This is a genomic window from Niallia sp. FSL W8-0951 (genome assembly GCF_038006525.1).
GTDB classification, from domain to species: domain Bacteria; phylum Bacillota; class Bacilli; order Bacillales; family Cytobacillaceae; genus Niallia; species Niallia circulans.
Genome location: NZ_JBBOVK010000001.1, coordinates 1,326,317 through 1,557,002, shown reverse-complemented (window position 1 = coordinate 1,557,002; position 230,686 = coordinate 1,326,317). Strand labels below are relative to the sequence as shown.

206 protein-coding genes, 16 pseudogenes, 4 riboswitches and 3 other annotated features (2 of these 229 cut by a window edge) are annotated in these 230,686 nt (G+C 34.7%); of the genes and pseudogenes, 146 read left to right on the top strand and 76 right to left on the bottom strand.

The window, feature by feature from the left end:
- The 32 genes and pseudogenes from NSS71_RS07335 to NSS71_RS07185 form a co-directional block, all read left to right on the top strand.
- A protein-coding gene (locus NSS71_RS07335; protein ID WP_321198392.1) for an HNH endonuclease crosses the window boundary here: on the top strand, nucleotides 1–479 show its 3' portion. The gene continues 154 nt to the left of window position 1, outside the view; only the last 479 of its 633 coding nucleotides appear in the window; its start codon lies off the left edge, out of view; its stop codon occupies nucleotides 477–479.
- A gap of 21 nt (nucleotides 480–500) precedes the next feature.
- Nucleotides 501–968, top strand: coding sequence for a DUF6985 domain-containing protein (locus NSS71_RS07330; protein ID WP_095322245.1), 468 nt, complete (start codon nucleotides 501–503; stop codon nucleotides 966–968).
- Between the two features lie 841 nt (nucleotides 969–1,809).
- Nucleotides 1,810–2,285, top strand: a pseudogene (locus NSS71_RS07325) (recombinase family protein); the annotation flags it as partial.
- Nucleotides 2,286–2,583: 298 nt separating this feature from the next.
- Nucleotides 2,584–3,339: a DNA/RNA non-specific endonuclease gene (locus tag NSS71_RS25690; RefSeq protein ID WP_445668928.1), complete on the top strand. Its 756-nt coding sequence runs from the start codon at nucleotides 2,584–2,586 to the stop codon at nucleotides 3,337–3,339.
- Nucleotides 3,329–3,502, top strand: coding sequence for a DNA/RNA non-specific endonuclease (locus tag NSS71_RS25685; RefSeq protein WP_445668927.1), 174 nt, complete (start codon nucleotides 3,329–3,331; stop codon nucleotides 3,500–3,502). Before NSS71_RS25690 ends, NSS71_RS25685 begins: the two co-directional genes overlap by 11 nt.
- Nucleotides 3,503–3,507: 5 nt before the next feature.
- Nucleotides 3,508–3,987, top strand: coding sequence for an immunity protein YezG family protein (locus NSS71_RS07315; protein ID WP_093726036.1), 480 nt, complete (start codon nucleotides 3,508–3,510; stop codon nucleotides 3,985–3,987).
- Nucleotides 3,988–4,630: 643 nt separating this feature from the next.
- Nucleotides 4,631–4,830 (top strand): annotated as a pseudogene (locus NSS71_RS07310) (recombinase family protein); the annotation flags it as partial.
- A gap of 462 nt (nucleotides 4,831–5,292) precedes the next feature.
- A pseudogene (locus tag NSS71_RS07305) lies at nucleotides 5,293–5,872 on the top strand (polymorphic toxin type 15 domain-containing protein).
- Between the two features lie 14 nt (nucleotides 5,873–5,886).
- Nucleotides 5,887–6,440, top strand: a pseudogene (locus NSS71_RS07300) (T6SS immunity protein Tdi1 domain-containing protein).
- Nucleotides 6,441–6,869: 429 nt separating this feature from the next.
- A pseudogene (locus tag NSS71_RS07295) lies at nucleotides 6,870–7,031 on the top strand (recombinase family protein); the annotation flags it as partial.
- 454 nt (nucleotides 7,032–7,485) lie between these two features.
- A pseudogene (locus NSS71_RS07290) lies at nucleotides 7,486–8,065 on the top strand (polymorphic toxin type 15 domain-containing protein).
- Between the two features lie 14 nt (nucleotides 8,066–8,079).
- The gene (locus tag NSS71_RS07285) at nucleotides 8,080–8,634 is read left to right on the top strand and encodes a T6SS immunity protein Tdi1 domain-containing protein (protein WP_095257191.1); all 555 of its coding nucleotides are present in this window, start codon (nucleotides 8,080–8,082) and stop codon (nucleotides 8,632–8,634) included.
- Nucleotides 8,635–9,063: 429 nt separating this feature from the next.
- Nucleotides 9,064–9,842: pseudogene (locus NSS71_RS07280) on the top strand (recombinase family protein).
- Between the two features lie 153 nt (nucleotides 9,843–9,995).
- Nucleotides 9,996–10,271 carry a hypothetical protein gene (locus NSS71_RS07275; protein ID WP_235850450.1) on the top strand — a complete coding sequence of 92 codons (276 nt, stop codon included), beginning with the start codon at nucleotides 9,996–9,998 and terminating at the stop codon, nucleotides 10,269–10,271.
- A 294-nt stretch (nucleotides 10,272–10,565) separates the two neighbouring features.
- Nucleotides 10,566–11,030 (top strand): hypothetical protein, encoded by a 465-nt coding sequence (locus tag NSS71_RS07270; RefSeq protein WP_061796299.1) that lies wholly within the window; start codon nucleotides 10,566–10,568, stop codon nucleotides 11,028–11,030.
- A gap of 516 nt (nucleotides 11,031–11,546) precedes the next feature.
- Entirely contained in the window at nucleotides 11,547–12,059 is a 513-nt protein-coding gene (locus tag NSS71_RS07265; RefSeq protein ID WP_061796297.1) for an Imm6 family immunity protein, read from the top strand.
- 264 nt (nucleotides 12,060–12,323) lie between these two features.
- Nucleotides 12,324–12,824, top strand: a pseudogene (locus tag NSS71_RS07260) (T6SS immunity protein Tdi1 domain-containing protein); the annotation flags it as partial.
- A 576-nt stretch (nucleotides 12,825–13,400) separates the two neighbouring features.
- Nucleotides 13,401–13,874, top strand: coding sequence for a toxin-antitoxin system YwqK family antitoxin (locus tag NSS71_RS07255; protein WP_047940548.1), 474 nt, complete (start codon nucleotides 13,401–13,403; stop codon nucleotides 13,872–13,874).
- A gap of 70 nt (nucleotides 13,875–13,944) precedes the next feature.
- Nucleotides 13,945–14,484: a hypothetical protein gene (locus NSS71_RS07250; protein WP_095320924.1), complete on the top strand. Its 540-nt coding sequence runs from the start codon at nucleotides 13,945–13,947 to the stop codon at nucleotides 14,482–14,484.
- Nucleotides 14,485–14,788: 304 nt separating this feature from the next.
- Nucleotides 14,789–15,229, top strand: a complete 441-nt coding sequence (locus NSS71_RS07245) for an SMI1/KNR4 family protein (RefSeq protein ID WP_095320923.1) — start codon at nucleotides 14,789–14,791, stop codon at nucleotides 15,227–15,229.
- Nucleotides 15,230–15,684: 455 nt separating this feature from the next.
- A pseudogene (locus NSS71_RS07240) lies at nucleotides 15,685–15,871 on the top strand (IS1595-like element ISSpps1 family transposase); the annotation flags it as partial.
- Between the two features lie 88 nt (nucleotides 15,872–15,959).
- The gene (locus NSS71_RS07235) at nucleotides 15,960–16,505 is read left to right on the top strand and encodes an SUKH-4 family immunity protein (RefSeq protein WP_095257361.1); all 546 of its coding nucleotides are present in this window, start codon (nucleotides 15,960–15,962) and stop codon (nucleotides 16,503–16,505) included.
- Nucleotides 16,506–16,940: 435 nt separating this feature from the next.
- Nucleotides 16,941–17,152, top strand: a pseudogene (locus tag NSS71_RS07230) (bacteriocin immunity protein).
- Between the two features lie 554 nt (nucleotides 17,153–17,706).
- A complete protein-coding gene (locus NSS71_RS07225) occupies nucleotides 17,707–18,195 on the top strand; it encodes a cytoplasmic protein (protein WP_176473351.1) in 489 nt (162 codons plus the stop codon).
- Nucleotides 18,196–18,447: 252 nt separating this feature from the next.
- Complete coding sequence (locus NSS71_RS07220) at nucleotides 18,448–18,933, top strand: hypothetical protein (protein WP_095257363.1); 486 nt, start codon at nucleotides 18,448–18,450, stop codon at nucleotides 18,931–18,933.
- A gap of 271 nt (nucleotides 18,934–19,204) precedes the next feature.
- On the top strand, nucleotides 19,205–19,579 hold the full coding sequence (locus NSS71_RS07215; RefSeq protein WP_047940554.1) for an immunity 22 family protein: 375 nt from the start codon (nucleotides 19,205–19,207) through the stop codon (nucleotides 19,577–19,579).
- 517 nt (nucleotides 19,580–20,096) lie between these two features.
- Entirely contained in the window at nucleotides 20,097–21,278 is a 1,182-nt protein-coding gene (locus NSS71_RS07210) for a GTP-binding protein (RefSeq protein WP_235844419.1), read from the top strand.
- A gap of 35 nt (nucleotides 21,279–21,313) precedes the next feature.
- Nucleotides 21,314–21,463: a 50S ribosomal protein L33 gene (gene rpmG / locus NSS71_RS07205; RefSeq protein ID WP_016203575.1), complete on the top strand. Its 150-nt coding sequence runs from the start codon at nucleotides 21,314–21,316 to the stop codon at nucleotides 21,461–21,463.
- A gap of 57 nt (nucleotides 21,464–21,520) precedes the next feature.
- Nucleotides 21,521–21,790, top strand: a complete 270-nt coding sequence (gene rpsN / locus NSS71_RS07200; protein WP_095257200.1) for a 30S ribosomal protein S14 — start codon at nucleotides 21,521–21,523, stop codon at nucleotides 21,788–21,790.
- A 72-nt stretch (nucleotides 21,791–21,862) separates the two neighbouring features.
- Nucleotides 21,863–22,219 carry a hypothetical protein gene (locus tag NSS71_RS07195; RefSeq protein ID WP_047940557.1) on the top strand — a complete coding sequence of 119 codons (357 nt, stop codon included), beginning with the start codon at nucleotides 21,863–21,865 and terminating at the stop codon, nucleotides 22,217–22,219.
- Nucleotides 22,220–22,544: 325 nt separating this feature from the next.
- Nucleotides 22,545–23,504: a LacI family DNA-binding transcriptional regulator gene (locus tag NSS71_RS07190; protein WP_047940558.1), complete on the top strand. Its 960-nt coding sequence runs from the start codon at nucleotides 22,545–22,547 to the stop codon at nucleotides 23,502–23,504.
- A 254-nt stretch (nucleotides 23,505–23,758) separates the two neighbouring features.
- A pseudogene (locus NSS71_RS07185) lies at nucleotides 23,759–23,957 on the top strand (transposase); the annotation flags it as partial.
- Between the two features lie 174 nt (nucleotides 23,958–24,131).
- On the opposite strand, the gene NSS71_RS07180 reads toward NSS71_RS07185, so the two are convergent.
- From NSS71_RS07180 to murQ, 4 genes are all read right to left on the bottom strand, one after another.
- Nucleotides 24,132–25,145 (bottom strand): MupG family TIM beta-alpha barrel fold protein, encoded by a 1,014-nt coding sequence (locus tag NSS71_RS07180; protein WP_172866202.1) that lies wholly within the window; start codon nucleotides 25,143–25,145, stop codon nucleotides 24,132–24,134.
- Nucleotides 25,142–26,506 (bottom strand): PTS transporter subunit EIIC, encoded by a 1,365-nt coding sequence (locus NSS71_RS07175; protein WP_341151385.1) that lies wholly within the window; start codon nucleotides 26,504–26,506, stop codon nucleotides 25,142–25,144. The genes NSS71_RS07180 and NSS71_RS07175 overlap by 4 nt, the downstream gene beginning before the upstream one ends.
- 102 nt (nucleotides 26,507–26,608) lie before the next feature.
- A complete protein-coding gene (locus NSS71_RS07170) occupies nucleotides 26,609–27,463 on the bottom strand; it encodes a MurR/RpiR family transcriptional regulator (RefSeq protein ID WP_095257204.1) in 855 nt (284 codons plus the stop codon).
- Between the two features lie 21 nt (nucleotides 27,464–27,484).
- Complete coding sequence (murQ, locus tag NSS71_RS07165) at nucleotides 27,485–28,384, bottom strand: N-acetylmuramic acid 6-phosphate etherase (RefSeq protein ID WP_095322230.1); 900 nt, start codon at nucleotides 28,382–28,384, stop codon at nucleotides 27,485–27,487.
- A gap of 202 nt (nucleotides 28,385–28,586) precedes the next feature.
- Here murQ and NSS71_RS07160 point away from each other — a divergent pair, with 202 nt between their 5' ends.
- From NSS71_RS07160 to NSS71_RS07125, 8 genes are all read left to right on the top strand, one after another.
- Nucleotides 28,587–29,027 carry a PH domain-containing protein gene (locus NSS71_RS07160; protein WP_341151384.1) on the top strand — a complete coding sequence of 147 codons (441 nt, stop codon included), beginning with the start codon at nucleotides 28,587–28,589 and terminating at the stop codon, nucleotides 29,025–29,027.
- Nucleotides 29,028–29,064: 37 nt separating this feature from the next.
- Nucleotides 29,065–29,763: a DUF5694 domain-containing protein gene (locus tag NSS71_RS07155; protein ID WP_341151383.1), complete on the top strand. Its 699-nt coding sequence runs from the start codon at nucleotides 29,065–29,067 to the stop codon at nucleotides 29,761–29,763.
- A 128-nt stretch (nucleotides 29,764–29,891) separates the two neighbouring features.
- Nucleotides 29,892–30,794: an alpha/beta fold hydrolase gene (locus NSS71_RS07150; RefSeq protein WP_341151382.1), complete on the top strand. Its 903-nt coding sequence runs from the start codon at nucleotides 29,892–29,894 to the stop codon at nucleotides 30,792–30,794.
- A 130-nt stretch (nucleotides 30,795–30,924) separates the two neighbouring features.
- Nucleotides 30,925–31,770 (top strand): alpha/beta fold hydrolase, encoded by an 846-nt coding sequence (locus tag NSS71_RS07145; protein WP_341151381.1) that lies wholly within the window; start codon nucleotides 30,925–30,927, stop codon nucleotides 31,768–31,770.
- A gap of 59 nt (nucleotides 31,771–31,829) precedes the next feature.
- Nucleotides 31,830–33,923, top strand: a complete 2,094-nt coding sequence (locus NSS71_RS07140; protein ID WP_341151380.1) for a class I SAM-dependent methyltransferase — start codon at nucleotides 31,830–31,832, stop codon at nucleotides 33,921–33,923.
- Nucleotides 33,924–34,062: 139 nt separating this feature from the next.
- Entirely contained in the window at nucleotides 34,063–34,245 is a 183-nt protein-coding gene (locus NSS71_RS07135; protein WP_371000768.1) for an H-type small acid-soluble spore protein, read from the top strand.
- Between the two features lie 412 nt (nucleotides 34,246–34,657).
- The gene (locus NSS71_RS07130) at nucleotides 34,658–35,959 is read left to right on the top strand and encodes a 3' terminal RNA ribose 2'-O-methyltransferase Hen1 (RefSeq protein ID WP_341151379.1); all 1,302 of its coding nucleotides are present in this window, start codon (nucleotides 34,658–34,660) and stop codon (nucleotides 35,957–35,959) included.
- Nucleotides 35,960–38,560, top strand: a complete 2,601-nt coding sequence (locus tag NSS71_RS07125; protein ID WP_095320915.1) for a polynucleotide kinase-phosphatase — start codon at nucleotides 35,960–35,962, stop codon at nucleotides 38,558–38,560.
- 91 nt (nucleotides 38,561–38,651) lie between these two features.
- Here the strand turns inward: NSS71_RS07125 and NSS71_RS07120 are convergent.
- A pseudogene (locus NSS71_RS07120) lies at nucleotides 38,652–39,205 on the bottom strand (class I SAM-dependent methyltransferase).
- A 215-nt stretch (nucleotides 39,206–39,420) separates the two neighbouring features.
- On the opposite strand from NSS71_RS07120, the gene NSS71_RS07115 reads away from it, so the two are divergent.
- The 12 genes from NSS71_RS07115 to NSS71_RS07060 all read left to right on the top strand — a co-directional run bounded on the left by NSS71_RS07115 (nucleotide 39,421) and on the right by NSS71_RS07060 (nucleotide 51,536).
- Nucleotides 39,421–41,403, top strand: coding sequence for a methyl-accepting chemotaxis protein (locus tag NSS71_RS07115; protein ID WP_341151378.1), 1,983 nt, complete (start codon nucleotides 39,421–39,423; stop codon nucleotides 41,401–41,403).
- Between the two features lie 64 nt (nucleotides 41,404–41,467).
- Nucleotides 41,468–42,385: a GTP-binding protein gene (locus NSS71_RS07110; RefSeq protein ID WP_341151377.1), complete on the top strand. Its 918-nt coding sequence runs from the start codon at nucleotides 41,468–41,470 to the stop codon at nucleotides 42,383–42,385.
- A gap of 207 nt (nucleotides 42,386–42,592) precedes the next feature.
- Nucleotides 42,593–43,516, top strand: a complete 924-nt coding sequence (locus tag NSS71_RS07105) for a permease (protein ID WP_341151376.1) — start codon at nucleotides 42,593–42,595, stop codon at nucleotides 43,514–43,516.
- 18 nt (nucleotides 43,517–43,534) lie between these two features.
- A complete protein-coding gene (locus NSS71_RS07100) occupies nucleotides 43,535–44,314 on the top strand; it encodes a TIGR03943 family putative permease subunit (protein ID WP_061796268.1) in 780 nt (259 codons plus the stop codon).
- 54 nt (nucleotides 44,315–44,368) lie between these two features.
- Nucleotides 44,369–44,478, top strand: a riboswitch (TPP riboswitch).
- Nucleotides 44,479–44,780: 302 nt separating this feature from the next.
- Nucleotides 44,781–45,599 carry a hydroxyethylthiazole kinase gene (gene thiM / locus NSS71_RS07095; protein WP_341151375.1) on the top strand — a complete coding sequence of 273 codons (819 nt, stop codon included), beginning with the start codon at nucleotides 44,781–44,783 and terminating at the stop codon, nucleotides 45,597–45,599.
- 4 nt (nucleotides 45,600–45,603) lie between these two features.
- The gene (gene thiD / locus NSS71_RS07090; RefSeq protein ID WP_061796266.1) at nucleotides 45,604–46,404 is read left to right on the top strand and encodes a bifunctional hydroxymethylpyrimidine kinase/phosphomethylpyrimidine kinase; all 801 of its coding nucleotides are present in this window, start codon (nucleotides 45,604–45,606) and stop codon (nucleotides 46,402–46,404) included.
- A 12-nt stretch (nucleotides 46,405–46,416) separates the two neighbouring features.
- Nucleotides 46,417–47,076, top strand: coding sequence for a thiamine phosphate synthase (gene thiE, locus NSS71_RS07085; protein ID WP_095257213.1), 660 nt, complete (start codon nucleotides 46,417–46,419; stop codon nucleotides 47,074–47,076).
- A gap of 199 nt (nucleotides 47,077–47,275) precedes the next feature.
- On the top strand, nucleotides 47,276–47,410 hold the full coding sequence (locus tag NSS71_RS07080; RefSeq protein WP_082138229.1) for a YjcZ family sporulation protein: 135 nt from the start codon (nucleotides 47,276–47,278) through the stop codon (nucleotides 47,408–47,410).
- Nucleotides 47,411–47,726: 316 nt separating this feature from the next.
- Complete coding sequence (locus NSS71_RS07075; protein WP_047940575.1) at nucleotides 47,727–49,010, top strand: ammonium transporter; 1,284 nt, start codon at nucleotides 47,727–47,729, stop codon at nucleotides 49,008–49,010.
- A gap of 175 nt (nucleotides 49,011–49,185) precedes the next feature.
- Nucleotides 49,186–50,169 carry a DUF294 nucleotidyltransferase-like domain-containing protein gene (locus tag NSS71_RS07070; RefSeq protein ID WP_341151374.1) on the top strand — a complete coding sequence of 328 codons (984 nt, stop codon included), beginning with the start codon at nucleotides 49,186–49,188 and terminating at the stop codon, nucleotides 50,167–50,169.
- A gap of 1 nt (nucleotide 50,170) precedes the next feature.
- Nucleotides 50,171–50,899: an exonuclease domain-containing protein gene (locus NSS71_RS07065; RefSeq protein WP_047940577.1), complete on the top strand. Its 729-nt coding sequence runs from the start codon at nucleotides 50,171–50,173 to the stop codon at nucleotides 50,897–50,899.
- Between the two features lie 43 nt (nucleotides 50,900–50,942).
- Complete coding sequence (locus tag NSS71_RS07060) at nucleotides 50,943–51,536, top strand: GNAT family N-acetyltransferase (protein ID WP_047940578.1); 594 nt, start codon at nucleotides 50,943–50,945, stop codon at nucleotides 51,534–51,536.
- 310 nt (nucleotides 51,537–51,846) lie between these two features.
- Here NSS71_RS07060 and NSS71_RS07055 read toward each other — a convergent pair whose 3' ends face one another.
- Nucleotides 51,847–52,200 (bottom strand): hypothetical protein, encoded by a 354-nt coding sequence (locus NSS71_RS07055; protein ID WP_047940580.1) that lies wholly within the window; start codon nucleotides 52,198–52,200, stop codon nucleotides 51,847–51,849.
- Between the two features lie 421 nt (nucleotides 52,201–52,621).
- Between NSS71_RS07055 and NSS71_RS07050 the strand changes: the two genes are divergently transcribed.
- The 3 genes from NSS71_RS07050 to NSS71_RS07040 all read left to right on the top strand — a co-directional run bounded on the left by NSS71_RS07050 (nucleotide 52,622) and on the right by NSS71_RS07040 (nucleotide 56,229).
- The gene (locus NSS71_RS07050; protein ID WP_047940581.1) at nucleotides 52,622–53,374 is read left to right on the top strand and encodes a DeoR/GlpR family DNA-binding transcription regulator; all 753 of its coding nucleotides are present in this window, start codon (nucleotides 52,622–52,624) and stop codon (nucleotides 53,372–53,374) included.
- The gene (gene pfkB, locus NSS71_RS07045) at nucleotides 53,371–54,279 is read left to right on the top strand and encodes a 1-phosphofructokinase (RefSeq protein ID WP_047940582.1); all 909 of its coding nucleotides are present in this window, start codon (nucleotides 53,371–53,373) and stop codon (nucleotides 54,277–54,279) included. Before NSS71_RS07050 ends, pfkB begins: the two co-directional genes overlap by 4 nt.
- Nucleotides 54,280–54,351: 72 nt before the next feature.
- Nucleotides 54,352–56,229, top strand: a complete 1,878-nt coding sequence (locus tag NSS71_RS07040; protein WP_095257217.1) for a PTS fructose transporter subunit IIABC — start codon at nucleotides 54,352–54,354, stop codon at nucleotides 56,227–56,229.
- Between the two features lie 83 nt (nucleotides 56,230–56,312).
- Here NSS71_RS07040 and NSS71_RS07035 read toward each other — a convergent pair whose 3' ends face one another.
- On the bottom strand, nucleotides 56,313–57,602 hold the full coding sequence (locus NSS71_RS07035) for an MFS transporter (protein ID WP_095257218.1): 1,290 nt from the start codon (nucleotides 57,600–57,602) through the stop codon (nucleotides 56,313–56,315).
- A 168-nt stretch (nucleotides 57,603–57,770) separates the two neighbouring features.
- Here NSS71_RS07035 and NSS71_RS07030 point away from each other — a divergent pair, with 168 nt between their 5' ends.
- The 8 genes from NSS71_RS07030 (at nucleotide 57,771) to trpA (ending at nucleotide 65,485) form a co-directional block, all read left to right on the top strand.
- On the top strand, nucleotides 57,771–58,412 hold the full coding sequence (locus NSS71_RS07030) for an MOSC domain-containing protein (protein ID WP_047940585.1): 642 nt from the start codon (nucleotides 57,771–57,773) through the stop codon (nucleotides 58,410–58,412).
- A 59-nt stretch (nucleotides 58,413–58,471) separates the two neighbouring features.
- Nucleotides 58,472–58,720 (top strand) — a binding site (T-box leader).
- A gap of 38 nt (nucleotides 58,721–58,758) precedes the next feature.
- Nucleotides 58,759–58,994: a binding site (T-box leader), on the top strand.
- 89 nt (nucleotides 58,995–59,083) lie between these two features.
- On the top strand, nucleotides 59,084–60,481 hold the full coding sequence (gene trpE, locus NSS71_RS07025; protein WP_144579955.1) for an anthranilate synthase component I: 1,398 nt from the start codon (nucleotides 59,084–59,086) through the stop codon (nucleotides 60,479–60,481).
- Nucleotides 60,462–61,049 carry an anthranilate synthase component II gene (locus tag NSS71_RS07020; protein WP_095257220.1) on the top strand — a complete coding sequence of 196 codons (588 nt, stop codon included), beginning with the start codon at nucleotides 60,462–60,464 and terminating at the stop codon, nucleotides 61,047–61,049. The genes trpE and NSS71_RS07020 overlap by 20 nt, the downstream gene beginning before the upstream one ends.
- Nucleotides 61,046–62,071, top strand: coding sequence for an anthranilate phosphoribosyltransferase (gene trpD / locus NSS71_RS07015; RefSeq protein ID WP_341151373.1), 1,026 nt, complete (start codon nucleotides 61,046–61,048; stop codon nucleotides 62,069–62,071). Before NSS71_RS07020 ends, trpD begins: the two co-directional genes overlap by 4 nt.
- A complete protein-coding gene (gene trpC / locus NSS71_RS07010) occupies nucleotides 62,072–62,866 on the top strand; it encodes an indole-3-glycerol phosphate synthase TrpC (RefSeq protein ID WP_095320907.1) in 795 nt (264 codons plus the stop codon).
- Nucleotides 62,863–63,474 carry a phosphoribosylanthranilate isomerase gene (locus NSS71_RS07005; protein ID WP_047940590.1) on the top strand — a complete coding sequence of 204 codons (612 nt, stop codon included), beginning with the start codon at nucleotides 62,863–62,865 and terminating at the stop codon, nucleotides 63,472–63,474. Before trpC ends, NSS71_RS07005 begins: the two co-directional genes overlap by 4 nt.
- 18 nt (nucleotides 63,475–63,492) lie before the next feature.
- Entirely contained in the window at nucleotides 63,493–64,689 is a 1,197-nt protein-coding gene (gene trpB / locus NSS71_RS07000) for a tryptophan synthase subunit beta (protein WP_172867289.1), read from the top strand.
- Between the two features lie 4 nt (nucleotides 64,690–64,693).
- Nucleotides 64,694–65,485 carry a tryptophan synthase subunit alpha gene (gene trpA, locus NSS71_RS06995; protein WP_341151372.1) on the top strand — a complete coding sequence of 264 codons (792 nt, stop codon included), beginning with the start codon at nucleotides 64,694–64,696 and terminating at the stop codon, nucleotides 65,483–65,485.
- A gap of 476 nt (nucleotides 65,486–65,961) precedes the next feature.
- On the opposite strand, the gene NSS71_RS06990 is transcribed toward trpA, so the two are convergent.
- On the bottom strand, nucleotides 65,962–66,885 hold the full coding sequence (locus NSS71_RS06990; protein WP_047940593.1) for a LysR family transcriptional regulator: 924 nt from the start codon (nucleotides 66,883–66,885) through the stop codon (nucleotides 65,962–65,964).
- A 460-nt stretch (nucleotides 66,886–67,345) separates the two neighbouring features.
- Between NSS71_RS06990 and NSS71_RS06985 the strand changes: the two genes are divergently transcribed.
- From NSS71_RS06985 to NSS71_RS06920, 14 genes are all read left to right on the top strand, one after another.
- On the top strand, nucleotides 67,346–69,058 hold the full coding sequence (locus tag NSS71_RS06985; RefSeq protein WP_047940594.1) for an ABC transporter ATP-binding protein: 1,713 nt from the start codon (nucleotides 67,346–67,348) through the stop codon (nucleotides 69,056–69,058).
- Nucleotides 69,059–69,249: 191 nt separating this feature from the next.
- Nucleotides 69,250–70,224, top strand: coding sequence for a DMT family transporter (locus tag NSS71_RS06980; protein ID WP_144579962.1), 975 nt, complete (start codon nucleotides 69,250–69,252; stop codon nucleotides 70,222–70,224).
- A gap of 377 nt (nucleotides 70,225–70,601) precedes the next feature.
- A complete protein-coding gene (locus NSS71_RS06975) occupies nucleotides 70,602–71,378 on the top strand; it encodes a Cof-type HAD-IIB family hydrolase (RefSeq protein WP_095257229.1) in 777 nt (258 codons plus the stop codon).
- A 379-nt stretch (nucleotides 71,379–71,757) separates the two neighbouring features.
- Nucleotides 71,758–72,855, top strand: coding sequence for a glutamate 5-kinase (proB, locus tag NSS71_RS06970; RefSeq protein WP_047940597.1), 1,098 nt, complete (start codon nucleotides 71,758–71,760; stop codon nucleotides 72,853–72,855).
- Nucleotides 72,856–72,871: 16 nt separating this feature from the next.
- Nucleotides 72,872–74,119, top strand: a complete 1,248-nt coding sequence (locus NSS71_RS06965; RefSeq protein WP_047940598.1) for a glutamate-5-semialdehyde dehydrogenase — start codon at nucleotides 72,872–72,874, stop codon at nucleotides 74,117–74,119.
- Nucleotides 74,120–74,173: 54 nt separating this feature from the next.
- Nucleotides 74,174–75,073 (top strand): AEC family transporter, encoded by a 900-nt coding sequence (locus NSS71_RS06960; protein ID WP_047940716.1) that lies wholly within the window; start codon nucleotides 74,174–74,176, stop codon nucleotides 75,071–75,073.
- A 358-nt stretch (nucleotides 75,074–75,431) separates the two neighbouring features.
- Nucleotides 75,432–75,764 carry a PadR family transcriptional regulator gene (locus NSS71_RS06955; RefSeq protein ID WP_047940599.1) on the top strand — a complete coding sequence of 111 codons (333 nt, stop codon included), beginning with the start codon at nucleotides 75,432–75,434 and terminating at the stop codon, nucleotides 75,762–75,764.
- A complete protein-coding gene (locus NSS71_RS06950; RefSeq protein ID WP_047940600.1) occupies nucleotides 75,761–76,405 on the top strand; it encodes a hypothetical protein in 645 nt (214 codons plus the stop codon). The genes NSS71_RS06955 and NSS71_RS06950 overlap by 4 nt, the downstream gene beginning before the upstream one ends.
- Nucleotides 76,406–76,503: 98 nt before the next feature.
- Nucleotides 76,504–77,985 carry a DUF4153 domain-containing protein gene (locus tag NSS71_RS06945; protein ID WP_186440653.1) on the top strand — a complete coding sequence of 494 codons (1,482 nt, stop codon included), beginning with the start codon at nucleotides 76,504–76,506 and terminating at the stop codon, nucleotides 77,983–77,985.
- Between the two features lie 72 nt (nucleotides 77,986–78,057).
- The gene (locus NSS71_RS06940; protein ID WP_341151371.1) at nucleotides 78,058–78,672 is read left to right on the top strand and encodes a sigma-70 family RNA polymerase sigma factor; all 615 of its coding nucleotides are present in this window, start codon (nucleotides 78,058–78,060) and stop codon (nucleotides 78,670–78,672) included.
- A 27-nt stretch (nucleotides 78,673–78,699) separates the two neighbouring features.
- Nucleotides 78,700–79,281 (top strand): ATP-dependent Clp endopeptidase proteolytic subunit ClpP, encoded by a 582-nt coding sequence (gene clpP, locus NSS71_RS06935; RefSeq protein ID WP_047940603.1) that lies wholly within the window; start codon nucleotides 78,700–78,702, stop codon nucleotides 79,279–79,281.
- Between the two features lie 388 nt (nucleotides 79,282–79,669).
- Nucleotides 79,670–80,086 (top strand): NAD(+)--rifampin ADP-ribosyltransferase, encoded by a 417-nt coding sequence (gene arr / locus NSS71_RS06930; RefSeq protein ID WP_047940604.1) that lies wholly within the window; start codon nucleotides 79,670–79,672, stop codon nucleotides 80,084–80,086.
- Nucleotides 80,087–80,182: 96 nt separating this feature from the next.
- A complete protein-coding gene (locus NSS71_RS06925; protein WP_061796245.1) occupies nucleotides 80,183–81,373 on the top strand; it encodes a class I SAM-dependent rRNA methyltransferase in 1,191 nt (396 codons plus the stop codon).
- Nucleotides 81,374–81,546: 173 nt separating this feature from the next.
- On the top strand, nucleotides 81,547–82,326 hold the full coding sequence (locus NSS71_RS06920) for an HAD family hydrolase (protein WP_061796243.1): 780 nt from the start codon (nucleotides 81,547–81,549) through the stop codon (nucleotides 82,324–82,326).
- Nucleotides 82,327–82,401: 75 nt separating this feature from the next.
- Here NSS71_RS06920 and NSS71_RS06915 read toward each other — a convergent pair whose 3' ends face one another.
- A complete protein-coding gene (locus tag NSS71_RS06915) occupies nucleotides 82,402–82,848 on the bottom strand; it encodes an Lrp/AsnC family transcriptional regulator (RefSeq protein WP_047940607.1) in 447 nt (148 codons plus the stop codon).
- A 226-nt stretch (nucleotides 82,849–83,074) separates the two neighbouring features.
- Between NSS71_RS06915 and NSS71_RS06910 the strand changes: the two genes are divergently transcribed.
- From NSS71_RS06910 to ppc, 4 genes are all read left to right on the top strand, one after another.
- A complete protein-coding gene (locus tag NSS71_RS06910) occupies nucleotides 83,075–83,701 on the top strand; it encodes a YitT family protein (protein WP_061796241.1) in 627 nt (208 codons plus the stop codon).
- A gap of 221 nt (nucleotides 83,702–83,922) precedes the next feature.
- Nucleotides 83,923–84,303, top strand: coding sequence for a hypothetical protein (locus tag NSS71_RS06905; RefSeq protein ID WP_047940609.1), 381 nt, complete (start codon nucleotides 83,923–83,925; stop codon nucleotides 84,301–84,303).
- A 241-nt stretch (nucleotides 84,304–84,544) separates the two neighbouring features.
- Nucleotides 84,545–84,844, top strand: coding sequence for a heme biosynthesis protein HemY (locus tag NSS71_RS06900; protein WP_061796239.1), 300 nt, complete (start codon nucleotides 84,545–84,547; stop codon nucleotides 84,842–84,844).
- A gap of 454 nt (nucleotides 84,845–85,298) precedes the next feature.
- Entirely contained in the window at nucleotides 85,299–88,061 is a 2,763-nt protein-coding gene (gene ppc / locus NSS71_RS06895) for a phosphoenolpyruvate carboxylase (protein WP_047940611.1), read from the top strand.
- A 797-nt stretch (nucleotides 88,062–88,858) separates the two neighbouring features.
- Here ppc and NSS71_RS06890 read toward each other — a convergent pair.
- Nucleotides 88,859–89,176, bottom strand: a complete 318-nt coding sequence (locus tag NSS71_RS06890; RefSeq protein WP_047940612.1) for a thioredoxin family protein — start codon at nucleotides 89,174–89,176, stop codon at nucleotides 88,859–88,861.
- Between the two features lie 308 nt (nucleotides 89,177–89,484).
- Here NSS71_RS06890 and NSS71_RS06885 point away from each other — a divergent pair, with 308 nt between their 5' ends.
- Nucleotides 89,485–89,919: a hypothetical protein gene (locus NSS71_RS06885; RefSeq protein ID WP_047940613.1), complete on the top strand. Its 435-nt coding sequence runs from the start codon at nucleotides 89,485–89,487 to the stop codon at nucleotides 89,917–89,919.
- 59 nt (nucleotides 89,920–89,978) lie between these two features.
- On the opposite strand, the gene NSS71_RS06880 is transcribed toward NSS71_RS06885, so the two are convergent.
- Together NSS71_RS06880 and NSS71_RS06875 are read right to left on the bottom strand one after the other, a co-directional pair.
- Entirely contained in the window at nucleotides 89,979–90,773 is a 795-nt protein-coding gene (locus NSS71_RS06880) for an HAD family hydrolase (RefSeq protein WP_341151370.1), read from the bottom strand.
- Between the two features lie 149 nt (nucleotides 90,774–90,922).
- Nucleotides 90,923–91,858, bottom strand: a complete 936-nt coding sequence (locus tag NSS71_RS06875) for a MerR family transcriptional regulator (RefSeq protein ID WP_061796236.1) — start codon at nucleotides 91,856–91,858, stop codon at nucleotides 90,923–90,925.
- Nucleotides 91,859–92,111: 253 nt separating this feature from the next.
- On the opposite strand from NSS71_RS06875, the gene NSS71_RS06870 reads away from it, so the two are divergent.
- From NSS71_RS06870 to NSS71_RS06860, 3 genes are all read left to right on the top strand, one after another.
- The gene (locus NSS71_RS06870; RefSeq protein WP_053215576.1) at nucleotides 92,112–93,269 is read left to right on the top strand and encodes a metallophosphoesterase; all 1,158 of its coding nucleotides are present in this window, start codon (nucleotides 92,112–92,114) and stop codon (nucleotides 93,267–93,269) included.
- A gap of 88 nt (nucleotides 93,270–93,357) precedes the next feature.
- Nucleotides 93,358–94,362 (top strand): LLM class flavin-dependent oxidoreductase, encoded by a 1,005-nt coding sequence (locus NSS71_RS06865; RefSeq protein WP_047940615.1) that lies wholly within the window; start codon nucleotides 93,358–93,360, stop codon nucleotides 94,360–94,362.
- 107 nt (nucleotides 94,363–94,469) lie between these two features.
- Nucleotides 94,470–94,877, top strand: coding sequence for a hypothetical protein (locus NSS71_RS06860; RefSeq protein WP_047940616.1), 408 nt, complete (start codon nucleotides 94,470–94,472; stop codon nucleotides 94,875–94,877).
- Between the two features lie 117 nt (nucleotides 94,878–94,994).
- Here NSS71_RS06860 and NSS71_RS06855 read toward each other — a convergent pair whose 3' ends face one another.
- Nucleotides 94,995–95,999 (bottom strand): cation diffusion facilitator family transporter, encoded by a 1,005-nt coding sequence (locus NSS71_RS06855; RefSeq protein ID WP_047940617.1) that lies wholly within the window; start codon nucleotides 95,997–95,999, stop codon nucleotides 94,995–94,997.
- 225 nt (nucleotides 96,000–96,224) lie between these two features.
- On the bottom strand, nucleotides 96,225–96,398 hold the full coding sequence (locus NSS71_RS06850) for a hypothetical protein (protein ID WP_162837569.1): 174 nt from the start codon (nucleotides 96,396–96,398) through the stop codon (nucleotides 96,225–96,227).
- Between the two features lie 225 nt (nucleotides 96,399–96,623).
- Here NSS71_RS06850 and NSS71_RS06845 point away from each other — a divergent pair, with 225 nt between their 5' ends.
- Nucleotides 96,624–98,291 (top strand): copper resistance CopC/CopD family protein, encoded by a 1,668-nt coding sequence (locus NSS71_RS06845; protein ID WP_047940618.1) that lies wholly within the window; start codon nucleotides 96,624–96,626, stop codon nucleotides 98,289–98,291.
- 239 nt (nucleotides 98,292–98,530) lie between these two features.
- Here NSS71_RS06845 and NSS71_RS06840 read toward each other — a convergent pair whose 3' ends face one another.
- Nucleotides 98,531–99,124 carry a biotin transporter BioY gene (locus tag NSS71_RS06840; protein WP_235844418.1) on the bottom strand — a complete coding sequence of 198 codons (594 nt, stop codon included), beginning with the start codon at nucleotides 99,122–99,124 and terminating at the stop codon, nucleotides 98,531–98,533.
- 151 nt (nucleotides 99,125–99,275) lie between these two features.
- On the opposite strand from NSS71_RS06840, the gene NSS71_RS06835 reads away from it, so the two are divergent.
- The 5 genes from NSS71_RS06835 (at nucleotide 99,276) to NSS71_RS06815 (ending at nucleotide 103,352) form a co-directional block, all read left to right on the top strand.
- Nucleotides 99,276–99,608 carry a DUF3889 domain-containing protein gene (locus NSS71_RS06835; protein WP_061796231.1) on the top strand — a complete coding sequence of 111 codons (333 nt, stop codon included), beginning with the start codon at nucleotides 99,276–99,278 and terminating at the stop codon, nucleotides 99,606–99,608.
- An 82-nt stretch (nucleotides 99,609–99,690) separates the two neighbouring features.
- Nucleotides 99,691–100,404 (top strand): MOSC domain-containing protein, encoded by a 714-nt coding sequence (locus NSS71_RS06830; protein WP_047940620.1) that lies wholly within the window; start codon nucleotides 99,691–99,693, stop codon nucleotides 100,402–100,404.
- A 328-nt stretch (nucleotides 100,405–100,732) separates the two neighbouring features.
- Entirely contained in the window at nucleotides 100,733–101,029 is a 297-nt protein-coding gene (locus NSS71_RS06825) for a YfzA family protein (protein ID WP_095257239.1), read from the top strand.
- A gap of 662 nt (nucleotides 101,030–101,691) precedes the next feature.
- Nucleotides 101,692–102,126, top strand: coding sequence for a MarR family winged helix-turn-helix transcriptional regulator (locus tag NSS71_RS06820; RefSeq protein ID WP_047940622.1), 435 nt, complete (start codon nucleotides 101,692–101,694; stop codon nucleotides 102,124–102,126).
- The gene (locus NSS71_RS06815; RefSeq protein WP_047940623.1) at nucleotides 102,123–103,352 is read left to right on the top strand and encodes an MFS transporter; all 1,230 of its coding nucleotides are present in this window, start codon (nucleotides 102,123–102,125) and stop codon (nucleotides 103,350–103,352) included. Before NSS71_RS06820 ends, NSS71_RS06815 begins: the two co-directional genes overlap by 4 nt.
- A 52-nt stretch (nucleotides 103,353–103,404) precedes the next feature.
- Here NSS71_RS06815 and NSS71_RS06810 read toward each other — a convergent pair whose 3' ends face one another.
- The gene (locus NSS71_RS06810) at nucleotides 103,405–106,572 is read right to left on the bottom strand and encodes a S8 family peptidase (protein WP_061796228.1); all 3,168 of its coding nucleotides are present in this window, start codon (nucleotides 106,570–106,572) and stop codon (nucleotides 103,405–103,407) included.
- 225 nt (nucleotides 106,573–106,797) lie between these two features.
- Between NSS71_RS06810 and manA the strand changes: the two genes are divergently transcribed.
- A complete protein-coding gene (manA, locus tag NSS71_RS06805; RefSeq protein ID WP_047940625.1) occupies nucleotides 106,798–107,742 on the top strand; it encodes a mannose-6-phosphate isomerase, class I in 945 nt (314 codons plus the stop codon).
- A 255-nt stretch (nucleotides 107,743–107,997) separates the two neighbouring features.
- Here the strand turns inward: manA and NSS71_RS06800 are convergent, their stop codons facing one another.
- A complete protein-coding gene (locus NSS71_RS06800; protein ID WP_047940626.1) occupies nucleotides 107,998–108,789 on the bottom strand; it encodes a histidinol-phosphatase HisJ family protein in 792 nt (263 codons plus the stop codon).
- A 185-nt stretch (nucleotides 108,790–108,974) separates the two neighbouring features.
- Between NSS71_RS06800 and NSS71_RS06795 the strand changes: the two genes are divergently transcribed.
- From NSS71_RS06795 to spoIIP, 6 genes are all read left to right on the top strand, one after another.
- Nucleotides 108,975–109,745, top strand: a complete 771-nt coding sequence (locus NSS71_RS06795; RefSeq protein WP_235844417.1) for an alpha/beta hydrolase family protein — start codon at nucleotides 108,975–108,977, stop codon at nucleotides 109,743–109,745.
- 137 nt (nucleotides 109,746–109,882) lie between these two features.
- Complete coding sequence (locus tag NSS71_RS06790) at nucleotides 109,883–110,656, top strand: DeoR/GlpR family DNA-binding transcription regulator (RefSeq protein ID WP_047940628.1); 774 nt, start codon at nucleotides 109,883–109,885, stop codon at nucleotides 110,654–110,656.
- The gene (locus NSS71_RS06785) at nucleotides 110,653–111,525 is read left to right on the top strand and encodes a Cof-type HAD-IIB family hydrolase (protein WP_047940629.1); all 873 of its coding nucleotides are present in this window, start codon (nucleotides 110,653–110,655) and stop codon (nucleotides 111,523–111,525) included. The genes NSS71_RS06790 and NSS71_RS06785 overlap by 4 nt, the downstream gene beginning before the upstream one ends.
- Before the next feature lie 574 nt (nucleotides 111,526–112,099).
- Nucleotides 112,100–112,705, top strand: coding sequence for a lysophospholipid acyltransferase family protein (locus NSS71_RS06780; RefSeq protein ID WP_047940630.1), 606 nt, complete (start codon nucleotides 112,100–112,102; stop codon nucleotides 112,703–112,705).
- Nucleotides 112,702–113,121, top strand: a complete 420-nt coding sequence (gene fabZ / locus NSS71_RS06775) for a 3-hydroxyacyl-ACP dehydratase FabZ (protein WP_047940631.1) — start codon at nucleotides 112,702–112,704, stop codon at nucleotides 113,119–113,121. The genes NSS71_RS06780 and fabZ overlap by 4 nt, the downstream gene beginning before the upstream one ends.
- Nucleotides 113,122–113,379: 258 nt before the next feature.
- Nucleotides 113,380–114,519: a stage II sporulation protein P gene (gene spoIIP, locus NSS71_RS06770; protein ID WP_047940632.1), complete on the top strand. Its 1,140-nt coding sequence runs from the start codon at nucleotides 113,380–113,382 to the stop codon at nucleotides 114,517–114,519.
- A gap of 51 nt (nucleotides 114,520–114,570) precedes the next feature.
- Here spoIIP and NSS71_RS06765 read toward each other — a convergent pair whose 3' ends face one another.
- A complete protein-coding gene (locus tag NSS71_RS06765; protein ID WP_047940633.1) occupies nucleotides 114,571–115,518 on the bottom strand; it encodes a tyrosine-type recombinase/integrase in 948 nt (315 codons plus the stop codon).
- 108 nt (nucleotides 115,519–115,626) lie between these two features.
- On the opposite strand from NSS71_RS06765, the gene NSS71_RS06760 reads away from it, so the two are divergent.
- From NSS71_RS06760 to thiT, 4 genes are all read left to right on the top strand, one after another.
- Complete coding sequence (locus tag NSS71_RS06760; RefSeq protein WP_047940634.1) at nucleotides 115,627–117,111, top strand: aminotransferase class V-fold PLP-dependent enzyme; 1,485 nt, start codon at nucleotides 115,627–115,629, stop codon at nucleotides 117,109–117,111.
- A 163-nt stretch (nucleotides 117,112–117,274) separates the two neighbouring features.
- The gene (locus NSS71_RS06755; protein WP_144546393.1) at nucleotides 117,275–117,880 is read left to right on the top strand and encodes a TetR/AcrR family transcriptional regulator; all 606 of its coding nucleotides are present in this window, start codon (nucleotides 117,275–117,277) and stop codon (nucleotides 117,878–117,880) included.
- Nucleotides 117,881–117,907: 27 nt separating this feature from the next.
- Nucleotides 117,908–119,125, top strand: coding sequence for an MFS transporter (locus tag NSS71_RS06750; RefSeq protein ID WP_061796216.1), 1,218 nt, complete (start codon nucleotides 117,908–117,910; stop codon nucleotides 119,123–119,125).
- A 105-nt stretch (nucleotides 119,126–119,230) separates the two neighbouring features.
- A riboswitch (TPP riboswitch) is annotated at nucleotides 119,231–119,329 on the top strand.
- Nucleotides 119,330–119,398: 69 nt separating this feature from the next.
- Nucleotides 119,399–119,980: an energy-coupled thiamine transporter ThiT gene (gene thiT, locus NSS71_RS06745; RefSeq protein WP_047940637.1), complete on the top strand. Its 582-nt coding sequence runs from the start codon at nucleotides 119,399–119,401 to the stop codon at nucleotides 119,978–119,980.
- A 485-nt stretch (nucleotides 119,981–120,465) separates the two neighbouring features.
- Here the strand turns inward: thiT and NSS71_RS06740 are convergent, their stop codons facing one another.
- Complete coding sequence (locus NSS71_RS06740; RefSeq protein ID WP_047945042.1) at nucleotides 120,466–121,740, bottom strand: IS110 family transposase; 1,275 nt, start codon at nucleotides 121,738–121,740, stop codon at nucleotides 120,466–120,468.
- A 419-nt stretch (nucleotides 121,741–122,159) separates the two neighbouring features.
- On the opposite strand from NSS71_RS06740, the gene NSS71_RS06735 reads away from it, so the two are divergent.
- The 3 genes from NSS71_RS06735 (at nucleotide 122,160) to NSS71_RS06725 (ending at nucleotide 124,780) form a co-directional block, all read left to right on the top strand.
- Complete coding sequence (locus tag NSS71_RS06735; protein ID WP_047940638.1) at nucleotides 122,160–122,582, top strand: GNAT family N-acetyltransferase; 423 nt, start codon at nucleotides 122,160–122,162, stop codon at nucleotides 122,580–122,582.
- A 143-nt stretch (nucleotides 122,583–122,725) separates the two neighbouring features.
- On the top strand, nucleotides 122,726–122,851 hold the full coding sequence (locus tag NSS71_RS06730; protein ID WP_268874776.1) for a hypothetical protein: 126 nt from the start codon (nucleotides 122,726–122,728) through the stop codon (nucleotides 122,849–122,851).
- Nucleotides 122,852–123,067: 216 nt separating this feature from the next.
- Nucleotides 123,068–124,780 (top strand): glycosyl hydrolase family 18 protein, encoded by a 1,713-nt coding sequence (locus NSS71_RS06725; RefSeq protein WP_047940639.1) that lies wholly within the window; start codon nucleotides 123,068–123,070, stop codon nucleotides 124,778–124,780.
- A 54-nt stretch (nucleotides 124,781–124,834) separates the two neighbouring features.
- On the opposite strand, the gene NSS71_RS06720 is transcribed toward NSS71_RS06725, so the two are convergent.
- Nucleotides 124,835–126,523, bottom strand: a complete 1,689-nt coding sequence (locus NSS71_RS06720; RefSeq protein WP_268874787.1) for a methyl-accepting chemotaxis protein — start codon at nucleotides 126,521–126,523, stop codon at nucleotides 124,835–124,837.
- 582 nt (nucleotides 126,524–127,105) lie between these two features.
- Between NSS71_RS06720 and NSS71_RS06715 the strand changes: the two genes are divergently transcribed.
- From NSS71_RS06715 to NSS71_RS06640, 16 genes are all read left to right on the top strand, one after another.
- Entirely contained in the window at nucleotides 127,106–127,519 is a 414-nt protein-coding gene (locus NSS71_RS06715) for a CoA-binding protein (RefSeq protein ID WP_061796204.1), read from the top strand.
- Nucleotides 127,520–128,160: 641 nt separating this feature from the next.
- A complete protein-coding gene (gene parE / locus NSS71_RS06710) occupies nucleotides 128,161–130,140 on the top strand; it encodes a DNA topoisomerase IV subunit B (protein WP_047940642.1) in 1,980 nt (659 codons plus the stop codon).
- The gene (gene parC / locus NSS71_RS06705; protein WP_095321566.1) at nucleotides 130,137–132,572 is read left to right on the top strand and encodes a DNA topoisomerase IV subunit A; all 2,436 of its coding nucleotides are present in this window, start codon (nucleotides 130,137–130,139) and stop codon (nucleotides 132,570–132,572) included. The genes parE and parC overlap by 4 nt, the downstream gene beginning before the upstream one ends.
- 420 nt (nucleotides 132,573–132,992) lie before the next feature.
- Nucleotides 132,993–133,769, top strand: coding sequence for a hypothetical protein (locus tag NSS71_RS06700; RefSeq protein ID WP_047940644.1), 777 nt, complete (start codon nucleotides 132,993–132,995; stop codon nucleotides 133,767–133,769).
- 76 nt (nucleotides 133,770–133,845) lie between these two features.
- The gene (locus NSS71_RS06695) at nucleotides 133,846–134,910 is read left to right on the top strand and encodes an AbrB family transcriptional regulator (RefSeq protein WP_082138233.1); all 1,065 of its coding nucleotides are present in this window, start codon (nucleotides 133,846–133,848) and stop codon (nucleotides 134,908–134,910) included.
- Between the two features lie 155 nt (nucleotides 134,911–135,065).
- Nucleotides 135,066–135,626 carry an SGNH/GDSL hydrolase family protein gene (locus NSS71_RS06690; protein ID WP_047940646.1) on the top strand — a complete coding sequence of 187 codons (561 nt, stop codon included), beginning with the start codon at nucleotides 135,066–135,068 and terminating at the stop codon, nucleotides 135,624–135,626.
- Between the two features lie 11 nt (nucleotides 135,627–135,637).
- Entirely contained in the window at nucleotides 135,638–136,369 is a 732-nt protein-coding gene (locus tag NSS71_RS06685; RefSeq protein ID WP_047940647.1) for a class I SAM-dependent DNA methyltransferase, read from the top strand.
- A 21-nt stretch (nucleotides 136,370–136,390) separates the two neighbouring features.
- Entirely contained in the window at nucleotides 136,391–137,035 is a 645-nt protein-coding gene (locus NSS71_RS06680) for a histidine phosphatase family protein (RefSeq protein WP_053215577.1), read from the top strand.
- A 47-nt stretch (nucleotides 137,036–137,082) separates the two neighbouring features.
- Nucleotides 137,083–137,601 carry a DNA topology modulation protein FlaR gene (locus NSS71_RS06675; RefSeq protein WP_047940720.1) on the top strand — a complete coding sequence of 173 codons (519 nt, stop codon included), beginning with the start codon at nucleotides 137,083–137,085 and terminating at the stop codon, nucleotides 137,599–137,601.
- 60 nt (nucleotides 137,602–137,661) lie between these two features.
- Nucleotides 137,662–137,874 (top strand) — a binding site (T-box leader).
- A 45-nt stretch (nucleotides 137,875–137,919) separates the two neighbouring features.
- A complete protein-coding gene (locus NSS71_RS06670; RefSeq protein WP_047940648.1) occupies nucleotides 137,920–138,381 on the top strand; it encodes an HIT family protein in 462 nt (153 codons plus the stop codon).
- Entirely contained in the window at nucleotides 138,381–139,187 is an 807-nt protein-coding gene (locus NSS71_RS06665; protein ID WP_047940649.1) for a protein phosphatase 2C domain-containing protein, read from the top strand. The genes NSS71_RS06670 and NSS71_RS06665 overlap by 1 nt, the downstream gene beginning before the upstream one ends.
- Before the next feature lie 126 nt (nucleotides 139,188–139,313).
- Entirely contained in the window at nucleotides 139,314–140,345 is a 1,032-nt protein-coding gene (locus NSS71_RS06660; protein WP_144546128.1) for a glyceraldehyde-3-phosphate dehydrogenase, read from the top strand.
- Nucleotides 140,346–140,538: 193 nt separating this feature from the next.
- Nucleotides 140,539–141,252, top strand: a complete 714-nt coding sequence (locus NSS71_RS06655) for an ABC transporter ATP-binding protein (RefSeq protein ID WP_047940651.1) — start codon at nucleotides 140,539–140,541, stop codon at nucleotides 141,250–141,252.
- Nucleotides 141,245–142,405 (top strand): ABC transporter permease, encoded by a 1,161-nt coding sequence (locus tag NSS71_RS06650; RefSeq protein ID WP_047940652.1) that lies wholly within the window; start codon nucleotides 141,245–141,247, stop codon nucleotides 142,403–142,405. The genes NSS71_RS06655 and NSS71_RS06650 overlap by 8 nt, the downstream gene beginning before the upstream one ends.
- A gap of 52 nt (nucleotides 142,406–142,457) precedes the next feature.
- Nucleotides 142,458–143,075, top strand: coding sequence for an NUDIX hydrolase (locus tag NSS71_RS06645; protein ID WP_047940653.1), 618 nt, complete (start codon nucleotides 142,458–142,460; stop codon nucleotides 143,073–143,075).
- A 93-nt stretch (nucleotides 143,076–143,168) separates the two neighbouring features.
- The gene (locus NSS71_RS06640) at nucleotides 143,169–143,735 is read left to right on the top strand and encodes a nitroreductase family protein (protein ID WP_047940654.1); all 567 of its coding nucleotides are present in this window, start codon (nucleotides 143,169–143,171) and stop codon (nucleotides 143,733–143,735) included.
- Between the two features lie 41 nt (nucleotides 143,736–143,776).
- On the opposite strand, the gene NSS71_RS06635 is transcribed toward NSS71_RS06640, so the two are convergent.
- Nucleotides 143,777–144,841, bottom strand: coding sequence for a DmpA family aminopeptidase (locus NSS71_RS06635; protein WP_047940655.1), 1,065 nt, complete (start codon nucleotides 144,839–144,841; stop codon nucleotides 143,777–143,779).
- 151 nt (nucleotides 144,842–144,992) lie between these two features.
- On the opposite strand from NSS71_RS06635, the gene NSS71_RS06630 reads away from it, so the two are divergent.
- The 4 genes from NSS71_RS06630 (at nucleotide 144,993) to NSS71_RS06615 (ending at nucleotide 148,880) form a co-directional block, all read left to right on the top strand.
- Nucleotides 144,993–145,592, top strand: coding sequence for a DJ-1/PfpI family protein (locus tag NSS71_RS06630; RefSeq protein WP_047940656.1), 600 nt, complete (start codon nucleotides 144,993–144,995; stop codon nucleotides 145,590–145,592).
- Nucleotides 145,593–145,744: 152 nt separating this feature from the next.
- Entirely contained in the window at nucleotides 145,745–146,575 is an 831-nt protein-coding gene (locus NSS71_RS06625; RefSeq protein ID WP_235850026.1) for a DeoR/GlpR family DNA-binding transcription regulator, read from the top strand.
- Between the two features lie 27 nt (nucleotides 146,576–146,602).
- On the top strand, nucleotides 146,603–147,913 hold the full coding sequence (murA, locus tag NSS71_RS06620; protein WP_047940657.1) for a UDP-N-acetylglucosamine 1-carboxyvinyltransferase: 1,311 nt from the start codon (nucleotides 146,603–146,605) through the stop codon (nucleotides 147,911–147,913).
- A gap of 304 nt (nucleotides 147,914–148,217) precedes the next feature.
- Nucleotides 148,218–148,880: a DUF975 family protein gene (locus NSS71_RS06615; RefSeq protein WP_095257263.1), complete on the top strand. Its 663-nt coding sequence runs from the start codon at nucleotides 148,218–148,220 to the stop codon at nucleotides 148,878–148,880.
- Nucleotides 148,881–149,302: 422 nt separating this feature from the next.
- Here NSS71_RS06615 and NSS71_RS06610 read toward each other — a convergent pair whose 3' ends face one another.
- Complete coding sequence (locus tag NSS71_RS06610) at nucleotides 149,303–150,193, bottom strand: sulfite exporter TauE/SafE family protein (RefSeq protein ID WP_082138235.1); 891 nt, start codon at nucleotides 150,191–150,193, stop codon at nucleotides 149,303–149,305.
- 113 nt (nucleotides 150,194–150,306) lie between these two features.
- Here NSS71_RS06610 and NSS71_RS06605 point away from each other — a divergent pair, with 113 nt between their 5' ends.
- The gene (locus tag NSS71_RS06605) at nucleotides 150,307–151,203 is read left to right on the top strand and encodes a LysR family transcriptional regulator (RefSeq protein ID WP_047940659.1); all 897 of its coding nucleotides are present in this window, start codon (nucleotides 150,307–150,309) and stop codon (nucleotides 151,201–151,203) included.
- Nucleotides 151,204–151,428: 225 nt separating this feature from the next.
- Here NSS71_RS06605 and NSS71_RS06600 read toward each other — a convergent pair whose 3' ends face one another.
- Together NSS71_RS06600 and NSS71_RS06595 are read right to left on the bottom strand one after the other, a co-directional pair.
- Nucleotides 151,429–153,627 carry an alpha-galactosidase gene (locus NSS71_RS06600; protein WP_336044676.1) on the bottom strand — a complete coding sequence of 733 codons (2,199 nt, stop codon included), beginning with the start codon at nucleotides 153,625–153,627 and terminating at the stop codon, nucleotides 151,429–151,431.
- Between the two features lie 73 nt (nucleotides 153,628–153,700).
- Nucleotides 153,701–155,647 (bottom strand): sucrose-specific PTS transporter subunit IIBC, encoded by a 1,947-nt coding sequence (locus NSS71_RS06595; protein ID WP_328282899.1) that lies wholly within the window; start codon nucleotides 155,645–155,647, stop codon nucleotides 153,701–153,703.
- Nucleotides 155,648–155,868: 221 nt separating this feature from the next.
- Between NSS71_RS06595 and NSS71_RS06590 the strand changes: the two genes are divergently transcribed.
- Nucleotides 155,869–157,350 (top strand): sucrose-6-phosphate hydrolase, encoded by a 1,482-nt coding sequence (locus tag NSS71_RS06590; protein ID WP_061796158.1) that lies wholly within the window; start codon nucleotides 155,869–155,871, stop codon nucleotides 157,348–157,350.
- 6 nt (nucleotides 157,351–157,356) lie between these two features.
- Nucleotides 157,357–158,334, top strand: coding sequence for a LacI family DNA-binding transcriptional regulator (locus NSS71_RS06585; RefSeq protein ID WP_047940663.1), 978 nt, complete (start codon nucleotides 157,357–157,359; stop codon nucleotides 158,332–158,334).
- A 72-nt stretch (nucleotides 158,335–158,406) separates the two neighbouring features.
- Here NSS71_RS06585 and NSS71_RS06580 read toward each other — a convergent pair whose 3' ends face one another.
- The 3 genes from NSS71_RS06580 to NSS71_RS06570 form a co-directional block, all read right to left on the bottom strand.
- Nucleotides 158,407–159,303, bottom strand: coding sequence for an NAD(P)/FAD-dependent oxidoreductase (locus tag NSS71_RS06580; RefSeq protein WP_047940664.1), 897 nt, complete (start codon nucleotides 159,301–159,303; stop codon nucleotides 158,407–158,409).
- Nucleotides 159,304–159,396: 93 nt separating this feature from the next.
- Entirely contained in the window at nucleotides 159,397–159,813 is a 417-nt protein-coding gene (locus NSS71_RS06575) for an RrF2 family transcriptional regulator (protein WP_047940665.1), read from the bottom strand.
- 123 nt (nucleotides 159,814–159,936) lie between these two features.
- Entirely contained in the window at nucleotides 159,937–161,193 is a 1,257-nt protein-coding gene (locus NSS71_RS06570; RefSeq protein ID WP_341151369.1) for a polysaccharide deacetylase family protein, read from the bottom strand.
- A gap of 194 nt (nucleotides 161,194–161,387) precedes the next feature.
- Between NSS71_RS06570 and NSS71_RS06565 the strand changes: the two genes are divergently transcribed.
- Nucleotides 161,388–162,254, top strand: a complete 867-nt coding sequence (locus tag NSS71_RS06565) for a permease (RefSeq protein WP_047940666.1) — start codon at nucleotides 161,388–161,390, stop codon at nucleotides 162,252–162,254.
- A 15-nt stretch (nucleotides 162,255–162,269) separates the two neighbouring features.
- A complete protein-coding gene (locus NSS71_RS06560) occupies nucleotides 162,270–163,112 on the top strand; it encodes a TIGR03943 family putative permease subunit (RefSeq protein ID WP_047940667.1) in 843 nt (280 codons plus the stop codon).
- A gap of 47 nt (nucleotides 163,113–163,159) precedes the next feature.
- On the opposite strand, the gene NSS71_RS06555 is transcribed toward NSS71_RS06560, so the two are convergent.
- Nucleotides 163,160–163,681 carry a GNAT family N-acetyltransferase gene (locus tag NSS71_RS06555; RefSeq protein ID WP_047940668.1) on the bottom strand — a complete coding sequence of 174 codons (522 nt, stop codon included), beginning with the start codon at nucleotides 163,679–163,681 and terminating at the stop codon, nucleotides 163,160–163,162.
- A gap of 191 nt (nucleotides 163,682–163,872) precedes the next feature.
- Here NSS71_RS06555 and NSS71_RS06550 point away from each other — a divergent pair, with 191 nt between their 5' ends.
- From NSS71_RS06550 to NSS71_RS06540, 3 genes are all read left to right on the top strand, one after another.
- Nucleotides 163,873–164,091, top strand: coding sequence for a hypothetical protein (locus tag NSS71_RS06550; RefSeq protein ID WP_047940669.1), 219 nt, complete (start codon nucleotides 163,873–163,875; stop codon nucleotides 164,089–164,091).
- A 131-nt stretch (nucleotides 164,092–164,222) separates the two neighbouring features.
- Nucleotides 164,223–165,173 carry an L-lactate dehydrogenase gene (locus NSS71_RS06545; protein ID WP_047940670.1) on the top strand — a complete coding sequence of 317 codons (951 nt, stop codon included), beginning with the start codon at nucleotides 164,223–164,225 and terminating at the stop codon, nucleotides 165,171–165,173.
- 118 nt (nucleotides 165,174–165,291) lie between these two features.
- Entirely contained in the window at nucleotides 165,292–166,560 is a 1,269-nt protein-coding gene (locus tag NSS71_RS06540) for a glycoside hydrolase domain-containing protein (RefSeq protein WP_053215579.1), read from the top strand.
- 107 nt (nucleotides 166,561–166,667) lie between these two features.
- On the opposite strand, the gene NSS71_RS06535 is transcribed toward NSS71_RS06540, so the two are convergent.
- The 6 genes from NSS71_RS06535 to NSS71_RS06510 all read right to left on the bottom strand — a co-directional run bounded on the left by NSS71_RS06535 (nucleotide 166,668) and on the right by NSS71_RS06510 (nucleotide 169,556).
- Nucleotides 166,668–166,964 (bottom strand): Parvovirus coat protein VP1-like protein, encoded by a 297-nt coding sequence (locus NSS71_RS06535; protein WP_047940671.1) that lies wholly within the window; start codon nucleotides 166,962–166,964, stop codon nucleotides 166,668–166,670.
- A 148-nt stretch (nucleotides 166,965–167,112) separates the two neighbouring features.
- Nucleotides 167,113–167,658 carry a hypothetical protein gene (locus NSS71_RS06530; protein ID WP_047940672.1) on the bottom strand — a complete coding sequence of 182 codons (546 nt, stop codon included), beginning with the start codon at nucleotides 167,656–167,658 and terminating at the stop codon, nucleotides 167,113–167,115.
- Complete coding sequence (locus NSS71_RS06525) at nucleotides 167,655–168,029, bottom strand: hypothetical protein (protein WP_047940673.1); 375 nt, start codon at nucleotides 168,027–168,029, stop codon at nucleotides 167,655–167,657. Before NSS71_RS06525 ends, NSS71_RS06530 begins: the two co-directional genes overlap by 4 nt.
- 273 nt (nucleotides 168,030–168,302) lie before the next feature.
- Nucleotides 168,303–168,770 (bottom strand): diguanylate cyclase domain-containing protein, encoded by a 468-nt coding sequence (locus NSS71_RS06520; protein WP_236691767.1) that lies wholly within the window; start codon nucleotides 168,768–168,770, stop codon nucleotides 168,303–168,305.
- A gap of 5 nt (nucleotides 168,771–168,775) precedes the next feature.
- Nucleotides 168,776–169,210, bottom strand: coding sequence for a PAS domain S-box protein (locus NSS71_RS06515; protein WP_161798383.1), 435 nt, complete (start codon nucleotides 169,208–169,210; stop codon nucleotides 168,776–168,778).
- Nucleotides 169,140–169,556 carry a PAS domain-containing protein gene (locus NSS71_RS06510; protein WP_047940675.1) on the bottom strand — a complete coding sequence of 139 codons (417 nt, stop codon included), beginning with the start codon at nucleotides 169,554–169,556 and terminating at the stop codon, nucleotides 169,140–169,142. Before NSS71_RS06510 ends, NSS71_RS06515 begins: the two co-directional genes overlap by 71 nt.
- Before the next feature lie 252 nt (nucleotides 169,557–169,808).
- On the opposite strand from NSS71_RS06510, the gene NSS71_RS06505 reads away from it, so the two are divergent.
- Nucleotides 169,809–170,432, top strand: coding sequence for a LysE family translocator (locus tag NSS71_RS06505; RefSeq protein WP_047940676.1), 624 nt, complete (start codon nucleotides 169,809–169,811; stop codon nucleotides 170,430–170,432).
- Between the two features lie 158 nt (nucleotides 170,433–170,590).
- On the opposite strand, the gene NSS71_RS06500 is transcribed toward NSS71_RS06505, so the two are convergent.
- The 6 genes from NSS71_RS06500 to NSS71_RS06475 all read right to left on the bottom strand — a co-directional run bounded on the left by NSS71_RS06500 (nucleotide 170,591) and on the right by NSS71_RS06475 (nucleotide 177,632).
- On the bottom strand, nucleotides 170,591–171,316 hold the full coding sequence (locus NSS71_RS06500) for an MBL fold metallo-hydrolase (RefSeq protein ID WP_047940677.1): 726 nt from the start codon (nucleotides 171,314–171,316) through the stop codon (nucleotides 170,591–170,593).
- Nucleotides 171,317–171,630: 314 nt separating this feature from the next.
- The gene (gene htpG, locus NSS71_RS06495; RefSeq protein WP_082138447.1) at nucleotides 171,631–173,508 is read right to left on the bottom strand and encodes a molecular chaperone HtpG; all 1,878 of its coding nucleotides are present in this window, start codon (nucleotides 173,506–173,508) and stop codon (nucleotides 171,631–171,633) included.
- Nucleotides 173,509–173,814: 306 nt separating this feature from the next.
- Nucleotides 173,815–175,443 (bottom strand): catalase, encoded by a 1,629-nt coding sequence (locus NSS71_RS06490; protein WP_235850031.1) that lies wholly within the window; start codon nucleotides 175,441–175,443, stop codon nucleotides 173,815–173,817.
- Nucleotides 175,444–176,006: 563 nt separating this feature from the next.
- Nucleotides 176,007–176,423 carry a GNAT family N-acetyltransferase gene (locus NSS71_RS06485; protein WP_047944617.1) on the bottom strand — a complete coding sequence of 139 codons (417 nt, stop codon included), beginning with the start codon at nucleotides 176,421–176,423 and terminating at the stop codon, nucleotides 176,007–176,009.
- 120 nt (nucleotides 176,424–176,543) lie between these two features.
- Nucleotides 176,544–177,299: a DUF1129 family protein gene (locus NSS71_RS06480; protein WP_053215805.1), complete on the bottom strand. Its 756-nt coding sequence runs from the start codon at nucleotides 177,297–177,299 to the stop codon at nucleotides 176,544–176,546.
- Nucleotides 177,300–177,632, bottom strand: a complete 333-nt coding sequence (locus NSS71_RS06475) for a PadR family transcriptional regulator (protein ID WP_047944618.1) — start codon at nucleotides 177,630–177,632, stop codon at nucleotides 177,300–177,302. It abuts the gene before it with no gap.
- A 202-nt stretch (nucleotides 177,633–177,834) separates the two neighbouring features.
- Between NSS71_RS06475 and NSS71_RS06470 the strand changes: the two genes are divergently transcribed.
- Nucleotides 177,835–178,338 carry a hypothetical protein gene (locus NSS71_RS06470; protein WP_047944619.1) on the top strand — a complete coding sequence of 168 codons (504 nt, stop codon included), beginning with the start codon at nucleotides 177,835–177,837 and terminating at the stop codon, nucleotides 178,336–178,338.
- Nucleotides 178,339–178,397: 59 nt separating this feature from the next.
- On the opposite strand, the gene NSS71_RS06465 is transcribed toward NSS71_RS06470, so the two are convergent.
- From NSS71_RS06465 to map, 3 genes are all read right to left on the bottom strand, one after another.
- A complete protein-coding gene (locus tag NSS71_RS06465) occupies nucleotides 178,398–179,798 on the bottom strand; it encodes an amino acid permease (protein ID WP_047944620.1) in 1,401 nt (466 codons plus the stop codon).
- Between the two features lie 154 nt (nucleotides 179,799–179,952).
- A riboswitch (Lysine riboswitch) is annotated at nucleotides 179,953–180,131 on the bottom strand.
- Nucleotides 180,132–180,400: 269 nt separating this feature from the next.
- Nucleotides 180,401–180,820 (bottom strand): hypothetical protein, encoded by a 420-nt coding sequence (locus NSS71_RS06460; protein WP_047944621.1) that lies wholly within the window; start codon nucleotides 180,818–180,820, stop codon nucleotides 180,401–180,403.
- 355 nt (nucleotides 180,821–181,175) lie between these two features.
- Nucleotides 181,176–181,919, bottom strand: a complete 744-nt coding sequence (gene map, locus NSS71_RS06455) for a type I methionyl aminopeptidase (protein WP_095320109.1) — start codon at nucleotides 181,917–181,919, stop codon at nucleotides 181,176–181,178.
- A 300-nt stretch (nucleotides 181,920–182,219) separates the two neighbouring features.
- Between map and NSS71_RS06450 the strand changes: the two genes are divergently transcribed.
- On the top strand, nucleotides 182,220–182,861 hold the full coding sequence (locus tag NSS71_RS06450) for a LysE family transporter (protein WP_095257273.1): 642 nt from the start codon (nucleotides 182,220–182,222) through the stop codon (nucleotides 182,859–182,861).
- A 40-nt stretch (nucleotides 182,862–182,901) separates the two neighbouring features.
- Here the strand turns inward: NSS71_RS06450 and NSS71_RS06445 are convergent, their stop codons facing one another.
- Nucleotides 182,902–184,350 (bottom strand): alpha-amylase, encoded by a 1,449-nt coding sequence (locus tag NSS71_RS06445; protein ID WP_047944624.1) that lies wholly within the window; start codon nucleotides 184,348–184,350, stop codon nucleotides 182,902–182,904.
- Nucleotides 184,351–184,883: 533 nt separating this feature from the next.
- On the opposite strand from NSS71_RS06445, the gene NSS71_RS06440 reads away from it, so the two are divergent.
- A complete protein-coding gene (locus tag NSS71_RS06440) occupies nucleotides 184,884–185,201 on the top strand; it encodes a hypothetical protein (protein ID WP_053215806.1) in 318 nt (105 codons plus the stop codon).
- A 51-nt stretch (nucleotides 185,202–185,252) separates the two neighbouring features.
- The gene (locus NSS71_RS06435; RefSeq protein ID WP_235844415.1) at nucleotides 185,253–185,597 is read left to right on the top strand and encodes a hypothetical protein; all 345 of its coding nucleotides are present in this window, start codon (nucleotides 185,253–185,255) and stop codon (nucleotides 185,595–185,597) included.
- 545 nt (nucleotides 185,598–186,142) lie between these two features.
- Here the strand turns inward: NSS71_RS06435 and NSS71_RS06430 are convergent.
- The 7 genes and pseudogenes from NSS71_RS06430 to NSS71_RS06400 form a co-directional block, all read right to left on the bottom strand.
- Nucleotides 186,143–187,312, bottom strand: a complete 1,170-nt coding sequence (locus tag NSS71_RS06430; RefSeq protein WP_186325685.1) for a M20 family metallopeptidase — start codon at nucleotides 187,310–187,312, stop codon at nucleotides 186,143–186,145.
- Nucleotides 187,313–187,514: 202 nt separating this feature from the next.
- Nucleotides 187,515–188,321 carry an adenosylmethionine decarboxylase gene (gene speD / locus NSS71_RS06425; protein WP_095257275.1) on the bottom strand — a complete coding sequence of 269 codons (807 nt, stop codon included), beginning with the start codon at nucleotides 188,319–188,321 and terminating at the stop codon, nucleotides 187,515–187,517.
- A gap of 116 nt (nucleotides 188,322–188,437) precedes the next feature.
- Nucleotides 188,438–189,367 carry a glutaminase A gene (glsA, locus tag NSS71_RS06420; protein WP_328282891.1) on the bottom strand — a complete coding sequence of 310 codons (930 nt, stop codon included), beginning with the start codon at nucleotides 189,365–189,367 and terminating at the stop codon, nucleotides 188,438–188,440.
- Between the two features lie 116 nt (nucleotides 189,368–189,483).
- Nucleotides 189,484–191,471, bottom strand: a pseudogene (locus NSS71_RS06415) (PAS domain S-box protein); the annotation flags it as partial.
- A 634-nt stretch (nucleotides 191,472–192,105) separates the two neighbouring features.
- Nucleotides 192,106–193,902 (bottom strand): carbon starvation protein CstA, encoded by a 1,797-nt coding sequence (cstA, locus tag NSS71_RS06410; RefSeq protein ID WP_061795909.1) that lies wholly within the window; start codon nucleotides 193,900–193,902, stop codon nucleotides 192,106–192,108.
- A 150-nt stretch (nucleotides 193,903–194,052) separates the two neighbouring features.
- Nucleotides 194,053–194,793: a LytR/AlgR family response regulator transcription factor gene (locus tag NSS71_RS06405; RefSeq protein WP_047944629.1), complete on the bottom strand. Its 741-nt coding sequence runs from the start codon at nucleotides 194,791–194,793 to the stop codon at nucleotides 194,053–194,055.
- A complete protein-coding gene (locus tag NSS71_RS06400) occupies nucleotides 194,786–196,546 on the bottom strand; it encodes a sensor histidine kinase (RefSeq protein WP_095257278.1) in 1,761 nt (586 codons plus the stop codon). Before NSS71_RS06400 ends, NSS71_RS06405 begins: the two co-directional genes overlap by 8 nt.
- 158 nt (nucleotides 196,547–196,704) lie before the next feature.
- Between NSS71_RS06400 and NSS71_RS06395 the strand changes: the two genes are divergently transcribed.
- A complete protein-coding gene (locus tag NSS71_RS06395) occupies nucleotides 196,705–197,331 on the top strand; it encodes a ribonuclease H1 domain-containing protein (RefSeq protein WP_047944630.1) in 627 nt (208 codons plus the stop codon).
- Nucleotides 197,332–197,572: 241 nt separating this feature from the next.
- On the top strand, nucleotides 197,573–198,520 hold the full coding sequence (locus NSS71_RS06390; protein WP_047944631.1) for a nucleoside hydrolase: 948 nt from the start codon (nucleotides 197,573–197,575) through the stop codon (nucleotides 198,518–198,520).
- Between the two features lie 55 nt (nucleotides 198,521–198,575).
- Here NSS71_RS06390 and dacB read toward each other — a convergent pair whose 3' ends face one another.
- The 12 genes and pseudogenes from dacB to NSS71_RS06330 form a co-directional block, all read right to left on the bottom strand.
- The gene (gene dacB, locus NSS71_RS06385) at nucleotides 198,576–200,066 is read right to left on the bottom strand and encodes a D-alanyl-D-alanine carboxypeptidase/D-alanyl-D-alanine endopeptidase (protein ID WP_328282889.1); all 1,491 of its coding nucleotides are present in this window, start codon (nucleotides 200,064–200,066) and stop codon (nucleotides 198,576–198,578) included.
- Nucleotides 200,067–200,159: 93 nt separating this feature from the next.
- Nucleotides 200,160–200,969: an Fpg/Nei family DNA glycosylase gene (locus tag NSS71_RS06380; RefSeq protein WP_047944633.1), complete on the bottom strand. Its 810-nt coding sequence runs from the start codon at nucleotides 200,967–200,969 to the stop codon at nucleotides 200,160–200,162.
- A 557-nt stretch (nucleotides 200,970–201,526) separates the two neighbouring features.
- Nucleotides 201,527–202,057 carry a GrpB family protein gene (locus NSS71_RS06375; RefSeq protein WP_341151368.1) on the bottom strand — a complete coding sequence of 177 codons (531 nt, stop codon included), beginning with the start codon at nucleotides 202,055–202,057 and terminating at the stop codon, nucleotides 201,527–201,529.
- 723 nt (nucleotides 202,058–202,780) lie between these two features.
- Entirely contained in the window at nucleotides 202,781–203,776 is a 996-nt protein-coding gene (locus NSS71_RS06370; protein WP_369988345.1) for a zinc-dependent alcohol dehydrogenase family protein, read from the bottom strand.
- Nucleotides 203,777–204,146: 370 nt separating this feature from the next.
- Nucleotides 204,147–204,533, bottom strand: a complete 387-nt coding sequence (locus tag NSS71_RS06365) for a DoxX family protein (RefSeq protein WP_341151963.1) — start codon at nucleotides 204,531–204,533, stop codon at nucleotides 204,147–204,149.
- Between the two features lie 537 nt (nucleotides 204,534–205,070).
- Complete coding sequence (locus tag NSS71_RS06360; RefSeq protein ID WP_061795907.1) at nucleotides 205,071–205,661, bottom strand: TetR/AcrR family transcriptional regulator; 591 nt, start codon at nucleotides 205,659–205,661, stop codon at nucleotides 205,071–205,073.
- Between the two features lie 271 nt (nucleotides 205,662–205,932).
- Nucleotides 205,933–206,163 carry an NAD-dependent epimerase/dehydratase family protein gene (locus NSS71_RS06355; protein ID WP_053215808.1) on the bottom strand — a complete coding sequence of 77 codons (231 nt, stop codon included), beginning with the start codon at nucleotides 206,161–206,163 and terminating at the stop codon, nucleotides 205,933–205,935.
- 229 nt (nucleotides 206,164–206,392) lie between these two features.
- Nucleotides 206,393–208,465: an ABC transporter permease gene (locus tag NSS71_RS06350; protein WP_047943468.1), complete on the bottom strand. Its 2,073-nt coding sequence runs from the start codon at nucleotides 208,463–208,465 to the stop codon at nucleotides 206,393–206,395.
- Nucleotides 208,462–209,220: an ABC transporter ATP-binding protein gene (locus NSS71_RS06345; RefSeq protein WP_047943467.1), complete on the bottom strand. Its 759-nt coding sequence runs from the start codon at nucleotides 209,218–209,220 to the stop codon at nucleotides 208,462–208,464. Before NSS71_RS06345 ends, NSS71_RS06350 begins: the two co-directional genes overlap by 4 nt.
- Nucleotides 209,221–209,307: 87 nt before the next feature.
- Nucleotides 209,308–210,315 carry a sensor histidine kinase gene (locus NSS71_RS06340; protein ID WP_047943466.1) on the bottom strand — a complete coding sequence of 336 codons (1,008 nt, stop codon included), beginning with the start codon at nucleotides 210,313–210,315 and terminating at the stop codon, nucleotides 209,308–209,310.
- Nucleotides 210,290–210,970: a response regulator transcription factor gene (locus NSS71_RS06335; RefSeq protein WP_047943465.1), complete on the bottom strand. Its 681-nt coding sequence runs from the start codon at nucleotides 210,968–210,970 to the stop codon at nucleotides 210,290–210,292. The genes NSS71_RS06340 and NSS71_RS06335 overlap by 26 nt, the downstream gene beginning before the upstream one ends.
- 140 nt (nucleotides 210,971–211,110) lie before the next feature.
- A pseudogene (locus tag NSS71_RS06330) lies at nucleotides 211,111–211,667 on the bottom strand (recombinase family protein); the annotation flags it as partial.
- A gap of 157 nt (nucleotides 211,668–211,824) precedes the next feature.
- Between NSS71_RS06330 and NSS71_RS06325 the strand changes: the two are divergent.
- Both NSS71_RS06325 and NSS71_RS06320 read left to right on the top strand, forming a co-directional pair.
- A pseudogene (locus tag NSS71_RS06325) lies at nucleotides 211,825–212,060 on the top strand (hypothetical protein); the annotation flags it as partial.
- Nucleotides 212,061–212,173: 113 nt separating this feature from the next.
- Nucleotides 212,174–213,307 (top strand): serine hydrolase, encoded by a 1,134-nt coding sequence (locus tag NSS71_RS06320; RefSeq protein ID WP_309325199.1) that lies wholly within the window; start codon nucleotides 212,174–212,176, stop codon nucleotides 213,305–213,307.
- Between the two features lie 372 nt (nucleotides 213,308–213,679).
- Here NSS71_RS06320 and NSS71_RS06315 read toward each other — a convergent pair whose 3' ends face one another.
- From NSS71_RS06315 to NSS71_RS06280, 8 genes are all read right to left on the bottom strand, one after another.
- On the bottom strand, nucleotides 213,680–214,702 hold the full coding sequence (locus NSS71_RS06315; RefSeq protein ID WP_053215738.1) for an STAS domain-containing protein: 1,023 nt from the start codon (nucleotides 214,700–214,702) through the stop codon (nucleotides 213,680–213,682).
- A gap of 67 nt (nucleotides 214,703–214,769) precedes the next feature.
- The gene (locus NSS71_RS06310) at nucleotides 214,770–215,360 is read right to left on the bottom strand and encodes a hypothetical protein (protein ID WP_061798799.1); all 591 of its coding nucleotides are present in this window, start codon (nucleotides 215,358–215,360) and stop codon (nucleotides 214,770–214,772) included.
- 150 nt (nucleotides 215,361–215,510) lie between these two features.
- Entirely contained in the window at nucleotides 215,511–216,848 is a 1,338-nt protein-coding gene (locus tag NSS71_RS06305) for a DEAD/DEAH box helicase (RefSeq protein WP_061798801.1), read from the bottom strand.
- 156 nt (nucleotides 216,849–217,004) lie between these two features.
- Entirely contained in the window at nucleotides 217,005–218,063 is a 1,059-nt protein-coding gene (locus tag NSS71_RS06300) for an undecaprenyldiphospho-muramoylpentapeptide beta-N-acetylglucosaminyltransferase (RefSeq protein ID WP_061798803.1), read from the bottom strand.
- 97 nt (nucleotides 218,064–218,160) lie between these two features.
- Nucleotides 218,161–218,961 (bottom strand): Cof-type HAD-IIB family hydrolase, encoded by an 801-nt coding sequence (locus NSS71_RS06295; protein WP_047943460.1) that lies wholly within the window; start codon nucleotides 218,959–218,961, stop codon nucleotides 218,161–218,163.
- Between the two features lie 102 nt (nucleotides 218,962–219,063).
- Complete coding sequence (locus tag NSS71_RS06290; RefSeq protein WP_061798805.1) at nucleotides 219,064–220,044, bottom strand: ring-cleaving dioxygenase; 981 nt, start codon at nucleotides 220,042–220,044, stop codon at nucleotides 219,064–219,066.
- Between the two features lie 146 nt (nucleotides 220,045–220,190).
- Nucleotides 220,191–220,946 (bottom strand): exodeoxyribonuclease III, encoded by a 756-nt coding sequence (locus tag NSS71_RS06285; protein ID WP_061798807.1) that lies wholly within the window; start codon nucleotides 220,944–220,946, stop codon nucleotides 220,191–220,193.
- A 220-nt stretch (nucleotides 220,947–221,166) separates the two neighbouring features.
- Nucleotides 221,167–221,931, bottom strand: a complete 765-nt coding sequence (locus NSS71_RS06280; RefSeq protein ID WP_061798812.1) for an MBL fold metallo-hydrolase — start codon at nucleotides 221,929–221,931, stop codon at nucleotides 221,167–221,169.
- A gap of 178 nt (nucleotides 221,932–222,109) precedes the next feature.
- A riboswitch (FMN riboswitch) is annotated at nucleotides 222,110–222,266 on the top strand.
- Between the two features lie 412 nt (nucleotides 222,267–222,678).
- Here NSS71_RS06280 and ribE point away from each other — a divergent pair.
- The 4 genes and pseudogenes from ribE (at nucleotide 222,679) to NSS71_RS06260 (ending at nucleotide 226,195) form a co-directional block, all read left to right on the top strand.
- Nucleotides 222,679–223,332, top strand: coding sequence for a riboflavin synthase (ribE, locus tag NSS71_RS06275; protein WP_144546164.1), 654 nt, complete (start codon nucleotides 222,679–222,681; stop codon nucleotides 223,330–223,332).
- 31 nt (nucleotides 223,333–223,363) lie between these two features.
- A pseudogene (gene ribB, locus NSS71_RS06270) lies at nucleotides 223,364–223,954 on the top strand (3,4-dihydroxy-2-butanone-4-phosphate synthase); the annotation flags it as partial.
- A gap of 30 nt (nucleotides 223,955–223,984) precedes the next feature.
- Nucleotides 223,985–224,458 carry a 6,7-dimethyl-8-ribityllumazine synthase gene (gene ribH / locus NSS71_RS06265; protein ID WP_336045176.1) on the top strand — a complete coding sequence of 158 codons (474 nt, stop codon included), beginning with the start codon at nucleotides 223,985–223,987 and terminating at the stop codon, nucleotides 224,456–224,458.
- Nucleotides 224,459–224,626: 168 nt separating this feature from the next.
- Entirely contained in the window at nucleotides 224,627–226,195 is a 1,569-nt protein-coding gene (locus tag NSS71_RS06260; RefSeq protein WP_328283674.1) for an IS1182 family transposase, read from the top strand.
- A gap of 111 nt (nucleotides 226,196–226,306) precedes the next feature.
- Here the strand turns inward: NSS71_RS06260 and chrA are convergent, their stop codons facing one another.
- The 5 genes from chrA to NSS71_RS06235 all read right to left on the bottom strand — a co-directional run.
- Entirely contained in the window at nucleotides 226,307–227,509 is a 1,203-nt protein-coding gene (gene chrA / locus NSS71_RS06255) for a chromate efflux transporter (RefSeq protein WP_341151367.1), read from the bottom strand.
- Between the two features lie 156 nt (nucleotides 227,510–227,665).
- Nucleotides 227,666–228,109, bottom strand: coding sequence for a CoxG family protein (locus NSS71_RS06250; protein WP_061798821.1), 444 nt, complete (start codon nucleotides 228,107–228,109; stop codon nucleotides 227,666–227,668).
- Between the two features lie 181 nt (nucleotides 228,110–228,290).
- Entirely contained in the window at nucleotides 228,291–229,244 is a 954-nt protein-coding gene (locus NSS71_RS06245) for a tyrosine-type recombinase/integrase (RefSeq protein WP_047943452.1), read from the bottom strand.
- Between the two features lie 208 nt (nucleotides 229,245–229,452).
- Entirely contained in the window at nucleotides 229,453–230,106 is a 654-nt protein-coding gene (locus NSS71_RS06240; RefSeq protein ID WP_047943451.1) for an ABC-2 transporter permease, read from the bottom strand.
- Nucleotides 230,090–230,686 carry the 3' portion of an ABC transporter ATP-binding protein gene (locus NSS71_RS06235; RefSeq protein WP_047943450.1) on the bottom strand. 279 nt of this gene lie beyond the right edge of the window, so only the last 597 of its 876 coding nucleotides appear in the window; its start codon lies off the right edge, out of view; its stop codon occupies nucleotides 230,090–230,092. Before NSS71_RS06235 ends, NSS71_RS06240 begins: the two co-directional genes overlap by 17 nt.

The following is a 230,686-nucleotide window of genomic DNA, read 5'->3' as shown; positions in this document are numbered from 1 at the left end:
AGGTTGGATTTGAAGGAACAAGAGGGGAATCTAAATGTACACTTAAACCACCACCGGATCCACAGTTGAAAAAAATATTAAATGAAGCTGGTGTTGATGGAATACAATATAAAAATGCTGTTCCTGATTTTTCGCCAGTTGCAAAAGCCGAATTTGATATTGATTACATGTTAGGTGGAAATGGAAACAGAGGAACAAATGCTAGAAGAGCTAATTTCGCTCAAGCAGATCAAAAATTAGCAGATCAGCTTAATAGTTCCCCAAATCTTGCTCGAAATTTCGGGATGAAAGCTGGTGGAATAAAAGCTAGAGATATAGAAAGATACCGAGAAAGAAATAAATTAACATGGCATGAATTAAACGATGTCAAAACTATACAACTTGTGCCATCAAAGATAAACAAGACATTCGGACATCTTGGTGGTGTAGGTGAGATAAATGCAGGCGCGTTTGAACCTGGGGGATTTGCTAAAAAATAATAGTAGAAAGGTGATTCTAATATGAAAATAAATGATACAGTTTTTGGTGAACTTGAATATGAATATGGTTGGTCTAGGTACACTACTATAGAATTTTGTGGAAAAGAAGCAGAGGTAGCACTTATGATAAAAGGTGAAGAGGATGGTAAGTTTGATGAAGAACAATATATTGCTTATAACTCACTGATGCAAAAATGGGAACAAATACAATACAGTATATTGCAACCAATTTTAAACTATTATAAACAAACGCGACATGAATTGGGTTATGATATTGACCACAATGAGAATTACCCGGAAATTGAAACAACTGATCAAATACTTGAAATGATTAACCTAGTTGGTATTGTTGTTCCGTATGGGGATATTTATGATGAACGTGATATTGGAATAACATTTGATTGTACATGGGATATAGAAAATGGGTTGGGACTCCGTTTATTGAATGAACAGGTGAATGAAGTAGGGTACCAAGATGTAGCAATCTAAATATACTATTTGTTATACCATAACAATCTTTAACCATATTTTAATGGGAAATTAGTACAATAATTAGTCGAGATGAAAATTAAAATGTATTGAAGTAAAATTACAGGGGAAATGGCGAAAACTAATAATTTTAAACATGCTCGATAGCTTAAAATTAGGATTAGTAATAGATTACTCTATATAGCTAACTATAAGCACTTGATTGCCTTATTAGGCAACAGGTGTTTTTGTTTTTTTGTTAGAATTTTAACTTTAGACGACATTGGATTATTCTTTACTGAAATTCATAGCTCATGAAGGTAGTACCATCATGGAGTATTGATTTAATATTTGGATTTTGTAAGATGTACGATAAACAGGCGAGATGACATTTTAAGTGGTAGGAATACTTATGATACTGCAAAGCACTTAAACTAAAGAGAATGACAATGCTCGTAATGCTAAAGATGGTATCGATACGGATACATAAAGATAGTGAATAATAAAAAGTGAAGATTTTTGAGTGAGACAATAAGAATATGATTTGTTTGAGAATCGAAAGCTCATGATGGTTGTACCGTGATGGAGTATCGTTTTAATACTTGGATAGTAAGAAAAGTACGATAAATAGGCGAGATGACATTTTATATGGTAGGGGTAGTTATGACATGGATTGGCTAACAAACTAACGACAATGACAAAGCTCGTGGCGATAACCAATGGGTAACGTAAAGAGGTGCTGTTTTATTGTATAAGAAAATTAACTTATGGTTGTATTTTTACTAGAGACGGTCGGATAATACTCGCTATTCGTTAAAAAACGTTACAAAAATTAAAATTTATGTAACGGGAGGGGGAAAAGTTGAACGTTGTTGGGTATATACGAGACTCCACTCAAAGGCAGGCAAGAGATAGGGATAGCTTGAAATATCCAGAAGATGAAATTAAAACATATTGTGAAGAACAAGGTTTTAACTTGGTACATATTTTTAGAGAGGAAGGAATAAGTGGCGCAAAACTGAATGAAGAAGCATTTGAAATAGACAGGGTGGGCTTACAGGAGATGTTGGCTCACCTTTCGTCTGTCCAAATTAATTATGTGGTGGTGCTGAACACAAGCTGATTATGGCGGTCAGACATTGTAAAGGTGTTGATACAACGAGAGCTAAAGAAATATGGATGTGATATTAAAAGCATTGAACATCATTTTACAGTATCCATAAAAAAGATCCAAACGACTTTTTGGTAAACAGCTTAATGGAATTGTTAGATCAATACCAACGATTTGAAATTGCCCTTAAATTAACGAAAGGAAGAAACATGAAGGCAAAGGAAGGTATTCCCCCTATTTCCAGAAACAGCATGATGAGAGTCGATCGGAACGATATTTGGGGGAATCTCACCCAAATTATATGGGGAGTAAGCTATAGACTTAGCCGCGTCATTCGGGAAACGTATCGGTCCCCCAGCCTTCTATTTAGTCTGTTTGACGATACAGATATGGAAGAAAAAGAGCGAAGCAGATATAATAAACAACAGCTGGAAAGCATTCGAAATGTAGTTATAAAACGATCCCGTAATCGTCCTTGAATCGATGGCGCAATCTATAACAGACACCGCCGAAAAAGAAGGGATTATGTATGTATCGGGGAGTGCAGCCACTTCCTTCCTCCCATATGTCGGCCAAGCAAAATACCTAAAGCTGTTAAAAGGAGAAAAAAGTAAAAATAAAGCCAACGAAATCCGTTCAGCCATTTCACAAAAAACAACAAAATCGCTCCAACGAATCGATGGAAGCAAGAAAGAGAACAGCCTATGGCCTAATGGCATAAAAAATAGTGGAAAACAATATGTCCAAGAAGTTACCCACTTCTTTAGACAAAACTTTATGCCCAATCCGTCCTTCCAACTAAGTACAGCGAATCAGGCTCCTATCAACGTGTGGAGCAGAGCCACGATAGAAAATCGGATGGATTCAATCGTTCCGGCCTCTTTGAGGAAAGTGGAAGGGAAGGGGACTACTAAGGGTACGGGTAATGGTAATATAGTCAACGAAGTTAAAGAAATTGATTTTGGAAAGCACATAATAAAAGGTGAAAATGGTAAGAAACAACTACTCCCAAATACTAAGTACGTAACCAATGATAACTACAAATATACTACCGATGAACTTGGACGTATTGTAAATGTAGATGCTCCCGAACTTGTATTGAAAAAGGCTAATAGAAATAAATACGCTCAGGCAAATGTAGGGGGAAGAGACAGATTACCAGATGATGATGGCGGACATTTAATAGGAGCACAATTTAATGGTCCTCCTGATATTGATAATCTTGTACCACAAAATAGTCAAATTAATAGGAGGGGGAGTTTGGTACGAAATGGAGACTGAATGGGCCAATGCATTGAAAGAGCTACCACCCAAGAAAGTCTCTGTTAGTATTGAACCGATCTATTCTAATAATTCAATGCGACCAGATTCCTTTATGGTCGAATATGAAATTGAAGGCCAATTTCCAGTGATCCACGAGATTGCAAATAAATCAGGAGGCTGATATTGATGAGTTTTGAAACAGAATTAAACGAGTTATATAAAGAAATTGCACAACAGGTTAATGATATGATTCCAACTGAATGGGATAATTTCTATTTTAATGGTGAAGTTAAGGAAGGAGAAGGAGGAGTTTTCTTCTTTTTTACGCCAAAAGGTGAGGAACAACACATTTTTTCACATTATATTCCAAAATTATATAGTGTAGATAAGAGGGCTTATAATAAAGAACTACATAAATTATTTCAACTTACTGTTGAACTCCAAAAAGTTTTTACTGATAATGACCAAGAACCTTGGTTTTCAGTGACATTAATATTAAATGATACAGGTAAATTAAACGTACATTTTGATTATACAAATTGGCATGAAAGTGAATTTGGTCCAACAGATAGAATTAAGTATTTTGAATATAAATATATAAGTCAAAACAAAGAACAGCTAGATTTTGATTTATTAGAGAGAATGAAGGAATTTGAAGAAAAGTAAACTATAAAGCACTTGGTTGCCTTTTAGGCGACAGGTGCTTTTGTTTTTGGTGAAGTAAGAACAACATGAATGAGACCAGTTTGAAATTCAAAGCTCATGAAGGTAGTACCATAATGGAGTATTGATTTAATATTTGGATTTTGCGAGAAGCACGATAACCAGACGAGATGACATTTTACATTCCAAGAGGACTTATGATACTGCAAAACACACAAACTAATGGTATGACAAAACTCGTAATGATAAAGGGGTAACGATACAGATACATAAATCTAGTGAATAAAAAGAAAGTGAGAATTTTTGAGTGAGACAAAAAGAAAATGATTTACATGAAAATCGAAAGCTCATGATGGTTGTACCATCAAGGAGTATCGTTTTAATACTTGGATAGTAAGAAAAGTACGATAATTAGGCGAGATGACATTTTATATGGCAGGGGTAGTTATTACAGGGAATGGCTAAAAAACTAACGAGAATGACAAAGCTCTTGGCGATAAAAGGTAGGTTACGTAAGAAGGTTACTAGTTTAGCATCAGGCAGACAAAAATTGGGTTGTATTTTTACTAGAGAGGGTCGTATAATACTCGCTATTCGTTAAAAAGCGTTACACAAATTATAATTTATGTAACGGGAGGGTGAAAAGTTGAACATTGTTGGGTATATACGAGTCTCAACTCAAGGTAAGGCAAGAGATGGATATAGCTTGAGATATCAAGAAGATGAAAATTAAGCGTTTTGTAAAGAACAAGGCCTGAACTTGATTATATTTTTAGAGAGGAAGGAATTAGCGGCGCCAAATTGAATGACGAAGCATTTGAAATAGACAGGGTGGGCTTACAGGAAGAAAGAGAGCGAAGCAGATATAATAACAGCAGCTGGAAAGCATTCGAAATGTAGTTATAAAACGATCCCGTAATCGTCCTTGAATCGATGGCGCAGTCTATAACAGACACCGCCGAAAAAGAAGGGATTATGTATGTATCGGAGAGTGCAGCCACTTCCTTCCTCCCATATGTCGGCCAAGCAAAATACCTTAAGCTGTTAAAAGGAGAAAAAAGTAAAAATAAAGCCAACGGAATCCGTTCAGCCATTTCACAAAAATCAACAGAATCGCTCCAACGGATCGATGGAAGGAAGATAGAGAACAGTCTATGGCCTAATGGCATAAAAAATAGTGGAAAACAATATGTCCAAGAAGTCACCCACTTCTTTAGACAAAACTTTATGCCCAATCCGTCCTTCCAACTAAGTACAGCGAATCAAGCTCCTATCAATGTGTGGAGCAGAGTCACGATAGAAAATCGGATGAATTCAATCGTTCCGGCCTCTTTGAGGAAAGTGGAAGGGAAGGGGACTACTAAGGGTACGGGTAATGTAAAACACTTAGATGATGTACCAAGAATAAAAGAAGTTGAAGTTAATTTTAAAAGAAATGATAAACATGACTTCGAAGAGTTTGCAAGACAATTGAAAGACCAGAAAAAGGTATGAATGAACTAACAGTTGATGAGTATTTAAAAAATCGTGAGAAGTATATTGAACAAGGGCGTGCAATTGAAGGTAACGCTGCACAACAAGCGACTCGAGAAAAAGCTTTAAATAAAAAAATAGAAGAATTATTTGAAAGTGGTATGTCTTGGGAAGAAGCTGAGATAAAGCAAATAGTTGGTTGAAAACGCAAGCAGCACTTCACAATCCAGACCAAATAGCTGGAGGTAATCTGCTAAATATTGGTGGTATGGGAGATAAAAGAATAAACTCATCAATTGGATCACAGTGGAAATATAGAATCGATATTGTGGATGAACAAATAGGGGAACTAGCTAAATTAATGACACCTGAGCAGCGAAAGAGTACCTATTTAAATGTTAAGCTTACACATTAGAGGAGGTTTGTAATTTGAGCTTATTCAAAGATTTTAAGAAAGTAAGTGAAGTAAAGGAGTGTACAATTAATAAATATAAAAATATACTTCCAGAAGCTTTGATTGAAGCATGGAAAACATATGGGTATGGTACATTTATGAATGGGTATTTAAAAATAATTAACCCGGATGAATTTAGCTCTTTAGTAAATGACTCTTATTTAAGAAGCAAAGGAACAATACCTATTTTCAGTACATCCATGGGTGATGTTATACTTTTTGAAAAGGATGAAAACCAAGAGTCCTATCTTGTAATGATTAACTATCGAAAAGGTAAAACAAAAGTGGTAGCTTCAAAATATTCCTTGTTTCTTAGATTTTTAGAGGAAGAGACGTTTAGACAGAAGGCATTAGATTGGCTTCCTTATCCAGAAGCAATAGAAAAATATAAAGAACCAGAGTATGATGAATGCTTTGGCTATACACCTTTACTAGGTTTAGGTGGAGCAGAAAAAGTAGAGAATCTAAAAAAGTCAAACTGAAGGAACATATTCTTATTATTACTGAATTTATGGGACCAGTTCAGTAATATTCGGGAGTATGTTATAGAATTTACCATAAGCACTTGATTGCCTTATTAGGAATCAGGTGTTTTTGTTTTTTTATAAATTTTAACTATGGACGATATTGGATATTGCTTTACTGAAATTCATAGATCATGAAGATAGTATCATCATGGAGTATTGATTTTATATTTGGATTTTGTGAGAAGTATGATAAACAGGCGAGATGACATTTTAAGTGGCAGGAAGACTTAATGATACTGCAAAACCCACAAACTAACGACAATGACAAAGCTCGTGGCGATAAACAATTGGAAACGTGAAGGGGAGTCCATAAGCTGCGTTGGTTTAATAAATTGTGGGTTGAGTTTTTATTAGAGAAGAACCTATAAATACTCGCTAGTCGCTAAAAAGCGTTACCTAAATTTAAATTTTCGTAACGAGAGGGTGAGAAGTTGAACGTTGTTGGGTATATACGAGTCTCGACACAAGGGCAAGCAAAAGATGGATACAGCTTGAAATATCAAGAAGATGAAATTAAAGGGTATTGTAAAGAACAAGGCTGGAACTTGATCTATATTTTTAGAGAGGAAGGAATTAGCGGCGCCAAATTGAATGCGAAGCAGATATAATAACAGCAGCTGGAAAGCATTCGAAATGTAGTTATAAAACGATCCCGTAATCGTCCTTGAATCGATGGCGCAGTCTATAACAGACACCGCCGAAAAAGAAGGGATTATGTATGTATCGGAGAGTGCAGCCACTTCCTTCCTCCCATATGTCGGCCAAGCAAAATACCTTAAGCTGTTAAAAGGAGAAAAAAGTAAAAATAAAGCCAACGGAATCCGTTCAGCCATTTCACAAAAATCAACAGAATCGCTCCAACGGATCGATGGAAGGAAGATAGAGAACAGTCTATGGCCTAATGGCATAAAAAATAGTGGAAAACAATATGTCCAAGAAGTCACCCACTTCTTTAGACAAAACTTTATGCCCAATCCGTCCTTCCAACTAAGTACAGCGAATCAAGCTCCTATCAATGTGTGGAGCAGAGTCACGATAGAAAATCGGATGAATTCAATCGTTCCGGCCTCTTTGAGGAAAGTGGAAGGGAAGGGGACTACTAAGGGTACGGGTAATGTAAAACACTTAGATGATGTACCAAGAATAAAAGAAGTTGAAGTTAATTTTAAAAGAAATGATAAACATGACTTCGAAGAGTTTGCAAGACAATTGAAAGACCAGAAAAAGGTATGAATGAACTAACAGTTGATGAGTATTTAAAAAATCGTGAGAAGTATATTGAACAAGGGCGTGCAATTGAAGGTAACGCTGCACAACAAGCGACTCGAGAAAAAGCTTTAAATAAAAAAATAGAAGAATTATTTGAAAGTGGTATGTCTTGGGAAGAAGCTGAGATAAAGCAAATAGTTGGTTGAAAACGCAAGCAGCACTTCACAATCCAGACCAAATAGCTGGAGGTAATCTGCTAAATATTGGTGGTATGGGAGATAAAAGAATAAACTCATCAATTGGATCACAGTGGAAATATAGAATCGATATTGTGGATGAACAAATAGGGGAACTAGCTAAATTAATGACACCTGAGCAGCGAAAGAGTACCTATTTAAATGTTAAGCTTACACATTAGAGGAGGTTTGTAATTTGAGCTTATTCAAAGATTTTAAGAAAGTAAGTGAAGTAAAGGAGTGTACAATTAATAAATATAAAAATATACTTCCAGAAGCTTTGATTGAAGCATGGAAAACATATGGGTATGGTACATTTATGAATGGGTATTTAAAAATAATTAACCCGGATGAATTTAGCTCTTTAGTAAATGACTCTTATTTAAGAAGCAAAGGAACAATACCTATTTTCAGTACATCCATGGGTGATGTTATACTTTTTGAAAAGGATGAAAACCAAGAGTCCTATCTTGTAATGATTAACTATCGAAAAGGTAAAACAAAAGTGGTAGCTTCAAAATATTCCTTGTTTCTTAGATTTTTAGAGGAAGAGACGTTTAGACAGAAGGCATTAGATTGGCTTCCTTATCCAGAAGCAATAGAAAAATATAAAGAACCAGAGTATGATGAATGCTTTGGCTATACACCTTTACTAGGTTTAGGTGGAGCAGAAAAAGTAGAGAATCTAAAAAAAGTCAAACTGAAGGAACATATTCTTATTATTACTGAATTTATGGGACCAGTTCAGTAATATTCGGGAGTATGTTATAGAATTTACCATAAGCACTTGATTGCCTTATTAGGAATCAGGTGTTTTTGTTTTTTTATAAATTTTAACTATGGACGATATTGGATATTGCTTTACTGAAATTCATAGATCATGAAGATAGTATCATCATGGAGTATTGATTTTATATTTGGATTTTGTGAGAAGTATGATAAACAGGCGAGATGACATTTTAAGTGGCAGGAAGACTTAATGATACTGCAAAACCCACAAACTAACGACAATGACAAAGCTCGTGGCGATAAACAATTGGAAACGTGAAGGGGAGTCCATAAGCTGCGTTGGTTTAATAAATTGTGGGTTGAGTTTTTATTAGAGAAGAACCTATAAATACTCGCTAGTCGCTAAAAAGCGTTACCTAAATTTAAATTTTCGTAACGAGAGGGTGAGAAGTTGAACGTTGTTGGGTATATACGAGTCTCGACACAAGGGCAAGCAAAAGATGGATACAGCTTGAAATATCAAGAAGATGAAATTAAAGGGTATTGTAAAGAACAAGGCTGGAACTTGATCTATATTTTTAGAGAGGAAGGAATTAGCGGCGCCAAATTGAATGACGAAGCATTTGAAATAGACAGGGTGGGCTTACAGGAGATGTTGGCTCACCTTTCGTTTGTCCAAGTTGATTATGTGGTAGTACTGAACACAAGCCGATTATGGAGGTCGGATATAGTGAAGGTACTCATACAACGAGAGCTGAAGAAATATGACTGTGACATTAAAAGCATTGAACAACCTATGTACAGTATCCATAAGAAAGACCCCAATGACTTTTTGGTAAATGGCTTAATGGAGTTATTAGACCAATATCAACGGCTTGAGATAGCGCTAAAGCTAACAAAAGGAAGAAACAAGAAAGCGAAGGAAGGTGGATATGCAGGAGGAAGGGCGACATTTGGCTATACCAAACAAAAGGGGGAAAAGGAACTAAAAAAAATACGCAATGGGCATGCAGAAGTAGTGAAACGGTTATTTGAATTGAAAAACTTACACAGAAAATGGTCACTGTCTAGGTTGACAGAAGCTTTGAATGAAGAAGGGTATCAAACAACCCAGGGGAAAGCATTTACGAAAGAACAAGTGAAGCGAATATTAGACTGAGAAAGTTTTTTATAAAGGGATATATATACGGACAAATACAAGCAAATGGTAAACATGAAGCAATAATTTAAATGGTTACTTAAGAGACTCATTTTCTTATATATTCTTATGTAAAGGTGAAAATGGATAGGCTTTCGTACCAAAGCGCACCGATAGGTGAACGCTCGAACTAAGGTTGCCGGCATTTTTATTCAATCATTGACAACTGAATAGGAGGATGAACCATGCATGAAAAACAGAAACACATTTATGTGGGTGTAGACTTACATAAACAGCACCATGTGGCAGTGATTATTAATTGCTCTCATTCTTTATTAAGTACTAATTTAGATATTCCTAAGGGTACGGGTGATGTTACTCCTAAAAAGAAATCTGTACCAGATTTGCTTAAAGAGCGTTGGGAAGCAGGTAATAATTTTAATAAGGAAAATCGTCCTCGTTTCCCTTATAATGATGAGGTAGAGTTGGAAGCAAAAGAAGTAGGGGTAAAAAGTAAGTAGTTGACTCGAATGCACCCAACAAGGAAATAGTATCGAGAAAATTTACTCAACTTAGTGAAGTGCAAGAAAAAAACAGCTAAGAGTTACTTAAATGAAATCACAAAAAACATTCTTCGGGTTCTAAAATAACAAATGGGACTTTTAATTCTAACGCTTTCAAAGAAGGGCGACTTAAAGTGAATTAATATTAGAAATACCTGTACAAAATAAACCAATTCAGCAAATAATTCTTGATGAGGCAGCAAAAAGCAGGATTATTATTAGGGATATTAAGGGGAAGGTGTATAATTGACTATGAAAATTTATTATTGTGACGAATGGTCGGACATCAAAAAGAAGCCTTGGAACATACTTGATGTCCGTACTGCATACACATACCATCAAAAACAAGAACCATATACGGCGGTATTATTAGAGGATGAGAAACCTAAGTATATTGTAAATGTTACAAATGAATGGGTTTCGTTAGGGTTTTATGATGACCTGATTCGTAAATATTTAAATTATGATTTTGAAGTTATGAGTGATGGTAAGATTTTTTTAAGAACAGCCATGTATTGGGAATATGATGATGAAACTGACATAGAAGTAAGCACCTTGATTTTGGGCTTCCGAGAAGATGGCTTTATAGCAATGGAAAAGAGAGATTTAAAGACCGGTTCAGTCGAGGAGCGCGAAACTAGCGATATCCTTGAAAGAAACTGGGATGTATTTCCTGAATTTGGTCATTACAATTATTTGTGTAAAGAGGAAAGATAACGTGTTTAGAGTACTCTAATGCTTAAATTAGTTATACGAAAGGGGTTTACGTGTACATAAAGCAAGTGAATTAAAATACAATTAAGATATTTGAGTTGGACAAAAAGAGCAATGATATGTTTGAAAAATAGAGACTTCATGAAGGTACTGCACATCATGGAGTTTTATTTTATATAGGATTGATAAAAAAGTACGAAAATTGGATGATTTGACATTTTACATGGTGTGGGGGACTTATGATACTGCAAAACCCGCAAACTAAAGACAATGACAAAGCTCGTGGCGATAAACAATAGGGTAACGTGAAATATAAGTTGTATTATTACTAGAGATGGTCGTATAGTACTCGCTATTCGTTTAAATAGCATTACGAAAATTAACATTTATGTAATGAGAGGTTAAAATACGTTAAGATAAAATCGAAGTAACATCAGAAATGGGTGAAAGCATAAAAATAACTAGTAGGCTTAATTTAATGATTAAAAATGGAGATTAATGATTAGTGGGAGGTTAATTATGGAAAATGCTAACTTTAGTAGTTTAACAGAAGATGGTAAAGTAATATTTTTCCTTGGACTCTCAGAAAAAGTTTTGTCGGTATTTTCTCGCAAGGAAGATCAAATGTTAGCCCAAGAAGTTATATATAAATGTTGGGAATGGCTAAAAGGGAAAGAAAATATAGGGGTTATTCTTTATGAATTATTAGATAATGAGGAAAATGGTATAACAATAATTCAAGAAATGTCAGATAATGAAACAGACGTCATAGCTTGGAATTGTGTTATTGATGCAGTTGCTTATATTAGTAGAAAAGCATTTGAAAGAGAAGGTGTCAAATATTATCCAGAACCAATAGCTTTAGTTGATGATACATTAGTAGACCATTTTATGGATTGTTTTGGAAAATGTGTAGAGAATGCAGATAGTTATATTCAAAGAATAAATTTTTTATTGGATAATTATAAGAATGGGAATATTGCGAATGATTGGCGGACAGAAATTTTAAAGGAATTACAACTATACAATTAACTATGACTCTATTATTATATGAACTTTCTTGAAAAGTGCTACAGAAACGGTCGATGCGATTATACACGATCCAGTAATCGTTCTTGAATCGATGGAATCAAGTAAGAGAACATCCTATGGCGTAACGACATAAAAAATAGTGGAAAATAATATGTCAAGAAGTCACCAAAGAATACTTATTTGAATGTAAAGTTGACAAATTAAATTAAGGGAGCATTTTAATTGGATACCTTTGAGAATTTTTTATAACATAATACTGTTGATCAAAGGATTATCTTAAAATATAAAGATAAACTTCCGGGAGAACTGATAGAAGTATGGTATAAATATGGTTTTGGAACATTATTAAACGGTTTTTTAAAATTAATTAATCCAGATGAGTATTTGGATATTTTAGAAAGATGTTATAGAAGGTACGAACAAGCAATTCCAATTTTTACGACCTCGATGGGTGATATTATAGTGTGGGAAAAAAATAAATATGTTAACTTGTTGAACTTTAGGAAAGGACTCGTGCACATTGTTTCATCTGGCTTTAATTTCTTTTTTGATGATTTAAAGGATAATGACTTCATAAATGATGAATTACGGTGGGAACCATACCCTAAAGCTTATAGTAAGTATGGTAGACCTGATTATGACGAATGTTTTGGATACACTCCTTTACTAGGTCTAGGTGGATCTGAAAAAGTAGAAAATCTAAAAAAGGTAAAAATAAGAGAACACATTCTTATTATTACAGAATTTATGGGACCGATTAAATAGAACCAATCTCAAGATAAGCACTTGATCACATTTAAGGTATCAAGTGCTTGTTTGTATGTAATATGCTTAGTTAAGCGAATGAATAATACTGCTTGAAATAGAGACCCCATGATGGCAATACCATTATGGAGTACGGTTGTAATACTAACTAAAGATACGGGCTCCTTTTTGTAAAGCACTTAAACTAAAATGAATAATAATGCACGTGCGCTAAACAATGGATAACCAAAAAAGGTTACATAATGTACAATTTCTGCAACGGTAGGGTGAAGAGGTTGAACGTTGTTGGGTATAGACGTGTTCAACGTAAGTACAAGCAAGAGATGGATAAAGTTTTAAATATCAAGTAAAGGAAATTAAAGCCTACTGTGATGAAAACGACTTGATGGATGTTTTTAGAGATGAAGGAATTAGTGGCGAGGTCTGATGCGAAGCTGGAAGAATTTATGGTATATTTAATCCGTGCAAGGAAGCTCAATAATTTCATGCCAAAAGGGTACAAAAAGAAAAAGATAAGATATCCACACTATGCATACATCATAGCCTGATCTTAATATATACTAGAGGTGCTTAATTATGGAAAATGATAGTAAATATACAAAGGATTTTGTCTTGAAAAACGGTGTAAACTTTGATGATTTATGGTTTACTTCATATAGTGACGAGATTCTTGATAACCCTGAAGATGAAGGTGGAAAGCCATTTACCGGATTAGCATTCGAACTGTACGAAAATGGGAATCTAATTTATTTTTGTTTCTATAAAGATGGATTAGCTCATGGTTTAAATCGCGAATTTTATGAAAGTGGAAAAATAAAATGTGAAGAGTACTTTAAATATGGACTAGTTAATGGAAAAAGTATTTGTTGGCATGAAAATGGAAATGTTAAATCGACAAGTGAAGTCGAGTTATCAATTGAATTGAACTATAAAGAATGGGACGCTAATGGAAAACTTATTATGGAAAAGGAATTAGAACAAGATAAAGAAAATACCCAATATGCTATTTTATTAACAAGAAGAGAAATAAATCGTAACTTAGGTAGGTAAGAAATCATTGAATAATAGATTTGTTTGAATTTAGAATATAAACATTATGCAAAAATAGAATGAGAAAGTGGTGTTTTCGTTGTTATTAAAACCGGAGTATGCCCAAAATATAATAGTCGGGGTAAAAACTTCTTCTCAATTCTCATGGTATCTAACAGAAAGAGATGTTTGGATACTAGATATAGTAAAATATAAAAAATTATATGAAAAAAATGGATTTAGTTTTGATATGGACTTTGCTCTTTCTCTAAGAAATAACATTTCAGTTGTAAATGAAAAAAATTATCGTCTCTATTTACAAGAATATACTGATTATATCGTACCGTCTTCAGAATTAAAAAAGTTAGTTGATCATCAAGATTATGGAAGTACTATTCTAGAATTGAGGCCATCATTATTTATAGACTTTAATCAAAAAAAGCTTCTCTCCCTTTATCCTGAGCTATTACCTTTTGAAAATTATGTTCCTAATAATTGGACAGGGATTCGTGATGATTTTACTAGTTATATTCCTGAAGAGGATAGATACTGGATTTTTGATAATATTAATTACATAGACAAACTTTTTAATGAGAAAGAGAGTAAAGGAAAAATAAACCTCAGAAGATGATAGGTAATAGATAAAATTTATCACTTCTGGACATTGACAGTGATAGGGAGGCCAAATAAATACTTACTAACAATTTTCAAGATACTTTTAAAAAACACAGAAGATTCTATTCTAAAGTATTAATTAGATATAGTTATAAAGAAGGGTTGTAAACAAAAGCTAGGCATTGAATTTGCAGATGAAATACAAAAGAAGAGTTAGCTAAATGATTGTACTAACACAATTAATATTCCTAAATGCGCATCAAGCTGGTATACATGAAAAGCCCAAAAGCAAATACCCTATGTATAGGAGGTAAAAAATAATGAGCTATGAATTTATTAAGACAAACCAAGAAAATAGTTTTTATCCAGTGGCTGAAAACAAAATAAAAGAGGCTGAGAAGGCACTTAATTTAAAATTCCCTAATGAGTTAGTTCATTTTTATAGAGAGGTGGGCTACGGTTTTATTAAAGGTTCAGAATTTAATATTAATCGAATTATGGGTCCCTATTCTGTAAGAGATTTTCGATTAAGAGTTAATGATTTTGAGTTTTATCCCGACATAGAAATCTATGAAGAATTTGAGAATAATAAACTAATATTTTTTGAAGGCAGTGAATCGGCATTAATGTCCATCGAATTGAATGATAATAATAGAAATCCAGTTTATTATTATGACGTTCAAATTGCCACTTCTCTTGAAGAATTTTTAAGAAAGATGGAAGAAAATGATAATTATTACTTGGAGTTACTACCTGATTAAAGAACGGTAATAAAACATATCTTGAATGTTTTTACGCCTTCTTTAATTTATAATAAATTAACTGGTATTTTAGGCATTACAGTGGAAAAATTCAGCAAACAAAATTTGGTCACGGAAAAAGTCATTTATTGGTGGAGAGTATTTAACTATCCACAAGCGAAAATTGATAAAGTAAAAAGCAATTGCAGTTGGAATGGAATTTGGTTTTGTAGTTTTCAAGGGTGCTGGACTTGTGGTAGAAACTAAAGATGTACCAGAAATTCTCTGGTTAAAGTAATGTCAAGGCACAATTTGAATGGCTAAGATACCGTAATTGGAAGAAGACTAGAATGTGTGATTTGGCACCAGATAAAATGAACCTAGTACCTATTGGAATACAGTGAACAACTATTCATAATGGTGACAGATTCAATGGAATGTAGGCAGATGCCCGAGATAACCAAGATAGTTGGTATACTCACGTTACTGCTTTTTATTTGAGACATAAAGTGTTTTTTGTACTCGCTAAAGAATATAGATTTATTTAAAGGAATAGTAGAAAAGGATGAAACCTATTACTGGGAAAGTCAAAAAGGTCAAAAGGATATTAAAAATCACAAATCTAGAAAACGTGGTGGTTCTTCTACTGTTGGTATCCATAATATGGAAAATGGATTAGGGGCTGGAATAGATGATGAAACTGCAAGAAGGCTGGATACCTTTATAAAAGATTCAAGAAGGTGAGAGAATGGTGATGACACCAGAAGAATTTATTAATAAATGGGATTGTATTAAGAATGGCCCACTGAACAAATTTAAAGAAGTAGATTTAATGAATACATATTTTTCGGATGAAGTTAAGAGGTTTTTGTCTATAGGAGGTCTACCGGAGACTCCACCGCCGTATTTGGAATTTACTTCGTCCCAATTTAAACCTATTACCGATGTATTTGATATGCCAGAACAGTTTCAAAAATATTGGGTTTTAGGGTCAACTGGTTCGGGGAATCCAATCTGTATAACGGAGAAGGATGAAAACATAGTGTCACTTACTAATGGGGATAATTATAAAGTGATATTTGTTAATTCATCTCTGAATCAGTTTGCAGAATGTATATTAGCTTATGTATCCATGATTGATAAAGCAATAGAGATTAACGGAGAGGATGCCTATATTGATAACGATATACCTAAAGTAGTAATGGAGTGGCTAAAAGGGGAACTAGAGAAAATTGATAGTAAGTGTATGGAAGCAGGATTCTTTTGGTCTACTGAGTTTGAAAATCTATTTGAATAACCTCTCGCGTATAGGAAAATCCTTAAAATGTAATAGCTTTAAATTAGACAGAAGTCTTCAAACCCACACCAAACTTATATAAAAAGAGTCAATTAGTGTAATGCCAAGGAGATAAAACTGTTAGGTAAGCAATTTAATTCTTTGATAATTTTAGAAAAAGAGATTTAGAAGACTGTGGAAAATCATAGACTTACAAAGGAGTCTAACAACCGTAATATTTCAAGGATGTTAGAGGGAAATACCTCTATTGCTCCTATAGTAGAACATGATGGTAAACATAAATCATATATACTTACATAAAAGCTTATAGATAAGGGTAAAGAAGTGTTCAAACTTGATAATTTAATGATTACTTCATCAAAAATACACTAAAATATTTAAAAAACTGCTTATCAATTTGGAAAGAAAGGGCAGTAATTTAGGAATGGTAGAAAAATGAGTAAAAAGTTATCTAAAGATGAGTTAGTTGAACTAGTAAAAAAATATGTAATCCTAAGCAGTCTGATGAAAAGGTAAGTGAATATATAGAAATTTTGGAAGAAAATGTTCCTCATCCTGCTCCGAGTGACTTAATTTTTTGGAATGATGAGGATTTATCTCCAGAGGAAGTAGTAGAGATTGCCTTAGCATATAAAGAAGAGAAGTAATCGGTAAAGGGGTTGATTGCATCGCAAAGCCCCATACAATGATTTGATTAATATAGAGGCTAGCGTTACGGTAATCCTAAAGCATAACATGTTATGAAGTTATCAGAAATATTCGAGTATCTACACAAGGTCAAGCAAGGGGTGGATATAGCATTGCATATGAAACGATAAGAAGACGAAACAAGGCAATCAAAAGCGATAGGATGTCGGCCATTATTTTTAAATATTCCTAAAGTTATAGATAAGGCAAATAGACTTATTCCATGTCCTTCTGGAAACCCTATCTCACACGATCCTAGGAAAAAATTTACTAGAGTTAATGGGGTTACCCGGCTCTATAAGTTGGATAGGTTATCAAGCAAGATATAAAATTCCTACTCCATAAAATAAAATTCCAGTTATTAAAAATGAAAATGAATGACTTTACAAATGGTGTATTTTTACCTATACCTTTTGACGATGTTAGTAGTCTATCTAGACATAGTTGCTTTCAAAGCAATTTATAACAATATTGTAAGAAAAATAGAAGAATTAAGGGAAAGGTGGTTATCTAAATGAAATTGGGTGAAAACACTCAATTAGTAGAAGAAGTAATGGATTTTATTCGTCATAATAAGATGTTTAATATGATTAACTTTCATGTAAATAATTTAGAGGTAATAAATAATTTCAAGGAAGCACAAAACCTTGCCTGGTCTCAGGACTCAAGTGAAGTTGATACTGTATGGGAAAATGTTAAATCACAGGAAGCAGGAAGTATTGTTCAAAAGGTATATGATTTGGATTTAGTAACTGAACAAGATGATTTATATGATTTTTTTAATGATTATAACAATTACTCGAACGACTTTCTTCCTTTTGATTATATTGATATTAATGAGGAAGTTGAGGGTGACCTCATGATGTGTGCATTAAATCGATTAGTTAATGGGAAAACAGACAATTTTTATGAAAAAATCTTTGAGATTTATAAGCAAGGAGGGTGGCCATGTGGGTGGAAGGGGACATACCCGATTGGTGAAATTATTGTGTATGTGCCTTAAAATAAAAAAATTACAAATCTTGATTGGCAAAGTGCCTTTTCAAGGTTTTTTTTAATTTATAATAAATTAAACTGATATTTAGTGAAACGAAAAGAAAATTTTGTTTGAGAACGGAGAGCTTAGAATCCTATTAGCATCAAGGCATTATATTTTAAGTGGTTTGTGAAAATAAGACGATAATTAGGTGAGATAACATGGTACATGCAGGTGGATGGGGTAACCGTTGACTTTGAGAAAGGTGGTATAAAAGTAATGAACTATGGTGTATTTAATAATTTAGTTGAAGAGGTAATTCGGTTCTCGAAAAATTTCCAGAGCGAACTTACTAATAATATTACCAATAAAATTGTTATTATTAATGATATAAAAAAAGCAGAATATTTAGCTTATGATGAGATTTTTGGTGAGGAAGAGTATAATTGGAAAGATATCAGAGAATTGGAAATGAGTGAAGTTTGGGAGACTTATTACGCAATGTCAGAAAAGGAAAAGCCTAAAGGATTGGAAGAATTATTAGAAGTTATTGCTGGTAATGTGAGCAAAAACTCATTTAAATATAGTATATTTTATAACGATGTTGTAGCTGATCTTACTAATTGTGCCATTAATCGAGCGATAAACGGAAAGAATAAATCTTTTTTTGAAGATTTGTTTGAGATATATCAACTTGGTGCCTTTCCTTGCGGTTGGAATGGTGCTTATCCAGAAGGAAAAATTATTGCTTATAAATTGGATTAAAAATAAAAAATAGAAAGAAAAATGCACATTAACTTAGAAAATCAGGAGATTTACATGAGTAGAACTTAGTTTAAAGGGTTCCTCAATTTAAGTGTGGATATATTTAGTACTAAAGAGATTAAAGATTTAAGAACAACTATATCAGATGTCAATCCCGATTATGTAGGGGGAAGCCCCGTTAAAGCACATGATAATTGTTAGCAGTAATAGATTAGAGGGTGGAGTTATGTCTCTGCCTCATACTTTAAGACTAAAATAGGAGGCTAATATAATGGAAAAACAGGGGTGGGTTTCAGTTTGGTTAGGGAATATAAACGATGAGGACTCAATAGGAGAGTATGTAGATTTAACTTATGATGAGGATGGCGAGTCTGTCCCATCCCAATTCTTTATCGATTTTAAGATTGATGTGGATGAAACAGATGAGGATACGATAGAAAAAGAAGTGTATAAGAATAGTAGTAGTGATATTGCAACATTATTAGATGGGTGTTCGTATGAAGAAATTGTCATCCCAAAAATCCAGAAAAGTATAAATCTAAAGAAATCATATAATGCTGTGATTTTAATATATAATTTTCAATATCAAAATGAAATTAGCTCAACAGGTGCTTTTGATTTTATTACAGCTACAAATTATGAGTAAGATAAATTTTAAAGATATGGAAAATTGATTTAGTTAATGGTCAACTCAGAAATTACTTATCTCTTTTTAGTAGCCCTATGTTTTACCTTACTACATTAGAAGTTAAAAGAAGGAAGTGCAAAATGGTATGTTGAAAGATATACCGACTTATATCATGCCAATGGTTCCTATAGAAATTGCGGTTTTTCTATCCCAATTGCTTACTGTTTTGATCAAGAGGGAAATGATTTATTGCTTTCTAAAGATGATATTCGCACTAGAATTTTTGATACAGAGATTAATAGTATAAAGATAGCAGAGTAATTAAGATAAAGATAGAAGAAGAAGGGGAATTTAACATAAATTTTAACTTCCCTTCCGTAACTAAATGTCACTCCTAATAAAAAAGTATATAATAAACACTTGCAAATCGTAATCATTTCGTTTTATTATAGAATAGTTATTACTTCATCAGAAATAACTAAAGTGTAAAGTTTAAATCGGAATGATAACGATTTGTTTTTTAGGAGTGAGAGTATTGAATAATAAGAAAATCCCTGTTACTGTTTTAAGCGGTTATCTCGGGTCAGGCAAAACTACTTTGCTAAATCATATTCTATCCAATAGGGAAAGCCTAAAGGTGGCTGTGATTGTCAATGATATGAGTGAGGTAAATATTGACGCTTCATTGGTGAAACAGGGCGGTTTTTCAAGAACGGATGAAAAATTGGTGGAAATGCAAAATGGTTGCATCTGCTGTACACTTAGGGAGGATTTAATAATTGAAGTGGAAAAGCTTGTGCAATTAGGTGATATTGATTATATCGTAATTGAATCAAGCGGAATTAGCGAACCGATTCCGGTTGCGCAAACATTTACATATGTAGATGAGAGTGTAGGGATTGATTTATCGCGATTTTGTCAGTTAGATACGATGGTTACAGTCTTAGATGCTCATCGTTTTTGGCATGATTATGCATCTGGTGAAAGTCTTTTAGACCGAAAGCAAGCAGTGGGTGAAATGGCTGAAAGAGAAATAGCAGATTTGTTAATTGATCAAATTGAATTTGCGAATGTCATTTTGTTAAATAAAACGGATTTAGTTTCGGAAAGCAAACTACAGGAACTGAAAGCAGTTATCCAAAAATTTAACCCGGAAGCCAAAATTATAGAAAGTGAATATTCCAGAATTCCTTTAAATCAAGTTTTAAATACTCAGTTATTTGATTTTGACGCTGCTAGTCAAGGTGCAGGCTGGATAAAAGAATTAAATGAAGAGCATATTCCAGAGACAGAGGAATATGGAATTTCTTCCTTTGTGTATCGTAGCAATAAACCTTTTCACCCTGTGAGATTAATGCAGTGGTTGCAAGACTGGCCAGTTGAAGTAGTTCGGGCGAAAGGATTTATTTGGCTGGCCACGAGAAATGATATTGCCGGATTACTTTCCCAAGCTGGACCGTCCTTAACCATACAAGAAGCGGGCATGTGGGTAGCAGCTTATTCGGAAAGCGAGCAGAAAGAAGTTTTAGAGGAAGATGCAGATTTACAAAAACGTTGGGATCCTCTTTACGGAGATCGCATGACAGAGTTAGTGTTTATTGGGATTGGCATGAATCAACAGCAAATGGAAGAAGAGCTAGATGCTTGTTTATTGACTGATATGGAAATGAAAAAGGATTGGACTAAATTTATTGATCCACTGCCTGCGTTTTTTTGAGTAAAAAAATTCAATTTTATTAGGAGGAAGAAAAAATGAGAGTGAAAATTACCTTAGCATGTACAGAAACAGGAGATAGAAATTATATTACAACAAAAAACAAACGAAATAATCCAGACCGTATCGAGTTGATGAAGTATTGTCCGCGTTTAAAAAAGCGCACTTTGCACAGAGAAACAAAATAATTTTTTTATAGTTATTAAATCGTAATCATTTCGTTTTATGTATTGGAGGAAGCAGAAATGGCAAAAAAGTCGAAAGTAGTAAAAGAAAAGAAACGCCAAGCCATGGTTGAAAAATATGAAGCGCTTCGAATGGAATTAAAAGAAAAGGGAGACTTGGAAGCACTTAGAAAGCTACCAAGAGATTCCTCACCGACTCGTTTGAAAAATAGATGTGAAGTGACTGGTAGACCAAGAGGGTACTTAAGAAAATTTAAAATGTCCCGCATTGCTTTTAGAGAATATGCCCATAAAGGACAAATTCCAGGAGTGAAAAAATCAAGCTGGTAATGAATAGAAAGAAAAGTCGTCAGCTTATTGGTTTGACGACTTTTATCTACACAAAAAATGGAGGAATAAGAAATGAATTCCGTTAATCCTGTATTAGTGCAAATTTTTTATCGAAGCGCGATTGCAAATATGCCAGAAAAAAAACGGGAAATTTATCAATACATAACGACTAAAGAAGAAGAGTTAGAGAAGATAGCTGTGAGCGAGAAACAGTTTATGGAGCTAATGGTTAACCATTCCCCATTTAAAGAGGCGTCTAGTTATTTTTCCCTCAGTTTGTCAGCAATTAAAGAGATTATGGATGAGGCCCAAGCAGAAATCGATTTAATGATTATGACCAGAATTAATCAAATGAGATGGATTAATTACTCCAAGACTGATAGAAAAGCACGAAAAAATAAAAAATGGACATTTGTATTTGTATCCTAATTTTTTCATAATGGCACTCTTATTTAAATAGGATACGTTGGAATAACATACATAGATCTACCATGCTTATCTGTTTTTTCATATTAACCTGGTATGTGTTTCATCCTTTACACTTTAAGCAAATAAGATAAGCGGGGCAGAAATTTATTTTGCTTCTATTTTATAGCTTAGCTTATGTTTGCTTAAAGTCGTCTGGACAATCAATGGATGCAACATAAATTTCATCTTTTGCAGGCTATTTCATTGGGGTATACAGAAAAGACCAGAAACTGTATTCTTAATATATAAGGTAAAAAAGATATTGGGTTTTGAAAAGGTGAAAAGTATGACAAACATTAAAGATCTAGCAAAGATGGCTGGTGTTTCTGTAACAACTGTTTCCCGTGTCCTTAATAATCATCCATATGTAAGCAAGGAAAAGAGAAATGCTGTACTAGCGGCAATTAAAGAAAGTAATTATGAACAAAATATTAATGCAGTTCATTTAAGTAAAGGAAAAACACAAATGATTGGTGTTGTCCTTCCTTTTTCTGACCATCCTTATTTTGCGTTGCTGTTAAAAGGGATAGCAAAACAAGCGCTGGAGAATAATTATAAACTCGTATTGTTTCAGACGGATTATATGGAAAGCAGGGAATTAGAGGCATTACAAATGTTGAAGCAAAAGCAAATTGACTCCCTCATCATTTGTTCGCGAACTTGCGAATGGTCTGTAATTCAAGAATATCTTTCCTATGGAACAATTGTTTTGTGTGAAGACACAAAGGGGAAGGAAGTTTCTTCTACATTTGTTAACCAGTATAAAATTTTCAAAGAAGCATTAGCATTTTTATATAAAAAGGGGCATCAAAGAATCGGCTACTGTATTGGAAGAAAAACTGGTCCAAGCAGCCAATTACGTGCAAATGCCTATAAAGAGTTTCTTTCGGAACATCAACTTCCTTATTGTGAAGAATATATTATCGATCACTGTAATTACTTTGAAGATGCCAAAATAGTGATGGATCATTTACTGCAAATGGATAATCGTCCAACTGCATTAATTGTGACAAGTGATCAAGTTGCAGCAGGAATTGTTATCTATTGTCAAAAACAAGGAATCAAAATTCCAGAAGAGCTTGCGATAATAGGTTATCATAACGAATCTATTGCAAAACTGATGGAAATATCTACAATGGAAATTCCGCTTTTAGAGATGGGAAAGAACTTATTTCAACAAGCTATTAGCAAAGAAATAACGAAAGAGGAAATGTTTTTTCGTTTTATTGAAAGAACTACTGTATAAACAAGTTGTTCTTTAGCTGCAAATAAAAACATCTTAAACAAGCATTTTGGGATGTCAGACTGTAGACAAACTCCTTGAAATTTTGAGGTTTTGCCTATGGTCTTTTTTGTGTCCTCTTCTAATAGGGTATTGATTTCTTCTACAGGGGTTCGCTTTTCATGGGGCGAGTTCTGGTTTTAAAATATAGGTAGATAATTTTTAGAGATGAAGTCATGCTTTCCAAACATTCTTCTATTCAAAGAAATCTTGCTTTAGAACACCTTCGACATAAACAAGTTATCAGAAAAATTTATGCAAAAAGAAACGATTGAATGTGTTTTCGCAGATGGAAAAGAAAAGTATGGTATGCGATGGACAACTTTAAGGGGGCTTAAAAAATTGTCTATGCAGGCGATGCTTATTTTTGCATCCATGAACGCCAACTGGACTTGGGTGAGTCTGGTAACAGCTTAAGAAGAGCATAAAGAATAAATCAAAATACAATAAAATAACGAAAAAGACCCTAAATTACAAAAGGGTTCAGAATGAAAACATTCTGATTCCCTTTTGTCGACAAACTGTCACCCCAAGCAAGCATTTGGGATGTTTTTATATTTTGTATCTTGCCTCTTTACAATTTTGCTCTAATTAGGAGTAAACAGGAACAAGTTTTATTTTTTGACTAGGTTTTAGTAAGGATAGAAGCGGTATATCTGTATCAACCACCTTTCCGATAACGTTGACTCGCTCATCTGCTGGAAGATCACACAGGGTGATTTGTATTTCTCCGCGATAGCGTCCATAAAGGTCATTATCTCTTGTGATTGTGCCGGCTGGACGTGCTTCTGTGTTCTCCGGGTAGATATTTTCTAGACTTCTCGTATCTAGGAAGCGGAGAACATCTCGGGAAAGATCAGGACGAAGCTGGAACTCGCCTTCTTGGTAACCCTGGATGCGGATGGAGACATAATGATGCTGGTCAAAATCGATTAATTTATGAAGCAGTGCTTCACTGACTCCATAATCACCAATGTAAACATCCTCAACCCCTGCTAGAAATAACTCTAATGCAGCATGATATGGCTCTAAGTGCCGATGATTTTCCAATGTCGGCAGACCGTCAAATAGGGGGCCGCGTTTTTCTTTATCACCTGGAATATATGCACTAATAGGTATTCCAAAACGCTGGAAGATTTCATTTTGTGATTGAAAAAAGGAAATGGATAATCCTGTTTCTTGTCTTGGGTAGAAATTATGCCATGCTATCAATTGATTGGCGTTCAGACCAGCTTTTATAAGTGCAGACAAGTCCTCCTCTTGGAAAGTACTAGCATTAAGAGCCAGTTTAAAAGCTTTGGAAAGGGTTAAAATCATTTCATTATCAAAACCATCATCTAATCGAAGGCCAATAACCCCTAGCTTTTTTAACTCCATTAAACTGTTTAATCCTAAATGACTAGGCGTTTTTAAGGAAACATCGGCAAAAACCTCTATTCCTGCTTCAGCAGCCAGAGTCATAAGCGCTTTGGCTCTAGTCGCTAATTCCCCAGACTCTTCCGGAATATGGAGAGAGGTGAATGCCCGCTTTACTCCTAATTTTCCAGCGCGGATAATTCGTTCTTCCGCTATAGGATCCATTAAATAAAAGGAAATGCCAATCATTCAAACTCACCAGCCATTTCATCTTTGAAGCCAAATAAATACGTAAAAACAAATCCAGCGGCATAAGCAATTAATACCCCTGCTAAATATAGAAACACTTGACCAGTAACAACTAGGAATGCAAGTGGTATACCAGATACGCCGATAGCTACAGTAGCAACTCCGAATGCAGCCTGAAATGCTCCACCGACTCCAGCTCCCAAACATGCTGTTAAGAAGGGACGCCCTAGCGGAAGGGTAACACCGAATATCAATGGCTCTCCAATCCCAAGAATCCCTGCAGGAAGACCACCAGCAATAGCTCTCTTTAATCGTTTTTTCTTTGTTTTAAAGTAAATCGCAAACGCTGCACCTACTTGGGCAGCACCGCCCATTGCAAGGATTGGCAGAAGAGGATCATTATCAATTGTATTAATTAACTCTAGATGTATTGGTGTTAACCCTTGGTGTAACCCAGTGACAACAAGGGGAAGGAAGGTTGCTCCAAGAACAAAACCTGCAACTACGCCCCCCATTTCCAGTAAGGAGGTTAATCCTTTTGTAATAATATCGGAAATAAGACCACCAAGCGGCATAAATATGATATAAGTCAAGATACCAGTAAGCAATAAAGCGACAGTCGGTGTAATAAAAAGATCTAGTGAGGTTGGCACATATTTACGAACTTGTTTTTCAACTAATGCGATAAAGATTGCTGCGAATAGCACGCCAATTAATCCGCCTCGACCAGGCAGTAAATCTGTGCCAAATAAATGAATGCCAGCAACAGCGGGGTTTATAATCAAAATACCGGCAATAGCTCCAAGCGCTGGCGAACCGCCAAACTCTTTTGCTGCATTTGAGCCGACTAATATGCCGAGGTATCCGAATAATCCACTGCCAATCACAGATAATATGATGGCAAGTTGTGATTCATCTGCCAGCCAACCGGCTTGGACAATGGCTTTTGTAATTCCTGTTATCAATCCCGAAGCTACGAGAGCAGGAATTAATGGGATGAAGATACTAGCAATTTTGCGCAAAAATAATTTAAATGGTGTTGCATTCTTTTTGTTAATTTCAGCTTTTTTGCTTGCTGCCTTTTCTTTTAAATTAATCCCGCCAGCATCATCGATTAATCTACTAAAGGCTTCTGTAACTTTATTTACTTTTCCAGGGCCAAGAATAATTTGCAGTGTTTCTTCTACTACAACTCCTAATACTCCATCCACTTTTTTTAATTCTTCTTTATTGATTAAGGAAGAATCCTTCGGTGTGACACGAAGTCTTGTCATACAATGTGTGTAGCTAACAATATTTTCAGGACCACCTAATTGTTTGAGAATCTTTTCTGCTAAAATTTTGTTGTTTTCACCAGCCATCTTAAATTCCCTTCTCTCCACTATTATTTATTTTTGCAATCCCATCAAATGTGTCCAGGCACCATGTTGTTTCTAGATAGGGAAGACACATTTAAGCGAATGCTACTTTCCTTCTTTAATAAATTGAATAGCTTCTCTTGTTTTATCAATAGAGGTAATAGTGTCCTCATATTGAGCTGTTGCCATTGAAAGAAACAAAATATCCATGATATATAGCTGAGCTAGACGTGACGATGTGGCTGCACTTCGAAAGGGAGCTTCCGCTGAATAGGAAGTAAACAGCTTAATATCTGATAATGAAGCAACAGAGGATTGACCGTATTTTGTTAGACTGATTGTTTTTACACCCTGTTTTTTGGCAAGTGACATGACTTTAATTACTTCAGGAGTTTCGCCTGAATGGGAGATTCCAAAAACAATATCATCCTTGCCAGCATTTCCGATTAATGTAGCGACAAGATGTATATCAGTAAAGGCAGTAGCGTTTTTATGAATTCGCAGAAGCTTTTGCTGAGCATCTTTAGCGATAATATTGGAAGCGCCAATCCCAAAAAAATGAACATTTTTTGCAGCAGATATAGTGTGGACAGCGCGCTCCAATTCTTCATAATTAATTATTTCTTCAGAATCACGGATACTCTGAATGCTGTTACTAGTTGTTTTTTGAACAATAGAGTAGAAGGATTCATCAGGTTCAATATCGCGATATCCTTGTTCAAGGGGCTTCACTAAATCGCCAGCAATTCTAACTTTTAAATCTTGAAAGCCATTTAAGCCTAAGGATTTACAGAGTCGAATAACCGCGGCTCCGCTTGTACCTGCATGTGCGCCGATTTCATGAACGGTACTGTTTAAGAGCATATTTGGATTTTCTAGTATAAACGCAGCAATCTTTCGCTCGGAAGCGGGGAGCTGCTCCAACATGCTTTGAATAATTTTTAAACCACCTGCTACCACATTCTAAACCACCTTTTCAGATTACTTTTGAATTGCTTTTTTTACATAACCATTAGCATTTGCTAAAAGCTGCTCTGCTTCTTGCTTGCTTGAATTTGTTTTTAACATGACGATTGCTGTTTTTACTTGTAAGTTTGCCTCTTCCAATGTTTCTAATGCTTGTTCATAGGAGACATCTGCAATTTTGCAAATAATAGCGATTGCTCGTTCCTTAAGCTTTTCATTGCTTACATGAACATCTACCATTAAGTTTTCGTATGCTTTTCCTAGCAATATCATGGAGGAAGTGGAGATCATATTTAAAATCATTTTGTGTGCAGTGCCTGATTTTAACCGGGTTGAACCGGTAAGCACCTCAGGACCGACAATCACTTCGATTGCTTGCTCTGCTTCTTTACTGATGGCTGCATTTTTATTACAGGATAAGGCAATTGTTTTTGCTCCAACTGCTCTTGCATACTGCAATGCTCCGATAACATAAGGAGTCCTTCCACTGGCGGCAATACCAATCACCGTATCATTTTTTGAAAGACTTATAGCTTTTAAATCTTTGATACCAAGATCTGGCTGATCTTCTGCTCCTTCGACCGCTTTAAAAAAGGCTGTTTCTCCACCAGCGATCAGTCCTTGCACCATTTCGGGATCTGTACCAAATGTTGGTGGACATTCTACAGCATCGAGAACGCCTAATCTTCCACTCGTTCCTGCGCCCACATAAATAAGGCGACCGCCTTTTTGGAAGGATTCAAAAACGTATTGGACGGCTACCTCTATATCAGATAAGACTTCCTTGACTGCAAGAGCCACTAGTTGATCTTGTTCATTCATTAACCGCAATATTTCCATTGGTTCAGCCGTATCGATTTGCATTGTTTGCTCATTTCGAGATTCTGTTGTTAATAGCTCAAGCTTTTCTTCCATTGTAAATACTCCTTCTCCAAGTTTGTTTAGATTTGAAAGCGATTTCCTTGAGAAGATTATAATAAAACTAAAATGAAATTTCAATAATTAATAACAAATAATAAAATGAAATTTTATTTCAACGTGCTTACATAAAAGAAAAGACAATTGACTGAAACTTACTATTATCCTTATACGTATGGTAAGAGGAGGGGGGAAAAACATGATTTTCCGTTCGAAAGTAGATCGCTTCTTTATTATCATGTTGTTAGTCGTTATTTTTAGTATGGGGCTTGTTACGTTAGGTCCATTGTTTTTAGAGAAAGAGCGAACTATATTGCCTAGTATTATTATGAGCGCCATTTTTGTCTTATGTACTTCTTTTTTAGCATGGATTACATTTGGTATTAAGTATGTGTTTACCGATGAGTATTTACTAGTAAAAGGGGGGCCTTTTCACAGTAAAATCCGCTATGAAAATATTACTAAAGTTGCTAAGACGACTGATATATTTACTGGTTTTCGACTGTTAACTTCCAAATTAGCAATCGAAATATTTTACATGACAGCAAGCCTTGGCAGTGTAAAAATATCGCCGCAGAACGCTGAATTATTTTTAATAGAATTAGAAAATAGAATTTCAAAAAAGAGGCAAAAGCAATAATTAACGATAAATTATTTTTAGCGATGGTGGTGAGTATGTGAGGAAGAAGATAATATTAGTAGGCACTTTTCATTTCGCGGAAAATGCTGATATGATAAAAAGGAAAGACGAAGAGATCGAAGAATTAGTTCAATTATTAGCAGAATGGAGACCTTCCAAAATCGCCTTAGAATGGGATAAAAAAGATGAGCAGCTTCTTATTGAAAAATTTCATCAAGAAAGTAATCAATATTCTACAGATGAGATTGAACAAATTGGTTTTAGATTAGCGAATAAATTACACCATGATAAGGTATATGGGGTAAATTGGGAAGGGGAATTAGGGCAAGAAGAAGTTCAAAACCTTTTTAATGAAATAAAGGAAAATTATCTAGAACTATCTGAAAAAATGGAAAGTTTAAATAAAGCTAGTCCCGTGTTGTCTGCAACAAGTTCATTAATAGAGGCATTTCGCCGATTGAATGAGAACGCATATATACATAGACTTGAGGATCTTTATTTATCTTTTGTCTTAGTTGAAAATAAACAGGGTGTAAAAATTGGTATTCCATTTCTAGATAAATGGATGAAAAGAGAATTGTATATATTTAATAATGTGCTAGAGATTACAAAGGATAATGATCAAGATTGTATTTTGCTTCTTATTGGCAGTGACCATTTGTGGCTATTAAGAAAGTTTTTTGAAGGAATTGGCTGGGAAGTAATAAATCCTTTTTCCTGTAAAAACAAAATATAAGGGGCAGGAGGAATGTTTTATGTATTCAATAGAAGGCTTCCATTAACGTTCAAGGTTACTGCCATTTCCACGAGCTCCTCCCTTTTCAATAGGCATAAGAAGAATGGAAAAAGGGAGGATGAAAATCGATGGCAATTCACTACTTGAACATTAATAATAAAGAATTATATGTGGAAACGCATGGGAAAATCACAGGAAAAGCTATTCTATATTTACATGGCGGCCCAGGTGAAGAATGTTTTGACTTTTCCATGAATCAAACACATCGTCTAAACAATTTTTTTCGTTTAGTTGTTATAGATCAGAGAGGAGTATGTCGCTCTGAAGAAATTTTTAAGGAGGAGTCTTTTGGAATAAACCATTTAATAGAAGATTGTGAAGAACTACGTGTCCAACTAGGTATTTCTAAATGGTCGATTATAGGGCATTCTTTCGGTGGATATTTAGCCGTCCTATATGCAAATCGCTATCCATATGCTATCGAAAAGATAATTTTTGAGTGTCCTACATTTGATTTCGAATTAACAGCAAAATCCTTATTAAAAAGAACGGCTAGCTTCTTTGCAAGATATAACATGATTCCATTACAGAAGAAAGTCAATCGTTTAATTGCTAAAGCTGTTTCACCAAAAGAATTGGTAGAAGGCTATTTGCAGCTAAGCTCTTATTTGAAAGAAAAACGAATGGAAATATATAGTTTGCATTCTATTAATCTAGAAACAAGTATTTATACAGACGAACAATGGGATCGTTTTTATGATAAGTCTGAAATCCATTTTGCAAGATTAAGGAATGAAGGCAAGATCTTCGAATCGGTTTTACCACTATTAAAGAAGATACAAGTACCAAGTCTTTTAATAGTAGGTGAATATGATCCAGTAACCTGTGAAAAGCAAATAGATTTTTTTGATAAGAATGTTCGACAAGGAGAAATTCAAATAATAGAGCAGTGTGGGCATACGCCTCATAATGAAAGTCCAGAATGGTTTAGTAAAATGGTAACGGAATTTTTATTATGGGAAAATCATTGAAGCAAAAATCATGAAACTAAATGGTGTGAAGTAAAAGGTGCTATGTTTTCATTATTAATACCTTTTACCCTTAGAAAAGCTTTTTTGAAAGACTTCATAAGGTAATTTGCTGTAAAAGGAGAAGACAATCATGTATGTAAAAACAAGTGATGGCTTACAAGTATATTATGAAATGAGTGGAAACGGAGATCCATGCCTTTATCTGCATGGAGGTCCAGGATATTGGAGCAAACCTTTCCAGCTATTTGCCCATGGTCTTTTAGAAAAAGATTTGCAAATGATATATTTAGATCAGCGAGGATGCGGCCGATCTGAACATTGCCTATCTCAGGATTATTCATTAAATAGATTAATCATGGATTTAGAAGAATTAAGAATTTCGCTAGGAATTAATAAATGGTATATTATGGGGCATTCCTTTGGCGGCATTCTTGCAGTTAACTATGCTGCTCGATTTCCGGAACATACCATTGGGCTAATATTAGTCAATATAACACTGAATATATATGAATCGTTTGAGTATCAAATAAATAGAGGACTTGAAATTTTACAAGAACAACGAAATATCTTCCCGTCTGACCCACAGGAGGATTATATAGAATTATTCTATTCGATTCTTTTTAAATTAATCGAGAACGGAAGTTACGATCATTTTCAATATACCGATATAGACAAGAAAAAAGAAGTAGATAGGATAGATAAGGAATTAAGAACTGACCCCTATTTCCAAAAGAAGGTTTTCTCCTTAAAAGAATATTTTCACGATTTTACAGAACTTATGAAAGAAATAAAAAAACCGACTTTAATTATAGCTGGTACATCTGATCACGCTGTTGGACCAAACCATCATTTAACTTTTCCATGTAAAGATGCGGTCGTTCACTATATTAATGGCGGGCATCATCCATACATAGAGAATCAAGATGCGTTTAAAGAGGCAGTATTAAGCTTTGTAAATGATAATAAGACTGTTTAGAATTAACTTAAGTCCGGTGATAACATTGTATACATCATTTTCGTCAGGAGGGAAATGAAATGCTAGCCTCTCTACAGGCAATTCAAGAAGTTAAACAGGGTGATAAAGAGGTATTGCGACAACAGAAATGGCTGCAATATCTTTATATAACAAAAGAAAAGAATGTGAACTTAGAACAAGTTCCTTCGTTAGAAGGGTTAGAAAGCAATCCGGTTTTATCCTATGTGGAAAAGACTCTATTAATCTTAGATAATTGTACAAGTTTAAATGATGCTGAAAAACAAATAATTGAACAGGTTTTAATATGGAGCGATGTAGCAAAATGCGGCTCTCCTTCTCAGCGCAAATATTGGAGAGAACGGGGATTTCAATTAGGCATTCATAATATTGGTTCTGCGCAAATATATGCAGAAGAAATAAGAAAGACAACAAATGGCGAACGTAACTTGGTTTTAGAAGAGCTTATTTTTACACTTATTTATACACATGGATTAATTGGTCAATTTATAAGAGGAGAAGTTCGCTATTGTCAATTAGAACCATTAATTTTATCTATGAATAAAAACTTCGTAGTAGATAAAAAGGATAGGTACCGTTTATTATATGTCTTGAATCAATGTATCATCGAAGCTGTTTCACCGCAAATATGGAAGGAAGTTCAAGAGGAAGTTAAAGAAGTTATTAGCTCTATTTTGGAAGGGAAAAGGGAGCAAGAGTTACCATTAGAGGAAAGAATTAAGAGGCTGAGAAAAGCCGCTATCCAAAACGGAGAAAATTTTGATGAAGAGTATAGTCGTTTTTTAAAAGAATCGAAAAGAATTGAATTGCTTCAATTATTTTTTCATAAAACGGATATGTGGTATGTGGAGTCTGCTCTGCATGATTTCTCCTTGGAAGAATTTTTGAAAATCTTCCTATTAATCTATCAAAAAGTCGATCCATTAACGATAAAGCAAATCAGCTTTGAACCGTTTATGAAAGACATCTATTATGACTATAAAGGTAAAAAGACAATTAACTTATACAAAAAGAGAATCATTGAGGCATTTTTGAAAGAACAAACGATTGATGATTTAATTGCCGGCACAGAGTGCGCAAATGAACATGTCGAATTAGTGATTATTCCGCTTGACTTTTTAAATGAAAATATTAGCGTAACATTTGTTTATTCAAAGGCTGGGGAGAAATTAATTGAATTTTGTCAGGAAGCAGAAAAATCACCCCTTTATGAACGGGCAATCATTCTTTTATATGATTTTTTTGGTTTTCGAAAGGATGGCTTTGATCGAATGCAGAATGAACAAAACTATCTTGCTGATATGAATAATGCTGAAGACCATAAAAAGATGATTGCTGACTATGCAATAGGAAATAAGCTGCTGGATATAGGGGCAGGCGGTGGAATTATGTTAGATATTCTATCGGATTGCCACCCCGATGCAACTGTTATCGGCATTGATATTTCTACCAATGTTATCGAGGCATTAGAAAAAAGGAAGATAAGAGAAAAGAAAACATGGCTTGTTAAACAGGCAGATGCTCTGCAATTAAAAGAAACTTTTGCGGTGAATAGCATGGATACCATTATATTTTCTTCGATTCTTCATGAGATGTATTCTTATATTCCGTATAAAGGGATGAAATTTAATCCAGAGGTTATTTTGGATAGCTTGACAAGTGCATTTGAAGTCCTTAAACCAGGTGGCAGAATCATTATTAGAGATGGTATCATGACCGAGCCGAAAGAAGAATGGAGACAAATTGAATTTAAGCTGCCAAATGGCTTGGATTTTTTTAAACGCTATGTAAATGATTTTAAAGGCAGACAGATCGAGTTTGAGCAAATTAACGAAAGCACTGTTCAATTGCCGATAAATGATGCGATGGAATTTCTATATACTTATACATGGGGAGAAGAGGCCTATCCGCATGAAGTACAAGAGCAGTTCGGGTACTTTACCCCTGCTGAATATAAAGATGTTATTAAAAGGGTGATTGGCAATAAGGGGAAAGTGCTATTGTTTGACCATTATTTACAAGGTGGCTATGCAGAGCATCTATTACCGAAAGTAAAATTGATGGATTCGTCTCAAAACGTGGTTAAATTTCCTGACAGCACTTGCTTTATTGTGATTGAAAAACATCTTAGATAGAGCTTTAAATAGTTTTCAAGCAAGGCAAAAAAATGGAGAGAATAGATTTCCGCCTACTTTCACATAATGAAAAAGGATCTATTTTAAAAAAGGAACCCTATGGGGAACTTAACATTTCTTTATATAGAAAGTAGGTGGAATGATGGATATTAACAGAGCAAAACAAATACTTTCCTCATCAGCAGAAATAGAAGTAAAGTATAACGGTGCTTCAGTTTGGCTGGAAGATATTAAAGAAAAAGATGCAACCGCAATCGTTCATCTGGTAGGCGGAAGTCAAGAACAAACAGAAGTTGACATTGCAAGCCTAGAAGAAGCTTAAAATCTCTCGCAAGACAACCACGAGGATAGAGGTTCCAGTTTGTCGACAAAAGGGGATTAGAATGTTTTCATTCTGAACCCCTTTTTAACATTTGTAGCGGAAAACAACATCTCTATTAGAAGGGATTACAAAAAAGAGTATAGGCAAAACTCCTAATTCAAGGAGTTTGTCCTCATTCTGCAACCACTCGTAATAGTGGTTCTTTTTTATGAAAAACAGCCAATTATCCCTATTAAAAATCTGTATTGTTTTCAAAAAAAGTCATTATTTAATTATAGATAAAATATGCACAATTCTGTAAAGAAAAATATGGTAAAATAGTATTCAAATGGTTTTAAGAGAAAAAGAGGTGAGTATATGCAAATAAGTCTAAAGGTATATGGCGAGCATGCTAGGATGGTCTCCCATCTTATTGCTAAAAATCCCCATAACCTATATGAAAGAAAAGGGCGGGTTAGTGCGCATTGTTTTTACCAAAAATGAGGAGCGTGAAGTCCATATATTATTTTTCGTTACAGTAGATAATATGGAACTAACGAAAAATCAAACTAATTTTTCGTCTATTACGCATTATATTAATGATAGAGAAAGTGCTGTCAGCAGTATTTTCTGCTCGGTTTTACGAAAAGCAGTTGGAACTGCATTGAATGGAAAGCCAAAAGATGAATTCAAAGAGTGGGTGAACTATTCTTTTCCATTAGAAATTACATTTGGACCGTTATCCACCAAGTTAACCAATCATGAATTAGCAGGACTCTTTGAACCATTAGGATACGAGCTTACGATCGAAAATGGAAAGGTACTTTTACCAGCGTCATTCGCGAAAAAGAGTTCAGCAAAATTTATTACGCTGAAGGCAAATCAGACGATTCAAGACTGTTTCCGCCATTTGTTTGTGCTGATCCCGGTAATGGACCAATATAAACATTATTATATTGATGAAAAAGAAGTGGATAAGCTGAAGCGATATGGAGAAGGATGGCTTTCCTTCCATCCGAAAAGAAATGAGATTATAAAGGAATCGCTTATTTTTTCAGATTTAATAGAAAAATCAAGGTTAATAGAATCAAAGCCTTCAAAGGAAAAACAAGCACCTTTGACAAAAAAGAAAAGCTTAAATCAGTGGCGTTATGAGAAAATTATAGAAACTGTAAAAGGGCTTCCGCATAATAGCCGAATTGTGGATATGGGGGCTGGAGAAGGAAAGTTAACGGCCCAATTAGGCTTTATAAGGGGAATAGAAGAACTTGTCGCAGTAGAACCTTCTGAACGAGAACAGTTAAAAGCTAAAAAAAGAATCGAGGCATTAGTGGGTAAGTCTGACTTTCTTCTTCCAACTTTTAAATGGGGCTCTTTATTTTATTATGATAGTGAATTGGAAAAGAAAGATATCTTTATTCTCTGTGAAGTCATCGAGCACATTGACGAAAATCGATTAGGGAAGATATTTGACACCATTTTTACAAAATACAAGCCTTATCATGTAATTGTGACAACACCAAATCAAGATTACAATGCTGTATATGATATGAATGAGGCAAAAAGGCACAGCGACCATCGCTTTGAATGGACGCAGCAACAGTTTAAAGAATGGACCAAGTATTGGGAAAGTCATGCTAATTATAAGGCGCAAATCGATGGGATTGGCGAATATGTAGAAGGTTACGGCTATCCTACACAGATGGTAATATTTTCGCAGAAAAGAGGTGGATAAATGAAAACGATTCTAATACCCCATAACAGTATTGTTTTACTAATAGGACCATCAAATAGTGGGAAATCTACAACATTGGAAAATTGGATAAACAAAGGCTTTCTGCAACCGGAAGAAGTAATTAGTTCCGATCATTTTCGGAAATTAGTCAGTAATATTGACTTTTTAGACTGGACAAATCAGCCTAAAGAAGTAGCTGCCAATTTGATGGAAGAATATAGCCAAATCTCAAGAGCTGCCTTTGAAATGATGGAAAAAATGATTAGTGCAAGAGCGACATTGAATAAGCGAAGCTATATCGATGCAACCCATTTAAAAGAGGCAGAACGGGAAAAATATCGAATTCTTGGAAAAAAATATCATGTTCCTGTAGTAGCGATTGTTTTTGATCTCTCTTTACCTATTCTCCTTGAAAGAGACGAAAAGCGCACCTATCCGAGAGGAAAAGGGAAGGTGAGAAGGCAATTTGAAGTAATGCGTCAGGAAATCCGCAAAATCCAAAGGGAAAGCTATCATGCAATATATTATATTAGAGATCGGGACGAGTCAGTGAATATCGAAACAGAAGAAGCTTCGTACTATTTAAATGCTGATAATGGCTTAGATATTATCGGAGATATTCATGGATGTATGGATGAATGTTACGAATTGCTAGAACGTTTAGGATATATAAAACATGATGATGGATTATATCGCCATCCAGAAGGTCGGAAATTTGTTTCGGTAGGGGATATTATGAGCCGCGGCCCAAAATCAGCAGAAGCACTTTTCTTTTTCTCTGCCCACATTAACCATAATCTTGCGTATATGATTGATAGTAACCATGGTTGGAAAATAGCAAGATGGCTTGATGGGAAAAAAGTGACACTAAGTCATGGGGATGAATGGATTAAAGAAGCGTTTACTTCCTTTTCCATTACATATACAGAGGAGCAGATAGAAAAAATAAGAGAAGATTGGAAAACTATGCTTCTTCATTCACCTTCCCATTATGTCCTGACAAGAAATGGTGTGAAAACAGCAGTTGTTGCCCATGCAGGGATAAAAGATCATTATATTGGCAAACAATCAAATACGATTTCTGATTTTACGAGATATGGAGAAACATTAGGTATGGACACAGACGGGAAGCCGATCCGTGGAGACTGGTACCGAAATCATCTATCGAAAGAATTAATTATTTGGGGACATGATCCGAAACCAGAGCCGCTCTTTGTGAATAATACAATTAATATTGATCAAGGGGTTGTTTTTGGCGGAAAGTTAACGGCCTTTCGTTATCCAGAAAGGGAATTTATATCGGTTAAGGCTCAAAAGGATTATGCTCAAATAGAAGATAATCCATTGAAAAAATGGCAGGAAACAAGGCTTGCCCTGCCGAATATTCAGCGATTTATTAATGGTTATAGTGTTTGGACAGATACGTTTGGAGAAATTAGCTGTCCGCAAAATAATGTGAAAGCAGCGATGGACAAAGTGTCTCATTTTACAATTCCCATGGAAGAGTTAATCTATATACCGCCAACGATGAGTCCTCCGCCGCAAACTTCCACAATCGAAGGATATCTGGAACATCCGATCGATGCCTATCATTACTACAAAGATAACGGGATAGATCAAATGGTTGTCGAGAAAAAGCATATGGGCAGCAGAGGGATACTTTTGTTATTTAAAAATCCAGAAGCAGCAGAAAAGTATGTTGGGAAAAGAAGCATAGGCACAATTTATACAAGAACAGGGAGAGCTTTTTTTTCTAAAGAGCTTGAAGAGGAAATTCTGACAAAGCTTCATTATGATCTAGCAGCTGTAAATTATTTTGAAGAGAATCAGACTGACTGGGTATTGCTTGATGCTGAAATTCTTCCATGGAATTTAAAGGCAAAGGATTTAATTATTCAGCAATACGCACATGTGGCTGAAATGAGCGTGATGGATAGAGACAAGATTTACGAGCAGCTTCTTTGTGCGCAGCAAAATGGCATGGCTGTTCATGGCTGGGTAGAAGAATTTGCACAAAAGCGACAAAATGCGCAAAGTTTTAGTGAAGTGTACAATCAATATTGTTGGGAAATTCAACAATTAGAGGATATAAAAATCGCTCCATTTCATATCCTTGCACATAGCAACGAAAGTTATTTTCATCAAACACATCAGTGGCATATGGAGCAGAACGAATATTTCAGCACAATTAGCAGTCTTTTTATGAAAACAGATTATCTGATTGTAAATGATGATGAATCATTAAAGAAAGCTGTCAGCTGGTGGGAAGAGATTACGACAGATGGTCATGAAGGGGTTATCTTTAAACCTTATCATTTTCTTGCGAGAAATCCAAAGGGAAAATTACTTCAACCAGCCATTAAAGTAAGAGGACAGAAATATCTTCAAATTATATATGGCATGGATTATTTAGAAAAGGATCAATTAAGACGATTAAAAGACCGCAAAACAGGTAAGAAGCAGCGTAATGCATTAAAGGAATTGGCTTTAGGAATAGAAGGTATCAATCGTTTTATTCAGTTCGAGTCATTGGAAAGAATTCATGAATGTGTCCTTGCAACATTGGCTTTGGAAGAAGATCCGATTGATGCAAGATTATAAGATGAAAAGCAAATTCAGAGGATATTTCTCGATGAATTTGCTTTTTATCCCAGCTTGATATTTATAAGGGAATGCACTGGTTAATTTTTCATTATCTTTTCCATGCATCGAGTATAAGAGAAGGAAATAAAAGCTTTTCCCCGTTATTTCTTGGATCATATTTTTTGGACCTGAAAATCACGCCATCTTTTCCGTGCCATTCATTTTCATGAAAAATACCTTCTTCATCACAATACTCCAATAAATGTACTTCGAATCCTGCTAATTCAAACATTTTTGACAATGTTTGATAATTATGAACAATCTTATGAGTGAAGGCAGGATGGTGTTTAGGCCCTGGCCCTCCGATTTGCACTATTCGTTGATACGATTCATCCGGAAAGAAGCCATCTGGTACAGCACAGCGAATATAACCTCCTGGGTTCAAATATTGATAGCAAAGTGAGGCTGCTTGAACGCCTTCCTTAAAGGTGAGATGCTCCCATACATGTTCCGCTAAAATAGCGTCTATGGAACATTTTACAAACTGTAGCCAAGTTGAATCGTCCATAATAAGTTAAGCTCATCTTCCTGAGTATGAATCCAGCCAGGATTATTCCTGTATTCCCCAGCACCAATACCAATCTTTATCGTTTCATCCTTCATATGAATTCCTCCAATATTTTAAGAGTTTCCATTAACGTACAATTAAACATAAAGATTACATTTATGACAGGATAAAATGTTAACGAGTAACAAATAAAAAACAGGTCAAATGACATAGGAATCATCGCCTATCTATTGTAAAATAAGAGGGCAGAAAGAATTACCTTTTTTTTCTTTTAAGAATGTATGCGTATACAAAGAGAGGGGCGATTACGTTGGAAAAAATTCTTATTCATAAAAGAAAAGGAGTTCCGTTAAAAAAGAAGCTTATTATTTCCTTTTTAGCAATGCTATTAATTCCGAGTATCTTAATTGGTGCATTTTCTTTTTTATATGCAAACAAGCAGATGGAAAAAGATTTTATAAGCAATGCGAGTACTAATTTAAACATGCTGGATAAGAGTATAACCAATTTAATGTCTGAAAAAATTTATGATGTGTCAGCATTAACAGAAACAATGACGAAAGAACTATTGGAAAAAGATCCGGAAAGTCTGCAGAAAACCATTGAGCAGTATAGCCAAGTCCATCCTGAAGTTTCTAGTATCTATATTGGAACAAATGATGGAAAGCTTTTTCAGAAGTCTATGGAGGAAAATAATGATCATATGGATCCAAGGTTGAGAGATTGGTATAAAGCGGCTGTTAATAAACCAGGAGAAGCAGTTATCATGGATCCTTATCTTTCCCCAGTTTCTAAAAAGATGGTTATTACCATTGGAAAAACGATTGCAGATAATGCAGGCGTTATGGCAGTAACCATGAATTTAGATTACTTAGCAGAACTCGCAGGTGAAATAACATTTGGAAAAGAAGGCTATGTCATCTTACTTGATCAAAAGAAACGGTTTATTGTTCATCCCGATGAAAAACAAGGGGGTGTGGTGAAAGCCTCCTATTATGAAACACTTTATGACCGACAAGCTGGCACATTGGATTATTCAGCAGACAAGATTAGTCGGAAAATGGTTTTTCAGACAAATAAGTTAACTGGATGGAAGTTAGCAGGAACGATGGAAAAATCAGAAATTGTCAATCATACAAAAGGTCTTTTGTATGCGATAACAGGGATATTAGCCGTCTCTATTATTATTGGAGGGATCATGATGATGGTGATTGTTTCCTCTATTATCAAACCAATTAAAAAATTGAAAGAACAAGCCATTACAGTGAGTAAAGGTAATTTAACAACGGCCATTAACATGGCCGCTAAAGATGAAATTGGCGATGTGGCAGCAGCATTTCATACGATGCAGAATAATTTACGAGAGCTTATTAGCAATATCGAGCAAAGTTCCGAGAATGTAGCGGCAAGTGCTGGTCAGTTAACAGCAAGTGCGAATGAGGTGACTATTGCATCAGAGCATGTAACCAATACTATTCAGCAAGTCGCTGGTGGTGCCGAAATTCAGACTAAAGGTTTGGATAATAATGTCGATAGTCTTAAGTCTGTTTTAAAAGGAACAAATCAAATCGTTGTTTTTAGCAAAGAGGTTTCAGATCTTTCGACAGGCACGATAGAAAAAGCATATGCAGGAGGGAACTCCATAAAAGCAACACTGGAACAAATGCATGTAATCAATGGGACAGTTGCTGAATCAAATAAAATGATTAAAGAACTCGTAGAACAATCTAAGCATATCGAAAAAATAACAGAAAGCATTACTACTATCTCCGAACAAACGAATCTTCTGGCACTAAACGCAGCAATAGAAGCAGCAAGGGCGGGGGAGAAAGGCAAAGGGTTTGCTGTTGTAGCGAATGAAGTACGTAAACTTGCGGAGCAGTCTGGACAATTTGCGAGTAATATTTCGCAATTAATTACAGATGTACAAAAAACAACTGAGAATACAGTTCAAAGAATGGCAGAGGTGTCACGAGCTGTTCAAGCAGGATTAGAAGTAACGGATGAATCTCATACAAGATTTCAAGAAATTGTACATAGTATGAAGGAAATGACACCACATATTCAAAAAGTTACGGAAACTTCAAATGATATGGCAAGCACACTAAAAGAGGTAAGCATCACAGCAGGAGAATTAGCAAAGATTGCCTCTGATAATTCGACTTCTTCTGAAGAGGTTGTATCCTTAACGGAAGAACAGCTGGCTGCTATCGAAGAAATTTCAGGTTCTGCAAAGAATTTATTGAATATGGCGGAACAACTCAAACGAAATCTTCATCTATTTACCTATTAATCGTCATATGAAAAGTACCTCTTGCATAAAGTAGCGTTAGGCTTTATATGCGGGAGGTATTTTCATGAAAAAAATCAAAGTTTATTTAATAAATGGGTTCCTTGGGAGCGGAAAAACGACAACTCTATTAAACTGTATGGAGTATTTTAAAGGGAAAAATAAAAAGTATGCCATTATATTGAATGAACTTGGGGAAACAAATATCGAAAAACATCTTTTTAAAGAGGAGTCACTCTATGAATTGTTAAATGGATGTGTCTGTTGTTCAATCAAAGAAGATTTGAGATCAACACTTGATGAATTAACTGTAACATTGCATAAAGAGAACATTGAAATTGTGTTGCTAGAAGGGACTGGAGTAGCAAATCCTTCCGAAATAATGGAGACATTCAAGGAACTGCAATATAAAGATACTTTTGAGATCGTTGAAAGTATTTGTTTAATTGACAGCTTGCATTTTACGGAATACACAAGTATTTTTTCAAGCAGCAAAGAAGTGAGGCAGCTGCAGAAAGAGCAAATTGAGAATGGAACAGTATTAGTCCTAAATAAAATCGATCAGCTTTCAAGCAAGCTTGCTGTTGAAAAGGTGGAAAAGCGAATTAGAAAGATAAATCCTGATGCTCCATTATTACATAGTAACTATGGCCATGGAGTAACAGCATATTTGGAAAAACAGGAAGGTACTAAAATCAAAGACCAATCTATTTCGCGTCATCATCACCATCATCATATTAAAGCAATGAAAATAGTTCAAACAACCCCTATGACGAAAAGCGAATTACGAGATTTCTTAAAAAATAATCAAGATAAGTTAATGCGAGCTAAAGGAACAATCAAAAATAGTGATGATCATTCTTGGTATCATTTTCAATATGCTTCTGGTTTGCTAGAATGGCAAAAAGTAAAGGAATATCTTCCTAATCGAAAAGGAGAGATCATTTTAATAGGTGAAAAATTACCTGAAAAAGTAATTCTATAATACTTTCTTTGTGTATCTTATCGAATCTATCATAAGATACACTATTTTTGCATAGATAGGATAGGACAAGCATAGATATAAACTATATAAGGATAAATGATGGAAGAAAAGGAGTATGCTATGTCTATCCCAACTCGTATGAAGGATATTTTTATCTTTTGCTTATTTATCGCTTTAATGTATCTATTTTTTTTCGGGGATCTTTATGTGGCAAAGCAATGGAGCTTCGCATTGCCAGATCAAATAAAAACTATTTTTGTGTTATTTCTTGGGATTTTGCTTGAGGCACTTCCGTTTTTATTATTAGGTGCCATCGCCTCCTCTATAATTAATATTTATATTTCAGAAGAGTATATTGCTAGAATTATGCCGAAAAACCCAATAGCGGCCATTGGTGCTGCTTTAATTGCTGCAGTGATTACACCAGTCTGTGAATGTGCCATTATTCCAGTTGTTCGCAGATTAATTCAAAAAGGAATTCCTGTCCATATTGGTGTTGTCTTGTTAATGGGAGCGCCAATTCTTAATTTTATCGTTTTTGGCAGTACATACTATGCCTTCCAAGATAATTTATCGATTGCATACGGACGTTTTATCATTTGCATATTGGCAGCCATTATAGTGAGTCTCATTATTTATTTCTTTTTTTCGAAACAAAAGGTATTAAAAACACAAAGGGAAGATTTAATGGTAGCCGTTCCTATTAATGAAAACAAAGGAGATTCTAAATGGAAAGGAATTTTGCATCATACTTGTCATGAATTCTTTACGATCGGGAAATATTTCATTATTGGAGCAGTATTTGCAAGTGTTGCTCAGGTATATTTAAAGGATAGTTATATCATGCAGGCGGGGGAATCACCAATTGAAGGTACAGCAGTAATGATGGGGCTAGCGTATGTGCTGTCACTTTGCTCAGAGGCAGATGCTTTCGTAGCAGCTTCCTTTGCCAAGATGTTTACCCCTGAAGCGATTATTGGTTTTTTAGTTTTTGGACCAATCCTTGATTTTAAAAATACATTTGTCATGATGGCTTCTTTTCGCATGAAATTTGTATTCGTATTTATTATGATAGTTACAATAGTTGTCTTCTTACTTTCGCTAGCTTCACGATTCATTTTGTTTTCATGACACATATAAGGAGGAAAAATGGTGAAAATCAAATGGAGTCCAACCTGGCAGTTAGCAAACGAACTGCAAGGAATTGTACTGATTGGCTTCAGTCTCCTTATTTTTAAGTTATTGGTGACAGGAGATGTAGGACAGCTTGTTGCCCCCAAAATGGTGCCATTACTAGGTATAACGATGATATTGATGTTTTTTCTTGGATTTTTCCGGTTGTTAAATAGTAATTTAAAGGGGGCCGATTGTGATTGTGATGTATGTGATGAGAATGCCTCTTTCCTGAAGCTTACTTTTTCCTATCTTCTATTTATTAGCCCCTTGATGTTGTTTTTTACCTTACAAGACATGTCGATTGATAAAAGTATACTTCCAAATATTCAATTTGAGCAAGGACAAACTTTTTCTGCTAGTCAAGGTCAGCTCAAGACCTTAGGGGAAGAAGATATGATTACAATCGAAGATGACAATTATTTGCAGACAATGGACATGATTCATACAAATTTAAACGATATGGCAGGAAAAAAAGTGATGATTACTGGTTTTATTCATCGAGAAAAAGCCTTCACCGATAATCAAGCAGTTATTGCAAGATATGTTATGACCCATTGTATTGCAGATTTAGGATTGTTTGGTTATATGATGGAGGGAGATGTTGGTGAATTACAAAGTAATCAATGGTATGTGATAACAGGAACCTTGGAAAAGAAAGAATATGAAGGTCAAATAATGCCTATTATTAAGCTGGAAAAGGCCGAAGAAACGATAGCACCAGCGGAAGATTACTTATATGCATTAGACTATTAGGCTGCCATTCTTGCATTATTCCTATTTTTTCGTTAAAATTTAAGAGAATTCAATTAAATATAAAGCGGGGGCTTGTGGAAACAGGCTGAGAGTATGGCTAGTCTGCCATTGACCGAATGAACCTGTTGGATAATGCCAGCGTAGGGAGGTGTAATGGAATAAAAACACTTTGCTTAGGCGTAGTGTTTTTATTTTTGCCATAATTGCTGAAAAATCGCACGGCGCTTCCTTCGTATCCGTGTTAGGAATTCAGTTAGTTATGGCTTTTTGTATGTATGTAATGTATTTCGCTTTTATAACTAGAGCACTTAATTGTAAGGATAACTGAATTTGAGAAGACTGGACATCAGAAAATACTATCCAAAGTGGTGATGAATTTCCATGTGAGGGAGGATTCACTTTACCTATCAAAGGATAAAAGTCTTAAGAGTAATAAGGAACTTTAGAAAGGAATTGATTTTAAGAGATGAATGAAAATGTTGACATGGTAATTCCGGCGATATTAACAAAACTTCGAAAACATGTGCCATTGGTTCACAATATTACTAATGTTGTTGTTACTAACTTTACGGCAAATGGGTTACTAGCATTAGGAGCGTCACCAGTAATGGCATATGCAAAGGAAGAAGTTGCGGAAATGGCAGCAGCAGCGGATGCTCTTGTCTTAAATATTGGAACACTAACAGCTGAAAAAGTAGAGAGTATGATTATAGCTGGGAAGGCTGCAAATCAGGCTAATACACCCGTAATTCTAGATCCTGTTGGTGCAGGAGCAACTAGTTATCGTACGGAATCTGTACACCGCATTATGAAGGAAGTAAAAATAAGCTTGCTTCGCGGAAATGCAGCAGAAGTAGCGAATGTAGCTGGAATTAAAGCAAAAATGAGAGGTGTAGACTCTGTCAGTGAACATAATAGCCAAGGAATCGCAATGGAAGCTGCAAAGCTATTACAAGTACCAGTTGTTATAACAGGTGAACAAGATATAGTTGCTGTTGACGGGAAACTTTCTATTATCCATAATGGTCATTCCTTGTTAACTAAGGTTACAGGTACAGGTTGTTTACTTTCCTCCATTTTAGGTGCATTTATTGCAGTAGAAGAGGATGTCTTTCTAGCTTCTATAGCGGGTTTAGTAACATATGGAGTTGCATCAGAACTTGCTTTTGAAAAGACGAGCGAAGAAAGTCCAGGAAGTTTTCAAATCGAATTATTAAATCAGTTAGTGAAAATAAAGGAAGAAAATATAAAGGAATCGATGAGAGTGGAGATTAAGAGGGGGTAATTATATGGCTACAGCGAAAGCATTAACAATAGCGGGATCAGATAGTGGCGGAGGAGCTGGAATTCAAGCAGATCTAAAAACCTTCCAAGAACTTAAAGTATATGGAATGAGTACCATCACCGCTATTACCGCACAAAATACCCGCGGAGTAGATGGGGTATACCCAATGACCCTTGAGGCGATTGAAAAACAACTAGAATCTATCGCAGTGGATTTACGACCAGATGCATTAAAAACAGGTATGCTTTTTAATAGTGAAATAATTGAATTGGTAGCGGATAAGATAAAAGAGTATCGTTGGAAAAATTTAGTGATTGATCCTGTGATGATTGCTAAGGGTGGTGCTAATTTACTGCAGCAGGAAGCAACAGAAGCTATGAAAAAAAAGCTCCTCCCGCTTGCAACTGTTTTAACACCGAATATACCAGAGGCAGAGGTATTAACTGGGAGAGATATTCGAAATATAGAGGAAAGAAAAGAAGCTGCCAAAAGATTAAATGCGATGGGTGTTACTTATGTCGTTATAAAAGGTGGCCATGGGGATGAGAAGGAAGCGATTGATTTATTATTTGATGGCAGTGATTTTTCAAGCTTGGTGGCAGAAAGGATTCCAACAAAAAATACGCATGGAACAGGCTGTACTTTTTCGGCAGCGATTACAGCAGCCCTTGCCAATGGCTTTTCTATTAATGATGCTTTTCAATTAGGTAAGGAATTTATTCATCAAGCTATAAAAAATGATCTTCATATAGGCAGCGGGCATGGTCCAACCAACCATTGGGCTTACCAAGAAAGCAAAAGATAATACGGGGGATATATGACAACTTATACAAAAGAGCAAATAAAACAATTGCTAAAAATTTATTTTATCATGGGAAGCAACAACAGTACATCTGATCCAGAATTTATTTTGGAAGAAGCATTAAAAGGCGGGATTTCCGTTTTTCAATTTCGCGAAAAAGGCGACGGAGCATTAATGGGAGAAGACAAAATTCAACTGGCAATGAGAATGCAAGAACTTTGCAAGCAGTATCATGTTCCATTCATTGTGAATGATGATATTGAATTAGCCTTGTCTGTTAATGCGGATGGAGTACATATTGGACAAGACGATGAAAATGCCATAAAAGTAAGAAAAATGCTAGGTAATAAACTATTGGGGGTATCTGCTCATTCCATCGAGGAGATTCAAGCAGCACTAGATGCAGGAGCAGATTATATTGGCATAGGTCCTATTTATCCTACAAGTACGAAAAAGGATGCTAAAGCAGTACAAGGCACCTCTCTTGTTGAAATAGTAAGACAAAAGAACTTTTCTATACCAATTGTTGGGATAGGGGGGATCACAGTTGAAAATGCACGTCCTGTTATACAAGCAGGAGCAGATGGAGTCGCTGTTATTTCAGAAATAAGTATGGCGGAGAATCCTTATAAACAAACGATAGAATTAAGAAAAGCAGTTTTTGACCAAGCATAAGCTATATACTTTTAAAAAATAAAATGGAAAGAGTTTAGGTTTTTTTTGCGGAAAATAGACATTTACCCAACCCATACATATCTGCCTGCATACAATGATTTTGTAGAGGAGCTAGAATAAGAAAACATAAAGGCTCCTTATTCGTTAACCGAAAAAGAAATGGTTAATTATACTACAAAAGAGAAAGGGAGATGTATATATGTACGGTTATGGTGGATATGGATGCGGATATGGTCCTGGAGCTGTTGGCGGCGTTGGCTTCGGTGGCGGATTTGCATTAATAGTAGTATTGTTTATCTTATTAATTATCGTCGGTGCGACATTTATTTGCTAATAGAAGATAAAAAGCTGACCTTGTGTCAGCTTTTTTTACATATATAAGGATTTTTGTTTCGTTCAGTAATAGGTACTTTTTAGATTATAAATGGTAACGATTTCAAAAAAACACCGAAAATAAATACAATTATCGTAATAAAACAAATAAAACAACAGGTATAAGAAAATAAATATAATATTTTAAGTTTTAAGAAAATTAAATTTAAAATTCTTATTGACAGAAAATTTAATATGGGTAAAATAAAGTTATTAGAGTGTTAGATTATATGACACTCGATGGTAAATTAACGTACATAAAGGGGGAAGGTAACTTAATGGAAAATTTAGAGTTTTTAATGAACAGCTTGTGGACAATGATTGCTGCAATTTTAGTTATTTTTATGCTTGGTGGATTTATCTTATTAGAAGCAGGTTCCACAAGAATGAAAAATGCAGGCCATATTGCTGGTAAAACAATTTTTACATTTGGGATAGCTTCATTAGTTTTCTGGGCTGTTGGTTATGGATTTATTTTTGGAGACAATGCTAATTTCTTTGTCGGAATGAGTGAGTTTTTCTACAATGGCGGTAGCGTTGGCCAAATAGATGGAGATGGATTACAAACTACTGTTTTCTTCGTCTTCCAACTAGCGTTTGCAGGCATCTCCTTAACAATTGCACTTGGTGGGTTTGCGGAGCGTGCGAAATTATCTGTGTACCTCATTTTCTCTGTATTATTTGGTATTTTGGTTTATCCTGTCATTGCCCATTGGATTTGGGGAAGCGGCTGGTTAGCAGAACATGGAAAGCAAGACTTTGCGGGCTCAACTGTTGTTCACTTAACTGGTGCAGCAGCGGCGCTAGCAGCTACAATGCTTTTAAAGCCGCGTATTGGAAAATACAATGCTGATGGTTCGGCTAACCCGATATTTGGTCATAACCAAGTTTATACAGCGTTAAGCGTACTAATTCTTTGGGTCGGTTGGTTCGGATTTAATGCAGGTAGTACAGTTTCTGTAGCGGACGGTTTCTTTGGATATGTTGCATTAAATACAAACTTAGCAGCAGCAGCTGGCGCTGTAGCAGCACTACTAATTTCCTGGATTGTTTTAGGGAAGTCAGATATTACAACCATGCTAAATGGTGCCTTAGCAGGTCTTGTTGCCATCACAGCATCTTGTGCATTCGTTGAGCCTTGGGCAGCAGTAGTAATTGGTTTAATTGCTGGAGTACTGGTATTTTATAGTGTACGCTTCTTCGAGAATAGAAAAATCGATGATCCAATTTTTGCACTATCTGTTCATGGTACTGCGGGAATTTGGGGAACACTATCTAATGGATTATTTGCAACAGCAGAGTTAGCGGAATATACGGGAGTAGGGAAAGCTGGTCTATTTTATGGCGGCGGCTTCGGGCAATTAGGCGTGCAGGCGCTTGGTGTTATAACTTGTGGGTTATTCGCTTTTGCAATAAGCTATGTCATTCTATTTGTTATCAAGAAGGTTAGCGGACTACGAGTAACAGAAGAAGAAGAAATCATGGGCTTAGATATTAGTGAACATGGTTCATATGGTTACCCAGAAGCATTCTTGTCAAAAGACGAAACAAAAAGCTTATAAAATCAGACGTTTATCGTCGCGATTAAGAAAATAGACTATAAACTTAATGAGGATAGAAGTCTCGCTGAAAAGTGAGACTTTTATCTGTTTTCATTAATCAATTGCAAATAAGAACATGTTATGATAGACATACAGATTCATATAAATATCGCTTATCGAAGAAGGAAGTGCATGGATGTGCTCTAAAAGTCATAGGTTAAATGAATGGAAAAGAGAAAAGGAACTTTTTTTACAAACACCCACCTATCAAAACACTCAGTTAAATAATTTTTACGATGAACTATTTATGGAGTTATTTCAATTTGTCCTTTGTGAATATAAAAAAAATTACGGTGAACCTCCATGTTCATTTGTCTGGTTTGTTACAGGAAGTGCTGGCAGAAAAGAACAAGGCATCTTTAGCGATCAAGATCATGGCATTATCTATGAAAGCAATGACGAAAACAGCAATCAATATTTTATCCAATTTGGAGAATGCCTAAGTGATGCGTTAAATGAAATAGGTTATCCATATTGTGAAGGGAAAGTCATGAGTAGTAATCCTATCTGGTGCAAATCCGTAGAAGAATGGAAACACCAATTACAGCAATGGATGGAAAAAGAAAACTGGGAATCAATTAGATTTTTGCAAATCTTTTATGATAGTAGACAACTGTTTGGAGAGGAAAATTATGTTCAAGAGTTGAGAAGTTATATTCATCAGTACTGCGTTCTTCATCCAATGCTACTAAAAAGATTTATGAATAATGTAATGCGTATAAAAAAAGGGGTCGGAATATTCGGCCAATTTTTTGTGGAAAGAACGGGAAGGCATAAAGGTTCCATTCATTTGAAGCATACGATGTATTTACCGTATGTTAATTCGATTAGGCTTCTAGCTATTAAGGAAAAAATCCAGGAAACATCGACGTTAGAACGTATTAAGACATTAAGAACGATGGAGACATATGACAACTGGTTAAGACTATATGAAAGCTCTTTTAGGAGAATATTAGATTATCGCATCGAATTATTTAAAGAGGCAAAAACATATGAAGATGTTCATTATTTGAATATAAAACAGTTAACAAAAGAACAAAGACAAGAAATAAAAGGATTAATGCGCCATGGTATCAAATTATATCATCAAGTACAAAGGATAATTGAAAAAGGGTGTTAAAATGGGAGTCGAATCGTTTCTACAATATATGAGAGATTTATATGGAAAAGTCAATTCGAGTGTATTGCACGCTACCTCGAGTGGGAGTAATTCTCAGCAAATTGCTTTTATGAGACAGCTTCAAAAAGATTTAAAGGTTGAAGCTGCCTCCAGGTTGCCATTAAATAATTTAAAAGCAGTTGTTTTTGATATTGAAACAACGGGATTTTTACCTGATAAGGGCGATCAAATTATTTCAATTGGTGCTATAAAGGTAGAAGGTTGTGATATCTTAGATGAGCAATTTTATACATTAGTTAACGCTGGAATAGATATACCAGAAGAAATAAGCTGTTTAACGGGAATTAAAACCGAAGATTTACATGATGCCCCGCCCCTATCCGATGTACTGGTGCAATTTTTTGGATTTGTTAAGGATAATACACTGATTGCTCATCACTCTTCCCATGAGAAAAGCTTTATGCAGTCCGCATGCTGGAGAAGTTTTAAAACACCATTTAAACATCGAATCGTTGATACTTCTTTTTTGTTTAAAATTGTTGAACCACAACAAAGAATATTGACATTAGAGGAATGGTGTGAATTTAGTGATATTCCTGTCATAAATCGTCATCATGCCTTAGGGGATGCTAAATTAACCGCTGTTCTATGGTGTCAGTATTTACAAAGGGCTGAACAATTGGGCTGTCGCACTTTACAGGATATATATGAAAGATTGGCATGGCGGTAAAATAGAGGACAAAGTTTTAATAATTAACTGGTGGTGAATGTAAATGGATGTATTTGAGACAAAAAGACTGTTGCTAAGAGGGTGGAAGGAAGCGGATTATAAAGATTTATATGAATATGCGCAAAAGGAAGAGGTAGGTCCGTTTGCTGGCTGGCCACCCCATAAAAGTGAACAAGAAAGTAAAGAAGTAATCCGCTATTTTTTACAGAATGAAAATTCATATGCGATTGTGTGGAAAGAAGAGAATAAGGTGATTGGAAGTATTGGTTTTCATGAACGAACGCCTGATACTAAACTCTCTCATTTAGCACAGCGTGAAGTAGGATTTGCTCTTAATCCCCGGTATTGGGGAAGAGGGATCGTGCCAGAAGCAGTCAATTATCTGTTAGAATATGGATTTGAACACTTGTGTTTGGATTTAATATGGTGTGGACATTTTGATTTTAATACGAAGTCAAGACGAGTAAATGAAAAATGTGGATTTCATTATAAATTCCAGAAAACCAACCGCTATAAACTTTTTGATAACCAATTAATTACAAGCGTTTATTATTGTATGACAAAAGAGGAGTATTTTAAAAAGTTACAAGAACCTTCAGCAAGTGTATCCCATACAAATCAAGTAAGTAGCACTTAAGTGACCGCTTCCCGATAGGAGTAAGTGAATAATGAATAGGCTGACTCAAACTTTGGGCAGCTTTTTTTGTGTGTGAATTTTGGTAATTATAAAGCATTTCTATCAAAACGTTTAATTAATAGGGGGATATTAAAGCCGGAGAGCGGAAAATGATCCAAAAAAAAGTCGCTTCATAGAAGCGAAAAGAGACATTGGATTAAAGATTGAATTGATAACTATATATAGTGTAATTTTATAAAAAATTAACTATATATTGATTTGATAGTATCATACAATTCATTTTTACGCAATTATTTTCTATTAAATTAATCTAGGAAACAATAAGTAATACAATATAAAACAAGAGGATAAATCCTATGCCGAATAGTATGAAGTATTTAGTCCACATCGGAGAAAGCTTTTTTCGCTCTCGATCTTTAGTAAATCCAATAAAAGATAGACTGTTTTTGTATATCACAAAATAAATTAGGGCAAATCCTATATATTGTAAGATAAACAATCCTGTTAAAGCCTGTGTTTCCTTTAAAAAGTCCACATTAGGAAAGGAGTAACCAGTAATAAGTTTTATAATCGTATCGTTAACTGTTCCGAAAATGGCAAATAAAAGTACCGCAGAAAATAGTATTTTAACAAAGTCTAAATAATAATAAGAAATTTTCTTCATATATTCCTTCCTTTTCTTTTGTAAATATTTTCTCACCAGAACACAGAATACCATAAACAACTAGAAAATGATAAAGGAAATTCTGTCGGTGTTGAACATTTAGTGCCGCAATTTTCGTAAAATCGGTAAATTAAAAGAGATAATTTAGGGAAAAATAATGATAGTTTTAAAAGGAAGAACAATAAAAATATTCATATAATACTAAAAACGTTCACAAAACGTCAAAAATATGATAATATTTGATTGTTTTTGAAAGAAAATGCTTGAAATGTGAAATCGTTTACAGTATGATGTTCTTAAATTAAGTTGTTTTTTTATGAGGGTAAAAATCTTATTTATCGTAATCTGTTTAGTTAATGATAATCACCTCAAAGAAAATGACATAATCCCAAGATATACCCTAAAAGGGAGCGTGATAATCTTGTTAACACCTGAAAGGCATGAACTTATTTTACAATTACTAAAACAACATAGTGTTGTGAAAATTCAAGATTTGATAGATGTATTGAATACTTCAGAATCCACCATCAGACGCGATTTAACTCAATTAGAGCAAGAAGGGTTCTTGAAACGAGTGCATGGTGGTGCAGCTAGGCTTCAAGGGAAAATAACGGAGCAGAGTATGAGTGAAAAAGCGTTCAAAAACCTCCAAGAGAAAAAAATGATTGCGGCATACGCAGCAAAGCTAGTAGAAGATGGAGATAGTATATATTTGGATGCTGGTTCAACCATTAAAGAAATGATTCCATTCTTAAAGAATCGAGACATTGTGGTGGTAACGAACGGTCTTACGCATATGACAAGCTTACTAGAAGCTCGTATTCAAACCTATATTACAGGTGGTTATGTAAAAGAAAAAACAAACGCGTTAGTCGGTCGTGGTGCATTATTAAGTCTTGATAACTATCGATTTGATAAGTGCTTTATGGGTGTCAATGGTATTCATCCTGAATATGGGTATACTACTGCTGACCAAGAAGAAGCAATGGTGAAAAGCAAAGCAATATCATTGTCAAGAGAAGCTTTTTTTGTCGCAGATGATAGTAAATTCTCCGAAGTTTACTTTGCAAAGATAGCTGATTTGCACAATGCTTCTATTATTACTAACTATCTGGATGAAGAAGTAAACGATTTATATTCAAGGAAAACTAGCATAAAGGTTGTGAAAGAATGATTTATACCCTAACGTTAAATCCTTCTGTCGATTATATTATCGAAGTGAAAGAAGTGCATTTAGGAGAACTAAATCGGTTAGAAAAAACAAGTAAATTTGCGGGTGGAAAAGGAATAAATGTTTCTAGAGTGTTAAAAAAAATGGGCGTTCCAAGTAAAGCGTTAGGATTTGTCGGCGGATTTACTGGAAGTTTTATTGAAACACAACTATTGTCAGAAATGATTGAAACAGATTTTGTGAAAGTAGAAGAAGATACACGTATCAATGTGAAGTTAAAGACTGATACAGAAACAGAATTAAACGCAAATGGACCCACTATTTCTGAAGAAAAGTTTCAGGAGTTAAAAGAGAAGATTGCTTCTTTAACGTCAGAAGACCTACTAGTATTAGCTGGAAGTGTTCCATCTACTCTTCCTAAAACGACTTATGAAGAGCTAGTCAAGATCTGTCATGCGAACAATGTTTCTTTCGTCGTAGATGCAGAAGGTGAATTATTAAAAGCAGTCTTGCCTTATCAACCGTTTTTAATCAAGCCTAATCATCATGAACTTGGTGAATTGTTTGGAGTAACTATTTCGACTCCAGAAGAAGCGATTCCGTATGGAAAAAAACTATTGGAAATGGGAGCGCAAAATGTGATCGTCTCATTAGCAGGTGATGGTGCAGTCTTGATTACTCAACACGAAGAAATCATTAGTACGGTTCCAAAAGGGCAAGTGAAAAGCTCAGTTGGCGCTGGAGATAGCATGGTAGCAGGCTTCTTATCTAAATATAAAGAAACACAGGATATAAAAGAATCCTTCCGCTACAGTATTGCCTCAGGAAGTGCGACAGCTTTTTCAATTGGATTATGTACAAAGGAAAAAGTAGAAGAACTTCTTCCGCAAGTACAAGTCCAATCATAATGGTCACACACCATTTTATTAGAAAGATATTGGAAAGTGGATAAAAATAAAATTAAAGGGGAGCGTTATAAAATGAAAATTACAGAATTATTAACGCAAGAGACTATCCTTTTGAATATAGAAGGAAATGGAAAGCTTGATGCCATTAATCAGTTAGTGGATATTCTTCATTCAGCAGGAAAATTAACAGATAGAGAAACGTACAAGCAAGCGATTTTAAAAAGAGAAGAGCAAAGTACAACGGGAATTGGTGAAGGAATAGCAATTCCCCATGCAAAAACGAGTGCTGTAAAAACTGCTGCCATTGCGTTTGGGCGATCAAGCAGTGGTGTTGACTATGAATCATTAGATGGACAGCCGGCAAATTTATTTTTTATGATCGCTGCACCAGATGGGGCTAACAATACTCATCTTGAAGCACTATCAAGATTATCTACATTATTGCTTAAAGAAGAAGTGCGCTCGAAATTATTAAATGCGGCTTCTAAACAAGATGTAATATCAATAATTGACAGTTATGATGTAGAGGAAGAAACAGCTGACGAAAATATTGCTGATAAAAAGAATTTTATTGTGGCAGTAACTGCTTGTCCAACGGGGATTGCTCATACCTATATGGCAGCAGATTCATTAAAGGCGAAAGCAGCTGAAATGGGTGTTGATATTAAGGTTGAAACAAATGGTTCCGGTGGAGCAAAAAATGTTCTGACAGCAGAGGAAATTGAAAAAGCAACGGCTGTAATTGTTGCTGCTGATACGAAAGTGCAAATGGAACGCTTCAATGGAAAACATGTGCTTGAAACCCCTGTTGCAGATGGTATTCGTAAGCCTGAAGAATTAATCAATCGTGCTATTAAACAGCAGGCACCAGTATATAATGGTGGATCAGGTTCTAATTCCAGCGAAGAAAACGCAGGGAAAAAAGGAATCGGTGGTCAAATTTACAGACACTTAATGAACGGTGTTTCGAACATGCTGCCATTTGTTGTTGGTGGCGGAATATTAATTGCTATTTCCTTTATGTTTGGTTATAACTCAGCTGATCCGAATGATCCGAGTTATAATGCTTTTGCTGCGGTTATTAAATATATTGGCGGCGATAATGCCTTTGCATTATTAGTGCCTGTTCTTGCTGGATTTATCGCAATGAGTATTGCTGATCGTCCTGGTTTTGCTCCTGGTATGGTTGCAGGATTTATGGCTGCTCAAGGTGGTGCTGGTTTTCTTGGTGGATTAATCGGCGGTTTCTTAGCTGGTTATTTAGTTGTCGGTCTAAAGAAAGTGTTAGAAGTACTTCCTAGATCATTAGAAGGTATTAAAACGATTCTGCTTTATCCATTATTAGGAATTTTCTTTACTGGCATTATTATGAATTATGTGATTATGGAACCTGTTACAGCTATTAACACTGGAATGACCAATTGGCTGTCAAATATTGGTACTGGTAATGCGGTCTTCTTAGGAATTATCTTAGGGGCAATGATGGCATTTGATATGGGTGGACCAATCAATAAATCAGCATATGTTTTTGGAACAGGGCTAATTGCCAATGGTGTATTTGAGCCAATGGCTGCTATTATGGCCGGTGGAATGGTTCCGCCATTAGCAATTGCTTTAGCAACTGTTTTATTTAAAAAGAAATTTACAAAGCAAGAAAAGGATGCAGGTTTAACAAACTTTATTATGGGTCTTTCCTTTATTACAGAAGGTGCTATTCCTTTTGCAGCAGGTGATCCATTACGTGTTATTCCATCTGTTGCAATTGGTGCCGCAGTTACGGGTGGACTATCAATGTTCTTCCATATCGGTTTAAGAGCACCACACGGCGGTGTGTTCGTAGTTGGATTGGTTGATGGAAATCCATGGCTATACCTATTGTCTATCGTAATAGGTGCGATCATATCAGCCTTATTATTAGGACTATTAAAGAAGCCTGTTCAACAAAAATAAATATTGAAAAAGCTGTAAATTGACTTATAATCGTTAATTTACAGCTTTTTTTAGTATGGTCAAAGAACCGATGGAGAAATTTTCTATTGGTTTATTTTATTTTCTTCTTGGCCATCGACATATTTTAAACGAAAGAAGGCAGCAATCGCAGCGATTAATGTAACTGCACTTAGTAAATAAAATTGTAAATGGTCGATATGCTTCATTAAAATCGCCATAATAGGCGGTCCTGCTGCGACTCCAATAAACCGCATACTACTATATATACTTGTAATGGTTCCTCTTTCTTTTTTTTCAATTCCCTCTGTAATAAGGGCATCTAGAGGTGGTAAACTAGCACCAATGCCTATGCCAGCCAATGTTAGAAAGAGAATGATAAACCACATATTGTCAGAGAAGTTAAGTGCAATCGTACCAATAATGATTGCAAGCAATCCAATAAAAGTAATCCAGCGCATTAAGTTTTTGTCCTTTTTAATTTTTTTCCCGGTAATGTAGGAAGTAAGACATAAAGCTCCTAGCGGTATAGCAAGATAGAGCCCTTTTTTAACATTTTTTATATGATATTTCTTTTCTAATATATCTGATAGGTAAAACATTTCGGCAAATAATACAAACATAACGATTACACCAATAAAGAAAATGGCATAGAGCCATTTTTTATCTTTATGCATAGTTTCTTTTGTATGCTGTATAAATTCCTTAAATGGTACAGGTTTTTCATTACTTTTTGGAGATTTCACAAAGATTAAAATTAGAATGATGGAAACCAAACAGAAGACAGGAATAGACATAAATGGGATGAACCAAATAAATCCTGCCAAAAAAGCTCCAAGGATGGGACTAAGTACTTTCCCAAAAGTGTTTGCTGTTTCAATAACGCCTAAAGTACTACTAACTTGTTCTTCATCTTTAAACAAATCACCTACTAGAGGCAATACAATTGGGAAGGCACCAGCTGCTCCAACGCCTTGGAGGGCGCGTCCAATAAGGATAATCCAGTAACTGTTATCCATCAGCCATGCGGCAAAACCAGAAATTACTCCGCCAATACCAGCAATAATTAGGCTGGGAATAATCACCCTTTTACGGCCGATACGATCGGAAAGATAGCCTGCCACGGGAATTAGTATGATCGCTAAAACAGAATAGACTGTAATAATCATACTTACCTGAAAAGAAGATATATCTAGCTTTTTTTCAATAGCTGGCAATACTGGAATCAGCATACTGTTTCCAAGGGTCATTACTAATGGGATGGAAGAAAGTGAGAATATCGCCATTTTCGAAACCTTGACATTTTGCTTCTTCGCTGTCTTTTGTGCTTTGTTTGTAAGGTTTACTATGTTTTTATCATCATTTACATGATCCATTTTCATTCTCCCTGCTTTCAAATAGTTAACTATAGTTAATATGTACAGCCACGGCAAAAAATAAAGCATTTTCTATCATCCAAAAACTGGATTTAATCATTTTGTTTATTAGCACTTTTCGTATAGTTATATGGTATGATGTAATAAAAATAGTGGTGGTGTTTATACGTGGGAAAAATTATCACACTTAGTATTGGGAAGGAAAAAACATTTATATGGAAAAATAAAAGCGTTTCTTCCGCGATTGGCAAAGAAAAAGTGAGTGAAGTCATTCTAACGTTTGATGGTTTTGTAGGCGATGGTGTTGCTAATCCAGCATTTCATGGTGGCAAGGAAAGGGCTGTCTGTTATTATCCTTTTGAACATTATAAAAAATGGGAAGAAGAATTTAAAACAAAAATAAATCCTCCTGCGTTTGGGGAAAATATATGCGGAACGGAATTTACAGAAAAAAGTACATATATCGGGGACATCTTTTCGTTAGGATCTGCAGTTGTTCAGGTAACACAAGGAAGAGTACCATGTTCAACCATTTCAAAATATAATCAGATTGATCCATTTTTAAGTAGAATTGTGGAAACTTGTTATACTGGCTATTTTTTAAAGGTGCTAGAAGAAGGAGTAGTCAGCGAAGATTCTACGATGGAGCTTATAGAACGTCCGCAGAACAAGATATCAGTTTGGGACGCAACAAAAGTAATGCTTCTTGATCGTAAAAATAAAGAAGCAATCCAATCAATCCTGCAAATTGACGAGTTAGCAGAAGATTGGAAGAATCGCTATAAAAAGGCACTTCAAAAAACTACATGAATTTTTGAAGAAAATGGTTGACTTTTATGTGAGAGTTCACTATTATGTAATTAACATATCGAACGGCAATGATGAAGAGTAGTATCTTTATTGAAAACGTCAGAGAGCTGGTGGTTGGTGTGAACCAGTGTGGACGATAAAGAGAATGGACTTCTGAGCTTCTAAACCGAACCAACTTTTGTAGTAGGCTTTAGCGAATGTCTCATCGTTACAAGAGACAGAAATTTGTCTTATAAGACTGATTTCTTAAAGTGAGCTTGATTTAATTAAGCTAATGAAGGTGGCACCACGGGTTTCTCGTCCTTTTTATAGGAGAGAGACCCTTTTTTATTTTCAAAAAAATATGGAAAAAACAATGATGAAGAGTAGTAAGTATAAGAAAGATGTTAAAGAGAGTCGGTGGCTGGTGTGAACCGATACATTGATTATACCGAATGGACTTCTGAGTGTAGGCTTGAACAAGAAGTATGGCCTGACGGTATCCTCCGTTACCGGGATAGAGTATAATATTGTACTCGATAAGAGAGAGTGAAGCTTCACTCTAACCTGAGGTGGTACCGCGGTTTATGAATCGTCCTCTATTTGCAAATGATCATGCAGATAGGGGACTTTTTTTTATAGAATTTTAAAGCTGAGCATTTTTCAAAAGCATCTGACTAGGAGGATTTATGATGGAAAAAAGCATTTTGTTAATCGATGAAATCCAAGGAGATACACTGACACCCATTAGTATTTTTCAAAGGTTATCTGGAAAAAAGAAATTCTTGCTCGAAAGCTCATTAAAACACGAAGATTCGGGAAGGTTTTCTATCATTGGCTGCGATCCAACCTTTGAAGTTATTGGGAAAGGATTGGAAACAACTATTCTGGAAGGGGAAAAGCGAGAAATAAGAAAAGGAAGAGCACTTGACTTAATCAGCGAATTTTTGCCTGAAAAAAAAGCGCCACTTCCCTTTCAACTGCCAGTTAATGCAGGTGCTTTTGGATATGTTGGGTATGACAATATCAGACTTTATGAAAACATTGGCCCAGAAGCAAAGGATGAAATCGGAATCCCAGATGTGCATCTTATGTTTTTTGAAGATTTAGTAATTTTTGATCATTTAGAACTTAAAGTTTATTTAATTGCTAGCCCATTAAAAGACACTACAACGGAAAAAGAGTTAAAGTTCCGCCTGCAGATAAGAAAGTTAGAGATTACAGCACCATTTAAAGAAGAATCACCTGAGGTAAAGTTAACTCCCTTTCAAGCGAGTATATCGAAAGAACAATTTATGGAGAAAGTGAAGAAAGCAAAGCATTATATTTTAGAAGGAGACATCTTTCAAGTAGTTCCTTCGCAGAGAATGACAGCTAAGATAGAAGGATCGCCCTTTTCTTATTATCGTAAACTGCGTATCAAAAATCAGTCCCCATATATGTATTTCTTTGATTTTGCAGATTATGCAGTGCTTGGAAGTTCGCCTGAGAGCTTGATTAAAACCATAAATGGCAACGTCATTACCAATCCTATTGCAGGTACAAGACCTAGAGGTAAGACGAAGGAAGAGGATGCTCAGTTAGAACAAGATTTACTGCTAGATGAAAAAGAATTAGCGGAACATAAAATGCTTGTTGATTTAGCAAGGAATGATGTTGGCAAAGTGAGTAATTTTGGCAGTGTTTCTGTTGATAAGTATATAAAAGTAGAAAAGTTTAAGCATGTTATGCACCTTGTATCAGAAGTTAGTGGAGATTTAAAGAAGGATTACTCATGTGTAGATGCCCTAATTGCTTGCTTGCCTGCAGGGACAGTGTCAGGTGCACCTAAAATTAGAGCAATGCAAATTATAAATGAATTAGAAGGAACAAAGCGAGGTATTTATTCCGGTGCTGTTGGCTATTTTTCCCAAAATGGGAATATGGACTTTGCTTTAGCTATCCGTACGATGGTTATTAAAGACAAAAAGGCATACATTCAAGCTGGTGCTGGAATTGTTCACGACTCCATCCCAGAAAAGGAATATGAAGAAACAATCCATAAATTAAAATTATTTTTGGAGGGACAACATGATTTTATTAGTCGATAATTATGATTCTTTTACGTATAACTTATTTCAATATTTAGGGGAGTTGGGAGAAGAGATAAAGGTTGTTCGAAATGATGAAATAACTATAGAGGAAATTCGGACATTAAATCCTCATGGCATTGTTTTGTCTCCTGGACCAGGCAGGCCAGAAAATGCAGGCATATTAATTGAACTTATCCAATCCCTTTATCGGGAATTTCCCATATTAGGGATTTGCTTAGGGCATCAGGCAATTGGTTATGCCTTCGGTTCAGAGATAGTGAAGGCAGTAAATGTCATGCATGGAAAAACATCGACATTACAAGTTACTGGTCACCCCTTTTTCCATGCTTTGGAGGAACCGATTGAGGTGATGCGTTATCACTCTCTTGTTATAAAAAAGGATACATTAACGAATGACTTTGAGGTTTTGGCTAGTTCAACTGATGACCATGAAATTATGGCGATCAAACATAAAGATTATCCCCTGTATGGCTATCAATTTCATCCAGAATCGGTCGGGACTGAGAGCGGGAAGCAATTATTGCAAAATTTTATCAATGAAACTCGAAAGGAAGTGCAGAGATGAAACACTATGTGGAGAAAATCATGGCGAATAAGTCATTAACTGAAACAGAAATGGAAGGAGCTGCGGATCTTCTTTTTTCTGATGACATTACCGATACAGAAATTGCTGCTTTTATGACCAGTTTAAAAATGAAGGGAGAAACAGTGGAAGAAATCGTGGGTATTGTAAAAGCCGTTCGTAAACAAACCTTGTCTTTTGCTGAACCAGTCAGTGGGTGTATCGATAATTGTGGTACAGGTGGAGACAAATCACAAAGCTTTAATATTAGCAGCACTTCGGCATTTGTGTTAGCTGGAGCTGGAATTCCTGTCGCTAAACACGGAAATCGCAGTATATCTAGTAAGACAGGAAGTGCGGATGTATTAGAAGAGCTTGGCATTAAGTTAAATGTTACTCCAGAACAAAATATGCAGCAATTAGAAGAAGTAGGAATCACTTTCTTATTCGCACAACATGTGCAGCCGAAAATGGGCAGAATAATGAAGGTTCGACGAGAATTAAAACTTCCAACTATATTTAATCTGATTGGTCCATTAACTAATCCAATTTCTTTAGAAAGCCAGGTGTTAGGAATATACAGAAGCGATTTATTACTTACTTTTGCGGAAAGCTTACGGAAACTTGGTAGAAAACGAGCGGTAGTATTAAATGGAGCAGGTGGAATGGATGAAGCTTCCCTACAAGGTAGTAATCAACTTGTCATTTTACAAGATGGAAGAATAGAGAAAACCATTCTTACTCCAGATGATGTTAATCTTCCCTATTATACAAATGATCAAATACGTGGAGGCGATGCAAAGGAAAATGCAGCACTTTTATTAAAAGTGTTAAAAGGAGAAAAAAGTGCTTATCGAGATACGATCCTGTTAAACGCAGGCATTGGCATTTATACAGCAGGAAGAGCGGAAAGTATTGGAGAGGGAGTGCATTTAGCAAAGGAAAGCATTGATTCTGGAGCAGCACTTTATAAATTAAACCAATTAGTAGAGGTTAGTAAAGAATTGGAAGGGGCAGGGATTTAAGTGACAACCATATTAGATAAAATTATTACCAAAAAAAGAGAAACAATTGCTGATCTTTATGAGAGAAAGGAAGTACTGCATACGAAGAAGCATTCTTTTAAAAAAAGATCCTTTATAGAGAAATTGAAGGATGCGGAAAACTTAGCAATTATAGCTGAGTTTAAACGGGCGTCCCCATCAAAAGGGGATATAAATATCGATAAAGATCCTAAGGAACAGACGAAAATGTATGAAATATATGGTGCAGATGCCATTTCTGTTTTAACGGATACACCATTTTTCAAAGGAACATATGAGGATTTGGCGGAAGTAAGAGAAACAGTAAATCTGCCGATTCTCTGCAAGGATTTTATCGTCGATAAAATTCAAATTGATTTTGCGAAATATTATGGAGCGGACATTATCCTATTAATTGCTGCAGCTTTAAAAGATAAAGAACTTCATGAGTTATATACGTATGCAACAGATATTGGACTTGAAGTGTTATTAGAGGTTCATAATGAAGAAGAGTTAGAAAGAGCTTTAAAGACGAAGGCCGAATTAATTGGGGTCAACAATCGGAATTTAAAAACATTTGAAGTAACATTAGATACTACCGAGAAGCTGGCAGAAAAAATCAAAGAAAGTGGCAGGTATATGATTAGTGAAAGCGGCATCTCCACATATGCAGATATCCAAAAAGTTAGTGCAAGCGGAGCAAATGCTATTTTAGTTGGGGAAAGTTTTATGAAAGCAGCGGATCTTGAAACGAAAATGAAAGAAATGAAAGTGTCTATAAGGGCGGAGATAGAATGAATGTAAAAATTTGCGGAATTACGACAATAGAAGCAGCAGCATGTGCTGTTAGCTATGGTGCAAGTGCAATTGGTTTTGTATTTGCAAATAGTAAAAGAAAAATAAGTGAAAAACAGGCTAAGGATATTATCGCTACTCTTCCTAAAGACTTAATGAAGGTAGGCGTTTTTGTCAATGAGTCCAAAGAGAATATAATGAAAATTGTGAATGTTACAGGAATCAATGTAATTCAACTTCATGGTGATGAAACGGCAGAATTCGCAGCAAGTTTTTCCTTGCCAATCATTAAAGCATTTAGTATTTCCACGCCAGAGGATTTAAAACAAGTGGCAGCTTATCCTTGTGACTATGCACTACTTGATAGCCCGAGAGGAAAGTATCATGGCGGAAATGGAATAGCGTTTGATTGGAATTTGTTAAAGGGTTATGACTTTGGCAATAAGAAAGTTATTCTTGCCGGCGGGCTAAACGAAAATAATCTTACGGAAGCAATAGAAACCACCCATCCATTCATGGTCGATGTAAGCAGCGGCGTGGAGACAGATGGCGAGAAAGATTTAGAAAAAATAAGAGTATTTTTAGAATTAGCAAAAACTGTTCAAATTTAAGAAAAGAGGGAGCTTATTATGACAGAAACTTATGTTTATCCAGATCAAAGCGGCCATTTTGGAATGTATGGAGGAAGATATGTTCCGGAAACACTGATGCTGGCAGTAACAGAACTTGAAGCGGAATATAAAAAGGCACAAGAAGATCCCGCTTTTCATGAAGAATTAAATAATCTCTTAAAGGACTATGTAGGCAGAGAAACACCGCTATATTATGCAGAAAATCTTACAAAATATGCTGGCGGTGCAAAAATCTATTTGAAAAGAGAGGACCTAAATCATACTGGTGCTCATAAAATCAACAACTCTCTTGGACAGGCGCTCCTTGCAAAAAGAATGGGCAAAAAGAAGGTTGTCGCAGAAACAGGAGCTGGCCAGCATGGAGTAGCAACAGCGACAGCATGTGCTCTATTAAACTTAGAATGTACGATTTTCATGGGAGAAGAGGACATTCGAAGACAGAAATTAAATGTCTTTCGAATGGAGTTGTTAGGCGCAAAGGTTGTTGGTGTTACATCTGGAAGTGCTACCTTAAAGGACGCATGTAATGAAGCTTTACGTTATTGGGTAACAAATGTGATAGATACTCATTATATTCTTGGATCTGTTATGGGACCACATCCATTTCCGATGATGGTACGTGACTTTCAAAGTGTTATTGGTAAAGAAGCGAAAAAACAATACATCAAAAAAATCGGCAGGCTACCTGAGGCGATTGTGGCATGTATCGGCGGCGGTAGTAATGCAATGGGAATCTTTTACCCATTTATTGAGGAGGAAAATGTTGCTTTATATGGAGTAGAGGCTTCAGGACATGGTCTTGATACAGATAAACATGCTGCGTCATTGTCGAAAGGAAAACCAGGTGTTTTGCATGGTTCTTATATGTACTTATTGCAAAACGAAGACGGTCAAATCCAAGAAGCACACTCTATTTCAGCTGGCTTAGATTATCCTGGGATTGGTCCTGAACATAGCTTCCTACATGATATCGGTCGTGCTATCTATGAATCTGTTACAGATGACGAAGCCTTCGAAGCACTTCAATTACTTTGTAAGGTTGAAGGGATTATCCCTGCTTTAGAAAGTGCACATGCCATCAGCTATGCAGTAAAACTGGCAGCGAAGATGAATAAAGAGGAAGGAATTATTGTTTGTTTATCTGGTAGAGGAGATAAGGATGTAAATACAGTTATGGAAAGAATGGGGGAGTAAGAGGATGATAACAATTGAAGCAGTCTTTAAAGCGGTACTTGATAAAGGGGATAAAGCGTTTGTTCCATATATCATGGCTGGAGATGGAGGACTGGAAACATTAAAGGAGAAAGTACTTTTCCTAGAAGAAGCAGGTGCAACAGCTATTGAACTTGGTATTCCATTTTCTGATCCAGTTGCGGATGGACCTATTATTCAAGCAGCAGGGATTCGTTCTCTTCAAGCGGGCACTACGCTTAAAGGTGTTTTAGAAACTATACAGTCATTTAGAGGGTTAACGAATATTCCGCTTGTTATCATGACTTATTTAAACCCTATTTTAGCCTATGGAGTAGAGAAATTTTTTCAGGATTGTGAAGAAGCAGCGATTAATGGATTAATCGTTCCTGATCTGCCTGTTGAAGAAGAAGTATTATTAGAAGAAGCAGCAGCAAAATATCGTGTGGAAATAATTCGATTAGTAACCTTAACAAGTCCCTTAGATCGTATCGAAAAAATTGCCAAAAAAGGAAATGGCTTTTTATATGCTGTAACTGTTACCGGAATAACGGGATCTCGCTCAAGCTTCCATGATCATTTAGGAGCCCATTTATTAAAGGTTAAGGAAGTTAGTCCTATCCCGGTTCTGGCTGGATTTGGAATTTCTTCTCCTGAACATGTTATGAGCATGATAGAATATTGTGATGGTGTCATTGTAGGAAGTAAAATTGTACAACTATTTTCAGAAAATAAATTAGAAGAAATAAAAGCGTTAATAGCTGCTAGTAAAAAAGGGAATACATTACCTGCTTTTTAAGGTTGGGACATATGTGTTTTATTTAGTGATAATAGTGAACAATATGAAAAAAAATTGCAAAATTCTTTATTTGTTTAGGATATAAAAGAAGGTTTTAGTGAGGGCTGCTGTTTATTTACCAGCAGCTTGAATACACTTCGTTTTCCGTTGGGCTAGCTGTTACCCTATCCCACAGGGAGTCTTGGTGTATTCAGGCTGCTCTATTTTTTTCCATTAAATAAATATTTTTGGGGATTTTTAATACTCTTTTGAGAAAAATTAGAAGAAAGTATTCTATATAAAACTCATAATTAGCTTTTAGCTTAACAAAGGGATTATATATTTTAATAGAATGGCTATTTCGCCTTGTTACAATTCTTTTTGAATAGTTGCTAAAAATATATAAGGTTCATTTCCGTATTTTTAAAAGTGCTCTTTACTTTTTGCATCTATCAATTTCGACAATCTTGTTTGCGAATATAAAATCTGGAATTCAACTACATATTATTCCCCAAATTTATATTTTGATATAATCGTTTATTTTCTTTGGTCAGTGCCTTGATCAGCGGGGAAACTGCATGTTGTTTAAAAGAAAATTCCGGAATAATATAGGAAAAATATCTGGTGATTGGTCTATTTTTTATCCGTAATATTTTTAGACTCCCCATGAAAATTTCTTTTTGAATAGCATATTTAGAGAGAATTGAAATGCCTAAATCAGCTTCGATTGATTCTTTAATAATCTGTATGCTCCCAAATGACCGAATCACCGGCGGGGAGAATGCCTGATCATGAAAAAACTGATTAATAATCTGTCTCGTTCCGGAATCCTCTTCTCTTAAAATCCAAGTTTCCTCATATAAATCGCTTAATTCCACAAATGTTTCATTTGCAAATCGATGATTTTTACTGACGATGATTACTAATTCATCTTCTTTAAAAGGTGTAATGGAGAGGTGAGGGTGTGTTTTTAAAGGACTATCAATGATGCCTAAATCAATTTCTCCACGTAATAGTTGATCAACAATACGGTTGGAATTTCTAATACTTATCATTGGTTTCTCTTGATTTTTGTTGATTCTTACATTTTTAGCCATTATTTTTGGCAGTAAATACTCTCCAAATGTAAAGCTTGAACCGATGGTGAGAGGACGGCTCTTTTTTTCGGAAAGGTGTTCTATTAAATCATTTACTTCTTTGTACTCCGATAAAATTTTCTTAGCATGAAAATAAAAGAGTTCGCCTGCTTTAGTAAGTTTTACATACTTATTCGTTCTGTCTAGGAAGGTAACATTATATTTTTTTTCCAAGGCTTTAATAGAAAGTGTTACTGCTGATTGCGTAATATGTAAGCTTTCTGCGGCTCTCGTAAAATTCAGTTTTTCAGCAACGGTTACAAAGGTTAAGAGATGATAATCCAAAAAAACACGCTCCTTTATAGAACATAGAATTCATGATACATTAAAATACCATTTTTCAAGATTAGCTTATATTTAAAGGCAGTTCTTCTTTCTATCTATTATACTAAAAACTACTAAAGAAAAAAGAGTAATTAATGGAATAATCTAAAAATAAAGAATATTAACTAAATTATTTTTTTCCTTTTTTAAAATAAAAATATGCAATCAGTCGTTACTCCTATTTTCCTATTCCTCTTTAATTATTTCGAAATGTTAAATATTTTTCTTGTAGAAAAAGTAAATTGCTAATATAATCAATAATGATTCTCATTACGCTCGAATCTGGTAAAAGATTACATTTTTTACTATGGGAAAATCGAAGTAAAGGAAGAATAGTATCTTGCAACAATAAAAAAAAGGGAGAAAAACTAGTTATTTGGTAAAACGGTAATTAAAACGATAGGAGTGAAGGAGAAAGATTATGATAAAACGCTTTTTTACATATTATAAGCCACATAAAAAATTATTTACGCTCGACTTCTCCAGTGCAATAGTGGTTGCTTTATTAGAGCTGGCATTTCCACTTGCCGTTTCTTGGTATATTGATGAACTTCTTCCAGAAGGAAATTGGAGTAGTATTTTATCTGTAGGTGTGGGTTTGCTGCTATTATATGGTATAAGTACTTTTCTTCAATACATTGTTAACTTTTGGGGACATAAATTAGGGATTAATATTGAAACAGATATGAGAGGTCAATTATTTACTCATGTGCAAAGACAATCCTTTTCTTTTTTTGATAATACGAAAACGGGACATATTATGAGTCGGATTACCAATGATTTATTTGATATTGGAGAACTGGCCCATCATGGACCAGAGGATTTATTTATTGCCATTATGACATTTGTCGGAGCATTTTGGATCATGCTTACGATTAATATTAAACTAGCACTTATCGTTATTTTTATTGTTCCAATTCTTGTTTGGTTAATTACATACTGTAACCGAAGCATGAACAAAGCTTGGGGACAAATGTATGGAGATATTGCAGATGTCAATGCAAGAGTGGAAGATAGTGTATCTGGTGTGCGTGTTGTACAATCATTTACAAATGAAGAATTTGAGATTTCACGATTTACAGTGAATAACCGAAGATTCCGTAAAGCCAAAATCGGTGCATATAAAGTAATGTCGATTACTTCTTCTTCGGTTTATATGTTAATGCGATTTTTCACATTAGTCGTGCTAGTATTTGGTGCATGGTTAACTTTTAATAATCAGATGAAAATTGGCGAATTAGTATCTTTTATCCTTTTTGTAAATATACTGCAAAAACCGATTGATAAGATTAGTGCGATTTTGGAACTCTATCCGAAAGGAATGGCAGGATTTAAACGGTTCTTGGAGTTGTTAGATACTGAACCAAAAATCCAAGATCGGGAAGATGCAATTGAAGTAGAATCATTAAAAGGAAATATCCATTTAAATGATGTATCCTTTAGTTATGATAAAAATCCTGTCTTGAAAAATATCAATCTTTCCATTGCTGCTGGTGAAACAATTGCTTTTGTAGGTCCATCCGGAGCCGGAAAGACAACTATTTGTTCATTAATACCACGTTTTTATGATGTAAATAGTGGTAGTATTAAAATTGATGGTATCGATATTCGTGATATGACAATGAGTTCATTAAGATCACAAATTGGAATCGTACAGCAAGATGTCTTTTTATTTACAGGTACGCTGAAAGAAAATATAGCGTATGGAAATTTACATGCTACAGATGAAGAAATTTACGAGGCAGTAAGAAGAGCGCATTTGGAAGAGTTAGTGCTTAAATTACCAGATGGCTATGAAACCCAAATTGGGGAAAGAGGATTAAAGCTTTCTGGTGGTCAAAAACAAAGGATTGCCATCGCTCGGATGTTCTTAAAGAACCCGCCAATTTTAATATTGGATGAAGCAACTTCTGCCCTTGATACAGAAACAGAATTAATTATTCAAAATTCTTTAAATGAACTAGCTAAAAATCGAACTACATTAATTATTGCTCATCGGCTTGCAACTATTCGTAATGCTGATCGCATTGTAGTAGTTACTGAAAATGGGATAGAAGAAGAAGGAAAGCATGATGAATTATTAGAGCGTAATGGTATTTTTGCTAACCTTCATCGCGTTCAATATCAACGATAATCGTATGGTCTGTACATTTAAAGGTACAGACCTTTTTTTATGATTTGGTCACAACAAGAAGCATCCACAATTAAATAACACAAAAAACATAGTTTAGAAGGAAATGAAAAAATTATTGTTATTAATATCCAATATGCGATATATTGGATATAAGTTTTTTGATTAACAAAAATAAGGGGGGGGGGTAACAATTGAGGCCAATCATTTTAGGGATATTTGCAGCTTTATTTTTTGCGTTCACTTTTGTAATAAATCAGTCTATGGAAATAGGAGGAGGAAGCTGGATTTGGAGTGCTTCTCTGCGTTATTTTTTTATGGTCCCGTTATTGCTCCTAATAGTTGGATGGAGAAGGAATTTAACAGCAGTATGGAAAGAATTAAGAAGGAATCCAGTTACTTGGATCCTGTGGAGTACAGTAGGATTTGGCTTGTTTTATGGAGGTATTTGTTTGGCAGGGGCGTATGGACCTGGTTGGCTGGTAGCAGGAACATGGCAGCTGACTATTATATCTGGAACATTGCTTGCTCCCTTTTTTTATGAGCAAAAAATGGATAAAAACGGCAGTATTCAAAATATCAGAAGGAAAATTCCTTTTAAGAGCTTAACCTTTTCAATGTTAATTGTCTTAGGTATTATCATTATGCAGCTTGAATTTGCCGTATCCATTTCCTTGAAGAATGCATTATTTTGCCTTATTCCAATTCTTATTGCATCCTTTGCCTACCCACTAGGTAACCGGAAGATGATGGAGGTGTGTGATGGGAGATTAGATGTATTTCAAAGGGTATTAGGTATGACTGCAGCTAGTATTCCTTTTTGGGTTCTATTATCAGGTGTTGGCGCGTACACAGTAGGATTACCGAGTAAGCAGCAAGTGTTTCAGTCGGCCATAGTCGCCATATTTTCCGGGATAATTGCTACCATCTTATTTTTTGCCGCAACAGATTTAGTAAAAGACAATTTGATTAAATTAGGAGCGGTAGAGGCAACACAATCATTAGAAGTTTTATTTGCCTTAATAGGAGAAGTTCTATTTCTTTCTGCCCCCTTACCTAGTCATTTAAGTTTTTTTGGTATCTGTTTAGTTATGTTCGGAATGGTTTTACATAGTGTATATTCAAGTAAAAAAATACACATAAATAGAAGCATGGAAGCATCTTCATAAATGTTATGATCGTATGTTAAGGAAAGGTAAAAATTTTGTTAAAATCCTAATGATTTTATGAAGTTTTGTTAGACTTATCGGAATTTTTTACTTTTTTATCCCCATTCGTTATACTATGTTAATGAGTAGGAAAGGTAAATTTAGAAGTTGATTATGTTAGTCAGAAGAAATGATTTGAATTTTGTTATTACGTTGATTCGCAAAAAATTTTAAGGATTATTGCAAACAGTTTATTTCGCATAGAATGAACAAGTTCTGTTTCAAAAATCTAAGTTATGGTAAAAAAAGATAAATATACAGCTTAAGAATGCGGAAATTCTGACAGTCGTGTTTTTTGGCTATCACTTCTAAAAATAATCATTAGGAGGAACAGCAAAATGACAAAGAGGTTAGAAGACAAAGAGATTAAATTAATCGCACTAGATATGGACGGTACTTTATTAGACGAAAAAGGAGAAATTCCAGAAGAAAATAAAAAAGCGATTAAAGAGGCTCATGAACAAGGACTGCATGTTGTGTTAAGTACTGGTCGAACTATTGCAACATGTAGAGATCATGCAAAAAGTTTGTTATTAAACTCTTATCTAATAACAGTAAATGGTAGTGAAATATGGGATATGAATGGTAATTTAATCGAAAGAAATCTTGTTGATGCAAGCAATATCCAATGGATGTGGGAACTAGCACAACTGCATAAAGCGAAAATGTGGGCTGCTAGTTGTGAGAAAGTCTGGGTAGATGAAATGCCGGAAGACATCAATAAATCAGAATGGCTCAAATTTGGCTATCATATAGAAGATGATAAAGTTCGTGAACAAGTATTAACTAGCTTAAACGAGAAAAAATGCTTTGAAATCAGCAATTCTTCTCCAGTAAATATTGAGGTCAATGCGCTTGGTATAAATAAAGCAAAAGGACTTAAAAAAGTGTGTGAGCTTCTAGATATTACAATGGATCAAGTATTAGCGGCTGGAGACAGTTTAAATGATATTAGCATGATTAAAGAAGCAGGAATAGGCGTTGCCATGGGAAATGCACAAGATATAGTGAAACAGACAGCAGATGTTGTTACCTTGACGAATAATGATAATGGTGTCGCTTATGCTATCAGAAAATGGGCCTTAAAAAAAGAAATGGCTGGGATAAAAAAATAATCTCTTACTGATAAATAGAACAAAAAATTTTTGGCTATTCTTATAAATTTCAAAAAACGATTGAAACAATAGTGAAAACTGCTTATAATTAGAAAAAAGAAAATCGAACGAAGCGAAAGGATTAGTATGTGAGAACCTTTCATAAAAGAGAGTGAAGTTTATAAGCTGAAAGACTTCATAATGAAAGAACACAGAACCTGCCTTTCAAGTCCTGCTGCAGTAGGCGCATTTCTTGCGTTATCAGACAAAGTGGAATCAATTTGTATATTGGTTCAATTAAGGTGGTACCACGGAAAGCTCATTTTCGTCCTTTTATGAGGATGAAAATGAGCTTTTTTAATTGGGTGAATTCGGATTAACTTAGTACGGAGGAAATCAAATGGAGAAGAAAAGAATTGTTGTAAAAATCGGGAGCAGCTCTCTTACAGATACAAAAGGTGCAATCGATCAATCAAAGCTAAGTGACCATATCGCAAGCATTGCAAAATTAAGAGAATATGGTCATGAAGTACTTTTAGTATCTTCAGGAGCAGTGGCTGCGGGCTTTGGAAAACTCGGCTATCCTTCAAGACCGGTTACATTGAAAGGGAAACAGGCAGCAGCAGCAGTTGGTCAAAGCTTGCTAATTCAAAGTTATAATGAACAATTAAGTAAGTTTGGGATTGTTCCCGCTCAAGTATTACTAACAAGAAATGATTTTTCCAAACGTGATCGCTACCGAAATGCTTATTCTACATTAACGGAATTATTAGAAAGAAATATCTTACCAATTATAAATGAGAATGACACCGTATCTGTAGAAGAATTAACGTTTGGAGACAATGATATGTTGTCTGCCCTTGTTAGTGGACTTGTCCATGCCGATCAGTTAATGATTCTCACAGATATTAATGGCTTATATGACAAAAATCCAAAAGAAGATCCTTCAGCAAAACGGATTGATTATTTGCCTGAAATAACGGTGGAATGGAAGAATGCTGCTAAAGGATCTGGTTCAAAGATTGGAACTGGTGGCATGAAATCAAAGTTGATTGCTGCAGAAACAGCTAATTCCTTAGGAGTAAAGGTTTTTATTGGAAAAGGCGAGGGAGAGAAGAAGCTCATCGATATTATAGAGGGGAAGGGAGACGGAACCTATATTGGTTCAGATGCTTTATCATCTATTAACAATAATCGACAATGGATATCCCTCCATTCTACCGTTGAAGGCAGTCTCTATGTGGATGAAGGGGCAGAAATGGCCTTGCTAAATAAAGGTGGGAGCTTGCTGCCAGCTGGTATTTATAAAGTCGAAGGGCTCTTTGAAAAAGGAAATGTTGTCGAAGTCTATGGTGAAAAAGGAGTTATCGGAAAAGGGGAAGTACTCTATTCTTCAGAAGAGCTAAAAGCTATTATTACACAAAGAGCAGAAGAAAAAACAATGATAAAACATCCAAAAATCGAAGTTATTCATCGTGATAAATGGGTGAAATTATAAAAAGGAGAGATGGAAAATGGGCGAAGTATATCAAAAAGGTAAATTAGCAAAGAATGCAAGTTATCAATTATTAAATAAGACAACGGAACAGAAAAATGCAGCTTTATCCCTTATTAGCAAGCAATTAATAGAGGACCAAGATTTAATTATAAAAGCTAATAAAATAGATCTTGAAAACGGGAAAGAAAATGATCTATCTCTTTCTGTTTTAGATCGAATTATGCTGGATGAAAAACGGATTAATAATATGGCCTTAGCACTAAAAGAGTTAATTAAACTAAATGATCCAGTCGGTGTTGTGGTAGAAAAAATTGAAAAAGAAAATGGCTTAAAAATTATTAAGAAAACTGTGCCAATTGGCGTAATGGGAATGATTTATGAGGCGAGACCAAATGTAACGATTGATGCAGCAAGTCTTGCTCTGAAAACAGGGAATAGTATTGTCTTAAGAGGAAGTTCATCTGCTAAGCAATCAAATCTGGCTCTTGTTGATACAATCCATCGTGCACTGGAGAAATCCGCAATTCCAAAAGAAGCCGTCCAGCTAATTGAAGATACAAGCAGAGAAACAGCGAAAGAACTATTTCATTTAAAAGAATTTTTAGATGTACTAATCCCTCGTGGCGGCAAAGGGTTAATTGATACGGTAGTAAAAGAAGCAACCGTTCCAGTTATTGAAACAGGTGCAGGCAATTGCCATTTATTTATTGATGAAACCGCAGAGTTGAAAATGGCACTTACGATTAGTTTGAACGGTAAAACACAGCGTCCATCTGTATGCAATGCCTTAGAGACTATTTTAATCGAAACCAAATGGTTTGCTCAATATGGATTAGCTCTTTTAGAAGCACTACATCAAAATGGTGTGGAGATTTATGGAGATGACACTGTCTGCACTACTTTTTCTTTTGCAAAAAAAGCGACAGAAGAAGATTGGTATACGGAATACTCTGCTTTGAAAGTAAGTATAAAAATAGTAGATGGAGTTACAGAAGCAATTAACCATATTAATACTTATGGTACTAAGCATTCAGAAGCGATTATTACTGAAAATATTGAAAATGCAGAAACTTTTTTATCTGGAGTAGATGCTGCAGCAGTCTATCATAATGCGAGTACAAGATTTACAGATGGATTTGAATTTGGGTATGGGGCGGAGATTGGAATCAGTACGCAAAAACTGCATGCTAGAGGTCCAATGGGATTAAATGCCTTAACATCCTTTAAATATTTTATTTATGGAGAAGGTCAAGTTAGAAATTAATTGCTGGCAGTTACACCAGGGTATGTCATAGTTCACGAAGATTGGATGATGTTATTGGAATATTTAAGTATTTTATTACCTATTTTTTTTATTTTTTCCGTTGGTTTCATTGGACAAAAGATGCTTCATATTGATATAAAATCTGTTTCGGCTGTATCTGTCTATTTGATGACGCCATTGTTGTCTTTTAGTGTTTTTTATGAAACAACTTTTACAATGGACTATTTGTATATGACACTGTACGCATTAACGTTAGTATTAAGTATTGTCGCGATTGTTTACATTATTGGATTTATTAGAGGTTATTCGGTAAGAAAGACATGCGGAATGATACTATCCTCGGCATTTATGAACAACGGTAATTATGGCACTCCGCTCGTTTTATTTGTTTTCGGAGAGCCAGGCTTGCACTATGCAGTTATCTTAATGGTTATTCAGCAATTAATTATGGTTACGATTGGTGTTTATTATGCAGCAAAAGGCTCTGTTGATGATGGAAATGGGAAGGATACTTTAAAAAAAGTATTAAAAGTACCAGTTATGTATGGGGCAATTCTAGGAGCAGTCTTGCATTCTCTTCATCTACCGATTGGAGCAACGATGCTTGAGGCAATTAAGCTAGTTGGTAATGCGGCCATTCCAACCGTCATGCTTGTTTTAGGAATACAACTTGCTAATGTCCGAATAAAAAATATTTCATATCGCCCTCTATCTATTTCATTGTTACTTAAACTTATAGTTTCGCCAGTTATTGCATGGCTGCTGACGCTTATTTTGCCAGTAGATGAAATATTAAAGCAAATAATGATTCTGCTTGCCGGAATGCCAGCAGCAGCAAACACAACCCTTTATGCTGTCCAATATGGAACAGAACCTGATTTTGTATCAAGTGCAACCTTTTTTAGCACATTAGCTAGTTTAATAACATTGCCTGTTATTTTATCTCTAATATAATCATTCTTGTAAAATTGGCAGGGGATATTTTCCTGTTAAAGATCAGAGGTGGGTTATAAGTACTCCATTCTAAATTAGACCCGAAAATTATGCGAGTATCCTAAATAATGGATACTCGCATAATTATTCGGGTTTTTTTATTCAGTATTTAGGGAATAGCGTTTTGAAAAAAGAAATCGAAGGAAGCGAACCAATTCTTTCGCTAAACAATAATCAGTGGCTAAATTAAGATTCCTAGTCTTTAAAGGCATAGACGGAGGAAAAAATTAGATAGGAGAGTCCTATTTTATATTGCATTATAGCGATAGGAACGATACAATACTAACAAAGTACATTTTAATTCTAGGTAGGTGAAAATATGTTCAATAGAGAGCTAGTAAAAGGAAGTACATCTTTAATACTTCTACAGCTGTTAGCAGAAAAAGAAATGTATGGATATGAACTTGTCAAAGAAATGGAAAAAAGAAGTGATTATTCTTTGCAAGTAAAAGAAGGGACTTTATATCCTGCTCTGCATAAATTAGAAAAACAGGAATATGTAGAATCTTTCTGGAAAGAATCAGAAAAAGGACCAGCAAGGAAATATTACCGAATTACCGATTCTGGTCAGCAAATATTGGAGCAAAAAACAACAGAATGGAAAAACTTTGTGCAAACGATTGATAAAGTGATTGGGAGAAAAGGAATATGATTTCTTCAAAAGAATCCTACATGAAACAGCTGCGGGATTTACTCCAAGATCATGAGCAATCAGAAGAAATATGCATGGAGTATGAGCTACATCTAGTAGACATGTTGGAAGATATTGCTTTCGAAAAACAATGTTCAGAAGAAGAAGCGTTAATTTTGGCAATCCAAAGATTAGGAACACCACTAGAGATTGCCGCCATGTATCAAGAAGAGTTAAACATGACTGCGAAAAAAACGCAATGGAATTTCTTTTTTGCTAATTTGTTTTTCTTTGTCGGCGGAATTAGTTTGACGGTCATTTATCATCGCTTATCCAATCCAACAATCAGTAAATTATGGTCACTCTTAACCAGTATTCCTTTTTTTCTTATTGTTCTTTACTTATTCTTTTGGCTTTTACTTGGATATGAAGTGGGCAAGGAATTTGGTCTTGGCGGAAAAAAACTTTTACTGAAGACATTTTGTATTTCTTTAGTTCCTAATCTATTACTTATGAGTTCCATTGTCTTTAAGATTATTCCGTTAACACTCTTTGATCCATTATTAACACCGGAATTTGTACTTATCTGTATTTCTTTTACGATAATGTTATATCCAATATGTTATCTCGCCTTTCGCTATGGAACAACAAGATCGGTATAAGTTGTTCTATTGTACACTACCTAGTATTACTGTGTAACGAAGTTCTATTTATTTTTTTGTTTAACTATATAGATTATCTATGTAAAGGAGGAAATAGCATGAACAAGAAAAATATTATTTATTTTATAGGCTGTTTTTTACTAGCAATTATTGCAGAAATAACGTTATTTACAGAGACAATTGGAATTTCGCTTAGTATTTTTGTTGTCGTTTTTTATGTTTATTATTTTTATTTAACGAGGAAACAAACGCATACACATCGTTTAATTGGTATATATTTATTTGTGTGCATATGGCTATTAACATTGTCTTTTGTTTTCATTGCTAATCCGTATTTTTATGCCTTAAATTTTATTGTTGTTTTTAGTTTAATCGGCTTTCATACAACGTTACTAACGAGTCCTTCTTTTCTTAGTTGGAGCAATAAAGATGTTTTCTTTTATTTAAAAAAGAAAGTATCTTCCTTTTTTAAATTAGGAAAATATTTAACCTTTCTTGTGCGGAAATCGGTAAAGAGACGTGCTGATGAAAGGAATTATGTCGCTATAAAAAGAATAGTATTAGGAATGGTTATTGTAACACCGATTTTAATGTTATTAATTTTCCTGCTTAGTTCCTCAGATCAGCATTTTAATAATATGATGGTAACCATAATCACCCGGCTTTTTTCATTTCATATAGATGGAATAAGTACATTGCTACGAATAGGTTTAATATTTATTTTTCTATTACTATTCATGAAGACAATTAGTAAAAGGTCGATTATTATTCCAAGCGAAAGAAAAGGAAAACAAGGAAGATGGGAGCAAGCAACTTTATTAACTATTTTACTTTTCATTAATGGGCTATATATATTTTATACCATCGTACAATTTCAATATTTTTTCAATGATGTATTAATGAAAGGTTTTACATATGCTACCTATGCGAGAAGAGGATTCTTTGAACTTATTATCGTGACAGTGATTAACATATCAATTATTTTGTTAGTAAATAGCTTTGCTAAACAACGCACTCTTTTCTTAAAAATAATTTTATCCTTTTTAATTGCTTTTAGCTTTATCATTCTTTTGTCTGCTCATTTACGATTGTCTTTATATGAACAGGCGTATGGTTATACGTATTTACGATTATTTTCTCATTCTTTTATTTTACTATTGGCGGTGTTTTTCTCATTCACATTGATAAAAATTTGGATGGAGAAAATTCAACTTATGCGTTTTTTCTTATTGCTCTCCTTGTTATATTACTGTGGCCTGAATGTTATGGACATCGATCGTATAATCGTTAGCAAAAATTTGCAGCGGTTTGAGGAAACAAATTTAATTGATTTTACCTATATAGATTCTCTATCTTATTCAGCTATTCCGGTTCTAGTAGATTATTACGAAAAAAATCCTGATATGAAGAGGGTAAAAGAATTATTGCTTGCAAAAAAGGAACGCCTTCAGCATACAGATCAAAAATGGCAGAGCTATAATATCGTGGAAGACCGTGCAAGAAAGTTGCTTAATACAATGGAGTTGGCTAAGAAAGTGCCTGAAAATCAAAAGGAGAAAAAATATCGATTAGAAGAATAATTTTTTTGACCCCGTATCTTTTTCGCTATCTGAAACGTTCTATATATAAACAGTCAAAGGAGGGATTTATCAATGAGGATGGAAATGCAAAATATAAAAATTCTGTATCAAAAACTCGATTCCTATTGTCGGTATCTTTCTTTAGATAAATGGGAACGAGAAGATTTAATTCAAGAAGCCCTTTTAAAAGCGATGGAAAATTATAAAGATAAAGATATGACGCCTGCTTTACTCAAAAAAATTGCTGATAATCAATTGATTGATAAATTAAGAAAAAAACAAGATATTATTGGTATCCCAGTAAAGGAACCAAAAGCAGAAGAAAAAAATTTAACCTCTCTGATGCTGGCTGAATTCCTAGCTGAAAAATTGACCTTTAAACAAGGGATAATTTATCTGCTCGTAGAGGGGTTTCAATTTCGCTTAAAAGAAGTTGGAGAATTATTAAATATAACAGAAACTGCTGTGAAATCAGTATTGTTCCGAGCCAGGAATCAAGTGAAAAAAGAAACGATAATCGTTAAAAATCAGCATGATGAAGATAAGGAAAACATGCAAAGGCTGTACTATGAGGTACTAAAGAGAGAAGATCCCGCTATTTTAATTAATTCAATCTATAAAAACATCCTTTTAGCTAAAGAAGAAAAAAAATATTTGTCTCAACAGCCAATGCTTATGGCCGCATAATAATCGAATACAGGAGGTTTATAACAAATGAGTACTATTCCTTATGTTATTGAACAATCAGCAAATGGAGAAAGGTCCTATGACATATATTCAAGACTTTTGAAGGATAGAATTATTATGCTTGGAGATGAAATCAATGACCAAGTTGCTAACAATATCGTGGCTCAGCTGCTATTTCTTGCAGCAGAAGATCCAGAGAAAGATATTTCTATATATATCAATAGTCCTGGCGGTTCCACCTCTGCTGGTTTTGCTATTTATGATACGATGCACTATATTAAGCCAGATGTTCGGACTATTTGTACAGGAATGGCTGGATCCTTTGGTGCGTTATTACTTCTTGCCGGTACGAAAGGCAAAAGATATGCCTTACCGAATAGCGAAATTATGATTCATCAACCATTAGGTGGAACGAGAGGGCAGGCAACTGAAATTGAAATATCTGCGAAACGAATATTAAAACTTAAAGAACATATTAATCGTATTATGGCCGAGAAAACGGGTCAATCTTTTGAGAAAATAGCAAATGATACAGAAAGGGATTATTTTATGAGTGCTGAAGAAGCAAAAGAATATGGCATTGTCGATGAGATAATTTGCGTGAAATAAAAAGAGGCTGAGCAAAAGTATTCTAACCAAATATAAAACCGAACGAATATACGACTATCCTATTAGCATCGCCGTATATTCGTTCGGTTTTTGACTTATTAAAGAAGTCTTGCAGGAGACGCGTGCAGACTTTTGTTTCGCTTTTTACGGAATAATTATGACGAAGCCTGCTATTTTATTGTGCTCTCCGGGCAGGATCTAGGATATTCTCGCAGTTCACTTAAGATAGTACCTAGTCCAGTCTAATCCCATTTAGTTAAATAATTATTTCTTTTTCTACTAATATTATACCATTACTAACACTACTATTTATAGACTAGTTTTTTAATAAATTCCCACTATACTAATATTGTTGTACAAAAATCAAAATAATTAAGGAGTGCATTGGATGGATACTAAAATAAATGCTTTAGACAATGGACCGTTTTTTCATGGTACGAAAGCAGAACTGAAAATTGGCGATTTATTAGAACCTAATCACTTATCAAATTACCAAGATAAAAAATCGAACCATATATATTTTACTGCAACATTAAATGCTGCTAAATGGGGTGCTGAGTTAGCGAGGTCTACTTCAAAAGAACGAATATACATTGTAGAACCATTAGGTGATTTTGAAAATGACCCGAACGTAACGGACAAGAGATTTCCAGGAAACCCAACCCGCTCGTATCGTTCTAAATCCCCAGTGAAAATTATAGCTGAGTTAGGCGCATGGGAAAGACATTCTGATGAAGAAATAAATCATATGCTTGAATCTTTAAAAAAGTTAAGTGAAGAAGGAAAAAATGTAATATACGATTAATCCAAATTCCGATAGGAAAATTAGCGTCTAGCTTCATTTCATGTATAATAGAAAGGGCATATGAAAATATTAGGTCGGAAAGTTAAAGGTGGCAAAATGGAAATCGTAACAGTACAAATTGAAACACCATTTGAGAAAAATTTACTAAATGGAAATCCCTTAATTTATAAAGAAGCTATAAATGCTAATACTTCTCTTGAGGAAGGGCAAATAATTGACGTTATAACAAAGAAAAACAAATTTATTGGCAGAGGATATTATGCTATTCAAAATAAAGGAATTGGCTGGATTTTAACAAGAGAAAGGAACATTCCTATTGACTGTGCTTTTTTTGAAAAGCGGCTAAAAAAAGCGATTGATAAAAGAGCAGCCTATTTTAAGGATCATGAAACGACTGCTTTTCGAATTTTTAATGGGGAAGGCGATGGTATTGGAGGATTTTCTGTTGATCTCTACCAAAATTATCTGTTAATCCAATGGTACAGTATTGGCATTTATAAATATAAAAGCTGGATTATTGAATCGTTGCAGCGATTATTAGAAATAGACGGAATCTATGAGAAAAAAAGATTCGACGATAATGGAACATATATGGAAGACGATGATTTTGTGGTTGGGAAAAAAGCTGATTTCCCCCTTACTATTTTAGAAAATGGGATTAAATACGCAGTAAACTTGAATGAAGGGGCTATGACAGGAATCTTTTTAGATCAAAAAGATGTTCGCAAAACAATTCGAGATCAATATGCAAAAGGAAGAAATGTTCTAAATACTTTTTCTTATACAGGGGCTTTTTCGGTCGCGGCAGCTGTTGGTGGTAGTTTATCGACTACTAGTGTTGATTTGGCAAATCGAAGCAAGCAGAAAACAACAGATAATTTTCTGTTAAATGATATTGACTTATCGAGTCAAAAAATTATCGTAGAAGATGTTTTTCACTATTTTAAATACGCAGTAAAGAAACAACTTAGCTTTGATATGGTCATTCTAGATCCTCCTAGCTTCGCACGTTCAAAAAAGCATACTTTTCGCGCAGCAAAAGACTATACTAATTTACTTAAAGAAGCAATTGCCATAACCAAAAATGGCGGAATTATTGTCGCTTCCACCAATTGTGCAACCTTTGATATGAAGAAGTTTAAGGGATTTATTGATGCTGCCTTTCATCATCAGAAAGAAACATATCAAATAGTCGAACAATTTGGTTTACCTGCCGATTTTGCGAATATTAATGAGGTAACAGAAAGTAATTATTTAAAAGTTGTTTTTATAAAAAAACTAAAATAATATCTTAAAATATTATTTTTCAAAGAAGGATTTTGCTTCTAATAGCAAAGTTCTTTTTTATGAAAAAGAAGGGTTTACGTGGTTTAAAAACACTTGTAATCTTATAAAGAAAGATTCCTTTTTCTTGGCTATGCTTTGAATAAAATATTTTTGTTTAAAAGGAGAAACGGAAAATGACAATTAAAGCAATTATTTTTGATTTGGATGATACACTACTATGGGATAAAAAAAGTGTACAAGAAGCTTTTTTTAAAACATGTAAATTGGCAGAAGAGAAATATACTATTTCGGCTGTACGCTTAGAAGAAGCTGTGCGGAAGGAAGCCAGAGCTTTATATGAAGGTTATGATACATATGAATTTACGAAAATGATTGGGATTAATCCCTTTGAAGGACTTTGGGGAGAGTTTCTTGAAGAACATGCTTCTTTTCCAAAAATGAGAGAGCTCATCCGGTTTTACCGGAAAGATGCATGGACCAAAGGATTACTAGCACTTGGAATTGATGATCCTGAATTTGGCGAAGAATTAGCGGAAGCTTTTCCAGAAAATAGAAAGAAATCTCCTTTCGTATATGAAGAAACATTTTCTGTCCTTAATCAATTAAAGGGGAAATACTCATTGTTATTATTAACGAATGGATCACCTCATTTGCAAAATACAAAGCTATCTATTACACCTGAAATTTCTCCTTATTTTGATCATATTGTAATTTCTGGCGATTTTGGCAGAGGAAAGCCTGATCCTTCTATATTTGAGCATGCTGTTTCTTTAATAGGTGTAGACAAATCAGAATGCTTAATGGTGGGAGATAATTTAATGACAGATATTTTAGGAGCTAATCGGGCGGGAATTAAGTCCGTTTGGATTAATCGCGAAAAGGCTGAAAAGCAAGATGTACTGCCCACATATGAAATACATCAGCTTGAAGAATTATTCGCTATATTAGATTAAGCAAGAAGAAAAGTCTGGTCATCATAGGAGACATTTTGCCACTTATGACGACTAGACTTTTTCATTTTTTGTTCTTTATTGTGATTGTTCGTTAGGTAATATATGTCTAAAGGGAACAGGTGAAGCCAAGATGACTGAAGTATTAATAGTGCCATAGGGAATTAAGCGATCGACCAAATTTCTCATTCCGTCTATTCCAGAAACAGCTGCTTTAATAATATAACTGACAGTACCGGTTACACGGTGGCATTCAATAATGTCTGCTTCTGTTTTAATAAATTCCTCAAATGCATGTGGTTCTTCTTTTAGTTCACTGATTTGAATGTATAAAAGCGTTTCTCTCCCCAACTTTGCAGGTGAAATTCGGGCGCTGAATTCTAAAATTATACCCTTTTCTTGCAATCTTAATAATCTTTCCGAAACACTCGGGCGACTCAAAGCTAACTTTTTGGATAAATCACTAACCGTAATTCTGGCATCTTCTTGTAAAATTTTTAGTAGTTGTATGTCAACCTTATCCATTTTAATGAATACTCCTTTTTGCAAAATGAATGTAATGATGCATATATTTATGCGAAATAGAGGAAGTACAAGGTAATTACATTCATATTGGTATGTAAAAACACTTCGATATATTCTATCATTATATATGTAAGAATTCCACCCTAAAATCACAAATTTTTAGGATTTCACCGATAAATCCTCTTTTATCTTCTACTTATCATGATTACTATAGGAGTGTGTTGCATTGAGAAAAATAATAGTAATGATGTTTGGTTGTTTAATTACATCATTTGGTCTGTATTTATTAAAAGGGTCAGCAATTGTTACTGGAGGAACAGCTGGACTCGCATTAAGTATCTCTTATTTATTACCTATTTCATTTTCAATCTTATTTACTTTAATAAATATCCCGTTTTATATTTTGTCTTACTTTAAAATGGGGAAGAAATTTACGATTTCAACCATTTTAGCTGTATCGTTAGTTACATTATTTTCCTATTTGTTATCCATCATTCTACCGCCATTCGCTCTATATCCCCTACTAGGATCTATCATTGGGGGCTTTATTATTGGAATAGGAACTATTATTTTGTTTATGAATGGTTCGTCTTTAGGGGGAGCCCAAATTCTGTCTATTACACTTCAAAAACAATTTAATTGGAATATGGGAAAAACAAATTTCATTTTTGATACAATTGTTATTTTAATTGGCTTGTACAGTGTAGGACTAATTAGAGGCTTATACAGTATTGTATCAGTATTTATAATTTCCTTTATGATGAGTACCTTCAAGGAAAAAATAGCTAATAGAAATACGAGTAAAACTAATTTCGAAAAAGTTACATCTGTGGTTGAAACACAATCTGTTTAACCATAGGAACCCCTATACTCCACTCCATAATATTGAGAGGTGGAGTATAGGGGTTGTGTTTTAGATCCTAAAGGTGGAGTTAGAGGAATATAACTTATTTTTTAATAAAAAAGATATTCTTTATCCTCAATATTATTATAAGGAAAAATAATTGACAGTGATAATCATTTTCATTTAAAATGAAAACAAATAACGAAAAGATTAGGAAGGTGTAAGATATAATGAAAAATGATTTCATTGTTTTAGCTCCATTTCAATATATGATCGAATGTACCTGTCCTAGACCTGAACATACTTTCATTCTTGATTTACATAAAGGAGATATAATTACCGTTACTGAAGAAAAAAAATACGTTGATTCGCTTGGCTGGCTTTTACTTGTTATGGTAAATGACTATAGTTTCTTCATGTTCATAGATGAAATAGAAGAATTTATTGCGAATAAAAAGATCACTTCCTTAATGGATATGGAATTAAGAATGAATTATTTAGAATATAAAGTAAATGAATCGTTAGATGGCTTAAATAAAGAGCAGTTTGAGCTTTTTGCCAAGGAGCTTAATACTTTAAAATCCCTTCAAAATGAGCTTGCTCTGACTTGATTATATTGAATTTTAAGAGTAATCCATTTAGATATATTGGATTGCTTTTTTGTTTTTATAAACAGAAGGGAGACAATCTAGGGAATCTTTATAAAAGAGCAAAGGAGCTCTGCATAATAGAAACAGAAGAAAATGAATTAATTTGCTCATACAGTCTTGATTATTTGCAAACGTCCTTCCGGAAGATTACAATGGGATAGTATTATGAAGAAGGCAAATGTTTGCTTAGGAGGATTATTAGATGAAAGTCAAAATAAACAGACACGCTGTTAAAGTGCTTAATCAAATGTTAGAAAAAGCTGAAGAAGGAGAAATGATTCGGGTATACATAACAGAGAATCATGGAAACCATGCACATTACGATTTAAAATTGGACAAGAAGACGGAACATGATGAAGTGGTGCAGTCTGACAAAGATATTCCCATTTTATTAGATACGAGAGATGCAGATTTCTTGGATGGTGTATGGATTCAATATTTTCATGTTCCACAGCCAGGATTCACTATTTATAATCCATCAAAAGAACAACATCATCATTAAAAAACAGGAAGTGGAAACACTTCCTGTTTTTTTAATATTTGCTTTTGTCCTCATTCTAAATGAGACATTTCCATACTGACTGTTATATGTTATAATTAACTCCTAAATGAAACCTGTTCTGTATATAATCCGTCACTTTTAAGCGTAACAGAGCATTTGAGTTTACATATTTAGTTTTTTAGGTTATATACATTAATGACATAAATGATGAGAATCACGAAAAAATAATATTTAGGTCTCATGTATTCCCATAAGTCCAAAAAAATTTACAAAAAAATCCAATAGATGCTTATTGTTGTATGATTAATATAAAAAATAGATGATTCCTTAAAAATCTATCTTATCTATCTATTAATTATCGATTTTTGTTAATGAATTTTTAAAAGAATAATGATAGGATTAATGGTAATAAAGTATTTATGTTAAAAAATTTAGATTAAGGGATGGTAATCTAATGACAACAACGATAAAAGGAAATGAGAGCAGTTTACCTTTACGAAAAGATGTCAAACACCTTGGAAATATTCTTGGTGAGGTACTTATCCACCATGGTGGCCAAGAATTATTAGACAAGGTAGAAATAATTCGTAAATTAGCAAAAGAACTGCGGGAAACAAATAATGAACATACATATAACCAATTAAAGTTCGAAATGGAAAGACTAGATAAGCCAGTTCGCAGACAAGTTATTCGAGCGTTTTCGAAATATTTTCATTTGGTGAATGTTGCTGAGTTAAATCATCGTATTCGTCGTAGAAGAGAATACCAACTAAGTCAAGAAAAAGGTGTACAGCCATATTCCATTGATCGTGCAATCATGGCATTTAAACAAAAGAATTTATCTGAAGAGACCATTCAAGAAGTGTTAAATACTCTTTCGTTAGAACTTATTATTACAGCGCATCCAACAGAATCAACAAAACGTACGATTTTAGAATCGCAAAAGAGAATTGCTAATATCTTAAAACAACTTGATAACCCAATGTTGACGAAGAAAGAGAGACAGCATTTAAATGATGATCTATTTGAAGAGATAACGATCATGTGGCAGACAGATGAATTACGGCAGGAACGTCCTACCGTAATGGATGAAGTTAGAAATGGTCTTTATTATTTTGAGCAAACATTATTTGATGTATTGCCAGAAATCCATCAAGAGGTTCAGGATGCTCTGGATGAAAACTATCCTAATTTCGAATGGAAAGTACCTAATTTCTTATGGTTTGGTTCTTGGATTGGTGGAGACAGAGATGGTAACCCAAATGTAACACCTGACGTTACATGGCAAACACTGCATAAGCAAAATGAATTAGTCATCCAAAAATACATTCATGCAGTAGATGAATTGATGAAGAGATTCAGTCATTCTACTAATCGTGTTAAGGTTAGTTCAAAGCTTATTCAGACGATTATGGAGGAAGAACAGCTATATCTTACACCAGAAAAGAAATGGCCAGTTGAAAAAGAAGTTTATCGCCGGAAATTTTCAATTATTTTAGAAAGATTAAAAGAATATGGCAAATCTGAAAAAGGTTATGTGAAGGCAGGAGAGTTACTTGATGATTTATATTTAATTCAAGAAAGCTTTGCCTTGCACCAACCGAAAGCTCATCAGCAAAAAGATTTACAAAAACTAATTCGACAAGTGCAATTGTTTGGTTTTCATTTAGCCACATTGGATATTCGTAATCATAGTGGTGAGCATGAGGCAGCTATAGACGAGATTCTGCGTAAAGTCGGCATAACAGATGATTATAAAAATTTACCAGAAAATGAAAAATTAGGAATTCTTGAATCTGTTTTGAATGATCCTCGTCCTATTCTGTTATTAAACGAAGATTATTCAAATGAAACACAGGAAATGATTAGCACCTTTAACATGATTAGAGAAGCACATAAGAAGTTTGGAGAACGAGCAATTAATGTTTATTTAATCAGTATGACACAGTCGCCAAGTGATATTCTTGAAGTACTTGTATTAGCAAAAGAAGCTGGAATTTATCGACTGCATGCGGATGGAACAGTAGAAAGTCACTTAAATGTAGCACCATTATTAGAGACAATTGATGATTTAATCGCCGGTCCTGAAATCATTGAAACATTATTCCGTATGCCGGTTTATCGTGAACATTTAAGACAACATAATGATCAGCAGGAAATCATGCTAGGATATTCTGATGGTAGTAAAGACGGTGGCACATTAACAGCAAACTGGAAATTATTTAAAGCTCAGCGTGAAATTCACGAAATGGCTAGTAACTATCAAATCGGCTTGAAATTTTTCCATGGTCGTGGCGGTTCACTTGGTCGCGGCGGTGGTCCGTTGAATAAGAGTATCCTATCTCAACCAGGTGAAACATTAGGGGATGGCGTGAAAATCACGGAACAAGGGGAAGTATTATCCTCGCGCTATTTATTAGAAGATATTGCTTTTAGAAGCTTAGAGCAAGCAACTTCTACGTTGCTTATGGCAATTGCTCATATTTCTAAGGATATTAGCGAACATAAAGAGGAGAGAAATCTTTGGGAAGATTGCATGGAAGAAATATCTGCTATTGCGCTTGCAAAATATCAATCATTGGTTTTTAATGATCCTGATTTTATGACTTATTTTAAAGAAGCAACGCCTTTAAATGAAATCGGAAATTTAAAAATTGGTTCACGGCCAATGAGCAGAAAAAATACGACAACTTTTGAAAATCTTCGTGCCATCCCATGGGTTTTTGCATGGACTCAAAGTAGACAGCTGCTTCCTGCTTGGTATGCTGCTGGTACTGGATTAACTGAGTTTGCTCAGCAAAAATCAGGTAATATTGAAATTTTAAAACAAATGTACGCAAAATGGCCATTCTTCCACTCGACGATTGATAATTTACAAATGGCATTAATGAAGGCAGATTTAACAACAGCAAGAGAATATTCTTCCCTTGTGGAAAATGAAGCCATTGGTAATCGTATTTATCAAAATATTAAAGAAGAGTATGATAAGACAAGAGCTATTTTATTAGAAATCACTGGTATAGAAGAATTACTTGATCACACACCTTCTATTCAAGAGTCTGTTTATAGAAGAAATCCATATGTAGATCCATTGAATTTCTTCCAAGTTGATTTAATTAAACAGCTTCGTGACCAAGAAGTTCCTGATAAGGAATTACTGAACCAAGTTCTTTTAACCATTAATGGCATCGCTGCTGGTTTACGTAATACAGGTTGAGTTAGGATAGCCTAAAAAAAGATGAGTCTAATTTTCAGACTATAGACAAACTCCTTGAATTTTGAGGTTTTGCCTATGGTCTTTTTTTGTGATCTCTTCTAATAGGGTGTTGATTTCCGCTACTGGGGTTCGCTTTCTTTGGGACGAGCGCCGAGCCGCTTCGTATCATACGCTCCTGCAGTGTCTCGGACTTTCTCGCATCTCCCAAAGGAGTCACACCCCTTCCGCTCCAATCAACCTGGTTTCATCAAGTTAGTCTAGAATTTTAACTGCTCTGGTTTTAAAATATAGGTAGATATTTTTTAGAGGTGAAATCATGCTTTCCAAACATTCTTCTATTCAAAGAGATCAATTAGAAATGATTGCTTAGATTAACTTGTTCCACCAAATCACTTAGTTCACAAGATGGAGACTACGCTTGACGGCCAACTGGACTTGGGTGAGTCCGGTAACAACTTAAGAAGAGTATAAAGAATAGATTAAAATACAATAAAATAACGAAAAAAGACCATATAAGACAAAAGGGGATCAGAATGAAAACATTCTGATCCTCTTTTGTCTTAGTTTATAAATATACATTCTTTTAAATAAGAGTTGATTTCCGCTACTGGGGTTCGCTTTCCGTGGGGGTCGCGCTGAGCCGCTTGCAGGGTCTCAGACTGTCTCGCATCTCCCAAAGGAGTCTCACCTCTTCCACTCCAATCAATGCATAATAATTCCATTTGCATTTTCTAAATTCCTTTTGTCAACAAGCTGAGAGGAGAAATCAATATTTCTCCTCGTTTTATTTCCAAAAATTATTTATATGATGCTAAAAAGTCTTCTACCTGCTCAGGTGTTTTGGCATTGGCGCTGTGTAAGTGACCAATTTTTTCGCCGTCTTTAAAAACTAACAGGCTGGGAATCCCCATGACATCATATTTTTCAGCTATTTCAGGAAGTTCATCTTTATTTAAACTATACCATTTTTTGTCATTGTTTGCTTCCATGATTTCCCCAATGAACATATCCATTCTTGTACAATCAGGGCACCAAGTGGTAAAAAACTTCACAATATTTGTATCTCCATTGTTAATAATTTCTTCAAATGTTTCTACTGTTTTAATTTCATTCATATCTTTAAGCTCCTCATTTAAGAATTCCTAATAACTATGAAAAGTTACTACAATTTTTATTATACACATGAAAGGTATTTCTTTCCTCCAAAATGCATTCTTTTCTTTAAGCATTTTATTTGCATTATAACGTTAGAAAGATAAGAATATACAAGGTAGGAGATGAAGGATGCAAACAATAGGATATTGCCATTATAATTTATATTTATGCAGTTATTTTTTGCTCCCTTTTTTCGTTATAATAAATGAAATGTTGTCATATGATAAAGAGGGTTCATTTTGCGGTTTCAAGTAAGAGGAGGTAACAAATGAGTTCGACAAAAATAAACATTTCACCAGTGGAAAATACGTACATACGCTTAATTTTAGCAATAGAGAATATGGATAAAGAGAAATTAGTAGATTTAGGTGATTCTTATTTACTAAAAGTCAATAAGAAAAATAAAAGCGGTAACGAACTTCACTTTTCCATGCTTTTTAACAAAAAGCTTATAAACAAAGTAGCAAGAAGTACGAATCCAACTGTAAATATTACAAAAAACAAAAATCTTATCTCTCTTGAAATCACTATTATGCTTGATTTAACAGAGCCAATAAAAGAAGAGAATTTTTTCTGGATAAAAAAAGAATTTGCCAGCACTCCAGCATTTGAAATCTCCTACAAGATGAATGAAGAATATTTTGATAAGAAAATATTACAACATCTGAACAAAGAAGCTACTGAGGAAAGTACAGAAGTGTAACAAAAAAGGATCAGTTTCCGTTTTAGGAGACTGATCCTTTTTGTTAAAGGAATGATTACTTATTCTTCGATTAATCCAAGCCATTTCAAGCCATTGTAAATACCTGAATCGGTAACAGATGTGGTTGTATGCTTAGCATAGGAAAACAACAACTCATGTGCATTCCCCATAGCGAATCCTTCTCCAACTACTTGGAGCATTTCTTTGTCATTTAGACCATCTCCAAAAGCAATAGAAGCTTCTTTATCAATTCCTAATCTTTTTAAAATAAGGGAGACAGCAAACCCTTTATTTACTTTATCACTAATAACATCATAGGAATGTCTAAATCCATCGATATTAACTTGTGATAAGTGGATAACAGGGAAATCTTCGTATAGTGAAATATCTTCCTCTCTTAAATTGATAATAGTAATTCCTAGAATATTCGCTTTTTCATCTAGAGTAAAAGCTCTATTTTGCTTTAAATGGAATTTTTCACTAAATTGTTTTGTCATTTTCTCTTCAGGGTGGGAAAGTAAATTATGAGTATTTGTATATAAAATTAGTTCATTTCCCTTTTCATTGGCAATATCTAAGTATTTCGTGACCAAGTCAGGACTCATCGGTTGTCTAAAAACATCTTTTCCATTATGTATTGCATATGCGCCATTATAACCGATAAACGATTCTATGGCGAGTGTCTCTCCAATATGTGATATTTCATGTAGTGGTCTTCCAGTTGCTAAAAAGACCTCTAATCCCTTTTCTTTCATTAATTGCACTGCTTTTTTTGTGGAATCTTGGATCGTATCTTCTGGTGTTAAGATAGTTCCATCAATATCTAGGAACAAAACTTTATAAGTGATTGACATTTTTACCTCCATTAAATTTACATTTCTTCAATACCATACTACCATATGAAAAGGACAAATGAAAAAGAGTAACCAAAAAGGGAAATTATTTGGCTACTCTTTCAGTAAATTTTACATGTTATCCATTATTTAATATTTTCCTAAGTTTGTTATTGCCAAATTTTCCACCAGGATTTCCTTTTTTCTTGAGCAGCAGCGGCATGACGAAATGTTTGGACAAGCTCTTGGAAACTTCTTTCTCTTTGTTTAATTTCTTTATTCAGTTGTTCTCTTTCTAGCTGCAATGTTTCCATAAAATATTGATCATTTTCATTTAATTGTTCCACCGTTTTGTTTAGTTCTTCATTTGATTTCGAGAGATGCTCGATCATTGATTTAATTTCTTTTGTGGATGAAACATTAGATGTCCATTGTTTCGAGTAGGTTTTTCTTTCAGCTTTTGAAATTTGGGAAAGTTTTTTGATCTTCGTTTGAATTTCTTCATATTTAGTTGTGGTCGCTTCTGCGTTTTTATGTAAAAGTTCGGAAAATTCATCTAAATGTTCGGATGTTTGTGTCTGCGTTTCCTTAACTGAATTAGTAATATGGGAAATTGTTTCTTCATGGCCAGCTTTTATTTCCTTTGAAATTGTTTCTAATACTTCCGTTTTAATCCCATTTCTAATTTCATCTTTAACTTCTTCAAGAAAATCTTGTTTATAATTTTCCAAGGAAGAAAGTAATAGGCGAAAGTTTTGTTCTGTAATTTGTGATTTCGTCGTCTCAGCAGGTTCTAAAGCATCCTTTTTAGGAAGCAATTCGACGGCTGTGTTTTCGCTTTTTTCTTTTATTTCCGCAATCTCTGCTTTCTTAGGTCTGTTAATGAGCATTGTTAATGTTTCTTTTACTTCAGCTGTTTTTCGTTTCTCTTTATATAAATTTTTCACCTCATGAAGGAGGGTTATTTCTTTTTCGGTATAAATACGCGCCCCTGTTTTTGTTCTAGGTATCACGATAATTCCTTGAAATTCCTTTTCCCATTGTTTTAACATAGTTGGGGTTGTCGTCAGTTTTTTTGATGCTTCACCTATCGTATATGCTTTCATTTCTCTCTCTCCTTTTGAATAATCAAGGTAATTTGACCATCTTTACTATATGTATTTAGAGAAGGGGGAATTAATTTCCTGCAACAAGACAAAAGCTATCAAAACTTCTGATTAGTTGACAAATTTCCCACATTTTCTATTTTAGGAAACGATATTGTTAATTCCTTTTGTTAATTTCTGTGTAGGTATGTTCATTATTGTATAAACTAAGGCAAGCGAAAAGGTGTGCTCGGAGAAAAGGGGAGACTTAGAGATGAAAAAGAAATTCTTTGTTATTATTTGTATTACTTTTATCCTTTTTATACATGCCAACCCTATACTTACAAAAGCTACTGAAGAAAATCACAAGGAATCTATCTTTCCACTTCGAATTTTAGAGACAACGGATATTCATTCTTATCTTTTAGATTATAATTACGAAGAGAAAAAGAAAACGATTGAATATGGATACAATCGTGTTGCAAGTTTAATATTGCAGGCAAAAAAAGAACAAAGAAATACAATGCTGTTTGATGTGGGCGATGTGATAAAAGGGAGTCCGCTAGCTGAATATGTAGCAAATTCGCCGATGTTTTATTCTAGTGATATTCATCCAGCCTATAAGAGTATGAATTTAATGGGATATGACGCAGCAACGGTTGGGAATCATGAGTTCAATTTCGGATTGGATTTTTTGTTAAATACGCTAATAGGGGCTGATTTCCCCTATACGAATGCTAATATTTATGTTGATGATCATAATGGATATGAACAAGATGATATTCATTTTTTTCAACCTTATCTACTATTAGATAAAAAGTTAGTAAATGATCAAGGAAAAACGGAAAATATTAAGGTGGGTGTCATAGGATTAATTACTCCAATAACCCAGGTATGGGACAAGGAGCATTTGGAAGATAAACTTATCATAAAAAATATGCGAAAAACAGCGGAAGAAATTGTCCCTCAAATGAAAAAAGCAGGCGCAGATTTAATCATTGCTTTAGTACATGCCGGTTTATATTCTGATCAATATTGGCCAAAACAAGGGAATAATGTCAGAGATATTAGCAAAGTCAAAGGAATAGATGTTATTCTTTATGGTCACTCGCATGGTATCTTTCCAGTTAAAGGAGAAAAAGGGCCAAAAGGTGTTAACCATGAAAAAGGATTGATTAATGGAAAACCGACAGTCCAAGCAGGAAACTGGGGAAATCACCTTGGGATCATTGATTTAACGCTTCAGAAGAAAAAAGGAAAATGGGCAATAGTGGATTCAAAATCAACTGCAAAACCAATTATTAGGATTATAAAAAACAAGAAAATACCGATTGTTTCCCCAATGCCGCAAATGGAATATATTCTTTCACGATATCATCAAGATACATTAGAGTATGTAAACAGTAAGCAACTATTAAATCATTTTGATTAATATATTCACGGATGTTTCAATGTACAGGCAATAAAGTTGAAGGGAAGAATGGAACAGTTTTATAGTGTAGAGAGAAGGGGTTGGATATATGGGAAAAACATTACAGGAAATAAAATATTCCGTTCTTGATTTAGCACCGATTAGAGAAGGAAGCAATGCTGCTGAAAGTTTTAAAAATAGTTTAGAACTTATTCAACAATCTGAAAAGTGGGGATATAACCGCTATTGGGTAGCTGAACATCATAGTATGCCTGGGATTGCTAGTAGTGCTACTTCCGTATTAATTGGCTACTTAGCTGGGGGTACAAGCAAGATTAGAGTGGGGGCAGGCGGGATTATGTTACCGAATCATTCGCCTTTAGTTATTGCTGAGCAATTTGGTACATTAGAATCTATGTACCCCAATCGTATTGATTTAGGTCTTGGAAGGGCTCCTGGCAGTGATCAACTGACAGCAAGAGCATTAAGACGTTACCATCAAAGTGATGGAAGTGATTTTCCAGAATTGCTAGAGGAATTAAGAACGTATTTTAAACCATACGAAGAGACAAATTTACCAGTAAGGGCTATACCAGGGGAAGGGGAAACAATACCGATTTGGCTGTTAGGCTCCAGTGACTTTAGTGCTAGATTGGCTGCTCAACTTGGCCTGCCATTTGCATTTGCTAGCCATTTTTCACCAGACTATACGATTCCTGCACTTAATACTTATTTTCATTCATTCCGTCCATCAGAAACTTTAAAGAAGCCGTATGTGATGGTTGGAGTGAATATTATTGCAGCAGATACGGATGAAAGAGCGGCATATCTTGCTACGTCTTCACAACAGCAGTTTTTAAGTCTTATTCGGAACAAGCCGGCACAACTGCAGCCCCCGGTTTCCAATATGGAGGAAATGTGGAGTACTTATGAGAAAGCTATTGTTCACAAGCAATTGAAAGCATCTATTATCGGCTCCAAAGATACAGTTACTCAGAAACTACAAACATTTTTAGCGGAAACCCAAGCGGACGAAATAATAATCAACACACAAGTGTATTCTCAATCTGAACGTCTTCGTTCATATGAAATTGTAAAAAATATTTTAAAATAAAAGGCTGAAGCAAGTACAAAATGATATTATTTCATTTTGTACTTGTTTTTGTGTATGATAAAGCTATAGATATTTTTGTCAGTTGTAAATACTTGGAGGGAACTGTTGTGAAAACAACCATGAATTTGGTTAATCAAGAAAAGATCAAACAGATTTTAAAACAAATGGTCGATGATGCTTATGCTAATATAAAAGGTGAAGAGGTTTTACTTTGTATGGAATGTTGTGACGTAGATTTATATGTTGCGGCAGAGTCTTGTGAACCATTTATGGAGGCAGTGAAAGAAAATTTTGAACTAGATGATTTAGGTGAAATTATGGATAGAGAAGCATATCACATATTAATGAGAGAACTCGATGAATACTATGTGGATTTACATGTAAAGTCTGGTTATTATGATTATTTTCCAGCAGGTACTTATAAAGTCGATGGGAGAGAAGAGGAGTCAGAAACCAGTGTTCTAGCACCTAAGGGAGTATTTTATGCGCCGTTTGAAGACGCGGTAATTAAATAGATTCATTATAAATGGAAGGCCAGGGATTTTTTTAGAATTCCTGGCCTTTATGATGGAAGTATTGGTGATTTTTAATTCACTACTTATTCAAGAATGAATCTTATAAGCCTAGATTTATTAATTTGTATGCTTTTCAGCCACCTTTTTATGTTTATCCAATTCAGAAATAAAATGGGGCCATTTTAAAATACCATCATCTTTATCAAATTCGATAATCACATCAGATACGCCTTTTTCTGATAAAATTTGCTTTTCAATTCGTTGTCTTATTTTATCGACTTGCTCAACGGTTAATTTACTATCGATTTCGATACTTAGTTCTACGTGGAAATCTTCCCCTTCTTTGTAAACTGCTAGATCTTGGATATCACGTACATCAGGATCTTTAATCGCAATATTGCCAATTGTATCTTGCATTTCTAAATCTGCTTCCCCTATAGCACCTGCAGCGTTATCTAAAAAAACTCTCCCAACAACAATAAACATAAAAATGCCGATGATAATGGATACAATGCCTTCTGCTTGTTTAAAGTTTGTATATTCACTTACTATTACTGCCGCAATTGCTAATATTCCTCCTGCTGTTGCTACGGAATCTTCTAAAAATACTAACTTTGTTGCAGGCTTGGCAGATTTTAAATAGGCAATGCTGGCAGAAAACAATTGTAAACCTCTTGTTTTTAAACCCGCTGTTGCTACAATTTCTTTCATTGCTTTAATTAAAACGGTAAATTCTAAGCCTACAGATATGGAGAGGATAATGATAATGAGTAAAAAGCCTGTTGATTCTTGTGGCTTAAGAACATGATCAAGTCCTTCGCGAATTGTTTCATAAGCCATAATTCCAACGATTAAAACAGCAAATAATAAAACAATATTGACAAGTCTGCCAAATCCTCCGGGAAAGCGTTTTGTTGGAGCTTTTTTACTTAATGCAGATCCAATAAACACAAAAAATTGATTGGCTGCATCACCAAGGGAGTGCATGGTTTCTGCAAACATCGCCACATTACCGGTGAGAAAGTAAGCAACTCCTTTTAATAAGGAGATAACGGTATTTACTAAAGCAGCAAGCAGAGCCGAACGGTTTCCATTCTTTAATAATATTAAGAATTCCTTCATTCTATCTTATACCCTTCTTCCTTAGTAAAGGTCGTGTACAAATAAAAAGAGAACTTCCCGTTTCTAACCAGCCAAAATCTAAGTGGTTATATTGTAAGGGAAGCCTCTATTAACTTCTATTTGATACTGTTGAAAAACCTTGTTCACTCATTTTTTTCGTAAGTCTATGGTGTTATCAGACACTTGTTGAATATGTATGACTAAGAAGTAGTTAATCTGGTATTATTAAGCAGATGCGCTTTTTTCAACCGCACTGTTCCAATCAGGAAAATAATGGAGCGCATGGCGCATTAAATCCGGGTGGCTTTGTTTTATCTTCTTTTTATTCATATTCATGCCATTTGAGCGTAATTGTTGAATAGCCAACATTACTTCATCGGCAGTCATGCTAATATCCATGGACCTACCTCCTTTTAAATTTATTCATATTATTTACCAGATCAACAGGATTTATTCGATTTTTCCGTAAATATTTCTTGGGAAAGCGCAAAAAGTGCGCTATAAAGACAAAAGTTGACTTTTCTCCTTGGATAATGTCGAACCCGTTAAGGAAGGGTAACACTTCATTGTACGAATGACTATTCTTTCGCTATAATTGGGAGGGGAATGAGAAAATAGAAGGACGTGATTTTAAAAGTGGATAGCAAAAGGCTGTTTATGATTCTTCCTATCGTTGTACTAATGTTTAGTTTTTTAGGGATTAATAAAGTTTCTGCACATGCTTATATTACAAATTCAAACCCTAGTGAGAATGAAATATTAAAGACAGCGCCAGAGAAGGTATACATAGAGTTTAATGAAAAGATTCAAACTGGCTTTAAAATCTTAAATGTTTTAAATTCATCGGGTGAAAGAGTAGACAAGAAAAATGTAGTCATTAATCCTGATACAGAAAAATCAATGGAAGTTGATCTAAAGTCAGATTTACCGAATGATATATATACGGTAGAATGGAGGGTTGTATCTGCTGATGGCCATTCCGTTTCTGGGATGATTCCTTTCAGCATTGGAGAATTACCTGATGGTGCAGCTTTTCCAACTCAACAGGACAATGGTAATCTAGTGAGCTTTATAAGTACGATGATCAATAAAGGCTTTCTTTATATAGGTTTTTCTATCTATATGGGATTATTGTTATTCTATACAATTTGGTATAGAAATGAAAAATTATCTGCAAAGCTAGTAAAAAGAACGAAAAAAATATCCATTATTGCTGTCTTATTCCTTGCCATTAGTATTATTAGCTCATTAGTTATTCAAACACAAAGCTATGCTGGTGTGAGTCTATTAGCTAGTATAAAGCCAAGTAATTTAATGGAAACATTGACAAGTACGAAGGAAGGAATTATTTGGATTGTACAAATGATCCTTTTGGCTATTTTATTCCTTGCACAACGATTTATTTGGACAAAAGAAGCTTATTTAGAAAGAAAGCATTGGATAATTCCCGGATTAGCATTTATAGGCATCATGCTTTCAAAAGCATTTCTTGGTCATCCTTCCAGTTCGCCTTATGAGACAGTAGCTATCGTGCTTGATTTCTTTCACTTAATAGCAGCATCTATTTGGCTTGGCGGAATGATTGTCATTATTCTCTTTTTACGAGAAGGAATATTTTCTAAAGAAGGGGAAGGACATGATTTATATTGGGCAACTATGGAGAGGTATTCATTATGGGCCCTTATTACTGTTGCGGTTTTAGCCATTTCTGGCGCAATAAATGCCTCCTTATTAATTCCTGATTTTCAGTCATTAGTAAGTACGGCATATGGAAAGGTTTTGCTTATTAAAATTGGTTTACTTGTTTTAATGTTAATTTTTGGTGCATATCACCTTGTCAGCAGACTTCTATTAAGAAAGAAAGACTTTTATAAAAAATCAATAAAAATGGAAATTACACTTGGCATATTAATATTGCTTGTAACTACGGCGTTTACTCAAATACAGACACCAACCTTGCCTATCGACCTGCCGTTCTATGAAGAAGCAGAACTTGGTTATAATGAAAATATCAGTTTATCGATCACACCTAAGAAAACAGGTGTACAAAATCAGTATGAAGTATTTGTATTTGATAATAACCGCAAGCCAATCGATCCTGTGGAACAAATTACAATTAGTTTAAGACAAGGAGAGAAAGAAATGTCTTTTCCATTAACGAAGGAAAAGGAAGGACATTATTTTGCAGAAAATCTTCAGTTAAATCAGCCGGGTAAATGGGATGTAGAAATACATGTATTAACCGATAAATTAGAATCACTGGATTATTCTTACTCCATCGACATAAGATAAAGTTTCATGAAGAGGGAAATGGGAATAGGAAAAATATTTCTTGGGAAAGCGCATAATCAGACAGGATTTTTAGGAAAAAAAGTCGTATTATAGCGAATAATATAAAAAGCAATCGGATTTGGTAACAAACAAGTCCTCCATTATTGAGGACTTTCAGACTATAGGCAATTACCTTAAGTAATTATGAGGTTTGTCTATAGTCTTTTTTCTCAGCTGTTCCTTATTATGTGGCAGTTTTCTTATCGCGATGAATTTTCATGCCAATGCACGCGAAGGGAACTTTTTTTGATGACGGAATAATATAAACGATGTCCTAAAATACCAGCGATAAAAGTTAGGATGATGTCTTTTATTAAAGGTAGAGCCATCCAACTCCACATTAGCTGGTAAGTAAATCCTTCTGGTGCAGCATACCAAACTTTATAAGCCAAATACATCCAACTAGTCCCAATTATGTAATTAATAAATAATCCAATGAAGCCGCTAAAAATATAGAATGGAATGGTTTGTTTTTTTTCGATGAAGAAACCGACAAAAAATGCTGTCATAATAAAGGCTAAAATAAAGCCAAATGATGGTCTGGTGATTACCATAAGGCCGCCCGATATCCCTGCAAAGATGGGTATTCCGATAAGACCAACAAGCATATAAACAAACATTGCCACGCTTCCCAATCTTTTACCAAGAATCAGCCCTGCAAGAATAGAGAAGAAAGTCTGAAGAGTTACGGGAACACCTCCAATGATAAGAAAACTTGTAACATTTGCTCCCACCGCCATAAAAGCAACAAATAACGCAATCATTGTTATATCTATTGGCTTCCACTGTTTCAAAATGGCCACTCCCTTTTGTTTAATTTCTGTAATTAACTATACTTCTCTAATTGATTTGTGTCAACCTATAATATAATTTAGTTAACATATAAAAATACATATATTTTGTTTCTCTGTTCATACTAGAAATAACAAGAAAGGAGATGTTTGCATGAAAAAATTAAAATATCCATTCATAAGCATCTTTTTGGTAAGCTTATTCCTAATGCAGCTTAGCAGTCCTTTACATGGTGGTGCGGAAGAGCTGCCTTCCTATGTAAAATGGGGGAGAATTGCCATAACAAAAACACAAGAAAAATATCCTAATAGTGAAGTTACTGATTATCTGCATGTAGGCAAGGAAGATAAGAAAGGAACTTCTGTGGAAAAGTTTAAGCTAATTGTAAACAAAGATCAAAAGGAAATTGGTGTATTTGTTCATTTAACTTTTGATACGCGCACAGAACGACTATTATCGGTAGATATGAAGGAAACAAAGCCTTAATTTTCGAAAAACTCTCTAAAATAATTGGTTTTAGAGAGTTTTTTTGTTTTAATAGAAGAAAGAGAGTAAAGGGGGAGAAAAGATGATAGGCAATATACAAAAGATCATGCGCTATCCAATAAAATCATTTACTGGAGAAAGCTTGGAAAAGGCACGGATTATGTCGTATGGAATATATGGCGATCGAAGTCATGCTTTTATCGATAGAGCGAATAATAAGCATTTAACCATTACGCAATACCCTAAAATGGTTACATATAAAGCGGGCTTTTCAGGAGAAGAGTCAATAGAAAAATATCCTAATTTAACTATAACTGCCAATGATGGCTCGGAATATATTTGGGGCGAAACGGCATTATTAGAAAGATTAGAACAAGAAACGAATCGGACATTAGATTCAATCGCCTATGCTCCAACCTTTGTTCCCTTTCCAGCAATTGAAGAAGATAATCTGTTATTAATTTCCACAAAAGCTCTATCAGAATTATCTACATCATTTGGTGAATCGATTGATGAGAGAAGATTCAGAGGAAATATTGTCTATGATCTCCAAGAAAGTGACCTAAACGAACAAGATTTACTAGGGAAACAAATTAAAATCGGTTCAGATGTAATTCTGGAGATTAATAAGTTTTGTGAAAGATGTATGATCATAACAGTAGATCCTGAAACAGGCACCCGACAGCCGAAGCTATTAAAACAGATTGTTAAAGAGCGAAATAACCATTTTGGTTTATATGCAAGTGTGATTAAGACTGGAATTATTCATATTGGTGATAAGATAGCTATTTTATAAAGATGGTGCAAACATAATACTTAATTTTGTATAGTTGAACATTCTGTTATTACAGTGCAAATATAAAAACTATTTGTTTTCATCATGCTTCCAATTAATCCATCGTGAGCAAGCCTTTCTGGTACCTCAGGAACAGAGTATTCCTCCCGCCGTTTCCTTCTGTTTTAAGGTTCTATTGATAATTGGATTAACAAGTTAGTAGAAATGGTATTAATATTCAATTCAATTTTTCTAATAAAACAGGGAAGATTTTGAAACTTAATTCCTAACCATACGTATGAATTTATGAATATATAGACAAGAGTATTTGTAAAGGATGGGATTTACATTGGTTAGGAAACAAAAAGCTTCATCATTTCTGGAAAAATATTGGGTATCTTCTATTGGTGTATTTGTATTGTCACAAATATTCTTTTTTTCATCAGAAGCAACAGGATGGATACTTAAATACAGAGATATGGATGGAACAATATTCGGGAAGCTTCTTGACAGTTTTATTATCACTGAATGGTTTAATTTCTATAAAACGCCACAGTATAATCTACTCACTGTCTTTTTTGGCGTCTTTTTTCTTGTGCCTGGAATAATTAGTGCGATAGTAAAGGTTTTTACTCGCAGTAAATAATAAATACCTTTGCTGATTAAGCTGTAATAATAGATATGTATGCAAGTGGGGTAACCAACAGCAATACCTGATGTCCATATTTAACTCTGCTGCTAGATCAAAGGCTTGCTTATAGAGAAGCAGTAGGATAGTGGAAGATGGAATTGAATAGAAGAATCTATTCAGGCAGTCAAGTTATAGTTATTAACCCAGAATAGGTACCCAAATTTTATAACGGGAAGTTAGAAGATGAAAATTAAAACAAGAAAAAGTAACAGTTTTTTAAAAGAAGTATTATTTGAGATAGTTGGGGAAGTAGTCTGGAACATTTTACTATTTATACCAAGGATGGCATTTCGCCTAATTAGTAGCATTTGGTAAAATGGTTAATTAGTGAATTGCCTGTTTTTTCAATTAGTTACAAATTAAAAAGGCTATAGGAGCTTGTCATCCACTTCCATTTCAGTTTTGTAGAAGACTGGCGAAAAACTAACAAATATAGCAGCAGAAGAGTAAAAAAGCACCCTATAGGTAGACATTAAAAAGTCTACCTAAGGGTGCTTTTTTATACATAGTAATATTTTCATTTAATCAAACGTTTGATTAAATGAAATAGTATCTTGCCGTTCCAATAAAGTTATGATATAGTTACCTAGGTAATTAATTTTAGATCGGAGAAAGCAATGAACACGACTCATGATTTATTCCATTCTATCCAGCAGCTCGCACGACAATTAACCAAACAATTAAATACAGCACTTGAGCCATTTGATATTTATAGCTCTGAATGGGCAATTTTGTATGTATTAAAAAAGAATGGTCCCCTTACTCAAAAGGAAATCGCCGATTATCTATCCATAGAACCCCCTCCAGTAACACGTACCATAAAGAAGCTCGTGGAGAAAAAATATGTTCTGCAAATAAAGGGAGAAGACAAGAGGACAAATAGAGTATTTCTAACAGATTTTGCTATACAGCAGTATGCGAAATGGGAAGCAGCTGTTCTGCTAGCAAATCAGGAGTTACTTAAACAATTGCCAATCGAATCTCAAAAGACTTTACAACATATAATTTTTGAATGGATTCATTCATTAGCAATCAAGGAGGAAAAGAAGTGAATAAAGAACCATTATGGACAAAGGGATTTATCCAAATATGGGTAAGTAACTTTTTTTTATTTATGACGTTTTATTTTTTACTAGTTTCATTACCAATCTATGCGATTCGAGAATTAAATGGAAAGCAGTCTACAGCAGGTTTAGTTGTTACGGTATTCATAATAACAGCTATTCTTATCCGGCCTGTAGCTGGTAACTTGATGCAGAAGTTTGGCAAAAAAGCCATATTTGTTACATCATTACTTATTTTCTTAGTGGCAGCGGTTTTTTATTTATTTAGTGATTCTATCACTAGTTTGCTCATCGTTCGCGCATTACACGGCATTGGATTTGGTATGGCTACAACCGCTACCGGGACAATTGTTGCAGACATTTTACCAAGCTCCAGAAGAGGAGAAGGTATGGGGTATTATTCAATGAGTATGAATTTAGCGATGGTAGTCGGTCCATTTATCGGACTCCAGGCAATTAACTCATGGGGAACTTCTACCTTGTTTATATTGGCGCTAATATTTGCTTTCTTTGCGATATTAACAGGTGGATTTATGAAACTGGACTCAGATATGGAAACAGAGAGAGTAGAACAAGAAGCGAAAGTGAAAGAGAAAAAAGGAATTCAATTTGATCGAATTATAGAGAGTACGGCAGTAAAAATTAGTATCGTAGCAGCCATATTCGGTCTTGTTTATTCATCGATTCTTTCTTTTGTTTCGGTTTATGCTGAAAACAAAGGATTTATAAGTGTTTCAGGATATTTCTTTGTGGTTTACGCTATCTTTATGCTAATAGCAAGACCTTTTGCTGGTAAATGGTTTGACCGCTATGGTGCAAATAAAATTGTTTATCCATGTATCGTACTATTTTCCATCGGGATGCTTGTCTTGGGGACTGCACAATCTGAATGGATGTTCTTATTATCTGCTGCATTAATTGGCTTAGGATATGGATCAATGTTCCCGTGTCTACAAACCATTGCGATTCAGAAAGCAGCACCACATCGAAGAGGTCTCGCAACAGCTACTTTTTTATCCATATTTGATATAGGAATAGGGTTTGGCTCCTATATTGTTGGAATTATTGGTGATGCTATTGGATTAAATTCTTTCTATTCATTAAGCAGCATTTATATTTTAATCGGCATTGCTGTTTATTACTATTTGCATGGTAAAACGATTAGAAATGAAAAGACAGTAACGAAGAAAGAACAATTAAATAGAGGTGCTTAAAAAAAGACTCTCCTTTAGAAATGAAATTTTTCTAAAAGGAGAGTCTTTGTTATTATTTTGCCTTTGTGACCACTTTTATAACAGATTTGCTGACATTACCAGATGTATCTTTTGCCGTAATAGTTAAAGAGGTTTTTTCTTTTTGCTTTTTAATTTTGATAGAAAAAGCTCCTTTTTTATTTGTTTTTCCTTCTGCTAATACTTTGTTGTTTCTTTTAATGATAATGGTTGCATTTTTTTCAGCAGTTCCTGTTACTTTTGTTGTTTTCGTCGTGATCGTATTTACTTTTGGCTTAGCAGGAGCTATTTTATCTGCTACTGTAATAGTCTTCGCTTTACTTATATTTTTCGCCTTATCTGTAGCTGTAACACTGATTTTAGTATTTTCTTTTTGCTTTTTAATTTTAATCGTATACTTTCCTTTTTTATCAGCAACTGCAGAACCGAGCTTCTTTTTGCCTGCTTTGGCAGTAACAGTAGAATTAGCTTCCGCGTTACCAGTGATTTTATCTGATTTATTACTGATTGTTCCAGTTATCGTTGGGATAGGAGGTGGTGTGTTATCCACAACTTTCACGGTTGCTGGTTTACTTGTATTTTTTGCACCATCTGCAGCTGTAACAGATACAATTGTATTAGCTTTCTGTTTTTTGATTTTAATAGCGAATTTCCCACTTTTATCGGCCGTTCCTTTACCGATCAATTTCCCCTTAACCTTTGCATTAATATTAGCAAAAGGTTCACTTGTTCCTTTCAGCAAACTATCATTATCGCCAACCTTTTGAACGGTTGGTGCATTTGGAGCTTTCGTGTCTCTTTGAACAGTTGTTCTGAGGGATGTACTTGCCGTTCCATTTTTGCTTGAAAGCTGGACATACATAAGCTTATCCGCTTTTTGTAAAGGTATTTCTACTGTAAACTTGCCATTTTTGTCTGCTGACGAAGAATAGGTTTTACTGCCAAGTTTTACACTTACTTTGCTTCCTTGTTCAGCTGTTCCGGTAAGTAATCGAGTACTATTATAAACAGGATTAATTTTTGCTTTTAATTTTAGAGCACTAAAAGCAGAAAATGCGTTTAATCGCCCCCAGCCAGATACTTTATCAAAACCGATGGGATTACTACTAGCGGGTAAATCATCTGGATATTCTTCCGAAAATTCATTTTCAGGATTGTCATTTTCCTTAAAAACAATAGATGTTGTTGTTTCAATTAAATATTTTTCTACCTCTTTAGGCTTTAGCTTCCCATTTAAAGAAAGCAATAATCCAGCCACAGCAGATACATGTGGCGTAGCCATCGAAGTACCACTGTATAATAAAAGATTTCCATTGGGAACAAGACTTGGAATGTTGGAACCTGGTGCAACAAGCTTAAGCTCTTTCCCATAACTTGAATAATCAGCAACGATATCTAAATCGTTCGAAGCTCCAACGGCCGTTACATATTTGGAAGAGCCCGGATAATCAAGTCCTTCATAACCATTATTTCCACTTGCTGCAATAATAGTAACATTTTTGCTGTTGGCATATTGAAGCATGGACTCTATTACTCTACTATAACCACCACCCAAACTCATGTTGATGACTTTTGCGCCATGATCTACCGCATATTTAATTCCTTTTGCAATTTGTTCCGTATCACCAGAGCCAGATGCATCTAATATTTTGACTGGCATAATTTTTGCGTTTGAATGGATGCCAGACATAGAATAGCCATTATTTATACCTGCTGCGATAATGCCGCTTACATGTGTACCATGATTATTGTCATCATATACATTGTCTGATTCGTTGATAAAATTATAACCCGCTGTGATTTTATTTTTTAAATCGGCTAAGGAAGCATCCACACCAGTATCTAAGACAGCAATTTTCATTTGTTTAACATCAGTAGATTGTTGAAGTTGATAAAGCTTTTCAAATTGAATATCAGCACCATTTTTCCCATTTGTTTGGGCTGTGTTTTTTAATGACCATTGGTAAGGTGCAGATACATCACTTGGCAAGGATAGTAAGGTATATTGCTGTACAGGCTCTATATACTCTACTTCATTTGCGTTTTGAATCTTGTTAATAAGGGTATTAGCACTCTTCGTTGTGTATTTTCCTTCATTCAATTCAAGGGTAAACATCCCGTCAGCAATTTTTTCGCTTCCTTCTAACCCTTTAATAGATTGAGCAGAAGTTTTACCCAAACTGTTTTTCAAAGAAGAAACTGTTTTACCAGATTTCATTTTTACAATATATTTATTATTTATCTCTTTGTTCGTTATACTTGAGCTGGAAGCTCCTAATAAAGTAAAAATGTCATCAAGCGTTTTTCCTTCTATATTAGATAACTCTACTTTGTTAGCGAGGGATGAAATCTTGGTTTGTAAAGCGGTAGGAGAAGCTTCTAAGGTGATTTCATATAAATTATTTATTGCTTTTGCTTCGTTTTTTCCAATTTTATAGGTGCTGCTTGTACCATTATCTAGCAGGTTAGTGAAAATCGGTTTTAGCGCTTTTAAATTTGTTAATACATCTTGTCTTAGCTGCTTATTAAATATCATTTTCGCCGATAAAAATGGCGATACTTGATAGTATAAAGAAGATAGTTTTTTCCCATTTGCCGTTGAAGACAAAATGGTATCTCTAATAGTACGTAATTGTGTAAGGATTGTTTGGCTGTCCTTTGACTCCTTGGTACTTAATTCAACTGGACAAGCTTCTTCTGCTTCAACAGTAGGAGCTTGCTTTGTATCCGTTACTTTTAAGGAAAATTGACTATTCGGTTCAGGTACTTCCTCTTCTTCTATGTATTCCTCATCATCTACGTTGGAATAATACTCAACCTTAATATAGTACGGACCTTCCCAAGCAATCGGGAAGTAAATGACGCCCTTATTATCCATAAAGCTAACGGCGTTATATTGATCGAAGGTGTTGTCTGACATAGCATTATCTTTACTTGAATATACGCTAATATTCATTTCTTCCGTCGAATTTAATTCAACCTCTAGGTGAGTTGCTTTAGTCACGACAGATTTTGGATCGATCTTAAACCATTTAACATGTTCATCTGGCTGAAAGCTCGAGGATAACTCTTTTCCGATCGAAAGAGTAGCAGCTGAAATTTCTCCTTCTGATGCTAGGATCTCTTTTGATGGCATTGCGCTTAATACTAATGTCACCGTTAATAACAAAGCAAAAATTGTTTTCCATTTACACTTTTTCATAATTTCCCCCCTATAAGTGGTATATTACAAATCTATTAAATCACCTTTCTTCCTATTTGTCCTCATATTTTTTGTATTTTTAGAAAAAATTGTATGTTATCCCTTTTTCATTTAATAAAATCGGCAGCAGATCGATATTTTCGTTTTATGAAAATCAAACCCAATTTATGTGGGAGTATGATAGAATAGTCTAGTAAATATTGTAAAGAAGGAGTTCCAAATCATATGAACGAGCCATTATTTTTTAAACCAGTATTTAAAGAAAGAATTTGGGGCGGTACTGCACTGCGTAGCTTTGGATATGATATTCCGAGTGAAATAACAGGGGAGTGCTGGGCGTTTTCTGCACATCCACATGGTCAAAGTATAGTAAAGAACGGATCATTAGCGGGTAAAAACTTAGAAGAGTTATGGGAGAATCATCATGAGCTTTTTGGTAATATAGAAGGTGACCGTTTTCCGTTATTAACAAAAATATTAGATGCTAATCAAGATTTATCTGTACAAGTGCATCCAAATGATGACTATGCAAAAGTTCATGAAAATGGAGAACTTGGTAAAACGGAATGTTGGTATATTATTGACTGTCAAGAAGGAGCAGAAATCATTTTTGGGCATCACGCGAACACAAAAGATGAATTAACAACGATGATAGCTGAAAATAAATGGGATGAATTATTAAACAAGGTACCAGTGAAAAAAGGTGATTTCTTCTTTGTACCTAGCGGAACAATTCACGCTATCGGTGAAGGAATTATCATCCTTGAAACACAACAAAATTCTGACACAACATACCGTGTATATGATTATGATCGTACAGATAGCGACGGCAATAAGCGAGAGCTGCATATTGAACAGTCAATTAACGTTACAACTGTTCCACATCAATTAGCGGCAACTACTCCAGTTGTTGAACAACAAGGAAACATGGAGATTACTAAATTTGTTACATGTGATTATTTTACAGTAGAAAAATGGGTGTTGGACGGACAGTCTACTAGAAAACAAGACCAAGATTTTTTACTATGTAGCGTAATTGAAGGCGATGGATCTCTGCAAAAGGATGGCAAAGAATTCACTTTCCAAAAAGGGGATCATTTCTTACTGCCATATAAATTTGGTGAATTTGAATTGACTGGGAAAGCAGAACTGATTGTTTCCTATATCTAAAGCGAATTTCCAAAAATAAAAAAGAGTGTCATTTGGGTACTGATCTCCAAAAGTTAGAATAACAATACTAACTTTTATCGGTAACTACCTTTGCACTCTTTTTTATTTATTTTCGGATAATATGGAGTAATGGTGCTGTATTGTCCTTTTAATTATTTTTTTATCAGCCGTTCCTAACCGAATGATCGAAAATATTACCCATAGAAGAGTCTCTGCTAGTTTAGCTCTAATGCTTATAAGAAGCTGTTAAGATTTCTACATATCTATTCGAATAGGTTTTCTTTTTTCATATTTGTAATATGCTGTAAAACCTGCTTTCTTTGCTAGATTAAGAGCTTGCATGAAATCTGCGCCAACATCGTCTTTTCTATGGGAATCAGAACCAATTGTAAGTATTTCTCCACCTAACTTTTTATATAATGCCAACACTTCTAAAGAAGGTAATGATTCATTTAAGCTTGTTCGCCAGCCAGAAGTGTTAATTTCTAAACCGATGTTTCTTTTAATTGCTGTTGTTAAGATAGTAGTGATAATCTCCTGATAGTCAGGGAAGTGATAGATACCTCGTGTTGGATGGGCATATCGCTTCATTAAATCAAAATGAGCGAGGACATCAATATCTGCGTATGTAACTAATTCAAGAACCTCTTTAAAATAAGTAAGATAAATATCCTCATCAGGGTGAGCATTCATATATTTACGAAGTGTTAGCCCGTGTAAATTGTGAACAGAACCAAGAATATAATCAAAAGGAATTGGTGCTAACACTGTTTTATATTGTTCACGTAATAAATGGGGTTCACATAGTTCAATTCCTAATTTAATTATTAATTGATCCTGATAACTAATTCTACATTTGTTGATGTCTTCTAAATATGTTGGCCAATTCATATGACCGTAAGTCGGGGCATTCGGATTGACAGAAAAGTGTTCGGTAAAACAAATTTCATTTATCCCTTTTCTTATAGCATTTTCACAAATATCCATCATTATTGCTTTAGAATCAAATGAATGATTGGAATGGTGATGATAATCAATATAATACATAAGAATCTCCTTTAATTTGTCAGTCGATAATCCTGTTTATTTTATCATATTTTAATAACAAACTTGAAGTTGGAAAGAGGTTCTATTATTATATGATAAAAAAGATTTCAGATAATTCCTGTTTTAAACTTACTAAACAGGTAGGAATAATGTATAATAGATGTATGAAGGTTTAGGGGGAGGAAATGATGACCGAGGTAAGATCAATCAACTGGAAAGACGATACCATTGTTTTGTCTGTTGATTATCCAAAGAAAATACAGAATGAATATAAAGTAGTGATAATGTGCCATGGGTTAATTGGCAGTAGAATTGGCGTTGATCGCTTGTTTGTTAAGGCAAGTAATGTACTGACAGAATTGGGTTATTTAGTGATTCGTTTTGATTATAGGGGATGTGGCGAATCTAGTGGTGAGTATGGCAGCACAAAATTGTCTGATTTAATCGATCAGACAGAAGCCATTATTCAATTTGCTTATGAAAAATTCTCGATAATGGAACTTATTTTACTTGGCCATAGTTTGGGTGGAGCTGTCGCTGTATTGACAGCTATCAAAGATGCACGAGTCAGACGGTTAATTCAGTGGGCTGCTGTCGGGGATCCAGCGGTTGATATTAAACGAATATTTGGAGAAGAGAGATTGTCTGAATTAGCAGAAAGAGAAGTCGTTGATTTTTACGGCTATTCTTTTTATCAAACTTATTTCGATTCTTTAATAGATTATAATCCATTAAAGAGTTGTCATAAGTTTTCAGGAGATGTTCTTCTTGTGCACGGTACTGCTGATGAGGATATTCCTTATCACTATTTGAATAAATATAAAAATGAATATTTAACTAGAAATACAGGAACTGTTGAATCCGTATTTATTGAAGAGGGAATACATACTTTCTCATCTGGCAGCCAATTTATGAAGCTGATTAATGGAACGGTTGACTGGTTAGAAAGGAAATAATTAAAAACGCAAATGGATGAAGTAGATATCCGTTTGCGTTTTTTTTAAGTGAAAATAATTATTTTGCTTATTTTAATGGAAATTTATAAGTGAATAACTTAAAATGTAAATAGATGAAATGAATTTGAGGGGATAATATGGCACAAGAGCAAAGATTAATGGACATTATTCAGTATTTAAATGTGCATGAAAAAATAACAGTGGAAGAAATTTGTTCCCTCTTTCATGTTTCCAGAGATACAGCTAGAAGAGATTTAGTAAAACTAGAAGAGGAACAAGTAATTATTCGAACAAGGGGTGGTGCACTTTTACCAAAAATTCATCGTAAAGTAGATAATTATCATAATCGATTGAAAGCTGTATCAGAAGAAAAGAAAGCAATTGGAAAATTAGCTGCATCCTTTGTTCGAGAAAATGATCATATTATTTTAGACGCCTCCACCACTGTGCAGGCAATCGGAAGTTTTATTAATCAAGAATGTACAGTGATAACAAATTCTATCAATTTGGCGGATATTTTATCAGATAAGCAATTGCCGAAAATTCATTTATTAGGTGGAGTGATGCAAAAAGAACATCGCTATTTATACGGGAATTCTGTTATTCAACGATTAGATAAATATTATGTAGATAAAGTGTTTATTGGTATTGTCGGTATATCTGAAAAAGGACTAACAATTGTCGACGAAGAAGACGGTGATGTTAAAAAAAAGATGATGCAGCAAGCAAAGCAGGTTATTGTAGTTGGTGATAATAGCAAGATAGGCATTACTGACTTTTACCAATTCGCGAATCTTTCCGATATTGATCTCTTTATCACAGATAAAGAACCGGAAGAATGGTTTATTCAGTTATTAAAGGAAAATGGTGTGGAGTTATTAGTGGCAGACAGGAAGGATGGAGAAGGATGATTACATGTATTGTAACCGATTTAGATGGCACTCTTTTAAATCATGAAAGTAAGATTAGTCCAGAAAATGCAGCCAGTTTGAAAAGTGCACAAGAAAAAGGAATAGAAGTAATTGTAGCAACAGGTCGAAACTATCCAGATGTTATGGAGATTTTCAAAGAAACTGGATTAAAAACTTGGGTTATTGGCGCAAATGGTGCGACCATTCATGATCCAGAAGGAAACCTATTTGATCATCTTCCGATGGATAAGCCAAAAGCAATGAGTCTATTACAATGGTTAGATGAGAGAGATTACTATTATGAAGTTTTTAGCAGCGATTATCTTTACTCGCCACAGCGTGGTAGACAATTAATTGCAATTGAACTTGATCGTTTATGTACGGCAAATCCTCAAATTAGCAGAGAAGAGCTTGAAAAGCATGCGACTATTCAATTTTCGCAAACTGGATTTTCTTATATTGATAGCTATAAAGAAATAGAAAATCCTGCAATTGATGTCTATAATATTTTGGCATTTTCCTTTGATAAAGAGAAGCTAGACGCTGGATGGAAAACATTCGAAGATGATTCCGCCATCACTCTTGTTTCATCTGGAACCTATAATTTTGAATTTGAGCATAAGGATGCCTCCAAAGGAAACGCATTGACAAAACTAGCGAATCACTTAGGAATTCACTTAAAAGATGTGTTAGCAATGGGTGACAGTATGAATGATCTATCGATGTTAATCAAGGTCGGATATCCTGTAGCGATGGGAAATGCAAGGCAGGATGTAAAAGATGCTTCACAAGAGGTCGCTGAAACGAATGACCAGGATGGAGTCGCAAATACGATTAAGCGGATAGTATTGTCCTCGATTACTATATAATAGGAAAGCCGCATGGATATAAGTCTTAGAATTAAATAAAACCTAAACAATTATACGGAGAAGTCATTTATAATCTCTTATGATTGTTTAGGTTTTTTAATTTGGATAAAGAAAGCTTATGTCATTATTTGCAGCTTGATTACACGGCCCTTTCCAAGGGAATAGCGCAAAAATTGCTTTCTGCCATTTGTCTGCAAGGTCTTAGGCGTTTTGCTGTGTCCTATGCATATCAGCAAGAAGGGTTTAAGAAACTTGTTTGAAAATTAGTTCGATACATTGAATTTTTATAGCGAATCTATTTTAATTTATCCATATTTTTTAATTACTGCTTTAATTACAATAGATCCTTCAACTGGGAGATGCCTATTTTGTAATGGTTTGATACTATTTTTTTTAACGAGAATGAGATATAATAAGTAGGTAGTAAAAAAATAGTATCTAGTACTAATAGCAGATGATATTATTTTTGATAGCGGTTTTTATCAGCGGAATATTTGGCCATTTTAAAAATCTTATATATATAGTAATGCTACACATAAATATTAGTAATTTTTACATAAAGGAGAAAGAAAAAATGTATGCATTTACGAGCAGATTTGCAAATGTTGTCTTAAAAATTTTTGGAAGAACAAAGGTAATCAATAAAGATAAATTACCGCAAGATACTGGTTATGTGGTTGCATGTTCTCATATTGGCTGGGTGGATGTGGTTGCGCTTGGTACTTCTTTATTACCAAATGAAATTCACTTTATGGCAAAGAAAGAGTTATTTAATAAACCAAAAGCAGCTAAATTTTTGCATAGTATTAATGCTTTTCCAGTGGATCGAGAAAATCCAGGCCCAAGCAGTATAAAAACGCCAGTAAAACTATTAAAGGACAAGAAGATAGTAGGAATTTTTCCTAGTGGAACAAGAACTTCTGAGGATGTGCCATTAAAAAAGGGAGCTGCTACCATTGCAAACTTGGCGAGAGTGCCTATCGTTCCAGCAGCTTATAGTGGTCCAACAGATTTAAAGGGTCTTTTAAGGGGCAGGAAAATACATGTTATATTCGGTGATCCAATTTCCTTGAAAAAGGAAGATGGTACAAAAAAAGATCCAGCTGATATTACAAGGGAATTAAGTGATGTAATGGCACAATTACAAAATGAATTAGATAAAAGAGGCGGTAAGCAATGATGAATCTACAGAAAGTGAAGGATATACTAAGTCGGTATCCTCTGCCTTTAGTAGATGAAATATTAGAGTTAAAAGAAGGCAAAATGGCAGTTGGAGTAAAGCAAATTAACAAGGAAGATACATTTGCAACGGGACAAAATCCAAATAATCCGATTATGCCAGGCGTCCTTATAATTGAAGCGATTGCTCAAGTTACTGCAGTAGCTATTCATAGTGAAGAAAAACATAGGAATAAATTTGCCTTATTAGCAGGCATAAATCATTCCAAAATTCGTAAGCCTGTATTTCCTGGGGATGAGCTTTGTATGGAAGTAATGGTTGAAAAGGTGAAAAATAGCTTTGCTAAAGCAAGAGGTAAAGCAACAGTAGCTGGTGAATTGATTTGTGAAGCAGAGTTTCTTTTTTCCTTTCAATAAGCAATGCCAATACTTGGTCACTTTCTAGAAATGGACAATTTTTCTAGAAGGTGATTTTTAATTTTTATGGAAGATTAGATAGCTAATTATAGCAGTTTTCAACAGTTTCTATCATAAATTTTACGCATCCAAAATAATAAAAAAATTTATAAATCCTCCTTAAAATAATTACAATTCCCTATCAAATATTTCATAGATTACAAGACTATTTTCTAGTAAATAGACATATATCTATAAGGAGAAAGGGGATGTACCTATATGCAAACCTCCAAAACACGTACATTAATCCAATATTTGAACACAACAATATTAGGAATCATCCTAATGTTTATCCTTATTGCGGGAATCACGACCTCTATTTTTTCCTTTAAATTAACTTCTGATAATGTTGCCAATATCTTAAAATCTGTAAATACAACGGAAATTTATACAGAAATATTTCATAGTGAAAATCATCTTTTTCCAAAATCAGATGGAAAGGGACTTTCAATCGGAAATATTCTTTTTCAAATTGCCACTAATATTCGTTTAGATGACACGCGCACACTTTTAGGAAGAGAACTACCTGCTTTGACTTTTTTTCATACTGAAATAGTTGTCGCAGAAGAAGGGACAAGTCTTGCTAATCTTCCGTTTGAGTCAACACCATCCGAAGAGCTTATGAAAAATCCTAAAGAAGTAGATGAAGAAAAAGTGGAGAAGGAAGAAAAGCCTTCAGATAACAAAGCACCAGTTACTACTCCAAAAAATAAAACAGTGTTGGTCTACAATACTCATAATCTAGAAGCCTATCTACCACTTTTAAAGAATGCAAATGAAAATGAAGCAGTCAGCTCAGATGAACGGGCTAATGTAGTTGGATTAAGTAATAAATTAAGTAGTCTATTGCAAGATGAAGGGATTGGCGTGCAATTAGATAAAACAAATATTAACCAAAAGCTTCTTGATAGAGGCTGGAATTTCTTCTCATCTTATGCCGTTTCTAAAGAAGTGGTGGAGACAGCAGTTAGCGAAAATAAACATATAAACTATTTAATTGATATACACCGAGATTCAGCAAGGAAAAAAACTACTAGTGCTACGATTAATGGCAAAAACTATGCCAAATTACTATTTATTATAGGCAATGCGAATAAAGGATATGAAAAAAATCAAGAATTTGCCAAAAAGCTTCATGCTGAACTGCAAAAAAAATACCCTGGGATATCAAGAGGCGTATTCCTTAAGGGAAAAGAAGAAGGAAACGGAGTATACAATCAGAACTTTTCTGACCGTGCTATCCTACTTGAAGTAGGTGGGATAGACAATACGCAAGGAGAATTGAACCGCAGCATTGCAGCATTTGCTGACGTATTCTCAAAGGTGTATTGGGAAGAAAATGATGCGACACAGCAATAACGAAGAAAAAGCTGGACCACCTTTTATATTGGAGGTCCAGCTTTTTTCTATTTAACTATTGATTTTATTTTGCAAATATTGTTTATACCTTCTAAGTGCAGCTTCACTTGTTAAATGAAATTGGTGCATTACCTTCTCATCGCTCACTCCTAATGCTAGTTCTTTTAATATAGCAGCATTGCGAAAATTGACTGCAGAAATTTTACGTAAACCTGCTCTTCTTACTTCATCTTTAATCATTTCTTGAATAGCGCGGACAGACAGAGCTTTTGGTTTTTGTCGATCATAATCATATTGAAAAGAATAAGAAATATTGTTAAAGGCGGCAAACACAGGATCATTAGAATAATATTTTGGTCGAAGGACTTCCGGAATGGAAAAGTAGTATGCTCGTAATTTTGTCAGAATATCACTTGGAATGGCGAGAAGGAACGCATTATCCTCTCTATGCAGAGTTAGTTCTCCTTGTGCTAAGTTTACATCTTTCATTTCAATACTATGTATATCGAGAGGTGTCAGGCCAAAAGTTTTTAATAAAGCCACAATTGTCCAATTTCTTGTCAGCAGATAGTTTCGAGCCGATTTTTTGGTTCCTTCAAAATCCTTTGTCAGCAGATTTTGCAATAATTTATTATATTCTTCACTTGTAATAAAATCTTTTGTAGTCAGGGAACGCAATGGGGCAGCTTCAGCTAGTTTATGAATTTCATGGGCACAAACACATTGATGGTACATCATTAGTCTGCTAAGGACAGATGCCAGACGGCGTATTGTTGCCTGTGACAGTTGCTTTTCCTTTAAATAATGAAAGTAAGCGCGAATGTCATCAGCTCCTAATGCCTTTATTGTTTCAAATTTAGTATTTTCCTTGTATGTAGAAAGCCAGCTGAAAAATTTCTTTAAATCAGATTCGTACTGTTTTAATGTAAGTTTGCTTCGTCCAGATTGATTTAAGTTCTCCATATAGTCAAGTGCATAATCAGGCAAGGTAATCATCATATATGTTCCATCCTTCTTATGAATTTTTTTCAAACTATCCGAAATGCAATAACCTCTCTTCTTATTTTGACATAGGTTAAAGAAGGAGAGAGAAAGGGGATATTTAAATTGATTAGAATTAAAGTTGGTGAGTCTGTCTACCAATATCATACTAAATTAGAACATTATTTTTCAAAAATTAAGCATAATATCATTGGCAATAATGTAACCTTTTCTACACCTTATGGAACGCAGCAGCTGCTATATGCGGATTGGACGGCAAGCGGCAGATTATATAAGACTATTGAAGAGAAGATTATCAATAAATTAGGTCCTTATGTTGCTAATACACATACGGAATCAAATATTACAGGTACTTATATGACTAAGGCATATAAGGAAGCAAAGCGAATTATCAAAAAGCATGTTCATGCAGACGAAAATGACATTATTTTATTCGATGGATTTGGTATGACAGGGGTTGTTAATAAATTACAAAGAATAATAGGTTTAAAGAATAGCTGTGCATGTGCGAAAAAGGAGAAAATTGCTGTAGTATTTGTCACTCATATGGAACATCATTCTAATTATTTATCATGGCTGGAGACAAATGCAGATGTCATAATGATTAAGCCAAATGACAATGGGGATGTCAACAAGGAACATTTAGAATCTTTGCTAGAGCAATATAAGGACATCCCATTAAAAATAGGGGCATTTACAGCATGCTCTAATGTTACTGGAAGGAAAACAAATTACCACGAGCTGGCAAAAATAATGCATAAGTATAAAGGCTATTGCTTTGTTGACTTTGCGGCATCAGCTCCTTATGTAGAAATGAATATGCATCCTGATAATAAAGAGGAACGATTAGATGCTATTTATTTTTCACCTCATAAATTTCTAGGTGGACCGGGAACAAGCGGAGTGCTAGTGATGTCAAAGAAGCTTATTTATTCCAGTATACCGGATCAGCCAGGAGGGGGAACCGTTGATTTTACGAATGAGTGGGGAGATATCCTCTACAAAAAAGAGGATGAAGAACGGGAAGATGGGGGAACGCCAGGATTTTTACAAGCGATTAAAATAGCGTTATGTATACAACTAAAAGAAGAAATGGGAATAGAAAGAATAGCGGCTAGAGAGAAGGAGTTAATTCAATTAGCTATGTCAGAACTGAAGAAAATCAATAGAGTTCGCATACTAGAAGGAGAAAATGAAGATAGGTTAGGCATTATCTCGTTTATTTGTGAAGATATTCATTATGATTTAGTCGTACAATTATTGAATGATCGCTTTGGTATACAAGTAAGGGGCGGCTGTTCGTGTGCTGGTCCATACGGACATTATTTACTACCAATTACAAAGGAATATTCCAAAGCAATAAGCAAAGAAATACAAGAAGGAGATTTTTCCCATAAACCAGGGTGGGTGCGAATATCCTTACATCCTACAATGAGCAACGCAGAAGTATACTATATAGTGGAGGCTATTAAAAAGATTCTAAAATACCAAGATGAATGGGTAAGGGACTATGTAACAAAGCCTTTCTCTTGTGAATATCAATCATTAAGAAGAAATAAATTACAGGTGAAAGATTTGTTTACGATATAAGCGGCAGCAACGAGCGGCATACATTTACTTCACTCCCTTAATAAGGGAGTTTTTAGTAAGGGGATAAATAGTTTGAAAATTTCACAAAAAGAGTTTGACTACCAATATTTTCTTTTATATAATATGATTGATTAATCAATCATTTAAGAAGTGGGGAATTCAAATGGCTAAACCAAGATCTGAACAAAAAAAAGAAGATATTTACCAAGCTGCTTTAAAGTTGTTTTCACATAACGGTTTTAGTAAAACAACCATTAAGGATATTGCTGCAGAAGCAGGTGTTAGTTTTGGAACGGTATTTACTTATTATGAAAATAAAGAAACTTTGTTTACAGAATGTGTAAATAGACCTCTCCAATTATTTAAGGAGATAATAAATGAAACCAAAAATGAACTTACTGATTTAACTGAAGAAAAACTTAAATATATCATTCAAAAACATCTGAATTTATTCATGGAGTCCGAAAAAGAACTTCGTATTGTGCAATATGTGATTGGGCAGCCAGATAGATTCGCTGAAATTCATGCATTAGATGAATTTGTTGAACTATTTTTAGTTTATATTCAAGAAATTGTTCATATAGGAATGGAAAAAGGCTTCTTGCCAAAAAGTAACTCCAAAGAGGTGGGGTATGGATATCTGGCTTTCCTAATGGGAGCTCGGTTAACCTATTCAGATCATGCGCATGCTATGTTTACAAGCACATTTACAAATCAAGCTTACCGTTTATTTGGTATGGAAGGGGAATATGCCGATGAAAACATTTAGCAATTACATATTTCCCTTCGTATCCGCATGTATTTACAGTTTGTTACTTCTTTAACATCAAGTGCAATCATCCCTTATATATCTGTTTATTTTAGCTCACTAATCGGATCAACGCTAACAGGAGTAATTGTCATCATAGTCATTCTCTCTGGTATAGTTGGCGCATTAATCGGCGGCTACTTGGCAGACAGAATCGGGAGAAGAAAAATGATGATAATAGCAGAAGCGGGCATAGGAATAACCTATCTTTTTATTGCAGTCTTTAATTCACCATGGATTAATCTACCATATATAAGCGCTGGTTTATTTATGATTAATTTATTTTTTAATGGCATGTTTTTCCCTGCATCTACAGCAATGATTCATGATTTAGTATTGGCAGAGCAACGGAAATTTGTTTTTACAGCGATGTATTGGCTAGCAAATTTAGCAACCGCACTTGGTACTATCACAGGAGCATTTTTCTTTATTGACTATCATTTCTATTTCTTCCTATTAGTTGGTATTGTGTCACTTGGATCAAGCTTAGTTACCTATGTATTTATTAAAGAATCTCTTATGAAAAATAAATTTTTAAGGAGCGACAATAAATCTAAATTTACTATTTGGTCTAATTATCTTCATGTCTGGAAAGACCGGACTTTTATGATTTATTTACTTTCCTGCTTCCTTATCTTCTCTCTTGAGAGCCACTTAACAAATTATATTGCCATTCATTTAAGAGATACAATGCAAGATACTAACCTTTTTGGAATCCTTCCTGTAAATGGTATCAATATGGTGGGAATTCTTCATGCGGAAAATACTATACTGGTAGTTTTTTGTGTAGGTATTGTTACATGGATGATGAAAAAAATATCGGACAATAAGCAATATTTTATAGGAATGTGTTTATTTGTGGTTAGTTATTGTATCCTAACCTATATCTCGTCACCATTATGGCTTATTATGATGATGCTGTTTATTTCAATAGGCGAATTGATGTATGTTCTGATTAATCAAAGCATCCTTGCAGATTTAGTGAATGAAAATTACCGTAGCTCTTATTTAGCTCTGAATGGATTGATTGGTCAAGGACAGATGATAGTAGCTGGCTTAGCAATTACTATAAGCACCCAAATTTCTGCCTTAACGATGTCTTTAGGATTATTCTCATTTGGGATATTAGGCTTGTTATTAATGGGTTATGTTGTTAAAAAGGAAACAAATTCTAAAAAACAAATGAACATAACCCAAACAGTTTAAAAATCTCATTATTGATGCTATAAATATTAACGTCTGAATTTTATTTAAGGAAAACGTCTATTTATAAGGAGAATCTATGTTATAATAAATGTAATTTGATAAAAAGCAAACCACAAGGGGAGCGTAATGCTGAGAGTGATCAATCGATCTGACCCTTCGAACCTGTTAGTTAATTCTAACGTAGGAATGTGGGAAGAGTTTATATAGTATTGCTATATTATTCATTTCGCGCGTTAGTTCTCCTTTTGGTCTGCAGAAAAAGGAGATTTTTTTATGAAAAATATGAAATTAGTTGTCATGATAGAAGTGGCAATCATGGCGGCAATTGCACTTATCCTTGATTTATTGCCATCTATCCCAATATTTAATACTTCGATTTCTTTTGCCATGGTACCTATTTTTATCGTCGCATTTCGCTGGGGCTTTAAAGCTAGTGCAAGTGCAGGATTTTTATGGGGACTACTGCAAATAGTTTTTGATTTACAAGCTTTAACATTCTGGCAAGTAATTTTAGAATATTTAGTTGCATTTGCTTGTATTGGCTTTGCTGGACTATTTGCTTCCTCAATTCAAAATGCTTTAAAAACGGAACAAAAAGGATTAGCGACTGGCTTAATTATTTTGGCAGTGGTTGTTGGTGGGTTTACTCGCTATATTTGGCATTTCATTGCAGGTGTAACTGTATGGGCAAAATTTGCACCAGAAGGTATGTCACCATTTATCAATTCCTTGATTGTAAACGGTGGTTCCTACTTAGGAGCAACTATTTTATGTTCGATTATTCTTGTTCTTTTAGTAGTTTCTGCTCCGCGTATTGTACTTGATCGACCTGTAAATGGTGTTTCTAAAAATTAAAGAGTACAAAAGAAGACGTTCCTTTAGGAGCGTCTCAGCTTGTTGACAAAAGGAATTTAGGAAATGCAAATGGAATTATTATGCATTGATTGGAGTGGAAGGGGTGAGACTCCCTCGAGGAAAGTTGATATACCAACGTTTACAGCGTTATTTTTTTAGTCCAATATTTTTTTAGGAAAACTCTTTGAATCATATTTTAACTAACTATTCCATTAATTATAATATTTGGTAAGTAAGTGGACGCGACGCTAGAGCCAATAGGGATTTATTGACAAATATACACTATTAGATGCATCCGGTATCTCTACTCTTCTTATGAGGACGTACCCTCCCATGTCTCTTAGCGTCGCGCGCTTACATTCCTTCGTTTGGTCTCATCATAAGGCAGAGGCTGGTATCATGCTCCTGTATGGACTCTAAGTCGTAAGTCTCTCTAAAAGCCAGCTTTCCTGTCATCTTTTTGAATATAACCGTCTTATAGATTTTTATTTGGGTTGGAGGATAGAGAGATCTTGTCTCATTCGCTCCTTATCAAACAGTACTTCTTGCTGACAAAGTCCATGAAAAATTTTTAACATTTTATTACATAGAACGACTAATGCTTCTTTCTTCTTCAAAGGGTTTTCTTTTCTAGAGATATAATACTGATATAAATCATAAAAGGTTTCATTATTTCTAATCAAAGGCAAGACAGCACGATAGAGAAGGGCTCGCAGCTTTCTTCTCCCTCTTTTGGAGATTCGCTTTTGTCCAATCATCTTTCCAGAAGAGTTCTCTCGTAAGGTTAATCCCGCTAATTTAATAAGTTGGCGTGGATGTTTATAATGCTTGAGAGAACCCACTTCTGCTAGTAAATCTATAACGGTAGTTTCCCCAATGCCAGGGATTGATAATAAATAATGATATTCCGCTTGTTGCTCTGCTAGTGTCTTTAAACTTTCATTTACCTGTTCTAATTGCTTTGTCAGAAGTTCGTATTGAGTAATTAAAGAGTAAATTTCTATACGAGCCATATTGGAGCCTTCTGTTAATCCAATAGATTGTACCGCCACTCTCTTTAGTTGTGCTATTTTAGGTCTTGCTGGATACTTTAGTTTTTCCTTTTCCAAGTATAAAAGGACTAACTCCTCGATTTCTTTTTCCATTAAGTCTACTGGTAAAGGGGTATGTTTTAATATGGCACATGCATTCAGCCCTAAATCTTTAAATGCTACTTTAAATTCAGGAAAGTAACGATCCGTCCAGCGAATGATACGATTTTTCACTTTCGAAATGTCCTTTTTCAGATTCCACCGAATAGAGGAACCTTCTCTAAGCTCTGCTTCTATTCCTTCTATTTGACGAGGATCACTAAAGTATCCATTGGTTATTAGTTTAGCAATGACTCTCGCATCCTTCTTATCATTCTTCGTTTGTAAGTTATCATCCAACTCCTTGGAACGATTCACATGTAGAGGATTGACCATGACAAAACGAATATCATTTTGGGTAAGAAAAGCAGCTAAATTCATCCAATAGTGCCCAGTAGGCTCGAATCCAATCAATAAATCATCCTTTTGATGAATGGCCTTTAGATTTTGAAGCTTGAGATAAAATTGATGAAAACCATGATGAGACTGGTGGATAGAAAAAGAGGTACTTAACTCAACCCCTCGATCGTCCACCGCACATGCATAGTGTGTATTTTTAGCAATGTCAATTCCAATGATTAAAGTGGAAGTAGACACTTGATTTAAACGGTGATTACGGGTATTATTCATAATAGATTCTCCTTCTGACGCTGTGTTGATTGGTCTCAATATAAGCATCATAAAGGAGGATCTTTTTTTGTGCAATACCACAGAAACTAATCCCACAGGAATGCTCCTGTGGGATCTGCGAGACAGTCTGAGACCCTGCAGGCCTTAGGCCGAAGCGGCTCAGCGCGAGCCCCGCGGAAAGCGAACCCCTGCAGCGGAAATCAACTCTTATTTAAAAGATGCATATTTATAAACTAAGACAAACTCCTAATTACTGAATTAGGAGTTTGTCGACGGTCTGAGACGTTCCTTTAGGAGCGTCTTTTCTTATCATATGGTACAATATTCCAAAAGGGAAAATCAGATTTTTAATAATGAAAGATTGCAATACGCCAATGACCACTATAATATTTAAAAATTAGAAAAGTAGGTGTGTGAAAGTGATTAATTTAAAAAATGGGTTAGCTATTCAAATTCGTCCATATAAAGAAGATGATTTCCAATCGATTCATGAATTAAACAAACTCGAACACTGGACTAACTTAGTAGAGAATAAAGAAGATACTAAGTCTGCCTGGAATCATTCGAATGCTGCCTATGTCGCTACTCTTAATGATCAATTAATAGGCTATATTAGAGGTATTACCGATCGTTCGATTACTTTGTTTATTTGCGAATTACTCGTTGATCCGAACTATAGAGGGATTGGTCTTGGGAAAGCACTCTTATACTATGTACATAGTAAATACCCCTTAACCAGAGTGGAAATGCTTGCTAGCAGTACTTCTAATACTTATTATGAAAGCAAAGGCTTCCGGTCATTTTATGGATATAGGAAAACCTTCCTTGAGTACAATAAATAAGGTATTGATAAGCATATTAGAAGGTACTTCCAGAAGTGAGGTGAGAATTGGTAATGAATAATAAGAGAAATTTTATATTCATCCTTTTATTCTTATTTTTTCCATTAATATTTTTGCTTAGTTCTTTCGGTTGGAGATATATCATGCTGCAGAAAGAACTAATCGTAGTTGCAACAGACTGTTTTGCTATTTTAGGTATTTACTATGTGATTATCAGTGTTTTCTTTTCTTTTTCTGTTAAAAAGATAAATTTAAAAGATTTAGAATAGAAAAAGACATAGGAGTAGAGAATCGAAAAAAGAATGGATGTATACCGTATTCCTGAACTAGTAATAACTTTATAGAACTTAAGTAAGGGAGCCATCCTTCCGTTTGGATGGTTCTATTTTTTGTCGAATTCTGTGTTAATATGAAACTATTATCATTCGAAAATCGTCTAGATTTTGATAGAATCCGTTTGCAGGGACTACTTCAAGGAGGTAAAAATGACAGAAATAAATTATTCATTTCAAAAAAAGCCAACAAAGAGAAAATTAATTGGCGGTATTATCATAGCGGCATTAATAGTCGCTATATCTTTCATTATGCTAATGTTTTACCCATTTGGCAATAAGGATAAGGTGGATTATTTCAAAGGGGAAAATCCTGTATTATTAAATGGAGAACAAGTCGGCAATGCCATTATAGACAAGGGGACGGTTTATTTGCCGCTAAATATTTGGCAGGAAAAAATAGATGAAAGTATCACTTTTGATGAGAATAGTAATTCCGTTATTGTAACGACTAAAGATAAAGTGATCCAATTTCCGTCCGATTCTGTTTCCTATTATGTAAATAATAAAAACACTAAACTTTCCTTTCATCCATTAAGAGATGAGAATGGAACAGTTTACTTGGCCTTAGATCCATTAGCAAGCTTTTATCCAATCCAATACACTTTAGTAGAGGATGACCATGTGGTGCTTTTAGAGGAAAATGGACAAGAAAGAGCAAGTGGAATATTTACTACGAAAAAAGTTAGAAAGGATTTCACCAGATTGCGTTCAGAGGCTGCATTACGATCTCCTTACACAGGGGAATTAGCACCTGGTGAGCATGTAACAATTGAAAAAGATGTAGATGATTTTTATTTTGTAAGAAAAGCGAATGGAATTGCTGGGTTTGTAAAAAAGCAATATGTAGATAAAGGGAAATCAGAGGTTGTTGAAGTTGAATTAGAACAGAAAGAACCTAAATTGAAGAAGGTCAATGGACCAATCCAATTAACATGGGAAGCTGTTTATTCAAGAAATCCAGATACTTCAAAGATTTCAAAAATGCACGGTGTAAATGTTGTATCCCCAACTTGGTTTAAACTGAAGGGGAATGATGGTAATGTTAGTAATTTAGGCTCAAAAGCTTATGTTAATTGGGCGCATAAACAAGACTATCAAGTGTGGGGATTGTTTTCTAATGATTTTGATCCTGATAAAACACACGAAGTATTCAAAGACTATCAGAAAAGGCAAACGGTGATTAGACAACTCTTAGTCTATAGTGAAATGTACGATTTAGATGGAATTAACATTGATATTGAAAATGTTCGGGAAGAAGATGGCAAATATATCACCCAATTTGTGAGAGAAGCTACACCTTATTTACATGATGCGGGTCTGACTGTGTCAATGGATATAACGTTTATAGCTGGCGGAAATTATTCAGCATTCTTACAGCGAGACCATTTAGCTGAGATTGTCGATTATCTTGTTGTAATGGCATATGATGAGCATTGGGCAACAAGCCCGAATCCTGGAAGTGTGGCAAGTTTTCCATGGGTTGAAGCAAATTTAGAAACATTACTTGACATTGTTCCAAATGATAAGCTTGTCCTCGGAGTACCATTATATGCGCGACTATGGGAAGAAAAAGAAAATGGAGAATTATCCTCTAAATCACTTTCGATGGAAAGTGTGGAGGAGTGGTTAAAAGAACATAAAGTTACTCCTACCTATGATGAAGCGAGCGGTCAAAATTATGGGGAATATTATGATAAAAAAACGAAATCAACCTTTAAAATTTGGCTGGAAGATGAATTATCTTTAACGAAGAGAGCAGAATTAGTCGAAAAGTATAACTTAGCTGGACTTGCGAGTTGGTCGCGTACCTTTGCTAATGAAGCAGCATGGTCTGCTTTATCTTTAGAGAAAAAAGAACAATAAGTAATGCTTAAAAACCACTTTCCCATACAAAGGAAAGTGGTTTTTGATAGCATTTTATATCTTAAATAAATTAACTATTGTTTGTAACTCTTCAGCTAATTTTGCAAGAGATAAGGAAGAAGAGGAAATTTCCTCCATAGAAGCAAGCTGTTGTTGGGTTGCTGCAGATATATTTTGTGTCCTATTTGCGGATTCAATCGCAACATCACTTACTTCGTAAATTGTATGGTTAATAATGTCTGTACCTTCTGTAAATTTCACTAAGGCTTTCGATATTTCTTCGATTTGACCAACTACATTCTTTACAGCTATTTCAATTTTTTGAAAAGAGTTTCCGGCAATCTGCACAATATCTAATCCAGATTGAACTTCGTTGGAAGCTTTTTTCATTGTTTCAATGGTTTGCTCAGTATCCTTTTGGATCATGTGGATTAGCTTCGCAATATTTTCGGTAGAGGCCGTTGATTCTTCTGCAAGTTTTCTTACTTCGTCGGCAACAACCGCAAATCCTTTTCCGTGCTCACCAGCTCTAGCAGCTTCGATAGCTGCATTTAAAGCTAACAGGTTTGTTTGGGCTGAGATTCCGGTAATAACATCCGTGATTTGGCCAATTTCGGTTGAACGTTCATTTAAAATGCTTATTGCATCTGAAAGACTATTAACGTTTAAGTATATCGAATTCATTTGCTTATTTACTTGTTGAATAGCTTCGTTGCCTTCTGTCGACACTTCAGATGCATGCTTAACGTTTTCAGACATTTTTTCCGTATGTGCAGCAATTGAATTTGTATGTTCCGAGATTGTTGTGATGACTTGATTGCTTTCTTTTACCTTCATTACTTGTGTTTCAGAGCCAGTTGCTAATTCTTGAATAGTCAGGCTTATATGCTCACTTGCACTGCTATTTTGTTCTGCACTTGCACTAAGTTCTTCCGATGCAGACGCTACATGCTGTGAGGATTCCTGAACAGTGCTAAATACATTTCGGAGTTTCTCCGTCATTCGGTTGAAAGAGGTAGTTAGTTCACCTATTTCATCTTTTGATTGATAGGTTCCTTTTACTGTAAAGTCTCCTTGTTCTGCTTTAAATAACAAATCTTTTATTTGTTTTACTGGTCTTACAATCATACGACTGATAATAAGACTAATAAATAATAAGAGAATGAGAGCAACAATACTAATGATAAAGACAAAAATAGTAATTTTTTGTACACTATCTAAGTTTTCTTTATAAGTAGCTTCTGCAGAAGAAGCTTTTAAGTTTTGAAGCGCTGTAAGAGTGTCATTTACTTTGATTCTATATTCCTCAACATCAGTTGTAAAAATACGGTAGGCTTCTTCATTTTTATTTTGTAAGGCAAGTGAGATAACATCTTTTCTTGCATCATTTAACTTTTGCATTTCTTCGTTATATACGGTAACAAGCTCTTTTTCCTCGCTTGTTAAGTTTTCTTTTAAAAATTCAGACAACAGCTGATCCGTTTCTTGAGATGTAGCTGTTAACTGATCATTTAATTGTTTGTTTTTGGCTGAATCAGTAGTAAGTAAGAGCTCTAAAGTGTAGCCATTACTAGCTCTTGTGTTAATTCTCATCTGCATAAGATTGGATATCGGTATTAAACTTTTCTCATACATTTCTTGTGAATCTTTTGCCATATCTTTAATGTAGTGCAATCCCGTGTATCCAATAGTTCCCAGAGAAAGGGCACTTACTAAAATAATGATAAAAAGTTTCTTGGTAATATTTAGATTTTTAGTAGTTTCAAGCAGATTTCTCCTTTAAGTTAAAATAATATTTACACTACTATATCGGCAGGGATAAGCAGTATATAAGTAACTTTTGAAAATATTTTTTTCGCTGGATGTTTCTACTTTTTTTTTCTAAAAAAACAAAGGAAAAAGGCTAGTAATAAATACCAATTTTGTTTTAAAAAGAAGCGATAATGAATTAAAAAATGGAAGCACATTGTTTTTAGAGTAACTATTTTGGAAGGGATAGAGGGAATTATAATGAATAATATTGCTTCAGTGTTCAATATAAAACAATGGAAAAGCGTGCTTTCTGGGAACCGATATAAGTCTTGCGAGCATTTATTAGAATGATAAGTGGGGAGATTTAAGGTATTATTTGAAAATGATCCCTGCAGATGTTTAGATATTGCTAAAAACTTTAGGTAGGAATAAATCTTTGTAAATAATGCAATTTTCTTTTGAAGTGTGGAAAAATTTGCTATTGTTATAGTGTATTCTATTATGCTTTCCATCGTTTTTTCTTCCCTCTTTGGGGAAATATACTAGAAATGAATTGGAAAAGGAGCGATTTTAATGACAATTGAAAATCCAAGTCGAGAAGAAATTGGAAAAATTTTAAAAAAAGCGAAAAAAATTGCGGTAGTTGGCTTAAGCGATAATCCTTCCAGAACATCCTATATGGTTTCAGAGGCAATGCAAAAGGCAGGATATGAAATTATCCCCGTAAATCCAACGGTGGACGAAGTGCTAGGTGTAAAAGCAGTTAAGCAATTAACAGATATCGAGGGACATGTTGATATTGTTAATGTATTTAGAAGATCGGAATTCTTACCAGAGGTTGCAGCTGACTTTGAAAAAATAGATGCAGATGTATTTTGGGCTCAATTGGGGCTTGTACATGAAGAAACATTTCATGATCTAACAGAAAAAGGCTATACGGTAATCATGGATCGCTGCATTAAAGTAGAACATGCGATGACAAAATAGGAAACGACAAAGCAGAATGGTTGTCACTAATCATTCTGCTTTGTCGTTTGTAATAGAATAGCATTTATCCTATAAAGACTGTTTGTTTGAGTGGTTAAAACGTTATCAATTTTAAAAAAAAGAAGACAGTATTTATAATCTTATTCGTTTTTCCATAGAATCTGTGTTAACATAATATAGATAAAAAGAGGAAATCCTCTTTAAAAAAATCTTTTGCTTTTGCCATTATTGGTATAATATTGGTTTTGTCGGGAAAAAATCGAAAGATAAAATGGAAATTGAACGTGAAAAATGAGAATATGTGCTACAATACGAAATGAGAACAAATGTTCTTAATCAGACAGGTATCAACAACTGTTTATTAAAATTCGATAATTTGAAAAAAGAAGGTTAGTAGAAAAAGCCTTCTTTTAAACTCGTCTAATAAAAAGCAGGGCTGTTTTAGAATTATTGTTAACGATAGAAATTAGCTTTATATAAGAAAGTGACAAAAATTCTTAACTGCCTAATAAACAATTTTCCGATAAATGTTTTGAATCTTAGAGGATAATTCGTTTTTTAGACGAATACATAAACAATTGTTCGACATGATACATAGAAAGATACTATGTCGGATTTGTAGAAGTGAAAGGGGTATGTCAGTGGCAAAAAATCAGCAAGCATTCGAATATAATGATGATGCCATTCAGGTGTTAGAAGGTTTAGAAGCTGTCAGAAAACGTCCAGGTATGTATATCGGGAGTACAGATTCTAGAGGTTTGCATCATCTTGTATATGAAATTGTAGATAACGCAGTCGATGAAGCACTGGCTGGATATGGAGATGCAATTATTGTAAAAATTCATCGCGACAATTCCATTAGTGTCAAAGATAGAGGACGTGGAATGCCGACTGGAATGCATAAGATTGGAAAGCCAACTCCTGAAGTTATCTTTACCATTCTTCATGCTGGAGGAAAATTTGGACAAGGCGGTTACAAAACAAGTGGCGGCTTACATGGTGTAGGTGCTTCTGTTGTGAACGCATTATCAGAATGGGTTGTTGTAAAGATCAAGCGCGATGGCTTTATTTATGAACAACGTTTTGAAAACGGCGGAAAACCTGTCACCACACTAGAAAAAGTCGGGAAAACAAATCAAACTGGAACAACGATTCACTTTAAGCCAGATCCAGCGATATTTTCAACAACCACTTATAATTATGAAACGCTTTGTGAACGATTAAGAGAATCTGCCTTTTTATTAAAAGGGCTAAGAATTGAAATTATCGATGAAAGAAATAATGAGCACGGTGTTTTCCATTATGAAAATGGAATAGAAGCATTTGTTGAATATTTAAATGAAGAGAAAGATACCTTGCATCCAGTCGTAAGTCTTGAAGGCGAAAGTAACGGGATTGAAGTGGAATATGCTTTTCAATTCAACGATGGCTATTCAGAAAATGTTTTGTCCTTTGTTAATAATGTCCGCACAAAGGATGGCGGGACACATGAAGCTGGGGCCAAAACAGCCATGACTCGTATGTTTAACGAATATGCGCGTAAAGTTAATCTTCTGAAAGAAAAGGATAAAAACTTGGATGGTTCCGATATCCGTGAAGGTTTATCTGCTATCGTTTCTGTACGTGTACCGGAAGATTTATTACAATTTGAAGGGCAGACAAAAGGAAAATTAGGGACAAGTGAGGCAAGATCAGCTGTGGATGCTGTTGTTTCTGAACACTTAGCTTATTTCTTTGAGGAAAATCCTGAAGTCAGCTCCCTTTTAATTAAAAAATCGATTAAAGCGGCACAAGCTAGAGAAGCTGCTCGAAAAGCAAGAGAAGAAGCAAGAAGCGGGAAAAAACGTAAACGTGGAGAGGCTGTTCTTTCTGGTAAGCTAACTCCTGCCCAATCGAAAAACCCACAAAGAAATGAATTATATTTAGTGGAAGGAGATTCTGCTGGTGGTTCCGCAAAACAAGGGCGAGATCGCCGCTTTCAAGCTGTTCTTCCATTGCGCGGAAAAGTAATTAATACAGAAAAAGCAAAGCTTGCAGATATCTTTAAAAACGAAGAGATAAACACAATTATTCATGCGATTGGAGCTGGAGTGGGAGCCGACTTTAAAGTAGAGGATTCAAACTATGATAAAGTCATCATCATGACAGATGCTGATACAGACGGTGCACATATTCAAGTTCTTCTATTAACGTTTTTCTATCGCTATATGAAACCTCTAGTAGAAGCAGGTAAGGTATATATCGCTTTACCTCCATTGTATAAGGTTAGTAAAGGTTCTGGAAAAAAAGAAGTCATTGAATACTCATGGAGTGATGATGACTTGCAAGATACCATTAAAAAAGTGGGAAAAGGCTATATTTTGCAAAGGTATAAAGGTCTTGGCGAGATGAATGCCGATCAACTTTGGGAAACAACGATGAATCCTGAAACAAGAACATTAATACGAGTTAAGATAGATGATCTGGCCCGTGCAGAGCGTCGTGTCACAACATTAATGGGTGATAAGGTTGAGCCACGTAGAAAATGGATTGAATCGAATGTTGCATTTGGATTAGAAGAAGAAGGCAATATTCTCGAAAATGAAAATATTATGGTCACTGAGGAGGAGAGTCCATCATGAGTTCATTAGAGCAATACCGTGATTTACCTTTAGAGGATGTTCTCGGTGATCGTTTTGGACGGTATAGTAAATACATTATTCAAGAACGGGCGTTACCGGATGCGAGAGATGGATTAAAGCCTGTTCAGCGTCGTATTCTTTATGCGATGCATGAAGAAGGAAATACACATGATAAACATTTCCGTAAATCAGCAAAAACAGTCGGGAATGTTATTGGTAATTACCATCCCCACGGCGATTCTTCTGTATATGATGCGATGGTAAGAATGAGTCAAGAATGGAAGGTTCGTAATGTCCTAATTGAAATGCACGGAAATAACGGTAGTATTGACGGGGATCCGCCGGCAGCTATGCGTTATACAGAGGCTAGATTATCGGCTATTTCTGCAGAGTTACTCCGTGATATTGAAAAAAGAACAGTTGATTTCATTCCAAACTTTGATGATACATCCAATGAACCAACGGTGTTACCAGCGAAATTTCCGAATTTGTTAGTGAATGGTTCTACAGGTATCTCGGCAGGATATGCAACAGATATACCACCACATCATTTGGGAGAAGTTATCGATGGTGTGATTGAGCGCATGGATTCACCAAATTGTACAGTGGAAGACGTTATGAAACATATAAAAGGTCCAGATTTTCCGACTGGTGGTATTATCCAAGGAGTAGAAGGCATTAAAAAGGCATATGAGACTGGTAAAGGGAAAATCATTGTTCGCGGGAAAACAGAAATTGAAACATTAAGAGGCGGCAAGCAGCAAATTGTCATTACCGAGGTTCCTTATGAGCTAAATAAAAGCAATCTTGTGAAAAAGATTGATGAATTGCGTTTGGATCGTAAAGTTGAAGGAATTGCAGAAGTAAGAGATGAAACGGATCGTACAGGATTGCGAATTGTAATTGAGTTAAAAAAAGAAGTAGATGCAAACGGAATTCTAAATTTCTTATTTAAAAATACCGATCTACAGATTACCTACAGCTTTAATATGGTTGCCATTCATAATAAACGTCCAAAGTTAATGGGAATTATCGCTTTACTTGATGCTTATATCGAGCATCAAAAAGAAACGATTAAACGACGTACTGAATTCGACTTGCAAAAAGCTAAAGATCGAGAGCATATTGTGGATGGATTAATTAAAGCATTATCTATTCTTGATGAGGTTATAGCAACGATCCGCGCATCAAAAGATAAACGAGATGCGAAAAATAACTTAATGGCTGCTTTTCAATTTACTGAGCCTCAAGCAGAAGCAATTGTGTCTTTACAGTTATACCGCTTAACCAATACAGATATAACGGCATTAGAAGCAGAGGCGGCAGAGTTGGCTAAAAAAATTGAAGAGTGGACGGCAATCCTAGCAAGTGAAAAGAAATTGCTTTCGGTTATTAAAAAAGAACTAAAAGACGTAAAAAAACGCTTTGTTAGTGAAAGACGTACATTAATACAAGATGAAATTGAAGAAATTAAAATCAATCTTGAAGTCTTAATAGCGAGTGAAGATGTAATTGTCACTGTAACGAAAGATGGATATATTAAGCGCACAAGCCAGCGTTCTTATGCAGCGAGCAATGGCCAAGATTTTGGCATGAAAGATACAGATAGAATACTTGCTAAGATAGATGTAAACACAACTGAAGTCTTGTTATTGTTTACAGACAAAGGCAATTATCTCTATTTACCGGTACACGAATTGCCAGATATACGCTGGAAGGATCTCGGTCAGCATATTTCCAATATTATACCAATTGACCGAGATGAATCGATTATTAAGGCGATGCCTATAAAAGATTTTGAACAAACTCAATATCTGCTTTTCTTTACGAAAAATGGTATGGCAAAGAAAACAGAGTTGATTAACTATAAAGCACAGCGTTACTCTAAACCATTAGTTGCTATTAACCTAAAAGGAGACGACGAAGTAGTAGATGTTTTCCTAACAAACGGTAAACAAGAAGTTTTAATAGCAACTCATATCGGCTATGCCTTACGATTCCATGAAGAAGAAATCAATATCGTTGGCGCAAGAGCAGCTGGTGTAAAAGGTATTAATCTTAAAGACAATGATTATGTTGTTGCTGGTAAAGTTATAACAAATCCTCAGCAGGAAAGCGTCGTTATTATTACGCAACGCGGTTCCATAAAAAAAATGAAACTCACTGAATTTGAGTTTTCTGGAAGAGCAAAACGAGGCTTGATTATGCTTCGAGAATTAAAAGCAAATCCACACCGAATTGTTGGGATGACAATAGCTGGGGCACAAGATACCATTTATATTCAAACCGAAAAAGGCGAAATTGAATCGGTGAAAACAGCAGATCTTCGTTTTAATGATCGCTATTCAAATGGATCCTTTATTATCGATGAAACTGAAGCAGGTAAAATTGTTGAATTATGGGAAGAAAAAGTTAGCGATGAGCAAGTATAAATAATATTAGAATAAGAGGTTTCTGATTCGCAAGGTTAACCTGCGAATCGGGAACTTCTTTTTATAAATGAATAAGTTTTGGATATAGGAAAAAGCGATGAAAACCTCTATTGAAGAGAACGAAGGGGAAAAAGCGTTCATCGAATGAAAGAAAACCACTTTTGGGAAGAATGCCGGTGAAAATAGCGTTCATCAAACAAATGAATACTACTTTTTATAATACCACTGAAAATAGCAGCCTTTATCCGAGCAACCCCCGCTTTTTTAATACGAAAATCAAGAACGATAGAGCTCATTTACCTTCTAATAATAGCGCTTTACTTTATGCAAAAATCTTCTATTAAATTTTCTTTTCCTTTCTTACATGATTTTACCAAAAAAGGACACTCTAAAAGTAATAAGACAGAGGGAGGTTTTAGCATGAGAAGGGAAATGCTTGTTGCTTTATGTGCTTTCTTTTTGATGACTTTAACTGCTATTACTGGTGTATATGCAATGGAAAAAGAAGATAAAACAAACAAATTAATTTTGGAAGAAAAAATTGATATAACTAATGATGAGCAGGAAGAAATTGTGCAATTAAAAGGAGATGCATCCGATCAGCCTGAAAATAGTAATTTCTTTAAGGAATTTTCCCTGAAGGTAACGAAAGGAAAAGATAAGGGCGCCACTCTAACAGTGGAAGGCGGATTTGATCCTACATTACATATAATCGATATAAATGATGATCATCAGAAAGAAATATTACTTACTGTTTCTGCGAATGAAAGAGGGACAGAAAAAAACTTTTATTTCTTTCAACTGCAAGGCAATCATTTAATAGAATTGGAAAAACCAGAGTTGGCATCGGTTGAAAGTCAGTTTAAAGATGCCTATAAAGCTGAAATAAAAATAAACAAAGAAAAAACATATATTTTCGATTTGTATGATCGGAGAAACCATTATGAGAAACTAGGTCTTTACCATAAAGGAAGATTAAATGAACCAACTGAATTAATTCTATCCCCTTTCTCTGAATTAAAAGTAACACGATTTAACAATCAAACGGCGATGAAAGGGAAACAAAGAATTAGTGGACTGGCGACAGTTGATACGATTGGTTACTTAGAAACTTGGTGGATATGGAAAAAGGAAGAATGGGTATTAGAAAAAGTAAAAGTGAAGGAAATTAGTTATAAAGGAACGAATCACCAATAAACAAGAGATTCTTCATTTTAAGGAGAAATAAGTAGTATAATGAAAGTACTTATTTCTTTATGAAGGGATCGAAATTATGTCATTACTTTTCTTATGTTTAAGCGCTGTACTTGGAGGATGGGTGTTTCAAGTATGCCAGCTTCCCCTGTCTTGGCTGCTTGGCCCCATGTTCAGTACGATCCTTTATGTGCGGCTTGCCAAAATCTCTCCGAAATTACCTTTCTCATTTCGAGATATCGGACTCCTTGTTATTGGCTACCTCATTGGAAGACAATTTACCAGCCAGACACTTATTGAAATGGGGACCCATCTCCCCTCTATGCTTTTCATGACGGTTGTTATGCTTGCCTTTAGTATACTTCTCGCCTTTATAACCTCAAGATTAACGCATAGTAATTTAAAATCAACTGTTGCCGGCAGTATCCCAGGGGGACTATCTCAAATGGTGGCGATTAGTTCAGAAATAAAAGGAATTGATCTCACTGTCGTTACAGTTATTCAAATAAGTAGAATTTTATCTGTCATGATTCTCGTTCCACTCCTCGTATATAGTCCGATTTTGTATGGCAATCAAGGAGTGGCAGCGGTAACATCCACTAATGGAAGCCCGGGCTATCATTGGATCATTTTCTTGATCTTATTCTTTTGCTATTTAATTGCAAGTATAGTAAAAAAGTGGAAGTTTCCAGCGCCGTTTATGATTGGTCCGATGCTTCTTGTTGCAACTATATCGATTGCTGGGATGGATGTACCTGCAATTCCGACAACTCTTGCATGTGTGGCGCAAACATTGATAGGTATTGATCTAGGTTTACAAATTAAATTTGGTAATATCGAAAACAAAGCAAAGTTTTTAAGCGTGGTAACAGTAACTTCTGCCTTACTAGTCCTTTTTTCTTTAGTACTTGGCTATATTTTAGTAAGTGTAGATCAGGATATCTCATTATTGACTGCTTTTATTGGGTTAGCTCCAGGAGGAATGGCAGAAATGGCCGTACTTGGCCAATCTGTTCATGCTAACTTGCCGATTATCACAACGTATCAGCTATTTCGATTGTTGTTTATCTTATTCTGTGTCCCAATGATTATGAAATGGGGATTTCAGCGTGTAGAAAAAAGATTAGCAGAGCGAAAAGGTTAATTTCAGCAGAAGTAATTTGTGCAACAATCTAATTGCTACTTGTAATTTTTTATTTCCCCTAATCAATGAAAAGAAAAAGACGAATCATTATAATTAGTATAAAATAGGATAGAAGCAAGTGGTTTGAATATTCTTATAGGAAGGAGGGAGAAAAAATACCTGTTTTAATATGCTTTGGAGATAGTATTACTGCAGGGAGAGAAACTAGAAACGAACCTGTTTTGACAGCCATGCTGGCAGATACAATCGATCATTATGAAATAATCAATGCAGGAATAAATGGGAATAACACGGTTGATGCATTAAATAGAATTGAAGCAGATGTTATCCAGAAGCAGCCTGATTTAGTAACAATTTTATTTGGTGCAAATGATGCAGCCTTTCATAAGATGATTGACTTACCCACCTATCGAAAAAATATGAGGAGAATCGTCCAATTAATTGGTCCAGACAAAGCTATTCTGATTACGCCAGCTCCCGTCGATGAAACGTTGCAGTTTGCGAGGACAAATGAGGTTTTAGCAAGATATGCAAATGCAGTTAAGGAAGTTGCCACTGAAACAGGAGCATACTTTATTGATTTTTATACTGAAATGCTCTCTTTAGAAGATTATCAGAAGAAACTAAAAGGTATACATAATGATGGTCTTCATTTTGGGGAAGAAGGTTATGCTATTTTAGTAGATTTGCTTGTAAAAAAATTACATGAAATTTAGTAGGTGGAGATATGGCATATACAGGTTCATCTTTATACGATAAGGAACAATTTTTTGAAAGTTATCGGGCTAGAAGAAATCGAGAAACAAGCCCCAACAATAGTATAGAAAGCCCTATTTTGTATGAGCTATTAGGGGAAGTAGACGGTAAATCTGTCCTTGATTTAGGTTGTGGAGATGCTCGTTTTGGTATAGAACTGTTAGAAAAAGGTGCAGCATGCTATACAGGAATAGAAGGTTCAAAGAGAATGTTTGATGAAGCTTCCCATCTTTTAAATGGCACAACTGCTTCTGTTTACCATTCTACACTAGAGGATTGGAAATTTACCAATAGCAAAGTGGATATCGTTGTCTCACGCTTAGTATTTCACTATATTAAAGACTTACAGCCAATTTTTCAGGGTGTATATGATCAGTTAAATGATAATGGTAAGTTTATCTTTAGTGTGCAGCATCCTCTATGTCTTTCTACATTTGAAAGTTCCGTTTCCTCGAAAAAAAGAACGAATTGGATTGTCGATGATTACTTTTCCATGGGAGAAAGAATTGAGCGATGGATAGACGAGGAAGTAGTAAAATATCATCGCACGATAGAGGAGTATTTTCGACTGTTAAAAGAAGCAGGCTTTAAAATAACCGACTTACGGGAAGGAATGCCAAAACGAGAAAATTTTCTGCATAAAGAAGAATATGAAAGGCGAATGAGGATTCCGCTTTTCTTGATAGTATCCTGTGAAAAATAAAGCAAAGGAAGGGAGTTTCAAATGAAGAAGGAATTGAGACTGTATTTTATCAGACATGGAGAGACTCAATATAATATCGAAAAGAGAATGCAAGGGTTTTGTGATTCTCCTTTAACAGAAAATGGGATTTTACAAGCAAGATCGGTTGGTGCTGGTTTATCAGATATACCTTTTGAGGCTGCTTATGCCAGTGATAGTCAGAGAGTGTTAGATACGGCAAAATTTGCTATTGGTAATAGAAATATTCAATTAACAAAAGATGCAAGATTAAAAGAAATGAATTTCGGAATGTTAGAAGCAATGCTGCAGACAGACATTATCGCACAGCATGGAGATATAGTGGAAAGACTCTTCTCCTTTACAGATATGGAAAGCAAAGTTCAAGATGGAGAATCCTTTACTGAATTATTAGCGCGGACAAGAGCGGCTGTTGACGATATTATTGCTAAGCATAAAGATACAGGCGGCAATATTTTGGTTTTCTCTCATGGTGTTACGATTGGATTTTTCATTAAATCTCTGCTAAATATGGCTGATTACCCACACCATGATAATTGCTGCGTTTCTGTAATTCACGTAAAAGATAGTCAAATAATGGTCGAAAAAGTAGCAGATCCCTCTTTCCGTGATAATGGAAAGATGTCTTTATCTTTAAATATTGAATAGATGCTTCCCCGACACTCATGAAAATCTTGTATAAAGGAGGTGGGGAAATAGTGAAAGCTACTCCTAATAAGATACATATCATTGGTTCTGTAGCTAGTGGAAAAACAACATTAGCAAAAGATTTATCAATGAAATTACAAATTCCCTATTATGAATTAGATAATGTTGTTTGGAAACGATCAGATAGTGGAGATATTAGAAGATCGGAAGAAGAGAGGAAAGCACATTTACTGTCCATCACCCAAACAGATAGATGGATTGTAGAAGGTGTTCATAGTGAGGAATGGGTAAGTGGCAGCTTTCAACAAGCAGACGTCATTGTTTTTTTGGACACCAATTATTCTAAGCGCACCTATCGTATCGTAAAACGATACGTTAAACAGAAGCTTGGTCAAGAAAAGGCCCATTATCAGCCAAACTTAACAATTTTTTTTAAAATGTTTAAATGGAATAAGCATTTCGAGCAAGTAGGTAAACCTTTTTTCTTTCATACATACAAACAGTATCAGAACAAAATTTTTGTGATAAAAAATGAAAATGAATTGTCTGACCTATTTAGAAAATAACGATTGACATTTTTTGAAGTTTTTCCTAAAATAACAGAAAGTTTAAATTAGTTAAATAAGATAAACACGATGATTGGGAGTATTAAGAAGTAAGTATGCTAGAGAGAGCTGTCGTTTGGTGAAAGATAGCGCATATCACTTCCCAACTCGCCTAGGAGTGGTTAGGTAGAAAGGTATATCTAGACGGTTGGCTCACGTCATTGAGCTTAAGAAGGTTCGTTATTCTAACGAATGAAGAAGAGTGGTACCACGATAAATCCTATCGTCTCTTTTAAGAGACAATAGGATTTTTTTATACTATTTTAGGGGGAAAGGGAAATGGAAACCAATTGTTTCATATGCGATAAACATAAAGGGATTATTAAAACAGCAGGAATACCAATCTATGAAAATGAATATGTTTATGTTGGTCATATTGACAGAAAAGGCAAGGGCAGTTACCTAGGACATCTTATGATCGATTTAAAAAGACATATTCCTACACTTGCTGAGATGACAAATGATGAAGCAAAGGCGTTTGGACTTATTATTTCAAGAGTCAGCAAGGCATTAAAGGAAACAGAAAACGCGGAACATATTTACGCTCTCGTCTCAGGAAATTCGGTTCCTCATCTTCACCTTCATCTAATTGCAAGATATCCCAATACTCCTGAAAGATATTGGGGACCAACGGAGTTATATGATTGGACCGAGGCTCCGATTGCAAACGAAGAGGAAATGAGCTCTTTATGTAAAAGAATAAAAAATTACTTAGCAAATGAAGTTTTTGAGGAAGCGTAATGGAATATAAATGGGTAGGTTCTGATAAGAATTATGTAGATGAAATTAATATCCTCCATCTAAGAAATAATTTAGTACTTGGACGCTTTGGAGGAAACTCCTCTGCAGGTCAATATAAAAATGAAGACGGCTGTTTCATTTGGATAGAACGCGAATGGGAGCTTGTCATCCTCTTGGATGCACATGATTCAGCACAAAGTGCAGAATTAGTAATAAAAAGTATAGCGACAAAGAAAGAGGAGATCAAAACAATTCTACAATTACCGTTAAAGAGAGTATTCCAAGAAATTACTTCCTTTTTCTTAAACCATTTCGCAAGCAAGGAGTTTCTGGAGCAAAGCATGATGATTCAAGGAGAAACTGCGTTCTTAATCGTTGTACGAAAAGAAAACTATTTATGGTGGTTATCAATTGGCGACTGTATACTTGCACTCAATCATCCAGAACTTTCAAGATTAGGAGAATACCAGCAAAATCACCGTAGCTTTTATGAATGGATTGGGCTAAACAGTAGTTTTCATCAAGAAGTACCTTCCTATAATCAGGGTGTGAAAGAATTAAGAAAGGGAAAAACACATATCTTTCTCACTACTGACGGACTGATTGAATGTCCCAACACGGATTATCATAGGATGGAATCCATTTTTCAAGCTTTTGATTCATTTTCCAATCAAGAGAGCGTCTATTATTTATTAAAGGAAATAAAAAAGAAAAATGTCCGTGACAGTACAACGATAATATCTTGGATTGTTCATAATAACAAAGAAGCTACGATGCCAAGTGATTTTGTAAAAGGAGTGAGATAAAGTTCAAGGCACTATAAGAATACATCTTATTTTTAATCAAATAAGATGTATTTTATTTTAAATATGTTATACTTATTATAGAGTATTAATTTAATAGTATAACATATTTAAAAAGGAGCGAAGTCTATGACAATATCAGTTGCAATTAATGGCTTTGGGAGAATTGGAAGAATGGTGCTTAGAAATGCTATTAATGATCAAAGTATACATATTACTGCTATTAATGCCAGTTATCCTTCTGAAACGATAGCACATTTAATAAAGTATGACACAATTCACGGGAAGTTTCCAGGTAAGGTTGTGGCTAAAGAACATTCGATTCTTATAAATGACCAAGAGATTCTATTAGTGAATAACCGTAATCCAGAAAAACTTCCGTGGCGTGAATTGGGAATCGATATCGTAGTAGAAGCTACTGGGAAATTTAACACGAGAGACAAAGCAGCAATGCATTTAAAAGCTGGTGCGCATAAAGTAGTGCTTACCGCTCCTGGTGTAAATGCTGATGCAACCATCGTCATGGGTGTGAATGATAGTATATTAAATATTGATAAACATCATGTTATTTCGAATGCATCATGTACGACCAATTGCTTAGGACCGGTTGCTAAGGTTATAGACGAACATTTTACGATAAAGAATGGATTAATGACAACGATTCACTCCTATACCAATGATCAAAACAATATAGATAATCCCCATCATGATTTACGGCGGGCAAGGTCATGTGGGCAAAATATTATTCCCACTTCGACTGGAGCAGCTAAGGCCTTAAAACAGATCCTTCCACATTTAGAAGGAAAACTTCATGGAATGGCGTTAAGAGTGCCAACACAAAATGTTTCTTTAGTCGATTTAGTCGTCGATTTAGAAAAAAATGTGACGAGTGAAGCTGTTAATCAAGCTTTTGAAGAGGCTTCAAACGGAAAACTGAAAGGGATTCTAAGCATTACAGAGGAACCTTTAGTATCTGTTGATTTTAATACAACAACCGAGTCTGCAACTATTGATGCTTTATCTACAATGGTCATCGGGCAAAATAAAGTGAAAATACTAGCTTGGTATGATAATGAATGGGGCTATTCTAATCGAGTGGTTGATTTGGTAAAGCTTGTTGGAAGCAAACTGCGTGTGAAAATGGATAGTCATGCTGTGTAAAAGATAGTTAATCGATGGCATAGATGCAGGAAGGTAATTATTATCTGACTGCATCTATTTTTTTGTTTCCTTCTTCATGATGCTTCTCTACCAGTAGTGCGATTTTTTTAATCTCCAAAAATTTTTTCTAATTTAGAAACTTTCTTACAGATTTGTCCGTATGAAAGAAGAATGAGATGGGGAGGGTGTGTAAATGTCTCTTTTAGAGGTAGAGATTCAATCAGCTGGATACGAGCAAAAGAAAGAAATTATTAGAGAAATTAATTTTACTATTGAAAAAGGAGAATTAGTTGGTTTAATTGGGCCAAATGGTGCTGGCAAAAGTACGACAATCAAAAGTTTATTAGGTTTAATCGAACATTTAGAAGGAACGGTTTCCTACATAGATGGGATAACTTATTCCTATTTACCAGAACGACCGATTTTCTATGATGAATTAACATTATGGGAACACCTAGATTTTGTTGCAGCAGTAGAGGGGCTAGAAGAAAAGGAATATAAGCAAAAGGCTAATGAGTTACTAAATATGTACAAGTTAGCGGAACACGCGCATGAAAACCCAACTAAATATTCAAAGGGAATGCAGCAGAAAGCGATGCTTATACTTGCGATGATTACAAATCCATCCTTATATATTATTGATGAACCGTTTATGGGACTTGACCCCAATGCCATGAAGCTTTTTCTCGGATCGATGGAAATAGAGCAAAAACGCGGTGCTGGCATATTAATGTCTACCCATGTATTAGATACAGCAGAAAAGATTTGTGATCGATTTCTTATGATCCATAATGGTCAGCTAGTGGCAAAAGGAACATTAGAGGAGATAAGGGAGCAATGTCAGTTACCTGATGGCTCTTTGTATGATTGTTTTCATTTGTTAGCAGAGGATCATGGTAATGAATAGTAGAAAGTTGTTTTTTTCACGTTTAATTAGCAATTGGCACTATCAATGGAAAGTACTTCGATCAATTGCTGATTGGACGGTAATTGTATATATCTTAGTCCCTCTAGGTGTTTTCTGCGGTGTTATCTATCGTTCTTGGTGGCTGGAGATACCTGTTTGGATACATAAGATCCCTTTTATTGTTCCTTTTTTCTGCCTTTACTTTCTGGCATGGATTGGCAATATTCGAACCCTTATTGTGGAAGCTGATAAAGTATTTTTAGTCAAACAGCTTCATTTGAATGGAAGGTTAAAAGCACTGAGCTATTTCTATTCTCTGTTCTTTCAAACAATGGTGCTGGCAGCAGGCTTCTTATGCCTTCTACCATTTTTACTCCATTATTATTTGTTAAATTGGTCAGAAATTCTTGTCTTATTTGTCTATTTCACTGCTTTACAATCTTGCTTCATGTTATGGAAGTACCATATCCGAAAAATAGGTTCTATATGGGCAAAAAGCTTGCTGGTGGTTTTCTTGTTTCTTGTATTGAATTGGTTTAGTCAATGGATTTATCATATAGTGGATATGGGAATGACTATTCCAGTATATGCACTATCACTAATTATTCTCTTGTTGTCGATCTTCTTTAGTTTGACAGCTTTACGAAAGATTGCGTCCATTGATCTCCATATTGAATTAGAGCAAGAGCGTAAAACTAGCATGGTTCAGGCTATCTATTTAGCGGCTCCTGAAATAGAAAAACCGGTCATTATGAGAAGAAAGAAACCGCGTATTTTCAAAAACTCTAAACGGATCTTTCAAAAACGCACACCAATTAATGGCTTTATCGAATTATTTATTAAGATTGTTATACGTAATTCCAGTTATTTATATGGGTATTTGATGTTAATTAATAGTACTACAGGCGCCATGATTATAGTACCGCCGCTATGGCTTAAGATTCTTATTTTTGCAGGGTTTTCTATTATCATGCATGGGTGGCTTACTACCCTATGGAATAAAGTGTGCCACTACCATCCGTTGATGAAAAAATATATGGAAAGTGATGCTTATTATTCAGCAAGGAAAAAAGCTGTAAGCGGTATGCTAAGCCTTGCGTTAGTGCTGGTACTTTTTTTAACTTGTGTATTTGGGTTTGTTATTGGAAGGTAAGTCTATGCAATTTGTAAAGTGTTTCAGTTTATTAAAAAAAGGAGGTCATTAGATGGAACCGAGATGGTTACAATGGGCAAAACAACTTCAAGCAATCGCCCAAGCCGGATTAACCTATTCAAAGGATACTTATGATTTGGAAAGATTTGAAGATATCAGGAAGATCAGTTTAGAAATTATGTCGGAATATACCAAGGTGGATACAACATGTATTCGTGATCTTTTTGCAAATGAAACAGGGTATGCTACACCAAAAGTAGATATTAGGGCAGTAGTTTTTCAAGATAATAAAATACTAATGGTGAAAGAGAAGACAGATAACTCCTGGGCCTTGCCAGGAGGCTGGGGCGATATTGGCTTAACTCCAGCTGAAGTTGCAGTAAAAGAAGTACAAGAAGAATCAGGTTTTGAGGTGAAAGCTGTAAAATTAATTGCGGTTATGGATAAGAAATGCCACCCGCATCCTCCATCTCCATACCATGTATATAAAATGTTCATTCAGTGCGAGATTGTAGGAGGAGAGGCGCAGGAAGGAGTAGAAACTAGCTCTGTCGGTTTCTTTGCAAAAGATGATCTTCCGCCTTTATCCATTCCAAGAAATACTGAATCACAAATATTACTAGCCTTTAAACATATGGCTAATCCGTTGGAGCCTGTTTATTTTGATTGATTCTTTCTATTCTTTAGAATCAATTAGTTGAATTGTCAATTTTTTATCATTAAAATGGAATAGAAATGAAATAACTTTTGAGGGTGGATACTTATGAAGGAAAATGAAATACATACATTTCGTCAAGCAGACCACGAGATTGATCCAATTTTTTTAAATCGTTGGTCACCCCGTTCTTTTTTAGATAAAGAAGTTTCTGAAGAAGTCTTAATGCGCCTATTTGAGGCGGCTCGCTGGGCGCCTTCTGCAAATAATTTGCAGCCATGGCGTTTTATTGTTGCTCGAACAGCAGAGGAACGATCATTATTCCATTCTTTTATTTTTGAAAGAAATTTAGAGTGGTGTAAAAATGCACCGGTATTAGCAGTGCTTATTTCGGATAAACAAAATGGGATGAATGCCTTTGACAGCGGAACTGCATGGGGATTCTTATCCTTGCAGGCTATAAAAGAAGGTTTAAAAACACATGCTATTGGTGGATTTGATAAAGCAAAAGCTCGTGAAGTATTAAACATCCCAGAAGAATTTGATATTCAAGTAACTATTGCCATTGGTTATCAAGGGGAAAAAGAAGCGTTGCCGGAAGATTTTCAAGCAAGAGAAATTCCGTCTAGCCGCCGTCCGTTAGAGGAATCGATTTTGCAAGGTAAATATAAATAAGGAAAACAGACGCTTTGTATCATACAGGCGTCTGTTTTTTTCTAAAGTAAATGAATGTTGTATTCTCTTAATAAATCTTTAAGGGCTGGCCGTTCATTCCCATCTCGACCAATTACATGGGTTGCGGTTATCAAGGAATTTAGCACTGCTTCCTCTGTAGCTTCTCCAACAGCTCTAAATGCAACATCGATATCCTCTTCATGAATGGCTGAGATGGGGACGCTGGAATAAGGATTTTCGTGTGGTATTTTTGTTGCTGTAGAAAAACCAATGACTACTTCACCACTTCCAGTTGTGATAATCGAACCTGTTCGTGATAATCCTGTTACTGCGCGCTTAATTATTCGATTTAATTGTCTTTCCGAAACGGGAAGATCAGTAGCTACGATGATGATAACAGAGCCCTTGTCCTTATCTTTATTTGTCTGTGTAAGCTGTTTTTTGAGCTGTTGTCCAATTGGATTCCCCGCTATCACTAGATCACTCAGAGTACCAAAGTTGGTCAGTGCCAGTACTCCTATTGTATAGCTACCATGCTCCATATGTATTATGCGGGAAGAGGTTCCAATTCCACCTTTTAAAGAATAGCATAGCATGCCGCGGCCAGCACCAACTGATCCTTCATCAAATTCCGCAGAAGCATTAGCGATTGCCCCGAAAACATGGTCTTTCGTAATCTTTCTTGCTCTCACATCATTAAGAAACATATCGTTACACTCACACACAATGGGATTAACAGTACCTGTTGTTCTACCAATATCCTCGTTATGTTCTAGCATATATTCAATTAATGCATCAGCTGTCACACCGATACTTAATGTATTGGTTAAAAGAATAGGTGTTTCAATCGTTCCTAATTCTGTTATTTGCATTAAACCCATTGTTTTGCCAAACCCATTAATTACATGGCTTGCAGCGATTACCTTTTCTTTAAATATATTGCCTTGGTGGGGGATTATTGCGGTAACACCAGTCTGAGTGTCTTTATTATTTAATGTAGTATGGCCAACTGTGACACCTTCTACATCTGTAATGGCATTTCTTTTACCTGTTTCTAATTTTCCAATTATTATTCCATAATCTCGCAGCCTCTTTTGTCCATTCACTTTAAATAACCGCCTCTCCTTTTTATCCTTTTATTTTTTCAAAAATCAGTCAGTTAATCAAGTTTAAGATAATTTATCTCTCTATGATGAAATTCTTAAGTATAATAATAAGTAACTAGCTAGAATATAGCTTTAACGAAGGAGAGATAAAATGCAAACCGACCAATGGAAAATAGGGATATTTTTATTTAATGATGTGGAGGTATTAGATTTTGCTGGCCCGTTTGAAGTGTTTTCTGTTACAACAAGAGAGGATGGGTCTAAACCGTTTATAGTGCAGACTATTTCGGAAACGGGACAAATGATTCGAGCGAGAAATGGATTAAAGGTATATCCGGATTATAGTTTCCAAACGATGCCCAAGTTCGATCTTTTAATCATCCCAGGGGGACTAGGTGCAAGAGAACGAGAAGTACATAATAAAACGGTGATTAATTGGATTAAGGAACAAATGGAAGAGGTTCAATGGATGGCTTCTGTCTGTACGGGAGCGTTATTGCTTGCTGAAGCAGGGCTGCTTGATGGATTGAACGCGACAACACATTGGGCGAGCCTTACTAGGCTTGAGGAGGAATACCCACAAGTCAATGTGGTAAAGAAGGTGAAGTTTGTCGATGAAGGGCGCATTATTACATCAGGTGGCATCTCGGCAGGCATTAATATGTCCTTTCATCTTGTCAAACGTTTAGCAGGTGTGAAAATAGCGAAAGAAACAGCAAAAAGAATGGAATATGATGTGGAGCTTTCATAAAAACTGCTGTGCTTACACTGTAGTTTTTTATGAAACGAAAAATAAAGAAATTAGGAAAAGATTAATAATAGAACATATGTTTCGATAGGGTGAAAAAGGCATAATACGGAATAAAACGGAAGAAAAATGAAAAAAACATTTGACAAAAGTTAATGAAACGGAATAAGATGAATTTAGATTTTGATGGGAAAGGGAACAGTATGCTAGCGGAGGAAAGAAGAAAATTAATTTTAGAGATAATTTCAAGAGATGGGAAAGTTATTGCTAAAGATTTAGCAAGTAAATTTGAGATGTCTCTTGATTCCATTAGAAGAGACTTAACAATTATGGAAGAACAAGGAGTGCTGCAAAAAACATATGGTGGCGCCATTCTTTCTGAAGCAATACCTAAAGTAAGAACAATGCCGCAGCCATCAGCTATTCGATATGGAACGGCTGCCCCGCATGAAAATGCTATCTCCAAATTAGCAGCCTCTTATATTAAAGAAAATGATACTGTTTTTATTGGAGGAGCAGGTATACATTATGGAATGGTAAAATATTTGCCAACTGATTTCCCTTATACAATCGTTACAAATTCATTGAAAATTGCCGATCTTGTTAGAATGAAAGAAAATATAGCTTCTTATTTAATCGGAGGGAAATTAAGAGGATCTTCATCAAGTAGTATAATTGATTGTATTGCAATGGAAATGATGCGCAAATTTTCCTTGGATATTTGTTTTTTAACTGGAGGAGGAATTAATGCTAAAGGTATAAGTACCTCTACTCCTGAAGCAGCTGCATTTGCTCAGACAGTTGCCAGCGTTGCACAAAAAGTGGTCTGTTTAGCACCGCATGAAAAAATTGGTCATGAAATGTTTATGCAATCCGTACCAATCGAAGGAATTGATATCCTTCTCACAGATGTTGGTGCACCACAAAAAACGATTGATGAAATGAAAAAGAAACAACTAAAAATAAAATTTGCTGATTTACGTTGATTAGATAGATTGGAATAGGAGATTAAAATGAGATGGATGAATATAGAAGGACCTTCTAAACTGGAAGGATCCTTATCAGTACCTGGTTCGAAAAATAGTTCTTTGGCAATTCTAGCTGCTGCATGCTTAGCTAGTGAGCCTGTAACATTAAAGAACATCCCAAACATTGCTGATTTTAAAGTACTTCGTCAAATCGGAGAAGAAATAGGATGTATCATGGAGCGAGATAGCCGCGGGGATGTTTATATTGACCCTACTAAAATAGATAACCCGATAATTGAACCTGAAAAGTCAAGGAAGTTTAGAACAGCTTATTATTTCATTGGAGCATTACTTGCTAAATTCGGAAAAGTATCACTTGGCTATCCAGGCGGGGATGATTTTGTAAGCAGACCCATTGATCAGCATATTAAGGCATTCGAGAAAATGGGGGCAACTTTTACATTTTATGAAGATTATTATGTGGTGGAGGCTCAAAAATTAAAAGGGGCAACTATCTATTTTGATACGATTACATCTGGTGCGACTATTAATAGCATGATAGCAGCAGTATTAGCTGAGGGAGAAACGATTTTATTAAATGCTGCCAGAGATCCTGAAGTAACAGATACTGCATTGTTTTTAAATAAAATGGGTGCGAGAATTATAGGTGCTGGTACGGATACAATCAAAATTAAAGGTGTTAAAAACTTGAATGGATGCAGCTATACCGTAATTCCCGACAGGCTAATTGCTGGAGCTTTTCTTATTTCATCCGGGATTACAGGTGGAACGATCACTGTAAACGATATTATCCCAGAACATCTTACATCTTGTCTCACGAAACTGGAAGAAATCGGTGTCGGTTTGGAAATAAAAGAAAATAATATTACGTCATTTCTAGATGGTAGATTAAAAGCGTCGAGGGTAAGAACTGCTATGTTTCCTGGATTTCCAACGGATTTGCAGCAGCCATTAACCGTTTTGTTAACACAAGCACAAGGGAAAAGTATACTTCGAGAAACAGTTTATCCGAACCGATTTAATCATGTATACCAATTAAACAAAATGGGTGCAGCTATTGAAGTATCAAATGGGATTGCCCATATTAAAGGAAAGTCTGCTTTACACGGGGCATTAGTTCATGCTTCAGATGTCCGTGCAGGTATTTGTCTAATGTTAGCTGGAGTAGTTGCAGAAGGGACGACAACAATTACGGGAATTGAACATATTGAAAGAGGATATGATGAGGCAGTAGCGGCTTTTAACAGCCTTGGGGCGAAAGTCTCTTTACATCATTCAGATGAAATTACAAATGATCTATTAATGATGCAAGAATTTGAAAAAATAATGAGATAATAGATTTCTTCCTATTTTGATAGATAAATAGGAAGAATTAACTGACCAAAAAACCAAAGGGGTCTTTGTATAGACATCTTTGGTTTTTTATGAATGATTTAGCCTGTATATTTCAATCTGCAGCATCAAGGCACTTAATTCTTTTTAAAATATGAAAACAGTAGAAACTTTTCTATGGGATATTCGTATAGATAGGGGGAAATAAGAAATTTAGAAATTTTATTTCACCATATTTATCACTTAATTCTTTCTATTACAAAAAAAGTTATAATTAGAAAGATAGTCTATTAAAGGAGGATATATATTGAAAATTTCAGCAATTAAGCGTGAAGCAAGAGAATATTTGAAAGGAGAATGGGGGAAGGCAGTTGGACTCACATTCCTATATTTTATTTTAAGTGCAGGTGTTAATCTGTCGATTGAAATATACGCGAGCGGCGGATTTATGAATTGGATTTATCAAGATTATGCACCCCCGCAGGCGACGATACTAAATACTATTATTAGCCTTCTATTAATTCCTTTATCTATATCGATTGTATGGTTTTATCTTGACATTGTAAGAGAAAAAACCACAGAGATTTCTCAAGTTTTCACCATATATACAGACGTAAAAACAATGCTTAAACTAATTGGAACGTCTATTATGATTGGTATTTTTACTTTTTTATGGTCCTTATTATTATTAATTCCTGGTATTATTAAAGCACTAGCATATTCACAAACTTTTATGCTTTTAAAAGATCATCCAGAGTATTCAGTTTTCGAAGCAATTACGGAAAGCAGACGAAGAATGAAAGGCTATAAAGGAAAGTACTTTTTATTAAATTTAAGCTTTATAGGATGGGGCATTTTATGTTTATTCACATTAGGAATCGGTTTTCTATGGTTGGCACCATATATATATACATCTAATGCCACATTTTATCAGAATTTGATTGCTGACAATGAGAAAGAAACCATTTAATTTTTTTATAGACCAGAAAACACCATTCAACCTTGTGTTTTCTGGTTTTTTGATGGAAGCTGAATTTAATTTTTGAAGTTTTCTTCAATGAAAAATTATATTGAGCATATAAAAAACTAATAATAATTTTAAAATTATTAAGCAATTAAATTCAAGTGTCCATAAAGATACGATACAGTTAGTTAACAATAGATTGTGATAGATAATGATAAGGAATTTTTTTATTTTGTCTCACTATCTAGAGTATACTTTGTAATGAGATATGATTTGCTGAATTTTTAATTGCTGTGTATAATATATATTATGTAAACTAGAATAAAAAGTCATTATAACCTCCAATTCTATTCTTTAGTTTTATAAAAAATTGCTGAAATTTTTAATCCACTATTTCTTTTCAACTATTACCAATTATGCTAATACAACTAAATTATTTTAACGATCATTTGCAGCATCAATGCACTTATAATAACCACCAAAAGAGTTTTTGCTGCTTTTTGAGAAACTTTAGGCAATACGAGTAATCCAATCTGTGATCCAATAATAGAACCAACTGCCATACAAATGGCATAATACCAATTAATAAAACCGTTCTGATAATAAATAATAAATCCTCCTGTACAGCTGCCAAGAATAATAACTCTTGTCATTTGCACAGCTTTTATATAGGTGAAATTACTTTTTAAATAAAATAAAATACTAAATGTGGCGGATCCTGGTCCAAATCCCCCATCATATGCTGCAATAAGGAAAGGGATGTATAATCTTTTCTTTGTTGTTTTTTGTTGTTTTTGCTTTTTATCTTGTTGTATAGTAGCAGTCCATTGTTTATTTTTTATTGTTACTATTAAGGCAAAACAAAGTAATGCAAACGCAATGATATTCATCGTTTCTTCCTGTATATTTGTAGTTACTAGTGCTCCCCCTATTCCACCTAAAACAGCGATTAGGATAGTAATTAATAGAAAGTGGACACTTAGCTGTTTGTTTCTTATTAAATAGAAAACACTAGAAAGTGCCGCAATTCCTGAGGAAAACTTATTAGTAGCAATACTTGTTTGAATGGGAATACCTGTTAACATCATACCAGGAACGGTAATTAAGCCACCCCCTCCTGCTAATGTTCCAATAAAGGAAGCTCCTAGACCAATTAACATTAATGTGAATAGTTGATAATTCCCCTCTCTTCTTCCTAAAAATGCTGTTGCTAGTCCGATTGATACTAGCATGATTAGAATAATACAGAAAAAGATTTTTTGTCGTGTTATTTGTTTCTGTTGTAGTTTGCTTTCTTCTTTGATCATCGGTAAGTTCATGATTATAGGCTCCTTTTTACCATTTCTAATAAAAAGGTTATATAATTATAATAGATAAGTCTAATATATATTTCTTAAGGATGTATAAATATTATTTATAGGAGTGAAGATTAGTGAACCTTCATGCTCTTCGTATATTTATCACTGTTGCCTCTGCAAAAAGTGTTACAGATGCAGCAAGAGTTCTTTCTATTAGTCAGCCTGCTGTAACTATGCAAATCCGAAATTTAGAAAAAGAAACAGGATTGACATTAATTGAGTCTGCGGGAAGAGGAATTAAATTAACAAAGGAAGGAGAATTTTTATATAAGCAAGGGGAACGTTTATTTGATTTAGAAAGAGATATTGAGGGGAAAATAAACCAACTGAAAGCTGGAATACTAGATAATATCAAAATAGCATCCACATATTTACCGGCTAATTTTTTATTACCTTCTCTATTAGCAAAATTGAAAATAGATAATCCTTTACTCCTTATAGAGTTATATAGTGGTAACTCAAACGAAGCGATTGAGAAATTACTCCGCTATAAAGTAGATTTAGCTCTTGTTGTAAAAGAACGGTGGGAGCAACCAGAATTGCATCTCACACACATAATGGATGTTGATTTTTGGTTCATCGTTCCGCGAAAGCATAAATTTGCTGGCAAAGAAATTTCATTTTCACAGTTGGTTCAAGAGCCATTTTTAGTAAGAGAAAACGGAAGCTCAACAAGAGACATGTTATATTCTTTGTGTAAAATTCATGGTGTGAACCACCCTCCTGTTGGATTGCAATTTCACGGCTTAAACGAATCTATTCATTCAGTTATTGCTGGTTATGGAGTCATGTTAGCTCCTTCTCTTGCAGTTAAGGAACATGTGCTTCGTAAGGAAGTAGGTGTGGTTAAGGTGAAAGGAGTTGAAATTAAACGGCCAATATTCCTTTGTAGACGCAATGAAAACGTAGAGCTTTCCCCTCTCGTTAATCAATTACTGCATGCACTAAACAATATGGATTATACGAACTAAAATTGGCATTTTTAGATGTTTGATGAGGTTAAGTATTTTAGCTTTTGCTTGAATACTTTTTGCTTTCCAAGGAACGAGTGGTGAGATTCCTCTTTTTAATCTCATCATTGGAATCTCACCAGCTCTGCTAATTCCTTAGGAATCTAGATAGAAATATATATCATTAATAAATAGAAAATTAGTGGTTATTCGATATTTTAATCCTTATTTATCCCCCCTCTCTATTCATGTCTTATTAGTTTGCAGTTCTACTTTCTCAAAGTGATAAATCAATGTTTTGTAATCTTCCTTCACACGTGGAATGGTCACTCCTGCATAGTTAAGCTCACTGCCTGAATATAGTCTTCCGGTTGCTAAATCCTTATAGATTGCAAGATCTTCCAGATAATAAACAGGGAGATAGTTAACTGGCACAGCAGGCCGTGCTATCCCGTTAAAATAAACAATTATCGCTTCTTTTTCATTTTTAAACATCCAAGCACTTTCGAAATATTCTCCTGGCGCTTTCAATCGATAAAATTTTCCGAACTGAAAAAGCTTTCTCTGCTGTTTATAAAAAGAAATTTGGTTTTCTATTTCTCGTAGTTCCTCTTCCGCTGCTTCTGTTAAATCTAACTCGTATCCAAGATTGCCACTCATTGCAACCCTTCCCCTTGTTTCTAGTGAAGTGATCCTTCCCACCTGATGGTTAGGCACGGTAGAAACATGTGCTCCCATCATAATCGGAGGATAAAGCAAACTATATCCATATTGAATTTTTGTCCTGCATAACGCATCTGTATTATCGCTTGTCCAAGTCTGGGCCATATAATGCATCATTCCAGGGTCAAATCTGCCCCCTCCGCTTGAGCAATTTTCAAATAGTACATTCGGAAATTGCTTTACTAATGTATCGAGGATTCGATATAAACCTAGTATATATCGATGACTAATCTCCCCCTGCTGATCTTTAGGAAAAGCGGTACTGCCAATATCGGTTAAATGTCGGTTCATATCCCATTTAATATAATCGATTTTGCCTGTTATTAAATATTTCGATAATACATTTATTAAAAACTCTTGTACTTCTGGATTAGATAAATCTAGGACTAACTGTCTTCTTCCTTCTATGGGCTTATATCCATGGGTATGGATAACCCAATCAGGGTGCGCATTAAATAGCTCACTATTTGGGGAAATCATTTCTGGTTCGAACCATAAACCAAACTTCATTCCTTTATTTTTCACCGTCTCGGCTAAACCAGCTATCCCGTTTGGCAGTTTATCTTTATTCTCCATCCAATCACCAAGGGAGGAAGTATCGTCATTTCGTTTTCCAAACCAGCCATCATCTAATACAAACATTTCTATGCCTATTTGTGCTGCAGCCTCCGCTAATTTCTCACTTTTTTCTTCTGAGATATCAAAATAATTAGCTTCCCACGTATTTAATACAATTGGCCGCTCTTGATTTCGAAATGACTTAGGGCAAAGATACTGTTGATAAAGTGTATGGAAAGTATGACTCATCTCATTTAACCCATGATTAGAATAAACCATCACAGCTTCTGGGGTATCAAAGCTGCCCCCAGGTGAAAGCTTCCATGAAAAACCTTCCGTATTTATGCCAAGTTGTACACGTGCTGAACCATATTGTTCTACTTCGACTTGTGCTTGGAAATTCCCGCTATAAATGAGATGAAATGCACGTACTTCTCCGCTGAATTCATCTGTATTTGGATTTAAAAGTGCTAAAAACGGTTGATGCTGTGGACTGCTTACACCACGAGTACTTTCTATTTTTTGAATTCCATTTTGCAATTTCCTTCTACTTATGTTTGCTTCATTTGTATGAGATCCGTAAAGAGTTAATAAATCAAAAGTAGCTGCCGCGATATCTACTTGAAGACTTCCGGCATTATCAAGGAATACATCTTGTTGCCCGTGATTAAGAAAAGCCACATGTCTTGTTATAACCGGCAGTTGTTCATAAAGATGATAGTAAAGCTTCATTTCCAGCTGCTGAATATCATCATATAAAGTAATAATTAATGTCGTAACAGTAGTATCCTCTCCTTCTAATGTAGGTAAACCTTTCAGTGGCTGTTTCCCGGATAGGATATCAAATTTCTTAAAAATAAAATCAGTGCGTGTTTGATTGGTATGCGAACGTATTGTATAATTCGCGATTCGATGATCACCGCTTTGTTGTGTACTTGTTTCCAGAGGTAGTGCGTTTAAGCTAAACACTCTCTCTTCAGGAAACGGATTAGTGGCAAAGCCGCGATCTATCATTTGAAGCTGAGTGCTTCCATTAAAACTTTCTAGTCTTCTTCCCCAATATCGATGGCAGACATATTTATCTTTTTCTATGGAGAGGACATAACTTATTTGCTTGTTTTGTAAATGAAGTGTCTTGCCATCCTTTTCAAGAAATATAGGCAATGAAGTACCTCCTTGCATACGTTTTTCTATCTATACCAGTCTATTTCACTCATTAAATATTAAGGATCGAACATTATTTGCTTTCTGATTGTATTAAGGTTAAAGCTTTATCTCCTACCTTAATATCTGAATCCTTAATACTATTAATCTCTAAATATTCAAAAGAATTTGTGACAATCATCATCACGGTAGAATCAAACCCTGCTTCTTTGATTTTCGCCATATCAAATTCTCCTAGCAAGTCTCCTTTTTTCAACTTTTGACCTTGCTTTATATAGGTTTTAAACCCATCCCCTGCCATTTTTACTGTATCTATCCCGATATGCAGAAGAATTTCTGCACCTTTCTCTGATTGAATTCCATATGCATGGTTAGAATTACTAGTAACTGTCACAACTCCATCGATTGGAGCATAAATTTTTCCAAAACGCGGAATAATGGCAATTCCTTTTCCCATTGTACCAGAAGCGAAAACAGGATCATTTACACTCGTTAAATCAACCGCTTTCCCCTCAACTGGTGCCGTAATCTCTTCACTAAATGCTCTTTTTCTATTAATCGTAGTATCTGTTTCAGATGTTTCAGTACCTTGAGAATTAGAAGATGGAACATTCAATTTTTTTCGTCCATAAAGCATTGTAGCTGCAAAAGCGAGCACAAAACTAATAACAACTCCAATCATAAACATGGGAATTGCTTTTGGGCTGATAGCGATAAAGCCAATTATTCCTGCAGGACCTAAAGATACATTACGCACTCCAGTGAATCCCATAAATGCTGCTCCTATACCTGCTGCAACAAGGCCGATAAAAAACGGGAATTTAAGTTTTAAATTAACCCCAAATAATGCTGGCTCTGTTATTCCTAACATTGCTGAGAAAGAAGCTGAGGACGCTAATCCCTTTTGCTTTTGGTTTTTTGATAAGAAGAAGATCGCTAAACATGCTGCTCCTTGTGCTACGTTAGCAGCTGATGCGATTGGAAATAGAAAGCTTCCTCCTGTTTTTGCAATATCCGCTAGCAATTGTGTCTCTATTGCTGGGAAGGATTGATGCAATCCTGTTAATACAACTGCAGAATATCCCAATCCAAATAAACCATAACCAACTCCACCAAGTGTATTAATTAACCAGAGTAATCCATCTGTTAATTGATTGGAAACACCTCGTAATAATGGCCCAACAAATGCAAATGTGACAAAACCAGTAATAATTACGGAAAACAATGGTGTGAATGTAAAATCAACTGCATTGTTTAAATGCTTATGGAAGAACTTTTCAAGTGTTGCCAAAATCCAAGCTACTCCAATCACGGGTAATACTTGGCCTTGATAGCCGGCTTGAGCGATATGTAAGCCGAATACATCCCAATGTGGCATCTGCCCTGTAGCAACAGCTTCTGCTACCCCATAGCCATTTACCAGTTCAGGCATAACAAGCATCATCCCTGCTGCTGCTCCCAGATAAGGATTTCCGCCAAAACGTTTTGTTGCAGAAAAACCAATTAAAATTGGTAAGAAGGCAAATGGTGCAGAGGCCATTAAGTTGACGATTTCTGCAAAACCTTTAATACCGGGGACCATTTCAACAATAGATTTTGGCCCGAATAAACCTTCTCCTGTTAAGACATTATTTAAGGCCATTAGCAGCCCGCCTGCAACTAAAGCTGGAATTAGCGGAACGAAGATATCGGATAAGAGCTTTACTAATTTCATGACAGGATTCGTTTCCTTTTGTGCCGTTACTTCTTTTAAATCAGCTTTTGTTGCTTCACCAACACCAGTGATGCTGATTAATTCTTTATACACTTCATTTACGTCACCAGGACCAACGATAATTTGGAATTGACCATTCGCTTCAAATGTTCCTTTTAAATCTGGATCATCATCTAAAGCTGTTTGGTCAATCTTTTTTGTTTCTTTTACAACAAGTCTTAATCTAGTTGCACAGTGTGTAGCAGCAATTAAGTTATCTTCACCCAACGCTTTGGCTACACGTTCAGCTACTTCTCTGTGTTTCATGTGAATTCCCCTTTCTATTAAATCGCTTTCAAAACCTTTTGCACGATTAATTTAACATCGTTTTTATTTTATGTCAAACGTTTATCATAAAAATTTATTTGATTTAAATAATTATAATAAATGTAGTTAAATTAAACAGGAAAACGTTTGACATATTTTTGAGAACGTTTTAAAATGCCCTTAAGTACACTTATGAACTACAATGAAGGAGTTTTAATTACATGACAGATATTGTTAACAATTGGACACGAGATCTTAGATATAAACCCTATTCAGAATGGGACATTGACTATAAGAACGCTTTAAGTAAATCAGTGGAAAACTCCAAGTGGCGTACTGGGTATCATATTGAGCCCAAAACCGGTTTGTTAAATGATCCAAATGGCTTCTCATTCTTTAATGGGAAATGGCAGCTCTTTTTTCAGTACTATCCTTTCGGAGCTGTACATGGTTTAAAAAGCTGGTATCACTTAGAAAGCAAGGATTTAATACACTGGGAAGAAAATGGGATTGCCCTACAATCTGACAATAATTATGATTCACATGGGGTTTATTCAGGTTCAGCTTATCCCATTGATGAAGACAAGCTCTTCCTTTTTTATACTGGAAATGTTAGGGACAAAGATTGGAATCGATACAGCTTCCAAAATGGGGCTTTTATGTATAAAGACGGAACCATTCATAAATTTCCTAAACCATTGATTAACCAGCCAAATGAAACAACAGATCATTTTAGAGATCCGCAAATTTTTTGTTATCAAGATCAATTGTATATGATTATTGGTGCTCAAAAACAATCAGATAAAAAAGGGGCTATCTTTCTCTACAAAGCATTAGAAAATGATATTAAAAATTGGACATTGGTTAGCGAATTAGCATTTTCTGATCAAGAACTTGGCTTTATGATTGAATGTCCGAATCTTATTTTTATTGAGGAGGTACCTGTTCTCTTATTCTGTCCACAAGGAATATCTAAAAGAATTCAATCATATGAAAATATTTATCCGAATATGTATACCGTTGGAGAAGCGTTTGACCCGGTTAAGGCGGCAATCACTAAGACAACAAATTTGCAAAATCTAGATGAAGGCTTCGATGTCTATGCAACACAAGCATTTAATGCTCCTGATGGCAGGGCCCTTGCGATTAGTTGGATTGGATTACCGGAAATTAATTATCCGACAGATAAAGAAGGTTATCAAGGTTTATTAAGTTTAGTGAAGGAACTTACATTACAGGATGGGAAGCTAAAACAATATCCAGTTAAAGAAACAATTAAATTGCGTGAAATAGAGAATTCATTTTATGAGTCATTTGACGCGAAGACCAATCGATTTGAACTTGAAGTAAGCGTACCCGCAAATGAAATTGTGAAAATATTGCTCTTTTCAAATGTAGATAAAACCCGTTATTTAGCCTTTACACTCGATTCGGTAAATGGTAAAGTTTCTGTAGACAGAGAATATGCTGGCCAACGTTTTGCGCAAGAATATGGTTTCCAGCGAGAAGCATATGTTTCGAAGAATACAGAAATTAAAGTAAATATATTTGCTGATACCTCCGTTTTTGAGTGCTTTGTAAATGAAGGAGAACGAGTTATTACAGGGCGTGTTTTTCCAGATGAATCACAAACATTTATTTACCTGCATTCTAAACGTAATCTCAGCGGTACAATATGGAGACTAAATAATCAGAAGAGGTAAATTAAAATGGTTGCAAAATTAACCGATGTAGCCAAATTAGCTGGGGTGAGTCCTACGACGGTCAGCCGTGTTATTAATAAAAAAGGCTATCTATCAGAAAAAACAATTGCTAAGGTTCATGAAGCAATGAGAGAGCTTCATTACCAACCAAATAATCTTGCTCGCAGTTTGCAGGGGAAGTCCACAAAGCTAGTTGGATTAATTTTTCCTGCTTTGAATAATGTCTTCTATGCAGAATTGATTGATCATTTAGAACGAGAACTTTTCCGTGCGGGGTATAAAACAATCCAATGTAATAGCGAACATAATTCGGATAAAGAACGGGAGTACATTCAAATGCTCCAAGCAAATCAAGTAGAAGGAATAATTGCAGGTGCACATAATTTAAACCATGATGATTACACGAATATCAAGGCCCCTATTATAAGCTTTGACCGTTTCCTTGCACCTAATATTCCCATTGTAAGCAGTGATAACTATCAGGGCGGTGTTTTAGCGACACGCTCCTTGCTCAACCATGGTATCCAAAAAATAATCATGTTGACTGGAAGCAATGATGTTAAATCACCAACCTATTTACGGACAAAGGGCTATATAGATGAAATGAACAATGCTGGTTTACAACCAAGAATATTTTCCATAAACGGAAGCTTTACTCCCTTGAGAAAATCGGTGGAGATAGCTAAAATTCTTAAAACAGAGCAGCCAGAGGGAATCTTTTGTTCAGATGATATGAAAGCACTTTTAGTTATAAATGAAGCGGAAAAACTTGGTTTAACATCACCACAAGATTTTAAACTAGTCGGATATGATGGAACTTCCTTTATAGAGGATTATTTCCCTAAACTAACTACGGTGAAGCAGCCTCTCGGAGAATTGGCTAAGCTTTGTGTAGAGCTTCTTATTCAAAAAATAGACGGAGTAAATGATCAGGAAGACCGTTATGAAATCCCCGTAAAACTAATTAGCGGGCAAACAAGTTGATTTTCGCCTTGTTTGCCCGTTTGTTTTCTCATGTTTATGAATGTCTTGCTAAAACAATTATTTATTTCTTAATTAAAAGCCCTCATTAATTAAGTCAGCTATTACTCCTGAAGCAGCTTTGCTTCCCTGGCTTGCAGCGTTTATCAACTGTGGTGGTGTTAATAGAGTATTATCTCCACTTGCGTATACTCCTTCTATATTTGTCCGCCCAAGAGCATCGGTTTCCACTCCACCCATCTTATTTAATATACATCCAAGTGATTCAGCAAAGGGAACGGCTTGTTGAAGTTCGGCTGTGACAAAACCACCTTCTCTATCGATCTCTTCCCCATTTTTAAAGATAATCTTTTGCAATTGTCCGTTATCGCCTTGCAGTCTGTCTATCTCATGTGCGATTACTTTAATATTTTTGTTATTTAGCGTGTCAAGTTGCTCATTCGTAAGTATCTTCTTGCCGTTTGTACAAACGATAATGTTTCTACTCCAATTAAAAAGCAATTTGGTTAAATGAAAAGTATGATCATTTTCTGCCAATACTGCTAAAGCTCGATCTTTAAGTTCCCAACCATCACAAAAAGGACAACTAAATATGCTTTTTCCATAAAAATGATGCAAGCCAGCAATATCGGGCAGAATATCAATCAGTCCAGTAGATAATATAATTTTCTTTGCCTGATAAGATTCATTTTGATCGGTAAAAATGGTGAAGTGTTTATTTACCTTTTTAATGTCTGTTACTCGCTGGCTTTTAAAGGATACATCGGGATATTTTTTTAATTCTTCTTTCCCAATTTGTTTAAATTGGGAAGGCTTAATACCGTCTCTTGTTATGAAGCCGTGTGATTCTTGGGTAACGGAATTTCGAGGTTTATCGTCGTCGAATACAATCGTCTTCATTCGTGCTCTTCCAAGAACAAGTGAGGCATTTAAACCGGCGGGTCCTCCACCTATAACAATACAATCTAACAATGCTTTTTCCTCCTTTATAATAATAACATATATTAAAGACTCTTAATATCCGTAATTAGATTAAAAATAAAGATGAGTTATCACCTTTATTTTTTACTTAGAATTATGTTCAATTTGATTAGCAATATCGCGTATATATTTTTGGCTTAAATGTTCACGCATCTTTGTTTCAGCCTCTAACATGACATTTTCAATTAAGCACTCGCCATTTTTTCTATTATCATGCTCCAATGAACAGCTAAACAAAGATGTGTTTCCCTCAATAGCCGTAATTACATCTAAAAAGGAAATTTCCTCGGCACGTTTTATAATACCATAACCACCATTAACACCTGGTGTTGATTCAATTAAGCCAGCTTTAACAAGTTTAGTTAAGATTTTCGATAGATATGTTGGAGATAAATCTTGGATTTTAGCTAATTGATCTACCCCTACAGCTTTCCCTTGTGGTGCAAGTGTCAAATATACCATAGTGTGTAATGCATAATTCGTTGCTCTTGAATACTTCATAATACTACCTCTTTACGGATATATTAAAGATCTTTAATGTCTATAATTGATTATATAGAAAGAGAGAGAAGAAAACAAGTTTTAAAGGGAATTTCCTTTTATTAAGGAGAACTCCCTTCCTATTTACTGGTATGCCTCTATCCCTAGTAATTCATCGAGACCGACTATTTCAAAGTCTCTTTCCTGAATAGTTTCAATTATTTTTGGTAATGCCTTTGCAGTTTCTGTTTTTTCTGAATCTGAATGCATTAAAATAATATCGCCGTTTCGCAAATGATTGGTGACATTTCTAATAATATTCTCTGCCTCCATTTGTGACCAATCAAGTGTATCGATGGACCAAATGATAATAGAATATCCTTTTAGTTCGGCGTTTTTCATTAGCGTTTCATTTGTTTCTCCATATGGTGGGCGAATCATTGCAGGTTCTTTTCCAATAATTGATTGAAGAGCATTGCCTGCCCGTGTTATTTCCTCTAATTGTTGGTTCTTATCTAAACCAGATAAGTCAACATGATGATAGCTATGGCTCAAAACTAAATTCCCGTTTTTATAAGCATTTCTTACAACTTGCGGATGTTTTTCTGCTTCACTGCCGATAAAGAAAAAATTCCCTTTCACTTTATATTGCTGTAATATTTCAATGATTTTTGGGGTAATGATATCATCAGGACCATCATCAAAGGTTAAAGAAACTTTCTTTTCATTCCGCCCATTGATGTATACATTCGCATTATTATCTTGGAATTTCACAATCTCCCTCCTCCAGTTTTGCATCGTTTCCCATTGTTTATTGGTAAGTTGATTAGATTCGCCTTGGATAGTTAAGGCATATTTCTCTTGTATCCCTCTAACTTTGTGATAGATAGATAAATGGTCTATTCTGTTGGTTTTATTTAAAATTATAAACTTAAGCTGAACATCTTCACTAAGGTTATAGACAATTATTTGTTCACCGTTCCCTACTCTAATTTCTGCTGGTTCCCCTATTTTCTTTTTTAAATCCGATAGAGATAATCTATTTAATCGCTTTTTATTGGAACGAATATCATAAATATCGCCTTTTGCAGTATATCCAAATACGGTATCCTTATCCTTATAGATGGCATAGTACCCTTCTCCTACTTGATCTGTTTGATCCGGCTCCCCCCATTGGCTAATTACTTGTTCGATGGTACTTGTAAAGATATTAAAGGAACTTGTATCCGTCATGCCTCTATTTGCTGCTTCTACTAGAACAGTTATATAGTCTAAAGTTAGCTGCCTATTCTTTTGTTCTGGATTTATATGACTCTTCTTAAGATTTTCTGATTCTTTTTGTAACGGAGCACTACAGGCTACGATGAAAACACATTGTGATAGTGCGACCAAAAAAAGCAAAAGCTTTCTCTTCAGCTTCGTTCACTTCCTTTCTGCTTTCCTACTATTTAATGTAAAGGTTCGTGTATTCGTTTGCAATAATTAATAATTAATAATTAATAGTAGTGATTCTCCCTTATTCTCATCTGATTTTAATAAATCTTCTTTATAATGATGACTTTCTGATTTTTACCAAAAAAGTAGGTGTTTAAAAAATGAATATGGAAACCTTATTACAGTTAAATACGATCTTTATCAGTATTATCATTGAGGCATTGCCCTTTATTCTAATTGGGGTTCTTATTTCGGGTATTATCGAAATTTTTGTCTCAGAGGAACTTATTGCAAAAATGATGCCGAAAAATCCAATCCTGGCCATTTTATTTGCTTCTTTAGTTGGAAGCATTATTCCTGCATGCGAATGTGGAATTATTCCTATTACAAGGCGGTTAATTTTAAAAGGTGTACCGGTTCCTGCCAGTATCGCCTTTATGCTTACCGGACCAATTATTAACCCAGTAGTTATGTTCTCGACGTATATTGCTTTCGGGAATAGCTGGAGAATGGTAATTCTTCGTTCTGTATTGGCGCTTGTTTGTTCTATTCTTATTGGACTTGCTCTGCATAAATCAGTAAAGCAATCGCCGCTGAAAAGTCATGTGATTGAACACGTGCACATTCACTCTTTTAAAGACCGAATCGAAGCTATGTTCAAGCATTCGATCGATGAATTTTTCTCTGTTGGAAAATACTTAGTTATTGGCTCGTTTATTGCTGCAGCAGTACAAACTTTAGTTAAGACTTCTACCCTTGTTTCAATAGGAAACGGTCAGGCTTCCTCTCATCTTGTTATGATGGGACTTGCGTACATATTAAGTCTTTGTTCCCAAGCAGATGCATTTGTTGCAGCGAGCTTTAGAAACAGCTTTTCTGAAGGATCTATTCTTGCTTTCCTTGTGTTTGGTCCTATGTTGGATATCAAAAATACATTGATGATGCTAAGCACATTTAAAGCTAAGTTTGTCATTCTATTAACTGGTCTAATTACAGTTTGCGTGTTTCTCGTAACAATTTTTCTATAAAGAGGTGAAAAAAACATGTTTCGAATATTCGTGTTAATAGGCTTTACTTATTTATTTCTACATTTACATGCAACTGGCGATATATCTAAATATATTAATATGAAATATGCTTATATTTCAGAGTCTGCTATCTATATATTTGTACTCTTTACAATTATATGTGTCTATAACTATGTAAAAAAGGATAAACATACACATGATGCATCGTGTAATCATTGTGGACATGATCATTCCCATGAAGAAAATAGCTGGTGGAAACGTGGATTTACGATTATAACATTGCTTATTCCTATTCTTACTGGTTTAATACTTCCAGTGGCTACCCTTGATTCGAATATTGTGGAGAAAAAGGGACTCTATTTCCCTGCATATGATGAAGGAGATGAATATAGTCAGCATCAATTCCTGCAGCCAAATACGAGTAGCTATTATGGCAAAGAAGGCTATGCAGAAGTGATGGATAAGGGCTTAGATAAAATAAAGAATCTCCCTGAAATTAAATTAGGGGAAGATAATTTTTTAAATGATTTGGAAACAATCTATAATTATCCAGGTCAATTTATGGATAGAAAAATTACGTTGACAGGATTTACTTACAAGGAAGAGGATTTAACCAATAATCAGCTGTTCCTGCTGCGCTTTGGGATTATCCATTGTATTGCTGATGCTGGTGTTTTTGGAATGCTTCTTGATATTCCGGATGAATTGAAAAGAGAGAATGATCAATGGCTCCAAGTAACAGGTAAGCTTGAAACAGTGTACTATCAACCATTTAAGAAAACCATTCCGATTCTTAAAGTTACAGATTGGAAGTCCATTAATCAGCCAGATGACCCTTATGTATATAGACAGTATTAAAAAAAGGAGAGAATGTTTGCTTATATGCAGCACTTCTCTCCTTTTTTTTATATATATTTTTCCATGCGAATATCATCCCACATTCTATCTTGATAATAAGTGAAGAATTTATTTTTGCCAATTTCTTGATATCCAAGCTTTTTATATAATTTATGTGCGTTTTTATTAAATTCAAATACGCCTAACTCAATCCTGTTAAACCCTTGTTTTTTGATCTGCTCTTCTAGATAGATTAATGATGTTGATCCGACACCTTTTCCTCTTGCAACTTCTTCGCCAATTGTAATAGCGATCCAAGCGGTCCCTTGTTCTTTCCTATATAGATGAATGGGATCAATCGTATAATTCATTTCTCCAACAAGAATATCATCTAAATAAATAGCATACATGTGGTAATTGGTTAATCGTTTTGTTATTTCCTCTTTTGTAACAAGTACGTAGTTTTCTAAATCCTCTTTATTTCTGCAAGGATGAATGAACGGGATAAGTCTTGGGTCATTTTCCCACTTATTTAAACAAGAAATTAATTGATCAGTTGGATTATCTATTTTTTTAAAGGAAATGTTCATATTTGGTTCCCTCACCTTTGTTTATTCTTTTCTTATTATAAGCGAAGATTAAGCAAGTTTGTTTAAAAATATTTAAAATGAATGGAAGGTTTGTCTTTTTAATGACTAGCATGTTTATCGTTCTAAATTATTTCTTTTATCCATATTAATTTTAATATCCGAAAAAACTTCCTTTAAAGGAGTGTTATTGAATGATTACTGTCCATTATTTTGAAAATAGTACCAATGTATTGACCCAATTACGGCAAGACATACCGAATATTGATCAACCTGTAAAAATAAAAGGACGAAAAGGCAAAGTCCTTTCCGTGAATCAATTAAAAGAAGAGGTATATCAAGTAAATGTGGAATTTGAAAAGGTGGTAAAAAAAGCCGTACTTGCAGTAGATAATAAAAAAAGAAAGCGTTAGATATTGTATAGGAGATATCATTTGTATGATGTCTTCTTTTTTATAATTCCGGTAACATTTTTTATAAAATACATAATTCGCAGGGGATAGACAAACGCTATTTAATAAATAGTTTTAAAGGGGAGTAGAAAATGCTAAGTAATAAAGTTAGTCGCGTAGCTTTAATTGGCGCTGGATTTGTTGGATCTAGCTATGCCTTTGCTTTAATGAATCAAGGAATTGTAGATGAATTATTATTAATTGATCTAAATAAGGACAAAGCATTTGGCGATGTGATGGATTTGAATCATGGCAAGGTATTTGCCCCTAATCCAATTAGTATTAAATATGGGGAATATAAAGATTGTGCTGAAATGGATTTAGTTGTCATATGTGCAGGAGCCAATCAAAAACCAGGAGAAACCCGTCTTGATTTAGTGGAAAAGAATTTAAAAATCTTTAAATCCATTGTCGAACAAGTAATGGCAAGTGGATTTCATGGAATATTTTTAGTTGCTACAAACCCAGTAGATATTCTAACCTATGCTACTTGGCGCTATAGTGGTTTGCCGAAAAATCAAGTCATTGGCTCTGGTACGATACTGGATACCGCAAGATTTCGCTATTTACTAGGAGATTATTTTAAAGTTGCTCCTACTAGCGTTCATGCCTATATTATTGGAGAACATGGGGACAGTGAACTTCCTGTCTACAGTGCGGCAGATGTTGCTGGTATTCCAGTTTATAAGTTAATGAAAAGAGCTGCTCATTATAAAATGGAAGATTTAGATAATATTTTTGTGAATGTTCGGGATGCGGCTTACAAGATCATTGAAGGAAAAGGTGCAACCTATTATGGGATTGCGATGGGACTTGTACGGATAACAAAAGCAATTTTAAGTAATGAAAATAGTGTATTAACGGTTTCTGCCTATTTGGATGGCCAATATGGGGAAAAGGATGTCTATATTGGTGTTCCCGCCGTTATAAATAGAGAGGGAATACGAGAAGTTATCGAGTTGGAATTAGCTTTAGATGAACAAGAAAAATTTCAGCAAAGTGCTGCTATTTTAAAAGATATTCTTAAGCCTCACTTTACCTAACACTCTAAACCTTCTGTTTGTTGAAATGAAGAGATATTTCTATCCAAAAATAGCCCACACCCAAATTCTCTAATTTACATACTTTATAAAGTAAGTAAATTAGGAAAGGTGTGACAGAATGGATTGGAAGAAATACCTTCTTATAGCAGCTGCTACTTTCTTGATTCTTTTTTCTGGAATTGTTACTGTTTTGCTTTTTCAAACAAATAAAGTGGAAGCAGATAAAGAGCAAGGCAATTCAGTCAATTCCGAGAGTAATGCCACAACAGAAAGCGCTCCAGGCGATATTAATATTTCAGTAACAAATAACATCCAGAATATAGTTGGTGGCGAATCTAAAGCAACAATTGAAAATAAGGTGAAAAATGACTTAGAAGATAAGGATGCTGCTATTGACAATAGCATTGATAATAAAACAGAAAAAGAAGCATCTGTCACTATTAATAATACTATTGAAAACTTGTTAAAAGGTCAGATAAATGGTACGACAAATAATAATATTACGAATAATATTCTCTCTAGTAACAAAGCAGAGCTAGCGAATAATATATTGAATGATTTAGATTTAAATGTGGATGTTAATGTCTCCAATGAAGTTAATACCAATGGAAAGAAAGAATCATCCAATAATGAAAATGGGGATACAAACAATAACGAAAATAATAAAGAAGATAATGGTAAGAAAGAAAACGACGGGAACGAATCAAACGGAAATAAGGACAACAAGGAAGAAACATCCTATTTATGGGGAATTGATTCTGCTAGTGAAACAACAGAGGATTTTCTTGCTTGTGTAAGAGATAACTTTGGAGATCCTAAAGTGATTGCGCGCTATCTAGGAACAAATGAAGGTGTTTCTCATGGCTTAACGGCAGATCAAGTCGATTTAATTCATTCCAATGAAGCGGATATCTTACTCATATATAATGGGTTTACAGACGCAACAGGATATGATAATGGTGTAAGTGAAGCAAAGAAGGCAATTGAGTTGGCTAAGGAGCTTGAAGCTCCAGATGGTGTCGCCATTTTTGCGGACATAGAACCCAATTATCCTGTGGATGCCGCCTTTATAGAAGGATGGTATGCCGAAGTTAGTAAATCTACCTATGAGCCTGCTATTTATGGTATTTTTGATAAAGATGAAGCGTTAACTGCTTCCTTTAATCAAGCTGTAAAAAACAATGCGGAAATAAAAGATAATACATTTCTATGGTCTGCCTCTCCTAATATTGGGATAACTACAGAAGAAGATGCCCCCGAATTTAAAGTGGATGCACCGGAAGAGTCGCTTGCATATGGATGGCAATATGGTATTAATGATGAAACATGTAATATAGATACTAATCTATTTGACAGCAACCTGACAGATGTATTGTGGAAACATTAAAAAATGGACATCTTACTAACGAATAATTCGGAAAGTAAGATGTTCGTTTTTTAAATCTAGAAATTTGGAAATCACATAATAATTTTTCGAAGTCGCGTTATAGGAAGTTATAAGTGTCTGCCTCTCCATCCGCCATTGATTTCAAGTCGAAATCGCATGAAATCAGAGATAAGTCTGGCAGTCTTCCCTTCTTGATTTCGTTCTCTAGATTTTGATTGGACACAATGAAGTAATTTTTCGTCACAATAGCGACAAGAACCATATGTCTCTATACATTGATCATGCCTTTGGCAACAGGAGTCAACATAATTGATAGGTGCACCAGGACCACTGCAGCCGGGACCGCAATATCGATAACCGCCAGGCAGACATAGTTTAATCGTTTTCCTTCTTTTCTTTTGCATTCTCTGATTCTCCCTTCTATATAGATTATGAAGCTTGTAAAAAATAGCTTGGGAAATCAATCTAAAAAAAGAAAACTTCCATATGAAAAATTGTTTCATAAACAATAAAAGCTTGTCCAAAGGAATACTTCGGACAAGCTTTTATAAGTTAGCTTCGTTTTTTGAAGATAGTGGAAATAATTTCGTCGGTTGACATATCGCTTTTAATTTTAAACGATCCCAGCCTTAAGTATTCTGCTACGCCTTTTTTATCTACTTTTTGCGAGAATTGCAAGGCGGTTTCTTTAATGATTTTTTCATCATGTAAAATGCTTCCTACATCATAACTAGTCATACCACTTGAAACTGTAACAGTAACTGTTTTAACTTCCTCTTTTTTCTTATCTTCTTCTTTTTTGTCATCTTTCTTTTCTTCAGAAGTATTAGATTCAGATGCTTGTTTCTTTACGTCATCTTCTTTTTTCTTTGCTTCTTCAGAAGTTTGTACAACATAACCACTGCTTGTTAAGATATCTTTCATTTCTTCAACAGTTGGCGTATTTGCTGCATCACTTGCTACTTTATCTACTTTTTGGACATTATTGTTTGTTTCAGCATTCGCTGTATCATCCTTCGTAGAAAAATAGACAATGCCGCTAACAGAAGTTGCTAAAAGAACTCCCGCTGCGAAACTTGTAATTATTGATGGCTTCATTGTAAAACACTTCTCCTTTCCTCTTTTCCAGTTAAGTAAGGAGCTAACATTTCTTCTACTTCAGCTTGAGTAAGCTTTTTTTGAGCTGCAATTGTTTCAACTGAATACTTACGTCTATGCAAGTCAAGCACTTCTCGTAAAACCATTCGGTCTTTAGAAGCTAGCTGAACGCCTGTTTGTTTTTCTAATATTTCTATGTCCAACTCAAGATGGCGTATTTGTTTTTGCAACTGTGCTATTTCTTCCATCACAGAAAGGTGAATTACATCTATTTCACGTTGCTCTGATTTTGACGTTTGTTTTGCTTTAATTACGGAAGTAATGAGCAAAATGGCTGCTGCAATAAACAATATGGCTAGTGTCCATTCCATTTTAAAGATCCTCCCTCTTTCAGAATCTAGTTTCCTAAGTATCTATTATACATTCTTTTTCATTATTTTTCGATGATATTCTACAAAATCCTTCAATAGTTAGATGAGTTGGGATAATTTTGCAACTTTTATTATATGAAAATAGTTGCAAACAGCCGTGTTGTCAATTGATTTTTCCAAGAATAATCGAAATTAATTAAGGATAGTTTTAATGTTGAGTCCTTATACCTATGAAGAAAAAGATTCAAAGACATTGCCTTTGAATTCAATTTTTTATTGTTTAGTAATTTGATAGCCGTTTTTTCCTGATTTTTTCATTTGATACATAATTTTATCAGCGTTTTGCATTAATGTTTCGATATCCCTCCCATGATATGGATAGATACTGATACCGATACTGCAAGAAATAGAATAAAGTTTATTGTCCATTCGAAGAGGATGATTAAAAATAGCAAGTAATCTCTTAGCATAATTTTCTAATTCATGTTCTGTATTCATATCCTTAATGATAAGAATAAATTCATCTCCACCCAAACGACATAAAAAATCAGTTTCTCTTATTGATCCTTTCATTCTCGCTGCAAGGAGTTTTAATGCTCGATCACCGTATTTGTGCCCTAATGAATCATTTATTTGTTTAAAGTCATCAATGTCTATAAATAGTAAAGCAAATGAATGGCTTTCATTCTGGAATTCTATTAATTCAGACATGGTTTTATATAAATAGCGCCTATTAGGCAGTTCTGTTAATGTATCGTATAGAGCTTGGCGCTTAATAATTGCTTCATATGCCTTTCTTTATGATATATCTCTTGCGATGTGGAAAGAAAATGAACATTTTGATGGGTAGCTTTATGACTGACAATAGTTTGCGATACAGGAACTTTTTTCCCGTTTGCGTTATATAGGACATTCTCTCCTTGCCATATACTTTTCTCATTTGAAATGCCATTCTTACTTAATTCAACAAATTTATTTGTCCAAAGTTGTGCATTCACAGATTGTAAGTCTTCTGCACTTTCAGATATGCCAAGAAAGGATCGAGCAGAAGGATTTAAATAGGTGGTATTTCCATTGCTGTCTGCAGTCGCTATGAAATCTGGAGAAGCCTCAATTATATCTAGTAATTGTTGCTCGCTCTTGATTTTTCTTCCATAAGGTAATGTCCCGATTGATTCCACTATATCCGATTGCTATGTTTTGACTATTTATTATAGGCTTCGCATTTGTTTCAATCAATACGTCATAGCCATTTCGGTGTATCATAGTGAAGTCCATATTATAGAGAGTTTTGTTATTTTCTTTAGCTGTTGAAAGTTTTGTTTTTAGTGTTGGAATTTCATCTGCTTTTATATAAGAAAACAGAGATTGTCCTAGTATTTCAGCAGATGAGTAACCTAATATCTCCTCAACAATTGAATTGGAATACGTAAATTGCCAATGTTCGTTTAATTGCCATATCCAGTCACTTACATGTTCAACAAGTATACGAAAAAAATCAAGAGATGGCGTATCATTTACATTCATGGTTATGTCCCCTACCAAAAATAATTATAGGCAAATAGGTATTTTCTGTATTTTCTTTTTTAAAATTATTATATCATTGTCAGTCTATTATTAAAAGATTTCCTCTTTTTCAAGAGAAGTATGGACTATTTCATTTTGTTTTTTGCCAAATATACAATTCTATTATAAATAGAAAAAAGTTTTCTAAAAATGTGGTACATGCTCTCCTTATTGAATACGTTAATTATAGACGTTTATATTAGGAGGATCTTTATGGATAGTATTTTATATTATATTGCCTTGGGTTTGTCTTTAGCAGCGCCGATAGGACCAGTGAATGCTGCTGTTATAAACAGAGGGCTTAGATATGGATTTCATCATGCGTGGGTTCTGTCGTTAGGTTCTCTCCTAGGTGATGTATTTTTTATCATTCTCGTATACTTTGGCGTAGCAAAATTGGCTAATATCCCAATTGTTCAAACTTTTCTTTGGTTGTTCGGTGCATTTGTCCTCATATATACAGGGATAGAAGGTATCATGACTAAAACTAGCACTATATCAAGGAGTGGTAAAGACAATAATTCTATGTTTCGGTCATTTGTTACTGGATTACTGATGAGTATTATGAATCCGCTATCGATTATCTTCTGGCTAGGAATATATGGATCTATTTTAGCCTCTACTATACATAATTTTAGTACAAGTACGGTACTTCTATACACGGGATGCATGTTATTTGGCGTAGCGATTTGGGATATTACCGTATCTGTACTGGCTAGTTTTTTCCGAAATGTCGTATCTGAACAGCTAATCACTATTGTTAGTAGAATTTCTGGACTTATTCTTATTCTATTTGGAGGATATTTTGGGATTCGGGGAATTCAGTTCTTTTTATAATTGCAGCTGTTTCTTTTATTCTCCAGCAGAATCAATTCCTTTACTATATAGAGAAAAGTTGTCTAAATAATAGACTATTTGAAATGAAAAGTGACTATTAGAAATGTCTCCTAACATTATATAAGGCAATTTTAGGATCATTTCTAATAGTGCACTACTTAAAGAGCTTTCGATTGAACCAAACCTTCTAATTGCTCTTGGATATTTTCTGTAACCATTCCTCCATGAAAGCAAACTATTTGTTTAATCGGATAAGCTAAAAGCTTTTTTAGGGATTGAATCGCAAGCTCCATATTTGGTGTGTTTACTGGATCTGGATGCTGTAATCGGCCATCTTCAGCAAGTAAGGCATCTCCAGCAACTAAAGTACCGGATCTTTTATGAAACAGGCTGATATGTCCTGGCGTATGTCCAGGTGTATGAATAATCTCTATACCTCCATCTATGTCTAATAGTTGGTTATCATGTAGAGAAGCAGTAACTTTTGCCTTTGGTGGATGGAGATAAATAAATTTAAATGGATCAGGAAGTGATTCCCATTCTTTTTCGCTAAAATTATCAGGATTTGCTTTTAATAAAGGTATATCCCCTTCAATAAAAGGTATATCTCCTTCATGTGCGTAAATTGTTAAATACTGCGTACAAGCGGTTAATATCTCTGGTAAGCTACCTATATGATCAATGTCTTGGTGTGTTAACAAAATTCCCGTTAAGTCCTCCAAGGATTTATTTGCTTTAGCCATCACTACATTTATATCTTCCATAAACCCAGGCATTCCTGTATCGATTAATAAGGTTTGTTTTTCATCCCATATAAGGGTTGGGTGAATGACAAAGGAATTTTTTTCAATCGTCAAGATCTCTATTCCTTTTAATTCTGCCATAATATTGTTCCCCATCTCTGATAGTTTTTTTATAAGTATAGCGTTTTCGTTTTAATTAGTAAAATATAAATTTGTAAGTATGGGGATGATGTTTAGATTTGAAATAGGCGAAGAAGTAAATAGGTTAAAAATCGAAGCGGCTCGGCGCTCGCTCCATGGTAAAAGAAGTGTTTTCAGTTTGCAGACGATTCCTCCAAACTCCTTTCTTAAAATAAAGAAAACCCAAACGATTACCGAAAATCCTCTTAGTATTCTCCGTATAATCGTTCGAGTTTATCTTGGTTGGAAAACTTAGTCCCAGCCGCTTTTTTTTCTTATTTCATTAATTTACAAATATTATTCGTAAATTCGACAGGATCTTCAATAGACAGACCTTCAATCAATAGGGCTTGATTATATAAAAGGTTTGTATAAAGAGCCACTTTATCTTTGTCCTTTTCATAAGCCTCTTTTAATGATTGGAAAATTTCATGATTTTTATTAATTTCTAACACTTTGTCTGCTTTGATATTTTGATTGTCCGGCATCATACTTAACACTTTTTCCATTTCAATCGAAACTTCCCCTTCTGCAGTTAAGCATACAGGATGTGATTTTAAGCGGGTAGACACTTTTACGTTTTTGACTTTGCCAGAGAGAATCTCCTTCATGTAATCAAACAACGCTTTGTTCTCTTCCGTTACTTCTTTTTCCTCTTTTTCTTCCTCTTGATCAAGTCCTAAATCTCCACTTGATACAGATTTAAATTCCTTCTCTTTATATGCTGCAATCATTTTTATCGCAAATTCATCAATATCATCTGTTAAATAAAGAATTTCAAAGCCTTTATCTGCTACTAATTCTGTTTGTGGAAGTTTTTCGATACGATCAATCGAGTCACCAGCTGCATAATAAATGAATTTTTGATCTTCTGGCATTCTTTCTACATATTCATCTAATGATACTAGTTTTTTCTCTTTAGATGAATAGAATAAGAGAAGATCCTGTAACATTTCTTTATTCATCCCGAAATCATTATAGACTCCGAATTTGATTTGTCTTCCAAAGGAGTTATAGAAGGATTCATACTTTTCTCTTTCATCCTTTAAAAGGCTGAGGAGCTGGCTCTTAATTTTCTTTGTTAAGTTCTTTTCAATCCGTTTTAATTGACGATCATGCTGCAGCATTTCTCTTGAAATGTTAAGGGATAAATCTTCAGAATCAACCATCCCTTTGACAAAACTAAAGTAATCTGGCAGCAAGTCCGCGCATTTCTCCATAATTAAGACACCATTTGAATAGAGCTCTAGGCCTTTTTCATACTCTTTAGAATAATAATCAAACGGTGTTTTTTCAGGAATGTAAAGTATTGCATTATAACGAATTGCTCCGTCTACACTAACATGAATATGCTTCAATGGCTTATCATAGCCATAACGTTTTTCTTCATAGAAATTTTGATAGTCTTCTTCTGTTAACTCATTTTTATTCTTTTTCCAAATGGGAACCATACTGTTAATGACTTGTTCTTCGCTAACTTCTTCATACTCATTTTCTGTGCCTTCTTTTAGCTTACTTGTCGTTACATCCATTTTAATTGGGTAACGGATAAAGTCAGAGTATTTTTTAATAATCGATTTTAAACGATATTCTTCTAAAAATTCATCATACTGCTCTTCTTCTGCATTTTCTTTAATTGTAAGGATAATATCGGTACCGATTGTTGATTTCTCCGTTTCTTCAATGGTATAACCATCAGCACCTTTTGACATCCATTTATAAGCTGTATCACTATTCAGTGATTTAGTAATAACGGTTACTTCATCTGCGACCATAAACGCTGCATAGAAACCTACACCGAATTGCCCAATAATATCATGGCCATCCTTCGCTTCATTTTCCATTTTGAAAGCAAGGGAACCACTTTTAGCAATTGTACCTAAATTTGCTTCTAATTCTTCCTTTGTCATTCCAATACCAGTATCAGAAATGGTTAACGTACGGTTTTCTTTATTAGCAGTAATTTTAATAAAATAATTATCTTTTTCAAAATTAATAGAGTCATCTGTTAAAGCTTTATAATAAATTTTATCAATTGCATCACTAGCATTTGAAATTAACTCACGTAAGAATACTTCCCGCTGCGAATAGATGGAGTTGATCATCATTTCTAATAAACGTTTGGATTCCGCTTTAAATTCTTTCGTTTCGATCAATTTTCCTGCACCCTTTCTTCTTTATCTTATGTAATAATATTAGCACTTAAATGTGATGAGTGCTAATCTATTAATTAAATATCATATTTCATAAGGGATGTCAATTAATGTTATTATAGAGGAAAAGAATGATTGATGTGGTTGGCACATAAGAACTTTATGGAATATAATTGCCACTAAGGATTGTGAAATTGGTGGTTAACAGGCCTAAAAATACCAAAAAGGAGACACAATTTTAAATGTGTCTCCCATCAACTTAATAAGAACTTTTAGTAGCTACCTTTTTATCTACCATTCCACTTATTAATAAGGGTCAGCTTCATGGCTTTTCTTCACTGCATCTTTTGTTGCTTCATTGGCATCTATTGTTCCTTGCCCATATTTTGATTGACCTGCTTCACGCCCTGGAACATTATCCTTTGCCGTTTCTTTCATCTCTTTCATTTTCGTTTCGATGCCCTCTTTCACACGGCGGCCATAATCTTCATCTGCTTGTGTAAAGTGTTCAATCATCGCATCTTGAATTTTTTTATCACAGATTGCCAGTGCTTCCGATAGGTTTTTTATTAATTCTTCGCGCTCCCAATCTTCAAAGCTTCTGTATGTGTGACCAGCTTGTCCATAGTTATTAGGTCGGTCTATTGGTGCACTCATCGCCGCAGCATTATAGGTCGGCTGATGAGGTACCCGCTCTTCTTTCCCTGCCTCTTTAAAACCACCAAGCATAGATGGTTCATAGTTGATATGTGGGTTTTCCCCAGATTCTTTCGGATCACGTACATCCATTTGGCCGCGATGTTGATTTGTGCGCACAGGTGCTTTTGGTGCGTTTACTGGTACTTTCAGATAATTTGCACCAACACGATAGCGTTGAGTATCAGAGTAAGAGAAGGTGCGCCCTTGTAACATCTTATCGTCAGAAAAATCCATTCCATCTACAAGTACACCAGTACCGAAAGCAGCTTGCTCAATTTCGGTATGGAAATCGACCGGATTACGATCGAGGACCATACGCCCAACTGGCAACCATGGGAATTTATCTTCTGGCCAAAGCTTCGTATCATCGAGAGGATCAAAATCTAGTTCTGGATGATAATCATCCTCCATTATTTGCACGTAAAGCTCCCATTCTGGATAATCACCACGCTCGATTGCTTCATATAAGTCTTGTGTCGCATGGCCAACGTTCTTGGCTTGAATAGATTCTGCTTCCTCTTGCGTCAAATTGCGAATGCCTTGTTTTGGTTCCCAATGGTATTTTACTAATACTGCTTCACCTTGTTCATTTACCCATTTATAAGTGTTTACCCCAGAACCCTGCATATGACGATATGTAGCTGGAATACCCCATGGTGAGAAGAGGAAGGTTATCATATGTGTAGCCTCAGGAGTGCGGGAAACAAAATCAAACATACGTTGTGGGTTTGGTACGTTTGAAACTGGATCTGCTTTAAAGGCATGTATCATATCTGGAAACTTCATGGCATCACGAATAAAGAATATCTTAAGGTTATTTCCAACCAAATCCCAGTTTCCATCTTCAGTATACATTTTTACAGCAAATCCACGTGGATCGCGTGCTGTTTCAGGTGAATCCTTCGCCCCAGCAACAGTAGAAAAACGAACCATCAATGGTGTCTTCTTCCCTGCTCCGGAAAATACTTTTGCACGAGTATACTTTTCTACCGGCTCATTTCCTACTTTTCCGTAAGTTTCAAAATAACCAAATGCTCCAGAGCCTCGTGCATGTACGACACGCTCTGGCACTTCTTCACGATCAAAATGGGAGATCTTTTCAATAAAGTGGTAATTCTCAAGTGTAGCAGGGCCGCGATTCCCAATAGTACGGATGTTTTGGTTATCTAATACAGGATGTCCTTGTCTTGTTGTTAAGGTTTCTCGATCCTGATCTTGCCCCTTTTCATTATTCATATCTTTTTTCTCTGCCAAAAAAATAACCTCCTAGTATTTAGTCATTATTAGTTGTATCCAATATATGCTAATTCATGCTATTGGAAGTAAATGATGGGTATAACTATTTAAATAAATATTGGGGTTACTGTATTATTTTTTTACTATCCTTCCCAAAAAACTTACATGATACGAACAAAAGCATGAAATATTAAGTGTATTACATGCTTTTGTCTATTTACTTTTACCCATTAATTTCTTGGTTAACCTATTTATATACATGCAAATTCTGGTATAGGAATGAAAACATATTTTTAAAGATATCAAATGGAAGAAATTTTTTTAAACTATGTAACTTGTTGTAAGTAACAAGGAAAGGAAATTAGATCAATATTGATAAGAGTTCTTCGGTTTGCTGGTTTTAATCGAGCGGATGACTTTATCTATTGGGTCAGACTTTTTCTAGAAAAAAGTGATTGTACTTCTTCTTTACATGCCTCCACCTTATGTACGTAAATAGTGTTACCAGAATAAGGTTGGATATGCACAAGAAAAAATAAAAAACCACATCCAAAATGCGGTTTTTAAAGATGGAGAGACATGCCAGGAGCGTCTTGTTCTCTTTCTATGAATCCTAATTTTTTATAAAAGGGATGTTTTCCTTTAGCCGAAAATAATTGAATGGATTGAATACCTGATTGTTGGCATTTAGATACAAGCTTTTCGATTATTTGCTTCCCCAATCCTTTGCCCTGCTCATTAGGATCAACCATTACATCACAAATTAATGCTTGATATACTCCATCTGATATCATACGACCAAAGGCGATAAGTTTTTCATTATCATTATAAATAGAAACAGAATACCAGCTGTTTTTTGCTGCTTCATACAACTGCTCCCTGGTATAGTTTCCTTTTTTGTTATTTAATAAACCGCTGTCCTCATGTAATTGAGCAAACTTTGTGAATGATGGCAGCTCTTCTGTTATAAAATATTTCATGGTTCTTTTCCCCTTTAATCGCCGAATCTTCATAATTATATTTATACATTATTATGAATTAATATTCAATTGTTTTTTATAAAAAAAGCATATCTTTTTCTGATATGCTTTAAGAGGTTATTAAGTATTTTTTTTTGCTTTTTTTCCTTGCCAAATTACCAAGATAAAATACCCAAACATGAAAACAAAGAAAATAATGGACGATGTTAAAGTCTTCATCTCTTCTGACATAGGCAAAGGTTTTACTAGAAGGTTTGGAAGATAGAGAATAACAGGGAAAAAGACAACCCATGATTTACTCCACCAAGCAAACCAGCATAAATAAACAAAAGGAACAATTAAGAAAAGGAGTTGTTTAGTTACCGTATCAATCATGTATACTGGACCATAATTATTCCCGTAGAACATTAACACAAAAAACATTCCTATAATCAATAATTGTAAGGGAAATATTAAGGCAAATGCTTTTTTATTTGAGCTATTTCTTGATGAAATGTAACGAAATATGACAACGTACATCCCAAGCATGAAAACACTTATAAATAGAGAACCTAATCCAACTAATAAAGATAATTGATTTTCCCCTAAGATAATTTTCCCGATTAAGGTATAGGCAATTAAGCTAATAAATACATGTGGTAATAGTTGCCCCCATTCGATTAAATCCGTCTGCATTTCATTTGCTAAACTTTCCATATATGCTTTCGGGGAATTTCCTGTTATTTCCGATATATTCTTTCCATTTGCTTCTGCTTCTTGTAAATGATCGGTCAATTCTTCGACAATCTCTTTTATTTCCTTTTCTTTTTTTCCCGTTGTTAATAAATATAGATGTAAATTTTCCACAAAAGTTTCTGCTTCTTTCGATAATTTCACTTACTTCTCCTCCCTTATATCTTTTAATAACCAATGTACACTTGTTGCCAGTTCTGTCCACGTGTCAGCAAATTCATCTAAGACTTTAGCTCCTTTATCCGAAAGGGAATAATATTTGCGCTTTGGACCAGATGGAGATGCTTTTGTTTCTACTGTAACAAGCTCTTCCTTTTTCATACGTAAAAGTACAGGATAAATACTTCCTTCACTAATCATGGTAAATCCATAAGCTTCTAATTTTTCAATCATTTCATAGCCATAAATCTCTCCTTTTGAAATAATCGCAAGTAAACATCCTTCCAAAACTCCCTTTAACATCTGACTTTTTGACATGGACATATATCCTTTCTATTCAGGCTATATTGTTTAACAAGATAGCGGCTATATTGTATAGCAAGATTCTATCTTTAAACATATCTTACCATATAGTATTTTGCATTGCAAGATAGTTTTAAAAATTAGGCTCATCTTTTTCCAATTAGCTTTCATAGTGGACTTCCACTCGTTCATACAGTAAGGAGAAGGAGGTGGAGTAGTGAAAAAAGTTATTAAAATCTTGTTTTTACCCTTTCTGTTTTTAATTACTGCTTGTTCAGCCGATCCAGTTCGAGAGGATTTACTTGAATATGTAAATGAGGATATGAAAACAGCATTTGAATTAGAGGTAAAGGCTGTTTCTGCATACGATTCAGTTTCAGGTATTAATTATACGGATGATTGGACTATGTATGATACAATCCAAACGACCGTTATTCCCAATTATAATGAATTTATTAAAGAGTTGAATTCAGTACAAGTGGAAACAGAGGAATTAAGAGAAATTCATGAAATATATATCGAAGGCGCTGACACACAATACAATGCATTTGTGAAAATACTTACAGCGCTAGAAACACAGGATATCACACTTGTAGAAGAGGCAAATGCTATGCTGGAGGAAGCTCGTAAACTAATTCGACAATATATGAATGAACTAGATAAACTTGCGAAAGAGCATGAAGTGGAATGGGATGATAGTACAGTGAGTGAATCACTTTAATCCTTTACAAAAAGAAACTGAGCGGTAAAAACAAGGTTTTTGCCGCTCGGATATGTGTATTATTCTGGTTTAGACCCTTTATTCAATTGGTTATAGAAAAGAATTCCGCTTAATAGTAAAAGTACTCCGAAGCTAAATGTTTTAATATCTGCAGTTCCCGCAATAATTACCCATATAGAATAAATGGTTGCAATGATTCCAATAGCAAAGTCTACTCTTCTCGATTTCATGGAAGTATACGTTTCTCCTGAAATAACTAATTTTAATTGGAAGATTGACGAAATTAAATAAGGAACAAGATAGCTTAATGTGGCAATATAAATGATAAAGTCAAATGCCTGCGAAATACTTCTTGATACGGTGGAGAAAATAAACAATTGACCTAAAATATTGGTCACGACTAAAGAAAAGGTTGGAATACCTTTTTTATTTTCCTTTAAGAAAGCAGGAATAAAAATTCCTTGTTTAGCAGCAGCATAAGGTACTTCTGCACTTAACATAATCCATCCGATTGTAGAGCCAAATAAGCTGATTAATCCGATAGCTGCTAGTATTTTACCGGCAATTGGTCCTAGAACAGCTTCGATTGCATCGATTAAAGGCTTTTGCGAAGCGATTAATTCATTTTGAGAAAGGATTCCCATAACAAGTGTACTAATTCCAATATAGATTGCTAATGCAATTAATAGTCCAATAATGGTTGCTTTTTTAACATCTGACTGTTTTTTTGCACGTGAGGCAAAAACGACGGCAGACTCTACCCCGATAAATGCCCATAATGTTGTTATAGCTGCACTGTTGATTTGTCCGAATAGATCAACCGAATGACCTGCTGCATTAACTTTCGGTTCAGCAAAAGGAAGGATATTGCTTGTTTCAAATGCAAATAAAGCAATAATAATAAATAGCATAAAACCGATTACTTTTGCAGATGTAGCAAGTATATTTAATTTCCCGGCATTTTCTAGCCCGTTTAAAATGATCCAATGGGTTCCCCATAATAAAATGGTACAAACAAGGAAGGTTAACGCATTTCCCACGTAAAGGGTAAAAGAGCCAACATGGAATAATGCTGCTTCACTTGTTAGAATAGGGAAAAAAGTGGATAAATAGCCAGCAAAAGTAGTAATAATGGCAACATTACCAGCTAAATTTCCAATCCAATATCCCCATGTTGACATAAAACCAGATAAAGTAGATTTTTTGGATCCTCGTTTAAATAACTCTTTCGCATAAATTTGTGGTCCACCTGTTAATTTTGGTTTGCGTATGGCTAAATTTCCAAATACTAAGGCTGTGACTAACACACCAAATCCGGTTAATAACCATGCAAGAATAACGCCAGCTGGACTTGCAACTTCCGCTAATGAGCGTGGCAGCATAAATATTCCTGAGCCAACCATATTTCCAACGACTAAGGATATTAAGATCCCCAGTCCTAATTTTCCTTTTGTGTTCATATTTGTCTCCTTTATGATGTATTTTGCTCATGCTAGGACATAGGAGATTTACTTGAAGCCTTATATCTGTATACAATAAATTGTATTTTTATTATTTCCAAGGCATAAAAAAAACACACCTTTAAATGGTGTGAAATTCGAAAACACCATCAGATAACAGGATAGTTCATCATAGTAAGATCCTATGACAGTTCTGCACCTATTCGTATGCAGACCCAGCTACTATTATCAGAGAATAATAGTGCTTCGGCGATATTTCCTTTCAAAAGCAATCAATAAGCTCTCTGGCTTTCCCTCTTTTTACTAATAAAAATCGCGACCTCTACCTCATCTCGAGCTGATAAGGATTTTATTATGAAATTACATGTACTAGGTTACGAGATATGACCATCAATGTCAATGGATATATAAATAGAAGGAAATGTCGCTAAATTCGCAATTATGGTTCTTTCATCGTTTTAAGAGCTCTCTAAAAAACATTGTCAATTTTAAATTTTTCTAAACAAACAAGCTCTGCTTGAAAACAGAGCTTGTTTGTTTAGAAATGTGGAGTTTACGATGAAATCTATAATTAAAATTAATCTATTACATCGTTCAAGTGTTTAATGAATCGTGAAAGTATCTTCATATGTCTCTCCCTCTTTCTGCCATTTTACAGTCATTTTATAAATATGCCCTCTTTCCGGACTATTCCCTAAATAAAATTCTGTAGCAAAAGGATGCAGAGTAGTGACTGACCCATCTATATCTGTTCCTTCCACAAAGGAATCAGTTTGTGCTAATATCTCATCGTTATCCGTAAATGTTAATTCTTTTACTTCCACTTTTTGTTTATCTAATTGTTTTAATTTACCCTGCCAGCCTGTTGGCTCACTTGGGTCTATATTTTTCTTATAAGTATACTTCCACATGCCATTGTCTGACTTACCAGAAATGGAAAGAGTCGAAGCATATACATAAACACTGGAAAAAATAACAATAAGGAAGACTGAGCAGGTGATTAGAAACTTCTTCTTTTTCAAAAAATACTCTCCTTTTCATTTAATAAGTAATACAAGAACACTCCAATCAGAATTTCACGGAGCGGTGCTTTTCCCTAGTTCGAACTTTTAATTTACAATATTTGTATGCGTAAGCATATAAATACATTGTATCACCAATTTTTTCATAACTGAACATATAATAAGGAATATGTTAAAAACTCCAATTGCACTTTTTCAGCTTCTTCCCCGTAACAAATAATTCATACTTATTCTTATCTTAGTAAACAGTTGTAGTAAAAAGGAATATAAAAGACCACAGGCAAAGACCTTGAATTTAAAGGTGTTTGTCTATGGTCGGATGCTCTATTTTGAAACAGTGCTTGCTTCTTTCTATTTATAAAGTTGTAATAATTGGTTTATCTTTTGTAATTATTACAGTGTGCTCGTACTGGGCAACATAGCTTTTTTCTTTGGTAGAGAATGTCCAGCCGTCATTTTCTTCATATACTTCCTCCGAACCGGTAGATATAAAAGGTTCAAAGGCAATAACCATTCCATCACGAAGCAATTCTGTGTCCCAAGAATCAAAATAATTTAGAATATGATCTGGTTTCTCGTGAAGAGATGTTCCAATACCGTGTCCTGTCAGGTTTTTAATTACCGTAAATCCGTTCTTTTTTGCTGTGTTGTATACGAATTTTCCAATTCGATTCTTCTTCGCACCTGGTTTGAAGCATTTAAGTCCTTCTTCAAAAGCTTCTTGCGCTACTTCACAGAGTTTAATAAGCTTAGGATCGCCATTTCCTACTACAATGGATTTTCCAGTATCAGCAAAATAGCCATTTTTGCTTGCGGAAACGTCAATATTAACTAAATCACCTTCTTGAATGACACGATCTCCTGGGATTCCATGTGCAACCTCATCATTTACAGATATACAAGTATACCCTGGAAAATCATACATATCTTGGGGAGCAGAAACCGCACCATGTTCGGCAAATAACTTTCCAGCTAGATTATCTAATTCTTTTGTAGTCACTCCTGGTACTGTATTTTTAATTAATTCCTCTCTGATAATGCTTACGATTTTCCCGATTTCTTTTAAACCGTTAATGTCTTGTTCACTTTTTACTATCATGTATATTCTCCTTGTTTATATCAGTTCTCGAATCTTTTTCGCGTATACTATTATATGCTAAATAAAGTACTAAGTAAAAGAAATTCCATTATTAACGCTAAATAAAAAAGAAGAACAGCGAGATGGTTTATTCTTTTTTTTACGGTCTCGATTATCTATATTTAGTTATTTATTGGATGTATTTACTAATATAGTGAAGTGATTCATTCGTTATAAATAAGTTTTCATTTTTCTAATTAAAATTACATATCATCGCTTTCTTTTACATAGCATGTACAAGAAAGGATGTGGGAGAGACGAATGTTCAGTGTCACCATCTTACTTAGCTATATCTTGCTAGGATTTACATTAGCTGCTCCGATTGGTCCAGTAAATTCCGCGAGAATTGACAAAGGAATAAAAAATGGTTTTTGGCATGCTTGGATAGTTGGTTTTGGATCCATGCTTGCAGATGGTGTTTTTATGATAATGGTGTACATAGGAATGGTTCATTTTCTTGAAATAGATATCATTCAAATATTTCTCTGGCTATTTGGGGGCTTTGTTTTGATTTATACGGGGATGGAAAGTATTGTAGGTGCCCAACATCTTAAATTGGATTCCCTTCGAGGAAAAGATTCTTTGTTTAAATGTTTTTTAACAGGATTTATCATGTCTATAACTAGTCCGTTATCTATTTTATTTTGGCTAGGTATATATGGCTCGATATTAGCAAAAACGGCCCAAGAAAATGGGACTAGTTCTTTATTGATCTACAGCAGTATGATTTTTCTTGGTCTTACTTTATGGGACTTGATTGTAGCTGCTTTAACTAATAGCTTTAGACGTTTTCTTACAATTGGAACTTTAAGAGGCATTTCCATTATTTCTGGTGCTTCCTTAGTTATATTTGGCGTGTACTTTGGTTATCAAGGAATGATGAAATTATTCTTTTCCTCATAAAAGATGGGGCATGCTGCGTAAAACAACATGCCCTATCTTTTTAATCAGCTAATCCCCATACGGAAACACTCTTCGCATCAACAGGAAATTCACCGTATCCATCTTCATCTATTGTCACGTGATCTTTTCTTGTGTTCGTAAAGTCAATCCATTCTTCTCCCCTTCGTGATTCACCAACAAACATTTTCTTGAATCCATCATCCTTATTGGATATGACAACAGCACAACCGGATTTTTCTATTTCAGCTTCTCCATGGCGAACCCAGCCAATTATATTTGGATTATCAAAATAGTCATCCTGTTTGCCGTAAGCTTTTTTCTTGCGAACATATAATAAGGGATCAATGGCTGCCTTTTTTCCTTCTATTGGCGCATCCCCGCCAATTCCAAAATAATCTCCGTAAAATATAGTTGGATAGCCGTCTTTTCGAAGTAAAATAAGGCTATAGGCAATTTGTTTGAACCAATCTTCTACCCATGATTCTAAAGATTCATTTGGCTGTGTATCATGATTATCAACAAATGTTACACAATTAAGAGGATTTTCTTTTACTAACGTTCCCTCGAAAATCGTTGATAAATCAAAGTTACTTCCTTCCATAGAAGCAGTGTGCAATTTATAGTGTAGCGGGACATCAAATAAATCGATTTTGTAATCCATTTGCTCTAAAAATTCCTGACATTCTTGCAGATCAGCTTTCCAAAATTCACCTACGAAATAAAAATCGTCTTTTTCTTTCAGCAAGGAAGTGGCGAATTTTTTTATAAAATCGTGGTTTATATGTTTTATGGCATCTAATCGATAGCCATCACAATTTAGTGTTTGGTAAAGCCATTTTCCCCATGAAATCATTTCATTTTGGACAAGCTCATTATTATAGTCAATGTTTGCAAACATTAAATAGTCATAATTTCCAAATTCATCATCGACGTTTGAATTCCACATTTTATTATCGCCTACAATGCGGAATACCCCTTCTTTTTTTGTTTTATTATCATAATCGGTTCCGTTGAAATGCTGGAAGTTCCACTTAAAGGATGAATAAGTATCTCCTCTTCCTGGAAAAGTGAATTTTGTCCATGCTTCGATATCATGTGGTTCTGATATCTCTTCTTCTCTATTTTCCGGATTCACTTCAATTGCTTTAAATGTTTCTTTCTCATCAGCTGCTGCTTTATGATTCATTACCACATCCACATAGACTTGGATTCCGACATTATGACATGCCTCAATAGCTTCCAGTAATTCTTTTTTCGTTCCATATTTTGTACGAATACTGCCCTTTTGATCAAATTCTCCTAAATCATATACATCGTAAACGCCATATCCATTGTCTTCATTGGAGGCAGCTTTCGTCACAGGTGGAATCCAAATGGAATCAATACCAGCTTCCTTTAATTCTCCTGCTTTTTCTTTTAATCGGTTCCAATGTTGACCATCTGCGTCTAAATGCCATTCGAAAAATTGCATCAATGTCTGATTTTCCATCTATCATTTCTCCTACTCCATAAAATTTGTAGCTTTTCTCACAATGAAAATTATTGAGAAGCTTTCATATGAAGTAATACTACCCAAAAATATTATTTTTCAAGCATAGTTGAAAAAGAGTATAAAAAGAATATTATAAAAAAAGTAAATATTTTCTATTCTTTATTTTTACTAAAATTTAATTACTATAGAATTATTAAATATAAAAAAAGTACTTCCAATATAAAGACTCATATAGTGAATATGCGGAATTATTTTTGATTTGAGTTGTTATTATTTTAGTCTTATTTTCAACGTTTCATCTTTTTTTGTCATTAGCATTTTACCTAGACCCTGGGTTCTCTATGATGGATGTATTACTAATTCAACAAATTTAAAACAATTGTATAGTTATTTTCATGCTGATTATTCTTTATCTACTTATATTCAAGACCAATTCTCAAAAAAAAGGCGATAACAGTAGAGAAATTGTCTATGCTTTCTTATCTTATTATGAATAAGTTGAAATTAAGAAAAGGAAAGGAGTGAATAGAATGTCAAGAAGAGATTATGACAGCGCTGGTAACCAAAGTTACTTTAAGGGTTCTTCTAAAAATAGAAGAAATAATGGCAGAACAGAGGTGAATGTTGATAACGATTTTGACTTAGATAATGATGTACGTGCGGATGCAGATTCAGATGCTGAAGCAGAAGTTAGAAATAAGAATACCAATACTGCTCGTGTTACAAACTCTGGGAACTCACGTGTAGATATCCGTTTGAATAGCAGAAGCAACGCACGTGTTAGAGCAGATCAAGAAACTGATCAAGATAATGATCAAGACCAAAACACAGATATCGATTTTGATTAAGTAATAGTGAAGTGGGGTACATAAGTACCCCACTATTTAAAGGATGATAATATGGTTAAAAAAAACAACAATTCTATTCGAAATGAAGAAAGATTAAGGTCCTGGGGTTTTTCTAAAACTTTTAATAGAATTAACAATGATAATGAATCGTTTAACACTATAAAAAGTAGTGGAAATTCAGATGTTGATTTGGCAGTTGAAGTAAATATTGATACGACAGCAATAGGCTTTGCTATTTTATGCTCCCTTCTTGCTACTGGGCAAATGACAGATATAGAATTTCAAAAGGCTGTAAAAACACTAGAAAAATTAACGAAAGAAAAAATGGGAAATTTTTATGGTAATAGTGTAAACGATGTGGCTAATGCAAAACTATATAATTTAAAAAGATTATAGAGCGGTGAGTTTACTTGGCTGCTCTATCCTACATAACTTTTAAATAGTTTTATCGCTTTTTAGTTAAGGTCTTACTAAATGAACTGCACTTTCTTTATTATGGAGTAGTCTTCTCTTTTTCACTGGGAATATTATTACAATAGACTTATACGTGGAGTCACACAATAAAAGAACAAAAGATGATTGATGGTAATATGTTAAAAAATCGCCTTATTATGGAATTTTTAATAGGGATTAAACGATAAATATTTCATTGGGCAAGGTCAACATTTCGAAGTACTGTTTACTATACAAGGAGATAGAGGAAAAGCATTTTATGGAAAACCAATGGAAGAAGGCTCCTATTAAAATCTAGTTTAGAAAAGATGACAAATTAATTTATACTCGATACTAAGTTTTCATAACCCGTTCCTCCCTTCCCTGTTTTTCATAAAGGAATCTTTTTCTTTTATATCGAAAGAAAGATAATGTCATAAAATTCCTTAATTTAATAAAAAATCCTTACATTCAAATTGAGTTACCATTTGAATGTAAGGGGAAAAGTATTAGTTTTTGGTTTTTATAAATTCCGCTTTTATTTCTGCAAGTAATTCTTTATTCGTAAGAATTTCTAAACCTGTAAGGGCCATTGACTTTGCACCTAAAATCATGGCATCTCTACCTTGATCAGACATAGCAGCTTCTCTAAATTCATGAGTATGACAAGCGTATGCCTCATTACAGATTTTTACATAGGGATGAATAGATGGTACCACCTGGCTTACATTGCCCATATCAAGGGATCCTGAACCATCCCGCTGCTCCTGTATTTCAGATGGTTCTACGCCTAAATCAACAAGTTGTTTTGTAAATAAATCAGATAAAGTTTGGTTGGTAATCATATCATCATAGGAGAATTCATAGAAACTAGCTTTAACTGTAGCACCTGTTTGCAGGGCAGCTCCCTCTGCACATTGTATCACTTTTTCTACTAATTTATTTACTTCTTCTCTTTTTCCTGCTCGGACATAAAACTGTGCAACAGCATAGTCAGGGACGATATTTGCCGCTTTTCCACCTTCTGTGATTACACCATGAATACGAGCATCTGACTTTATATGCTGTCTTAGAGCATTGATACTATTAAAGGTCTGTAATACAGCATCTAGTGCATTGATGCCTAAATGTGGGCTTGCTGCTGCATGAGCAGCTTTGCCAAAGAATTCAAATTGGATAGCGTCCATTGCAAGAGAATCGCCGCTCTTCATATAGCTATCTAATGGATGCACCATCATCGCTACATCTAGCTCTTCAAAAATTCCTGCCTCTGCCATTGTTACTTTGCCGCCTTTCGTTTCCTCAGCAGGCGTGCCGTAAACAATCACTTTTCCTCCTGTTTCGCTTAAAACTTTACTAAGACCAATTCCGGCAGCAATTCCCATAGTACCGATCAAATTATGTCCACATGCATGTCCAAGTTCAGGAAGTGCATCATATTCTGCCATAAAGCCGATAACTGGACCAGCTTTGCCGCTGTCAAAGGTTGCTTTAAAGGCAGTAGGTAAATCACAGATTCCTATTTCTACGTTAAAATCATGCTGTTTTAAGGTGTCAGTTAAAATTTCACATGCTTTAAATTCTTCATGGCCTAACTCAGGATTTTCTCCAATATAAATACTAATATCTTTAAATTTTGCTTCGTTTTCATTAATTGTATCTAGGATGATTTGTTTCATCATTTTCGCACCTTTCTATCTTTCTACAATAATAGTTTACCAATTTTAAAAAAAAAAGCTAGAAAAACATGTTTAAAAATAATATATAAAGTATAATTATGCAATGGAATCTACCATGTTTTTCCTAAATATGATGTTTGATAACTTAATGAAAAAACTGGCTTCGCTTTTATTTAAAAGACGTCGCCAGTTTTGTAATAAATCACTTTATATTTTTCCCATAAAAAATTTCATTCATTTCCTGTGTGAGTTTTGCTGTTATCAATATCCGATCTTCTTCAGATAATTCTTCTTCTTTGCAGCCAAATAAATAATTATTTAAATGGAATTGTTTTAACTTGCATTTTGTATGAAATATATTTTCTTGATAGATATTGGCATCAATCATATCAAATTGTGATTTTGTCTCTTCGGGAATATAGTTTTGAATGGAATTGATATCATGATCGATAAATAGTTTATGACCATGTATATCTCGGGTAAATCCTCTTACACGATAGTCCATTATCATAATGTCTGTGTCAAAAGAGTGGATTAAATAGTTTAAAGCTTTTAATGGCGAAATTTCCCCGCACGTTGAAACATCAATATCAGCACGAAAGGTACTGATTCCTTCATCTGGATGATATTCAGGATATGTATGTACCGTTATATGACTTTTGTCGAGATGCATTACCACTGAGCCTGGAAGTGGTCCAGGAGATTCCTCAAATACTTCTTTTGAAGCTTCAGCAACTGGGCCCTCAGATACGAGCAGTGTTACGCTTGCTCCTTGTGGTTCATAGTCTTGCTTTGCAATATTTAGAACGTGTGCGCCAATAATATCGGAAACATTTTTCAAGATTTTCGTCAGACGCTCAGCGTTGTACTGCTCATCGATATATTGAAGATAAGCCTCTCGTTCCCTTTTTGTTCGAGTATAACAGATATCATACATATTGAAGCTCAATGACTTTGTTAAATTGTTAAAACCATGTAATTCTATACGCTGTTGAGGTGTTAAACTCATGTTTATCCCCCTTTTAAACAATTGGTACAATTATGTTACCCGAACAGATTGGGGAATAACCAAAAAATCACTAATCCTTCCTATTTCCATAGAAGAATTAGTGATAAGTTTTATTATTAAAACATGCTTAAATCATATTTTTTTGCAAGGATTTCTAATAGTTTTAATCCTGCAACACTATTGCCTTTGTCGTCAAGCGCAGGACCAGAAATACCAATTCCAAAACGGGAAGGAACGGCCCCTAATATTCCACCGGAGACACCACTTTTTGCAGGGATTCCGACTCGAACAGCAAATTCTCCAGAAGCATTATACATTCCGCATGTAACCATAAATGTTTTGGAAATGCGAGCTACATGTGCTGGCATTAACTGTTTGTTTGTGACAGGTTCTTTTCCATCTAAAGCAAATACGATTCCGATTCGCGCTAAATCTAAACAATTTACTTCGATAGAGCATTGCTTTGTATATAAATCTAATAATTCCTCCACATCTTCATTAATGATGCCATGTTGTTTCATAAAGAAACAAAGTGCTCTATTCAAATGAGATGTTTCAAACTCTGATTCAGCTACCTCCGCTGAATAACCAATATCACTATTTCCTGATAAGAGCTTAACAAATTCAATAATCTTCTGGAAGCGTTCATCCACGGAGTTCCCCTTTATCATATGGGTAACTGCAAGGGCACCTGCATTTATCATAGGATTTAACGGCTTCGACGGGTTACTCATTTCTAGTTTTACAATAGAATTAAATGGATCGCCAGTAGGCTCATAGCCAACTTTACTAAAAACGTACTCTTCTCCTGATTCAATTAGTGCTAATGCTAAAGTAATGACTTTTGAGATACTTTGTAAAGTAATTTTCTCATGAATGCAGCCTGCTGAATAACAAGTACCATCATGGTGGTAAATAGCTACAGATAAATCATCAGGATTTGCTTTGCTGAGAGCTGGGATATAATCAGCAACTTTCCCATTATGTGTATATTGTTTTGCTTCTAACAATATACTTTCTAATTCCTCATTAGATTGACAAGGCATTTTTTCACCAACTTTACGAAAAATTTTTACATCCCTTTTTATAAAATATAAAAAAGAATTTCTTAATAAGATTAGTATATCCTTAGAAACAAAAAATGAAAAAGGTTTCTGATTTATAGATAGAATTTTTCTAATTCAGATGAAGTCAATGGTTTGCTAAAGTAGTATCCTTGTACGATATCACATTGGTGGTTTATGAGAAAATCGATTTGTTTTTTTGTTTCTACTCCCTCTGCAATGACAAGGAAATTCATATTATGACCCATATCGATAATGACTTTAGCTAAAGAGCCTTTGTGAATAGGATGACTGATATCATCAATAAACGTTTTATCAATTTTAATGGTATCAATAGGCAGTGATTTCAAATAACTTAACGAAGAATAACCTTTGCCGAAATCATCTATCGATATTTGAAAGCCAAGCTTTTTAATATTAGCTAATTCTATTTGGGCTAATTCAATATTTTGCATAATGCTTTCCGTTATCTCTAACTCGATTTTCTTTGGATCTATTTCTAATCTTACTATTTCTTTTTGTAGAAAAGAAATGAAATCAATGTATTGAAATTGTCGAGCAGAAATATTGATAGCAAGTTTTAAATCTTTTTTTCCTTCTCTTTCCCATTTCTTTTTCTGCGCAAATGCCTCCGTTATGACCCATTCTCCAATCGTTAATATTAAATTGGATTCTTCAGCAATTGGTATAAATTCATCTGGAGACAAATAGCCGTATACCGGGTGTTTCCAACGTAGGAGAGCTTCAACACCAAATATGCTGCCTGTATGGATATTTATTTGTGGCTGATAGTATAATTCTAATTCTTTATTTAGAATAGCTTTGCGTAGTGCCATCTCCAATTCCATCTTTCTTGCGCCTTTTTCTGCAATGGAAGCGGAGTAAAATTGAAAATTGTTTTTCCCGTGATCTTTGGCAACATACATGGCTGTATCAGCATTTTTTATTAATGATTCTTGATCTTTTCCATCTGATGGAAACATGCTGATGCCAATACTTGGTGTAACGAAGAATTCATCTTGTTTCACTACAATAGGGTAAGAAAATTGGTTTATTATTTTTTGGGCAGTCTCAGCTGTTTCTAATTTTGTTTTGTTTTCTAATATGATTAAAAATTCATCTCCCCCGAGACGGGCAACAAAATCATTTTTGTCGATAGCTGATTGAAGGGTAGTAGATACTTCTTGTAAAATGATATCTCCTGTCCATGTCCTTTCGTATCATTTATCCGTTTAAATTGATCTAAGTCTAAAAATAATATGGACATTGCTTCCACTTCTTGGTTATAGAGTCGATCATTTAAATGATGCATACAACTGTTTCGATTCGGTAATTTTGTCAGCGTATCTATAAATGCTAATTCCTTAATTTTTAATTCCGCCTGTTTCCGGGATGTGATATCTCTTCCAACAATCAAAACAGCTTCTTGTCCTCCAAAAAGAATTGGCATGCAATTGATTTCTAAGAATACGTTTTCCGCTAAGTCTTTCGTTAATTCAACTTCCATCTCGACTACATTTTGATTTAATTTTTTGCTTTTTTTATATTGTCGAACGATATTTTGATAAGTGGCTTCAGAAAGTAAATCTTTTACTGCAAGCCCCTGTATGGAATTATAGTCTTTTCCTAACATTTTGATGCCAGCCTTATTTATATAATGAAACTTGTAATCAACTGTTACTGCAACAATGTCTGGTGATATATCGACCAATTTACTAAATTTATCTTCGTTTTCTTTGCTATCTGTTATATCAATTAACACGCTTGTAAACTCAGTCATCTCCCTAGTCGATTTGTCAAACACAGCGATGCCTCTATCCTTTATCCAGCGAATCTTCCCATCTGGTTTAATAATACGATAAGTGCTGACAACGACATCTTGATGGGTTAGAAGCTCCGCTCGTTCCACTAACACGTCTTGATCAGCTGGATGGATAACGTCTTTCCACAAATTATGATTTTTATAAAATGCCTCTGATGAATAACCATAAATAGCTTCAATCCCTGCAGTGACCATTAATTTATTTGTTTTTAAATCATGAAACCAAATAGCAATATCCAAAGTGTCAAAAATAGATTGTAATTTTTTATTGCTTTGAGCAAATTCGCCGAGTATGTAGGTGAACTTTTTTATTAATTGATAAAAAACATATAATAAGCCACTAGTAATAATTAATTGCAGCAGAATAAACAGCTCTTTATTTATCGATGCAGCAAAGATGTTTAAAATCACAGATAAAAATACAAAAAAACAAATGGCCACCATCCATTTTGTTTCACTGTGTTTATAATCCATAGAAGAACTCCTTACTTTAATTGATCATATTTATGTCAATAGAATTTTTATTAAAACAAATATGTATGGAACAAAAATACTTCTCCCTTATTATCCATAATTCCATAAAGTTAAACTCTTGACAATAAAATTTTAAATATATGTTTACTTAGAATACACTTATTAGGATTCGTTTATTATTTTTATTTTTGAAATCTCTTTATGGGAGGAAGATAGTGAGGATATATGCATGTGGAAATGGACATGGGAGTAAAACCAAATCAAAATCTTTTAATATTCACTTCCATTTTTAAATATAAGTCAGATGGAAATTCAATTTTCACACGAATAAAAAACCCAAACAATCATACGAAATAACTCAGCAAGATTCGTAGATTATTTGGGTATAGCTTTGACAGGAAAACTTAGTTTAAACCATTCTATCTTAATTTAGATTCGTTGATTCCACATGAACACGGGGCGTATTCCAGGTGTCAAACCATTTTTTTGTTGCAGCTATAATAATGATAACCCCTAATATTAGCATGATAATTGATAGTACGGCATTAAGCACATTATAACCTGACGCTTCTGGGTTTAAATAAACGTTTTTAACCATCCACACCCCAGCATAATTTACTGTTACAAATAAATATGCCATCGGTATGAGGCAAGTCAGCATATATCTACGTTTATCAGCCATTTTTAAAATAACGGTTGCTCCAACAATCAGCCCGATCGTTGCCATGAGCTGATTAGAGACACCAAATAGTGCCCATACCGAGCTAATATCTCCTGAGAATAAGAGATATCCCCACATTAAACATGCTAATGCACTTGCGAAAATAGAACCAGGCAGCCAATCCACTTTTTTTAATGGTTTGTAGAACTCACCAAGAAAATCTTGAATTAAATAGCGTGCAGTTCTCGTCCCTGCATCAATGGCTGTTAATATAAAGACAGCTTCAAACATAATCACAAATTGGAAGAAATAAGATGCTAGATGGGAGAACCAAGAAATTTCTGTGAAAATATATGACATTCCAACAGCTAAGGTAACTGCTCCTCCCGTTCTTCCTTCTAAATCAATGCCGATTTCACGACTTAGTTCTGGTAAGTTTGTAACACTCATACCAAGTGTTCGAAATACTTCTGGGCTGGAATTTATTGCGAAATAATCTCCTGGATGAAGAGCAGTTGCAGCAATAAGGGCCATAATCCCTACTAAACATTCGACAAGCATCGCACCAAAACCAACGACTTTAATATCACTCCACTTATCAAGCATCTTTGGTGTTGTGCCAGAGCCGACAAAGGCATGAAATCCGGAAATAGCACCACATGCAATCGTAATGGAAATAAACGGCCATACTGGTCCTGCGATAACTGGTCCCCCTCCATTTACAAATTCCGTAAATGCAGGAAATTCAATAGCGGGGTTAATAATAAATACACCAATAATAAGGGCGATAAATACACCGATTTTCATAAAGCTACTTAAATAATCTCGCGGTGCCAATAACAGCCATACAGGTAGTGCAGCTGCAAAGAATGCATAAATAGGAAGAATAATAGCTAATGTTTTTGTATCAAGTGTTAACCAATTTCCCAGTACGGTATCTTGGATCATTGGTCCCACAAACACACCTATCATTAACAGAATAAATCCAATGGTTGTGCATAGTTTGAGATTACCTGTTTTCTTATAAAATATGCCTACTCCCATCGCAATCGGGATCGTGATCCCTACCGAAAATGTTCCCCATGGATTTCTCTCTAAAGCATGTAGAACTACCATCGATAAACCAGCCATAGTAATGGTAATAATAAATAACATAGCAAGTCCTGTACAAAAACCTGCAACAGGGCCGAGTTCTTCCTTTGCTACTTCAGATAATGATTTGCCCTTTTTTCTCATACTCGCAAATAATACCACTGCATCATGGACAGCTCCTCCGATAACAGCCCCAATTAATAGCCAAATCAATCCAGGCAAATACCCGAACTGTGCAGCTAGAATAGGTCCTACAAGAGGACCGGCTGCTGCTATTGCTGCGAAATGATGTCCAAAGGTAACCCATTTATTGGTTGGTACATAGTCCTTTCCGTCATTTAGTTCATGTGCTGGTGTTTTTTCTTTATCGTTAAGCTTTAATACTTTTACTGCCATAAAAGTTCCGTATAAACGATAAGCAATCATTAAAATACAAGCAGATGCTATAACGATTGTAACCGCATTCATTTTTATCTACCTCCTTTAATGATTTTATTATAAAAAATGTAAAGGATAAAAAAACGTTTTCATGGTAAAATGCAAAGAAAATTAGCTGAAATGCAAAAATGACTGGATAAAATACAATATCCAGTCTGTATGATTATAAATGAAATTTACTTAAAATCCGAATAATTGTTTCACCTCTTTTGTATAGTTTCTACTTAAAGGCACTTTCTCGCCATTATTCATGCACAGTAAATACGTAGAGTTAAACCATGGTTCTATTTCACATATTTTTTCTTTATTAACTAAATAAGACCGATGTACTTTCATAATAGGACTATTTACTAACTTTTGCTCTAATTGTGTTAATGTAAAAGTAATGACCAATTCCTCTTCTTCTGTAATAAGTAATGTTTTACCATTTTGTGCACTTATATAGACGATTTTATCTAAATCAATAATCTTTATTTTGTCATTGGCTGTGACAGCTAACTTATTACTTTGAAGGGGCGATTTGTTTACGCTTTTTCCTATTGTTTCTTCTGTAGTTTGACTCCGCTTATTTTGCAGCTTTAAAATAGTTTGATTAATTCGTTCTTCTTCAAACGGTTTTAATATATAATCGACAGCATTTACGTCAAACGCTTGAAGTGCATATTCATCATATGCAGTTGCAAAGACAATTTCCGGACGATTTGCGGTGTGCTTTAACTGTTCCGCTAAATTCATTCCATTATCTTCTCCAAGTTGAATATCTAAGAAAATAACGTCTATTTTTTGATTATCAATTATGTACAGAGCTGTCTCCAAATCATCACACTCGGCCACTATCTCTATTTTGCTGCTTCTTTTCAAGAGATACTTTAATTCATCTCTTGCTAATGGTTCGTCTTCGACAATTAATGCTTTAATCATCTACTTCCCTCCATATACTTGGTTCCTTAGAAGGCAATGTAATCATCACCTTCGTTCCTCTATTCGTTTCACTTTCAATGGTGAATTTCCCTTTCTCCGCATATAACTTTTTCACTCGTTCCTGAATATTCCAAAGCGCCGTACCAGTTCCTGTACTGGAGGAAATATTTTTTTGGCCAATCATGTATAGAGTATCTTCACTCATTCCTTTCCCATCATCTTCTGTAATTAACACCATCCTATCTTTTTCTTTATATGCACATATTGTAATAGTCCCAACTGTACCTTTGGAAAAGCCATGACGAATGGAGTTTTCTACTAGGGGCTGTAATGTAAACGGCGGAATAAGGACCTTTTTTAGTTCGGGCTCTACAGACTCTTTTAAAATAAACTTATTAGGAAATCTCGCTTCTTCTAATGCTAAAAAGGCATGGACATGCTCTAATTCTTGACTTAAAGGAATCAGCATATTTTTAGATCCTTGTATGTTGCTGCGGAAATAAGTACATAATCGTTGGATCATCTGCCGCGCTTTTTCTCCATCTGTGCGAATTAGCGCAGAAATAGTGTTCATGCTGTTAAACAGAAAATGAGGATGAACTTGTGCTTGTAATGCTTTAATTTCAGCATCCTTCCATAACTTTTGTTGTAATTCTGCTTCTGCTAATTCAAGCTGTAAGGAAAATAACTTGCTTAACCCTTCTGCCAAAGTATATTCTACTAATTGAATGTTTTTGGGATTGGCAAAATATAATTTAAGGGTACCGACAGTTTTATTGTTTGCTTTCAATGGTAACAAAATGGCAGCGTGCAGCGGGCATGTTTGATTGCTGCATTGAATCTCGTCTTTCTTTTTCGCAATAAGAATATTCCCTTCCCTTAACACTTTTTCTGTTAATTTGGTAGAAGTTTTCTCTAATGGAATATGATGATCCCCGCCTAGCCCCTCATGTGCCAAAACAATGGATCTATTAGTTATGGATACTGCATCAGCGTTGGTAGCTTTTAACATAATTTTAGCAACCTGCTTGCTAGATTCAGGATTCAGTCCTTGACGTAAATAAGCAAGCGTAGATTGAGCAATATTTAAAGCAATATTGGTTTGTGCTGCTTTCGTTTTTTCTTCTTCTAACAGAATGTTTTGAATGATGTAGATAAAAATCAGCATTCCAAACCCATTAATGACAATCATTGGAAAAGCAATAATTTTGACGAGTTCGAATGCAAGCTCAAAAGGTGTTGCAATCAAAAGGATAAATACCATTTGAATAATTTCCATGGCGATGCCGATAATCACTGCTTTGCTTGCAGAATCCTGTTTAATGGAGTATTTCCTTCCAAGCAGCCCAGTCAATAATCCAGCAGCAATGGTAGATAATCCACAAGCAATTGCAGTGAATCCTCCTAATGTTAAGCGATGAAGGCCAGCTATTAATCCTACTCCAAGGCCAACTAATGGGCCGCCAATCATTCCGCCAATGGCTACCCCCATAATTCTTGTGTTAGCAATAGCGCTTGAAACATCTAATTCATGCTGCCATGTATGGGTGCTAATACTTCCTTTTAATATTTCGACTCCAGTATAATTACTAATTATTCCGAAGACGCCAAAGATAAGTATTAACGAGAGTTTATCGTGCCATTGTGATTCATGATGAATAATCGATCGGAAAATCTTTATTCTTGATAATAAGAAGGCAAAAATAACTAAAATACCGACTCGTTCAATCATTAGTGGAAGTAATTGGAGCAATTTATTCCCCCCTTCCTATTTTACTCAACATCATTATAGTAAATTCCTAGATTTATAGAAAGCCTTTTCAAGTATGTTGTTACGCTCTCTCTACATTTTCGTTTTGATCCCTTCCTGTGATATGATTATTTAATAGCAGTGAAAGGTTGGATGAAATTATGGCAGCAAAAAAATATTATGTTGTATGGAATGGTAGAAAAACAGGGATTTTCTCAACTTGGGCGGAATGTGAAAAGCAAATAAAAGGTTTTAAAGGTGCTTCTTTTAAATCTTTTCCAACTTTGGAGGAAGCAGAAAAAGCCTTTAAACAAGGTGGGAATATATCAAAATCAGCATCCAAAAGTACTTCCACTCAAAAACAATCTATTCAAACATTGGCGCCGATTGAGGAAAATAGCATTTCTGTTGATGCAGCTTGTAGTGGTAATCCTGGAATGATGGAATATCGAGGCGTTGATACGAAAACAGGAGAAGTAATTTTCCATTATGGTCCAGTATTCGGTACGAATAATATTGGCGAATTTTTAGGAATTGTACATGCATTAAGTCTTTTGCAAAAACAAGGCAAGAACACCACCATATACAGTGATAGTATGACGGCGTTAGCTTGGGTACGTAATAAAAAGGCAAATACAACATTAGTAAGAGATAAGCGTACAGAAGAATTGTGGCAATTAATTGAACGTGCCGAAAAATGGCTGAAGGAAAATAACTATTCAAATAAAATTCTAAAATGGGATACGAATAAGTATGGTGAAATCAAAGCAGACTTCGGTCGTAAGTAAGGCTGTTGTTAATAGATATAATAGATGATGGGAAGAACTTGGTGGTTTTCCAAGTTCTTTTTCTATTCTTCGTTAAATTAAAGTTTAAATAATATTATTTATGGTGAGATATTCTATTTAATTTACTAATTATTCACATTGGTCTGATAGTATTATAGAATAGATAGAGAAAGTAGCTAGTTTATAAAGTTACTTCCCGTTTGACGGGGATAAATGTTAATTTACATAGGAGTGAATTTTTTTGACAAAGAAGGTATATTTTAATCATGATGCCGGAATTGATGATCTAGTTTCTCTGTTTCTTCTATTACAAATGGATGAAGTAGACTTAATTGGTGTATCAGTTATTCCAGCAGATGGCTATTTAGAACCAGGTATCAGTGCAAGTAGAAAGATTATAGATCGATTCGGTCACGGACCAGTAGAAGTTGCCAGGTCTAATTCTCGCGGAGTTAATCCATTTCCGAAAGAATGGAGAATGCACACGTTTTATGTAGATGCCTTGCCGATTTTAAATGAAAGCGGTGAAGTAATTACCCCTGAAAGTGAACTTCCAGCACATGAACATTTAATTAAAACAGTAAGGGAAAATCCAGATAAAACAACACTCTTATTTACTGGACCGCTGACAGATTTAGCAAGAGCAATTGAAATTGCTCCAGATATTCAAGAAAAAATTGAAAAATTAGTCTGGATGGGCGGAACATTCTTAGAGGTTGGTAATGTACAGGAACCTGAACATGACGGGACTGCTGAATGGAATGCTTTTTGGGATCCTTGGGCAGTAGCAGCTGTTTGGGCTAGTGATTTACAGATCGAAATGGTGGCGTTAGAAAGTACAAATCAAGTTCCACTAACCATTTCTGTCCGCAATCATTGGGCTTCATTAAGAAAATTTACTGGAGTTGATTTTGTTGGTCAATGCTATGCTGCATGTCCCCCTCTTGTTCATGTAGAAACGAACTCTACCTATTATCTTTGGGATGTACTAACAACAGCAACAATTGGAAAAAAAGAGCTAGTTAAAATGAAAGAAGTTAAATCAATTGCTATAACAGAAGCGCCGTCCCAAGGGAGAACTTTAATAAGTGACACTGGCCGTCCTGTTTCTGTTGTATATGATGTAAAGAGAGATGACTTTTTCGCGTACATTACAGACTTAGCAAAATTGGCGAAAAATAATTTATAAAAAAATATCAGTTCCTATTTTTTTAAATAGGAACTGATATTTCAAAGCAGTCTTCTCAAAATTCAACCAACGTTTCCATTATCTTATCCTCGATCTCTTTTCCCTTATCTTCATCCGTTAGATGGTTTAATAAAATGGAAAAAATATATTTATTACCTGATTTGCTTTCCATGTAGCCAGATAATGAACTTACAGAGGTAAGAGTCCCCGTTTTAGCGAGTATTTTTCCTTTAGTATTCTCAGAATTCAATCGATGGCGCAGTGTTCCGCCAATCATTTTTTCTTCGTGACCTGATACAGGTAATGATTGACAAAATGTGGAGAACCATGGTTGTGCTTGTACTTCATATAAAAACAAACTTAAGTCGGTTGCTGAAATAAAATCTATTGGTGATATACCTGATCCATCACGGATAAGCATCTTAGTTGGATCAAGATGAAAAGCCGCTAATTCTTCTTCTAGAGCCTCGATCCCTTTTGCAAAGCTTCCTTCCCCTTTTTTGACTACTCCCAATTCCTTGATTAATGTCTCAGCAATTGTATTATTACTTAATTTCAGTAAAGGAAGTAGTAATTCCCGGAGAGGAATAGAAGAATGAGTAGTAAGGATAGAAGCGATTTGTGGTGTTCTTCCTTTTTTGACAACCCCTTTCCATTGTATTCCTTCTTTCTTTAATGCCTGTTGAAACACATCTAATGTATAGCTTGTAGGATCATCAACAGATACCCACTCTTTTTTTAAGGGAGTGTCAATTGGCAGGTTTCCTGTTATTGTTACTACTTTACTGTTATGTTCTCTGTTAACTTTTAAACTTGCAGCAGATTCTTTATCTGCTGTAATAGCATTATTGACAATTTTAATTTCGCTTGTTCTTGGCAAAGTATTGATTATTACTGGTTCATTTTTTTTCTTACCAGGTTTTATTTCAAGCAATACAGTCCCTGCGTCATATTCTTTATCTGGTGATAGTGTTAAAGCGGAAATTTTGGCCCCATAATAGGCAGCTTCATCACTCCATGCCAAATCACTTGAAAAAGGGATGTTGTCATACCAGGAGTCATCGCCTATTATGTCTCCATCTATATAACTAATCCCTTTTCTTTTAATTTCTTTTGAGAGTTTTTCTAAATCAGAAGCTAAAAGGCTTGTATCCCCATTCCCTTTTATGTATAAGTTTCCTTTTAAATGACCATCTTCTACTCTTCCATCTCCATAAATTTCCGTAATAAATTGATAGTCTTCTCCTAAAATGTTCAATGCTGCTGCTGAAGTTAGTAACTTCATATTAGAAGCAGGCGTTAGTCGCAAATCAGCCATATGTTCAAAAATAATTTTTCCTGTTTCTTGTTCGCGAATACTGATTCCTGCTAAACTTCCTTTTAGTTCTGGTTCTATATTTAACAGTGATTCAAGTGCCGTGGCTAATGTTGCTTTTTTATGGTCTTCTGCTGCGAATACTTTCGGTGAAAATGTGTTAGGTGTGCTTCCAGACAAGAATATAGAGAATAACATTACTACTACTATTCCCTTTTTCCATAAAGTCATCTTCTCACTCCTTATATTTCTCCTTGATAAAAGTGCATTGAGTTGCTAAATGTATATTATCTCCAGGAATTGCAGAATTATCCGCATAATTAATTAAAACTGACAACCTGGACAATAAAAACACTTTTTAGAAGATACCTTTATAAATACTATTTTGTGCTGACACCTTGGACATATTTCTCCTTCTCTATCATATACTTTGCAAAGCTCATCATATCCTCCGGTTTTTTTATCTCCTGCATAAAGGGGATGCTCCATATAGCCACCCATATTAGTAGCCGCTCTTAATATTTGCAGAATAGAATTATAGAGCTTTTTTTGCTCCATTTCTTTTAAATCCTCTAATTTTCGAGTTGGTAAGATTTGCGCATCAAAACAAATTTCATCGGAGTAACAATTGCCAATACCTGAGATAAAATGTTGATCAACTAATTTAAGCTTTATTGTCCCCTTCCTAGAGTTAATCATGTTTTGAAAGCTGTTTTCAGTAAAAAGAGGTTCAAAAGGATCTGGACCTAAGTCGTTCAGCCTTTCTTTACATTCTTCAAGAGTTAGTAAATGTAGATAACCTAATCGGAGTCCAATAAAATATAAGTGTCTTTCTCCGAATGTTAGTTGGATTTGAATGGTTCTATTTGGTTTTTCTTTTTCGGTTCCAAAAAACATCCATCCACCTAACATTAAATGCAATAGCAGAACCTTTTGATTGGATAAGTAAAAGAGTAGATGTTTCGCACGCCTTTCCACGCGAAGAATAGTAGTATTCACTAATTGATTCTCAAAGGATTGTTTCGTAATATTAATGGACTTTTCTCGGTTAACGGCTATCGAGGTAATGGTTTGGGTGGTAATCAATTTATTCAATAAGATTTTATAGTTTTCCATTTCTGGCAATTCTGGCATTTATTCATTCTCTCCTTTTTATTTCCTCCCTTATTTTTGCCAAGATCATAAAAACTATTTATGTCACTACTAAGAGCAATATATAAAATTTTAATCTCTTTTATAGTTGAAAATCTTTCTTATATTCACGAAATGAAGATGACTGGTTGTATCAGTCTCTATAAATCCTTATTTTCCTTAATAAAAATAATTATCTTCTTTATGAACTAAACATCCAGACCAACTCATGGATTAATTGTTTATTTTCCTCTCACCAATTACTCACCAGTGACCCTTATTCCTTTTTGAAGTATCATAGCTTTGCTTGTTAAACTAGTTCTTCGTCCCAACTAGTCCAACATGTTTCTACAAGTCGGAGGCGGACAGTTTAGTTGATGGATCAATGACCCTCGTACACCTTACAACTACCTACTGATAAAATAGACTCTATTAAAAAAGGTCAACCAGCAAAAACTGGTTAACCTTATAAAGCGAACACACCGGTTAGTATAAGCGTAATACGTATATCCATTGTGATATTAAATGCTAAATTAGGTAGCAACTTAGCTTATTTCTAGCTATTTTATTAATTTTTGGTTTGTCTCATACCAATTCAATGATTTTCGTTCAATTTCCTTAACAAGATAATTCTTTCCATTTATGTATGATTCAATATCATAGGGGAATTGTTGAGCCAATTCTTCTTTTCTGTCAGCATATTTCTCTATTTCGTCTGTATGTAAGACTAAATAATCACGAAAAGCCAAGTGTCTTTTTATTTCATAACTTCCAGTTTGATAAATGTGAACGTGATGAGTGCGATTTTCCCCACCTTTTTGAAAATATCTCCGTTTAGGTATACCGTTTTCTCCTTTCGGCTCATAGCCAATTTCTTGCATAAAAATTTTATATTTATCAACGGTGTTAATATCTCTAACGACAGGCATTATGTCTATTATTGGTTTTGCCTTTAACCCTGGAACAGAGGTACTGCCTATGTGATGTATATCTACAATTTCATTTCCGAAAATTGTTTGTAATTTTGCCGCTTCCTCTTTAAACATTTGCTTCCATTTCTCATCATATGACAATACTTCTACCTTACGCAAGTTACTCCCCCAATCAACAATAATTTTCATTTTATCACACTTTTAATTATTAAAATTATTGAAAACAGTTTGTTGTAGCTTTCAAATATTGTTGGCTCAAAAACTATTTACAAATTCACTTTTTAAGTTAAATTAAATGAACTTGTTTTGAAAAAAGATTTCAAAACGAATTGATTCTTTATGAAACACTTATAATTTTTATAAAAATGTTCAATTATTTAATTGTTCTTTTTTATAATACGCAACACTTTTTACTGCATATTCAATTGCTGTACCAAGGAAAATTAAAGATAATAAAAATCTATCCAACGATTCAAGCCGCTTGACGATATTCCTAGAAAAATTAGCCAGAAAGCAGCTGCTGACCAAAAGAAAAAACGAAACATTGGGTGAAGAAATAATTTTGTAATGGACCTAGACATACTATTAACACCTCCCACTAGAAAACTCTCAATTAACAGACTCGATTGTTAAACTGTTACAATCCGTATCGTCAGTGTAATGGAATCAAACGTTAATAAAGCTACTTTTGTGATATAAAAAGGAAATGTCCTTCCTATAAGTAGTATACGGAATAATAACATATAAGGTTTCAAATATCTCTAATATTTAATGCTATAGGTACTTTGTGGATATATTTAGTTAGAGTATCCTGCCATTATTTTAATAAGAAAAAAGCCTTTTCTCTAATTACAAAGCCCCCTTAATTGAAGAAGAATTAACTTAGAAGCTTGTTAAAAATACTTTCCCCTTTCTTTCTTTGGAAGATTCAACAACGTCAATAGCCGTTTTTATATCCAGAAAGTCGTGCATAGAATCTACCTTCTTAAAATGTAATTTTCTCTGATCCAATAGTCTTATCAAGTGACTAAAGGTCTCGTGCCATTTTTTTGTAGGGACATTCTTATTCCAATTACGCAAATGAAACATATTAGCATTCACTTTAGCTTTATTTACAATTTCTGCCCAGTTTACTTGTATTCCAGATAAAAGCCCTATGCTTAAAAAATTCCCATTAGGATGTACACAAAAAGCCAAATCGTTTCCAGATGAACCTCCAACACAGTCAATGGCAGCATCCGCACCAATTCCATTTGTTAACTCCATAATTGTACTATAAAGTGGAACTTTAGAAGTATTAATAACATATGATGCACCAAGTTGTAGTAGGTCTTCTGTATGTTTATTATTTCTAGTCACAGCAATTAATCGAAAACCTAATATCTTGGATAATTGGGCAAAAATATGCCCAATAGAAGACCCACAAGCATTAACCAGCAAAACATCATTGGAATTTAGTTTTAAAATTTCCGTACAAGTCACCCACGCTGTAATGGGATTTATATACATTTGTGATGCGGTAAAATGATCAATGGAATCAGGTATTGGAACTGCAAATTCTGCAGACGTCCTTACAAGTTCTTGCCAAGTACCTTCCCCTCGTAATGGTAAAACACGTTTCCCAATATAATTTTTGGAAACTAAAGGACCTACTTCTTCTACAATCCCAATTCCCTCATAACCGGGAATATTAGGCAAAGAAATTCGATGTGAATATGCTCCTCTAATTGGAATTAAGTCAGAAGGATTTATAGGTCGCGCTAGCATCCGTACAAGGATTTCATTATCTTTTAATGGTTGTATGCTTTTATATTCAACTTTTAACACTTTTTTAGGACTGCCGAATTCGTAGAATTTAATACATTTCGTATTCAAAATTATTAAAGCTCCTTAAAATAATTTAGATTTCTTTATTATACCAGCTTAAACTAACCTCCGTTTGTGATACAAGAAGGCTTTTTTCATCTATTACAGTGTCCGTAAGTGATTTAAGCATAATTTTTAATATAATTTTGGAAATCCATCCTTTATTTCATAAAAACAAGACTACATAACAGCAGTCTTGTTATATTACAGCCAGTTTAATTTTATGTCATCTCTTATAAAACTAAGTTCCCTTTAGCGAATAAGAAAAGGCAGCCAAATTGGAGCTGGATTTTAACTATTCCACACTAGTGAAAGAAGGAGTTCTATGTCTATAGCTGTTTTTTAGACCCTTCAAATGGAGCTGTTTTTTCACATAGTAGGTTCAACCTGCCAAAAGGACGGCCGTAAGAAAAATGATTTGAAGAACCGTTCGGGGAATCAGCTTAGGTACAGGTCTCCCCCCTATCGTTAATTTGTCTCTGGCCGCCCGGAAGTTTGCGGGGAACATTGCCAATAGCAGCACCGCTAATCCTAAAGATGCTACTTTGGATGTGGCCGGAAACAAAATCCCGATTGCTCCGGCTATTTCAAGCAGTCCTGTAGCCATCACAATCCAATCCGGTCTGGGAAAAACAGGCGGTACCATACGGATTAAATCCGGACGCTTTGTCCCCCAATGAGCAGATGCGGTAACTAGCAGCATGACGGCAACTGCCCCTTGAAGCGAGGCATGCCATCCTTCGAAATAGAGTACTCCAATCAAGCCCATAGCCTTGAACAGCAGAAAAGCTGCGACAAGTACATAAAATGGTATCATGTAAATCCCCCTTAGAATCCTTTAGTTATTATAAGATATAAAGTAACGAGTGCATTAGCGTTGTAATAAAACCGCAGACGGCTATAAGTAAGAAGCATCCTGATATGCCTTAGAGAGAATGCCGTTTTCGGTGCATTCCTCACGGAATGAATCATTTTAAGCTGCTGAAGAATAAGAATTCAGCCCAAATTATCCCTGTTAAAACTAATAAATAAGAGCGACAATATAAGTCAGTTAACCCTGGCAATGGCTTTCCTGAGCGTGCAGCCATTATACTCCCCGAGCCACTAAGGAGTGGAAGAGCTAGAACCGTAAATATATAATTGGTCAGCAGTACGTTTTTGACTGCGCTATGAGTTTCAACTGTATTCTTCGTCAAATTCTCCCTAATTTCCAACAGGCAGCCATAATTATATTTCCAACCATCAATACGACTCCCGTTAGTGCACCGTTAACCATAAGCTCATCTTGATTATCCCTTCACGCCCTTTATGGGGATTTTAAGATATCGATAATAAACGATGAGAAATCTGCGGCGCTAAAAACAGAGGAAACAGATGGTATCGTGGACCGGACACGAAGCCCAATTGTCAGAAGAACGAACATTTCAGCTGTTTTGCCTGCATCAACTGATTCCAAAATAACGCCATGCCTTTGACCTGTCTCAATCCACTGTCTAGATAAGAATACAGAACGTTCATAATACCTCTTGAGCGCTTCTGAAATAACCGGCTTCTCTTCCTTTCCAAACAAATACATCAGCAGTTTGTTCGTTACATCCGCATCTGCATAGGCCAAAATACTCTCAAATATTTTTTGATATGGCTCGTCAAATGATCGGCTTCCTTGCTCCACCACGTTCATAAAAAGTTCATTCGTTTCTTCTAACCGCTCTTGTAGCACCCACACAAAAAGTTCGTCTTTGCTCTTCACATAATGGAAAATGGCCCCCTTCGACAAGCCTGATCTGTCCATGATGTCCTTCATCGTAATCGAATCGCAGCCTTTTTCCCGTATCAGCTCTTTAGTCTTCTCAAGCAGAAGTCTTGTTGTTTGCAGTCTTCGCTCATCTTGCTTCAAAATCAACCCTCCGTAATGTAAAATTAATATTTCGAATATATCGAATATAACATACCGACCATCGGTTTGTAAATTGTTTTTAGAATCTTCTAGTAATAGCTTTGCGCAGCCTGTAACAATTTCCATCTGAATATAAATAAAACTATATATTCAGATTGTATTTATATTGTTAGAAAATTGGTATAAGGTCATCTGGATTTACCCAGTTAACAATGTCGGAATTTATCATCCATTCAACTTGTTTATCTCCCCAATAGGAGTTTTTCTCTGCTCAAATCGCTCCCGGTCTTAAAATGATTAAGTCGAGTCCCTTCTCTTTATAGTTATTTAGAATTCTTTCAGATGGGGCTTTAGTCTTAATGTATACTTCCGGATGACTTTCTTTAATTGGTGAATTTTCATCAAAAGATCCCACTATTGGCTCGCCGTAAACGGATAAAGTTGATATAGGTACAAATCTCTTTATACCTGCTTCTATTGCTACACTCGCTAAATTTTCCAACCAATTACATTTGAATTCATCGCTTTCTCTAAATCCTCGCCTAAATAAGCCGCACAATGAATAATAATATCAATATCTTCAGCTGCTTCTAATAATGAAACTCGATTCCTATATTAAAAGCCCAATTTCTCAGGTGAAATTGGGCTTTTTTCGTTACTTCAGGAAAGGGCTCGATTGAGTAAGATTATTACTGTAGGCTTGATATGAGAATTACTTATTTAAGAATTTGCTATTCGTTTAAATTAGAAAGATACTGCCTCCTTAATCCAAAGTAAAATAGGATCTGCAACAAAATATACATTCCTACCACTAATAATGCCTGCATCATCGTATAATTGATTTTTGAGTAGTTGGTATTAATTAATGCAATATAATACATTGCCATAGTGATACCAAACAGGGTTGGCACAAAAAATATAAGTTTCAACTGTTTGGTCAAATGCTTTTTCATCTCACGGTTGGTGATTCCGATTTTTCTCAGAATAGTGATTTGCAACTTTTCTTCGGCTATATCTGTTACAATTTTATAAAGTAGCACAATACTTGAAGAAATTAGAAGTAATGAGCCTAAAAAGGCCATCGAGAAATAAAAAACGCCATTTACTTCTTTATCTCTTTCTACTTTTTCCATTTTAGAGAAAGGTCGATATGCTTCCAGCATGGTCTTTTCATTTATCGGTCCGCCTAAAAAAGATTTGTTCTTCCATATTTCTTCATCAGCATGATTTACTTTTCGTAATGCATCGAGTATTCCAGAGAAAACTTTGTAGTTATCACCGTTAGAAAGATTTATTAAATGATACTTGGAAGGATCGCTATAATCGCTTTTTCTTTTGATCATTTCATAGTCTTTATCATTTACTACATAAGCGTGATATGTTGAATAGGCATTGGTATATTCTAAATTTGTCAATTGAGCTTTTTCATTCAATATATGTTCTTTAGGGACAATAAATAGATCCGAAGCAGGAACACGATGAAAGAAGTCTGAAGAATCCATCGTAATATTTGTATCATTAAATTGTTTACCTGGGCTTTGAATACTTTTTCTATTCATTAAAAACATTATATCTTCAGTAGGTTTTGTTTGAACCTCTCCACCATCAAGAAAAACATCTAACATGTATCCTCTTTGTATGTCTTTGTTTGTCCCCATATGCTTGTTGTAATTGCTTTCACTAATAATCACACTGTTAGAATACGTGCGTTCACCCGTCTGCACTTTATGATCCTTCATTTTGTATATCGGTAATGAAAGATAGTTTAAGACAGTATAATCCTTAATCTCTCCTCCATTATCTTCGATTACTTTCCGTATCTCTTCCTGCGAAATATGATTATATTTATCGTTTTCGACGAACATAAAGTCATATGGTCTTTCCAAATCATTAAATGTAACCGTATTTTTATGAATCGTATAACCGGTTCCAATCAAAAAAATGCCGATAGACACCATCAGAGTAACGACATAAAGAATCGTCCGGTATGATAAAAAACGGTGCTCCAGATTGGAAAGAACCAACAAATTATTATTGTAACTGCTTGGGTATTTACGGATGACCGAACGAAGTGTACTGATCAGCGTACCGATAATAAAGAATGGTCCAACTAATGTCGCTATGGCACAAAATGTAAAAATCACTTTCTTTCCATCAAAGATGTCACCTGTGTATATTTTCGGCAAGAGATATAATGCTATAGCAAAAACAATAATGGATATAAAACCTATAATAGGATTGGAAGCAGTAGCTATCTCTTTTTTCGAGCTCGATTGAATAACTTCAATAATTGAAAGTTTCGTCAAATATCTCTCTGTAAAAAATGTACTGATAATAAAAATAGGTAAGAAGACAGTGATTGTAAGAAAAAAAGTATTAAAGCTGATGCTATATTCAATATTTACTAACACTTTACTTAGTATTAAATAAAACATCCTAGAAAAAAGCAAACCAGCTGCAATTCCTGTTGACAATGAGATAGAAATAATAATAATATTTTCTCGGCGAATCATTTTTTTGAGATCTCGTGTCGTCATTCCCAATGTCAAGTATACCCCGAACTCTTTTCCTCTGAATTTCACAAAAAAGGTTTGTGTATATGAAATAAAGATAATACAAAACAGCACAAGAGCAACAAATGTAAAATTAAGAATGTTTTTTATATTAACAGGGATACTATCGTTAAAATACAAAGTCCCATACATAAATAAAACGGCTACAATAAAGCTGTTTACTAGGTAAAAAGAAATATAACGGGTTAAATTGTATTTTAAATTTTTATAAACGATGGAAGAGAAATTCATTCATTTCCTCCCCCAATCATACTTTCTGCTTCTAAAATTCGATCGAAAAATTCCTTTCTGTCTCCATTCGATGCAATTTCCATCTTAATAGCTCCATCTTTTATAAAAATGATTCTTTTGCAAAAAGATGCGGCGAAGGGGTCATGGCTAACCATCAAAACCGTGCTGTTTTTTTCCTCATTAATTTTTTTTAATGTGTTCATAATGTTTTTTGAAGACTTCGAATCGAGATTTCCCGTTGGTTCATCGGCGAATACTATCGCCGGATCATTAATTAGTGCTCTTGCCGCGGCAGCTCTTTGTTTTTGTCCCCCAGAAATATGATAAGGATATTTATTTTGGATATGTTCGATTTCAAAAAAGGCTACAAGCTCTTTAAGCTTTATGTTGATTTTATTGGGGTCAACTTTATCTAATATTAAAGGTAGAGCAATATTTTCAGAAATAGTAAGGCTATCAAGTAAGTTAAAGTCTTGAAATATATAGCCAACACTTTGTCTTCTAAATAAAGCCATTTCCTCCATTGATAATTCAGTTATATTTTTATCTTCTATAAAGACTTCTCCAGAAGTGGATTGATCAATTCCCGATAATAAATTTAACAGGGTAGTCTTTCCACTTCCGCTGGGTCCCATAATTCCAACAAAATCTCCACTATGCACACAAAGATTTATTCCATTTAAGGCAGTAACTTCTTTTGCTCCTTTAAATGAGTTATACACTTTTGATAGATCATTTACTTTTAAAACTTCCATAGTAAAATCCTCCAATAATTCAAAGATTGATTACCTAAAGAATATAGGGAGAAGCAGGAAGTTAAAATCGATTTTCATCTCGCAATCTTACAGTTTTGCAAGAAAAGTAATTTGCACAGTAGTTCCTTTGTCTTTTTGTGATTGAATTTTTATTTTATGTCCTAATCGGTCAGAAATAAGTTTCACCATATAAAGCCCAATTCCTGTAGCATTTCTGTCGCGTCTTCCACCTTCGCCAGTAAAAAAAGGATCAAATACACGGTTGATATCCTTCTCATCTATACCAATTCCCTCGTCCCTAATTGAAAGAATGACGTAGTCTTCTTCTTCTATTGCTTGAATAACGATTGGTTGGTTTTTCTCTGCAATAGAATACTTAATAGCATTTGATAAAATTTGTTCAATCATATATTGAGCCCATTTTTTATCCGTTAAGATTTCCAATGCATCTGGAATATATACCAGAGGATGAATACCTTTATACCTCATTTCTCTTCTTCTTTCATTCAGCGCTTGATAGACAAGCTCTTTTAATGGCAATTGTTGAGCAATAAAATCACTTGAAAATTCTTCAATTCTAAGTAAATTTAACGCTTCCTCCAAATTCTTTTTTAAAATATCATTTTCATCTTTGATATCTTCCATATATTCATCATTTTCTCTTTCGGAGAGGCTTACTTCACAAGCAAGGTGAATGACGGATACAGAGGTTTTCATATTGTGAATCCATTGAGAAAATAGGGCATTCTTATGGTTCTGTTTCACTTTATTGTCATAGAACTTTCTGTTATATTCCTGATGGACTTCGCGAAGGGTAGTAAAGACAAGTTTGGCTTTGTTATTCATAAAATTAGTGGTATAGTTAGGACTTTTCCGACCATCCTCGATATCGTTTGCAAATTTATGATAATTATAAATTTCGTATCCTAAATAAAGGATGAATAGGACACTACTCAATAGAATCGGATATAAAAACTCTTCAGTGCCTAGTAATAGCACATAGAAAGATACGATTAGGAAAGTATTAATGATGTAAACAAAGATGATTACTTTCTTATCTTGTATCACATTAGTAATCAGTTGAATGAAGGACATAACCTAATCCCCTTTTGGTTGTGATGACATGTTCGAGGCCTAATTCTTTTAACTTATTCTTTATTCTAGAAATATTTACATTAAGTGTATTTTCAGCCACGAACTTGTTATAGTCCGTCAACGCATCAAATAAGTCATCTCTACTGACCAGTTTTCCCGAATTTTGCAACAATAGTTTTATGATTTTATATTCATTCTTTGAAAGTTCTACTGTTTGATTTTCATATTGCAGCTTTAAACTGTCTTCTAACAAAATCAGTTTTCCATCTTCTATTTTGTTTTCATCATCCGAAATATGCTTTGTTCGCCTTAAAATGGCATTTATCTTCGCCAATAAAATTCCTACACTGAAAGGTTTTGTCACATAATCATCCGCACCTAGTTCCATGCCTCTGATTTGTTCACCCTCTTCACTTCGTGCTGATAAGATAATGATAGGCATTGTGTGACTTTTTCTAATTCGTTTCAAATAATAAAAGCCATCAAATGACGGTAAATTGATATCAAGTATAATTAGTTTAGGTTCAATTTGATCAACGGTATCCAAAATACGATCAAAATCTTCAACAGTAAATACTTCGTAGTCGTAAGCAGTCAAATACTTTTTTATATATTTTATCAACTTCAAATCGTCCTCTATTAGAAGTATTCTCATCACTTACCTCCAAGATTATTAATACTGGGTCTAACTCTGTTTTTCTACTGTATGTCTATTCCTAAAATTTCACTATTTAGTAGACTAAGTTTACTAATGCTCACTAAAATATATAACATAATGATTACTTTTTCACCTACCAATGTTCTATCCAGTGCAGCTCTAGTTACATTTATAATTTTACAAATTTATTTACGGCATACCTCTTTCTTTATATAGCTCTACTGCAAAATTCATTCCTGAGTGATTTTTATGATCTTTCTTTAACCAGCCTTTAAACTTACCTTTCTTTCTTAGCCAGATCAATCTCTTCACGTTGGCGCATACGGATAAGATCTAACTCTAATTAGTTAACTCAAGCCGTTACTGTAAGAAGAATTGGCTGTATGGATTATCCTTTGATAAATCTAGCCATGTCTCCTTGATTGATTTTAAGCTTGCCTTTTACTCCGTATTAAATCAATCATTACAAATAAACCTTATGTACTTCGAGTGATTCGAGTTAGGTTGGTAAAATAAATAATGTCACTTTTCTGTAAATCCTCTAACACTTTTTGAAATTGTTCACGATTTTTTGCTGCTCCAAAAACTTTTTCTTCGTATAGAAAATATCCATTGCGATTTCGTTCCATTGCTCAAATTACCTTGATGAATATTGGCTAGTCGAACTGACACGAATATAACCGATTAGTCGCAATACATTACCTCGTTGTTAGTCTTATGAGATACTGTTAACTATGATTTTATCAGTCTACTACACTTGTATCAATAGAGTTAATTAACTGAATAATTACGGAAATGAGATGATAGCGAGAGGCAGAAAATTGCTTACTCAGGAGCAGTGACAGGCTCTTATGCAAATTCTTGAAGATGAATGGATATTGTGAACCTACTACGCTTTTTCCAAACGAGATTTAGAAATCATTAATATGTGAAGAAGAGAAGTTAAACCGTTTGGGTTCTTATCCCGGATGTCCATACACTCTTGATCAAAAGCATCCCAGACTCAGTGTTACATTATACAAGGAAACAAATAGGTGCCACTCTATCTTCGCTCAGCCTTTATCCTCTAAAAAGAAAGACACTTTGGGCTAATTGGTGATTATGAAGAAGAGAATAAAATAACATTTTTAAAATGGAACTTTTCTATCTCATTAATCGTAGATAGATTATAAATAAAAAAGGAGAGAGATTGCCTTGAAAATGACACTCTGGATTATAGTAGGAATTATTATTTTGTTAAGTTTCATGATAGGAATTGGAATTTATATGTTTAAGAAAGAAATCACCAAGAAGGAACCTGAATATATTTTTCAATTTATTAAAGAGAATGCAAAAAGTGAAAGAGTTTCACTTTCAATCAATTATAATAAACAAAAGTGGGTAGAAGTTAATCAAAATAAACAGTTACCTTTAGCAAGCACTGTAAAAATTATTATCGCCATGGAATATGCACGACAAGCAGCACAGGGGAAAATTGATCCGCTACAAGAAGTAAGTTTAGAGGAACTAAACACCTTTTATATTCCTAAAACCGATGGAGGAGCACATGATGCTTGGATTGCTAACCTAAACGATGGTAAAGAGACAAATAAAGTTCATTTAAGTGAAGTAGCTAAGGGAATGATTGCTTATAGCTCAAATGCAAATACCGAATACTTAATTAATGTGCTAGGGCTTCAAAACATCAATACTTTCCTAGAAAACTTAGGTATTTCAAATCATGAACCTTTGTATCCGATAGTAAGTGCATTGTTTATCCCTACCCAGCTAATGAATGAGCAAAAATTATCTAAACAAGAAATGCTAGAAGCAATGAAAAGTATGGATATTTCTGAATATCGTAAAAGAGCGATGGATATACACAATAAATGGCTAAACCACCCACCAACTGCTGAAGAAAAAAAACAAATAGTGAAGAATTTAGACATGGATGTTCAAAGAATATGGTCCAATCGTTTACCACGATCAACTTCAGAGGATTATGTATATATTATGGAAAAACTAAATAACAAAACATATTTTGATAAAGATACATATAAATATCTTGATCCAGTAATGGAACAGTTAATGGAAAATCCAAACAATCGAGAATGGCTTGTTCATGCCGGGCAAAAGGGCGGATCTACAGCGTTTATTATTACAACGGCAATGTATGCTACAGATAAAGACGGTAACCAGACAGAATTGGCCTTTTTTGCAAATGATTTGACTTCATTAGAACAAACAAAACTATCTCGAAATTTGAATGGCTTTAAACTGAAATTTTTAAAAGACGCTGAATTTCGCACACTAATACAAAAAGAATTATCTATACTAGAAAGTCGAATTCCTTAATGTTGATAGGAATTCGACTTTCTAGATGGTAACTTACTGCGTATGATATCCTCATTTAGTTGCAGACCCTATTATGTTCTTGAGATGTTAATTCCCCCTGCCGTTATCCAGATAGGCGCGTTTAGTTGTTTTCTTTAACATATTCTTCAAGAATTTTAGAAATTCCATAGTTAAATTTCTCTCAGATCCAATTTGTTTAAGAGAATCCTTAACCTGAATATATATTTCTAAAAACATTTTGAGAATAATACATAAGATGCATCGATGTTATTGCAGGCACTCTCTTTATCGGATAAAACAAAAACCCATCGCTTAGCAGAAAGGTTAATTCTCCTATGCTATGGGGATGGATAACTCTTATACTTCGTTGACTCAGGGTTGTTTCTCAATCCGATAGCCAAGTGCTTCAATTGCATACTCAATACCTTGTTCTAATGTTGCAAAGGTATGGATATCTTTTAAATCTACACCTGATTGGATAATTTGCACACTTAAATCTGGATTAATTCCTACGAGGACGCATTCTCCGCCAATTAATTCAATTGCCTTAACCAATTCTTGCAGTCGGAAAATAATAAACTGATCGAATTCGCTTATTCCCGTTAAATCAAGAAGTAAATAACTTGCTCGACGTTCGGAAAATTCCTGCAAACCTTTTTGCAGTAAATCTTCAAAACGCTCTTCATTAAATTTCCCGATTAGAGGAATGGCTAGGATGCCCTTCATAACAGGCATGACTGGTGTAGATAAATGCCTGATCAAAGTGGATAGCTCTTTCGTCCGATTCTCAACCATTGTTTCTAATTCTGTAATGTATTTTGTTTCTTTCCCTCTTGCTAGTTCATGGACACTTTGATGGGGAGTATGGTCAGAAACGAATATGTTTAATTCATCATATTCATCTCCCCTCGTTTGACTTTTAGTTAACTCATACCACATCTTCTCTTTAAATAGTCCGCTAAAAACACCTGCCCAATGACTCGGTAATAAAACAGCAGATTGGTTTGGATTTAAAGATTGGAAGATTCGGTGCTCCCATGAATTTTTCAAACGTACCGTTACCGTTTGCTTGTCTTTGTTAAACGCTGTTATCGTTACATTTCCCCAGCCCGCACTGGAATATATTTCACTATATTTCTTGATAATTTCTTCAATGGAAAAGCGATTTTGATAATAATCATTTACTAATAGCCCCATCCGGAAACCAGTTGTCTCAAAAACGGCGTTAGATGCATCAGGACCAGAAATTTCCATGATAGTACTTAAAAATATTTCAAATGCATTATCCCAAAATAAAAGAGCCGGTGCGCCATCAAAATGGAAAACACCGTTTTCGCTATTCCATGAAAATTCACTGGATTCGATCTGAATTTTTTGATTTGATTCTTTTGTCAAACCTCTCCCTCGCTTTCATACATTCGTAAATGTTTCTAATTCTATCTGGTATTAAAACAAAAAAGTACTATGCGGATAATTTTTCGTTTAAAGAAAATAAAAATAAATAAGCTAATTTTAACGCATCGCCGATTTGCATTTCTTTATGGAAGCCATTGATTTTTTCTAACGGGAAATTGACATCCCAAACTCCATCGTTACCATTGAACATTAAATGGAAAGACGTATCATCTCCTGTTAGTTGATTCTCCATAAATGCTCGAATTTCTTTTTCTGTTTTTTTAGGACTCTTTAATCCACATAAAACTTCATAGGTACCAAAAACAGAATCGACTTCTAAGGACATTGAATCGACAGAGACAATGTCAAATGCTTTTGTCTCTACATAGAGATAAATGTCTATATTTCTCTCTAAATAGTCTACAGTATCCTCAAGAATCCTTTCTTGAGCGTTTTCCTGCACAACTTCGTCTGTTTCTTTATTGGCAAGCTCCATATATAAATCAGAAAAGCGCTCAGCTGTCTGTTCCATCACCATATGATCGTCCACAAGGCCAACTTTTCTAACATAATTCATTTCCTCTTCGAAAAGAACTACTTTCCCTCCGTTTTGTGATTTGCACTCTTCTATATACTTATTCATTTCGTTTTTTAACAATGGAATGAACTCCTTTCTCTATACAATTGTTTCTTTTTTATATTTTTGTCTGGTGGAAAAACCACCTTTGGAACTAAGAATTAGGGTAATACGCTTAAAATTCTCCCTTTAAATCCTTAAAAGGACCTTCAAGCAAATCGCATGCCTTCTTTATCTTTTTCCATTTCGTTTTTTAGGTTTCGCCCATTTTTTTGTTGGAGATTGGGTTGAATTTCCCCTATGTTTATTATTTGTTGAAAGTGGCTTACGCTTATTGTCACTCCCCTTTTTTTCTGATGGAGACGAACGAAAATCTTCGCCCTTATTTTTTGTATGGCTTTGTTTTTTGTAAGACTTTTTAGCTGGTTGTGATTCTTCCCTTTTTTTAGTTGAATCTTTCTTTTTGGGTTGCTGTATTTTTTCAATTTTTATATCTAATTGATTCTCTATTGAATCTAACAATGGTCTATCATCAGATGAATAAAAGGTAACCGCATATCCTTCTGTACCAGCTCTTCCTGTTCTGCCGATTCGGTGGACATAAGACTCCGCATCTTGAGGAATATCATAATTATATACATGTGTAATTCCATCAATATCTAAGCCTCTTGCTGCTACATCTGTCGCAATTAACAATTGAAATTTTCCATCGCGAAATGCTTTCATTACTTGCTCTCTTTTTGTCTGCGATAAATCTCCGTGTAATTGGCCACAGCTAAATTTATTTGCAAGTAATACTTCGTATAATTTAGTTACACGACGTTTCGTACGGCAGAAAATGACTGCCATATACGGATTCGCTTCCTTCACTAAGGTCATTAATGTACCTTGCTTGGCACGATCAGTTGTATGTATACTAACTTGCTTAACGGTTTTTGCAGGTCCTTGTTTTGCTTCAACAGTAAAATAGTCGGCATTTTTCGTATATTTCTTCGCAAGCTTTTCGACTTCCTTTGAAATAGTCGCAGAAAATAGCATTGTTTGTCTTGATTCAGGGATACGTCGTATAATATAGCTAATCTCCTCTAAAAAGCCAATATGAAGCATTTGATCTGCTTCATCTAATACAAAATAGGAGATTTTGCTTAAGTCGATTGTTCCTCGTTTTATATGGTCAATTAATCTACCTGGTGTCGCTACGACTATGGAAACGTCTTTTTGTAAGACTTTCAATTGTTTTTCGACATCTTGTCCCCCATATACAGCAAGAACATTTATTGCTTCTTGTTTCATTTTCATGATTTCATTTGTTATTTGAATAGCAAGTTCTCTAGTTGGTGTTAAGATTAGAGTTTGAATATGATTTGCATCGATACTCATTTTTTCTAAAATCGGCAATATAAAAGCAAAAGTCTTTCCTGTACCTGTTTGTGCTTGTGCGATTACATCACTACCTTTAAGGAGCGGTGTAATAACCTTTGCTTGAATAGGGGTTGGCTGTTTTATTCCTTGTTTATGGAGTTTTTCTATGATTGTTGAAGACAATCCAATGTCTGTAAATGATTGCATGGATTTTACCTACTTTCCGTTCAAATATACGAATTCCATTTTCTTATTTTGGCTTTTTCTATCAAAATTATCAAGTGAAATCATCTTCTGCATAATGAAAAAGACTACAAGTAGAGAGGAAGATGCAAACTCTACCTATAGCCTGATACATGTATATTAATAGCGATTTAATTCTTTTATAATTTCTTCTAAAGCATTTTTGCTTTTGTTCTTTTCCATCTTTTCTGTCATACGTTGCTTGTTTTCTTGCATTTGTTTTAAGGTATGAAGAAAATGCTCTTTTGTTAATGATTCCTCTTCTATCATATAGGAGTAACCATTTTCCGTAAAGACCTTCCCATTTAATATTTGATCTCCTCTGCTTTGCTGTTTGGTTAATGGAATAATAAGCATAGGAATTTTTAAGGCAAGAAATTCAAAAATAGAATTAGATCCGCCTCTCGTAATAACGAATTCTGTAACTGCTAGGATATCAGCTAATTCATTATAGACATACTCAAATTGTTTGTATCCATTTATCCCTGCATGCTCTTCTGAAAGATTTCCTTTCCCACATAGATGCACAATTTGATAGGATTGTAATAATGTATCTAAATTATCTCGAACGATTTCATTTATTTTCTTTGCCCCTAAGCTGCCCCCCATAATCGTAAGAATCGGCTTTTGACTAGTAAAACCAAGGAATAGTTTCCCTTTAGAGGCAGATCCAGTTAATATTTCTTTTCGAATTGGAGAACCGATTGCTTTGCTTTTTTCTTTTGGCAGATAATGTAAGGTTTCATCAAAAGATGTAAAAATTTTCGAAGCAAAACGGACAGATAACTTATTAGCTAAACCGGGTGTTAGATCACTCTCATGAAGAATGACAGGGATTTTCAATTGACGGGCTGCGATGACAACAGGTACAGATACAAATCCACCTTTTGAGAAAACAACATTTGGTTTGATTTTCTTTAAAATTTTTCTTGCGTCATAACAGCCTTTCATTACTTTGAATATATCTTTTATATTTTCTTTTGATAAATATCTTCTTAATTTGCCACTCGAAATAGAATAATATGGGATGTCAATCTTTTCGATTAAGTCCTTTTCAATACCCGCTTTACTGCCAATATACGAAATATCCCAGTCCTGTTTATTTAATTCATTTATGATAGCGATATTAGGGGTAACGTGGCCGGCAGATCCCCCGCCTGTAAACACAATTTTCTTCAAAGTAGATTCGACTCCTATTCTTCGTATCGATTTTCACAGCGAAAAAGCCAGAAGTTAGTATAGAGATCCCGGCTTTAACTAGTCTAATATATGATGGTTACACTAATTTCAGAATCTTTTCAATGGCGTATGCAAACCCATCCTCATTATTACTTTTAGTGACGTCACTTGCTCTTTTTTTGATTTCTTCAGGAGCATTTTCCATGGCAAAAGATCTTGTTGATACTTCAAATTGTGTAATATCATTACCTCCATCACCAAAGGAGTAAATCTCATTAAAAGTAAGATTCCGAAGTTTTTCATACCGTCTTATCGCTTTCCCTTTTTGTGCTTCACTTGATGTGATTTCACAGTTGTTAGGAAAAGAAGAGGAAAACGAAATAGTCTCATATTTTCTAAGCACTTCTTTAACGTGATCGATTTTGTCTAGTTGTGTTTCATCGACAACGGCGATTAACTTATAAATTTTTACATCCTTTAAATGCAGGATCGCTTCATAATCTTGTTGATCAAAGAGTGCTTGAATCTCATCCCAAGATTTGCCGCGAAGCATTGGCAATGTTCCTGGAAATCCACCTTGATTCGTATAAACTAGAACTCCTACTTCCAAGTTTTGTAATGCTTTAAGCAAAGTTTGATATAAATCAATGGAAATTTGTGTTTCATATAATAGCTTTCCTGTTTGGTCATACATCATGCTGCCATTTAAACAAAAAATGGGAAGTTCTAATTCTTTTACGCCGTCTACTTTAATAACATCTGCGTATTGACGTCCTGTATTTAAAATTACTTCTATATGTTCATCCTTTAATTTCTGGATAATCGTGCGATTTGCTTCAGATATTTGATGATGGTCATCTAGTAAGGTACCATCTAAATCTATTGATACGCATTTCATTATTCGTTTTTCCCCCTAGTAATTCTAACAATTGTTTTCTTTCAATATTGTAGCATATTTGCATACTGCTTTGTCTTTTCCGTTTATCGTTTCGGTTAGCTATTACTTTTCTTTTCTACGTGTTTCTAATGGTTCTAGGATTGCCTCAATATCTAACCGCTTAGACTCTAAAAATGGTGGAAGGGCAAGAGATTCACCTAAATGTTCTAGATCTTCGTCTGTCGCAAATCCAGGACCATCTGTGGCAATTTCAAACAAGATTCCATTCGGATCTCTAAAATACAGTGATTTAAAATAAAAACGATCTACATATCCTGAGTTTTGAAAGCGAGCATTATTCACCTTTTCAATCCAATAATAAAGTTCTTCCTCATTATCCGCTCGTAAAGCTACATGATGAACGCCACCTCTGCCAAGACGCTGCACTTTCAAATCATTTCGCTCCTCTAGATGAATCTCCGCCCCAGAGCCACCCTCACCTGTTTCGAATACCAGAATAGGTGGTTGATTCTCCATAGTGGATGGATACGAAGTTTTTAAGCGGAATCCAAGTAAATCAGTTAAAACGCTAATAGTTGCTTCTGGACGTCTTACCGTTAATTGTACTGGTCCAAGACCTGTAATCGCAAACTCTGCTGGTATAGAACTCTTTGCCCAAGGTATACCAGCCTTCACCCCATTATCGTTTTCATCAGATACTAAAAAGAACCGTTGTGTTTCAAAATCTCTAAATTCTAATGTTAATCTGCCTGCTCTCTCTAGGATTTCTCCGTGTTTAACATTGTATTCTTCGAACCGTTTTAGCCAAAATTCTAATGCTTTATCACATGGAACACGTAAAGAAGTAGCAGAAATACTGCTTACTCCTTCTCTATTAAGAGCCATATGGGGAATTTCAAAAAATGTTAGTTCTGTTCCTGGTCTGCCTTGCTCATCCCCATAAAATAAATGATAAACAGAGGGGTTATCTTGATTGACTGTTTTCTTTATGAGCCGTAGACCTAAAATATTTGTATAAAAAGAGTGATTTTCTTTTGCTTTTGCCGTCATCGCAGAAACGTGATGAATTCCTTTTAAATTCATTTGCGGTTTGCTCCTTCTAAATTATGTATAATGAAAAGGATTTAATTTTATTTTAACTGGATTGATATCTGCATACCAAAAAAGGGCATCTGTACCATATTTGTTTCCTGACATGATAGTATAATAAAGATGCCCTGTTCATTAAATTATATTTCTAAATCAAGTTGTACAGGACAATGATCGCTTCCCATTATATCACAATGAATAGTTACATCTTGGATTCGCTCCTTTAATAGGTTAGAAACGATAAAATAGTCAATACGCCAGCCAATATTTCTTTCTCTTACTTTCGCCATATAACTCCACCATGTGTAGACATCTGTTCGCTCTGGGTATAGATATCGAAAGCTATCAACAAACCCTAATTCAAGTAAGCTTGTCATTTCGTTTCTTTCTTCTGACGTGAATCCCGAGTTTCCAATATTCGGCTTCGGATTTTTCAAATCTATCTCTTGGTGAGCCACATTTAAATCCCCACAATAAATAACAGGTTTAATACCTTCTAATGATAATATATAGTTCTTTAGTTGTTTTTCCCATTCAACACGATAAGATAATCTGCTTAAATCTCGCTTTGAATTAGGGGTATATACATTCAGTAGGAAGAAGTCTTTAAATTCCAAGGTAATGGCTCTTCCTTCCACTTCCTCAAAGTCTTCCCCAATGCCATATTGAACAGAAAGGGGCTTTTTCTTTGTAAAAACGGCTGTTCCTGAATAGCCCTTTCTTTCTGCATAATTCCAAAACTGATGATAGCCTTCTAATTCAAGTTTAATTTGTCCTTCTTGTAACTTTGTCTCTTGAAGACAAAAGATATCTGCATCTATTTGCTGGAAAAAATCAAGAAAGCCTTTTTTAACACAAGCTCTTATTCCATTAACATTCCAAGTTACTAATTTCATGTAATTTACTCCTAACTATATCAATCTTCTAATTATTAAGGGTATCATGAAATAGCTATTCATTAAAGGATTATATCTTGGCAGAAAATGACGCTGTAGACCATCTCAAAATGTTAGAGAAAAATAAAAAGACAAATCGATTTTTCCTAATCATCTATAAATAGGAATGGAAAAATAATGATTTGTCTATTTTTAGTTTACATAACTTTATTATGATAAATTAAATTTCTTTTACTAAATTCTCTGTACTATACTGATAAAGAAGTTCCCTAATTCCCTGCCTTATTTCAGCCCCATACATTGGCATACCATGTCCTGTATATAAAGTCTGCGGTTCTAGCGCTAATAGCTTTTCTATTGATTGGAAGCTAGTATTTATATCTGGTGTAAAGTATGCTGGTGGGCCATGAATCTTTTTTTTCTGAGTTAAAACGGCAAATAATGACTCTTGTTTTACTGTAATCAGTGCATCCCCTGCTAGAAGCAGCCGATCTTTTTCTCTAAATAAGGAAATATGTCCTTCCGTGTGTCCTGGCGTATGAATCCATTTCCAATCATCTAAATATGGTAAGGAACTAGTACTTGAAATAGGCCTGATACTGGAATGAAAATCAATGCCATCTCGCGGGTAAAATGGTGAAAGAAAGGACATCATCCCTTTTTCCCTTAATGGTGTAGGTGGAGGATATTTCTTCTTGCTTTCTAAATAGGGAATTTCTTTTTCATGTATATATACAGGAACATTCCATTTCTTAACGAGTGTTTGTAATGCGCCGATATGATCAAAATGAGCATGAGTTAGAATGATTGCTAATGGTTTCTTTCCCTTGAAAAGTTGATTTGTATTTTTCAAAATAAATGGCGCAGAATAAGGAACGCCTGTATCGATAAGTACCCACTCATCCTTCCTAGCTCCTAATCCAGCTATATATGCTATATTTGCAATTGCTGTACGATAGCCAAAAACATTTTCTGCAATTTTCATTTTTGTGCCTCCACTTTTTCTTTTAGTATGACCAATTCAATAAAAGAAACACCTTATTGAGATTATTTTTCCCTTTACTAGAAGTGCAAATATTGTACTTGAAAGAAAATATTTGATAATTAAAAGGAAAAGGTGTACGATACAGTTAATTAAATAGTTATGATTACACATTATGTGTGATCGCCTTCGGGGTCGGGTGAAATTCCCAACCGGCGGTGATGAGTGGACGTAAAACTCTAAGCCCGTGACCCGTTTTATAAGAGTTAAATTTATAAAACGGTGGATTTGGTGAGAAACCAAAGCCGACAGTAAAGTCTGGATGGGAGAAGGCAAATAACAATAAACAAAATGGTATGATTGATAGAATCAAAAGAATGAATGACTCACCTTTCTTTTTCTGTTTTTCTATAGATATATTTTGTTGTATTTGAGGTGCTGTAATAAGGGTATTCACAGCTGAAGTAATTTCTTCTAAATATACTGAATCTTAGATGGATCTTTTTTCGAAAAGAATGGTGAATTGTCCATTGACAGCGTTATTTACAAACAACAATCTATAAAAAACAGCTATTCTATCGTCCACCACGTTTATTTAAGTATGTATTTGACCCCGTATATGTTTATTATACGGGGTTTTATTTTGTATTTTTTATGGATTTTAAGAGTATTTTTTTGTCACCATAAAAATGATTGACCCCTTGCTATTTAAGAGCTATAAATACAATCTGCAGAAAGGAGGAATTTCCATTGTTTACTGGATTAGTCGAAGAATTAGGCGTTGTAAAGCATAGTAAAAAGACGGGGCACACTATTTCTATAACGATTCAAGCAGAACAGATTCTCGAGGATATGAAAATTGGTGACAGCATTGCCGTAAATGGGGTTTGTCTAACAGTTACTGCCTTCCGTGATTGTTTGTTTACAGTCGATGTTATGCCAAACACGTTTAACGATACGACTTTAAGGCTTCTAAATAGTGGCACAATTGTTAATTTAGAACGAGCAATGGCTGCAAATGGAAGGTTTGGCGGGCACTTTGTGTCTGGGCATGTTGATTGTACGGGCATGATTATATCAACAAAAAAAATAGAAAATAGTACATTAGTTGAAATTCAGATACCAGAGGATCAAACATACCTCGTAATGGATAAAGGATCTATTACCATTGATGGAACGAGTTTAACGATTTTCCAAACGACTCCAACCTCTATTTTTGTATCACTCATCCCGCATACTTCCAAGGTAAGCGTGATTGGGAATAAACGAAAAGGTGAACTAGTGAATATCGAATTTGATCTTTTAGCTAAGTATTTTTATTCCTTTATGAATAGAGACAAAGATCCAGGTATAAAAAAAGACTCACCATTAACTGTTTCATTTTTAAGGGAAAATGGTTTTTAATCATAAATTTATTAACGAAAGGAAGAAAACGATGTTTGATTCCATAGAAGATGCATTAAACGATTTAAAAAAAGGCAAAGTGGTGATTGTTTGCGATGACGAAGATCGTGAAAATGAAGGAGATTTTATCGGCTTGGCAGATCATGTTACACCAGAAATGATCAATTTCATGGCAAAAGAGGGTCGCGGTCTAATCTGTGTCCCTATTCAACAAGCTTTAGCAGATAGACTACACCTCCCTCCTATGGTTACTAATAGTACTGATCCGAGAAGCACTGCCTTTACAATCAGTATCGACCATAAAGAGACAACAACAGGAATCAGTGCATATGAACGAGCTTTTACTATAAGCAAAATGGTCGATTCAGACGCTAAAGCTGATGACTTTACAAGACCTGGTCACATCTTTCCTCTCATCGCAAAGGATGGCGGTGTGCTAAATCGCAATGGACATACGGAAGCTGCTGTTGACTTAGCGATACTAGCAGGTGCTAATCCAGCTGGAGTGATTGTGGAAGTATTAAAGGAAGACGGAACAATGGCAAGAGTGAATGATTTAAAACAAATCGCTGAAGAATTTGCTTTGAAAATGATTACGATTCAAGATTTAATTCAATACCGACAAAATTTATTACAAAAGGTGGAATAAAGAATGAAACTAGTATTTGAAGGAAATTTAATTGGAACTGATTTAAAAATCGGGATTGTTGTATCCCGTTTTAATGAATTTATTACAACAAGACTCTTATCTGGAGCAGAAGATGCATTAAATCGACATGGCGTAAACGAGGATAATATTTCTGTTATGTGGGTGCCTGGTGTATATGAAATTCCCTTAGCAGCCAAAAAAATGGCCGCGTCTGGTAATTATGATGCTATTATTACATTAGGTACTGTTATTCGAGGTGCAACACCTCATTTTGACTACGTAAGCAATGAAGTAGCAAAAGGAGTAGCAAACGTTTCGTTAAGTACAGAAATACCTGTTATCTTTGGAGTTCTTACAACAGAAAACATCGAGCAAGCAATTGAACGAGCAGGTACAAAAGCTGGAAATAAAGGCTGGGAAGCTGCCGTTAATGCAATTGAAATGGGAAATTTATATAATCAATTAACTCAAGCTTAAAAAATACCAAAAAGAGGCTGGGACAAAACCCTCCTCTAAGACGAAAAAAACGGTGAAATTTTACGACAAGTAAAATTTCACCGTTTTGCTTATTTACAATAAAAAATAAGGACAACTTCTGATAAAATTAAGTTACCACACAAAATCTAATCAGAAAGAAGTGTCCTTATGTTTAAAGATTATACCATGAATCAAATCGTTTTACCTTTAGATTTAGAAGTAAAGTTACAAAATAATGATATTGCCTTCCATGTCCATCATTTAGTGGAAAGTATCCCTCAAGAAGCGTTTGAACCATTTCTTCGAAATGAAGGTTGTCCTGCCTATCATCCACGCATGATGCTTAAAATTATTCTATGTGCCTACACTCAATCTGTCTTTTCGGGGCGTAAAATGGAGGCCCTATTAAAAGACAGTATCCGTATGATGTGGTTAGCTCAAGGGTATGAACCAAGCTATCGTACAATTAACCGATTTCGTGTTCAACCAGAAGTAAAAGATTTAATCCGTCAATGTTTTATCCAATTTCGCTGCCAATTGATTAAAGAAAAACTGATCGATCAAGAAGCGATATTTATCGATGGTACAAAGATTGAAGCGAATGCGAATAAATTTACGTTTGTCTGGAAGAAAGCGATTGAGAAATTTCATCAGAGTTTAATCGATAAGTCAAACCAGTTGTACAATGAGTTGCTTGAGAACGAAATCATCCCCCAAATTGAACGGGAAAGTGATGAACAGTTATCATTTGGAGAGCTCACTCAAATGGTTCAAAAAGTAGAAGAAGTAGTGACCGAATATGATAAACAAATTGAAGCATCTTCAGACGTTACTGAACGAAAAGCCTTACGAAGTGAACGAAAATACCCGAAACAAGTGCGTAAACAGTTGATTGATTTTGTCTTGAGAAAACGGAAGTACCAACAGGATCTTAAAATCTTTGGACCACGTAATAGCTATTCTAAAACAGATCTAGATGCGACATTTATGCGAATGAAAGATGATTATATGAAAAACGGGCAATTGAAAGCTGGTTACAATGTACAAATCGCAACTGAAGGTCAATATGCGCTTGCTTATAGTTTATTTCCAAACCCAACAGATACACGTACGTTAATTCCATTTTTAGATGAGATAGAGCAACATTATTTCGAGTTACCGAAACATATTGTTGCAGATGCAGGTTATGGTAGTGAACAAAACTTTAGTGATATTCTCTCAAACAGAAACCGAGAAGCACTGATAACATATAACATGTTTTTGAAGGAACAAAAGAAAAAGTACAAACAAAATACATTTAATCCTGATAACTGGGAATATGATCAAGAAACCGATACATATATATGCCCTAATCAGAAACGTTTAGAATTTCAATATCATTCTGTCCGAACGGACGCTACAGGTTTCCAAAGGAGTTTCAAAATCTACGAGTGCGAAGACTGTTCAGGATGCCCATTCCGCTCATCATGTACCAAGGCAAAAGAAGGAAACAATCGAAAACTAATGGTGAACAAAAAATGGGAACAGCAAAAAGAATATGTGAGAGCGAAGCTTTCAGAAGAGAAAACGAGTGCCATCTATCGAAAACGCAAAACCGATGTGGAACCAGTTTTTGGATTCTTGAAGGCTAATTTGCGTTTCACTCGATTTTCTGTACGAGGAAAATCGAAGGTGGAAAACGAAATGGGTCTTGCGTTAATGGCAGTGAATTTAAGAAAAATCACTGCCATTAACTAAGATAATAGAAGAATTAACATGAAAAAATAGAGAAAGGTGAATTTGAGTCCCCTCAAATTCACCTTTCTCTTTATTAGAGGCTAGTTATGTCCCAGCCTCTCTTTAGCAATACTATATCGGTAAATAAGTAAGCAGGATCCCCCCTAATGTACCCGTCATAACAACAATCCATGGCGGCAGTTTCCAATAAACTAACATCGAAAATAAAATGGCTGCAAAAGCAAAATCACTCGCATCTGAGATACTGCTTGTCCAAAGAGGCTGGTAAAAAGCTGAAATTAGAATACCAACAACCGCAGCATTTACCCCCATTAAGGCCCCTTGAATTTTTGGATTTTTTCTGATGAAATTCCAGAATGGCAGTGTTCCTACAATTAATAAAAAGGCTGGCAAGAAGATAGCGAATGTCGCAAGTAGTCCCCCTGCCCACCCATTTAAGACGGTTCCGATATAGGCAGCAAATGTAAACAATGGACCAGGAACTGCCTGGGTTGCACCATATCCAGCAAGGAATGCTTCTTCACTCAACCATCCACCTGGGACAAATTCACGCTCTAAAAGTGGCAATACTACATGTCCTCCTCCAAACACTAAAGAGCCAGATCGATAAAAACTATCAAACATAACAATCCATTGGTATGAAAATATCTCGCGAATTATCGGTAAAAGAAACAGAAGGGAAAAAAATAAGATCAAAGAAATACATGCTAGTTGTCTTGAAATCGGAAAAGAAATATCTCTATGTTTTTGTTGTCTTGCTTGCTGCCTATAAAGAAAATAACTAATGATAGCTGATAAAATAATTACTCCTACCTGAGAAAAAACGCTTTGCCATAAGAGAGTAAGCACTAGTGCAAAAAGTGCAATCGTCTTTCTTTTTAGATCTGGAGTTAAGTTCTTTGCCATACCTAGTATCGCATGGGCCACAATGGCAGCAGCAACTATTTTTAGCCCATGTATCCAACCTGCATTCCCTATGTCTAATCCCTTTAGTATACTAGCAAAGATCATCAGAGCAATTACAGAAGGAAATGTAAATCCTAAAAAAGAAATAATCCCACCGAGGAGTCCTCCCCGTAAAATTCCTATCCCTATCCCCACCTGACTGCTTGCCGGACCAGGCATGAATTGACAAAGGGCTACTAAATCAGCATAGCTTTTCTCATCCATCCATTTCCTTCGACTTACATACTCATCGTAAAAATAGCCTAAATGTGCAATGGGTCCACCAAATGATGTCAATCCTAGCTTTATAGAAATAAGGAAAATTTCTAAAAAATTTGTCCTATGCTTCGATTGTTGTCCTTTTTTCAATGATAAACCTCCCAATTAATTAGTAACCTTTATCATAAAGGACGAAGCTTATTTAACCAAGGATGGAAAAGAAAAATTTACATAAAATTTAGAAAAGCATTAAATGATTAAAAGAATGCTCCTTTATCACTTAACGCTTTAGTTAACATAATGAAATTATTGTAAATCCTCAATGGCTTTACTAACTGCAATTGTCAATTCTTCTGCGATTTCTTCTAGCTTTGGCTCCATAAGATTATTTGTTATAGTAGGAAAAGTACCTGTTGAATTAATTTCTAAATAGCCTGTCATTTTCGTATAATTGGCATCCTTTACCTCTACCATAAAATAGCCATTTCCTGTAAAATGATCATTAATTCCTTCTAAGTCAAAGGTAACCTTTGTAGGTTCTTTCCACTCTAATATCGTTACTTTCATTTCTACTTTTTTCTTAAAAAGCCCCATATCAATTTTAAATTCCCAAGTTGATACTGTATCGTTGATGATTTCATGGTTCACATATCCTGGTACTAATGGTGCCCAGTTGTTCATGGAGCGAACAAAATCCCAAACTTTTTTTGCATTTGCATGGACGATAATTGAATGCTTTTTACTTGGCATCAAAAACACTTCCCTTATCTTTCATTGACAGACTTATTCTTGCTTTTATCGTCTTCCTTTTCCGTTCTAGCAAATATAAGAGGTTGTTTTTTACTATAACATCATGGATATATATATGCTGTCAATTGACCGATTATGAATCAGAATGCCAATCAGTTAACATAATAAAATTATGATAAACTCAAATGTATTCTGAAATTTCTAAGTCCATTGCTTTTTCTTTTTGCGAATCAGATACATGCGTATATTTCTGCGTTGTATTTAAATTAGTATGACCGAGCAGCTCTTGTACTGTTCGGATATCTCGTCCATCTCTAACTAAATGTGTCGCAAAACTATGTCGTAATTTATGACTAGAAATCCCTTTTTCTTTCCATTTTAATTCAGGATATTCTTTTCCCATTTGATCAATGATCCGCTCCGTTATTTCTTGAATACGTCTTCTGGAAATTCGCTTCCCTCTCCTTGAAATAAAGAGTGCATCTTCCTGTCCTTTCATGGGGAAAATCCTGTTTTCTTCTATATATAATTGTAATTCTTCCATTAACTTTTTCGGTAACGGAATATAGCGTGTTTTATTTCCCTTTCCCAGTACGTGAATTCCCCTGTTTTGATTAATGGACGACAGATTAAGAGAGTGTATTTCCATTACCCGTAATCCTGCAAACGCCATGAGTCCAAGGATGACTTTGTTCCGTCTTTGATGCTGCTTTTGGGATACCTTGCCAATCATCTCAAAAAATGATTTTAATTCGTCTTTTTCCAAGTAACTGGGTAGTTTTCCTTTTTGTTCTTTTGCGCTCTCCAAATCAAGGGCGGGATTTTTTTGGACAAGCTCATAATCTACTAAACATTTATAAAAAGAACGAATGGCAGTTAATCTTCTATTTCTCGAACTAGCAGAATTTGCGCGCTTAGTTTTTAGTTCGTTCATAAAAAGGGTAATCTGCAATTTTTTTACTGAAGTTAAGTCCATATATGCTTCTTTTTTCCGTGTAATAAATTCAAGGAATAAATAGATGTCCCGTAAATAATTTTCGATCGTAAATATACTGTAATCCTTATTATCCATTTCTGTTCGAAAAAGCGTTAACTCTTCTTCATACCAAGAAAGTAATGTCTCTTTTGCGATCATATGTATTGCCACCTAATCTATATAGTAATAATTCTAGTATACAATATTTCTTAAAAAACCGCACATAAGAGATATTATGCGCGGTAATGTTGAGAACTTAGTTAGAAGACATTTAAAACATGAATTACAGGTATTTGTTTAGATGCAAAATGCTAAATAAAAAAAGAACAGTACCTCTAAGTGTACTTGTTCTTCCTTTTCATTATAATTAAAATTCTCGCTTACTATAAAAGCTCAGAGAAATAAAATATGATATCACAAGAAGAATGATAAGTGGAATTAGCAGGATTAATCCCAGTTCTGCTTTTGATAATGTTGATAAACGAATCATCGTTTCTTGGATAAATTGATTATCTAGTTTTGCAAAATACTTCATTATACCAGTTGTTCCAAATACTATTACGAAAAGAAGAATAAAGTTAGCCATTTTGGCTTTTAAATAGCCAAATTTAAAAATCATAGGCAAAGAAATGGAAAAACATATAGTTACCATTATTGCTCCCCCTATGAGAATGATATAACTAAAAGGAACATCCAATGGAATGTGAAATAGTTTCACAAGAACATGGATGAGATAAAAGCCAATTGCTGCAAAAGCTGCATAAACATAGATGGACACATATTTTGATAATACAATGGTAGATAGTTTTATCGGAAGACTAATAAGAACTTTATCGCTGTTATTTTTATCTTCTAATGCACTAGCTCCTAGAAGGAGTTGATAAGTAATTGCTAGTATTCCAACCATTAATCCAACTTCTCCAAGACTGGAAAGAGAAACAGAAAAGAAACAGATTAATAATAGTGATAATGCTATTGATCTTTTTTGGATAAGAATGTCTTTTTTAATTAGATGATACATGCCCACCGCTCCTTCTTGTGTAAAACACCATAATATCTTCTAAAGTTGGCTTTTCATAGAAATAAGAAGTTCCAAATTGCTTTCTTACTTCTTCTTTGTTTTTACATAATGCTTCAAAACCAAAATCATTACTCTTTAAACTGATTAAATTTTTATTATGGATAATCTGTGTGCTATCTTTTCCTTTAACCATGGTATATTCTTCTAAAAGCTCATCCTTCGTTTTACTTAAAATGATTTGTCCATTATTAATTAATGTAATATAATCGGCAATTTTATCTAAGTCGGATGTTATGTGAGTTGAAAAAAAGATTGCCTTGTTTTCGTCTTGTATTAATGTTTGCAGTACATCTAACAATTCAGTCCGAACTAGTGGATCTAAACCAGAAGTTGGTTCATCCATAATTAAGAGTTCAGCTTGATGAGAAAGAGCGATGGCTAATGAGAATTTCATTTTCATCCCTTTTGACAGCTCGTTGATTTTTTTATCCATAGGTAGTGAAAAATCTTTTACATATTTATTGAATGTACTTTCTTCCCATTGAGAATAAAATGGGCGGATGATATTCTTCATTTCTTT

Excerpts from the sequence above, each read along its gene's own strand:
- NSS71_RS06655 (WP_047940651.1), top strand. The coding sequence starts at position 140,539 with ATGTCTCTTTTAGAGGTAGAGATTCAATCAGCTGGATACGAGCAAAAG.
- NSS71_RS06625 (WP_235850026.1), top strand. The coding sequence starts at position 145,745 with ATGAAACGGAATAAGATGAATTTAGATTTTGATGGGAAAGGGAACAGT.
- NSS71_RS06335 (WP_047943465.1), bottom strand. The coding sequence starts at position 210,970 with ATGAGAATACTTCTAATAGAGGACGATTTGAAGTTGATAAAATATATA.
- trpE (WP_144579955.1), top strand. The coding sequence starts at position 59,084 with ATGGAAAAAAGCATTTTGTTAATCGATGAAATCCAAGGAGATACACTG.
- NSS71_RS06780 (WP_047940630.1), top strand. The coding sequence starts at position 112,100 with ATGTATGCATTTACGAGCAGATTTGCAAATGTTGTCTTAAAAATTTTT.
- NSS71_RS06485 (WP_047944617.1), bottom strand. The coding sequence starts at position 176,423 with ATGAAATATTTTATAACAGAAGAGCTGCCATCATTCACAAAGTTTGCT.
- NSS71_RS06800 (WP_047940626.1), bottom strand. The coding sequence starts at position 108,789 with ATGTATTATATTGATTATCATCACCATTCCAATCATTCATTTGATTCT.
- NSS71_RS06505 (WP_047940676.1), top strand. The coding sequence starts at position 169,809 with ATGGATAGTATTTTATATTATATTGCCTTGGGTTTGTCTTTAGCAGCG.
- NSS71_RS07270 (WP_061796299.1), top strand. The coding sequence starts at position 10,566 with ATGAAAATTTATTATTGTGACGAATGGTCGGACATCAAAAAGAAGCCT.
- murA (WP_047940657.1), top strand. The coding sequence starts at position 146,603 with ATGAGATGGATGAATATAGAAGGACCTTCTAAACTGGAAGGATCCTTA.
- NSS71_RS06660 (WP_144546128.1), top strand. The coding sequence starts at position 139,314 with ATGACAATATCAGTTGCAATTAATGGCTTTGGGAGAATTGGAAGAATG.
- NSS71_RS06865 (WP_047940615.1), top strand. The coding sequence starts at position 93,358 with ATGGGAAAAACATTACAGGAAATAAAATATTCCGTTCTTGATTTAGCA.
- NSS71_RS06920 (WP_061796243.1), top strand. The coding sequence starts at position 81,547 with ATGACAATTAAAGCAATTATTTTTGATTTGGATGATACACTACTATGG.
- NSS71_RS06965 (WP_047940598.1), top strand. The coding sequence starts at position 72,872 with ATGGGCGAAGTATATCAAAAAGGTAAATTAGCAAAGAATGCAAGTTAT.
- NSS71_RS06350 (WP_047943468.1), bottom strand. The coding sequence starts at position 208,465 with ATGAATTTCTCTTCCATCGTTTATAAAAATTTAAAATACAATTTAACC.
- glsA (WP_328282891.1), bottom strand. The coding sequence starts at position 189,367 with ATGCCTTGTCAATCTAATGAGGAATTAGAAAGTATATTGTTAGAAGCA.
- NSS71_RS06835 (WP_061796231.1), top strand. The coding sequence starts at position 99,276 with ATGAAAAAATTAAAATATCCATTCATAAGCATCTTTTTGGTAAGCTTA.
- NSS71_RS06645 (WP_047940653.1), top strand. The coding sequence starts at position 142,458 with ATGGAACCGAGATGGTTACAATGGGCAAAACAACTTCAAGCAATCGCC.
- NSS71_RS06900 (WP_061796239.1), top strand. The coding sequence starts at position 84,545 with ATGAAAGTCAAAATAAACAGACACGCTGTTAAAGTGCTTAATCAAATG.
- NSS71_RS06975 (WP_095257229.1), top strand. The coding sequence starts at position 70,602 with ATGACAAAGAGGTTAGAAGACAAAGAGATTAAATTAATCGCACTAGAT.
- NSS71_RS06610 (WP_082138235.1), bottom strand. The coding sequence starts at position 150,193 with ATGAACTTACCGATGATCAAAGAAGAAAGCAAACTACAACAGAAACAA.
- NSS71_RS06700 (WP_047940644.1), top strand. The coding sequence starts at position 132,993 with ATGAGAAGGGAAATGCTTGTTGCTTTATGTGCTTTCTTTTTGATGACT.
- ribH (WP_336045176.1), top strand. The coding sequence starts at position 223,985 with ATGAAACTAGTATTTGAAGGAAATTTAATTGGAACTGATTTAAAAATC.
- NSS71_RS06665 (WP_047940649.1), top strand. The coding sequence starts at position 138,381 with ATGGAATATAAATGGGTAGGTTCTGATAAGAATTATGTAGATGAAATT.
- NSS71_RS06285 (WP_061798807.1), bottom strand. The coding sequence starts at position 220,946 with ATGAAATTAGTAACTTGGAATGTTAATGGAATAAGAGCTTGTGTTAAA.
- NSS71_RS06450 (WP_095257273.1), top strand. The coding sequence starts at position 182,220 with ATGTTCAGTGTCACCATCTTACTTAGCTATATCTTGCTAGGATTTACA.
- proB (WP_047940597.1), top strand. The coding sequence starts at position 71,758 with ATGGAGAAGAAAAGAATTGTTGTAAAAATCGGGAGCAGCTCTCTTACA.
- NSS71_RS06295 (WP_047943460.1), bottom strand. The coding sequence starts at position 218,961 with ATGAAATGCGTATCAATAGATTTAGATGGTACCTTACTAGATGACCAT.
- NSS71_RS06575 (WP_047940665.1), bottom strand. The coding sequence starts at position 159,813 with ATGAAGTATTCAAGAGCAACGAATTATGCATTACACACTATGGTATAT.
- NSS71_RS07020 (WP_095257220.1), top strand. The coding sequence starts at position 60,462 with ATGATTTTATTAGTCGATAATTATGATTCTTTTACGTATAACTTATTT.
- NSS71_RS07140 (WP_341151380.1), top strand. The coding sequence starts at position 31,830 with ATGCTAGCCTCTCTACAGGCAATTCAAGAAGTTAAACAGGGTGATAAA.
- NSS71_RS06585 (WP_047940663.1), top strand. The coding sequence starts at position 157,357 with ATGGTTGCAAAATTAACCGATGTAGCCAAATTAGCTGGGGTGAGTCCT.
- clpP (WP_047940603.1), top strand. The coding sequence starts at position 78,700 with ATGAGTACTATTCCTTATGTTATTGAACAATCAGCAAATGGAGAAAGG.
- NSS71_RS06465 (WP_047944620.1), bottom strand. The coding sequence starts at position 179,798 with ATGAACACAAAAGGAAAATTAGGACTGGGGATCTTAATATCCTTAGTC.
- NSS71_RS07110 (WP_341151377.1), top strand. The coding sequence starts at position 41,468 with ATGAAAAAAATCAAAGTTTATTTAATAAATGGGTTCCTTGGGAGCGGA.
- NSS71_RS07060 (WP_047940578.1), top strand. The coding sequence starts at position 50,943 with ATGGATGTATTTGAGACAAAAAGACTGTTGCTAAGAGGGTGGAAGGAA.
- NSS71_RS07080 (WP_082138229.1), top strand. The coding sequence starts at position 47,276 with ATGTACGGTTATGGTGGATATGGATGCGGATATGGTCCTGGAGCTGTT.
- NSS71_RS07330 (WP_095322245.1), top strand. The coding sequence starts at position 501 with ATGAAAATAAATGATACAGTTTTTGGTGAACTTGAATATGAATATGGT.
- NSS71_RS06950 (WP_047940600.1), top strand. The coding sequence starts at position 75,761 with ATGATTTCTTCAAAAGAATCCTACATGAAACAGCTGCGGGATTTACTC.
- NSS71_RS06685 (WP_047940647.1), top strand. The coding sequence starts at position 135,638 with ATGGCATATACAGGTTCATCTTTATACGATAAGGAACAATTTTTTGAA.
- NSS71_RS06445 (WP_047944624.1), bottom strand. The coding sequence starts at position 184,350 with ATGGAAAATCAGACATTGATGCAATTTTTCGAATGGCATTTAGACGCA.
- NSS71_RS07055 (WP_047940580.1), bottom strand. The coding sequence starts at position 52,200 with ATGAAGAAAATTTCTTATTATTATTTAGACTTTGTTAAAATACTATTT.
- NSS71_RS06550 (WP_047940669.1), top strand. The coding sequence starts at position 163,873 with ATGATTACTGTCCATTATTTTGAAAATAGTACCAATGTATTGACCCAA.
- NSS71_RS07065 (WP_047940577.1), top strand. The coding sequence starts at position 50,171 with ATGGGAGTCGAATCGTTTCTACAATATATGAGAGATTTATATGGAAAA.
- NSS71_RS07040 (WP_095257217.1), top strand. The coding sequence starts at position 54,352 with ATGAAAATTACAGAATTATTAACGCAAGAGACTATCCTTTTGAATATA.
- NSS71_RS06540 (WP_053215579.1), top strand. The coding sequence starts at position 165,292 with ATGGATTGGAAGAAATACCTTCTTATAGCAGCTGCTACTTTCTTGATT.
- NSS71_RS06940 (WP_341151371.1), top strand. The coding sequence starts at position 78,058 with ATGAGGATGGAAATGCAAAATATAAAAATTCTGTATCAAAAACTCGAT.
- NSS71_RS06715 (WP_061796204.1), top strand. The coding sequence starts at position 127,106 with ATGACAATTGAAAATCCAAGTCGAGAAGAAATTGGAAAAATTTTAAAA.
- NSS71_RS06650 (WP_047940652.1), top strand. The coding sequence starts at position 141,245 with ATGAATAGTAGAAAGTTGTTTTTTTCACGTTTAATTAGCAATTGGCAC.
- NSS71_RS06405 (WP_047944629.1), bottom strand. The coding sequence starts at position 194,793 with ATGATTAAAGCATTAATTGTCGAAGACGAACCATTAGCAAGAGATGAA.
- NSS71_RS07190 (WP_047940558.1), top strand. The coding sequence starts at position 22,545 with ATGACAAACATTAAAGATCTAGCAAAGATGGCTGGTGTTTCTGTAACA.
- NSS71_RS06810 (WP_061796228.1), bottom strand. The coding sequence starts at position 106,572 with ATGAAAAAGTGTAAATGGAAAACAATTTTTGCTTTGTTATTAACGGTG.
- pfkB (WP_047940582.1), top strand. The coding sequence starts at position 53,371 with ATGATTTATACCCTAACGTTAAATCCTTCTGTCGATTATATTATCGAA.
- thiD (WP_061796266.1), top strand. The coding sequence starts at position 45,604 with ATGGCTACAGCGAAAGCATTAACAATAGCGGGATCAGATAGTGGCGGA.
- NSS71_RS07275 (WP_235850450.1), top strand. The coding sequence starts at position 9,996 with ATGCATGAAAAACAGAAACACATTTATGTGGGTGTAGACTTACATAAA.
- NSS71_RS06750 (WP_061796216.1), top strand. The coding sequence starts at position 117,908 with ATGTATTTACAGTTTGTTACTTCTTTAACATCAAGTGCAATCATCCCT.
- ppc (WP_047940611.1), top strand. The coding sequence starts at position 85,299 with ATGACAACAACGATAAAAGGAAATGAGAGCAGTTTACCTTTACGAAAA.
- NSS71_RS06260 (WP_328283674.1), top strand. The coding sequence starts at position 224,627 with ATGTTTAAAGATTATACCATGAATCAAATCGTTTTACCTTTAGATTTA.
- NSS71_RS06730 (WP_268874776.1), top strand. The coding sequence starts at position 122,726 with ATGCTGCAGAAAGAACTAATCGTAGTTGCAACAGACTGTTTTGCTATT.
- NSS71_RS06695 (WP_082138233.1), top strand. The coding sequence starts at position 133,846 with ATGTCATTACTTTTCTTATGTTTAAGCGCTGTACTTGGAGGATGGGTG.
- dacB (WP_328282889.1), bottom strand. The coding sequence starts at position 200,066 with ATGACTTTATGGAAAAAGGGAATAGTAGTAGTAATGTTATTCTCTATA.
- NSS71_RS06680 (WP_053215577.1), top strand. The coding sequence starts at position 136,391 with ATGAAGAAGGAATTGAGACTGTATTTTATCAGACATGGAGAGACTCAA.
- NSS71_RS06740 (WP_047945042.1), bottom strand. The coding sequence starts at position 121,740 with ATGAATAATACCCGTAATCACCGTTTAAATCAAGTGTCTACTTCCACT.
- NSS71_RS06850 (WP_162837569.1), bottom strand. The coding sequence starts at position 96,398 with ATGGATATTAGCATGACTGCCGATGAAGTAATGTTGGCTATTCAACAA.
- NSS71_RS07070 (WP_341151374.1), top strand. The coding sequence starts at position 49,186 with ATGTGCTCTAAAAGTCATAGGTTAAATGAATGGAAAAGAGAAAAGGAA.
- NSS71_RS06630 (WP_047940656.1), top strand. The coding sequence starts at position 144,993 with ATGCAAACCGACCAATGGAAAATAGGGATATTTTTATTTAATGATGTG.
- NSS71_RS07195 (WP_047940557.1), top strand. The coding sequence starts at position 21,863 with ATGAATTCCGTTAATCCTGTATTAGTGCAAATTTTTTATCGAAGCGCG.
- arr (WP_047940604.1), top strand. The coding sequence starts at position 79,670 with ATGGATACTAAAATAAATGCTTTAGACAATGGACCGTTTTTTCATGGT.
- NSS71_RS06280 (WP_061798812.1), bottom strand. The coding sequence starts at position 221,931 with ATGAAAATTGCAGAAAATGTTTTTGGCTATCGTACAGCAATTGCAAAT.
- NSS71_RS07160 (WP_341151384.1), top strand. The coding sequence starts at position 28,587 with ATGATTTTCCGTTCGAAAGTAGATCGCTTCTTTATTATCATGTTGTTA.
- NSS71_RS06305 (WP_061798801.1), bottom strand. The coding sequence starts at position 216,848 with ATGCAATCATTTACAGACATTGGATTGTCTTCAACAATCATAGAAAAA.
- NSS71_RS06830 (WP_047940620.1), top strand. The coding sequence starts at position 99,691 with ATGATAGGCAATATACAAAAGATCATGCGCTATCCAATAAAATCATTT.
- NSS71_RS06640 (WP_047940654.1), top strand. The coding sequence starts at position 143,169 with ATGAAGGAAAATGAAATACATACATTTCGTCAAGCAGACCACGAGATT.
- NSS71_RS06765 (WP_047940633.1), bottom strand. The coding sequence starts at position 115,518 with ATGATGATTACCTTGCCTGATTATGCACTTGACTATATGGAGAACTTA.
- NSS71_RS07175 (WP_341151385.1), bottom strand. The coding sequence starts at position 26,506 with ATGGCTGGTGAAAACAACAAAATTTTAGCAGAAAAGATTCTCAAACAA.
- NSS71_RS07225 (WP_176473351.1), top strand. The coding sequence starts at position 17,707 with ATGAAATTGGGTGAAAACACTCAATTAGTAGAAGAAGTAATGGATTTT.
- NSS71_RS06755 (WP_144546393.1), top strand. The coding sequence starts at position 117,275 with ATGGCTAAACCAAGATCTGAACAAAAAAAAGAAGATATTTACCAAGCT.
- NSS71_RS06955 (WP_047940599.1), top strand. The coding sequence starts at position 75,432 with ATGTTCAATAGAGAGCTAGTAAAAGGAAGTACATCTTTAATACTTCTA.
- trpB (WP_172867289.1), top strand. The coding sequence starts at position 63,493 with ATGACAGAAACTTATGTTTATCCAGATCAAAGCGGCCATTTTGGAATG.
- NSS71_RS07215 (WP_047940554.1), top strand. The coding sequence starts at position 19,205 with ATGGAAAAACAGGGGTGGGTTTCAGTTTGGTTAGGGAATATAAACGAT.
- NSS71_RS07315 (WP_093726036.1), top strand. The coding sequence starts at position 3,508 with ATGAGTTTTGAAACAGAATTAAACGAGTTATATAAAGAAATTGCACAA.
- NSS71_RS06525 (WP_047940673.1), bottom strand. The coding sequence starts at position 168,029 with ATGGAATGGACACTAGCCATATTGTTTATTGCAGCAGCCATTTTGCTC.
- NSS71_RS06885 (WP_047940613.1), top strand. The coding sequence starts at position 89,485 with ATGAGTTCGACAAAAATAAACATTTCACCAGTGGAAAATACGTACATA.
- murQ (WP_095322230.1), bottom strand. The coding sequence starts at position 28,384 with ATGGAAGAAAAGCTTGAGCTATTAACAACAGAATCTCGAAATGAGCAA.
- manA (WP_047940625.1), top strand. The coding sequence starts at position 106,798 with ATGAACGAGCCATTATTTTTTAAACCAGTATTTAAAGAAAGAATTTGG.
- NSS71_RS06985 (WP_047940594.1), top strand. The coding sequence starts at position 67,346 with ATGATAAAACGCTTTTTTACATATTATAAGCCACATAAAAAATTATTT.
- rpmG (WP_016203575.1), top strand. The coding sequence starts at position 21,314 with ATGAGAGTGAAAATTACCTTAGCATGTACAGAAACAGGAGATAGAAAT.
- NSS71_RS06530 (WP_047940672.1), bottom strand. The coding sequence starts at position 167,658 with ATGAAGCCATCAATAATTACAAGTTTCGCAGCGGGAGTTCTTTTAGCA.
- speD (WP_095257275.1), bottom strand. The coding sequence starts at position 188,321 with ATGAGTTTAACACCTCAACAGCGTATAGAATTACATGGTTTTAACAAT.
- NSS71_RS06870 (WP_053215576.1), top strand. The coding sequence starts at position 92,112 with ATGAAAAAGAAATTCTTTGTTATTATTTGTATTACTTTTATCCTTTTT.
- NSS71_RS06340 (WP_047943466.1), bottom strand. The coding sequence starts at position 210,315 with ATGTCCTTCATTCAACTGATTACTAATGTGATACAAGATAAGAAAGTA.
- NSS71_RS07150 (WP_341151382.1), top strand. The coding sequence starts at position 29,892 with ATGGCAATTCACTACTTGAACATTAATAATAAAGAATTATATGTGGAA.
- NSS71_RS06240 (WP_047943451.1), bottom strand. The coding sequence starts at position 230,106 with ATGTATCATCTAATTAAAAAAGACATTCTTATCCAAAAAAGATCAATA.
- fabZ (WP_047940631.1), top strand. The coding sequence starts at position 112,702 with ATGATGAATCTACAGAAAGTGAAGGATATACTAAGTCGGTATCCTCTG.
- NSS71_RS06875 (WP_061796236.1), bottom strand. The coding sequence starts at position 91,858 with ATGAAAGCATATACGATAGGTGAAGCATCAAAAAAACTGACGACAACC.
- NSS71_RS06345 (WP_047943467.1), bottom strand. The coding sequence starts at position 209,220 with ATGGAAGTTTTAAAAGTAAATGATCTATCAAAAGTGTATAACTCATTT.
- NSS71_RS06250 (WP_061798821.1), bottom strand. The coding sequence starts at position 228,109 with ATGCCAAGTAAAAAGCATTCAATTATCGTCCATGCAAATGCAAAAAAA.
- NSS71_RS06365 (WP_341151963.1), bottom strand. The coding sequence starts at position 204,533 with ATGGGCTTGATTGGAGTACTCTATTTCGAAGGATGGCATGCCTCGCTT.
- NSS71_RS06880 (WP_341151370.1), bottom strand. The coding sequence starts at position 90,773 with ATGTCAATCACTTATAAAGTTTTGTTCCTAGATATTGATGGAACTATC.
- NSS71_RS06595 (WP_328282899.1), bottom strand. The coding sequence starts at position 155,647 with ATGAAACACAGAGAAGTAGCTGAACGTGTAGCCAAAGCGTTGGGTGAA.
- trpD (WP_341151373.1), top strand. The coding sequence starts at position 61,046 with ATGAAACACTATGTGGAGAAAATCATGGCGAATAAGTCATTAACTGAA.
- thiT (WP_047940637.1), top strand. The coding sequence starts at position 119,399 with ATGAAAAATATGAAATTAGTTGTCATGATAGAAGTGGCAATCATGGCG.
- NSS71_RS07265 (WP_061796297.1), top strand. The coding sequence starts at position 11,547 with ATGGAAAATGCTAACTTTAGTAGTTTAACAGAAGATGGTAAAGTAATA.
- NSS71_RS06490 (WP_235850031.1), bottom strand. The coding sequence starts at position 175,443 with ATGAATAATGAAAAGGGGCAAGATCAGGATCGAGAAACCTTAACAACA.
- NSS71_RS06795 (WP_235844417.1), top strand. The coding sequence starts at position 108,975 with ATGATGACCGAGGTAAGATCAATCAACTGGAAAGACGATACCATTGTT.
- NSS71_RS06380 (WP_047944633.1), bottom strand. The coding sequence starts at position 200,969 with ATGCCAGAATTGCCAGAAATGGAAAACTATAAAATCTTATTGAATAAA.
- NSS71_RS07075 (WP_047940575.1), top strand. The coding sequence starts at position 47,727 with ATGGAAAATTTAGAGTTTTTAATGAACAGCTTGTGGACAATGATTGCT.
- rpsN (WP_095257200.1), top strand. The coding sequence starts at position 21,521 with ATGGCAAAAAAGTCGAAAGTAGTAAAAGAAAAGAAACGCCAAGCCATG.
- NSS71_RS06245 (WP_047943452.1), bottom strand. The coding sequence starts at position 229,244 with ATGATCGCAAAAGAGACATTACTTTCTTGGTATGAAGAAGAGTTAACG.
- NSS71_RS07135 (WP_371000768.1), top strand. The coding sequence starts at position 34,063 with ATGATGGATATTAACAGAGCAAAACAAATACTTTCCTCATCAGCAGAA.
- NSS71_RS06565 (WP_047940666.1), top strand. The coding sequence starts at position 161,388 with ATGAATATGGAAACCTTATTACAGTTAAATACGATCTTTATCAGTATT.
- NSS71_RS06535 (WP_047940671.1), bottom strand. The coding sequence starts at position 166,964 with ATGCAAAAGAAAAGAAGGAAAACGATTAAACTATGTCTGCCTGGCGGT.
- NSS71_RS06510 (WP_047940675.1), bottom strand. The coding sequence starts at position 169,556 with ATGAATGTAAATGATACGCCATCTCTTGATTTTTTTCGTATACTTGTT.
- spoIIP (WP_047940632.1), top strand. The coding sequence starts at position 113,380 with ATGCAAACCTCCAAAACACGTACATTAATCCAATATTTGAACACAACA.
- NSS71_RS06430 (WP_186325685.1), bottom strand. The coding sequence starts at position 187,312 with ATGAAACAAATCATCCTAGATACAATTAATGAAAACGAAGCAAAATTT.
- NSS71_RS06725 (WP_047940639.1), top strand. The coding sequence starts at position 123,068 with ATGACAGAAATAAATTATTCATTTCAAAAAAAGCCAACAAAGAGAAAA.
- NSS71_RS06440 (WP_053215806.1), top strand. The coding sequence starts at position 184,884 with ATGTCAAGAAGAGATTATGACAGCGCTGGTAACCAAAGTTACTTTAAG.
- NSS71_RS06820 (WP_047940622.1), top strand. The coding sequence starts at position 101,692 with ATGAACACGACTCATGATTTATTCCATTCTATCCAGCAGCTCGCACGA.
- NSS71_RS06925 (WP_061796245.1), top strand. The coding sequence starts at position 80,183 with ATGGAAATCGTAACAGTACAAATTGAAACACCATTTGAGAAAAATTTA.
- NSS71_RS06855 (WP_047940617.1), bottom strand. The coding sequence starts at position 95,999 with ATGAAGGAATTCTTAATATTATTAAAGAATGGAAACCGTTCGGCTCTG.
- NSS71_RS06435 (WP_235844415.1), top strand. The coding sequence starts at position 185,253 with ATGGTTAAAAAAAACAACAATTCTATTCGAAATGAAGAAAGATTAAGG.
- NSS71_RS06790 (WP_047940628.1), top strand. The coding sequence starts at position 109,883 with ATGGCACAAGAGCAAAGATTAATGGACATTATTCAGTATTTAAATGTG.
- thiM (WP_341151375.1), top strand. The coding sequence starts at position 44,781 with ATGAATGAAAATGTTGACATGGTAATTCCGGCGATATTAACAAAACTT.
- thiE (WP_095257213.1), top strand. The coding sequence starts at position 46,417 with ATGACAACTTATACAAAAGAGCAAATAAAACAATTGCTAAAAATTTAT.
- NSS71_RS06500 (WP_047940677.1), bottom strand. The coding sequence starts at position 171,316 with ATGGCAGAATTAAAAGGAATAGAGATCTTGACGATTGAAAAAAATTCC.
- NSS71_RS06945 (WP_186440653.1), top strand. The coding sequence starts at position 76,504 with ATGAACAAGAAAAATATTATTTATTTTATAGGCTGTTTTTTACTAGCA.
- map (WP_095320109.1), bottom strand. The coding sequence starts at position 181,919 with ATGATAGTAAAAAGTGAACAAGACATTAACGGTTTAAAAGAAATCGGG.
- NSS71_RS07145 (WP_341151381.1), top strand. The coding sequence starts at position 30,925 with ATGTATGTAAAAACAAGTGATGGCTTACAAGTATATTATGAAATGAGT.
- NSS71_RS06545 (WP_047940670.1), top strand. The coding sequence starts at position 164,223 with ATGCTAAGTAATAAAGTTAGTCGCGTAGCTTTAATTGGCGCTGGATTT.
- trpA (WP_341151372.1), top strand. The coding sequence starts at position 64,694 with ATGATAACAATTGAAGCAGTCTTTAAAGCGGTACTTGATAAAGGGGAT.
- NSS71_RS07245 (WP_095320923.1), top strand. The coding sequence starts at position 14,789 with ATGAGCTATGAATTTATTAAGACAAACCAAGAAAATAGTTTTTATCCA.
- NSS71_RS25685 (WP_445668927.1), top strand. The coding sequence starts at position 3,329 with ATGGAGACTGAATGGGCCAATGCATTGAAAGAGCTACCACCCAAGAAA.
- NSS71_RS06560 (WP_047940667.1), top strand. The coding sequence starts at position 162,270 with ATGTTTCGAATATTCGTGTTAATAGGCTTTACTTATTTATTTCTACAT.
- NSS71_RS07125 (WP_095320915.1), top strand. The coding sequence starts at position 35,960 with ATGAAAACGATTCTAATACCCCATAACAGTATTGTTTTACTAATAGGA.
- NSS71_RS06395 (WP_047944630.1), top strand. The coding sequence starts at position 196,705 with ATGGCAGCAAAAAAATATTATGTTGTATGGAATGGTAGAAAAACAGGG.
- NSS71_RS06915 (WP_047940607.1), bottom strand. The coding sequence starts at position 82,848 with ATGGATAAGGTTGACATACAACTACTAAAAATTTTACAAGAAGATGCC.
- NSS71_RS06555 (WP_047940668.1), bottom strand. The coding sequence starts at position 163,681 with ATGAACATTTCCTTTAAAAAAATAGATAATCCAACTGATCAATTAATT.
- NSS71_RS06320 (WP_309325199.1), top strand. The coding sequence starts at position 212,174 with ATGACACTCTGGATTATAGTAGGAATTATTATTTTGTTAAGTTTCATG.
- NSS71_RS06590 (WP_061796158.1), top strand. The coding sequence starts at position 155,869 with ATGACAGATATTGTTAACAATTGGACACGAGATCTTAGATATAAACCC.
- NSS71_RS06905 (WP_047940609.1), top strand. The coding sequence starts at position 83,923 with ATGAAAAATGATTTCATTGTTTTAGCTCCATTTCAATATATGATCGAA.
- NSS71_RS07035 (WP_095257218.1), bottom strand. The coding sequence starts at position 57,602 with ATGGATCATGTAAATGATGATAAAAACATAGTAAACCTTACAAACAAA.
- NSS71_RS06290 (WP_061798805.1), bottom strand. The coding sequence starts at position 220,044 with ATGAATTTAAAAGGAATTCATCACGTTTCTGCGATGACGGCAAAAGCA.
- NSS71_RS07220 (WP_095257363.1), top strand. The coding sequence starts at position 18,448 with ATGAACTATGGTGTATTTAATAATTTAGTTGAAGAGGTAATTCGGTTC.
- NSS71_RS07005 (WP_047940590.1), top strand. The coding sequence starts at position 62,863 with ATGAATGTAAAAATTTGCGGAATTACGACAATAGAAGCAGCAGCATGT.
- NSS71_RS25690 (WP_445668928.1), top strand. The coding sequence starts at position 2,584 with ATGTATGTATCGGGGAGTGCAGCCACTTCCTTCCTCCCATATGTCGGC.
- NSS71_RS06785 (WP_047940629.1), top strand. The coding sequence starts at position 110,653 with ATGATTACATGTATTGTAACCGATTTAGATGGCACTCTTTTAAATCAT.
- NSS71_RS06890 (WP_047940612.1), bottom strand. The coding sequence starts at position 89,176 with ATGAATGAAATTAAAACAGTAGAAACATTTGAAGAAATTATTAACAAT.
- NSS71_RS06670 (WP_047940648.1), top strand. The coding sequence starts at position 137,920 with ATGGAAACCAATTGTTTCATATGCGATAAACATAAAGGGATTATTAAA.
- NSS71_RS07100 (WP_061796268.1), top strand. The coding sequence starts at position 43,535 with ATGGTGAAAATCAAATGGAGTCCAACCTGGCAGTTAGCAAACGAACTG.
- parC (WP_095321566.1), top strand. The coding sequence starts at position 130,137 with ATGAGTTCATTAGAGCAATACCGTGATTTACCTTTAGAGGATGTTCTC.
- NSS71_RS07180 (WP_172866202.1), bottom strand. The coding sequence starts at position 25,145 with ATGATTGGCATTTCCTTTTATTTAATGGATCCTATAGCGGAAGAACGA.
- NSS71_RS06475 (WP_047944618.1), bottom strand. The coding sequence starts at position 177,632 with ATGTCAAAAAGTCAGATGTTAAAGGGAGTTTTGGAAGGATGTTTACTT.
- cstA (WP_061795909.1), bottom strand. The coding sequence starts at position 193,902 with ATGAATGCGGTTACAATCGTTATAGCATCTGCTTGTATTTTAATGATT.
- NSS71_RS07255 (WP_047940548.1), top strand. The coding sequence starts at position 13,401 with ATGGAAAATGATAGTAAATATACAAAGGATTTTGTCTTGAAAAACGGT.